Annotated in this window: 198 protein-coding genes, 4 tRNA genes and 2 pseudogenes (1 of these 204 cut by a window edge); 132 read left to right on the top strand and 72 right to left on the bottom strand. The window is 31.5% G+C overall.

Translation table 11 applies throughout. The annotated features are described in order from the left end of the window. Window positions 1-974 precede the first annotated feature (974 nt). On the top strand, window positions 975-2,738 hold the full coding sequence (locus J3S90_RS00005) for an N-acyl-D-amino-acid deacylase family protein (protein ID WP_210643843.1): 1,764 nt from the start codon (window positions 975-977) through the stop codon (window positions 2,736-2,738). A 205-nt stretch (window positions 2,739-2,943) separates the two neighbouring features. Next, window positions 2,944-3,327 carry an acyl-CoA thioesterase gene (locus J3S90_RS00010; protein ID WP_188049896.1) on the top strand — a complete coding sequence of 128 codons (384 nt, stop codon included), beginning with the start codon at window positions 2,944-2,946 and terminating at the stop codon, window positions 3,325-3,327. 149 nt (window positions 3,328-3,476) lie between these two features. On the opposite strand, the gene J3S90_RS00015 is transcribed toward J3S90_RS00010, so the two are convergent. After that, the gene (locus J3S90_RS00015; protein WP_210643846.1) at window positions 3,477-4,427 is read right to left on the bottom strand and encodes an NAD(P)H-dependent flavin oxidoreductase; all 951 of its coding nucleotides are present in this window, start codon (window positions 4,425-4,427) and stop codon (window positions 3,477-3,479) included. A 380-nt stretch (window positions 4,428-4,807) separates the two neighbouring features. On the opposite strand from J3S90_RS00015, the gene J3S90_RS00020 reads away from it, so the two are divergent. The 6 genes from J3S90_RS00020 (at window position 4,808) to J3S90_RS00045 (ending at window position 13,284) form a co-directional block, all read left to right on the top strand. Continuing rightward, window positions 4,808-6,583, top strand: a complete 1,776-nt coding sequence (locus J3S90_RS00020) for an AMP-dependent synthetase/ligase (RefSeq protein WP_188049894.1) — start codon at window positions 4,808-4,810, stop codon at window positions 6,581-6,583. 176 nt (window positions 6,584-6,759) lie between these two features. Further along, window positions 6,760-7,233, top strand: a complete 474-nt coding sequence (locus J3S90_RS00025; RefSeq protein ID WP_188049893.1) for a MarR family winged helix-turn-helix transcriptional regulator — start codon at window positions 6,760-6,762, stop codon at window positions 7,231-7,233. A gap of 98 nt (window positions 7,234-7,331) precedes the next feature. Further along, a complete protein-coding gene (locus tag J3S90_RS00030; RefSeq protein ID WP_210643848.1) occupies window positions 7,332-9,722 on the top strand; it encodes a 3-hydroxyacyl-CoA dehydrogenase/enoyl-CoA hydratase family protein in 2,391 nt (796 codons plus the stop codon). Window positions 9,723-9,752: 30 nt separating this feature from the next. Further along, window positions 9,753-10,133, top strand: a complete 381-nt coding sequence (locus J3S90_RS00035) for a four helix bundle protein (protein ID WP_210643850.1) — start codon at window positions 9,753-9,755, stop codon at window positions 10,131-10,133. Between the two features lie 32 nt (window positions 10,134-10,165). Beyond that, window positions 10,166-11,347: an acetyl-CoA C-acyltransferase gene (locus tag J3S90_RS00040; RefSeq protein WP_188049890.1), complete on the top strand. Its 1,182-nt coding sequence runs from the start codon at window positions 10,166-10,168 to the stop codon at window positions 11,345-11,347. A 146-nt stretch (window positions 11,348-11,493) separates the two neighbouring features. After that, entirely contained in the window at window positions 11,494-13,284 is a 1,791-nt protein-coding gene (locus J3S90_RS00045; RefSeq protein ID WP_210643851.1) for an acyl-CoA dehydrogenase family protein, read from the top strand. A gap of 195 nt (window positions 13,285-13,479) precedes the next feature. Here J3S90_RS00045 and J3S90_RS00050 read toward each other — a convergent pair whose 3' ends face one another. The 3 genes from J3S90_RS00050 to J3S90_RS00060 all read right to left on the bottom strand — a co-directional run bounded on the left by J3S90_RS00050 (window position 13,480) and on the right by J3S90_RS00060 (window position 15,556). Continuing rightward, the gene (locus tag J3S90_RS00050) at window positions 13,480-14,001 is read right to left on the bottom strand and encodes a DUF4251 domain-containing protein (protein WP_210643853.1); all 522 of its coding nucleotides are present in this window, start codon (window positions 13,999-14,001) and stop codon (window positions 13,480-13,482) included. 71 nt (window positions 14,002-14,072) lie between these two features. After that, window positions 14,073-14,504 (bottom strand): META domain-containing protein, encoded by a 432-nt coding sequence (locus J3S90_RS00055; protein WP_210643855.1) that lies wholly within the window; start codon window positions 14,502-14,504, stop codon window positions 14,073-14,075. Window positions 14,505-14,641: 137 nt separating this feature from the next. After that, window positions 14,642-15,556 (bottom strand): YihY/virulence factor BrkB family protein, encoded by a 915-nt coding sequence (locus J3S90_RS00060; protein ID WP_188049886.1) that lies wholly within the window; start codon window positions 15,554-15,556, stop codon window positions 14,642-14,644. 377 nt (window positions 15,557-15,933) lie between these two features. On the opposite strand from J3S90_RS00060, the gene J3S90_RS00065 reads away from it, so the two are divergent. Both J3S90_RS00065 and J3S90_RS00070 read left to right on the top strand, forming a co-directional pair. Further along, window positions 15,934-16,548: a superoxide dismutase gene (locus J3S90_RS00065; RefSeq protein WP_394369396.1), complete on the top strand. Its 615-nt coding sequence runs from the start codon at window positions 15,934-15,936 to the stop codon at window positions 16,546-16,548. Window positions 16,549-16,719: 171 nt separating this feature from the next. Continuing rightward, the gene (locus J3S90_RS00070; RefSeq protein ID WP_210643859.1) at window positions 16,720-17,919 is read left to right on the top strand and encodes an LETM1-related biofilm-associated protein; all 1,200 of its coding nucleotides are present in this window, start codon (window positions 16,720-16,722) and stop codon (window positions 17,917-17,919) included. Here J3S90_RS00070 and J3S90_RS00075 read toward each other — a convergent pair. Next, a complete protein-coding gene (locus J3S90_RS00075; protein WP_210643861.1) occupies window positions 17,913-18,836 on the bottom strand; it encodes a LysR family transcriptional regulator in 924 nt (307 codons plus the stop codon). The two genes, J3S90_RS00070 and J3S90_RS00075, sit on opposite strands and share 7 nt — an antisense overlap. A 95-nt stretch (window positions 18,837-18,931) precedes the next feature. Here J3S90_RS00075 and J3S90_RS00080 point away from each other — a divergent pair, with 95 nt between their 5' ends. From J3S90_RS00080 to J3S90_RS00100, 5 genes are read left to right on the top strand one after another with little or no spacing between them, the layout of a single operon-like run. Continuing rightward, complete coding sequence (locus J3S90_RS00080; RefSeq protein ID WP_188049882.1) at window positions 18,932-20,368, top strand: NADP-dependent isocitrate dehydrogenase; 1,437 nt, start codon at window positions 18,932-18,934, stop codon at window positions 20,366-20,368. A gap of 18 nt (window positions 20,369-20,386) precedes the next feature. Further along, window positions 20,387-20,629 carry a hypothetical protein gene (locus J3S90_RS00085; protein ID WP_210643863.1) on the top strand — a complete coding sequence of 81 codons (243 nt, stop codon included), beginning with the start codon at window positions 20,387-20,389 and terminating at the stop codon, window positions 20,627-20,629. 38 nt (window positions 20,630-20,667) lie between these two features. Then, entirely contained in the window at window positions 20,668-20,946 is a 279-nt protein-coding gene (locus J3S90_RS00090; protein WP_188049880.1) for a hypothetical protein, read from the top strand. Window position 20,947: 1 nt separating this feature from the next. Further along, complete coding sequence (locus J3S90_RS00095) at window positions 20,948-21,784, top strand: DUF6671 family protein (RefSeq protein ID WP_210643865.1); 837 nt, start codon at window positions 20,948-20,950, stop codon at window positions 21,782-21,784. Between the two features lie 7 nt (window positions 21,785-21,791). Beyond that, a complete protein-coding gene (locus J3S90_RS00100; protein ID WP_210645489.1) occupies window positions 21,792-22,751 on the top strand; it encodes an L-threonylcarbamoyladenylate synthase in 960 nt (319 codons plus the stop codon). 63 nt (window positions 22,752-22,814) lie between these two features. On the opposite strand, the gene can is transcribed toward J3S90_RS00100, so the two are convergent. The 4 genes from can to J3S90_RS00120 form a co-directional block, all read right to left on the bottom strand. Beyond that, entirely contained in the window at window positions 22,815-23,453 is a 639-nt protein-coding gene (gene can / locus J3S90_RS00105) for a carbonate dehydratase (RefSeq protein ID WP_188049878.1), read from the bottom strand. A 106-nt stretch (window positions 23,454-23,559) separates the two neighbouring features. Next, entirely contained in the window at window positions 23,560-25,215 is a 1,656-nt protein-coding gene (locus J3S90_RS00110; protein ID WP_210643868.1) for a SulP family inorganic anion transporter, read from the bottom strand. A 73-nt stretch (window positions 25,216-25,288) separates the two neighbouring features. Continuing rightward, window positions 25,289-25,579 (bottom strand): hypothetical protein, encoded by a 291-nt coding sequence (locus tag J3S90_RS00115; protein WP_210643870.1) that lies wholly within the window; start codon window positions 25,577-25,579, stop codon window positions 25,289-25,291. 132 nt (window positions 25,580-25,711) lie between these two features. Continuing rightward, window positions 25,712-26,191, bottom strand: coding sequence for a Dps family protein (locus J3S90_RS00120; protein WP_210643872.1), 480 nt, complete (start codon window positions 26,189-26,191; stop codon window positions 25,712-25,714). 111 nt (window positions 26,192-26,302) lie between these two features. Between J3S90_RS00120 and J3S90_RS00125 the strand changes: the two genes are divergently transcribed. Beyond that, window positions 26,303-27,244 (top strand): LysR substrate-binding domain-containing protein, encoded by a 942-nt coding sequence (locus J3S90_RS00125; RefSeq protein WP_210643874.1) that lies wholly within the window; start codon window positions 26,303-26,305, stop codon window positions 27,242-27,244. Window positions 27,245-27,273: 29 nt separating this feature from the next. Here the strand turns inward: J3S90_RS00125 and J3S90_RS00130 are convergent, their stop codons facing one another. Together J3S90_RS00130 and mnmD are read right to left on the bottom strand one after the other, a co-directional pair. After that, window positions 27,274-27,471: a hypothetical protein gene (locus tag J3S90_RS00130; RefSeq protein WP_188049873.1), complete on the bottom strand. Its 198-nt coding sequence runs from the start codon at window positions 27,469-27,471 to the stop codon at window positions 27,274-27,276. 140 nt (window positions 27,472-27,611) lie between these two features. Continuing rightward, window positions 27,612-28,274, bottom strand: coding sequence for a tRNA (5-methylaminomethyl-2-thiouridine)(34)-methyltransferase MnmD (mnmD, locus tag J3S90_RS00135; RefSeq protein ID WP_188049872.1), 663 nt, complete (start codon window positions 28,272-28,274; stop codon window positions 27,612-27,614). Between the two features lie 294 nt (window positions 28,275-28,568). On the opposite strand from mnmD, the gene J3S90_RS00140 reads away from it, so the two are divergent. Continuing rightward, on the top strand, window positions 28,569-29,636 hold the full coding sequence (locus J3S90_RS00140) for a branched-chain amino acid aminotransferase (RefSeq protein WP_188049871.1): 1,068 nt from the start codon (window positions 28,569-28,571) through the stop codon (window positions 29,634-29,636). 113 nt (window positions 29,637-29,749) lie between these two features. On the opposite strand, the gene J3S90_RS00145 is transcribed toward J3S90_RS00140, so the two are convergent. Then, window positions 29,750-30,133: a pyrophosphohydrolase domain-containing protein gene (locus J3S90_RS00145; RefSeq protein ID WP_210643876.1), complete on the bottom strand. Its 384-nt coding sequence runs from the start codon at window positions 30,131-30,133 to the stop codon at window positions 29,750-29,752. Between the two features lie 608 nt (window positions 30,134-30,741). Between J3S90_RS00145 and J3S90_RS00150 the strand changes: the two genes are divergently transcribed. The 4 genes from J3S90_RS00150 (at window position 30,742) to J3S90_RS00165 (ending at window position 33,413) form a co-directional block, all read left to right on the top strand. Next, the gene (locus J3S90_RS00150) at window positions 30,742-31,857 is read left to right on the top strand and encodes an SRPBCC family protein (protein WP_210643878.1); all 1,116 of its coding nucleotides are present in this window, start codon (window positions 30,742-30,744) and stop codon (window positions 31,855-31,857) included. A gap of 62 nt (window positions 31,858-31,919) precedes the next feature. Beyond that, window positions 31,920-32,462: an RNA polymerase sigma factor gene (locus J3S90_RS00155; protein ID WP_210643880.1), complete on the top strand. Its 543-nt coding sequence runs from the start codon at window positions 31,920-31,922 to the stop codon at window positions 32,460-32,462. Window positions 32,463-32,494: 32 nt separating this feature from the next. Next, window positions 32,495-32,911 carry a hypothetical protein gene (locus J3S90_RS00160; RefSeq protein ID WP_210643882.1) on the top strand — a complete coding sequence of 139 codons (417 nt, stop codon included), beginning with the start codon at window positions 32,495-32,497 and terminating at the stop codon, window positions 32,909-32,911. A gap of 43 nt (window positions 32,912-32,954) precedes the next feature. Next, window positions 32,955-33,413, top strand: a complete 459-nt coding sequence (locus J3S90_RS00165) for a sensor of ECF-type sigma factor (RefSeq protein WP_188049866.1) — start codon at window positions 32,955-32,957, stop codon at window positions 33,411-33,413. Between the two features lie 69 nt (window positions 33,414-33,482). Here the strand turns inward: J3S90_RS00165 and J3S90_RS00170 are convergent, their stop codons facing one another. After that, window positions 33,483-34,538 (bottom strand): WD40/YVTN/BNR-like repeat-containing protein, encoded by a 1,056-nt coding sequence (locus J3S90_RS00170; RefSeq protein WP_210643884.1) that lies wholly within the window; start codon window positions 34,536-34,538, stop codon window positions 33,483-33,485. Window positions 34,539-34,653: 115 nt separating this feature from the next. On the opposite strand from J3S90_RS00170, the gene J3S90_RS00175 reads away from it, so the two are divergent. The 3 genes from J3S90_RS00175 to J3S90_RS00185 all read left to right on the top strand — a co-directional run bounded on the left by J3S90_RS00175 (window position 34,654) and on the right by J3S90_RS00185 (window position 39,600). Further along, window positions 34,654-36,162 carry a hypothetical protein gene (locus J3S90_RS00175; RefSeq protein WP_210643886.1) on the top strand — a complete coding sequence of 503 codons (1,509 nt, stop codon included), beginning with the start codon at window positions 34,654-34,656 and terminating at the stop codon, window positions 36,160-36,162. 114 nt (window positions 36,163-36,276) lie between these two features. Next, window positions 36,277-38,238, top strand: a complete 1,962-nt coding sequence (locus tag J3S90_RS00180; protein WP_188049863.1) for a KUP/HAK/KT family potassium transporter — start codon at window positions 36,277-36,279, stop codon at window positions 38,236-38,238. A 138-nt stretch (window positions 38,239-38,376) separates the two neighbouring features. After that, window positions 38,377-39,600, top strand: coding sequence for an RsmB/NOP family class I SAM-dependent RNA methyltransferase (locus J3S90_RS00185; RefSeq protein WP_210643889.1), 1,224 nt, complete (start codon window positions 38,377-38,379; stop codon window positions 39,598-39,600). Window positions 39,601-39,700: 100 nt separating this feature from the next. Here the strand turns inward: J3S90_RS00185 and rho are convergent, their stop codons facing one another. Then, entirely contained in the window at window positions 39,701-41,509 is a 1,809-nt protein-coding gene (gene rho, locus J3S90_RS00190; protein ID WP_210643891.1) for a transcription termination factor Rho, read from the bottom strand. Window positions 41,510-41,692: 183 nt separating this feature from the next. Here rho and J3S90_RS00195 point away from each other — a divergent pair, with 183 nt between their 5' ends. The 3 genes from J3S90_RS00195 (at window position 41,693) to J3S90_RS00205 (ending at window position 44,779) form a co-directional block, all read left to right on the top strand. Further along, window positions 41,693-42,106 carry a DUF4293 family protein gene (locus J3S90_RS00195; RefSeq protein ID WP_188049860.1) on the top strand — a complete coding sequence of 138 codons (414 nt, stop codon included), beginning with the start codon at window positions 41,693-41,695 and terminating at the stop codon, window positions 42,104-42,106. Between the two features lie 150 nt (window positions 42,107-42,256). Then, window positions 42,257-42,919 (top strand): response regulator, encoded by a 663-nt coding sequence (locus J3S90_RS00200; protein ID WP_188049859.1) that lies wholly within the window; start codon window positions 42,257-42,259, stop codon window positions 42,917-42,919. Window positions 42,920-43,051: 132 nt separating this feature from the next. Next, window positions 43,052-44,779 carry a tetratricopeptide repeat-containing sensor histidine kinase gene (locus tag J3S90_RS00205; protein ID WP_210643893.1) on the top strand — a complete coding sequence of 576 codons (1,728 nt, stop codon included), beginning with the start codon at window positions 43,052-43,054 and terminating at the stop codon, window positions 44,777-44,779. On the opposite strand, the gene J3S90_RS00210 is transcribed toward J3S90_RS00205, so the two are convergent. Next, window positions 44,754-45,251, bottom strand: coding sequence for a metallophosphoesterase family protein (locus J3S90_RS00210; RefSeq protein ID WP_210643895.1), 498 nt, complete (start codon window positions 45,249-45,251; stop codon window positions 44,754-44,756). The two genes, J3S90_RS00205 and J3S90_RS00210, sit on opposite strands and share 26 nt — an antisense overlap. Before the next feature lie 242 nt (window positions 45,252-45,493). On the opposite strand from J3S90_RS00210, the gene truA reads away from it, so the two are divergent. The 10 genes from truA (at window position 45,494) to cysK (ending at window position 61,509) form a co-directional block, all read left to right on the top strand. After that, window positions 45,494-46,249 (top strand): tRNA pseudouridine(38-40) synthase TruA, encoded by a 756-nt coding sequence (gene truA / locus J3S90_RS00215; RefSeq protein ID WP_210643897.1) that lies wholly within the window; start codon window positions 45,494-45,496, stop codon window positions 46,247-46,249. 92 nt (window positions 46,250-46,341) lie between these two features. Then, window positions 46,342-48,096: an ABC transporter ATP-binding protein gene (locus J3S90_RS00220; RefSeq protein WP_188049855.1), complete on the top strand. Its 1,755-nt coding sequence runs from the start codon at window positions 46,342-46,344 to the stop codon at window positions 48,094-48,096. 46 nt (window positions 48,097-48,142) lie between these two features. Further along, window positions 48,143-49,714: a sensor histidine kinase gene (locus tag J3S90_RS00225; protein ID WP_210643899.1), complete on the top strand. Its 1,572-nt coding sequence runs from the start codon at window positions 48,143-48,145 to the stop codon at window positions 49,712-49,714. 86 nt (window positions 49,715-49,800) lie between these two features. Beyond that, a complete protein-coding gene (locus J3S90_RS00230) occupies window positions 49,801-52,398 on the top strand; it encodes a zinc-dependent metalloprotease (RefSeq protein WP_210643901.1) in 2,598 nt (865 codons plus the stop codon). 9 nt (window positions 52,399-52,407) lie between these two features. Then, complete coding sequence (locus J3S90_RS00235) at window positions 52,408-55,746, top strand: SusC/RagA family TonB-linked outer membrane protein (protein ID WP_210643903.1); 3,339 nt, start codon at window positions 52,408-52,410, stop codon at window positions 55,744-55,746. Between the two features lie 11 nt (window positions 55,747-55,757). Then, window positions 55,758-57,077 carry a RagB/SusD family nutrient uptake outer membrane protein gene (locus J3S90_RS00240; protein ID WP_210643905.1) on the top strand — a complete coding sequence of 440 codons (1,320 nt, stop codon included), beginning with the start codon at window positions 55,758-55,760 and terminating at the stop codon, window positions 57,075-57,077. 59 nt (window positions 57,078-57,136) lie between these two features. Next, a complete protein-coding gene (locus J3S90_RS00245) occupies window positions 57,137-57,901 on the top strand; it encodes a LytR/AlgR family response regulator transcription factor (protein ID WP_210643907.1) in 765 nt (254 codons plus the stop codon). A gap of 181 nt (window positions 57,902-58,082) precedes the next feature. Then, window positions 58,083-59,471 carry a dihydrolipoyl dehydrogenase gene (gene lpdA / locus J3S90_RS00250; protein WP_188049849.1) on the top strand — a complete coding sequence of 463 codons (1,389 nt, stop codon included), beginning with the start codon at window positions 58,083-58,085 and terminating at the stop codon, window positions 59,469-59,471. Between the two features lie 281 nt (window positions 59,472-59,752). Then, entirely contained in the window at window positions 59,753-60,589 is an 837-nt protein-coding gene (locus J3S90_RS00255; RefSeq protein ID WP_210643909.1) for a serine O-acetyltransferase, read from the top strand. A gap of 5 nt (window positions 60,590-60,594) precedes the next feature. Then, a complete protein-coding gene (cysK, locus tag J3S90_RS00260) occupies window positions 60,595-61,509 on the top strand; it encodes a cysteine synthase A (RefSeq protein WP_210643911.1) in 915 nt (304 codons plus the stop codon). Window positions 61,510-61,795: 286 nt separating this feature from the next. Here the strand turns inward: cysK and J3S90_RS00265 are convergent, their stop codons facing one another. The 3 genes from J3S90_RS00265 to J3S90_RS00275 form a co-directional block, all read right to left on the bottom strand. Next, on the bottom strand, window positions 61,796-62,350 hold the full coding sequence (locus J3S90_RS00265; protein WP_210643913.1) for a C40 family peptidase: 555 nt from the start codon (window positions 62,348-62,350) through the stop codon (window positions 61,796-61,798). 223 nt (window positions 62,351-62,573) lie between these two features. Continuing rightward, the gene (locus J3S90_RS00270; RefSeq protein ID WP_210643915.1) at window positions 62,574-63,617 is read right to left on the bottom strand and encodes an RluA family pseudouridine synthase; all 1,044 of its coding nucleotides are present in this window, start codon (window positions 63,615-63,617) and stop codon (window positions 62,574-62,576) included. Between the two features lie 10 nt (window positions 63,618-63,627). Then, window positions 63,628-64,230 (bottom strand): PASTA domain-containing protein, encoded by a 603-nt coding sequence (locus J3S90_RS00275; RefSeq protein WP_188049844.1) that lies wholly within the window; start codon window positions 64,228-64,230, stop codon window positions 63,628-63,630. Between the two features lie 194 nt (window positions 64,231-64,424). On the opposite strand from J3S90_RS00275, the gene J3S90_RS00280 reads away from it, so the two are divergent. The 4 genes from J3S90_RS00280 to J3S90_RS00295 all read left to right on the top strand — a co-directional run bounded on the left by J3S90_RS00280 (window position 64,425) and on the right by J3S90_RS00295 (window position 67,370). Beyond that, complete coding sequence (locus tag J3S90_RS00280; protein ID WP_210643917.1) at window positions 64,425-65,399, top strand: D-alanine--D-alanine ligase; 975 nt, start codon at window positions 64,425-64,427, stop codon at window positions 65,397-65,399. Window positions 65,400-65,408: 9 nt separating this feature from the next. After that, entirely contained in the window at window positions 65,409-66,101 is a 693-nt protein-coding gene (locus tag J3S90_RS00285) for a DUF421 domain-containing protein (protein ID WP_210643919.1), read from the top strand. A 39-nt stretch (window positions 66,102-66,140) separates the two neighbouring features. Continuing rightward, entirely contained in the window at window positions 66,141-66,596 is a 456-nt protein-coding gene (gene coaD / locus J3S90_RS00290; protein ID WP_188049841.1) for a pantetheine-phosphate adenylyltransferase, read from the top strand. Between the two features lie 195 nt (window positions 66,597-66,791). Then, entirely contained in the window at window positions 66,792-67,370 is a 579-nt protein-coding gene (locus J3S90_RS00295; protein WP_210643921.1) for a PhnA domain-containing protein, read from the top strand. A gap of 222 nt (window positions 67,371-67,592) precedes the next feature. Here J3S90_RS00295 and J3S90_RS00300 read toward each other — a convergent pair whose 3' ends face one another. Beyond that, window positions 67,593-68,939: a DEAD/DEAH box helicase gene (locus J3S90_RS00300; RefSeq protein ID WP_210643923.1), complete on the bottom strand. Its 1,347-nt coding sequence runs from the start codon at window positions 68,937-68,939 to the stop codon at window positions 67,593-67,595. Window positions 68,940-69,074: 135 nt separating this feature from the next. Between J3S90_RS00300 and J3S90_RS00305 the strand changes: the two genes are divergently transcribed. Further along, the gene (locus J3S90_RS00305; protein WP_210643925.1) at window positions 69,075-70,805 is read left to right on the top strand and encodes a M14 family metallopeptidase; all 1,731 of its coding nucleotides are present in this window, start codon (window positions 69,075-69,077) and stop codon (window positions 70,803-70,805) included. 116 nt (window positions 70,806-70,921) lie between these two features. On the opposite strand, the gene J3S90_RS00310 is transcribed toward J3S90_RS00305, so the two are convergent. Continuing rightward, entirely contained in the window at window positions 70,922-71,518 is a 597-nt protein-coding gene (locus tag J3S90_RS00310) for an NUDIX hydrolase (RefSeq protein WP_210643927.1), read from the bottom strand. Window positions 71,519-71,525: 7 nt separating this feature from the next. Between J3S90_RS00310 and pyrE the strand changes: the two genes are divergently transcribed. Both pyrE and J3S90_RS00320 read left to right on the top strand, forming a co-directional pair. Continuing rightward, window positions 71,526-72,173 carry an orotate phosphoribosyltransferase gene (gene pyrE / locus J3S90_RS00315; RefSeq protein ID WP_188049836.1) on the top strand — a complete coding sequence of 216 codons (648 nt, stop codon included), beginning with the start codon at window positions 71,526-71,528 and terminating at the stop codon, window positions 72,171-72,173. 18 nt (window positions 72,174-72,191) lie between these two features. After that, window positions 72,192-72,584 carry an SRPBCC family protein gene (locus tag J3S90_RS00320; protein WP_188049835.1) on the top strand — a complete coding sequence of 131 codons (393 nt, stop codon included), beginning with the start codon at window positions 72,192-72,194 and terminating at the stop codon, window positions 72,582-72,584. A gap of 74 nt (window positions 72,585-72,658) precedes the next feature. Here the strand turns inward: J3S90_RS00320 and J3S90_RS00325 are convergent, their stop codons facing one another. After that, window positions 72,659-73,387, bottom strand: a complete 729-nt coding sequence (locus tag J3S90_RS00325; protein WP_210643929.1) for a biotin--[acetyl-CoA-carboxylase] ligase — start codon at window positions 73,385-73,387, stop codon at window positions 72,659-72,661. A 95-nt stretch (window positions 73,388-73,482) separates the two neighbouring features. Here J3S90_RS00325 and rsfS point away from each other — a divergent pair, with 95 nt between their 5' ends. The 15 genes from rsfS (at window position 73,483) to hemN (ending at window position 89,634) form a co-directional block, all read left to right on the top strand. Further along, complete coding sequence (gene rsfS / locus J3S90_RS00330; RefSeq protein ID WP_188049833.1) at window positions 73,483-73,854, top strand: ribosome silencing factor; 372 nt, start codon at window positions 73,483-73,485, stop codon at window positions 73,852-73,854. Between the two features lie 19 nt (window positions 73,855-73,873). Further along, complete coding sequence (gene ftsH, locus J3S90_RS00335; protein ID WP_188049832.1) at window positions 73,874-75,799, top strand: ATP-dependent zinc metalloprotease FtsH; 1,926 nt, start codon at window positions 73,874-73,876, stop codon at window positions 75,797-75,799. A gap of 115 nt (window positions 75,800-75,914) precedes the next feature. Continuing rightward, the gene (locus tag J3S90_RS00340; RefSeq protein ID WP_188049831.1) at window positions 75,915-76,517 is read left to right on the top strand and encodes an LUD domain-containing protein; all 603 of its coding nucleotides are present in this window, start codon (window positions 75,915-75,917) and stop codon (window positions 76,515-76,517) included. Between the two features lies 1 nt (window position 76,518). Further along, complete coding sequence (locus tag J3S90_RS00345) at window positions 76,519-77,409, top strand: phosphatidate cytidylyltransferase (RefSeq protein ID WP_210643931.1); 891 nt, start codon at window positions 76,519-76,521, stop codon at window positions 77,407-77,409. Beyond that, complete coding sequence (locus tag J3S90_RS00350) at window positions 77,399-78,052, top strand: phosphatidylserine decarboxylase family protein (protein WP_210643933.1); 654 nt, start codon at window positions 77,399-77,401, stop codon at window positions 78,050-78,052. The genes J3S90_RS00345 and J3S90_RS00350 overlap by 11 nt, the downstream gene beginning before the upstream one ends. Continuing rightward, window positions 78,052-78,321, top strand: a complete 270-nt coding sequence (locus J3S90_RS00355; RefSeq protein WP_210643935.1) for an acyl-CoA-binding protein — start codon at window positions 78,052-78,054, stop codon at window positions 78,319-78,321. The genes J3S90_RS00350 and J3S90_RS00355 overlap by 1 nt, the downstream gene beginning before the upstream one ends. 7 nt (window positions 78,322-78,328) lie before the next feature. Further along, a complete protein-coding gene (locus J3S90_RS00360; protein WP_210643938.1) occupies window positions 78,329-79,102 on the top strand; it encodes a superoxide dismutase in 774 nt (257 codons plus the stop codon). Between the two features lie 445 nt (window positions 79,103-79,547). Beyond that, window positions 79,548-81,203, top strand: a complete 1,656-nt coding sequence (locus tag J3S90_RS00365; protein ID WP_210643939.1) for an OstA-like protein — start codon at window positions 79,548-79,550, stop codon at window positions 81,201-81,203. Between the two features lie 16 nt (window positions 81,204-81,219). Next, complete coding sequence (locus tag J3S90_RS00370; RefSeq protein WP_210643941.1) at window positions 81,220-82,404, top strand: aspartate aminotransferase family protein; 1,185 nt, start codon at window positions 81,220-81,222, stop codon at window positions 82,402-82,404. Between the two features lie 231 nt (window positions 82,405-82,635). Beyond that, window positions 82,636-84,033 carry a tetratricopeptide repeat protein gene (locus J3S90_RS00375; RefSeq protein ID WP_210643943.1) on the top strand — a complete coding sequence of 466 codons (1,398 nt, stop codon included), beginning with the start codon at window positions 82,636-82,638 and terminating at the stop codon, window positions 84,031-84,033. Next, window positions 84,033-84,782 (top strand): shikimate dehydrogenase family protein, encoded by a 750-nt coding sequence (locus tag J3S90_RS00380; protein ID WP_210643945.1) that lies wholly within the window; start codon window positions 84,033-84,035, stop codon window positions 84,780-84,782. The genes J3S90_RS00375 and J3S90_RS00380 overlap by 1 nt, the downstream gene beginning before the upstream one ends. Window positions 84,783-85,043: 261 nt before the next feature. Then, window positions 85,044-87,050 carry a DUF349 domain-containing protein gene (locus J3S90_RS00385; RefSeq protein WP_210643947.1) on the top strand — a complete coding sequence of 669 codons (2,007 nt, stop codon included), beginning with the start codon at window positions 85,044-85,046 and terminating at the stop codon, window positions 87,048-87,050. Between the two features lie 128 nt (window positions 87,051-87,178). Further along, the gene (locus J3S90_RS00390) at window positions 87,179-87,526 is read left to right on the top strand and encodes a hypothetical protein (RefSeq protein ID WP_210643949.1); all 348 of its coding nucleotides are present in this window, start codon (window positions 87,179-87,181) and stop codon (window positions 87,524-87,526) included. 137 nt (window positions 87,527-87,663) lie between these two features. Then, on the top strand, window positions 87,664-88,140 hold the full coding sequence (locus J3S90_RS00395; RefSeq protein ID WP_210643951.1) for a hypothetical protein: 477 nt from the start codon (window positions 87,664-87,666) through the stop codon (window positions 88,138-88,140). 129 nt (window positions 88,141-88,269) lie between these two features. Then, window positions 88,270-89,634 carry an oxygen-independent coproporphyrinogen III oxidase gene (gene hemN / locus J3S90_RS00400; RefSeq protein ID WP_188049819.1) on the top strand — a complete coding sequence of 455 codons (1,365 nt, stop codon included), beginning with the start codon at window positions 88,270-88,272 and terminating at the stop codon, window positions 89,632-89,634. A gap of 66 nt (window positions 89,635-89,700) precedes the next feature. On the opposite strand, the gene J3S90_RS00405 is transcribed toward hemN, so the two are convergent. The 8 genes from J3S90_RS00405 to J3S90_RS00440 form a co-directional block, all read right to left on the bottom strand. Next, a complete protein-coding gene (locus J3S90_RS00405) occupies window positions 89,701-90,402 on the bottom strand; it encodes a sulfite exporter TauE/SafE family protein (protein ID WP_188049818.1) in 702 nt (233 codons plus the stop codon). 72 nt (window positions 90,403-90,474) lie between these two features. After that, a complete protein-coding gene (locus tag J3S90_RS00410; protein WP_210643953.1) occupies window positions 90,475-90,927 on the bottom strand; it encodes a FixH family protein in 453 nt (150 codons plus the stop codon). A gap of 35 nt (window positions 90,928-90,962) precedes the next feature. After that, on the bottom strand, window positions 90,963-92,381 hold the full coding sequence (gene ccoG, locus J3S90_RS00415) for a cytochrome c oxidase accessory protein CcoG (RefSeq protein ID WP_210643955.1): 1,419 nt from the start codon (window positions 92,379-92,381) through the stop codon (window positions 90,963-90,965). 96 nt (window positions 92,382-92,477) lie between these two features. Then, window positions 92,478-93,344: a cbb3-type cytochrome c oxidase N-terminal domain-containing protein gene (locus tag J3S90_RS00420; protein WP_210643957.1), complete on the bottom strand. Its 867-nt coding sequence runs from the start codon at window positions 93,342-93,344 to the stop codon at window positions 92,478-92,480. 18 nt (window positions 93,345-93,362) lie between these two features. Then, window positions 93,363-93,542, bottom strand: coding sequence for a CcoQ/FixQ family Cbb3-type cytochrome c oxidase assembly chaperone (locus tag J3S90_RS00425; RefSeq protein ID WP_188049814.1), 180 nt, complete (start codon window positions 93,540-93,542; stop codon window positions 93,363-93,365). Between the two features lie 18 nt (window positions 93,543-93,560). Further along, a complete protein-coding gene (gene ccoN, locus J3S90_RS00430; RefSeq protein WP_188049813.1) occupies window positions 93,561-95,738 on the bottom strand; it encodes a cytochrome-c oxidase, cbb3-type subunit I in 2,178 nt (725 codons plus the stop codon). A gap of 53 nt (window positions 95,739-95,791) precedes the next feature. Further along, window positions 95,792-95,995, bottom strand: coding sequence for a cbb3-type cytochrome oxidase assembly protein CcoS (gene ccoS, locus J3S90_RS00435; RefSeq protein ID WP_188049812.1), 204 nt, complete (start codon window positions 95,993-95,995; stop codon window positions 95,792-95,794). Window positions 95,996-96,111: 116 nt separating this feature from the next. After that, window positions 96,112-98,517, bottom strand: a complete 2,406-nt coding sequence (locus J3S90_RS00440; RefSeq protein WP_210643959.1) for a heavy metal translocating P-type ATPase — start codon at window positions 98,515-98,517, stop codon at window positions 96,112-96,114. Between the two features lie 109 nt (window positions 98,518-98,626). Here J3S90_RS00440 and J3S90_RS00445 point away from each other — a divergent pair, with 109 nt between their 5' ends. Then, window positions 98,627-99,313, top strand: a complete 687-nt coding sequence (locus J3S90_RS00445) for a Crp/Fnr family transcriptional regulator (RefSeq protein ID WP_188049810.1) — start codon at window positions 98,627-98,629, stop codon at window positions 99,311-99,313. Window position 99,314: 1 nt separating this feature from the next. On the opposite strand, the gene J3S90_RS00450 is transcribed toward J3S90_RS00445, so the two are convergent. From J3S90_RS00450 to def, 4 genes are all read right to left on the bottom strand, one after another. Continuing rightward, window positions 99,315-100,763, bottom strand: a complete 1,449-nt coding sequence (locus tag J3S90_RS00450) for an APC family permease (protein WP_210643961.1) — start codon at window positions 100,761-100,763, stop codon at window positions 99,315-99,317. Window positions 100,764-101,087: 324 nt separating this feature from the next. Continuing rightward, complete coding sequence (gene mazG / locus J3S90_RS00455; RefSeq protein ID WP_210643963.1) at window positions 101,088-101,870, bottom strand: nucleoside triphosphate pyrophosphohydrolase; 783 nt, start codon at window positions 101,868-101,870, stop codon at window positions 101,088-101,090. Between the two features lie 80 nt (window positions 101,871-101,950). Continuing rightward, window positions 101,951-102,439 carry a DUF5606 family protein gene (locus tag J3S90_RS00460; RefSeq protein WP_210643965.1) on the bottom strand — a complete coding sequence of 163 codons (489 nt, stop codon included), beginning with the start codon at window positions 102,437-102,439 and terminating at the stop codon, window positions 101,951-101,953. Window positions 102,440-102,525: 86 nt separating this feature from the next. After that, a complete protein-coding gene (gene def / locus J3S90_RS00465; RefSeq protein ID WP_210643967.1) occupies window positions 102,526-103,113 on the bottom strand; it encodes a peptide deformylase in 588 nt (195 codons plus the stop codon). A gap of 192 nt (window positions 103,114-103,305) precedes the next feature. Between def and J3S90_RS00470 the strand changes: the two genes are divergently transcribed. Further along, window positions 103,306-105,525, top strand: coding sequence for an FUSC family protein (locus J3S90_RS00470; protein ID WP_210643969.1), 2,220 nt, complete (start codon window positions 103,306-103,308; stop codon window positions 105,523-105,525). Window positions 105,526-105,596: 71 nt separating this feature from the next. On the opposite strand, the gene J3S90_RS00475 is transcribed toward J3S90_RS00470, so the two are convergent. After that, window positions 105,597-107,096 (bottom strand): malate:quinone oxidoreductase, encoded by a 1,500-nt coding sequence (locus J3S90_RS00475; RefSeq protein ID WP_210643970.1) that lies wholly within the window; start codon window positions 107,094-107,096, stop codon window positions 105,597-105,599. A 116-nt stretch (window positions 107,097-107,212) separates the two neighbouring features. Beyond that, entirely contained in the window at window positions 107,213-107,629 is a 417-nt protein-coding gene (ruvX, locus tag J3S90_RS00480; RefSeq protein ID WP_188049803.1) for a Holliday junction resolvase RuvX, read from the bottom strand. Window positions 107,630-107,825: 196 nt separating this feature from the next. Here ruvX and J3S90_RS00485 point away from each other — a divergent pair, with 196 nt between their 5' ends. From J3S90_RS00485 to J3S90_RS00495, 3 genes are read left to right on the top strand one after another with little or no spacing between them, the layout of a single operon-like run. Next, a complete protein-coding gene (locus J3S90_RS00485) occupies window positions 107,826-108,641 on the top strand; it encodes a 2,3,4,5-tetrahydropyridine-2,6-dicarboxylate N-succinyltransferase (RefSeq protein ID WP_210643972.1) in 816 nt (271 codons plus the stop codon). Between the two features lie 31 nt (window positions 108,642-108,672). Next, a complete protein-coding gene (locus J3S90_RS00490) occupies window positions 108,673-110,544 on the top strand; it encodes an LTA synthase family protein (protein WP_210643974.1) in 1,872 nt (623 codons plus the stop codon). 4 nt (window positions 110,545-110,548) lie between these two features. Beyond that, window positions 110,549-111,619, top strand: a complete 1,071-nt coding sequence (locus tag J3S90_RS00495; RefSeq protein ID WP_236023862.1) for a glycosyltransferase family 9 protein — start codon at window positions 110,549-110,551, stop codon at window positions 111,617-111,619. A 134-nt stretch (window positions 111,620-111,753) separates the two neighbouring features. Here the strand turns inward: J3S90_RS00495 and J3S90_RS00500 are convergent, their stop codons facing one another. Beyond that, complete coding sequence (locus J3S90_RS00500; RefSeq protein WP_210643976.1) at window positions 111,754-112,515, bottom strand: lipopolysaccharide kinase InaA family protein; 762 nt, start codon at window positions 112,513-112,515, stop codon at window positions 111,754-111,756. A gap of 87 nt (window positions 112,516-112,602) precedes the next feature. On the opposite strand from J3S90_RS00500, the gene J3S90_RS00505 reads away from it, so the two are divergent. The 11 genes from J3S90_RS00505 to J3S90_RS00555 all read left to right on the top strand — a co-directional run bounded on the left by J3S90_RS00505 (window position 112,603) and on the right by J3S90_RS00555 (window position 123,446). Next, window positions 112,603-113,547, top strand: coding sequence for a hypothetical protein (locus J3S90_RS00505; protein WP_210643978.1), 945 nt, complete (start codon window positions 112,603-112,605; stop codon window positions 113,545-113,547). Window positions 113,548-113,550: 3 nt separating this feature from the next. Further along, window positions 113,551-114,525, top strand: coding sequence for a hypothetical protein (locus tag J3S90_RS00510; RefSeq protein WP_210643981.1), 975 nt, complete (start codon window positions 113,551-113,553; stop codon window positions 114,523-114,525). A gap of 2 nt (window positions 114,526-114,527) precedes the next feature. Next, window positions 114,528-115,349 carry a glycosyltransferase family 2 protein gene (locus J3S90_RS00515; RefSeq protein ID WP_210643983.1) on the top strand — a complete coding sequence of 274 codons (822 nt, stop codon included), beginning with the start codon at window positions 114,528-114,530 and terminating at the stop codon, window positions 115,347-115,349. A 95-nt stretch (window positions 115,350-115,444) separates the two neighbouring features. Beyond that, window positions 115,445-116,536 (top strand): DegT/DnrJ/EryC1/StrS family aminotransferase, encoded by a 1,092-nt coding sequence (locus J3S90_RS00520; protein ID WP_210643985.1) that lies wholly within the window; start codon window positions 115,445-115,447, stop codon window positions 116,534-116,536. Beyond that, the gene (locus J3S90_RS00525) at window positions 116,530-117,168 is read left to right on the top strand and encodes an acetyltransferase (protein WP_210643987.1); all 639 of its coding nucleotides are present in this window, start codon (window positions 116,530-116,532) and stop codon (window positions 117,166-117,168) included. Before J3S90_RS00520 ends, J3S90_RS00525 begins: the two co-directional genes overlap by 7 nt. A gap of 7 nt (window positions 117,169-117,175) precedes the next feature. Next, window positions 117,176-119,041, top strand: a complete 1,866-nt coding sequence (locus J3S90_RS00530; RefSeq protein WP_210643989.1) for a DUF3413 domain-containing protein — start codon at window positions 117,176-117,178, stop codon at window positions 119,039-119,041. A gap of 7 nt (window positions 119,042-119,048) precedes the next feature. Next, entirely contained in the window at window positions 119,049-119,618 is a 570-nt protein-coding gene (locus J3S90_RS00535; protein ID WP_188049793.1) for an L-threonylcarbamoyladenylate synthase, read from the top strand. Between the two features lie 45 nt (window positions 119,619-119,663). Next, complete coding sequence (locus tag J3S90_RS00540) at window positions 119,664-121,091, top strand: CCA tRNA nucleotidyltransferase (protein ID WP_370566830.1); 1,428 nt, start codon at window positions 119,664-119,666, stop codon at window positions 121,089-121,091. 51 nt (window positions 121,092-121,142) lie between these two features. Continuing rightward, window positions 121,143-122,165 carry a COX15/CtaA family protein gene (locus tag J3S90_RS00545; protein ID WP_210643991.1) on the top strand — a complete coding sequence of 341 codons (1,023 nt, stop codon included), beginning with the start codon at window positions 121,143-121,145 and terminating at the stop codon, window positions 122,163-122,165. A gap of 111 nt (window positions 122,166-122,276) precedes the next feature. Continuing rightward, the gene (locus J3S90_RS00550) at window positions 122,277-123,050 is read left to right on the top strand and encodes a CDP-alcohol phosphatidyltransferase family protein (RefSeq protein WP_210643993.1); all 774 of its coding nucleotides are present in this window, start codon (window positions 122,277-122,279) and stop codon (window positions 123,048-123,050) included. A gap of 213 nt (window positions 123,051-123,263) precedes the next feature. Then, window positions 123,264-123,446, top strand: coding sequence for a CsbD family protein (locus J3S90_RS00555; RefSeq protein WP_188049789.1), 183 nt, complete (start codon window positions 123,264-123,266; stop codon window positions 123,444-123,446). 107 nt (window positions 123,447-123,553) lie between these two features. Here the strand turns inward: J3S90_RS00555 and J3S90_RS00560 are convergent, their stop codons facing one another. The 5 genes from J3S90_RS00560 to J3S90_RS00580 all read right to left on the bottom strand — a co-directional run bounded on the left by J3S90_RS00560 (window position 123,554) and on the right by J3S90_RS00580 (window position 129,239). Beyond that, on the bottom strand, window positions 123,554-124,324 hold the full coding sequence (locus J3S90_RS00560; protein WP_210643995.1) for a LytR/AlgR family response regulator transcription factor: 771 nt from the start codon (window positions 124,322-124,324) through the stop codon (window positions 123,554-123,556). 37 nt (window positions 124,325-124,361) lie between these two features. Further along, on the bottom strand, window positions 124,362-124,715 hold the full coding sequence (locus J3S90_RS00565) for a 2TM domain-containing protein (RefSeq protein ID WP_188049787.1): 354 nt from the start codon (window positions 124,713-124,715) through the stop codon (window positions 124,362-124,364). Between the two features lie 199 nt (window positions 124,716-124,914). Then, window positions 124,915-126,270 (bottom strand): histidine kinase, encoded by a 1,356-nt coding sequence (locus J3S90_RS00570; RefSeq protein ID WP_210643997.1) that lies wholly within the window; start codon window positions 126,268-126,270, stop codon window positions 124,915-124,917. A 12-nt stretch (window positions 126,271-126,282) separates the two neighbouring features. Next, on the bottom strand, window positions 126,283-126,903 hold the full coding sequence (locus tag J3S90_RS00575) for a tetratricopeptide repeat protein (protein ID WP_210643999.1): 621 nt from the start codon (window positions 126,901-126,903) through the stop codon (window positions 126,283-126,285). Between the two features lie 176 nt (window positions 126,904-127,079). Then, a complete protein-coding gene (locus tag J3S90_RS00580) occupies window positions 127,080-129,239 on the bottom strand; it encodes a TonB-dependent receptor (protein ID WP_210644002.1) in 2,160 nt (719 codons plus the stop codon). A gap of 140 nt (window positions 129,240-129,379) precedes the next feature. Here J3S90_RS00580 and J3S90_RS00585 point away from each other — a divergent pair, with 140 nt between their 5' ends. The 7 genes from J3S90_RS00585 to J3S90_RS00615 all read left to right on the top strand — a co-directional run bounded on the left by J3S90_RS00585 (window position 129,380) and on the right by J3S90_RS00615 (window position 137,066). Further along, complete coding sequence (locus J3S90_RS00585) at window positions 129,380-129,946, top strand: sugar O-acetyltransferase (RefSeq protein ID WP_210644004.1); 567 nt, start codon at window positions 129,380-129,382, stop codon at window positions 129,944-129,946. 43 nt (window positions 129,947-129,989) lie between these two features. Then, window positions 129,990-130,385 carry a hypothetical protein gene (locus J3S90_RS00590; RefSeq protein WP_210644006.1) on the top strand — a complete coding sequence of 132 codons (396 nt, stop codon included), beginning with the start codon at window positions 129,990-129,992 and terminating at the stop codon, window positions 130,383-130,385. Window positions 130,386-130,660: 275 nt separating this feature from the next. Next, entirely contained in the window at window positions 130,661-131,941 is a 1,281-nt protein-coding gene (locus J3S90_RS00595) for a chloride channel protein (RefSeq protein ID WP_210644008.1), read from the top strand. A gap of 4 nt (window positions 131,942-131,945) precedes the next feature. Beyond that, complete coding sequence (locus J3S90_RS00600) at window positions 131,946-132,557, top strand: HPP family protein (RefSeq protein WP_188049780.1); 612 nt, start codon at window positions 131,946-131,948, stop codon at window positions 132,555-132,557. 212 nt (window positions 132,558-132,769) lie between these two features. Next, window positions 132,770-133,309: an IS1096 element passenger TnpR family protein gene (locus J3S90_RS00605; protein WP_210644010.1), complete on the top strand. Its 540-nt coding sequence runs from the start codon at window positions 132,770-132,772 to the stop codon at window positions 133,307-133,309. 168 nt (window positions 133,310-133,477) lie between these two features. After that, window positions 133,478-134,536, top strand: a complete 1,059-nt coding sequence (locus tag J3S90_RS00610) for a nucleoid-associated protein (protein WP_188049778.1) — start codon at window positions 133,478-133,480, stop codon at window positions 134,534-134,536. Window positions 134,537-134,693: 157 nt separating this feature from the next. Continuing rightward, entirely contained in the window at window positions 134,694-137,066 is a 2,373-nt protein-coding gene (locus J3S90_RS00615) for a GAF domain-containing protein (protein ID WP_210644012.1), read from the top strand. On the opposite strand, the gene J3S90_RS00620 is transcribed toward J3S90_RS00615, so the two are convergent. Then, window positions 137,063-138,235: a Pycsar system effector family protein gene (locus J3S90_RS00620; RefSeq protein WP_210644014.1), complete on the bottom strand. Its 1,173-nt coding sequence runs from the start codon at window positions 138,233-138,235 to the stop codon at window positions 137,063-137,065. The genes J3S90_RS00615 and J3S90_RS00620 overlap by 4 nt on opposite strands. A 25-nt stretch (window positions 138,236-138,260) precedes the next feature. Here J3S90_RS00620 and J3S90_RS00625 point away from each other — a divergent pair, with 25 nt between their 5' ends. Beyond that, the gene (locus tag J3S90_RS00625) at window positions 138,261-141,998 is read left to right on the top strand and encodes a metallophosphoesterase (RefSeq protein WP_210644016.1); all 3,738 of its coding nucleotides are present in this window, start codon (window positions 138,261-138,263) and stop codon (window positions 141,996-141,998) included. Here J3S90_RS00625 and J3S90_RS00630 read toward each other — a convergent pair. Further along, entirely contained in the window at window positions 141,981-142,856 is an 876-nt protein-coding gene (locus J3S90_RS00630) for an SdiA-regulated/phytase-like domain-containing protein (RefSeq protein ID WP_210644018.1), read from the bottom strand. The genes J3S90_RS00625 and J3S90_RS00630 overlap by 18 nt on opposite strands. Before the next feature lie 38 nt (window positions 142,857-142,894). Beyond that, window positions 142,895-143,959 carry a hypothetical protein gene (locus J3S90_RS00635; protein WP_188049773.1) on the bottom strand — a complete coding sequence of 355 codons (1,065 nt, stop codon included), beginning with the start codon at window positions 143,957-143,959 and terminating at the stop codon, window positions 142,895-142,897. A 323-nt stretch (window positions 143,960-144,282) separates the two neighbouring features. Between J3S90_RS00635 and J3S90_RS00640 the strand changes: the two genes are divergently transcribed. From J3S90_RS00640 to J3S90_RS00655, 4 genes are all read left to right on the top strand, one after another. Next, window positions 144,283-146,112 (top strand): sensor histidine kinase, encoded by a 1,830-nt coding sequence (locus J3S90_RS00640; protein WP_210644021.1) that lies wholly within the window; start codon window positions 144,283-144,285, stop codon window positions 146,110-146,112. After that, window positions 146,102-146,512, top strand: a complete 411-nt coding sequence (locus tag J3S90_RS00645; protein ID WP_210644023.1) for a response regulator — start codon at window positions 146,102-146,104, stop codon at window positions 146,510-146,512. The genes J3S90_RS00640 and J3S90_RS00645 overlap by 11 nt, the downstream gene beginning before the upstream one ends. Window positions 146,513-146,685: 173 nt before the next feature. Then, window positions 146,686-148,770: a choice-of-anchor L domain-containing protein gene (locus J3S90_RS00650; RefSeq protein WP_210644024.1), complete on the top strand. Its 2,085-nt coding sequence runs from the start codon at window positions 146,686-146,688 to the stop codon at window positions 148,768-148,770. 24 nt (window positions 148,771-148,794) lie between these two features. After that, on the top strand, window positions 148,795-153,159 hold the full coding sequence (locus J3S90_RS00655; protein ID WP_210644026.1) for a T9SS type B sorting domain-containing protein: 4,365 nt from the start codon (window positions 148,795-148,797) through the stop codon (window positions 153,157-153,159). A 239-nt stretch (window positions 153,160-153,398) separates the two neighbouring features. Here the strand turns inward: J3S90_RS00655 and typA are convergent, their stop codons facing one another. After that, window positions 153,399-155,195, bottom strand: a complete 1,797-nt coding sequence (gene typA, locus J3S90_RS00660) for a translational GTPase TypA (RefSeq protein WP_188049768.1) — start codon at window positions 155,193-155,195, stop codon at window positions 153,399-153,401. Between the two features lie 171 nt (window positions 155,196-155,366). Here typA and J3S90_RS00665 point away from each other — a divergent pair, with 171 nt between their 5' ends. Together J3S90_RS00665 and J3S90_RS00670 are read left to right on the top strand one after the other, a co-directional pair. Continuing rightward, window positions 155,367-157,082, top strand: coding sequence for a PAS domain-containing sensor histidine kinase (locus tag J3S90_RS00665; RefSeq protein WP_210644029.1), 1,716 nt, complete (start codon window positions 155,367-155,369; stop codon window positions 157,080-157,082). Next, entirely contained in the window at window positions 157,082-157,495 is a 414-nt protein-coding gene (locus J3S90_RS00670) for a response regulator (protein ID WP_210644031.1), read from the top strand. The genes J3S90_RS00665 and J3S90_RS00670 overlap by 1 nt, the downstream gene beginning before the upstream one ends. A 61-nt stretch (window positions 157,496-157,556) precedes the next feature. Here the strand turns inward: J3S90_RS00670 and rpsT are convergent, their stop codons facing one another. From rpsT to proS, 5 genes are all read right to left on the bottom strand, one after another. After that, window positions 157,557-157,808: a 30S ribosomal protein S20 gene (gene rpsT, locus J3S90_RS00675; protein ID WP_066078122.1), complete on the bottom strand. Its 252-nt coding sequence runs from the start codon at window positions 157,806-157,808 to the stop codon at window positions 157,557-157,559. Window positions 157,809-157,841: 33 nt separating this feature from the next. Then, window positions 157,842-157,913: transfer RNA gene (locus J3S90_RS00680), tRNA-Glu, on the bottom strand. A 36-nt stretch (window positions 157,914-157,949) separates the two neighbouring features. Next, window positions 157,950-158,021, bottom strand: a tRNA-Glu gene (locus J3S90_RS00685). A 46-nt stretch (window positions 158,022-158,067) separates the two neighbouring features. Further along, window positions 158,068-158,139: transfer RNA gene (locus tag J3S90_RS00690), tRNA-Glu, on the bottom strand. A gap of 78 nt (window positions 158,140-158,217) precedes the next feature. Beyond that, a complete protein-coding gene (proS, locus tag J3S90_RS00695) occupies window positions 158,218-159,696 on the bottom strand; it encodes a proline--tRNA ligase (RefSeq protein WP_210644033.1) in 1,479 nt (492 codons plus the stop codon). 101 nt (window positions 159,697-159,797) lie between these two features. On the opposite strand from proS, the gene J3S90_RS00700 reads away from it, so the two are divergent. The 5 genes from J3S90_RS00700 (at window position 159,798) to J3S90_RS00720 (ending at window position 165,399) form a co-directional block, all read left to right on the top strand. Further along, entirely contained in the window at window positions 159,798-160,847 is a 1,050-nt protein-coding gene (locus J3S90_RS00700) for a hypothetical protein (RefSeq protein ID WP_210644035.1), read from the top strand. Window positions 160,848-160,883: 36 nt separating this feature from the next. Then, window positions 160,884-162,434 carry an OmpP1/FadL family transporter gene (locus J3S90_RS00705; protein ID WP_188049763.1) on the top strand — a complete coding sequence of 517 codons (1,551 nt, stop codon included), beginning with the start codon at window positions 160,884-160,886 and terminating at the stop codon, window positions 162,432-162,434. Between the two features lie 215 nt (window positions 162,435-162,649). Then, window positions 162,650-163,963 carry a 30S ribosomal protein S12 methylthiotransferase RimO gene (gene rimO / locus J3S90_RS00710; RefSeq protein ID WP_210644037.1) on the top strand — a complete coding sequence of 438 codons (1,314 nt, stop codon included), beginning with the start codon at window positions 162,650-162,652 and terminating at the stop codon, window positions 163,961-163,963. Window positions 163,964-163,995: 32 nt separating this feature from the next. Further along, window positions 163,996-164,466, top strand: a complete 471-nt coding sequence (locus J3S90_RS00715; protein ID WP_188049761.1) for a hypothetical protein — start codon at window positions 163,996-163,998, stop codon at window positions 164,464-164,466. 30 nt (window positions 164,467-164,496) lie between these two features. Continuing rightward, the gene (locus tag J3S90_RS00720; protein WP_210644039.1) at window positions 164,497-165,399 is read left to right on the top strand and encodes an N-acetylmuramoyl-L-alanine amidase; all 903 of its coding nucleotides are present in this window, start codon (window positions 164,497-164,499) and stop codon (window positions 165,397-165,399) included. A 100-nt stretch (window positions 165,400-165,499) separates the two neighbouring features. On the opposite strand, the gene J3S90_RS00725 is transcribed toward J3S90_RS00720, so the two are convergent. The 8 genes and pseudogenes from J3S90_RS00725 to J3S90_RS00750 form a co-directional block, all read right to left on the bottom strand. Further along, a complete protein-coding gene (locus J3S90_RS00725) occupies window positions 165,500-166,852 on the bottom strand; it encodes an NAD-dependent succinate-semialdehyde dehydrogenase (protein WP_210644041.1) in 1,353 nt (450 codons plus the stop codon). A gap of 359 nt (window positions 166,853-167,211) precedes the next feature. After that, a pseudogene (locus J3S90_RS00730) lies at window positions 167,212-168,588 on the bottom strand (Gfo/Idh/MocA family protein). Window positions 168,589-168,686: 98 nt separating this feature from the next. Beyond that, window positions 168,687-169,547, bottom strand: a complete 861-nt coding sequence (locus J3S90_RS15865) for a DUF3472 domain-containing protein (protein WP_394369392.1) — start codon at window positions 169,545-169,547, stop codon at window positions 168,687-168,689. Window positions 169,548-169,583: 36 nt separating this feature from the next. Further along, window positions 169,584-169,649, bottom strand: a pseudogene (locus tag J3S90_RS16155) (hypothetical protein); the annotation flags it as partial. Further along, the gene (locus J3S90_RS15875) at window positions 169,621-170,016 is read right to left on the bottom strand and encodes a DUF5077 domain-containing protein (RefSeq protein ID WP_236023863.1); all 396 of its coding nucleotides are present in this window, start codon (window positions 170,014-170,016) and stop codon (window positions 169,621-169,623) included. The gene J3S90_RS15875 and the pseudogene J3S90_RS16155, both read right to left, overlap by 29 nt. 118 nt (window positions 170,017-170,134) lie before the next feature. After that, the gene (locus J3S90_RS00740; RefSeq protein ID WP_210644043.1) at window positions 170,135-171,832 is read right to left on the bottom strand and encodes a RagB/SusD family nutrient uptake outer membrane protein; all 1,698 of its coding nucleotides are present in this window, start codon (window positions 171,830-171,832) and stop codon (window positions 170,135-170,137) included. Window positions 171,833-171,841: 9 nt separating this feature from the next. Next, entirely contained in the window at window positions 171,842-174,967 is a 3,126-nt protein-coding gene (locus J3S90_RS00745; RefSeq protein ID WP_210644045.1) for a SusC/RagA family TonB-linked outer membrane protein, read from the bottom strand. An 889-nt stretch (window positions 174,968-175,856) separates the two neighbouring features. Then, complete coding sequence (locus J3S90_RS00750; protein WP_210644047.1) at window positions 175,857-176,897, bottom strand: substrate-binding domain-containing protein; 1,041 nt, start codon at window positions 176,895-176,897, stop codon at window positions 175,857-175,859. A 507-nt stretch (window positions 176,898-177,404) separates the two neighbouring features. On the opposite strand from J3S90_RS00750, the gene J3S90_RS16085 reads away from it, so the two are divergent. The 9 genes from J3S90_RS16085 (at window position 177,405) to J3S90_RS00795 (ending at window position 188,762) form a co-directional block, all read left to right on the top strand. After that, window positions 177,405-178,481 (top strand): mevalonate kinase family protein, encoded by a 1,077-nt coding sequence (locus J3S90_RS16085; RefSeq protein ID WP_210644050.1) that lies wholly within the window; start codon window positions 177,405-177,407, stop codon window positions 178,479-178,481. A gap of 26 nt (window positions 178,482-178,507) precedes the next feature. Next, window positions 178,508-179,383 carry a sugar phosphate nucleotidyltransferase gene (locus J3S90_RS00760; protein WP_210644052.1) on the top strand — a complete coding sequence of 292 codons (876 nt, stop codon included), beginning with the start codon at window positions 178,508-178,510 and terminating at the stop codon, window positions 179,381-179,383. Between the two features lie 62 nt (window positions 179,384-179,445). Continuing rightward, a complete protein-coding gene (locus J3S90_RS00765) occupies window positions 179,446-180,825 on the top strand; it encodes a sugar MFS transporter (RefSeq protein WP_236023864.1) in 1,380 nt (459 codons plus the stop codon). 37 nt (window positions 180,826-180,862) lie between these two features. Further along, window positions 180,863-182,791, top strand: a complete 1,929-nt coding sequence (gene nagB / locus J3S90_RS00770; protein ID WP_210644054.1) for a glucosamine-6-phosphate deaminase — start codon at window positions 180,863-180,865, stop codon at window positions 182,789-182,791. A 335-nt stretch (window positions 182,792-183,126) separates the two neighbouring features. Continuing rightward, entirely contained in the window at window positions 183,127-184,635 is a 1,509-nt protein-coding gene (locus tag J3S90_RS00775) for an ankyrin repeat domain-containing protein (protein WP_210644057.1), read from the top strand. 4 nt (window positions 184,636-184,639) lie between these two features. Then, window positions 184,640-185,122, top strand: a complete 483-nt coding sequence (locus J3S90_RS00780) for a DUF2271 domain-containing protein (protein ID WP_210644059.1) — start codon at window positions 184,640-184,642, stop codon at window positions 185,120-185,122. A 12-nt stretch (window positions 185,123-185,134) separates the two neighbouring features. Then, window positions 185,135-187,318, top strand: a complete 2,184-nt coding sequence (locus J3S90_RS00785; protein WP_210644061.1) for a PepSY domain-containing protein — start codon at window positions 185,135-185,137, stop codon at window positions 187,316-187,318. A 13-nt stretch (window positions 187,319-187,331) separates the two neighbouring features. After that, window positions 187,332-188,327, top strand: coding sequence for an FAD:protein FMN transferase (locus J3S90_RS00790; protein ID WP_210644063.1), 996 nt, complete (start codon window positions 187,332-187,334; stop codon window positions 188,325-188,327). 222 nt (window positions 188,328-188,549) lie between these two features. Continuing rightward, the gene (locus J3S90_RS00795) at window positions 188,550-188,762 is read left to right on the top strand and encodes a hypothetical protein (RefSeq protein ID WP_210644065.1); all 213 of its coding nucleotides are present in this window, start codon (window positions 188,550-188,552) and stop codon (window positions 188,760-188,762) included. A 96-nt stretch (window positions 188,763-188,858) separates the two neighbouring features. On the opposite strand, the gene J3S90_RS00800 is transcribed toward J3S90_RS00795, so the two are convergent. Next, on the bottom strand, window positions 188,859-189,311 hold the full coding sequence (locus tag J3S90_RS00800; RefSeq protein ID WP_188049746.1) for a DUF4442 domain-containing protein: 453 nt from the start codon (window positions 189,309-189,311) through the stop codon (window positions 188,859-188,861). Between the two features lie 200 nt (window positions 189,312-189,511). On the opposite strand from J3S90_RS00800, the gene J3S90_RS00805 reads away from it, so the two are divergent. The 5 genes from J3S90_RS00805 to J3S90_RS00825 all read left to right on the top strand — a co-directional run bounded on the left by J3S90_RS00805 (window position 189,512) and on the right by J3S90_RS00825 (window position 193,808). Beyond that, entirely contained in the window at window positions 189,512-189,967 is a 456-nt protein-coding gene (locus tag J3S90_RS00805; protein WP_188049745.1) for a DUF4870 domain-containing protein, read from the top strand. A gap of 114 nt (window positions 189,968-190,081) precedes the next feature. Beyond that, a complete protein-coding gene (locus tag J3S90_RS00810; protein WP_091205948.1) occupies window positions 190,082-190,414 on the top strand; it encodes a PadR family transcriptional regulator in 333 nt (110 codons plus the stop codon). A 2-nt stretch (window positions 190,415-190,416) separates the two neighbouring features. Beyond that, window positions 190,417-192,147 (top strand): PspC domain-containing protein, encoded by a 1,731-nt coding sequence (locus J3S90_RS00815; protein ID WP_210644067.1) that lies wholly within the window; start codon window positions 190,417-190,419, stop codon window positions 192,145-192,147. A gap of 2 nt (window positions 192,148-192,149) precedes the next feature. After that, on the top strand, window positions 192,150-192,890 hold the full coding sequence (locus J3S90_RS00820; RefSeq protein WP_210644069.1) for a head GIN domain-containing protein: 741 nt from the start codon (window positions 192,150-192,152) through the stop codon (window positions 192,888-192,890). Between the two features lie 84 nt (window positions 192,891-192,974). Continuing rightward, window positions 192,975-193,808, top strand: coding sequence for a GIN domain-containing protein (locus J3S90_RS00825; RefSeq protein WP_210644072.1), 834 nt, complete (start codon window positions 192,975-192,977; stop codon window positions 193,806-193,808). A gap of 112 nt (window positions 193,809-193,920) precedes the next feature. Here the strand turns inward: J3S90_RS00825 and trxB are convergent, their stop codons facing one another. Continuing rightward, entirely contained in the window at window positions 193,921-194,868 is a 948-nt protein-coding gene (gene trxB / locus J3S90_RS00830) for a thioredoxin-disulfide reductase (RefSeq protein WP_188049741.1), read from the bottom strand. A gap of 159 nt (window positions 194,869-195,027) precedes the next feature. On the opposite strand from trxB, the gene J3S90_RS00835 reads away from it, so the two are divergent. From J3S90_RS00835 to J3S90_RS00870, 8 genes are all read left to right on the top strand, one after another. Further along, window positions 195,028-195,102 (top strand) — tRNA-Pro (locus tag J3S90_RS00835). Window positions 195,103-195,493: 391 nt separating this feature from the next. Continuing rightward, window positions 195,494-196,261: a ParA family protein gene (locus tag J3S90_RS00840; RefSeq protein ID WP_188049740.1), complete on the top strand. Its 768-nt coding sequence runs from the start codon at window positions 195,494-195,496 to the stop codon at window positions 196,259-196,261. A gap of 4 nt (window positions 196,262-196,265) precedes the next feature. Beyond that, entirely contained in the window at window positions 196,266-197,165 is a 900-nt protein-coding gene (locus J3S90_RS00845; protein ID WP_188049739.1) for a ParB/RepB/Spo0J family partition protein, read from the top strand. Then, complete coding sequence (locus tag J3S90_RS00850) at window positions 197,166-197,726, top strand: DUF5683 domain-containing protein (RefSeq protein ID WP_210644074.1); 561 nt, start codon at window positions 197,166-197,168, stop codon at window positions 197,724-197,726. It abuts the gene before it with no gap. 42 nt (window positions 197,727-197,768) lie between these two features. Beyond that, window positions 197,769-197,966 carry a hypothetical protein gene (locus J3S90_RS00855; protein ID WP_210644076.1) on the top strand — a complete coding sequence of 66 codons (198 nt, stop codon included), beginning with the start codon at window positions 197,769-197,771 and terminating at the stop codon, window positions 197,964-197,966. Beyond that, window positions 197,967-198,665: a 4-hydroxy-tetrahydrodipicolinate reductase gene (dapB, locus tag J3S90_RS00860; RefSeq protein ID WP_210644078.1), complete on the top strand. Its 699-nt coding sequence runs from the start codon at window positions 197,967-197,969 to the stop codon at window positions 198,663-198,665. It abuts the gene before it with no gap. Window positions 198,666-198,790: 125 nt separating this feature from the next. Beyond that, window positions 198,791-200,344: a signal peptidase I gene (gene lepB / locus J3S90_RS00865; protein WP_210644080.1), complete on the top strand. Its 1,554-nt coding sequence runs from the start codon at window positions 198,791-198,793 to the stop codon at window positions 200,342-200,344. Between the two features lie 73 nt (window positions 200,345-200,417). Continuing rightward, window positions 200,418-201,044: a WbqC family protein gene (locus J3S90_RS00870; protein ID WP_210644082.1), complete on the top strand. Its 627-nt coding sequence runs from the start codon at window positions 200,418-200,420 to the stop codon at window positions 201,042-201,044. Window positions 201,045-201,055: 11 nt separating this feature from the next. Here the strand turns inward: J3S90_RS00870 and J3S90_RS00875 are convergent, their stop codons facing one another. From J3S90_RS00875 to J3S90_RS00900, 6 genes are all read right to left on the bottom strand, one after another. After that, window positions 201,056-202,102 (bottom strand): endonuclease/exonuclease/phosphatase family protein, encoded by a 1,047-nt coding sequence (locus J3S90_RS00875; protein ID WP_188049733.1) that lies wholly within the window; start codon window positions 202,100-202,102, stop codon window positions 201,056-201,058. A gap of 89 nt (window positions 202,103-202,191) precedes the next feature. Beyond that, a complete protein-coding gene (locus J3S90_RS00880) occupies window positions 202,192-203,061 on the bottom strand; it encodes a rhomboid family intramembrane serine protease (RefSeq protein ID WP_210644084.1) in 870 nt (289 codons plus the stop codon). 28 nt (window positions 203,062-203,089) lie between these two features. Beyond that, entirely contained in the window at window positions 203,090-203,836 is a 747-nt protein-coding gene (locus J3S90_RS00885; protein ID WP_210644086.1) for a rhomboid family intramembrane serine protease, read from the bottom strand. Further along, entirely contained in the window at window positions 203,833-205,674 is a 1,842-nt protein-coding gene (mutL, locus tag J3S90_RS00890; protein ID WP_210644088.1) for a DNA mismatch repair endonuclease MutL, read from the bottom strand. The genes J3S90_RS00885 and mutL overlap by 4 nt, the downstream gene beginning before the upstream one ends. Before the next feature lie 163 nt (window positions 205,675-205,837). Then, a complete protein-coding gene (gene ribH / locus J3S90_RS00895; RefSeq protein WP_188049729.1) occupies window positions 205,838-206,413 on the bottom strand; it encodes a 6,7-dimethyl-8-ribityllumazine synthase in 576 nt (191 codons plus the stop codon). A gap of 102 nt (window positions 206,414-206,515) precedes the next feature. Then, entirely contained in the window at window positions 206,516-207,292 is a 777-nt protein-coding gene (locus tag J3S90_RS00900; protein WP_188049728.1) for a tetratricopeptide repeat protein, read from the bottom strand. 232 nt (window positions 207,293-207,524) lie between these two features. Here J3S90_RS00900 and recF point away from each other — a divergent pair, with 232 nt between their 5' ends. The 12 genes from recF to J3S90_RS00960 all read left to right on the top strand — a co-directional run bounded on the left by recF (window position 207,525) and on the right by J3S90_RS00960 (window position 220,406). Next, window positions 207,525-208,604 (top strand): DNA replication/repair protein RecF, encoded by a 1,080-nt coding sequence (recF, locus tag J3S90_RS00905; protein ID WP_188049727.1) that lies wholly within the window; start codon window positions 207,525-207,527, stop codon window positions 208,602-208,604. A gap of 78 nt (window positions 208,605-208,682) precedes the next feature. After that, on the top strand, window positions 208,683-209,381 hold the full coding sequence (locus tag J3S90_RS00910) for a thioredoxin domain-containing protein (protein WP_210644091.1): 699 nt from the start codon (window positions 208,683-208,685) through the stop codon (window positions 209,379-209,381). Between the two features lie 6 nt (window positions 209,382-209,387). After that, the gene (locus J3S90_RS00915; RefSeq protein ID WP_188049725.1) at window positions 209,388-210,059 is read left to right on the top strand and encodes a DUF2461 domain-containing protein; all 672 of its coding nucleotides are present in this window, start codon (window positions 209,388-209,390) and stop codon (window positions 210,057-210,059) included. Window positions 210,060-210,065: 6 nt separating this feature from the next. After that, entirely contained in the window at window positions 210,066-211,130 is a 1,065-nt protein-coding gene (locus J3S90_RS00920; protein ID WP_210644093.1) for a glycosyltransferase family 4 protein, read from the top strand. 216 nt (window positions 211,131-211,346) lie between these two features. Next, window positions 211,347-212,360, top strand: coding sequence for a UDP-N-acetylmuramate dehydrogenase (gene murB, locus J3S90_RS00925; RefSeq protein ID WP_210644095.1), 1,014 nt, complete (start codon window positions 211,347-211,349; stop codon window positions 212,358-212,360). A gap of 87 nt (window positions 212,361-212,447) precedes the next feature. Further along, the gene (locus J3S90_RS00930) at window positions 212,448-213,071 is read left to right on the top strand and encodes an FMN-binding negative transcriptional regulator (protein ID WP_210644096.1); all 624 of its coding nucleotides are present in this window, start codon (window positions 212,448-212,450) and stop codon (window positions 213,069-213,071) included. A gap of 91 nt (window positions 213,072-213,162) precedes the next feature. Next, window positions 213,163-214,269: a glycosyltransferase gene (locus J3S90_RS00935; protein ID WP_188049721.1), complete on the top strand. Its 1,107-nt coding sequence runs from the start codon at window positions 213,163-213,165 to the stop codon at window positions 214,267-214,269. Beyond that, a complete protein-coding gene (locus J3S90_RS00940; RefSeq protein ID WP_188049720.1) occupies window positions 214,260-214,811 on the top strand; it encodes an RNA polymerase sigma factor in 552 nt (183 codons plus the stop codon). The genes J3S90_RS00935 and J3S90_RS00940 overlap by 10 nt, the downstream gene beginning before the upstream one ends. A gap of 333 nt (window positions 214,812-215,144) precedes the next feature. Beyond that, the gene (locus J3S90_RS00945) at window positions 215,145-215,966 is read left to right on the top strand and encodes an energy transducer TonB (protein WP_210644098.1); all 822 of its coding nucleotides are present in this window, start codon (window positions 215,145-215,147) and stop codon (window positions 215,964-215,966) included. A gap of 291 nt (window positions 215,967-216,257) precedes the next feature. After that, window positions 216,258-217,127: a lipoyl synthase gene (gene lipA, locus J3S90_RS00950; protein WP_188049718.1), complete on the top strand. Its 870-nt coding sequence runs from the start codon at window positions 216,258-216,260 to the stop codon at window positions 217,125-217,127. 84 nt (window positions 217,128-217,211) lie between these two features. Next, entirely contained in the window at window positions 217,212-218,213 is a 1,002-nt protein-coding gene (gene gap / locus J3S90_RS00955; protein WP_210644100.1) for a type I glyceraldehyde-3-phosphate dehydrogenase, read from the top strand. A 27-nt stretch (window positions 218,214-218,240) separates the two neighbouring features. Continuing rightward, window positions 218,241-220,406: a tetratricopeptide repeat-containing hybrid sensor histidine kinase/response regulator gene (locus tag J3S90_RS00960; protein WP_210644102.1), complete on the top strand. Its 2,166-nt coding sequence runs from the start codon at window positions 218,241-218,243 to the stop codon at window positions 220,404-220,406. Window positions 220,407-220,410: 4 nt separating this feature from the next. Here J3S90_RS00960 and J3S90_RS00965 read toward each other — a convergent pair whose 3' ends face one another. Next, window positions 220,411-221,223 (bottom strand): purine-nucleoside phosphorylase, encoded by an 813-nt coding sequence (locus J3S90_RS00965; protein WP_210644104.1) that lies wholly within the window; start codon window positions 221,221-221,223, stop codon window positions 220,411-220,413. Further along, complete coding sequence (gene lpxK, locus J3S90_RS00970) at window positions 221,195-222,220, bottom strand: tetraacyldisaccharide 4'-kinase (RefSeq protein WP_210644105.1); 1,026 nt, start codon at window positions 222,218-222,220, stop codon at window positions 221,195-221,197. The genes J3S90_RS00965 and lpxK overlap by 29 nt, the downstream gene beginning before the upstream one ends. Before the next feature lie 184 nt (window positions 222,221-222,404). Here lpxK and J3S90_RS00975 point away from each other — a divergent pair, with 184 nt between their 5' ends. The 4 genes from J3S90_RS00975 (at window position 222,405) to rluF (ending at window position 226,350) form a co-directional block, all read left to right on the top strand. Further along, window positions 222,405-223,502, top strand: coding sequence for a Nif3-like dinuclear metal center hexameric protein (locus J3S90_RS00975; protein WP_210644107.1), 1,098 nt, complete (start codon window positions 222,405-222,407; stop codon window positions 223,500-223,502). Between the two features lie 3 nt (window positions 223,503-223,505). Beyond that, on the top strand, window positions 223,506-224,285 hold the full coding sequence (locus tag J3S90_RS00980; RefSeq protein WP_188049712.1) for a zinc ribbon domain-containing protein: 780 nt from the start codon (window positions 223,506-223,508) through the stop codon (window positions 224,283-224,285). Between the two features lie 99 nt (window positions 224,286-224,384). Next, on the top strand, window positions 224,385-225,236 hold the full coding sequence (locus tag J3S90_RS00985; RefSeq protein ID WP_210644111.1) for an alpha/beta hydrolase: 852 nt from the start codon (window positions 224,385-224,387) through the stop codon (window positions 225,234-225,236). A gap of 295 nt (window positions 225,237-225,531) precedes the next feature. Next, window positions 225,532-226,350, top strand: coding sequence for a 23S rRNA pseudouridine(2604) synthase RluF (gene rluF, locus J3S90_RS00990; RefSeq protein ID WP_188049710.1), 819 nt, complete (start codon window positions 225,532-225,534; stop codon window positions 226,348-226,350). 43 nt (window positions 226,351-226,393) lie between these two features. Here rluF and J3S90_RS00995 read toward each other — a convergent pair whose 3' ends face one another. The 4 genes from J3S90_RS00995 to J3S90_RS01010 all read right to left on the bottom strand — a co-directional run. Further along, window positions 226,394-227,320: a magnesium transporter CorA family protein gene (locus J3S90_RS00995; RefSeq protein WP_210644112.1), complete on the bottom strand. Its 927-nt coding sequence runs from the start codon at window positions 227,318-227,320 to the stop codon at window positions 226,394-226,396. A gap of 230 nt (window positions 227,321-227,550) precedes the next feature. After that, on the bottom strand, window positions 227,551-228,432 hold the full coding sequence (locus J3S90_RS01000) for a bifunctional 5,10-methylenetetrahydrofolate dehydrogenase/5,10-methenyltetrahydrofolate cyclohydrolase (RefSeq protein ID WP_188049705.1): 882 nt from the start codon (window positions 228,430-228,432) through the stop codon (window positions 227,551-227,553). Window positions 228,433-228,579: 147 nt separating this feature from the next. After that, entirely contained in the window at window positions 228,580-229,941 is a 1,362-nt protein-coding gene (ffh, locus tag J3S90_RS01005; RefSeq protein WP_188049704.1) for a signal recognition particle protein, read from the bottom strand. Between the two features lie 443 nt (window positions 229,942-230,384). Beyond that, window positions 230,385-230,686 carry the end of an HmuY family protein gene (locus J3S90_RS01010; RefSeq protein WP_210644114.1) on the bottom strand. It continues 322 nt past the right edge of the window, so 302 of the gene's 624 nt are visible here — the last part of the coding sequence; its start codon lies off the right edge, out of view — the gene reads right to left on this strand; it ends in the stop codon at window positions 230,385-230,387.

Below are 230,686 nucleotides of genomic sequence, written 5' to 3' on the forward strand. Positions count from 1 at the left end.
TTGCGGGTGCAAAACTACAACGTTTATACCGTTATGCAAGCTTTTTTAATCACTTTTTTTTAACTTTTTATTGCCGTTTTATTTAAAGAGCTGAAAATCTGATTTTTGAATGTGATATTTTTTTTCTAAACAACTACTCCACTCTTCTAAATGCAATCTAAAAAAGGATTTTATCCTCTTTTATTGGCTTTGTATATACTATTTGCTCTTCTACCTTTGGCAATAATCCTCCTTAAAGCTACCTATTATATAAAGCGAAGTCATTTTAAACACTCCTATCTTCTTTAATTATTGCTATTCTTACCTTATATATAGGTACAACGATACTAGAATTTACATTAACACTGTTTTTTACACCTATATATAGGTAGGAGTTTCTTATTTAGCCACAATCAAATGTCAATATAATATCGCGTAATGCAATTCTCTTTGAAATCTAAAACCTCTTTACTATTGTTGTTATCTTATAAATAGGTAACGCGATACTACCATTTATAAAACCGCTATTTTTTAAACCTATATATAAGTAGTTGTTTTTTTTCTTACCTATATATAGGTGTAGGAATACTATTGAACAGATTCTGTGGTCTAGAATAGTAAATTTGTTTATTAAGTCTAATCTCTTATAACAGCCTTAGAAAAACAAACCCGCGTTAGGGATGGCAGTGTAAAGCCCACAGTCAAGTGAAGTATAACGGAACTTGACGAGGACTTGAAGCGAATAGCCCGGCCCATTCTAAAAAAGAGGCTATAACCGAACTCGGATATAGCCTCTTTTTTAGAATGGGAAACGCTATAAGGAAATCAATAGAAACGAATGACTTTTGTAAACACTATTTGATAATTAAATTATATTAAAATAAAATATGCTTTATGCTTATATTTACACGTATACAATCAAGCATTTAAATTTTATAGTTAAATAAATTTAAAATCCCATCTTAAAAAAACAACACTTTAATATGCAGTAAACAATGAATACACTTATTAAAAATGGGCTTTTCTTTTCAGGTGATCTAAATGAAAAAGCGATACAGCAAGATATATTAATCGATTCTAATGGAAAAATAAAAAAAATTGGATCTAACTATTCAATTCCCGAATCAGATATAGAAATCATAGACGCTACCGGAAAATGGATAGTGCCTGGCTTTATTGATTCTCACACGCACTATGATGCCGAGGTTCTTGCATCACCTGGTCTTAAAGAATCCGCTAGACATGGAGTTACGTCCATAATATTGGGAAGTTGCTCTGTGTCGGCAGTATTTAATAACCCAGAGGATACAACCGATTCATTTGCAAGAGTAGAAGCAATTCCTAGAGATATTATGCTTCCATTACTACAGAAGGAAAAAAATTGGAATTCTCCAAAAGAATGGAAAGCATATATAAACAAACTTCCCTTAGGAATAAATGTTGCTTCTTTTATTGGACATTCAGATATCCGAATGAAAGCTATGGGCATTAATCGTTCTTTGTCTGAAAAAGAATCAGCAACAGAAGCGGAAAAGTTGGCAATGTTTAATATGTTAAATGATGCGCTTGATGAAGGATTTATAGGATTATCTACTATGGATAATCCTTGGGATAAAATGGATGGTGATCGTTATTGGTCGCATAAAACTCCATCTTTTTACTCGTCTTGGAAAGAAAGAAAAAATTTAATTGATGTGCTTCGAAAACGAGATGCGATTCTTCAAGGTGCTCCCAACCTTGTAACAAGATATAATGCTCTTAATTATATGTTTGCTAGTAGTGGTGTTTTTAGAAAGCCATTAAAAACAACTATGATTGCTATGATGGACTTAATTGGAGATCGTTATATATATCCAATAATTGCTTTAGCCTCTAGCGTTATAAATAAATTTGGGAATGCTAATTTTAGAATGCAATCGCCTCCCTGTCCTTTTACGGTGTATTACGATGGAGTAGATTCAGTTATGTTTGAAGAATTTCCAAGTGGAGAAGCTTTGAGACATCTTGCAAAAGAATTAGACCAAAGAAATGAACTCATAAAAGATCAGCAGTACAGAGAACGATTTAAAAAAGAAATCAAGAAAAAATTTGCTCCAAAAGTTTGGCACAAAGATTTAAGTAAATCCATTATTATTGATTGTCCAGATACTAGTTTAATAGGTAAGAATTTCTACGACTTAGCAAAAGAGCGCAATAGCCACCCAATTGATGTTTTCTTAGACACCATAATTCTTTATGATAAAAAAATACGTTGGACAACAACAATAGCAAATGATCGAAAAGAAAAATACAAAGATCTTTACAATTTCAAATACAATTTAATTAGTTTTTCAGATGCTGGAGCTCATCTAAACAACATGGCTTTTTATAATTTCCCTTTAAAAATGATAAAAAATGTCCAAGAATCAATAGAAGCAGGTAGTCCGATAATGTCAATGGAAAAATGTATTTGGAGACTTACAAAGGAGCAAAGTGATTGGTTTAATTTAGATTGTGGTCATTTAGCCGAAGGAAAAACAGCAGATTTGGTACTATTAAATCCTGAGAATTTTAAAAACATAAATGAAAACGTTGAAATGGAATCTATAAAAGAATTTGGGAACTTTGATAGATTAGTAAATAGAAACGATGGTGTTGTTACAAGAGTATTAGTTGGAGGAAAAACAATTTTTGAAAATGAAAAATTCACAGAAGATTACGGTAAATCAAAAAAATACGGACGATTTTTGGCCAAAATTGACAAGGAAAAAAAACATTAATAATACTTTTTAAAAAACTAAGTATTAATTACATAGAATGTTAAACATATAAACAAGTATATAATAATTGATGCTTAAAGACTATTTTTCTTACTTATTCATTACTTTTGAATAAAAATGACTTTAAAAACCTTTAGTTAATCGTTATTAAATTTTGAGAAATTGAAATTAATAATTGGCTTAATATTACTAATTAAAATATAAAATGAATCTAGAAGAAAAAATAAAAAAAAGTGAAACAAGAATTTTTAAAGCTGTATTTCCTAACACAACCAATCACTATGATACTATGTTTGGAGGAACTGCAATGCTAATGATGGACGAAATAGCTTTTATAACTGCTACCCGATTTACACGTAAAGTTTGCGTAACAGTTTCTTCGGATAAAATAGATTTTAAAAAACCAATACCAGCTGGAACTATAATTGAACTGATTGGAAAAGTTTCTAAAATTGGAAATACAAGTTTAGATGTAAACGTTGAAATATTTATAGAACAAATGTATTCTGACGTTCGCGAAAAAGCAATATCAGGAAATTTCACTTTTGTAGCACTTGATAAAGATAAAAAACCAACAAAAATCTTATAGGTTGCTTATATTCAACCAGAATTCTTTTAGAAATTACTAATAAGTCTTGTTGACGATAAAAAAAGCCGATTGTTTACTTAATACAGTAAACAATCGGCTCTTTTTATTATTAATTACATTGAATTAAAATAAAAGTCATTCGGCAAAAATTATAAAGTAATTGTGTCTATTATTTTTGCAACAGGTTGTATCGATTTCGTGTTTTCTATGGTTGGTCCAGCTACCCATACTGTTTTATAAGTAACTTCTGTAGCGGCTTTTGTGACTGCATTTGAACCCAATAAATACCTAATCATTTTTACCCATTTTTTTAGGGTCTTATTTTTACTTAAAGACTTTTCTAACCAAGATTGCTTTGTACCCACTTTTTGCACATAAGGTGTGTTGATAACTGTACATGGTGTTCCCGAAATTTTTTCTGTCAGAACAATATCTTTCGCACCATAATCAACACAAGCTTGTTTGTATTCTTGCGAAACACTTGACTCAAATGAAGCAATAAAAGGACTACCAACAGATACTCCTACTGCTCCATAACCTAACATAGTATCTAAATCGGCTTTGGTACTAACACCGCCAGCTGAAATAACAGGTAATGTAGTTTTCGAATCTAATTCTTTTATTAATTCTTCTGGTCCAAGATTACCTCTATGACCACCCGCTACATTATTTACTGCGATTAATGCATCTGCACCCAAAGACTCTACTTTTTTAGCAAAAGCAAGATCTGTAACATCACAAAAAACTTTAATTCCAACTTTATGAGCCTCACGAATCGTTTCTTCTGGAGACCCAAGTGACGTAATTATAAAGTCCACTTTCTCTGTACACAAAACAGCTAATTGATCTTTATATTTAATATTTGATTTATTTACAATTAAATTATATCCAAAACTCCCTCCCTGCACTTTTGCCGCCTTAAGTTCTAAAATTGATTCGCGCAGTTCCTCTAACGTTCTATAATTCAAGGCTGGAATACATCCCGCAACTCCCGAATTCATAGCTTCAATAACCATTTTAGTATTTGAAACGAGAAACATCGGAGCTATTATTAGTGGTTTATTAATATTTAAAAGTGCAGTTAAAGAGGGCTTAGTCATAATTATTTATATATTAAAAACAAATATAACCAAATATACTATGCGTGCCTAGTATTTACAACTCAAAAAAATTGTGATAGCCAAAAGGACTTTATAAGATTTTTTTTAATTGAAATAAAGAATAGAATTAAAAGTAGGAAAATCAATATCTACCTTACTTATGCCCTAATTCACTACTATTAATTGGTATTATGAGATAAGGTAATATGAAATATTAAACTTTAAAACAAACAATTAAGAATCAAAGTATTACACAAAAAGCAAATGAGATATTGATATTCATCAAAAAAGCTGGTTTTTAATTTTTCTATTTTATTTTGAAAAAACAATCGTTATTCTTAAATTTTAATTAATTTGCATCAAAATTCAATCTTTTTATAATGATTTCAGTAACCAGACTTTTTGATTTCCCGTATTATCAGCAAGAGAAATATTCTAATATTTCAGATGCTTTGGTAACTAAGCAAAACGGTATTTGGGAGAAAACTTCTACCCAAGAATATATTGACAAAGCAAATAGTGTCTCTAGAGCTTTATTGCGCATGGGCATCAAAAAAGATGATAAAATAGCCATCATTTCTACTAATAATAGAACTGAATGGCACATCATGGATATAGGTGTTTTGCAAACTGCTGCACAAACAGTTCCTATTTATCCAACTATTTCTGAAGAGGATTATGAATACATCTTAAATCATTCAGAAGCAATGTATTGTTTTGTTTCGGATGAAGAAGTACTCAGAAAAATAAATTTGATCCGAGACAAAGTTCCACATTTAAAGGAAGTATATTCTTTCAACACTATCGAAGGATGTAAAAACTGGAAAGAATTATTAACTCTTGGAGAAGATCAAAGCAACCAAGCTGAAGTTGAAGAAAGAAAAAATAATGTAAGTCCAAATGACTTGGCCACTATTATTTACACTTCGGGAACAACTGGAAGACCAAAAGGTGTAATGCTTTCTCATGATAATATTGTTTCAGATGTTCTGAACAGCGCCTCAAGAATACCATTTGAAGCTGGAAATAGTCGGGCTTTAAGTTTCCTTCCTATTTGTCATATTTTTGAAAGAATGATTTTGTATTTATACCAATATTATGGCGTTTCAGTTTATTTTGGAGAAGCCATTGACAAAATAAGTGACAACCTTAAAGAGGTTAAGCCAAATGTAATGACTGCCGTTCCTAGATTACTAGAAAAAGTATATGATAAAATATATGCAAAAGGAACTGAACTTACTGGTATAAAAAAGAGTTTATTCTTTTGGGCTATCGATTTAGGATTGAGATACGAACCTTACGGAGCAAATGGTGCTTGGTATGAATTACAACTTAAAATTGCGCGAAAATTAATTTTCAGTAAATGGAAAGACGGTTTAGGCGGAAACCTAGATTTAATGGTTTCTGGTAGTGCTGCACTGCAAACAAGACTTGCTCGTGTATTTGCTGCTGCTGAAATTCCAGTAATGGAAGGTTACGGCTTAACTGAAACTTCTCCTGTTATTTCTGTAAACGATTTAAGAAACAAAGGATTTAAAGTAGGAACTGTTGGTAAGGTAATCACCAATGTAGAAGTAAAAATTGCCGAAGACGGTGAGATACTTTGCAAAGGACCAAACGTAATGTTAGGGTACTATAAAGATGAAAAATTAACCAGCGAAGCAGTAATAGATGGATATTTTCATACTGGTGATATTGGCGAAATTGACAAAGAAGGTTTTTTAAAAATTACGGATCGAAAAAAAGAAATGTTCAAGACCTCAGGCGGTAAATACATTGCGCCACAAATTATTGAAAACACAATGAAACAATCACGTTTTATTGATCAGATAATGGTTATTGGAGATGGACAAAAAATGCCAGCTGCATTTATCCAACCTAGTTTTGATTTCGTAAAAGAATGGGCAAATATTCACAAACTGAATATCGGAAGTACTAATGAGGCTATTATTACTAATGAAAAAGTTATTAAACGTATTCAAGAAGAAATCGATCTTTACAATGAAAAATTTGGTCATTGGGAACAAATAAAAAGATTTGAACTTACTCCTGAAATTTGGTCTATAGAAGGTGGAGAACTAACACCAACTTTAAAATTAAAGAGAAAAATTATAATGGATAAATACAAAGATTTATTCGATAAAATATATAGTTAATCAATTCTATTGCTTTTAATTAAACAAAAAACAACTAAACCACACTTTTTCAAGACAAAACTCCTCTAATTTAGAGGAGTTTTTTTATATTTAATAGTTTTTAACAAAAAAATAATTCAATTTATTATGCACGCATAGTATTTTTGATTATATTTGAAATCGGTATATATAAAAATATGAAAGACAAAACGATAGATTATATCCTACGTGCTACATGGCAGGCAGTTTCCAGAATGTATAATGAAGAAGCCTCTAAATACGGTGCTACTATGGCAACAGGATTTGCATTGCTAAGCATCGATAAAGATAAAGGAACTCCATCGACATCTTTAGGTCCTAAAATGGGGATGGAAGCCACAAGCTTGACTAGGACCTTAAAATCTATGGAGGAAAAAGGCTTAATTATTAGAAAAAAAAATCCAGAAGATGGACGTGGCGTTTTAATCTACCTAACTGAATTTGGTAAAGAAAAAAGAGACTTATCAAAAAAAACTGTTCTAAAATTTAATGAAAGTGTCAAGCAAACTATTTCGGAAGAAAAGCTACAACACTTTATAGAAGTAGCAGAAAAAATAAATGAACTGATTCAAGATAAAAATATTTTTAATTATACTGAAAATCCTGAAAAAGAATCGACTAACATAAAATAAATTAACCTAATAGTAAACTAAAAGACATAAAATGATTTTGAAAATCATATTACGTTTGTATTATTAGAAGGTGCCATAAAAACAACAAATATCAATATATGAAACGCACTATTAAAAAAGTCGCAGTAATTGGATCCGGAATAATGGGTTCGGGAATTGCTTGTCATTTTGCAAACATTGGTGTAGAAGTTTTACTTCTAGACATTGTTCCAAGAGAACTAACGGAAGCGGAAGCTAAAAAAGGCCTAACTTTAGAAAGTAAGGTTGTTCGTAATCGCTTAGTGAATGAGCATTTAGCTAATTCATTAAAGTCGAAACCCTCTCCTATTTACAGTCAAAAATTTGCTTCTAGAATTACCACTGGAAACACAACGGATGATATGGCAAAAATTGCTAGTGTCGATTGGATTATAGAAGTTGTTGTAGAGCGTTTAGACATCAAGAAAATGGTGTTTGAGCAAATTGAGAAGTACAGAAAACCAGGCACATTAGTAACTTCAAATACGTCTGGAATTCCTATTCATTTTATGAGCGAAGGAAGAAGTGAAGATTTTCAGAAACACTTCTGCGGAACTCACTTTTTTAATCCAGCACGTTACTTAAAATTATTCGAAATCATTCCTGGACCACAAACCTCTACTGAGGTTTTAGATTTCTTAACAGTATATGGTGAGAAATTCTTAGGAAAAACTTCGGTTGTAGCCAAAGATACTCCAGCATTTATTGGAAATAGAATTGGGATTTACGGAATTCAGAGTTTATTTCATTTGGTAAAAGAAATGGGATTAACCATTGAAGAAGTAGATAAGTTGACAGGTCCAGTTATTGGTCGTCCAAAATCAGCTACTTTCCGAACCGTTGATGTAGTTGGCTTAGATACTTTGGTGCATGTTGCTAATGGTATTTATGAAAATTGTCCAAATGATGAACAACATGAATTGTTTAAACTTCCTAATTTTGTAAACAAAATGATGGAAAATAATTGGCTTGGAAGCAAAACAGGTCAAGGATTTTATAAAAAAGAAGGAAAAGATATTCTTACTTTAGATTTAAACACTTTAGAATATCGTGCGAATAAAAGAGCCTCTTTTACCACTCTTGAGCTAACAAAAACGATTGATAAACCAATTGACCGTTTTAAAGTTTTAGTAAAAGGAAAAGACAAAGCAGGAGAATTCTACAGAAAAAGCTTTTCTGGAATGTTTGCTTATGTATCCTACAGAATACCTGAAATCTCAGATGATCTATACAAAATTGATGACGCGATGAAAGCCGGTTTTGGATGGGAAAATGGTCCATTCGAAATTTGGGACGCTATCGGTGTCGAAAAAGGAATTGAAATCATGAAGGCAGAAGGTCTAGAACCTGCTGCATGGGTAAATGAAATGTTGGCTTCTGGAAATAAAAGTTTCTATTCTATAAAAGAAGGCGCAACTTTTTTCTACAACATTCCAACTAAAGCGCAAACTAAAGTTCCTGGACAAGATTCCTTTATTATTCTGAATAACATTCGCGAAAGCAAAAAAGTTTGGAGCAATAGTGGTGCAATTATTCAAGATTTAGGAGACGGAATTTTAAATTTAGAATTCCAATCGAAAATGAATACTATTGGTGGCGATGTTTTAACAGCGATCAATAAAGCGATTGATTTGTCTGAAAAAGAATATCAAGGATTAGTTATTGGTAATCAAGCAGCAAATTTCTCTGTTGGAGCTAATATCGGAATGATATTTATGATGGCAGTAGAACAAGAATACGATGAATTAAATATGGCAATCAAAATGTTCCAAGACACAATGATGCGCGTACGTTATTCAGGAATTCCTGTTGTTGTTGCACCCCACGGAATGACTTTTGGTGGAGGATGTGAAATGAGTTTGCATGCTGATAAAGTAGTTGCTGCTGCTGAAACCTATATGGGATTAGTTGAATTTGGTGTTGGAGTAATTCCTGGCGGTGGAGGTTCGAAAGAATTGGCATTGCGTGCATCCGATTTATTCCATAAAAATGATGTTGAGTTGAATGTATTACAAGAGTATTTCTTGACCATCGCAATGGCAAAAGTATCTACTTCTGGTTATGAAGCTTTTGACACAGGACTTTTACAACATGGTAAAGATATTATAGTGGTTAACAAAGACCGTCAGATTGCAGAGGCTAAAAAACATGCATTGGTAATGGCTGAAGCGGGTTATACACAACCAATAAAAAGAACGGACGTGAAAGTGTTAGGAAAACAAGCTTTGGGTATGTTCTTGGTAGGAACAGACCAAATGGAAGCTGGAAAATACATTTCTGAACACGATAAAAAAATCGCTAATAAATTAGCCTATGTTATGGCCGGTGGTGATTTATCTGAACCAACATTAGTAACAGAGCAATACTTATTGGATTTAGAACGTGAAGCTTTCTTATCACTTTGTACAGAAAGAAAAACGTTAGAAAGAATTCAGTTTATGTTAACCAAAGGGAAACCTTTAAGAAACTAGTATCAAGTAATAAGAATTAAGTATTAAGAGATGCACCAATTTGAAAAATTAAAAATTTGGCAAAAAGCAATGGATGTAGCGGTTCATGTTTATGAAATTTCTTCGTTGTTACCCAATGATGAAAAATTCAATTTAATTCATCAAATAAAAAAATGTGCGGTATCAATTCCTTCAAATATAGCTGAAGGATCTGGTAGAAATTCAGACAAAGAATTCATGCATTTTCTAGGAATTGCAAATGGTTCAACTTTTGAATTAATAACTCAATTAATACTTGCTAAAAGACTTAATCTTGTTAATGAAGATTTAATTCAACCAACTATTAATCAATTAGTAGAGGTTTCAAATATGAATTTTTCATTTCAAAGAGCATTAAAAGATAAAATAAACACAAAAATTGGAAAATCTTAATTCTTAATTCTCCAATCTTAATACAACCATTTATGAAAACAGCCTATATAGTAAAAGCATACAGAACTGCCGTTGGTAAAGCACCAAAAGGAGTTTTTAGATTTAAAAGACCTGATGAATTGGCTTCAGAAACCATTCAGTACATGATGAATGAGTTACCTGACTTCGACAAAACTCGTATCGATGATGTTATGGTAGGAAACGCCATGCCAGAAGCAGAACAAGGGTTAAACGTAGCACGATTAATCTCTTTAATGGGATTAAAAGTAGAAGATGTTCCTGGAGTAACTGTGAACAGATATTGTGCTTCTGGGTTAGAAACCATTGGTATGGCAACTGCTAAAATTCAATCTGGAATGGCACATTGTATTATTGCAGGTGGAGCAGAAAGCATGAGTTTTATTCCTATGGGAGGTTACAAACCGACTCCTGATTATGCTGTTGCAAAAGCGGGAAACGAAGATTATTATTGGGGAATGGGACTTACAGCAGAAGCTGTTGCCAATCAGTTTAATGTTTCAAGAGAAGATCAAGATGAGTTTGCTTATCATTCTCACATGAAAGCTTTGAAAGCGCAAGCAGATGGAAAATTTGACAAACAAATCGTACCCATCACAATTGAACAAACATTCATTAATGAAAATGGTAAAAAGGAAACTAAATCTTATGTAGTAAACAAAGATGAAGGTCCTAGAGCTGGAACATCTAAAGAGGCTTTAGCGGGATTAAGACCTGTTTTTGCAGCGGATGGAAGTGTAACAGCGGGTAACTCTTCACAAATGAGTGATGGTGCTGCTTTTGTTATGGTAATGAGTGAAGAAATGGTAAAGGAATTAAATTTACAACCAATTGCTCGTTTAGTAAACTTTGCTTCAGCTGGAGTTGAACCAAGAATCATGGGAATGGGGCCTGTAAAAGCTATACCTAAAGTTTTGAAACAAGCTGGAATGCAGTTAAAAGATATCGATTTAATTGAATTAAACGAAGCATTTGCTTCTCAAGCAATAGCAGTAACACGTGAACTAGGATTAAATCCTGATATCGTAAACGTAAATGGTGGTGCAATTGCACTTGGTCATCCATTAGGTTGTACCGGTGCTAAATTATCGGTTCAATTATTCGACGAGATGAAAAGAAGAGGTAATAAATACGGAATTGTATCCATGTGTGTAGGAACAGGACAAGGTAGTGCTGGGATTTACGAGTTGATGTAATACCAATTTAAACATAAGTAAATTTTAGAAATTAAAGTTAGTTAAAAAATTAGAAAAGAAATAGTTGAAATATAGAACAGGACCTTTTTAAATAAGGATGGTTTTAAATATACATTCTATTTCTAAAATCTTTAAAAAATAAAAAAATGAGCGACAAAACAAGAGGAGGACAATTCCTAGTAAAAGAAACAAAGTGTGAAGATATCTTTACTCCAGAAGATTTCAATGAAGAGCAAATAATGATGCGTGACTCTGTAAAAGAGTTTGTTGATAAAGAATTATGGCCAAATAAAAATCGTTTTGAGAAAAAAGATTATGCTTTTACAGAAGAAAGCATGAAAAAAGCTGGAGATTTAGGTTTCTTAAGCGTAGCTGTACCTGAAGCATATGGTGGAATGGGAATGGGATTTGTAAATACAGTATTAGTTTGTGATTACATTTCTGGTGCTACAGGTTCGTTTTCTACAGCATTTGGTGCGCATACGGGAATTGGTACTATGCCAATTACCTTATACGGTACAGAAGAGCAAAAACAAAAATATGTACCTAAATTGGCTTCTGGCGAATGGTTTGGTGCTTACTGTTTAACTGAACCTGGAGCAGGATCAGATGCTAATTCAGGAAAAACTAAAGCCGTTTTATCTGAAGACGGAAAATATTATTCGATCACCGGACAAAAAATGTGGATTTCGAATGCTGGATTTTGTTCTGTATTTATAGTTTTTGCACGTATTGGTGATGATAAAAACATTACTGGATTCATTGTTGAAAACACTCCTGATAACGGAATTTCAATGAATGAAGAAGAGCATAAATTAGGTATTCGTGCTTCTTCTACGCGTCAAGTTTTCTTTAATGAAACTAAAGTACCGGTTGAAAACATGCTCTCTGAAAGAGGAAATGGTTTCAAAATAGCGATGAATGCTTTAAATGTTGGTCGTATTAAATTGGCAGCAGCCTGTTTAGATGCTCAAAGAAGAGTAATTAATAGTTCTGTAAAATACGCAAACGAAAGAATTCAATTTAAAACTCCTATATCTCAATTTGGTGCAATTCGCTCAAAAATTGCAGAAATGGCAACGAGTTGTTATGCAGGTGAAAGTGCAACTTATCGTGCAGCTAAAGATATTGAAGATCGTATTACTATTCGTGAACAAGAAGGTTCTACTCATCAAGAGGCAGAATTGAAAGGGGTTGAAGAATTTGCTATTGAATGTTCAATTTTAAAAGTAGCAGTTTCTGAAGATGTTCAAAACTGTGCTGATGAAGGAATTCAAATTTTTGGTGGAATGGGATTCTCTGAAGATACACCAATGGAAAGCGCTTGGAGAGATGCTCGTATTGCTCGTATTTACGAAGGTACAAATGAGATCAACAGAATGCTTTCTGTAGGTATGTTAATCAAAAAAGCGATGAAAGGCCATATTGATTTATTAGGACCAGCTTCTAAAGTACAAGAAGAATTAATGGGTATTCCTTCATTTGAAACTCCAGATTATTCTGAATTATTTGCTGAAGAAAAAGAAATGATTGGAAAATTGAAACAAGCATTCCTTATGGTAGCAGGTGGAGCAGTTCAAAAATACGGTCCAGATTTAGACTCACACCAACAGCTATTAATGGCAGCTTCTGATATATTGATTGAAATTTATATGGCAGAAAGTACTATTCTTAGAACTGAAAAATTATCTAAAAAAGAAGGAGAATCAAAAGTTCAAGAGCAAATTGCAATGGCTAAACTTTATCTTTACAAAGCAGTTGATATCGTAACTCAAAAAGGAAAAGAAAGTGTAATTTCATTTGCAGAAGGTGATGAACAACGTATGATGCTTATGGGCTTAAGACGTTTTACAAAATATACTAATATGCCTAATATTGTTGCCTTAAGAGAAACTATTACTTCAAAAGTAGTTGCTGAAAATGCATATTGCTTTTAATAGCTAACAATTATACTAATTCAAAATGCTGAAAAAACCGTCAAGTTATTTATAACAAGACGGTTTTTTTTATATCAACGCTAAATCTTTTATTTAACTCAACTAAACCTTAAAATAATAATTGAATAAATTTCTATTTGTAAAACTTTACCTCAACTCTAAATTTTCAAAATAAAATTTATCAAGAATTTATATCTAATTACTCTTATTAACTACGATTTTAGAAATCTCACCTTCGTAAGAAATAGAACTACGATTGTTACAACTAATTGTAAGTGTTGCGTTACCTTTAGAGAAAATAGACAACGATATCCTATAAAAATCTTGATCTCCTTTTACTCTAGCTATTAACTCAAATACCTCTTTTACTTTTATTATTGAATATTCTATTGGTTTACCTTCAAAACTTAAACCCTTGTCTCTGCCATATCCTATTCCGCTATATCCTACTCCAAAAAATGGCATTTCGCTAGTAATAAAATCTGGTTTAAATTCGATATAATTGTTGTTGGTGCTTAAATCAATCGATTGGTATCCTTGCGGAAATGCTCTTCTTGCTACAAATTTAAATTCTTTTGAATTTACCAATTGGGTTATTTGGCTTACTATTTCCTGTTTAATATTTTCTTTTTGTTGTCTCCGAGTTGTTATTTGACTAAAACTAAATGCTACGAAAAACAATAAAAATACTGGTGTAATTATTTTTTTATGTATCATAATTTTTACTTTTAAATTAAGTCCATTAAACAAAAAAAAAGATACTCGTTGAAGAGTATCTTTTTTAAAATCTATTTTTTTACAAAACGCATCATCTCAACTTCACCCATTATAAAACTTAACGTTTTTCCATCTTCAGAAATAGAATAAGAATCAATTTTTTGAAGTGTAGATAAGTAAACACTTTCACCTTCACCAGAACAATATCTTTTTGTTAAAGCCATATTATCATTTTTAAAATTAATTTTATTTCCAACTACGTCTAATTTGCCTGAAAAACGATTACAACCAGTATTACCAGAGACTAAATCTGTTTTCAAATCAAAATTTACGGTTGGCTTTTCATCAGGATATAAACCTTGAAAAGCAATTCTAGGTCCAGAAATATAATTTAACTCCCATTCTCCTTGAAGCATGGTGGTGTTGGTGTTATCATTTTTAGCAGAATTACAAGAAACGAATGCCATACATGAGATAGCAAGCAATAGGATTAATTTTTTCATTAGATAGTTTGTTTATTATTATTTTAAAATTGATATAAGGCAAGAACATTGCCAATTTGCTTTTTTATTTATTTATTTTCTTAAATTATCATACCTCTTTGAAAACCATTCGTTTAAAAAAGACTTCTTATTTTGTTTTATTTCTTAATTTCTAAAACTTCCGTGACAATACTCACTGCATAGGAATTTGGCGTGATTTTATTTCCTTTTTCGTTAGAATAGACCTTAGTAAATTCAGCTCCAAAGTATAGTATAATAGCAGAGTAATATACCCAAATCAATATTATTATAACAGAACCTGCTGCTCCATAAACAGTAGCTACAGTAGAACTTCCTAAATAAAAACCAATAGCAAACTTTCCAAACATAAAGAAAAACGAAGTAAAACTAGAGCCAATCAAGGCATCTTTCCAAGCAATATCGCCGTCTGGTAAGGTTTTAAAAATGATAGCAAATAAAATTGTGGTTGTTGCAAACAAAATTAAAATGTTGAAAATATAAAATATATACACAGCAGTATCCGGAAAGTAGATCACTAACCTTGCATTCATAACATCCATCACCGTATTGACCATTAAACTTACCATCAATAAAAAACCTACTGAAGCAATCATAGAAAAAGACATCAATCTGTTTTTAACAAATTTCATAATGCCTTTATTAGGTTTGGCTTTTAATCCCCAGATATAATTAATAGAACTCTGTATTTCAGCAAAAACTCCAGAAGCTCCTATTAATAACATAATTCCACCAAATATTGCAGCAAAAGTATTGCTATCTGATAATTCTATGTTCTTTATAGTTTCCTGAATTTGAATAGCTGCTTTGTTACCAACCATACCGTTAATTTGACTGAAAAAACGTCCCGTAACTGCATCTCTACCAAAGAAAAAACTAAAAATAGATAATATAATAATCATTAAAGGAGGTAATGAAAATATAGTATAATAAGAAAGCGATGCACTTAGTTTTATGCCATTGTCTTTATCAAATTCTTGATAGGTTTGTTTTAATAAACCCCAAGTAGTTTTAAATACCTTCTTACTTTTCATACATATATGTTTCTATTCTACAAATTCAAAATTACAAAAACCGCAGCTAGCAATTTGAAATATAATTTACATAATTCCTAACAATTACTAGCCTTAAATACCAATGATAATGTAAAGATTAAGTTAATTTTAAATGATTTAATCCCTACTAAAAAATTTATGTATAAATTTATGTGAAATATTTAAAGACAACTTTAAGAATAAATACACTACTTATGGAAAACAGCAATACAAGAAGAAATTTTTTAAAACAAACAGCCATTTTATCAACAGGAACTATAATTGGATCCAGTTTATTTAATACTGCTTTTGCTTCCGAAAAGAATACAAATTCAGAGAAACACATTTTAGAGGCAGCAATCGTAAATGCCGAAGATATTTATACGCTTCCTAAATTAGCATACTCATATGATGCTTTAGAACCTCATATAGATGTTACGACTATGGAAATTCACCACAAGAAACACCATCAGGGATATGTCACCAATTTGAATAAAGCAATTGAATCACTAGATAAAAATCTAATTGACCAATCAAAAACTTTAGAAAATATTTTTGAAAAAATATCAAAATTTCCTGATTCAGTAAGGAATAATGCTGGAGGACATTACAACCACAGTTTATTTTGGACATTAATGAAACCAAACGGTGGTGGAAATCCTAAAGGAAAGCTAGCCGAAGCTATAAACAAAGACTTTGGTTCTTTCGAGGAATTTAAAAAACAATTTAGTGATGCCTCGATGAAGCGATTTGGATCAGGTTGGGCTTGGTTAGTTGTTCAAGACGGAAAATTAGTAATTGGTTCTACAGCTAATCAAGATAATCCTTTGATGAGATTGCGCGGTAAAGGATTAAAAGGGAAACCTGTTTTGGCTTTAGATGTTTGGGAACATGCCTATTATTTAAAAAATCAAAACCGTAGAGCAGATTATGTTACTTCATTTTGGAATGTAGTAAACTGGGACGCTGCTGAAAATTTATTCAATTCTTAAATTATATTTTGAGGCTCTAAATTACAAGAATACTTTAGAGCCTTATTTAAAAAAAGAGTTGAAAAAATTATGAATTCATTGGTTTTACAAGATTATTTCTATGTTAAACTAAACTATAAAAAGTTACAGTGGGGCTAAAAATGTATAGCTTTGCATCACCAAATTAAAATAATGATAAACCCTTCGGCATCTGGTTGGATAGATAAGTTTTTTGTTAAGCAAAAATTCTCAGAAAAAACCATTTCTAAAAACACGGATATTTTTTATACTAATGTAAGAAACACCGGATTTATATACGGCCATATAATTTCTTTTCATACTGTAGAGCCTATTGAAACCAAAGGTTGGTTTAAAGATGAAATCTCTAAAGTAGCATTACTAAACACCTTATACGGTGTTTTTTGCATAAACAATACCGATATAAGTCCTCTAAAGTTCATTGATAAAACAGTTGGTTTTTATAATGAAATGCATCCGCAAGGTTTTAATCTATTTCAAAAAATTCTTCCTAAGAGCTCTCCTTCTCTAACTTTAGAAAAAATCATTGATGAGCGAGTTCAAACTAATGATAGCATTATCAGTAAAAACTTTTCTCATCTGGTAACAAATGCCTTATTATTTATTGATGTACTAGCTTTTAGACAATATCTAATTCACGGAGAAATACCCGATAAATACCTTAAAAAAATTGAGGAAACAATTGTAAATATTGTTACAATAGCATTAAAGGTAAAATCCAAAAAGTCTCAATATGATGACTTATTAATTAAACTATTTGAAGCCTCAATACGGTATACAAAATTTTCAAAGGTTTCTGTTGAAAGTTTAGAAACACTACAGCTAAACTATTTTACAACCGATTTAGAAAAATATTATTTGATAGACATGGCTGGTATGGCATTATGGAGTGATGCAAAGATTGAAAATGACGAAATGTATTTTTTACATACTTTGGGTAAAATTCTGTCAATACCAGATAAATTTGTAGAGGATAGTGTTGCTAATACACATGACTTTATTTTTAACCATAAAAAGGAAATTCCTTATTTCAATTATTCCAATCCTGTAAAGCACTTCTATGATCAAACTACTCAAAGCGTAGTTACCTTAATTAGTAGAAATAAAAATAGGCTGATAAAGGAAATTATGCAAAGCAAAGAATTGGTTGTTTTGTTATCTTACTCTACACGCAGAGATTTAGACGAAAAAGAGAAAAAAAAGGTAAAAAAGCAATTATTAGAAATTTGTAAAACAGTTCCCTCATTAGCCATCTTTTTATTGCCTGGAGGTACTTTATTATTACCTATTTTGATCAAATTTATCCCGCAATTACTACCTTCTGCATTTAATGAAAATCTAGAAGATCAATAATTATTTATCCATGCAAAATGATTTTCTCGAATCGTTTCTTTATTATTTTTAATATATTCTAAAAAAGATTTTGCTACAGGACTCATTTTCTTTCCTTTTAACCAAATCAGTCTCCAAGATGTAATAATTGGTAATCCATTGGCTGGAAGCAGGATCAAACTACCATTATCTAACTCATTTTTAAGACCAATTACTGGCATGATAGAAATCCCTATTCCGGCAATAATAGCTTGCTTTACTGCTTCGTTAGATGTTAGAGTAATTTTCATTTTGGGCTCTATTTTTTGTTTAATAATATACTCTTCCATTGCAATTCGCGTTGCCGATCCTAATTCTCTAGAAAGAAGTGGTGCACTAGAAAATAAAGTAAGGAAATTTTTCTTTGTAACCTGAATTACGTTTGAATTTCCAACCAAATGAAGTTTATTTTCAATTAAAACTTCCGATTCTATATCTAAATCTTTTGGTAAAACAGAAACTAAAGCAAAATCTATTTCATTATTTTTTAATGCTTTTACGACTTTCACTTTGTTATTTACATCCATTTCCAATTCTATTTCATTGTGTAATTTTAAAAAATCACTCAAATAATAAGGAATTACATATTTTCCGGTAGAAACGACCGAAAGCTTTAATCTACCCGAAAGTTTACCTTTAAAGGCTACTGTTTTATAATTTATAGCATGAACTTCATTAAGAATATTTTCTGCAGCAATAGCAATTTCTTTTCCAAAATCAGTTACATACAAACGCTTTTTAATTATTTCTGTCAATGGTATTTCAAACTGCTCTTGAAAATTTCTTAACTGAATAGAAACGGCAGGTTGTGTCAAAAACAATTCTTCAGCCGCTCTAGTAACACTTAAAGTCTGAGTCACTTTTAAAAAAACCTGAAGCTGATGCAAAGTATAGTTCATAAATTTATTTTATGTATTTCATTACAAATATAAATAAAAATATATGAATTAAAAATTCGAATTTTGTCCCATCAAATTGTAAAACACAAAACAACATGACACGAATTACAGTAGCAAAAGGAGACGGAATTGGACCAGAAATCATGAATGCCACTTTAGAAATTATTAAAGCTGCAGGAGCGCAAATTGAAATCGATGAGATTGAAGTTGGTGAAAAAGTGTATTTATCGGGAAACACATCAGGTATTGCGTCTGAATCTTGGGACATCATTAGAAGAAATAAAATTTTTCTAAAAGCACCCATTACCACTCCACAAGGTGGTGGTTACAAAAGTTTAAATGTAACGACAAGAAAATTTCTAGGTTTGTATTCGAATGTAAGACCTTGTATGAGCTTACACCCTTTTGTAGAAACGAAACATCCAAAAATGGATATTGTAATAATTCGGGAGAATGAAGAGGATTTATATGCTGGTATCGAACATCAACAAACCGACGAAGTAATTCAATGTCTAAAATTGATAAGTAGACCTGGTTGTGAAAAAATTGTTCGCTATGCCTTTGAATATGCAAAAGTATATGGAAGAAAAAAAGTGACCTGCTTTACGAAAGACAATATTATGAAGCAAACAGATGGATTGTTTCACCAAGTTTTTGACGAAATAGCACTCGAGTATCCTGAAATTGAAAACGAACACTGGATTATTGATATAGGCGCTGCAAAAATGGCCGATACACCAGAAATTTTTGATGTAATAGTTACTTTAAATCTTTATGGTGATGTATTATCAGATATTGCTGCTCAAATTGCAGGTTCTGTAGGTCTTGCAGGATCAGCAAATATTGGTGAAGAATGTGCGATGTTTGAGGCCATTCACGGATCGGCACCACGTAGAGCGGGTCAAAATATGGCCAATCCTTCAGGTTTACTAGAAGGAGCTGTCATGATGCTAAATCATATCGGACAAACCGAAATTGCTGAAAAAGTTCAAAACGCATGGCTTAAAACCATAGAAGATGGTATTCATACTTACGATATTTTTAAAGAGGGAATTAGCAAACAAAAAGTAGGAACCAAAGAGTTTGCGCAAGCAGTTATCACTAATTTAGGAAATAAACCTAGCATTTTAAAAGAAGTTTCATTTTCTAAAGATGCTGTTCTAAACCTACCAAAATATGTAAAAAAACCAAGCGCTAAAAAAGAATTAGTTGGAGTTGACTTATTTGTAGACTGGAAAGGAACAGATCCTGATGAAATTGCAGAAAAAATGAAAAGGATTATACTTGAAAATATAAATCTCACGATGATTACTAATCGTGGTATAAAAGTTTGGCCAGAAGGCTTTAAAGAAACATTCTGCACAGATCACTGGCGTTGTCGCTTTAAACCAACAAATGGTAGCTTAATGACCAAAGGACAAATTATAGCTCTTTTATCAAATGCACAATTATCAAAAATAGATGTTATTAAAACAGAAAACCTTTATGAATTTGATGGAAAAGCAGGATATTCTTTAGGTCAAGGACAATAATTTATAAAAACAAAAACTATGAACATACAACTTCTTGAAGGCGAATTTAACACAAATGAAGCTTTAGAATTAATTACTAAAATGATTGCTGTAAAAATAAAATTTCATGAGGGAAAAATATGCAATTCCCATCAAGAAGAAGATATTAAAAGCAGAGAAAATAAAATAAAAAAACTTCAAAATTCAATACACGATATCAGACTTTATTTGAATAAAAATGCAACAAGTATACATCTTGAATCATCTATACAAATTAAATAGTTGTCTATTTTTATATCAAACTTCCTAAATAATAATGTATGGATAATCAAAGAGATTTTAAATTAATTGAAGGTCGTTTTACAACTGAAGAAGCCAGTGATCTCTTAGGAGCGCTTTTTAATTATAAAATTGACTACCACTGCAGACAAGATTTCAGCAATCATATTCGGTTTAATCAAGACATTGGTTATTCTAAAAATAGAATTGTAGAATTAATTAAATCAAAAGAAGCAATTGAGCAAATCATAGAGAACTCAAAAGCAAATAATGAAAATCTAATTATCCAAGGTACCATTTCAATTCGTACGGAAAAATAATATGTATAAAGGAAGTTCAATTTTTATTGCAACCAAACACAAAAAAGAAACAGTTATTGCCCCACTTTTAGAAAGTAAACTTGGGGCGCACTGTTACACCTCTGATTTCTTGGATACAGATATATTAGGTACTTTTTCTGGAGAAATTTCTAGGAAAGAAGATGCACTGTCAACATTAAGAAACAAATGCATTTTAGGTCACAAGCTCACCAATTGTGATTTAGTAGTTGCTAGTGAAGGTTCTTTTGGAGCTCATCCTACTCTGTTTTTTGCAGCTGCTGATGAAGAGCTAGTAATGCTGAAAGATTTTAAAAATGATCTTGAGATTGTGGGAAGAGAACTAACTCTAGAGACTAATATGGATAGTGAAATTATACTAACACAAGCTAATCTAATTGATTTCGCAAAAAAAATAAATTTTCCATCGCATGGAATTATTCTAAAATTAGAAGAAAATAATAGTACAAAAATTAGAAAGGAATTTAAAGATATAGAAGACTTACTGCTGTTGTATAACACTTTAAAAAATCAGAATGGGAATATAACTGCTGAAACGGATATGCGAGCACTTTACAATCCGACTCGCATGAATGCTATACAAAAAGCAACTGAAAATCTTATAGCGAAAATTAAAAATGAATGTCCAAGATGTAAAACACCTGGTTTTGATATTATTTCAGCCAAACCAGGTTTACCTTGTGAAAGCTGCTCTTTTCCTACACGCTCCACTTTGAGTTATACTTATCAATGTAAAAAATGCGCCTATACGCATGAAAAAAAATTTCCTCGCGGTATTGAAAAGGAAGATCCAACCTATTGTGACAATTGTAATCCTTAATAAAATGATGATTGAAATATCTACAGATATAAACAAAGCCAAAAAAATTCTTGAAAACAATGAATTAGTAGCTATTCCTACGGAGACAGTCTATGGTTTAGCAGGCAATATTTACAGCGAAACTGCAATAAAAAAAATATTTGAGACCAAAAAAAGACCCTTCTATAATCCTTTAATAGTGCACATTCACAATAAAAAGCTAATAGATGAAATAGCGATAAATATACCAGAAAAAGCAAGAATATTAGCGGATGCATTCTGGCCGGGATCACTAACCTTACTTTTAGAAAAGAATAATAAAATACCGGATATTGTTACTGCAGGTAGAAATTCAGTTGCTGTTCGAGTACCTAATCATCCTTTGACTTTAGAATTATTAAAAGCATTAAATTTTCCTTTGGCTGCACCTAGTGCAAACCCATTTGGATCTATAAGTCCAACTAAAGCTCAGCATGTAGCCGATTATTTTTCAAATGATATTGCCATGGTTTTAGAGGGTGGCAATTGTGAAAATGGTATAGAATCAACCATTATAGGTTTTAAAAACGATCAACCTATTATATATCGTTTAGGATCCATAAGTATTGAGGAAATCGAAGTACTAGTTGGACCGCTTAAAGTAAAAAACCACAGTGAAAAGTTACCAGAATCACCAGGAATGTTATCTCGGCATTATGCTCCAAAAACAAAAACTATTTTAGTTGAAGATATAGAAAAAGAGCTATCCTTACATGCTAACAAAAGAATTGGAGTTATTGTTTTTAAGACTATAATAGATAAAACAAACATTAATTACACTGAAATTCTTTCAGAAAAAGGAGATATAAAAGAAGCAATGTCCAATTTATATGCAGCAATGCATAGACTTGATAAATTAAAATTAGATTTAATAATTGCACAAAAATTCCCGGAAGAAGGTTTGGGAAAATCTATAAACGATCGTTTAGAACGTGCAACAAAAGAATAGTATGTGCAGACTTTACACGCTTCTTTTAATAAAAAAAATCACCCGAAGGCGATTTTTTATTACTTATAAATTTAGCAATTGATACACATCATCAAGCTCTTCATTTGAGCCAATATTAACTTTTAAATCTGTTACAAAACCTGAATTCAATCCATAAACCCAACCATGAATAGTTAAATCTCGGCCATTTTTCCATGCCCCTTGTACAATTGAAGTCTTAGCTAGGTTGTAAACTTGTTCTTTAGTATTGACCTCAACAAAAGTATTAAAACGTTCCGTTTCGTCTTCAATGGAATTTAAATATTTGTCATGCAAACGATATTCATCTTTGATATGACGAAGCCAGTTATCAATAATACCTACTGAATCATTACCCATTGCAGCTTTTACACCTCCACATCCATAATGTCCGCAAACAATGACATGCTTTACTTTCAAAACATTTACTGCATAATCCAGTACACTTAGCATATTCATATCGGAATGCACCACCATATTAGCAATGTTCCTATGAACAAAAACCTCTCCGGGTTTAGCTCCAATAATCTCATTGGCTGGAACACGACTATCGGAACATCCAATCCATAACAAGGGTGGTGTTTGACCTTTTGCTAAATCTTTAAAAAAGTTTGGGTCTTTTAATAAGCTATTTTCTACCCACTTTTTATTATTCTCTAATATTTTCTTATAAAAATCACTCATCTTTCTATTTGTTTTTTAATTTAAATTTGGCACAGAACTTCAAAAAATTGATAATAAAATCTTTTTTTAAAGCTTGAATTACATCGGCCTTTTATTTGTTTAATTATTAATTTTGATAAACTTCATTAAATTTTTCCTTTTTAACCATTGCTCTTTTGGCTACATCATAATAATGTTCAAACGTAACGTGATTCGTTAATTCTGGAGTATTTTCTAGCTCGTAAGCCTTTTTAAAACCTTTTAACTTTACCTTAATATTCTCGTCTACTGCTCTCGTTGCTTTGAACTCCTTTATTAAATCTAGGATATCATGAGAAATATACACTGTATCCTTAGCATTGATAATCACATTAGAATTTTCAGGTATTTCACTCAAAGTCAATTTAATCGCCGCTTTATTCAAGAAAGACACCTCTTGAGCTAAATCGATATGAATAATATCACCGTCAACATATTGCTCTTTTTTGAAACTATATGCTCTTTTTAGATTTCCTCTTAGGATAAAAATAACGCTGATGATAATCCCCAATAACACTCCTTTGAGTAAATCTGTGGCCACAACTGCAACCAAAGTGGCAATAAAAGGAACAAACTGATACTTCCCTTTTTCCCAAAAATGTATAAAAGTTGCTGGTTTCGCTAGTTTATATCCAACTAAAATAAGAATTGTTGCCAAAGTTGCCAATGGTATTTTGTTCAAAATAGCAGGGATAGCCAATACACTTAGCAGTAGCAATACACCATGAATAATGGCTGACATTTTAGATTTAGCACCAGCATTATTATTAGCAGATGATCGAACAACAACTGATGTCATAGGTAATCCTCCTAAGAGAGAGCTCACAATATTACCAATACCTTGCGCTTTTAGCTCAATATTAGTATCAGTATACCTTTTTTGAGCATCCATTCTGTCGGAGGCCTCAATACACAATAATGTTTCGATTGAGGCAACTATGGCAATCGTTAAACCAACTATCCATACTTGAGGATTTGTAATTCCAGCAAAATTAGGAGTTACAATGATAGCCTTAAACTCTTCAAAAGATTGAGGAATAGGCAAACTAACTAAATGTTCTTTGGAAATTGCTAATGAACTTCCTGTTTGTATAAATAATTCATTTAAAATAATTCCTATTATTACCGCGACCAAAGCACCCGGCACTAGTTTCAATTTTTTCAAAAAAGAAAATTTATCCCATGAAATTAAGATAACCAAAGAGGCTAATGTAATGACAACTGCTCCCAATTGAATATGGTTAAAGACTTCAAATAATGCAGAAAATGAGTTAATCCCATCGTTCTGCGCAAAAGACTGATTCCCTTCAAAATCAGCATCATAACCAAAAGCATGAGGTATTTGCTTCAAAATAATTATTACTCCAATACCTGCAAGCATTCCCTCAATTACATTCGTTGGAAAATAATTAGAAATGCTTCCCGCTTTTAGAAAACCTAGCGCTAATTGCAATAATCCTGCTATAAAAACCGCCGTTAGGAAAACATCGAAAGCTCCTAAATCGGTTATTGCTGTTAAAATAATTGCTGTTAAACCAGCTGCAGGTCCACTAACACTAATATGAGACTGACTTAAATAACCCACTACGACACCACCTATAATTCCAGAGATAATTCCAGAGAATAATGGTGCGCCTGAGGCCATTGCAATCCCTAAACATAAAGGGAGTGCAACTAAAAAAACGACCAATCCTGATGCAAAATCAGATTTTAAATTGGCCAAAAGATTGACTTTTTTTGACATAATATTACATTAAATTGTAAGTTAATATGCTACATATTACAAAGAATGTAGTAATTTAATTTTAATCGAAATATTATGCTTTATTAGGCGGGGGAGAAAAAATAGATGCCGAAACATTATCATGTTTAGATAAGTTTTCAGATAGTATTAAACTAGAGTTGTTGATTTTTTCATCGTTAAAACCGATGTAAGATGAATTATTTATATAAACTATGCTTTTAATTTCTTTATGAGTGTGATGCTCCTCTTCAGACATATTAAAAAACATAGATATATCACAAGACTTTTCTATCACTGTTACAATTGCAGGAGTAGATAAAAACGCAATAAATAAGAATAAAAAAAGACTTGCTATTATTTTCATTAATGCAAAAATAGTTAATAAGGAAGAATAAATTTTATAACTATTAAAAATTTTAAATAAATTTAACATCCACAAAAAAAGCAGAACACTAACTGATTAGTATTCTGCTTTATTATAAAAACATAAGAAATATTATAAACTTTCTTCTAACCAAGCTTGCATCATCCAAATTGTTTTTTCTTGTTCAGCAATAAAATCACTCATCATTGAGTTGGTTCCTTCGTCATTAATTTCGGCAGATTTATTAAGAATTTCTCTTTCAATTTTTAATAAATGGGATAAGGAATTCACAATCAAATGAACTGCTTTTTCGTCAACAGAAATATTTTTACCAACAACTAAAGTATTGTTTTTAATGTAATCTTCAAACGTATGAAGAGGGGTTCCTCCTATTGTCAAAACTCTTTCGGCAATCAAATCAATTTTTAATTGCGAATCTGTATATAATTCTTCAAACTTTACATGTAGATCAAAAAATCGTTTTCCTTTAATATTCCAATGAATTCCTCTTAAATTTTGATAATATACTTGAAAATTTGATAAGAGCGTATTTAGATTATTAATAATCAACTCTGATTCCTTAACTGCTAGTCCTAAAATGTTAGTTTTCATTGTTCAATTTTTATTAATTAGGTTGTTTTGTAAATTTAGTCAAACATTAAAGAAAAACACCATAATAAAAAGTTATTGTTTTACTAAATTTGCATTAGAAAAAAGTATACCATGACAATCACACAATTAAAATATGTTCTTGCAGTTGCTGAGCACAAAAATTTCACGCTAGCTGCTGAAAAATGTTTTGTGACGCAACCCACTTTGAGTATGCAAATTCAAAAAATAGAAGAAGAATTGAGCATTCAAATTTTTGATCGAACTAAAAAACCAATCCAACTTACTGATATTGGTCTCAAAATAGTAAATCAAGCCAAAAATATTGTCAATGAAGCGGATCGCATTCAAGACATCGTAGAACAGCAAAAAGGTTTTATTGGAGGAGAGTTTAGATTAGGAATCATTCCTACTATAATGCCCACTTTACTTCCTATGTTTCTGAATAATTTCATAAAAAAATATCCAAAAGTAAAACTGATTATTGAAGAGTTAAATACAGATGAAATCATTACAAAACTCAATAACGGTCATCTAGATGCTGCCATTGCTGCTACTCCTTTGATGGAAGAGAAAATCAAGGAAATTGTACTTTATTTTGAGCCCTTTGTAGCATACATACCAGAAAGCCATCATCATTTTCAGAAAGAAGAAATAGAAATCTCTGACTTAAACTTAGATGAAATTCTATTATTACAAGACGGACATTGTTTTAGAGATGGAATTTTAAATTTATGCAAAAATTCTCCTCGTAGCGATAAAGGTCATTTTCAGTTAGAAAGTGGGAGTTTTGAAACGCTTATTAAATTAGCCGATGAAGGATTAGGGACAACATTGTTGCCTTATTTGCATACACTTGATCTAAAAGAGAGTGACAAGTTAAAACTGCGTCATTTTAAGGAGCCAAAACCTGCTAGAGAAGTTAGCTTGATTTTTCCAAAAAATGAGTTGAAAATTCAGATTATTGAAGCCCTCCGAAGCACTATAGCTGGAGTTATTAAAGGGGCTATTGTTTATCAAAATGTTCAAATTATAAGTTCAATACATAAGAAATAAAAAAAGGAACCCAATTGGGTTCCTTTTTTTTATGAATTTACTATGAGTAAGCATTGTTTTAATTCTGGTTTCTCCATGGTGAAATTTTCTAACCATTCTCTCAATTGTTCCATTTCGTAAGGTAACAACATTTTGATTGCTTTTTCTAGTTCCTTACAGAAAAGGCTAGCATCAAAACTTACTCTTTCTAAAACTGATTTCGTATAATCATACATAATTTTCGACATAATTTAAGGCAGATTTGGTTATATTCAAATTCTAAATCAATGTAAAAATACATCCTTTTTAGTTACTGCATCATAATTTAACGAAGTTTTTGGTTTTTATTTTTTTAAATTATAATTGACTGATTTTTAAGTAATTAATTTTATAATTTACTTGCTCTAAACATTTCTCTTTTTCCTGGTGGCCCTGCAAGTTTTTCAACTGTAAATCCAACTTCAATCATACTTCTTTTGACCACTCCTCTAGCAGCATAAGTGACTAAAACACCTTTTGGCTTGAGAGCTTGGTACATTTTTCTAAAAATTTCTGTGCTCCATAATTCCGGTTGAACTCTATATCCAAAAGCATCAAAATAAATTAAGTCGAATTTGTTTTCATCAATAATTTCTTCAAAAAACTGTTTCCTTTTAGTTAGTGAAAAGTTTTCCTTCAATAAGATTTTTTCTTCCCAGCTACTTTCATGTATCTTTTCAAAAATTACACTCTCTGCTTGCGCTCCTAACTCGGCAACGTAATTCATATGCTTTACTTCTTCTGCCGAAATTGGATAAGCCTCAACACCTACATAATCAATCTTTTGTTCCATTTTTTGAGATTCCAAAACAGTAATGAATGTATTTAAACCAGTACCAAATCCAATTTCCATAATAGCCACTTCTCTATTTTTAAATAAAGAAAGTCCGTTTTTGATAAAAACATGTTGTGCTTCCTGAATCGCTCCATGTTTAGAATGATAACATTCATCCCAATCTGTAAGTTGTATGGTTGTAGAACCATCGAGTGTTTGTATTATTTCTCTTTTCAAAATTATATTTTAAAGTTAGGTTACTAAATATTTACCTGTTGTCAAATTTAATAAAACTAAAACTCTCCCTTCCTAAAAAGGTATTATTTATTATAAAATCAATAGAATAGCTATTCTTTTTATCAAATTTTATAACTGATTTGTAATAGATAGTTAAAAGCTATAAATAATAATGTTTAGATAAGAGTTCTGCTTATTTTTTATCTAATTTTGCAGTTATTAAAATACAGCTTATTAAGCATTCTATATTTTAAAAAATGCTTACAACATTAAAATTAAAAACAATACAATATTATGAGTACTACTCAAACTAACAAAATTGAAATTTTAAAATCTGCTACTTCAAAAATAAACGAAGTAGATTTTGGAAACTTAAGCTTTGGTTCAGTTTTTACGGACCATTTATTTGAATGTGATTTTAAAAATGGGGAATGGCAAAAACCAGTCATTAAGCCTTATGCGCCTTTTTTGTTAGACCCATCAAGTAGGGTTTTTCATTATGGTCAAGCGATTTTTGAAGGAATGAAAGCCTATAAAGATGCAAATGATGATGTTTGGCTTTTTAGACCTGATGAAAATTACAATCGTTTTAATAAATCAGCTTTGAGAATGGCTATGCCTGAAGTCCCTGAAGAAATATTCATGAACGGACTAAATCAATTATTGCAATTGGACGAAGCTTGGATAAAAAAAGGAAAAGGGAATGCAATGTATATTCGTCCTTTTATGATTGCAACAGGTACAGGTGTAATTGCTAACCCATCTCATGATTATAAGTTTATGATCATTTTATCTCCTGTGACTTCTTACTATTCTGGTGATGTAAAAGTTCTTATTGCAGAACACTTTAGTAGAGCTGCGAATGGTGGAATTGGAGCTGCAAAAGCAGCTGGTAATTATGCAGCACAATTTTATCCTACCAACCTAGCTAATCAAGCAGGATTTCAACAGGTTATCTGGACAGATGACGCTACACATACAAAACTAGAGGAAGCAGGCACAATGAATGTATTCTTTAGAATAAATGATACTTTATTTACTGCTCCAGTAAGTGAGCGTATTTTAGACGGTGTAACTAGAAAAACACTTATTGAATTGGCTAAAAGTGAAAATATAGCGGTAGAAATTCGTCCAGTTTTAGTTTCTGAACTTGTAGAGGCTGCAAAAAACGGTAGTTTAAAAGAAATTTTTGGTGCAGGAACAGCAGCAGTTGTTAGCCCAATATCAGGATTTTCATATCAAGATGTATATTATGACTTGCCTAAAATTGAAAAGTCAGTAGCTATTCAATTGAAAGATAAATTAACTAATATTCAAAATAAATTAGAAGAGGATACTTTTGGATGGACTGTTAAGATCTAAAAAAGTAGAATACCAAAATATAAAAAGGCGATAACGTAATGATTATCGCCTTTTTTATTTATGAAAAATTTATTGCAGTTTCTATTTGATGTAAAATTACAGCTTCTAAATTACTATTTTAAAATAGCAGAAAAATCAGGTTTAAAATATCTTGGCCCTTTCATTACTTTTCCATCTTCTCGGTAAATAGGATTTCCGTTTTCATCTAGCTTACTCATATTACTGCGTTGAATTTCATCAAAAACAGCCTCTATTTTATGTTGTAATCCATGTTCTAAGATTGTACCGCACAAAATATATAACATGTCACCAAGAGCATCAGCAATTTCTATTATATCGTTATTTTGTACTGCTTCGAGATATTCTTCATTCTCTTCTTTCATTAAATTATAGCGAAGTTCATGCGTATTTGATCCCAAGTCGGCAGTAGGTATTTCATTAAAATTTAATTTAAAAGTTGTATGAAATTCTTTTACGGCATTTATTTGTTTTTGCATCTATCACTATTTATAAAATGAAAAGACAAATTAGTAAACTATTATTAAACTAATCCTTAAATTTGTAAAAAAATATTTTTAATTATGTTTAGTAAGGATCAATTAATATTTGCAGGTCTTTTTTTTATTGTATTTGTCATTGCAATAACATTTGCTTATCGAAAAGATATAGGACTACATAGGATATTTTATAAAGGAAGCTATAAAATATTGATCGGATTTATCGCTTTTATTGGTATTTTATTTTTAATCAAAATTTTCTTTAAAAGATAAATTTTAATTCCAACCATCTATTGTCTGCCTTTTGGTGGACTTTTTTTTATAAAATTGTAAAAGTATGTATTCTTTACATTTTTCTTAAAACTTAATAGATAGTTAAAAACCAAATGTTTGCAAATAAAAATTAGTGATAAATAAATAATTAAAAAAAACATCATTTAGGAATGCAAAATATTTAAAGACAAAAGGGTGATTTTATTAAATCATTCAAAAAAATTAAATATTTACCTTAAAGTTTTATTCAGAAAATACCATTATAATTATTTAACAGTTTCTATAACTTGTTAATTAAATTTTTAACTTTACAGAAATTAATAAACCCGTGTATTATGAGGATTTTAAAATATTTGTTTCTTTTACTACTTCTTAGCTTAGTTGCTATATCTATTTTTGTTGCAACTCAAAAAGGGGATTTTACTGTAGAAAGAAGTCAAATTATAAATTCCTCAAAAGCAAACGTGTTTAGCTACGTGAATGATTTAAGAAATTGGGAAGATTTTAGTTCACTATTGATTGAAGATCCCACTATAAAAATCAACTATTCAAACAAAACAATTGGACCTGGCGCTTCATACACTTGGCAAGGCAAAGAGGGCGCTGGTGATTTGAAAACTATTTTTGTAAAAGAAAACGATAGTATTGCACAAAAAATGAACTATGATGGTACTTCATCGTCAGTTTTTTGGAAATTCAAAGATACTATAGGCGGTACTAAGGTAACTTGGAAAACCATTGGTAAAATGAATTTTTATATGAAAGTGAGTACTGCTTTTAATGGCGGAATTTACAGAATTATAGGTAAAACGTACGAAAAGAGTTTGGCCAATTTAGATAAGATTCTTGATTACGAAATAAATACATACAACGTAAAAGTGGATGGTTTGTCAAAAGTAGCTACCACTTTCTATTTAAATCAAACGTTTACAAGTAAAATTACTAATGTAACAAAAAATTCAAGAATAGTATTTTATAAGATTATTAAGTTTTGTAATCAAAACAAAATAGATTTAAATGGCAAGCCATTCATTATTTATCACAATTACGATGTCACCAACGACTTAACACGAATTTCTGTTTGTGTACCAATAAAAAATCAAATATTAACCAGTTCTGGAAGCGATATTTTAAGCGGAAAACTCGAAGGATTTGACGCTGTTAAAACAACTATGACAGGAGATTATTCTCATACTAAAAAAGCAATAGAAAAAACTATAGCATACAGTAACACAAATGTTATAGAATTGGATAAATCATTCTCTCACTTAGAAATTTTTAAAACTAGTAGGTCTGAAAATAAAAGTCCATCAAAATGGATTACGGAGATTTACTTTCCTATAAAAATCAAAGTAGTACCAGTAAATACCTATATTCCGGTTAGAAAACCAGAACCTGCAGTTGTAACAGAACCTGCGGTAAATAAGCCAGAGGAACAATCTGAGTTTTAACTTTTTTATCCTTTACATTAAACCTTTTTACTAAATTCTATTCTAACCTAGAAAAAACAATTTTGCAAGAAGAAAAGGAATTTATAGAACAATTATTAAATCTTAAAACGCAAAATCAAGCGTTTGAGAAGTTGATAGTGGATTCTCAAAGACCTCTTTACAATCATATCAGAAATATCGTTCTCAATCACGATGACGCTGATGATGTTTTGCAGAATACTTTTGTGAAAATTTTTCAAAATTTAAAAAATTTCAAAGGAGAAAGTAAACTCTTCTCTTGGATGTATCGCATTGCTACTAATGAAGCATTAAATTTTTTAAAGCAAAAATCAAAAAGAAATGAAATTCCTTCTGAAGCGGTTCAAAATAAAGCTATAGAAAATCTTGAAGCAGATATTTATTTTGATGGAAATGAAATACAATTAAAATTACAAAAAGCAATAGCGTTATTACCTGAAAAGCAACAGTTGGTTTTTAAAATGAAATATTTTGAAGAACTTAAATATGAAGCTATTTCCGAAATTTTAGGCACATCAGTAGGCGGTTTAAAAGCTTCTTATCACATTGCAGTAAAAAAAATTGAAGCATTTATCAATAGAAATTAAACCTTTTTAAAATAAGAGTGTCTTATAAGCATATGAAAACATTTAAATTAGAAAACGAGACTAAAATAGAATCTGGATTTAAAACACCAGATAATTATTTTGATAATTTCTCCGCTAAAATGATGGAGAGGTTACCTATGAATGAACCTAAAGTGATTTCAATATTTCAAAAAAGAAAGAATTTATTTCTCCTGATAGCAGCAATTTTAGTGCTTGCACTTCTAGTTCCAACTTTATATAATTATTCTACTACGCAAAAATCAAATATGGATGCAGCTGCATTAGAAAATTACATTACCTATCAAACGAATGTAAATCAATATGATTTAATTAATGTATTGGAAACAGAAGATATTAATAACATAAAAATAAGTATGGTTATTGAAGACAAGGCCATAGAAGATGTGTTATCATTAAATTCAAATTTAGAAAATCTTATTCTAGAATAACCACTAACCGTGATTTAAGTTACAATTAAAAAAAATAAAAAAAATGAACATTAGAAAACTATTATCAATTTTACTAGTACTAGTTTCTGTCTCCTTTTATGCTCAAAACGAAAGCATGAAAGAAAAAAAAGAAAAAATAAAAGTTCTAAAAGTTGCTTTTTTCACGACAGAATTAGATTTGACCAACGCTGAAGCTGAAAAATTTTGGCCATTATACAACACTTATGATGACAATCAATTTGAGTTAAGACATCAAAAAATGAGAGCTTTTATGAAAAGAATGAATGATGGTTCTCTTGACAAATTATCGGAAAAAGAAGCGAGTAATTTTTTAAGTCAAATTGAGGACACCGAAGAAGAATTGTTTGCACTTCGAAAAAAATTCACTCAAAATGTAAAAGCAGTCCTACCCGCTACAAAAATTATAAAGCTTAGAAAAGCTGAAGAGGATTTCAATAGAAAATTGCTACAACAATATCGCAATAAAAGTGTACAAAAATAACCTCTTATTTTTTTTTATTAATTCATAAAAAACCTAAAAAGTATAACTATTTTTACTTTTTAGGTTTTTTTATTCAAAGCGCATACGAACCATTTTATTTTGTCCAGCAGCAATAGCAGTATTTTTATTTATAAAACGTATGGTATTAAAACTCTTATCTGTACTTAATTGACTCCATGAAGTTCCACTATTTGAAGAATAATACACTCCTGAAGTGCCAACTGTTACAAGAGATTTGCCTTTTGTATTAGTCACAAACTGAACACAAGATGCATAACCAAAACCTTCCTTTTCCGCAACAAGATTCCATGATTTACCTCCATTTATTGTAAGTGCTTTGTTAGAAAAATTCTGTTTTAAATCATCATAATTACCACCGGCAACAAATCCGATATTCGAATCATAAAAATCAGCTGTAAATATTCCTGTCATAGCTTTTCCTTGAACAATCGGTGTTTCATAAACCATCCATTTAACACCGCGATCTGGAGAGTAAAAAACTCTAGATTTTTTGCCACCAGAAACGATCCATGTATCATTTCCTTTTATAACAATATTAGTATTACTTGCTGCAAAAGCGGCTTCCCCTTCTTCTACCTTTGGTAATTCATCACATGGGATTTTTGACCATGATTTTCCACCATCTTTAGTTATAATTATATTCAAACAATTATTTATTGGATCGCCCATAGCAATTCCTTGGTTGTTGTCCCAAAACTGCATACTATCAAAAAAAACCTTCTCATGGTTTTCTTGATAAACTAATTTTTCAGTAGCGTCATGTTTAGAAATTTGATAGAGTAATGCTGGATTTGAAACGCTTAAAACAAAAACATGATTTGCTGTTTGCGCTATACTTCTAAATTCTAGTTTTAAAGAATCTTTGGTGATTAGATTCTCTTTTTTTTGTTTGTTATTCAAATCAAAAAAACCATATCTCCCTTTATCAGCAGCATACCAAATTTTATTTTGGTCAATTTGTATGGCTCTAATACTTATTTTATCTTGAAATAAAGTATCAATCTTTACTGATTTAAAGTGTTCTTGACTTAAAGTATTTGCTTGTTTTATGTTACATGATACAAAGAAAATCAAGACAAGTAGAAATAGTATAGAATTTTTCATAACTAATAAATTTTGCGACAATTTACAACTATTTGAACAAATACAATCTTACTCTAAATTTTATTGGCATAGTAATTGGATTGTAAAAAAAAAGGAACATTTAATCCCATAAATTATGAAAACGAAATTACTATTATTGAGTCTTTTGACTACTGTTTTCGCAACACAAATTCAGGCGCAAAAAAGAACATCGGTAAACGCTAAGAATTCAGAAATAAGTGATAATCTTGATTTGAGAGCAGTTGCGTCTATTTTTGGTGATTCTAGAGACCTTCAAGATTTTGAAAGACGCCTTAACGATCCTGAGCTTCAAATTTCAAATTTAGATTTAAATAATGATGATGAAGTAGATTACTTAAGAGTTATTGAAACAGTTGAAAACAGAACGCACTTAGTTATTATCCAATCTGTACTTGATCAAGATGTTTATCAAGATGTAGCTACTATAGATGTAGAAAAAGATAGAGATAATAAAATTCATGTTCAAGTTGTGGGTGATGTGTTCATGTATGGAGACAATTACATATACGAACCCGTTTATTATACACCTCCAATAATTTACGCCTCATTTTGGTCGACCAATTATCGCCCTTATTATTCTACTTGGAACTGGAATTATTATCCTTCTTATTATTATGCTTGGAATCCTTTTCCAGTGTTTCGATATAGAAATAATATCAATATTAGTATCAATATCAATAATAATTACAATTATGTAAATCACAGAAGAAATGATCGCACCGTGGTTTTCTATAATTCAAGACGATCGAATGGTTATGAGAGACAAAATCCAAATTATTCTTTTTCTAGAAGAAATGTAAATGTTGTAAATCGTTACGAACTTGATCAAAGACGAGGATCTAGAAATGACGTAAGTTATGCTAGTAGAAGAGGTAATTCTTCTAGAGAAAACAGCCTACAAAGAGGTAATTCTTCTAGAGATTATTCTCAAAATAGAACAAGTGCTTCTACAGAAGCAAGTCCTCAAAGAGGTAATTCTTCTAGAGATTATTCTCAAAACAGAACTAGCCCTTCTACAGAAGCAAGTCCTCAAAGAGGTAATTCTTCTAGAGATTATTCTCAAAACAGAACAACTCCTTCTACAGAAGCAAGTCCTCAAAGAGGTAATTCTTCTAGAGATTATTCTCAGAACAGAACAACTCCTTCTACAGAAGCAAGTCCTCAAAGAGGTAATTCTTCTAGAGATTATTCTCAGAACAGAACTAGCCCTTCTACAGAAGCAAGTCCTCAAAGAGGTAATTCATCTAGAGATTATTCTCAAAACAGAATGAGTCCTTCTACAGAAACAAGTCCTCAAAGAGGTAATTCTTCTAGAGATTATTCTCAAAACAGAACTAGCCCTTCTACAGAAGCAAGTCCTCAAAGAGGTAATTCATCTAGAGATTATTCTCAAAACAGAATGAGTCCTTCTACAGAAGCAAGTCCTCAAAGAGGTAATTCATCTAGAGATTATTCTCAGAACAGAATGAGTCCGGCTCGAGAGTCTACTCCTGAGAGAGCGCAATCACAAAATAGAGGAAGCGGAGCAAGTGAATCGGCACCTCAAAGAGGTGAATCACAAAGAGGTAATTCCTCTCCTAGAAATAATAATAGACGAATTTAAATAAACTCTTTTAAAGAAATTAAGACACGGTTTTTAGCCGTGTTTTTTTTATTGTATAAAAAGCTACAATTTACTTTAAAATTGTATTTTTGACTAGTTATTTAAAATCACTACATGAGCGCATCGCACAAAGACCTGCATAGTAAATTAACTTTAGGCGGTTTATTAATTTCTTTAGGAATAATTTATGGTGATATTGGAACCTCACCTTTGTACGTAATGAAAGCCATACTTGGCGATCACATTATAAATGCTGATGTTGTTTTAGGAGGAGTATCAGCAGTATTTTGGACTCTTACTTTGCAAACCACCATAAAGTATGTAATGATTACATTAAGTGCTGATAATCATGGTGAAGGTGGTATTTTTGCCTTATATGCTTTGGTAAAAAAAACAAAAATAAAATGGCTAATTGTCCCCGCAATTGTGGGAGGAAGTGCACTTCTAGCCGATGGAATTATCACACCACCAATTTCTGTATCCTCCGCTGTAGAAGGAATTAGAAAATTTTATCCAGAAATAAATACAATTCCAATCGTTATTGGTATTTTATTCGTGCTTTTTGCTATCCAACAATTTGGTTCAAAATTAGTAGGTAAATTTTTTGCTCCGATGATGATGGTTTGGTTCGCCATGCTTGCAGTATTAGGAATATCACAAATAGGACAAAACCTTACTGTTCTAAAAGCGATAAATCCGTATTACGCGTACCATTTACTCTCTATTCATCCGGAAGGTTTCTTTGTTTTAGGATTTGTATTTCTATGTACTACTGGTGCAGAAGCTTTGTACTCAGACATGGGACATTGCGGACGCAAAAACATTAGAATAAGTTGGGTATTCGTAAAAACAACTTTAGTTCTAAATTATTTTGGACAAGCAGCTTATTTAATCGGTAAAGAAGGTGAAACACTACAAACCTTAGGAGGAAAGAATGGGAATCCTTTCTATCTTATCATGCCAGATTGGTTTCAGCCAATTGGTATTGTAGTAGCAACTCTAGCCGCTGTAATTGCATCACAAGCTTTGATTAGTGGTTCCTTTACTCTTATTAATGAAGCTATGAGATTAAACTTTTGGCCCAAAGTAAAAATAAAATATCCAACGGAATTGAAAGGACAGTTATACATACCTTCTATAAACTGGTTGTTATTTTTTGGATGTGTTGGAATCGTATTACACTTTGAGGAATCAAATAATATGGAGCATGCTTATGGTTTGGCAATTATATTATGTATGATAATGACAACCATTTTACTTAACTATTATTTGATAATGAAAAGAGTAAAATTATATCTAATTGTACCGCTTATCACAACTTATTTATTAATCGAATTTAGTTTCTTAGCCGCAAATATTACAAAATTTGCCGATGGTGGTTATGTTACACTAATCATAGCAGCGATATTAATTAGCATAATGACAACTTGGTATCTAGCTAAACAAATTAACAAAAGCTACACTAAACTTGTTAAAGTAGAAGATTACAAAAAAGTACTTGCTGAATTGAGTGCTGATTTATCAATTCCAAAATATGCAACCCACTTAGTTTATATGACTAATGCAGGTAGAACTGATGAAATAGAAGAAAAAGTAATGTACTCTATTTTACAAAAAAGACCCAAAAGAGCTGATATTTACTGGTTTGTTCATGTAAATATATTGTCAGAACCTTACAAAGCGGAATATAAAGTTACTGAAATCGCAAAAGATGATTTATATCGTGTCGACTTTAATCTTGGTTTTAGAGAACCTACCAAAATAAACTTAATGTTTAGAGAGGTCATTAAAGACATGGTTAAAAAAGGCGAAGTAGATATTACCAGTAGATATGAATCATTGAATAAAAATAATATTATTGGTGACTTTAAATTTGTACTTTCAGAAAAATTCCTTTCTAATGACAGTCGTTTAAGATGGCACGAAAAAATAATAATGAATTCCTATTTCCTACTTAAAAAATTAAGTTTGTCCGAGGAAAAAGCTTTTGGTTTAGATAGTAGTTCTGTTAAAATTGAAAAATTTCCTATGGTGCTTCATGCTCCTGAAAAAGTAGATTTAATTAGAATAAAATAATTTTATCATCCAAAAACATTAAAAACATTGTATTAATTACAGTGTTTTTTTTTGTTTAAAAATTAAAAAAATAAGAATCATTATTTAAAATATAACATTCAATCAATAAATAGTACCTTTGCACCTCAATTATTTAAAATGAGATTACACAGAAATTTAGTTTACACAACAATAGACGCATTAAACGCCATTTTTAATGAAGGGGAATATGCAGATAAAGTAGTAGCAAGATCCTTAAAAAAAGACAAACGTTGGGGAAGTTCAGATAGAAAGTTTGTTGCAGAAACCATCTACGAAATTGTACGTTGGAAGAGATTATACGCAGAAATTGCCGAAGTAAAAGAGCCGTTTGACAGAGATAATCTCTGGAGAATGTTTTCTGTTTGGGCTGTTTTAAGAGGTTATCCTATTCCGGATTGGCGTCAGCTTGAAGGAACTCCTGATCGAAAAATAAAAGGTCGCTTTGATGAACTTTCAAAAGTGAGAGCTTTGAAAGAATCTATTCCGGATTGGATGGATGAATTAGGGGTTAAAGAATTAGGCGAAAAAGTTTGGGCTACTGAAATTGCAGCTCAAAACCAACCTGCTAAAGTGATTTTAAGGGTAAATACACTTAAGACTACTAGAGAAGCACTTCGTGCTATTCTAATGGATTTAAACATTGAAACAGAAACCTTAAAAAATCAACCAGATGCTTTAGTTCTCAAAGAAAGAGCTAATGTATTTTTGACGGATGCTTTTAAACAAGGCTTCTTTGAGGTTCAAGATGCAAATTCACAATTAGTTGCTGCTTTCCTAGATGTAAAACCAGGAATGCGTGTGGTAGATACTTGTGCTGGTGCTGGTGGAAAAACGTTGCACATTGCCGCTTTAATGGAAAATAAAGGACAATTGATTGCTATGGATTTGTATGAAAGCAAATTGAAGCAATTAAAAATTAGAGCAAAAAGAGACGGCGCTTTTAATATCGAATACCGCATTATCGACTCTACAAAGATCATCAAAAAACTACATGAAAGAGCAGATCGTGTTCTTATTGATGCACCATGTAGTGGCCTAGGTGTTCTAAAAAGAAATCCTGATGCAAAATGGAAACTGAAACCAGAGTTTATCGATAATATTCGTAAAGTACAATCGGAAATTTTAGAAAGTTATTCTAAAATTGTAAAACCAGGTGGAAAATTAGTATATGCAACTTGTTCTGTTTTACCTTCTGAAAATCAAGATCAAGTGGCTCGTTTTCTTACAACTGATATTGGAAAACAATTTAAATTTATAAAAGATCAAAAAATCCTAGCTTCTGAGTCTGGTTTTGATGGTTTTTATATGGCATTGCTAGAAAGAAACGAACAGACAGTTTAAAATACTTATTAGTAAAATAAAAAAACTCCAATTTTCAAATTTGAAAATTGGAGTTTTTTTTTATCTTTAATCAACTTTAAAATGTTTTGATTTATTTTTTTTAATCATTCATTGAAATCAAAAACTCTTCATTATTTTTAGTTTTCTTGAAACGATCATTGATAAAATCCATTGCTTCCACAGGATTCATATCCGAAAGGTATTTTCTCATAATCCACATGCGTTGTAATGTTTTTGGATCCAATAACATATCATCACGTCTTGTACTGGAAGAAGTCAAATCGATAGCTGGGAAGATACGTTTATTAGCAATTTTTCTATCCAATTGCAATTCCATATTACCAGTTCCTTTAAATTCTTCAAAGATAACCTCATCCATTTTAGAACCCGTTTCTGTCAATGCAGTTGCAATAATACTCAACGAACCACCATTTTCTACATTACGAGCCGCTCCAAAGAATCGTTTTGGTTTTTGTAATGCATTCGCATCTACACCTCCACTTAATACTTTACCTGAAGCTGGTTGAACAGTATTATATGCTCTTGCCAAACGCGTAATAGAGTCTAAAAGAATTACTACATCGTGCCCACATTCTACTAAACGTTTTGCTTTTTCTAGTACGATATTGGCAATTTTAACATGCTCTTGTGGTTCTCTGTCAAAAGTAGAAGCAATTACTTCTCCACGAACCGAACGTTGCATATCAGTAACCTCTTCTGGTCTTTCATCGATCAATAAAACAATTAAATATACTTCTGGATGATTGGCTGCAATTGCATTTGCAATATCCTTAAGCAACATTGTTTTACCTGTTTTTGGTTGCGCCACAATCATTCCACGTTGTCCTTTACCTATTGGTGAAAACAAATCAATAATTCGCGTTGAAATAGTACTTTGTTTTTCAGCTAATTTGAATTTTTCCGATGGAAAAACAGGAGTCAAATGCTCGAAGGAAACTCGATCACGAACTACTTGAGGATCGTGTCCGTTTATTTTTAAAACACGCACTAATGGGAAAAATTTCTCTCCTTCTTTTGGTGGGCGAACCACACCTTTTACAGTATCTCCAGTTTTAAGACCAAATAATCTGATTTGAGAAGTTGATAAATAAATATCATCTGGCGAAGCTAAATAATTATAATCTGAAGATCTTAAGAAACCGTAACCATCAGGCATCATTTCTAGAACTCCTTCGCTTTCTATAATTCCGTCAAATTCAAAATCAGAAGCAGCAAAATTGCTTTTTTTGTTTTTAAAGTTGGGATTTTGGTTTTGATTTTGATTTCCGTTCCCGTTTGCAGTTCCATTTCCATTTTGATTTGGATTTGAATTTGAATTCTGTTTGTGCAATTGGTTTGGATTTATTTTTTTTACGGGAGTTGCAACTTCAGTTTTACTATCAATTGTAGTCTCTGCTGTAGCTTCAACAACAGTTTCTGATTCTTTTGAAGTTTCTTTTAATTCCTCCTTGTCCTTTTTCAAGGCAATTTTTTTCTCGTAAGCAGATTTATTAAATTTTATCGCTTTTCCAGCCTTCTTCTCCTCTACTAAAGATTCTTTATTAAGAGATTCTTCTTTTTCTATTGTATCTACTTGGATAGTAGCATTATTTTCAAGAGCAACCTCTTTTTCTGTTACAATAGGCTCCGCTTCAAAAAGAGAATTTACTTTATTCTTTTGAATAGCAACTTTTTTTACGGGTAGAATTCGAACTCTTTTAGTTTTATCCTCTTCCAGATTACTTTCTGTCTTTGTAGTAGTAGATTCAACATGAGCTGCTTGATGCTCTAAAATATGACTAACTAAAGTCTCTTTTTTTACACCGTTAAATTTTATAGTTTTAGCCGCTTTAGCTATTTCTTGAAGCTCAGAAAGCTTCATTTCTTTTAATGCAGAAATATCAAACATGAATGTTCTATGAGTTTAATTAATTTTTTGAGGAATACTGTAAAAGATAGGTAGTAACTTTAAATTGAATCAACCGCAGTATGAAGTGCTTACGGTATTATGATGCAATAATACGAATAAATTTTTATCAGACAATAGTATTTTTAAAAAAGAAAATATATTTTTGTGAAACATATTTAGCAAATGATACAGAGAATTCAAACCATATATTTATTTCTTGCCTTTGTTGTTACGGGCATCTTATTATTTTTCATTCCGTTATGGACTATGAGCGATAATAAACCATACTATTTTATGCAAAGCCAAGTTTATACCATATTATTAGGATTAAGTACTACTTTGTCCTTAGTAAGTATAGTATATTATAAAAAAAGACAGAATCAATTTGTTATCGGCAGATTGAATATCTTATTAAATTTGATTTTATTAGGATTGTTTGTATATCGTTCACTAAACTTATCTGGAGAGACACCTGCTGTTTCTGAGAAAGGTATTGGGATGTTTCTACCTGTAGTTGCTGTCGTGTTATTAGTTTTAGCTAATAAGGCCATCAAAAAGGATGAAGATCTTGTAAAATCTGTGGACAGATTGAGGTAAACCTATAAACTTTAGTTTATTAGTGCGAAGGAAACCCGAATGTAACAATTCGGGTTTTTTTGTATCCAAAATCTAAATTTTCTAAACAAAAACAACAAAATGAGACGCTAACTACATATTTTTTTTAAATTTGGTGTGAATAATTACGCTATGTCAGAAAAAATACGAATCCACCTTGCTGATGACCATCAAATTCTTATGGATGGCATTAAAACTATATTGCACACCAACGCTGCATTTGAAGTTGTTGGCAGTTCTATAAACGGTAACAATTTATATGACGAAGTAGTTGAGAACAAAACAGATGTGCTAATTCTAGACATCAATATGCCCGGAAAAGACGGAATTGAGGTTATTAAAGAATTTGCAGAAAAAGGTTTTCCTTGTAAAATTATCGTTTTGTCGAGTCATGATGACTTAAGAATTGTCAAAGAAGTAATGAAACTAGGCAGTAGCGGTTATTTAACTAAAAAATGCGCCGGAGAAAACATTATAAAATCTATTCTTGCTGTTACTAATGGTGAAGAATATTTCTGTAAAGATGTTCGAGAGAAAATTTTTAGTAAAGTCACCAAAGGAAATCCAAAACTAGACAATCCAAAATTACCTTGTAACGATATTTTGACGGAAAGAGAACTGGAGATTATCATTCTTATATCATTAGAATTTAGCGGAAAAGAGATTAGCGACCAATTATTTATTAGTTGCAATACGGTAGAAACACATCGTAAAAATATCATGAAAAAATTAGACGCAAAGAACTCCATTAGTCTGGTAAAATACGCCATTAAAAATAAATTGATAAAACCCTAAAAGAGACTTTTACCCAAGCATGAATAAAATCCTAATTATAGGAAAAAGTCTTAAACATCAATTTTATACTATAACAATACTACTCTAAATAAACCAAAAACCTATTTAACCAATAGCTCAAAACAACTATTTATGCCGCTGAAACATCTTTTTATTGCATTATTTTTGGGATTCAATTTTTTCTCTTTTACCATTTTGGCTGCTAAAGACAAAAAAGTAGAAAATGATGCTGAGGCAATTATTAAAGAAGCTATTGATTTAATGAGAAATGGAAGCTATGAAAAATCTTTAATACGCTCTAGACTTGGTTTAAAACTAGCAATTTGTTCAAAAGACAATAACTTAATCGCTAGTGCTTACAATACAATCGCCGCCAATTTTGATCAATTGTCCGAATACGACAAAGCCTTTTACTATTATCACAAAGGCTTAACTTATGCTAATAAGACCAATAATGACATTTTAAAGAACTGGATAAATAACAACTTGGGTAATATTTATTGCTTTGATAAAAAGCAATATGAAAAAGGAATTTATTATTACAAAAAATCATTAGAATACAGTATCAAATCTAAAGATTCCTCTCGAATAGTGTTTACCAAAGTCAATTTGACATGGGCTTATTTTGATATTGATAAGTTTGAAGAAGGATTACCTTATCTCGAATACATCAATAAGCACCACAAGAAATATGGCGATTCGAGTACAGTTGTAGTCTTGAACATGCTAAACGGAATGTACTATAATTATAAAAATGACAAACCAAAAGCCAAGTACTACTTTGAGAATGCCATATTATTAGGAAATGAAGGAAATGAAAAGTCAGATTTATCCTATTCTCACCATGAATATTCAAAGTTTTTAGGTAAAAATGGTGATTATCAAAATGCGTACAAAAATTTAGCCATTTACAATACTCTTAACGAAGAACTGAATAGTGAAGAGAAAAAAAATAAAGCCAATGTGGCGGGTATAAATCTTCAAATTGACGAATTTAAAAGAGAAATAGACAAAATAGAAAACCGACTAAAAAGTAAAGAAAGTATATTATTGAATGAGCAATCCCGAAATAAAAAGATTTTCATTGTCTTGCTATCCATGTTACTATTGCTATTCTTCTTATTTTATTTTTACTCTCAAAACGTAAAATTAAAACACAAATACAAACTTAAGGATTTACGAAGTAAAGTGCAGGAAAACACGATTAATGCCACTATAAATGGACAACAATTAGAACGAAAAAAAATAGCTTCTTTTTTGCACGATAACATTAGCGCTTTACTTTCTTCAGCCGGAATGCATTTGTATGCGCATATTTCTCAAAGCGAATCACCCTCTCAAGAAATAATAAAAACAAAGACCATTATAGAGGAAGCACACGACCAAGTAAGAAATCTTTCTCATGAATTAATGCCTTCTGTATTAGCGCGATTTGGACTTTTTGATGCATTAGAAGATTTATGCGAAAAGAATTCTAATTCAATTCTTAATTTTAAATATTCAAGCTGTGTAGAAAGAAAAACACGTTATGATGAAGATTTTGAAATAAAAATCTACTTCATCATTATGGAACTCCTAAACAACATTATCAAACACAGCCAAGCAAATCAGGCCAAATTAAGTCTTAAGGAAGATAACGGCTCTTTGCAAATTGATATAATAGACAATGGGAAAGGTTTTGATTGCAAGAAATTCCATATTTTAGAAGGTTTTGGACTTAATCAGATTAGATCGCGCCTTACTAATCTCAAAGGAACTATGGATATTAATTCTAAAATAAATCTTGGAACTTCAATAAAAATCATAGTACCCATCACCTATCCCAAGAAAGCAATTAACCCTGTTTTTCTATCTCAATAATTTCTAAATCTTTGATGGCATCACCATCGATCACGAAACGCAACATGGTTCGCACTTGATGAAAACCGCTTTTACCAGCAGCACCAGGATTCATGTGTAAAAAGTTGTTTTTTTTATCATAAATCACTTTTAGAATGTGCGAATGACCACAAATAAATAATTTAGGAGGATTACTAGCAATTTCCTCTTTAATATTGGGATTATATTTTCCTGGATAACCACCAATATGAGTAATCCAGACATCTACTCCCTCACACATAAAACGATTGTGCAAAGGAAACTCAAGTCTAGCTTGTGCGTCATCAATATTGCCGAAAACAGCTCGTAATGGCTTTAGTTTTTTAATTGTATCAGTGACTGTCAACGCGCCGATATCACCTGCATGCCAAACCTCATCTGCTTGATTTACATATTTTAAAATCGTGTCATCAATATGACTATGCGTATCGGATAGAAGAAGAATTTTTTTCATTTTTTTAATCTCAATGCAAGTTAAATATTTTTATGGAGCTATTTCCAGCTTTTCGTTTCAATCTTTTTGTTCGCCGTAGCGAACAAAAAGGATTTCCTCTGCAATCTGGGCTAGGGAATCTTGCAAAATTAGACATTAGGATTCCAAATAAAAAATCCATTAGAAACTTAACAAACTTTGGCTATTGGTGACTTCGTAGCCAAAAAATTAATAAGTATCTTTGTAGCTTCAAAAAAATAGACTTGAGATATTTTATAAAATTAGCTTACAACGGAACCCGTTATCATGGTTGGCAATTACAACCTAACGCATCGTCAGTACAAGAAACAATGAATAACGCTGTTTCTACTTTATTAAATACTGAAATAAACTTGATGGGAGCTGGCCGAACAGATACTGGTGTTCACGCTAAGCAGATGTTTGCCCATTTTGATTATGATAAACAATTTGATATCCCGAGTCTGGTACACAAGCTAAATTCTTATTTACCAAAGGATATTACAGTTTATACGATCATTCCTGTTTCCGATCAAGCACACAGCCGTTTTGATGCGGTAAAAAGAACATACGAATACCATATAAACACATTCAAAGATCCTTTTTTACAGGAACAAAGTTGGTATTTTTACCAAAAATTAGATATTGATCTAATGAATGAAGCGGCAAAATTATTATTTAGTTATACTGATTTTCAATGTTTTTCTAAAGTAAATACAGACGTAAACACTTTTGATTGTACCATTTTTAAAGCCCATTGGACTTTAGGATCAACAAAAGAAGATTATGGAAAATTAATTTTTACGATTTCGGCCAATCGATTTTTGAGAAATATGGTACGCGCCATTGTGGGTACTTTGATTAATATTGGTCTGCACAAAATCACTTTAGAGGATTTTGAAAACATTATAAAAAGTAAAAGCAGAGACAAAGCTGGTTTTTCGGTTCCGGCACATGGCTTATATTTAACCGAAATAGAGTACGATTATATTACAAAATAGCCCTGATAGCAGTGAAAATCCTTTAGGGAATCGTTGCGAAACGAAACCCTAAAGATTGTAACGAATAGCAGGAAATAGCTCCTAAAAAAAATATGAAAGCAAAGGCATTTGATACCCGATTATTTAAAAGAATTTTAAAATATACAAAACCTTACCAATGGCGTTTTAATGGTGTAATTATTTTTGCCATTTCCCTTTCGGTGTTTGCAGCATTGCGTCCCTATTTGTTGAAACAAACTGTAGATGGTTATATCTCTAACCAAGATCAGCATGGTTTATTATTGTATGTTGTTTTGATGGGAATTGTACTTTTACTAGAAGTATTTTCGCAATTTTACTTTGTATTTTGGGCAAACTGGTTGGGTCAGGATATTGTAAAAGACATTCGTGTAAAACTATTTCAGCATATATTAAGTTTTCGAATGAAATATTTTGATCTTGTTCCAGTAGGACAATTAGTAACTCGTTCTGTTTCGGATATTGAGTCTATTGCTCGTATTTTTAGTCAAGGTTTATTTATGATAATAAGTGACCTTATGAAAATGGTCGTGGTTTTACTTTTTATGTTTTACATGAACTGGAAACTGACTTGGATAGTAATTGTTGCTATGCCAATACTTGTTTTCTTTACCCGAATATTTCAGAGAAAAATGCAAGTTGCTTTTGAGGAAGTTAGAAACCAAATTGCTAATATGAACTCTTTTGTACAAGAGCGTGTAACGGGAATGAAGATTGTACAACTCTTTAATCGTGAAAAAATTGAATCAGAAAAATTTAAAGAAATTAATGATAAACATAAAAAAGCTTGGATAAAAACAATTCTTTATAACTCTATCTTCTTCCCTATTGCAGATATTATTTCCTCCTTGACTTTAGGATTTATAGTTCTTTACGGAGGTTTTAAGATTTTAAACGGTGATACCTTTACCACCTTTGGAGATTTATTTTCGTACACGATGTTTATTGCAATGTTATTTAATCCTTTGCGACAAATTGCAGACAAATTCAATGAGATGCAATTGGGTATGATCGCAGCAAATCGTGTTTTTGATATTTTAGACACTGAAGATCAAATTCAAGATACTGGAGTTATAGAGGCACCTGTTTTTAACGGAGACATAACCTTTAAGAAAGTTCATTTTGGTTATATTCCTGATGAGGAAGTGATTAAAGGAATTGACCTAGAAGTAAGAGCTGGGCAAACTATTGCAATTGTAGGTTCTACGGGAGCAGGAAAATCTACTATTATTAATTTACTAAATCGTTTTTACGAAATTAATAGTGGTTCTATCTATGTTGATAATAACAATATCGAACAGTACACTTTAAGTTCGTTAAGAAAACAAATCGCCGTTGTGTTACAAGATATTTTTCTTTTTGCCGATACTATTTTTAATAATATCACATTAAATAATCCTGATATTACGCGCGATCAAGTTTTGGCAGCAGCCAAAAAAATTGGTGTTCACGATTTCATTATGAGTCTCCCTGATGGTTATGATTTTGACGTTAAAGAACGTGGCGTTATGCTGTCGTCTGGACAACGCCAGTTGATTGCTTTTTTGAGAGCGTATGTAAGTAATCCTAGTATTTTGATTTTAGATGAAGCAACCTCATCTATTGATACGTATTCTGAAGAGTTGATACAACGTGCCACTGAAACCATTACTAAAGGTAGAACTTCGATTGTTATTGCGCACCGTTTGGCAACTATAGTTAATGCAGACAAAATTGTGGTGATGGATAAAGGCCTAATTGTTGAGGAAGGTACACACCAAGAATTAATTAGTCGTGAAAAAGGGTATTATAAAAATTTGTATGATTCTCAATTTTCAGTGGCCAACTAACTTTTATTATTTGAGTATCGTGATATGAAATCTAACCCTAAACTATTTGAAATTTAAATTAAAATATACCACTACTAGACGCGCCTTTTTGGTCTATGGCATCATATCTATACTTCTTGCCGGAATTTCAGTATTTGTGTTAAGTAACTTAATCACAAAAATTACTGAAAAGTCAAATGAAGAAATGGCACAACGTAACTTTATTAAAAAACAAGAACTAGTTTCTCAGGAGTTTTCTAAATTTCTAGAACCTCAAAGACAAATTAAGGAACTTTTAAAAATAAGTATTCCTAGAGAATTAGTTTCAAACATTGCCGTAGTAAGTGCTATTCAAGCTACTGATTCTTTAGTACTTCATAACTGGTTCAAGATAGACGATGGTAAAATTCATTTTGGAAAAGGAGAGAATGAAATAACCTATCAAAATAACATCAATCGTTTTGTAGCTAAAAATAAAGATTTAACGCAAAATAGTAGCATAATTAAAGAAGGAAATCAATGGGTTTGGCGTTGTTTTTTTAAACTTGAATCTACCAATAAAACGATCGTTAGATATGGCTATGATATTAATTTAAAAGCCTTACATAACTATTTTTCAACAGTAGATGAAAAGGCTCCAAATTATATTTTTGTGTTTGATCAAAATGGAATCTGTATTTTTCATCCAGATATTTTATTTATTGGCCAAAATATTTTTAAAATTTCCAATTTAAAACCCTCTGATACTTTATTCAATAAAGACAAAAATTTCATTAAGAGAATCTCTCTTTCAGAGTATTTAAAACTGGATGTTATTCGTTTTACAAAAAAGCTTGATGTACAAGGATCAGACTGGTATATTAGCGTGAATTTCCCAAAAGTTTTTGCTGATGAGAATGTCAATTTGGTAAAAAAATATGCAACCTTAATCTATTTGGTTACCACAGCAATGCTTCTTTTTATCTTTTATTTATTTGCTAGAGCAAACCGAAGGTCTTACTTAGAGAAAGCACAGCTTACCAAAGAAAAAAACTCATTATTTTTAGAAAACGAAAAAATAATTAAGGAAAAAGCATTGATTCAATTGCGACAACTTAAGGAGCAAATTAATCCTCATTTTTTATTTAATTCGCTAAATTCACTTTATATGTTAATTGATAGTGATGGGAAAATTGCTAAAAAGTTTACATTAAATTTATCACGAATTTACCGTTATTTAATAGATCCTCCTGAGGGAAATATTGTCTCCCTAAACCAGGAACTATTATTTATTGAAAAATATATTTTCTTGCAGCAAACCCGTTTTAATGATGAATTAATTTTTACCATAAAAATTGAGGATGAATCTGCATTAAGCAAGAGTTTGCCCTATTTATCTTTTCAAATTCTGGTAGAAAATGCTATAAAGCATAATTTAGCCACACACGATAAACCTTTGCATACTCAAATAATAGTAGAGAAAAATAAAGTTATTGTGATAAATAATTTGCAAAAAAAGCCAAATACGGAGCCAAGTACCAAGTTTGGTCTCAATTACTTGAGAAGTATTTATGATTATTATTCTAAAAATGATTTTGAAGTATCAGAAAAAGAAGAAACTTTTACCTGTATTCTACCTCTTATTGACATCCACTCCTAAAAAAAAGCCACTCACTCCCGTTTATTTTTTTAAAGCGTAAAAAATCAATAGTTTTCGCCGAAAATTAACCTAAACTTAACATTCAAATGAGGGAAAAGGCTTTGTTGCAAAACTATAAAACAATCTACATTTTATTTTTATTCTTATTGCTTTCTGTTTCCAGTTATTCGCAAAAGAAAAATAAAAAAGCAAACAATACCGAAATAGCAAAAGATAGTACAGCCTCCAAAAAAGGTAAAAAGTACAACGATTTGATCAAAGATGGTACAGTAAAAAAAGGATTATTCAATATCATTGAGGTAAAAACAGATCTGTATTTTGAAATTCAAGACAGTTTGTTTAACCGAGAATTTCTGGTTGTAAATAAACTATCACAAGTTCCTTTTCAGGTTAATGATGCGGGTTTAAATAAAGGAATGAACTATGAAAACAAAATAATCAGTTTTTATAAAGATGCAGTAGCCAAAAAAGTTTGGGTAAAATCATACGTCCCTAAAGTTTCATCTCCAAAAGAGGATGCCATAACGACTTCTGTAGCCAATAATTTCTCTGAGTCTATTATTGAGTTTTTTGATATTGAAACCAAAAATAACGACTCTACTTCGGTTGTAATTAAAGTCAATAAAATTTTTGATGGCAAACAAAAAAGTTTTAATGATGTGTTGAGTAATATTGGATTTGGAGGTTCTGTAAAATCCGACTTATCCTATATTGAAGGCGCAAAATCATTCCCAAAAAACATTGTAGTCAAATCGCAATTAACCACCTCGGTATCCGAAGGTGGTCCCTCATTATCAGTAACACTTGGTGTCACTAGTAATATTATTCTTCTTGACAAAGTGCCTATGAAACCACGTTTTTCTGATAATCGAATTGGTTATTTTACAGAAAAACATTGGTATTTTAATGATGCGCAACATGCCATGATGGAAAAAGAACTAATTACCCGCTGGCGATTAGAACCTAAAAAAGAAGATCAAGAAAAATACCTTAGAGGGGAATTAGTTGAGCCATTAAAACCTATCGTATATTATATTGATCCCTCTACACCAAAACAGTGGAGACAATATATCATAGACGGAGTTCATGATTGGCAAATTGCTTTTGAAAGAGCTGGATTTAAAAATGCTATAATTGCCAAAGAACCTACAGAAGCTGATTTAGATTTTGATATTGATGATGTAAGATATTCTGTAATAACATATGCTGCCTCTCAAAAAGCAAATGCCATGGGACCCTCTGTGGTAGATCCTAGAAGTGGAGAAATTATCGAAGCTGATATTATCTGGTGGCATAATGTGATGACTTCTTTACACAGCTGGATGCGCATTCAAACTGGAGCTATAGATCCAAAAGCAAGAGGCAATAAGTTTAGTGATGAGCACATGGGTGAAGCGATTCGTTTTGTATCTTCTCATGAAGTTGGACATACTTTTGGGTTAAAACACAATATGGGTTCTTCTTTTGCATACGATGTTGAGTCGTTACGATCTAAAGATTTTACAGAAAAAATGGGCGGAACTGCACCTTCAATTATGGATTATGCACGTTATAATTATGTGGCACAACCTGAAGATAATGTAACTGCTATCACTCCTAAAATTGGGGAATATGACAAATACGCCATAGATTGGGGATACAGATGGTATCCTGAAGAAGAGAACGAAACCAATAAACTGAATGCATTGATTAGCAAACATCAAAACGATCCTATTTATTTTTATGGTGAACAACAAGATGGTGCGTCAACAATTGATCCAAGATCACAATCTGAAGATTTAGGAAATGATGCTGTAAAGGCTAGTGAATATGGTCTTAAAAATCTAAAGCGTGTTGTAAATAACATTCTTGAATGGACTTATGAAAAGGATGATACGTATTACGAAACAGGAAAATTATATATTGGCACAATTGGCCAATGGCAATTATACAATCGTCATGTCTTAAATAATATTGGAGGTGTTTACCTTAATGCCACCGTTCATGGAGATAACAAACAAAGTTACATTCCAGTTGCTGCTCTTACTCAAAATAATGCCGCCGATTATTTAATCAAAAATGTTCTTACGATTCCAGAATGGTTATTTTTCAATCCAATTTTAGACAAAACAAATCCTTTAAAAGATTCTCCTGTTGGACCTTATGAATATACACCTTATACTTTATCGCGCGAATTACAGTATAGTATTTTATACGATCTATTTAGTGACGAACGTTTAATGAGAATGACTGAAAATGAATTATATCAAAGAAATGGAAGCAAAGAAAATATATTTACGGTGAATAATTTATTCAAAAAAGTTCATCAACACGTATTTGCTCCAACAATTCTAAACAAATCATTGTCGATTTTAGAACGCATGACGCAGAAAAATTATGTTGATGTTTTAATTGTATCTACAAATAAACTATTTGAAAAAACGGATGCCAAGAAAATAATAGATATTCAACAAACACTAGCCATGCCTAATTTGTGTAATCATCTTAATGAGAGTCAAATGGCTAGAAACATCAATCAATCTTCTTTGAAACGCGTTTCTGAAATCACTTCTGATAAAAAAGGAGAATTAAACAAAGTTCTTCAATTATTAGAAATGAAAAAGAATACCGGAAATCAATCTACCAAGAATCATTATTTAGATTTAATACAACGCATCAAAAAAGCATTAACAACTACTTTATAAACCACTAAAATGAAAAAATTAATACTCACTTTACTCCTCTTGTGCGCCATATCAGGATATGCACAAGAAACCAGAATTATCACTGGTAAAATAATTGACTCACAAGACAACCTTCCTATACCAGGGGTTTCAATTTATGCGGAGAATACCTCAGTATCTAATAGCACCAAACAAGAAGGTGTTATAGAAAGCGCAAGCATTGGAACGATTACTGATATGGATGGTAATTTTGAATTAAAAATTAATAAAGATATTACTTCTCTAAGAGTCAGTTATCTAGGTTATAAATCTTATACTTTGCAAATAACTGCTCAAAAAAATTACAATATAACTTTAACTTCAGATGTAAGTCAGTTGCAAGAAGTTATTATTACAGGATACCAAAAAATAGAAAAAAGAAAATTGACTGCTGCTGTTGCCAATGTAGCGATGGCAAATATTCAGCAGGCTGGTGTAGCAAGTATAGACCAACTATTAGTAGGACAAATTACAGGGGTTGCAGTTACTCCAGGAACTGGTGCTCCAGGTGCGGTTGCAAAAATAAGAATTAGAGGAACAGCCTCACTATCCGGTTCACAAGATCCTTTATGGGTACTGGATGGTTTACCTTTAGAGAGTAACGATGTGCCTAAAAATTATGACAAAGACAATATAGATCAATTAACAAATTACTCTATTGCAGGCCTAAATCCTGATGATATCAAAGATATCACTATCCTAAAAGATGCCGCTGCAACAGCTATTTATGGAGCGAGAGCTGCCAATGGTGTAATTGTAATTACAACAAAAAAAGGAAAAAAAGGGAACATGAAAGTCAATTTCAATACCGCCACTTTTATCACACAAAAGCCTGATTTCTCAAAATTAAATTTGATGAACAGTAATCAAAAGGTCGATTTTGAACTTGCAATGGCTAGTAGATCTGATTTGACATACAGAGATAATGGAGGAGAAATTGCCCGCATTTTAAATGGTTCAAATGAGTTAAATACGTTTAGAGCAGGTGGCTTTTCAGCTTTAAACCCTACTACGCAACAATCAATCAATAGCTTAAGAAATAACAACACGAATTGGGGTAATTTATTGTATCAAAATTCGGTAAACACCCAACACGGCTTAAGCCTTTCTGGAGGTGGAGAAAAATCAGATTACTATTTCTCTTTGGGAGTTTTTGATGAAGAGGGAGCGACCATTGGAACTGGTTTTAAAAGATATAATTTGACGTTAAAAAACAACTACGACCTTACTGATAAATTAAATGTTGGTATTGCTATGTTTGGTGCTCAAAGCAGCACAAAATCGTACATAACTGATACGGACGGATTCACAAATCCGGCAAATTATACACGCTCTGTAAATCCTTATCTAACACCACTAAAAGCAGATGGAAGTTATAACTATGACAAAGATATTACCGGTTACTCCGATCGATATGTTCCTTTTAATATTTTAGAAGAAAAAGAAAATAGTTCTTATGAATTAAAAAACAGAGCCTTCAAAGCAATTTTTGATTTAGATTACAAAATTATTAAAGATTTAAAAATAAGCTCTCAAATTGGTTTGCAGCTAGATAACACTTCAAGCGAGAAATTTGCCGATAAAGAAACTTATTTTACACGAAAAGAAAGAGAAAAAACTCGTAGATATAGTAACGGGAGCTACAACTATTTTCTTCCTAATGGTGGTATAATTCAAAATACAAATACTGATTTTTTTCAATACAACTGGAAAACAATGGTAAATTACTCTACTGTTTTTAATGAAAAGCATGAGGTAGATTTCATGGTAGGAAATGAGTTAAGAAGAAGTTACAGTACTGCTGTTGCAACTAAAGGTTTTGGATTTGATCCAAAAACATTAAATACAACACAAATTATATTTCCGAATGAAAGTTTAGCAAATGAAGAAGCTTACAAAACATACCGAAAAAACGAAAATGAAAATGCATATGCTTCTTTTTATGCAACTGCAGCTTATACTTATGATAGAAAATATACTGTTTTTGGTAGTGTACGTTATGACGGATCAGACTTGTTTGGAGTAGATCCTAAATATAAATATTTGCCACTTTGGGCTGCCTCTGGTTCGTGGTTAATATCACAAGAAGATTTCCTAAAAGACAACAGTACTATATCTAATTTGAGATTGCGTGCTTCCTACGGACTTCAAGGAAACATAGACAAAGGCACATCCCCTTATGTAGTTGGTGAATATAAAAATGCAACAATACTTCCTGGTCAGACTGAACCAACTATCACTATTACAAGTCCTCCAAACGATAAGTTGCGTTGGGAAAAAACAACAAATACCAACTTAGGACTAGATTTAGGATTGTTTAATAATCGTATTAGCTTTGTAACCGATGTTTATGGTAGAAAAAGTAGCGATTTAATTGGACTTCGTTCTCTTCCTTTAGAAAATGGTTTCGAATTTACAACACTAAACTGGGCACAAGTAACCAATAAAGGTTTTGAAATTGCTATTGCAATAAAAAACATTGATCTTCCCAACTTTAAATGGACCTCTAACATCAATTTTTCGCACAATAAGAGTAATGTAGATCGCTTAGAAGTGCGATCAAACAGTTACCTTCCGTCAAGAGAAGGTTATCCGGTAAATGCAGTTTTTGCTTTGAAAACGGCAGGAATTGACGAAAACGGATACCCATTATTTATCAACAAAAAAGGAGAAACTGTAAATACACAAACGCTATTTGAATTGTTTGATCCGTTTGCTGATTTTTTCCCTGGAGAACTTTCGCAATCTAAATTGACTGCTGAAGCAACTAGAGATTTATTTACGTATGCAGGAGATTTAGATCCTAAATTCATAGGTGGTTTTACCAATACTTTTAAAGTGCATGATTTTGATTTATCGGTTGCTACTACTTTCAACATCAAACAAACTGTCGTACAAACACCTCCTTACAACGGTACAACTGTTGATCGCAGTCACAATTACACAACTGACATCTTAAATGCTTGGTCTCCTACTAATACAGGATCAAAGTTACCAGCAATCAATAGTAAAGACTCTGGAACTGGAGATTCCTGGATGGCGTACAACTGGTATTCAAGCGCAAGTCCGTTGGATACTTACAAATTGTTAGACACATGGGTTAAAGAAATGAGCTATATGCGCTTAAGTAGTGTACGTTTGGGGTATACTTTACCTAAAAAAGCAAGCGAAAAAATATTTATAGAAAGCATTCGTTTTAGTGCCGAGGCTAGAAACTTATTCGTGATTAGTTCTGATTACAAAGGATATTTTGATCCAGAAACTTTCGGAAATATTTACGCTCAACCTATTCCAAAGTCATTCTCTTTAGGATGTAACATAACTTTTTAAACCAATTTAAGATGAAAAATATAACAAAATATATACTCTTGTTTATCACTGTGGTAGCTGTAACAAGTTGTGATAATTATTTAGACGTAAAACCAGTGGGAAAAGTTATTCCAGAAACTTTAAATGATTTTAGAGCCGTACTAACAAAAGGCTACGAAGTATATCCACAACACAAATCGTTAACTTCTTTGAGAGGCGATGAGTTAATGTTAAATGAGTATAGTGATGATTTAGTGTACTACAAAGACATCTACATCTGGAAAGATGCTAATCCTGATAGATTAACAACTGATTTCCAATACCAACAATTGTATAATGTGATTTTTTATTCGAATGTTGTAATCAATGAAGCAAGTAAAAAAGTTTCCGACTCACCGGAGAAAAACCAACTAATTGGCGAAGCTCATGCCCTTAGAGCAATGGCTTATTTTGATCTAATCAATTTGTTTGCAAAACCCTATAACCCTGCAACCGCCCCTACAGATAAAGGAGTTCCGTTAGCACTAAAAATAGATTTAGAACAAGCCTATGTTCCAGAAAGTGTGGCTGCCATTTACAACCAAATTCAATTAGACAAAGAGCAGGCAAAAAGCTTATTGAATATAGAAACACAAGTTAAGGGAATTAATTACCGTTTTTCAAAAGCGGCCTTATATGCATTTGAATCTCGTATTTATTTGTATCAAAAGGAATGGTCTAAAGCGCTGGAAGCTGTGAATAATGCATTGGCATATAAAAATGAATTAGTAAACCTGAACACCAAAAGTGTTTTGCCAAACAATTACGACACAGCCGAATCAATTCTAGCGCTTGAAGATACATTTATCAATAGTTTAAAAAGTGCTTCGTATGTTTCTGTAGATTTAATTGCAGCATTTAATAAGCAAACTGATTTGCGCTTTCCTATTTATTTTCTAGTAAACGGAAGCCGTTTCAAATTCAAAAAAGGCGGTGAGCTCAATCAAAAATCTTCTTTTAGAACGGCTGAATTGTATCTTACAAAAGCAGAAACTTTAAATGAAGTGAACAATTTGGCTGCAGCCAAAACTACGATACTAACTTTTATCGAAAAAAGATATACTGCAGCAGGTTTTGACCAACTGACCTTAGAAATCAATGCAATGGATAAAGTGGCTCTTTCTAATTTTATCTCTCAAGAAAGACAACGAGAGTTTACAGTAGAAGGCCATCGTTGGTTTGATTTAAGAAGAGCTTCTCAAAAACAAATTGTTCATATGCTCGATGGAACAAGCTATACATTAACTCAGAATGATCCTCGTTATACCCTACCCTTTCCGGCAAATGTGCGATTAAACAATCCTGATTTGTAAATAAGAAAAGTCCAGCTTTTATAGCTGGACTTTTTTTTTAACTTTACATAAAAAAGCAAATGAAAATTGCCATTGTTGAGGATGAACATCTTGCTTCGAGCTATCTAAAATCAATTTTAGAGCAGCAAGAAGTGATTGTCATAGATCAAATCACCATTTTAAAATCAGTAGAAGATGCAGTCACTTTCTTTACAGATAATAAAGTCGATCTAGCCTTCATGGATATTCATCTAGGAGACGGAAAAAGTCTTGAGATCTTTGAGAAAACGAATATTTCATGTCCTGTTATTTTTATTACCGCTTATGATTTGTATGCCATTAAAGTATTCAAACACTTTACCATTGATTACCTTTTAAAACCTTTCGAAGAGCAAGAATTACTAGAAGCCTTAGTAAAGTTTACCAAGATAAAAGAGCGTTTCAAAAGCGATTCCACCTTACAATCACTTTACGCCATTGCTAATCCTGAACAAAAAAAGATTCAGCATCACTTTTTAGTCAATCACGGATACAAACTTATTTCTATAAATGAAACTGATATTAGTTATTTTGTAGCTACTGGAAAACACCTATTTGTACATACTAATTCTGGCAATAGCTATTTATACAACAATACTATCAAAGATTTGATTCACAATTTAGATTCGGAACATTTTTTTAAGGTAAATAGAAAATATATCGTTCGACGAACCATTATCAGTGAAATAATCAAACATTCTAATCAAAAAATAGAATTAAAACTCACGGTCAAAGCAGTAGAGAACGATCCTATTATTCTTAGTAAAAAAGAAATAAATAATTTCAAAAAATGGCTTAATCACTAAGATTAATTTGTGCTTAGATTTCACTTACCTAAAAAAAAGGAATGCAACTCAATACTAAGTTCAATTTTAAAAATAAATCCTTAAATTCGCCATCTCAATTAATGAATAAAGTTCAATATAAAGTGAAATGCGCTGTTGCGAATTGCATTATTATAATTTAAAAAAATAAATACTTTAAAAAATGAAATACGATATTATAGTTTTAGGAAGTGGACCAGGTGGATATGTTACTGCCATTAGAGCATCGCAATTAGGCTTTAAAGTAGCTGTGATTGAAAAAGAAAGTTTAGGTGGAGTTTGCCTAAACTGGGGTTGTATACCAACAAAAGCATTGCTGAAATCAGCTCAGGTTTTTGATTATTTGAAACACGCTTCTGATTATGGATTGACTATTTCATCATTTGACAAAGACTTTCCTGCTGTTGTACAACGCAGTAGAACTGTTGCTGGAGACATGAGTAAAGGAGTTCAGTTCCTAATGAAAAAAAATAAAATCGACGTAATTGATGGTTTTGGAAAACTAAAACCTGGTAAAAAAGTTGATGTTACGGATAAAGAGAATAAAGTTACAGAATACAGTGCGGATCATATCATCATTGCTACTGGAGCGCGTTCTCGTGAATTACCAAGTTTACCTCAAGATGGTGTAAAAGTAATAGGATATCGTCAAGCAATGACTTTGCCAACACAACCTAAATCAATGATTATTGTGGGTTCTGGAGCAATTGGAGTTGAGTTTGCACATTTTTACAATTCTATGGGAACGGAAGTGACTATCGTAGAATTTATGCCAAATGTAGTTCCTGTTGAAGACGAAGATATTTCGAAACAAATGGAGCGCTCATTGAAAAAAGCTGGTATTAAAATCATGACGAACTCGTCTGTAGAAAGAATTGATACTACCGGAGCTGGTGTGAAAGCATTTGTAAAAACAGCAAAAGGAGAAGAAGTTATAGAAGCAGACATTTTACTTTCGGCAGTTGGAATCAAAACTAATATTGAAAACATAGGTTTAGAAGAAGTAGGAATTGCTACAGATAGAGATAAAATCTTAGTAAACGCTTACAATCAAACTAATATTCCTGGATATTATGCTATTGGTGATATCACACCAGGACAAGCATTGGCACACGTTGCTTCTGCAGAAGGAATCAACTGTGTAGAGAAAATTGCAGGTTTACATGTAGAGCCTATCGATTACGGAAACGTTCCGGGTTGTACGTATGCAACTCCTGAAATTGCTTCAGTAGGTTTAACAGAAAAGCAAGCTAAAGAAAAAGGATATGAATTAAAAATTGGTAAATTTCCATTCTCTGCTTCAGGAAAAGCAAAAGCAGCAGGAACTCCTGATGGATTTGTAAAAGTAATTTTTGATGCAAAATATGGCGAATGGTTAGGTTGTCACATGATTGGTGCTGGTGTTACTGATATGATTGCTGAGGCAGTTGTTGCTCGTAAACTAGAAACTACAGGTCATGAAATCCTAAAATCAATTCACCCACACCCAACAATGAGTGAAGCAGTAATGGAAGCTGTTGCTGCAGCTTACGATGAAGTAATTCACTTATAGCATTCATTGAGAGAAAAGAAATGATTTCTTATTCACTTATTAAATCCGTTTAGAAATTCTAAACGGATTTTTTTTTGCTCAATTGTAAAGATTAAACATCTATTTATTCTGTTTGGTATGATAACAAAAAGAATGTACTTTGATTCTTTTCAAACAATCTTTTCTATGATTAACATCTTAACATATATTTACAAACTGTATCTAAAAAACTATTAATTTCTATTCTATCTTTGTGTTCTAAGTCATTTGACTCCTTAAATATTGAATTTATTATACAATTGATGAACACTGAAACACACAACTTCTCTAATATACTCCACGAAAACCAAAATAAAAATTGGGTGAGAGCTATCGATTCTTCTAAAATCATTAGTTGGCTAGATGATTTATTCCGAATTATTTTTCCCGAAAAAGCGTTAGAAACCATTCAAATCGAACTGCTTTTAGAACAAAACAAAGCAAAGTTTACAGCTATTTTAACTGAAATTAATAAAGATAAAACATCCTCTAAAAGTCGTGCAGTAACAGCTGCCTTTTATAGTAAACTTCCAGATTTATATTCGGCGATGCAGCAAGATGCGCAAGCAATTTTAGACACTGATCCCGCAGCCGATTGCATTCAAGAAATTATTAACTCGTATCCTGGTTTTTTCGCTATCGAAGTGTACCGGATTGCCAATGCTATTTCGGGGTTAACAAATTGCTTATTACCTCGCATACTGACAGAATATGCGCATAGCAAAACAGGCATTGATATTCACCCAAAAGCAACTATTGGTATTCCCTTTATCATTGATCACGGAACAGGAATTGTGATTGGCGAAACTACCATCATAGGAAAACACGTAAGTATTTATCAAGGGGTAACTCTTGGAGCTCTGCAAGTAGAAAAAAGCATGGAAGAAAAAAAACGACATCCTACTGTAGAAGATCATGTGATTATTTATGCAAATGCTACTATTCTTGGCGGAAGCACTATAATAGGGAATCACAGTATTATTGGTGGAAATACTTTTGTAACTAAAAGTCTAAATCCCTATTCTTTTGTAATGCAATCCAATAAAAACACTGTTTTAAATCAACAAGAAATAAAAGAAATTAATTTTTTCTCAATATAAATATTATGAAATACAATAACATACTCGAAACAATAGGCAATACACCACATGTAAAAATAAATAAATTATTTGGGGCAAACCAAAACGTTTGGATAAAACTAGAGCGTGCCAATCCTGGAGCCAGCATAAAAGATAGAATTGCTCTTGCCATGATTGAAGATGCAGAACAAAAAGGACTGTTGAAAGAAGGCGGAACCATAATAGAAGCTACATCAGGAAATACCGGTATTGGATTAGCTATGGTTGCTGCTGTAAAAGGATACAAACTAATACTAGTAATGCCAGAATCGATGTCTATAGAAAGACGTAGATTAATGAGTTTGTACGGAGCTGAATTTGTTTTAACACCTCGTGAAAAAGGAATGACTGGCGCTATAGAAAAAGCAAAGGAATTAGTCAACGAATTATCAAATGCTTGGTCACCACTTCAATTTGACAATCCTGTAAATATTGATATTCACAAAAAAACTACTGCTCAAGAAATCATCAAAGCTTTTCCTGATCGATTGGATTATTTGATAACTGGCGTAGGAACCGGTGGTCATATCACTGGTTGTGCTGAAATATTAAAACAACATTATCCCAACTTACAAGTTTTTGCTGTAGAACCAGAAGTCTCTCCAGTAATTAGTGGTGGTAAACCGGGTCCGCATCCTATTCAAGGAATTGGTGCCGGATTTATTCCTGCTAATTTGCATACCGATTTATTAGACGGAACAATTCAAGTGAGTAAAGACGATGCTTTTACTTATGCACAAAGAGCCGCAAAAGAAGAAGGAATGTTTGTTGGAATTTCTTCTGGCGCTTCTTTAGCAGCAGTAGCTAAAAAACTAACAGAAATTCCTGAGAATGCTACAGTTTTAACTTTTTGCTACGACACAGGAGAACATTACTTAAGTGTTGAGGGATTGTTTGTATAAGCAGTCAATTAAACAAGTATTACTCGGATTGCATAACGACTACATATATGCCTTTTAATATCAAACAACCTTCGTAAATCTGCTTTTAGAAAACAGCATTTACGGAGGTTTATATTTTTCAAAGAGTTTTTAGAAAAAGAATAATTTCTAAATTAAAAAATAGGACTTAATATAAATAAAATAGTAAAAATAGAGTGCAGTGTAATTGTTTTAAAATTAAAAAAATTCACTTTTCTACGTGTTTGTAATGGAAAAAAAATGATTCAAAGATAAAATTAGATCCAAATTACAAAACCCGTACTGCCTTTACAAATCTTTTTGCATAACCTGGTTTTTTTAAACTAGTAACTATCACTTTCATTTCACTACCTGACGAGGAATGTATAAAATCACTATCCAAGCCTTTCGGATTTGTAACAATACCTACATGACCAATAACATTTCTGGTAGGACTCAAAAACAACAGTATATCTCCTTTTTGAACCTCTTCGATAGCAATTTCTTTACCAAAATTTTTAAACTGCGAAGAACTTCTGGGAACTTTTATATTAAAATGATTAAATACAAAATAAACAAATCCAGAACAATCAAAACCTTTTGCACTGCATCCCGCTGCCACATAAGGCGTTCCTATCAAACCTTTTCCGTAATTGATAATCTTATCTCTTAAAGACAACTCGTTTTGAATTGGCTCAGTTAAGGTGTCTTTACTATTTATTTCATAGTACCACTTTTTACAAATTCCCGTTTTTGTAGAGGAATACGCATCCGTTAAAAACAAAAATAGTACTAAATAAAAAACGATTCTGAATTTAAAAAAATGGATATTTTTATAGGTCATATTAAAAATTTAAATAAAAAAAAATATAGCTTTAAACAAAAGAAATTTTACACTCTAAAATTGAATAAGAAAAGAAAACTACTTATCTCAACGTTACAAATCAAATTAAATTATATAATTCGAATTAAACGAGGTAAAAAACAACATTTATAAAAGAAAAAAATACTGAATAGCAATAAATTAATTCTATAAAAAAAGCCCCATAACGGAGCTTTTTTTAATCTTATTCTTCTACTTCATCAGTCCCATGAGACTTAGAATAATTTCTCCATTTCTCAATACAATCTTGAAGATCTTGTGGTAATTCTGTATCAAATCGCATTAATTCACCCGTTGTAGGATGCACAAAACCTAATGTTTTAGCATGTAAGGCTTGTCTTGGTAATGCTTTAAAACAATTGTCTATAAACTGTTTGTATTTGGTAAACGTAGTTCCTTTCAAAATCAAATGACCGCCATAACGCTCGTCATTAAAAAGAGGATGACCAATATGTTTTAAATGCGCGCGAATCTGGTGTGTTCTACCCGTTTCTAGTTGGCATGAAATCAAAGTTACATACCCAAAACGCTCTAAAACTTTGTAATGTGTAATGGCAGGCTTTCCTATTTCTGGATCAGCAAAAACAGCCATTTGCATGCGGTCTTTCAAGTGGCGCGCTAAGTTTCCTTCGATCGTTCCATTATCTTCAACCACATTTCCCCAAACCAAAGCTACATATTCTCTTTCAGAAGTTTTCGCTTCAAATTGTTTTGCTAAATGGGTCATAGCAGCTTCTGTTTTGGCAATAACTAGCAAACCAGAAGTGTCTTTATCAATTCGATGTACTAATCCAGGACGCTCACTACTATTCATTGGCAAATTATCAAAATGATACGCCAAAGCATGAACCAGAGTTCCTGTATAATTCCCGTGACCAGGATGCACAACCATTCCTGGCAATTTATTTATCAGCAATAAAGTATCGTCTTCATAAACAATATCCAGCGGAATATTCTCTGGAATGATATGGTTTTCGTATGGAGGATGAGTCAACATCACACGAACTACATCATTCGCTTTCACCTTATAATTTGATTTTACCGTCGCATCATTTACAAAGATATTCCCTTCGGTTGCGGCAGTTTGTATTTTGTTGCGAGTTGCATTTTGGATCAATCCCATCAAATATTTATCAATTCGTAAAGCCGCTTGGCCTTTAGGAACTTCAAATCTAAAATGTTCATATAACTCGTCTTCTAAATCTATTGTATCTACAGTATTATTCATTAATTGGTATTTATTCTATTGGCGTACTTAGTGTATCCGCTGCATTTTCTTCTTCTTGATAACTCATTTTTCCGTCGCCCAAAACCAAATCAATTTTAGATGATTTTAGAACTCTATCGCCTACTTTTAGATTTCGTCCTTTAAAACGCATTTCCAGCACCATATCTTTTCCTAAATTAGGTACATAAGTAACTGTTCCTTCATCAAGTCCTAAAGCTTTCAATGTTGGCACCGCTTCACGATACGTTTTTTCGATTAAATCAGGAACTTTAACTGATGAAAATCCAGAAGTATTAATTTTTATGTATATTTTTCGACCTACTTTAACCTTAGTGCCTGGAGTTGGATCTTGTTCTACCACACTAAATTGGGGAAAATCGCTTCTATAATCCACACTATCCAAAAGAACGTAGTCTAAATCCAATTCATCAAGTTTTGTCTGCACTTGTTCCTCAGTCAGTTTTCGCAAATCCGGAACTGCAATTTCATGACCGTGATCGGTTGTAAAAGTCAACCAATGCATAAACAAATAACCCAAAGTAGCCAAAATGGCAAAAGCAACTAGTACTTGTATTACAAAAACACGGCTAGTAAGATACTTACGTAAACTCATAAATTTATTTTTAGATGTCGCAAAGATAAAGCTATTTCGTTTCAAAAAAAATGATAATTTTGTTTAATACTCTCTGGAGCTATTTCCCGCTATTCGTTGCAATCTTTTTATCGGCCAAAAGGCCAATAAAAAGGATTTCCACTGCTATCGGGGCTAAAAAAAGAAAACGTTTTCATAACCTATATCTTTCAAAAATGAAGAACATTGCCATCATCATGGGCGGATATTCTAGCGAATATAAAATCTCACTAATCAGCGGAAACGTTGTTTATCAATTCTTAGACAAAACCCAATACAACGCATTCCGCATCCATATTTTTAAAGAAAAATGGGTTTATGTAGATGCAAGCGATACGGAATTCCCCATCGATAAAAATGACTTTTCCGTAACAGTCGCTGGCACTAAAATCACTTTTGATTGTGTGTTTAATGCCATTCACGGAACACCTGGCGAAGATGGTTTAATGCAAGCGTATTTCGAACTTTTAAACATTCCACAAACCTCTTGCGATTACTACCAAGCGGCCTTAACGTTCAACAAAAGAGATTTATTATCGGTTTTAAAACCATACGGAATCAAAACAGCGACTTCCTATTACTTAAACAAAGGGGATAAAATCAATACGGACGAGATTGTAGCAAAAGTGGGTTTGCCTTGTTTTGTAAAACCAAATAAAGCAGGATCAAGTTTCGGAATTTCTAAAGCAAAAACAGCTGCCGAATTGCCTATTGCAATTGAAGTGGCTTACAAAGAAGATAACGAAATCATCATAGAAAGTTTCCTAGACGGAACTGAAGTTTCGGTTGGAGTTATCAATTACAAAGGTATCGTAACTGTATTACCCATTACCGAAATAGTCTCTGATAATGATTTCTTTGATTATGAAGCAAAATACTTAGGAAAATCACAAGAAATTACGCCAGCCAGAATTTCTGATGAAATGACGCAAAAAGTAAGCGAAATAGCAAAACGCGCTTATGAAATCCTAAAAATGAAAGGGTTCTCTAGAAGTGAATTTATTATCGTAGATGGTGAACCGTTCATGCTTGAAATGAATACCATTCCAGGATTAACAACAGAAAGCTTGATTCCACAACAAGCAAAAGCAGCAGGAATTTCACTAGAAGATTTATTCACAAACGCAATAGAATTGGCTTTAAACAACTAAATTTCTATTATGAAAGAAATATTTGAATGGAACAGATTATTATTTAATGGTTTACCAGAATCCTTTCTTTTAGAAGTCATTTTTCGATCAACAGTAATGTTTATTGTTTTACTGCTTACCTTAAAAGTAGCAGGAAAACGCGGCGTAAAACAATTGTCTGTTTTTGAAACTGTAATAATAATTGCTTTAGGATCAGCAGCTGGAGACCCAATGTTTTATGAAGATGTGGGTATAATTCCAGCTATTACCGTATTTACTGTCATTATCCTTTTGTATCGATTAGTCACTTGGTTTACAGGAAAAAGCAAGAAATTCGAAGAGTTTATAGAAGGAAAAACAGAGTGTTTGATTCAGGAAGGAAAATTTTCGATTGCATCTTTCAAAAAAGAAAGTTTAGCGCAAGATGAATTTTTCTCGGAACTCAGATTAAAATCTATTGAACACTTAGGACAAATAAAAAGTGCATTTATGGAAACCAGCGGCGAAATAAGTGTTTTTTATTATGAAGATGATAAGGTAAAATCAGGTTTGCCAATTCTGCCCCATTTATTCAATCAAAAAAACAGTGTTATTCCTAATGAAGGGCTTTATTCTTGCACTTTTTGCGGAAATACAATACAGCAAAAAGCGGGAATGGCTACCTGTGATGTTTGTAATAAATCAGAATGGGTAGCTTCATTAAATACCATTCGTAAATCATAATTTAAAGTAAATCAGTTTACCAATAGACTATAATACAATATGAGAAAAGCAATATTCCCGGGATCTTTTGACCCAATTACCTTAGGACATGAAGATATAATTAATCGAGCCATTTCCCTTTTTGACGAAATTGTAATTGCTATTGGTGTTAATGCCGAAAAAAAATACATGTTTTCACTTGAAGAAAGAAAACGATTCATCGAAGAAACATTTAAGGATGAGCCTAAAGTTTCAGTCATTACTTACGAAGGATTAACCATTGATTTGTGTCATAAAGTCAAAGCTAATTTTATTCTTCGTGGCTTGCGAAATCCCGCCGATTTTGAATTTGAAAAAGCTATTGCACACACTAATAGACGTTTGGCAAAAATAGAAACTGTGTTTTTATTAACTGCAGCAAAAACTTCCTATATCAGTTCAAGCATTGTTAGAGACGTTCTTAGAAACGGCGGACAATATGAATTGCTGGTTCCTAGTGCGGTTAGAATGAAATAGTTTTGCAGTAATTGATAAAAACTTTAAGTGGTGTATTTGTCACACAGAAAGCATCTTCTTTTTTTCAAACACTATTGATTTAATAATCAGCAGAATAATATTAAGAGTACTTATTAATATATACAATCAAAACTACTATAATTTGCGAAGACAATCTTTAAACAGTAAATTCGCCTAAAATAAAGACATCAAATAATGAGCATAGAAAGAGAATTAAGCAAACGTAGTGGATCTAAATGTGAACTTTGTGGCGCAACCGAAAACCTAAAAGTGTACGAAGTATTGCCAACAAAAAAAGGTGGGCTTGATGAAAGTATCATGGCTTGTAGCACTTGTGTTGATCAAATAGAAAACCCTGAAAATGTAGATTTAAACCATTGGAGATGTTTAAACGACAGCATGTGGAGCGAACAAACTCCGGTACAAGTTGTGGCTTGGAGAATGTTAAGCCGTTTGCGTTCTGCTGGATGGCCACAAGAATTACTAGATCAAATGTATTTAGATGAAGATACTTTGGCTTGGGCTCAAGCTACAGGTGAAGGAGAAGATGACGAAAACAAAATTATACATCGTGACAGTAATGGCGTAATCTTAGAACACGGAGACTCCGTTGTCCTGATTAAAGATTTGAAAGTAAAAGGATCGAGCATGGTTGCTAAACAAGGAACCGCAGTGCGTAACATTCGATTAGACCATGAAAACGCTGAATATATTGAAGGAAAAGTAGATGGACAAACAATTGTAATTATTACTCAATATGTTAAGAAAACATAAATTTTAGTGATTGATAGTTAGTAATCAGTTTTGAGTAAAAATAAAAAAAACGTTAGCAGTCTAAATTTAGACTGCTAACGTTTTTTTTATTTTCCTTTTCCGTAACAAACTCACTACAGTTGTGTAGCTGGAATCGCCTCAACAATGTAGAGCAACTTTATAGAGATGCTTCCAGCATGACAAAATAATTGGAATGAAGACTTTTCAAAACTGATCAATAATCTATTCCTCTTCTTTCTTAATAACTTTTCTTGCTACTTCGATTTTGAATTTTTTACCCTTCATTTTCTCATCTTTAATCGCGTGCAATAGATCTTTCACTTTATTGAATTTAACCGCCGCAAAAGAGATAAAATCTTTGACTTCAATTAATCCTAAATCGCCTTTTTCCAGTTTTCCTTTTTGAGAAAAGAAACCTACTATATCAATTTTATTCAATTTATTTTTCTTTCCACCACTAATGTAAATCGTTTGAAATTGAGGTGGCTTTGGTAATGAAGTTGCATTTTCAACATTAAAAACAGGCATTCCGTAATCTAGATAATCTGCTTTTTTCTCACTTTCGTGCGCAACAATATATGCCGTTCCAGAAGCTAACATACGAGCTGTTCTACCATTTCTATGCGTAAATTCATCTTCCTTAGCAGGTAAATGATAATGAATTACGTGATTCATCTCGGGAATATCAAGTCCACGAGCCGCTAAATCAGTGGTGATTAAATAACTCACACTTCCATTACGGAACTGAATTAAAGCGCGTTCCCTTTCATCCTGATCCATACCACCGTGATAGTAGGTAGCGTAAATTCCTTTTTCGTTCAAGGTATCGCTAATGCGTTCTGCAGCATCACGATGATTACAAAAAACAATAGCAGATTCTGATTTCAAAGAACAAATTAAGTTGAACAAACTTCCTATTTTATCTTTATCCTTAGAAACTACCATTTTCATCGAAAGGTTTGATTCTTGTTCATTTTCGGGAATAAAGTCAAGAATGGTAGGATTTACCACTCTTGAATATCTTGGAATCTCAATATCAGAAGTTGCTGAAACTAGAACACGTTTGTTAAGCTTAGTCAGTTTTCCAATGATAAATGACATTTGCTCATGGAAACCCAATTGTAATGATTTATCAAATTCATCGAGAATCAAGGTTTGAATTTTATCCAAACGAAAAGTTCCTCTATCAATATGATCCGCAATTCTTCCTGGTGTTCCTATTAAAACAGCTGGTGGATTACTTAAATTTTTTATTTCTGTGTCGATAGAATGCCCACCATAACACACATTTACTTTATAATCAGTACCCATTTTTTTCCAAACTTGCTCAATCTGTAATCCTAATTCACGTGAAGGAACTAAAATTAAGCACTGAACTGATAGAATTTCTGGTTGTAACATTTCAAGAATTGGCAACAAAAAAGCCAAGGTTTTCCCAGAGCCCGTTGGCGATAGTAATAATACATTACTATCGTTTAAGATCGCGTCTTGAGCAACTTCTTGCATTTCATTCAGGCTTTCGATGCCTAAATTCAAAAGTATATTGTTGGAATGGTGTTTCGTATTCATTTTTTTTATTTGTGCAAAGGTAATTCTAAATTTTAAATTATCATTTGTTTTAAATAGGGCGTTTAGGAGAATAGCATTGCTTATAAAAACAGTATAAAATTTGCTACATTTGATAATCAATTTAAAAATCAAAGTATGAGATTTTTCACGCTCCTTATTTTACTCTTTTCAATTAGTGTCTTGGCACAAAAAACAAATAAATACGATACCTTTTTTGAAAAGGGCAACGGAAATCAAACGCCAAGTTATACCGAAACAATCTCCTATTACACTTTATTATCTAATGATTTCCCGTCTATAAAAATGCAAAAAATGGGTTTAACAGATAGTGGAGAACCATTACATATTGTTATTTTTAATCCCGAAAAGCAATTCGACTTTGAAAAAATCAATAAAAACAAAGCCGTAATCTTATTGAATAACGGAATTCATGGCGGAGAACCCGACGGAATTGATGCGAGTATGCAATTGTTTAGAGATTTGGCTTTAGGCAAAATTAAAGCTCCAAAAAACACGGTTATAGTTTGCATTCCAGTATATAATATTGGAGGCGCTTTAAATAGAAATTCGACCACAAGAACAAATCAAGAGGGTCCAGAAATCTATGGTTTTAGAGGAAATGCTAGAAACTATGATTTAAATCGAGATTTCATAAAGTCAGATACTAGGAACACCAAAAGTTTTGTCGAAATATTTCACAAAATCAATCCAGATGTTTTTATTGATAATCATGTTAGCAATGGCGCCGATTATCAATACAAACTGACTTATATCATGACCCAGCACAACAAATTAGGGAATGTATTAGGCGATTTTTTGAATAGTGAAATGATGCCAGCTTTGGTAACCGATTTACAAAAAAAGGGAATCGAAACTACTCCATATGTAAATGCCTTTTCAGATACGCCAGACAAAGGGTTTGCTCAGTTTTTTGAAAGTCCAAGATATGCAACGGGTTACACATCTTTATTTAACTCCATTGGTTTTGTAGTAGAAACGCACATGCTAAAAAAATATGCAGACCGTGTAAAAGTAACCTATGAATATATGCGCTCCGCAATTGATTTTACCGATAATAATTATACTAAAATCAAACAAATGAGATTAAAAAATGAAGAACAATATAAACCTGAAAAATCCTATACGATAAAATGGGAAATTGATACTACAAAGGTAATTCCTTTCTCTTTTTTAGGTTATGAAGGCAGCCACAAAAAAAGTGAGGTTACCTCAGGAAATCGATTGTTTTACGATCGTACAAAACCTTACAAAAAAGAAGTGCCATTTAGCAAAGAGTATAAATCTGCAAAAGAAATTATCATACCCGCATCTTACATAATTCCGAAAGGATTTTGGGATGTTATTGAATTATTAAAAAGCAATGGAATTGCAATGCATGAATTAAAAAAAGACACTGTTATTGAAGTGGAAAGTTACAGAATTGCTGATTTTAAAACGACCAATTCCGCTTATGAAGGACATTATTTACATAGAAATACGACTACCACATCGCAAATTAAGAAAATGGCTTTTGCTAAGGGAGATTATTTGATTACAACAAGTCAAAAAGGAATAAAATATTTACTAGAAACTCTAGAACCCGAAGCGATTGATTCTTTCTTTAATTGGAATTTTTTCGAAACGATATTGCAACAAAAAGAAGGGTATTCTGACTATGTTTTTGAAGATACTGCTGCTAAAATATTAAAAGAAAATCCAAAACTAAAAGACGAATTACAGCAAAAAATGCAAAGCGATACCAACTTTTCAAAGAACCAAGAAGCGCAATTGGATTGGATTTATAAACATTCTATTTACTATGAAGCTGCACATTTACAATATCCAGTCTATCGAATTTTAAAATAAAATTCTATTTTTAATAGATAAAAAAAACGTATTTCATTCATTTTCAAATATTAATTTGCGAAAATGTGTGAAATACGTGTTTAAAACTAATCTGCTTTTTTAAAAATAAAATAGTACTAAATACTCTCTTCCTCAAACAATAATTTTATGTTTTCGTAGGAATTTTTTAATGTTTCTTTGATTTGCTCCGGATTCAACCAAGCGACTTTTTCAATTCCTTCTTCTAATTGGCCTTTTGGAGTCCCTTCAAAATCAGATTGCATTTCGAACCAATGGGTTATTTTTAACTTATACTTCCCATTTCTTCTAAAAACATGATACGTTTTTTGAAGTTTATGCGAAATTGTAAGACCATTTACACCAGTTTCCTCCTCTACTTCACGCATCGCGGTATCCTCAATTTCTTCTCCTTTTTCGATACCTCCTTTAGGTAAATCCCACTTTCCATTTCTAAAAATGAATAACACTTCCCCCTTTTTATTATATACTAAGCCTCCTCCTGCTTTACAAACAGGAATTTTAGCTTTTAAAGTCTTCATTATCAAGCTTTCATCAGGATGATATAAATAGGCTTTATTAATTTTATTTTGAAATATTTTGACGATAAGTTGCTCTATGTCAATACTCTCTAACAGAAATAATTGAAAATCTGTCTCCTTGGAGATGTGATTTGTCAAAAAAAGTGGCTTGTCGTTAACAAAAACTTTATACATTTGTACTATGATTTTTAATAAAGAAACCGCCGAAAAAACAGCCGAATTCCTTTTGCAAATAAATGCAATTAAATTGAATCCAAGAAATCCTTTTACATGGGCTTCTGGATGGAAATCGCCAATTTATTGTGATAATCGATTAATTCTCTCATTTCCAGCAGTAAGAAATTATGTTAGAGATGAATTTTCGAAAAACATTGAGAAACAATTTGGAAAACCAGATGTTATTGCTGGAGTTGCCACTGGAGCAATAGGTATTGGTATTCTAGTTGCAGAAAGCATGGGATTACCATTCGTTTATGTACGTCCAGAAGCTAAAAAACACGGTAGACAAAATCAAGTAGAAGGTTTTTTACAAAAAGGACAAAATGTTGTTGTAGTAGAGGATTTGATTAGTACGGGAAATAGTAGTTTACTTGCAGTAGAGGCTTTGCGTGAAGCAGGTGCCAACGTAAAAGGTATGGCTGCAATATTCACTTACGGATTTAATGTTGCAGAAGAAAATTTTAAATCCGCAAATATTGATTTATTTACTTTAAGTAATTACCAAAATCTATTGAATTTGGCAGTTGCAAAAAGATACATTACAGAAGAAGAGGAACAAACCTTGAGAGAATGGAATGTAAGTCCATCTACTTGGAATATTGAAATATAATAATCAAAATATAAAATGATGAACTTAGAAAGCCCTAAAGTTAGCGTTCAAAAATCAGCTCAAGAATTATTTGACTTATTAACGGATGTAAAAAATTTCGGAACGTTAATGCCAGAAAACATCGCTAAATTTGAAGTAATTGGTGAAGATGCATTTATTTTTGGATTAAAAGGAATGCCAGAAATTAAACTAAAAATGAAGGAAAAAGTCGCGCCAAACAAAGTGGTTTTAGGAGCGGCAAGTGATAAACTTCCTTTTACTTTAGTTGCAAACATAGAAAGTGTATCAGATTCATCAAGTGAAGTAAAGCTTGATTTTGAAGGAGATTTCAACCCAATGATGGCAATGATGATCAAAGGACCAATTAGTAAGTTTATCGAAACTTTAGCAAGCAATATGCATAAATTATAAGTTTCAAAACATTATAACAATAACTAAAAGGAGAAAAAAATTTCACGAAAGTGTCTATTTTTTCTCCTTTTTTATTAATACAACATTTGGATTTCTTTAATATCAAATTCAGAAACAGTATCATCTTCCAAGATAACTTCTAACTTACCAATTTGAGAAACTCCTTGAATAATTCCCATAAAGTGATTTTTCTTTTGATCTGAAAAAGGCATCGGAATTCCTTTTTTAAATAATTTATTACTATAACTTTCCCACAAGAAATCTTTTTTATTTGTACATCCCTTTATTTTATTTTCCAAACAGTCAACAATAGAAAAAAGTAGCTTTTCTTTATTAAAATCTTTATTACAAATAACCGCTAAAGAAGATGCTTTTGGTAAGTTTTCAAAATTAGTTTGATTTACATTGAGTCCTAAACCGACAATTGAAACAATTTTTCCGTCACTTTTTATACTATTTTCAATCAAAATGCCACCAATCTTTTTGTTATATGACATAATGTCGTTAGGCCATTTAATACTAAGATTAGGAATGTTTAAAGTTTCTAGAACTTCAATTACAGCAAGAGAAATGGCAATATTGAGATTGAAAATTTGATTAATATCAGATAAAAAATCCTTAACCAAAATACTCATTATTAAGTTTTTACTCGTTTCAGAAGCCCATATAGAACCCATCTGTCCTTTTCCTTTCGTTTGATTCTCAGCTGTTATGACAGTAAAATTCTCCAGCTCTTGTTTGTTCGATAAAGCCTTTAAGAACTCATTTGTTGAATCTATGGCATCGAGTTTGATTAGTTTCATTATACCTTTTTTGATCAACAGAATTTAATATTCTGTTAAGGTTCAAAAATAATCACAAAAAATGGTAACTTTACAAACTTATATAAAAATAATTCATGGCGAAAAAGACGATAAATAATGACATCCTATTAGCGAATATCATTAACGGAATAGAAGAAGTAAAAGGAAATGATATTACTGTACTTGATTTAAGAGAAATAGACACAGCAGTTTGTGATTATTTTGTCATTTGCAATGGTAACTCTAATACACAAGTAAATGCCATTGTCAACTCAATCCAAAAAATAGTTTCAAAAGAAATGAAAGACAAGCCTTGGCATGTTGAAGGAACAGACAATGCCGAATGGGTACTAATGGATTACGTAAATATTGTTGTACATGTGTTCCAAAAGCACATCAGAGAATATTACAACATCGAAAGTTTATGGGGCGATGCAAAAATAACAACCATTGAAAACAAATACTAAAGACACATAATCCGTAGTAATGGCTAAAGAAAATAATCCAAATCCAAATAAGTTCAAGGTAAGTCCGTGGTTAATTTATACTGCAATACTGTTAATTTTCTTATTTATAAGTTTCATAACTGGAGGTTCTAATATTAATGAACCGGGACAATTGACATCTTCTAAGTTTAACGACTATTTAGAAAAAGGTCAAATAGAAAAAGTAACTGTTTACAACAAAACAGAAGCAGAAGTATATCTTAATGCTGCTGCATTAAAAGAGGCTGAACATAAAAAAGTTTCTAAAGATGTTTTTGACAGACCTAATAAAGGACCTCATTACACTTTTGATATTGGTAATGATCAAATTTTTCAAACAAAATTAGAAAAAGCAGTTGCTGAAGGAAAGTTGAAAGATTTCAATTTTTTACCTAAAAACAATTGGTCAGATATTTTAATGAGCTTGTTACCAATAATTATCATAGTTGCCGTATGGATCTTTATCATGAGAAAAATGTCTGGCGGCGGTGGCGGTGGCGGTGGTCAGATTTTCAATATTGGAAAATCAAAAGCAAAACTATTTGATGAAAAAACAGATATCAAAACCACCTTTAAAGATGTAGCTGGTTTAGAAGGAGCAAAAGAAGAAATTCAAGAAATTGTAGAGTTCTTAAAAAACCCTGAAAAATACACTAATCTGGGAGGTAAAATACCAAAAGGCGCCTTGCTCGTTGGTCCTCCAGGAACTGGTAAAACCTTATTAGCGAAAGCTGTTGCGGGTGAAGCACAAGTGCCTTTTTTCTCTTTATCAGGTTCTGATTTTGTAGAAATGTTTGTAGGTGTAGGTGCGTCACGAGTTCGTGATTTGTTTAAACAAGCTAAAGAAAAATCTCCCGCTATTATCTTCATTGACGAAATAGATGCTGTTGGTAGAGCTAGAGGAAAAAGCAATATGTCTGGTGGGAATGATGAACGTGAGAACACACTAAATCAATTACTTACAGAAATGGATGGTTTTGGAACTAATTCTAATGTTATTGTTTTGGCAGCAACCAATAGAGCTGATGTTCTTGACAAAGCCTTAATGAGAGCAGGTCGATTTGACAGACAAATATTTGTTGATTTGCCAGATATTAGAGAAAGAGCCGAAATTTTTCAAGTTCACTTAGCTCCTATCAAAAAAGTAGAAGGTCTAGATTTAGATTTCTTAGCCAAACAAACTCCAGGTTTCTCTGGTGCTGACATCGCAAATGTATGTAATGAAGCAGCTCTTATAGCAGCTCGTCATAACAAAACAGCAGTAGATAGACAAGATTTTCTTGATGCAGTTGATAGAATTATTGGTGGTTTGGAAAAGAAAAATAAAATTATCACTCCTGAAGAAAAAAGAGCAATCGCTATTCATGAAGCTGGACATGCAACCGTAAGTTGGATGCTAGAACATGCAGCACCGTTAATTAAAGTAACTATTGTTCCTCGTGGACAAAGTTTAGGAGCAGCTTGGTACCTTCCAGAAGAAAGACAAATTGTAAGAACAGATCAAATGTTAGATGAAATGTGTGCTACAATGGGAGGAAGAGCAGCTGAAAAAGTTACTTTTGATAGAATTTCTACAGGTGCATTGAGTGATTTAGAGAAAGTAACACGTCAAGCTCGTGCGATGGTTACTATTTACGGATTGAATGAAAAAATAGGAAACGTTACTTATTACGATTCAACCGGACAAAGTGAATATAACTTCTCTAAACCTTATTCTGATGAGACTGCAAAAATAATTGATGCTGAAATATCAGAATTAATTGAAGGTCAGTACAAAAGAGCCATTCAAATATTAGAAGAAAACAAAGACAAGTTGAATCAACTTGCCGATATTTTAATTGAAAAAGAAGTTATTTTTAAGGATGATTTAGAAGCAATCTTCGGAAAAAGAAATTGGGATAAAAATCTAGAAGAAGTAGTTTCATAAAAATAACATCAATATTTACATTATTTACAAAATCTTAATTCAAAAGCTTCTTTTGAATTAAGATTTTTTTATCTTTGGACGTTTTCAAATAACAAATAAAGCAGTTTAAAAGTATATGAGTCTTTTTAGCAAATTTTTTGGTTCTAGCAATCTAGCTTCTGATGAAGAAAAAGAAAGTGAATTTAGTGAGTCCTTTACTAAAAACACTACCTCTATAGACGAGACATTTATCTTTAATTTCAAAAAAAATGGAGGTAAATTTTTATACTGCGAAAATGCTGATGAAGTAAAAGAGCAATTTGAAAATATTTTAGAAGAAAACGATTGGTTTGAAAGTGAAGTACTTTGTTATGAACCTGCTCTATATACTATGCTTGATGATAACAAGCTTGTTTATGAAAAACCTTTAAATCCAAAATTTATTTTTGCTAGTTGTGAAAATTTAATTGCAGATGAAGGCTCTATCCTATTTTCATCAAAACAAATCAAACAAAATAAGCCAAACGAATTACCAGTCAACATCATTATTTTAGCTAAAACAAGTCAAATCATTGGAGCTAAAAGTGATGGCTTAAGTGCTATCAAAAAAAAATATGAAAGAGACTACCCAACCAACATCACTACTATAAAATATTTTGAAAAAGTCAAAGAAGAAGACTTTACACAATATGGAAGTTCTGCAAAGAACCTTTATTTATTGCTTTTAGAAGACCTATAAGATGAATGAAACTTTAAAACGGGGTATATCAGGAGCTGTATATATCGTATTATTATTGGTTTCTATTTTATATTCAACCGAAACCTTTTTTATATTATTTGGCATCTTTCTGATAATTGCAATTTATGAATTTTGCAATTTGGTTCAAATACATAAAGTATTTCCAATTCTTTTTGGGACTATCTTATATACTACTGTGACTTTATTTAGCCATTACAATAAAAGCACTACAGAAAATCTAAATCATATATTTAATACAAAGTTTGCATATACAATCAATATTGAGACTTTAAATATTATTTTACTTGTAATATGTTTAGTGGTTTCTCTTAAATGTATTCTTTTCTTATTTTATGACAACATTCAAAAAATAAGTAACTCTTCTAAATATCTTTATTTACTAGGTTACATCATACTTCCTTTTATCTTTATAACTAAAATTTCATTTGGAGTAAAAGATTACAACCCTAAAATAATAATAGGATTATTTATATTGGTTTGGACCAACGATACTTTTGCTTATATAGTAGGCAAATCTATTGGTAAAACGAAGTTATTAGAGAAAATATCTCCTAAAAAAACAGTAGAAGGATTCCTTGGCGGAATTATTTTTGCAGTTTTAGCAGGTTATTTGATATCAAAATATTATATTAAAGCCAGTCCTGAACACAGCGACAGGTCAATTCTTATATGGACTTCTATTGCTGTAATAGTAGGAATAGCGGGTACAATAGGAGATTTGATCGAATCTAAATTCAAGCGTATTGCTGGTGTAAAAGATAGCGGAAGCATAATGCCAGGACACGGAGGCATATTAGATCGTTTAGATAGTGTTATATTTGTAGCACCAATTATTTTTTTGTTTTACCAAATTTTAAACTATGTTTCATAAAGAAGGAACCCAATCTATTTTATTAGGCACTATTTTTACTGCTGTTGTACTATTATTGTCTGATAATTTCATTGACACCAATTGGCTTAAAATGGTCATACAGATAGCTGCATTATTAGTGCTCATTATCATTTTACAATTTTTTAGAAATCCTAAAAGAAATGTTATCATCAACGATAGTCAAATACTTGCACCAGTAGATGGTAAAGTTGTGGTTATTGAGGAAGTATACGAAGGTGAGTATTTCAAAGACAAAAGATTACAAATTTCTATCTTTATGTCACCAATAAATGTACATGTAACACGTTATGGACTTAGCGGTTTAGTAAAATTTAGCAAATATCATCCTGGAAAGTTCTTAGTCGCTTGGCATCCAAAAGCTAGTGAGGAAAATGAAAGAACGACAATTGTTATAGAAAATAATACTTTTGGAGAAGTATTATACCGTCAAATTGCTGGAGCTTTAGCCCGCAGAATTGTAAATTATGCAGAAGAAGGTACAACTGTAGTTCAAGGTACAGATGCAGGATTTATAAAATTTGGCTCAAGAATTGATATTTTTTTACCATTAGGAACACCAATAAATGTTACTTTAAATGAAGTGGCAGTAGGTGGAAAAACAGTTATAGCTACAAAACAGTAATGACTCAGAAAGATTTAGATACTCAATTCTTAGAAGCTGTTGAAATAGCTTCTAAAATGACTCAGGCATCTTTACCACAAGATGTTCAATTGCGCCTATATGCTTCATACAAACAAGCTACGTTAGGAACTGTGGATCTAAAACAAAATTCATCCTATCATTTGAGAGATGCTTTTAAGACGAACGCTTGGATGCAGATCAGTCATCTTAGTATAGATGAAGCCAAGCAACAATATATAGAAATGATTCATTCGTTATTTAAAAAATAATCTAATTATGAAAAAATTATATTTTTGGATTCCGTTAGTCTCTTTTTTGGGTTTTTTAAATTCTTGTAATGAAAAAAAATTAATTGAAGTTGTTGAAGTTCCATTACCTACTACGGTAGAAAAAAAAGTAGTAATGGGGTCACCTGATGATGTAAGAGCAGATGAGGGATCTTTTCAAATGGACAGATTACCTTATCCTTATGATGCCCTAAAACCGGACATATCAGCGACTGCATTAGAAATTCATTATTCAAAACATTATTTAACTTACACTAATAACTTAAACAAAGCACTATTAGGAACTCCTTTAGAAAACCTAACAATTGAAGAAGTAGTATCTAAATTAGACCCTAATGACGAAGCACTTCGGAACAATGCTGGTGGTTATTATAACCATTCGCTGTATTGGAAATGTATGGCTCCTAATACAGGAGGTGAACCAAATGGAACTTTAGGCGAAGCCATTATTAAAGATTTTGGTTCGTTTGGTACCTTTAGTACTTCTTTTAAAAATCAAGCAACGAAACACTTTGGGTCTGGATGGGCTTGGCTAATAGTTGATAAAACAGGCAAACTACAAGTAACCAGCACTTCTAATCAAGACAATCCTCTTATGAGAAATGCAGCTGTTCCTGGAACTCCAATATTAGCCTTAGATGTTTGGGAACACGCTTACTATTTAGACTACCAATACAAAAGAGCTAATTATGTAGATGACTTTTTTAACAACATTAATTGGAAAAAAGTAGAAGAATTTTATGAAGCTGCATTAAAAAAATAATTCTCTTTTTTGAACATATAAAATACTGCTACGGAAACGTAACAGTATTTTTTTTTTTATAATCGTTACTTACAATTTTAAAAAAACAATACTAGTATTAAGAATAATTTTGTTCCATTTTTTTATTACCACTTATTTTCAAAAATTCTACAAAAGCATTCTTAATATAGCATAATTTTAATGCTCTGTACTGTGTGAGTGTTTTAATTTAAAATAAAAACACAAACCTCTGATGTTCTATTTTTTTTTTAGCAATTCATCGATTGAATTATTAGAAAACAAAGCTCTTAATTTATGTAACGCAGTTCTAATTTAGGTTTTAATTAAACACAAACTTTAGTATATAATTAAACTACTTAACATCGGGTATTTACCTGTTATAAATAAATCTTAATATAGATTAGGATTGTATCCTTTTTCATAAATTTGACAAAAATTAAATCCTTTGAAAAAATCACTGTTTTTCGTTCGTTATTGTTTCGTACTACTAATTACAAATGTAGTTTTGGCACAAGCCCCGAAAAAAATTATTATTGAAAATTCTGATTTTGCCGATGTAAATCAAACAGAAACTCCAGATGCTTTGCTGCTTGTTGGAAATGTTCGCGTGAATCACGATGGAATTGTTATGACTTGCAACAAAGCTTACTATTTTCAAAAGGAAAATTACATTAAAGCATTTGGTAATGTACAAATGGTGCAAGGTGACACTTTATTCTTGAACAGTAAATATGCTGAGTATAATGGGAATGCAAAAAAAGCCTATGCTACCGGAGATGCAGTAATGAGCTCACCAGACGCAACATTAGTAACAGAGACAATCAATTTTGATCGTAACACTCAGGAAGCTTTTTATGAAACTCCTGGCACGATAACCAATAAAGACAATACCTTGCAAAGTAACGCCGGCAGATACTATGTTAATCAAAAGAAATTTCAGTTTTTAACTGCTGTAACTATAACAAATCCGACCTACGTAATTAAATCGAATCACCTTGATTATTTTAGTAATTCAGGACACTCCTATCTCTTTGGGCCTTCAACAATTACCAGTAAAGCCAATTATATTTACACTGAAAAAGGATTTTACGATACCAAAAAAAACTTAGCCCATTTTTTGAATAAATCCTATATTAAATACGATGATAGAGTGATTAAAGGCGATAGTTTATACTATGATCGAAATCGAGAATTTGCATCGGCAACGAGAAATGTAAAAATTACTGATTCAATCAACCGCGGAATCATTAAAGGAAATTATGCTGAAATGTATAAAAAAAAGGATTCGGTTTTTGTAACCAAAAGAGCTGTTGCAGTAAACTTTGTCGAAAATGATTCGGTTTATATTCATGGAAAAAAACTAATGGTTACTGGAAAAGAAGGAAATCGCATCATCCGAGCCTTTAATAATGTACGTTTTTATAAAACGGATATGAGCGGAAAATGTGATTCAATTCATTCTGATTCTAAAATTGCATTGACAAAAATGATTGGTAATCCAATACTTTGGAATGGTGAAAGTCAGATTACGGGAGACATTATGCACATAATAGGAAATAATACAACCCAAAAATTAGACTCACTCAAAGTACTTAACAATACATTTTTGGTTTCAAAAGATACTTTAGGAACTGGTTATAACCAAGTTAAAGGTCAAAATCTCTATGGTAAATTTTTTGAAGGTAAACTACGCGATGTTGATATTATCAAAAATGCAGAAGTCATCTATTACATGCGAAATGATGCCAAAGATCTTATTGGGATCAACAAAAATGTAAGTAGCAAAATAAATCTTCTTTTAGAAAAAAATGAAATAGAAACAATTACTTTTTTCAATCAAGTTGATGGTGATATTTATCCAGAAAAAGATCTCCCAGAAAATGCACGTAAACTAAGAGGACTAGTTTGGCGAGGAGAAGAAAGAATAAAATCTAAAGATGATATTTTCCCACCAGAAGAAGATGAAGACAATGAGCTGCTAGCTAAGGCAAAAAAATCTGAAAAAGCCTTAGAGAATGTTCCTATGAAGATAAGGAAAGAGACTTTAAATTATGATAAAAAGAAAAGTCCACAGACTCCAAAAAAAGGAAAAGTAAAATAATTTAATACAAAACGTTTTGAACACTGATTTTATAAAGTATCAAGCACAAACTTCTCCGTATCCTTTAGGAATGGAAGTTTCTCATGCCATAGGCTCCTATATTTACGACACCAATAATAAAAAATACTTAGATTTTGTAGCAGGCGTTTCAGCTTGCCCGCTTGGACATCAACATCCAAGAGTAAATGAAGCGATCAAAGACCAACTCGACAAATATTCACACGTAATGGTTTATGGAGAATATTCACAAAGTCCAGCGGTTGAATATTGCAAATTACTGGCCTCACTCCTACCATCTTCATTAGACAAAACCTATTTAGTAAATTCTGGAACAGAAGCTATTGAAGGAGCTTTAAAACTAGCAAGACGAACCACGGGAAGAAGCCAATTGATCTCATGTTACAATGCGTATCATGGCAATACGATGGGTTCGATGAGTGTTATGGGCTTTGAAGAACGAAAACAAGTTTTTCGTCCTTTAATACCTGATGTAGATTTTATCACATTCAATAACGAAGCTGATTTACAAAAAATAACAAATAAAACTGCCGGAATTATATTGGAAACTATTCAGGGAGGTGCTGGATTTATTCAACCACATAATGATTTTTTAAAAAAAGTACGCCAACGATGTGATGAAGTTGGTGCCATGATGATTTTAGATGAGATTCAACCCGGTTTTGGACGAACAGGAAAACTTTTTGGATTTCAAAATTACGATGTCGTTCCCGATATTCTCGTTATAGGAAAAGGAATGGGTGGCGGAATGCCGGTTGGTGCTTTTACAGCTTCAGCCGAACGTATGGATTTATTAAGTGAAAATCCAAAACTAGGACATATCACTACTTTTGGTGGACATCCTGTCATAGCGTCAGCCTGTTTGGCCACTTTGAAAGAAATTACCGAGACCAATCTAATGGCAGAAGCCCTAGAGAAAGAAAAACTATACAGATCTCTTTTGGTACATCCTTTGATAGAGGAAGTACGAGGAAAAGGTTTAATGTTGGCCGCTATGACAAAAAACGCCGATATCACAAATGAAGTAATTCTGAAATGTCAAGACAAAGGGCTTATTTTATTTTGGCTACTTTTTGAAGGAACAGCAATACGAATTACGCCACCGCTTACCATTTCTAATGAAGAAATTAAAGAAGGTTGCGCAATTATTCTAGAGGTTATGGACGAGATTTTCAATAGATAATAATTATTTTTAGGAGCTATTCCTGCTATCCGTTACAATCTTTTATGGCGAAACCCGCCATAAAAGGATTTTCACTTCTATCAGGGCTAGAATCTAAGGTTTTTAAGGAATTTATTTTAGAAACTGAAATTTATTTTTTGTTAATTAAATTGTTCAAAACAATTACCACTTCTCCTCACATTAACAGTAAGGATGCCTAACTTTATTTAGGCTATATTAAAAAAACACAGTATGCAATTAAGCAACGAAGAAGAAGACCATAACTTATCCCTATCTAAATTTGAGTCTATGTTGAAAACCAACAAAGTGCTCTTTTTTGACTCGGAGGAATTTGAAGAAATTATTCTTCACTATCTCGATATGGGTAAGGCCGCTTTGGCAAAAAAAGCATTAAAATTAGCACTAGATCAACACCCTAAATCAACCGGACTAAAATTAGTTCAAGTGGAGATGTTAGTCTACGATGACAAATTAGAATTAGCAGAAAAACTATTGAATGAATTATATGCAATCGAACCAACAAACGAAGAAATATACATTCAAAAAGCAAATATTTACTCCAAAAGAGATCAGCATGATAAAGCAGTTGAGTTATTAAAAATTGCTTTAAAATACACAGATGATTATGCCGATGTCTATAACTTAATAGGTATGGAATACTTATTTATGGACAATTTTGAGCTAGCAAAAGAAAATTTTATTAAATGTCTAGAAGAGGATTTAGAAGATCAATCTGCATTATATAACGTGGTCTATTGTTTTGAATTTTTAGATCAAAATCAAGAAGCTATAATTTTCTTAAATCAATATATTGAAAAAAATCCGTACAGCGAAATTGCTTGGCATCAAGTAGGACGTTTGCATTACGGTGTAAAAGAATATGAAAGCGCTATTCGTGCCTTTGATTATGCCACATTAATTGATGATGAATTCCTAGGAGCGTTTATGGAAAAAGCGAAAGCTTTTGAACGTTTAAAAAAATACAAAGAAGCAATTGAAAGTTACGAAAGAACCATCGAATTAGAAGATGCGACCTCTTATGCATTGTTAAGAATAGGAAAATGTTATGAAAAAATAGGAAAGAAAGCTTTAGCATTAAAATATTTTAATGAGACTGTACATGAAGATCCACTTTTAGACAAAGGTTGGATTGCTATTACTGATTTTTACATAAGACAAAAAAACTATCAAAAAGCACTTTTCTTTGTCAATAAAGCACTAGCAATTGACAATCAAAATCGCTTATATTGGAAACGTTATGCCTCGATAAACAAACAAATGAACTTCTTTGAAGAAGCAGAATTTGGCTATAGAAAAGCGGTAGAATTTGGAGATCACTCTCTAGAAACATGGTTGTTTTGGGTAGATATTCTTCAGTTTTTAGGAGAATTTCAAAGTGCTGTTCAAACTTTATTACAAGCTTCTGAATATTTTCCAGAAGAAAATGAAGTAGAATATCGTTTGGCCGGATTATACTATATGTTATCAGAAGCTACAAAAGCAAAGTTTCACTTAAGCAATGCTTTACGATTGAATTTAGCCAACCAAACTCTTTTAGAAGAGTTATTTCCTGTAGTTTGGGCAAAAAAGATAGTACAAAATTTTATTGCAAAACATAATAAATTATAATGATAGACATTGTACAAAAAGGTTTTGGTTTAGTAGGAAGAAATATAAGCTACTCCTTCTCTAAAGCTTATTTTACTAAAAAATTCAGTAACGAAAACTTTGAAGGATGTAGTTATGTAAACTTTGACATTCAGGAAATAGACACTTTCTCTGATATTATAACTAATACTCCAAACCTAAAAGGTTTAAATGTTACTATTCCTTATAAAGAAACTGTTATTCCTTTTTTAGATAAATTGTCAAAAAAAGCAGCTCTAATAGGGGCTGTAAATACAATTAGAGTAACTAAGAAAGGAAAATTAAAAGGGTATAACACAGATTATTATGGTTTCAAAAAATCATTAAAACCCTTATTATTGTCTCATCATAAAAAAGCCTTAATTTTAGGAACAGGTGGAGCTTCAAAAGGAGTTGCATATGCTTTAGACGAACTTAATATTCCGTATACTTTTGTTTCAAGAGAAGCTAAAGAAAATGGTATCAGTTATGATCGCATCAATGCTACTACGTTTGATAATTATCAAATTATAATTAATACTACTCCTGTTGGAACAAGTCCTAACATAGAGGCATATCCCAATATTCCGTATGACTATTTTACGAATAACCATATTGCATTTGATCTGATTTATAACCCTGAAGAAACACAATTCTTAAAAAAAGCAAAACAGAAAGGAGCACAAATTACAAACGGTTTAGACATGCTTATATTTCAAGCAGAGAAAGCATGGAAAATTTGGAATAAGTAATTTGTAAAACACAATAACAAAATTTGAATATAAAACCACAACTATAAAATGTTGTGGTTTTTTTTTTACTCTTAATTCAATTTATTTTGATAAAAAGCATCCAGTTAAGTAGGAATTAAATTGTACAATATAATTTATAATGGATTTAAATCTGATAATTTCAGCGAAAAAAAGTGATAATGAGCAGATTAATTTTGTATTTTCATACTGCTTTAGTACCTTTCGCAATAGATACAATTACAAACCTTACACATTGAAAAAATGTTAGAAGAAAAGAATGATAACCTGTCTCGCCATGAGAGCGAAACAGATGGAAATATTGAAAACAATTCAGTTGAGTCAACTACAACTGTGACTGAGTCTATAGAAAATAATATTTCTAAAGAAACTACTGCTTTTGCTGCAGAAGAAAATGAAATACAACCTTCTGAGAATAAAATTGTAGAAACTCAAAATCAGAATGCACTTGATGCTATTTCAGATACTAATGCAGAAGAAAGTGAAGACGAAACTCTAAAAGAGCGTCATGATATTCCCATGCAAGATTATGATACCTTATCATTAGAAGAGTTAGTAGAAGAACTAAAAAACCTGGTTTCTAATGAAAAATTAGTATCAGCAAAAGATCATATAGAAGAAATAAAGAAATCGTTTTTGGCGAAATACAATCACCTTTTAGAAGAGAAAAAAGAAGAATTTGCTGCGGAAAACCAAGATCCAAATGAAGAATTTCAATATCATTCTCCTTTAAAGAGCAATTTTGACAAATATTACTCCATTTTCAGAGATGCAAAAAATGCGCATTTCAAAAACTTACAAACAAATCTAAAAACTAATTTAGAAAACCGTTTGGCTATCGTAGAAGAATTAAAAGAGCTTATTAATCCTCAAGCAAATATTAAGGATACCTTAAAACATTTTAATGATTTAAGAGAGCGTTGGAAAAATGCTGGACCAATTCCAAAAGACAAATACAATCACGTTTGGAATAATTTCCATTTTCATGTAGAAAATTTCTATGATTATTTGCATTTAGACAGAGAAGCTAGAGATCTTGATTTTAAACATAATTTAGAGCAAAAACAAAAAATTGTTGCCCGTGTTGAAGAATTAGTAAACGAGGCAGATATTAATAAAGCTTTTAGAGAACTACAAGATTTACATAGAATCTGGAAAGAAGATATTGGTCCTGTTTCGCGTGAACACCGCGATGAAATCTGGAACAAGTTTAGTGACTTAACTAAGCAAATGCATGATAAAAGAGAGGTTTTATTTGAAAATCAAAGAGGAACTGAACTTGAAAATTTAGCAAAGAAAAAAGATATTATTGCTCAAATTGAAGTTTTAGCTACTGAAAAAGTAAATGCACATTCACAATGGCTTGCTCAAATTGAAAAAGTAGAAGCTTTACGAACTACTTTTTTCTCTTCTGGAAAAGTACCTTCAGATGTTAATGAAGAAACTTGGTCTGCATTTAAAACTGCTGTTAGAAATTTTAATTCTTTCAAAAACTCATTTTACAAAGATATTAAGAAAGACCAAAATGACAATTTAAGCAAGAAAACAGCTCTTGTTGCAAAAGCTAAAGCTTTACAAGAAAGTACAGACTTTGCTGCCACTACTCCAATTATGAAGCAAATTCAAGAGGAATGGAAACAAATAGGTCACGTTCCCCGAAAATACTCTGATAAAATTTGGAAAGAATTTAAAGATGCTTGTAATCACTATTTTGAAAAACTAAAAGAACAAAAAAGCGAAGAAAATACAGAAGAAGTTGCTGCTTTTGATAATAAAAAAGCCTATTTAGAAACGCTGAGAGAATTTCAATTGGTAGGAGAACACAAAGCAGATCTAGATGCAATTAAACTGCATATTGAAACTTGGAAAAACTTTGGTAAAGTTCCTTTTCCAAGAAGACATATTGAAGGTAAATTTAATAAAATTCTAGATGCTCTTTTTGAAAAATTAAATTTGAGTAAAAAAGATACTGAAATGATGCGTTTTGCAAACCGAGTGGATCATTTAACTGAAAGTAATGATTCCCGTAAGTTAGATAATGAAAAGATCTTTATCATGCGTAAAATTGAAGAAGTACAGAATGAGATCTTTCAATTAGAAAATAACATTCAGTTTTTTACCAATACACGTAATGCAAAAAAAGAAAATTCTATCGTATTAGAAGTTCGAAAAAATATTGCAATTCACAAAGAAACACTTAGTGTCTGGAAGGAAAAGTTAAAACAATTGAGAAATATAAATATCGAATAAAGTATTATTAAATATTAAAACCTTGAACTAAATGTTCAAGGTTTTTTTTATAAAAATAGATTTTAGTTTTAACTTTCATTTATAACAAAAATCACTTTATATTCAATAGCAAAGTATATATTTACAAAATGAATTGGATTCGGAAAACCATATTTATTATTGGGCTTTCATTTGTCTTTTTATTTGTGTTTACTACAAATCAATCTCGGGGTGAAACACTCGAAGTAGAACAAAACAAAACTTCCTTTGCAGCTGATAACGTTCACACCTCCGTTTTTATTCAGCCTCAAGTTGCTTCTTCATTTCTACCACATTACAAAAATCCTAGCTGCTCGTTTATAAAATACTTAATCAGTTATTCTTCTGTAATATCCGATTTTAAAATCAAAACACTTTTTATTCGTTTTGATTATCAAGATATTGACCGATGCGAAAAGGTTTCTCTACTACTCTTCCCTTATCATTCTTTTTGGTAGTAATAACTGTAAAATAGTATTGAAGTCTTTTTAATCTTTACTACTTCTAGGACATTGCTTTGTCCTAATATTGATTGATATCTTTAGATATTCAATACAAATTATCTTGTCATATAAATTACTAAAAAATAAAAAAAATGGATACTTCTATAGCCATAATTGGTCTTGTCCTTACAATTTTAATTGCACTTCCTATATTTTATTCAATAAGATCAAACTCTATGAATAAATCAAAAATTGAAAAAATAAAAGCAGAATTTAGCCAAAACAATCGTTTTAAATTTGAAACTACAGAAACATTAAATAAAAAAGTAATGGCTTTAGACGAAAAAAATAAAGGTTTTCTTTTAATGGATTTTAATTTAAAATCAGAAAAGAACTCGTTTGTCGATTTGAAGGATATTCAAACTAGTAAATTGGTAGTTACAAAGGACAATAGCGGTGAAACAATAACACAAATAGACTTAGAGTTTCATTACAAAGAAAATAAAAAAATAAAATCTGTGCCATTTTATAAAATTGAAAATGATCAAATGGGGCAACTTTGCTTGTATGAAGATCATCAACTTGCAAAAAAATATAAGCAAATAATAGACAATTGCATTTCTATTTAACGCTTATTAAAATAATAAAAAAAGAGACTTTTAAAAGTCTCTTTTTTTATAACTATGCTTAATATGATAATTATCATTTTAAATATTTAGTCATAATGTTACTTTTGATTATTACTAAATTTATTTTTTATGAAAAACTCTTTAATTCAAAAATATAATGTTCCAGGACCTAGATATACTAGTTATCCTACGGTTCCCTATTGGGATGAATCTGATTTTTCGTATGAAATTTGGACTGAAACCTTAAAAAAATCATTTGTAGAAAGTAACGGTCCAGAAGGAATAAGTCTTTATATTCACTTGCCGTTTTGTGAAAGTTTATGCACTTTTTGTGGATGTAACAAGCGCATCACAAAAAACCATAGTGTAGAGAATCCCTATATTGATGCGGTTCTAAAAGAGTGGTCAATCTATTGTAAAATATTAGGAGAAAAACCAACTATCAAGGAAATACATTTAGGAGGAGGAACACCAACGTTTTTTTCGCCAAAGAATTTAGAAGATTTAATAAACGGAATCTTTACTAGCGCTGTAAAAGCTACTAATTATGAATTTAGTTTTGAAGGACATCCTAACAATACTTCTCACGAACATCTACAGAAATTGTATGATTTAGGATTTAGAAGAGTTAGTTTTGGCGTACAAGATTATTCTGCTAAAGTTCAAAAAGCAATACATAGAGAACAACCCTTTCATAATGTGGCAAAAGTTACTTTTTGGGCCAGAGAGATTGGTTATACATCTATCGGTCATGATATTATATTTGGTTTACCCTTTCAGGAAATTGAAGATGTAATAGATACTATTGAAAAAACTAAATCATTACAACCCGATCGATTGGCATTTTATAGTTATGCTCACGTTCCTTGGATTAAAGGAAATGGTCAACGTGGTTTTAAAGATGAAGACATTCCTAAAGATGATAAAAAAAGAATGCTTTATGAGACTGGTAAAAAATTACTCTTTGAAAATGGCTATCATGAAATAGGAATGGATCATTTTGCCTTAGAAACTGATAGTTTACATGACGCTTTTGAAAACGGAAAACTGCACCGCAATTTCATGGGATATAGCTCTTCTAAAACCCAATTGATGATAGGTTTAGGCGTTTCATCGATTAGTGATAGTTGGTATAGTTTTGCTCAAAATGTAAAAAACTTAGAAGATTATTATCAAATATTAGAATGGGATAAACTACCGGTTTATCGTGGACATGTTTTAAATAACGAAGATTTAAAAATTAGAAAGCACATTTTAAATTTGATGTGTCAATTTGAAACATCATGGGAAAATAAAGAAACTTATTTTGAAGAGATTCCAGAGGTTCTTGTTCAATTAAAGGAAATGGAAAACGACGGATTGCTGATTATTAATAAAAACAGCATTCAAGTTACCGATGCTGGTAAACCATATGTTCGTAATATCTGTATGGCATTTGATTTACGTTTGAAAAGAAAAGCACCAGAAACACAATTATTCTCTATGACAATCTAAAATTAAAATTAAATAAAAAAAATACGCCTTGAGCGTATTTTTTTATGACATTTAGTAATGCTAAAATTAGTGACAATTAGGATCTCCTTGAACAAATAAGCTCATATTGGAAGGAGAAATATAAGGAATTCCTAAACCCAAACCTCTCAAAATAAACAAACAACCTATAATAACAGCTACATAGGGAATTACTTTTTGAATTCTATTACGGATCGGAATGGTTAAAAACGAATTAATATACACTACACTACTCATCATAGGAACGGTTCCCAAACCGAATAAAATCATATATAAGACTCCCAATCCTTCGCTTTGCATCGCTATTGCTCCAAATAGAGCTACATAGACCATTCCGCAAGGCAAAAAGCCATTTAATAAACCAATAGTAAACAAAGATTTATAACTCTTATTTTTAAATTGACTTCCTAAAGCAGTTTTAATTTTAGATATCAACTTAAAAACAGGCTTAGAGAAATTATATTTAGCAAAAATCTTATCAGGAACTAAGACTATTAAAATCATAGCGATGCCTATGAAAATGGATAAATTTTGTTGAATACCTGCTAAAAAAAAACCTTTTCCAAGAAGTCCAAATATAAAACCAATCGAAGCATAAGCTGTTAACCTGCCTATATGATAAGTAATAATTTGAGTTACTTTTTTAGCTTGATTATTACGATCTACAGGCAACATCATCGCAATAGGTCCACACATACCAATGCAATGAAAACTACTTATTAAACCGAAGATAAAGGCAGAGTAAAGCATTATTGTTAATTCTATTGTTATAAAATTGAAAGCCACAAAGTCAAAAATAAGACTTGGTGGCTTTTAATTTTATTAATTGATATAAATTATTTCTTTAGACAAATAGGACTTTCCATCATATTGCCATTCCATATTAATGTCCCATCGACCGCCTGCCAAACTTTTTTTAGGTATGAGCAAAGTAGTAGCATCAGAAAGAGAAATTGGAATTTCAAAATCTAATTTTTTGTTAGACGGTCTATAAAGGGACACAATTCCTTTTATATTTTTGGGTGTAAATGAACTAGGAAATACGATAGTAACTCCATCTTCAACTGCAGCAATTACAGGTTTTAAAACTAAATCTTCTGCATTTTGCACTCTTTTCATTTCTGCACCAAAATTAGCATCATGCTTGTAATACTCTTCTACAACTAAATCATTATCATATTTTGAATCTGATTGTACTTTAAAAACAAAATATAATATGAAGGTTATAAACAAACCAAAAGCAATTACGATTGCAGTTCCCCAATTAATTTTCATGTTATTTTTATTTATAAATTTTACAGTTTTGTAAATTAGTCAAAACTTCTAGGACTTAAAAAGCTTGTGGTACTCGTTTCAATTTTTTTACCACCATCATAAACTTCGATCTTTAATTTGGTCTTATCGCTATCCAATAAATTCTTATTTATCTCAATAAACAATGTCCCGCCACTCATTCCTTGCTTTGGCACTTGCAAGACTTGTTTACCTACAACATTTAATGTTCCTTTTATACCAACTAATTTAAAATGAACATCATTAAAATTATTATTGGTTTTATTTATAATTTTAAACGTATAGATATTACTGATATTTTCTCCTTTATGCTGAAACAATTGTCCTGGCAAACGCAATATTGTAGCCTCGACGTCCGTACGTAAAAACAAAAGCCCAATTAATATTCCTGTCAAAATAAATAATATCGCTGAATAACCTTTCATTCTAGGAGTAAATTTAAACTTTACGTTTTTCTCAATTTCTTCCTCAGAGGCGTAACGGATTAATCCTCTCGGCAATCCAATATTATCCATAATGACATCACATTCATCAATACATGCCGTACAATTGACGCATTCCATTTGCGTTCCGTTGCGGATATCAATACCCGTTGGACAAACATTTACACATTGTTTACAATCAATACAATCTCCTTTTCCTGAAGCTGCTCTGTCTTCTTGTTTATTGTATTTAGCTCTACCTGCTTCTTTTTCACCACGAACAAAATCGTAAGCAACATTAATCGATTTATCATCTAACAAAACGCCTTGTAATCTTCCGTAAGGACAAGCTATAATACATACTTGTTCTCTAAACCAAGCAAAAACGAAATAAAAAATTCCTGTAAAAATCAAAAGCGATATTAATGTACTGATGTGATCTTTAGGTCCTTCTTCGATCATCAAAAATAATTTATCACTCCCAATAAGATAAGCAAGAAATACATTAGCAATAAAAAAAGAAATAATTAAAAATACAGACCATTTAAGTGCTTTTTTTCTAATTTTCTCTGCATTCCATTCTTGCTTTTCTAAACGGATTTGTGCTCCTCTATCGCCTTCAATCCAGTATTCAAATCTACGGAAAACCATTTCTAAAAATATAGTCTGCGGACAAATCCATCCACAAAAGATCCTTCCAAAAATAACTGTAAATAGAATTACGAATACAACTCCTACCAGTAAAAAAAGAACGAAAATATAAAAATCTTGTGGCCAAAATGGAAATCCAAAAATATTGAATCGCCTTTCCAGAATATTAAACATCATGAATTGGTTGTCATTGATCTTTATAAAAGGACAAACAACAAATATGATCAATAAAAAATAACTGAGCCATTTCCTATAATCATAAAACTTCCCTGAAGGTTTTTTTGGAAAAATAAATTTTCTATTTCCTTCAGTATCTATTGTACCAATAGTGTCTCTAAAAGCTTCATCTGGTAATTTTGACATTTTTTTTTATTTAAAACACAATTTTAAAATAATTCTTAAAATCCTAAAGCTAAATAAAAACGCGTGTTTTTAATTATTATTTAACTGTAATAAATATTACTCCTCAACCCAAACTTCACCTTCTGGAGCTTTGGGATCAGTTGGATTACTTCCTTTTAAAGATATAATATAACTTGCCACTTTTTGCATTTCTTTGGGTTTTAAAGTTCCTTTCCATGCAATCATTCCTTTACCATCACGACCTCCATTTACTAAGGTGTGGAAAATATTTTTAATACCTCCGCCTAAGATCCATTGATCATCTGTCAAGTTTGGTCCAATTTGACCTCCAGCATCTGCTCTGTGACAAGCAGCACAATTAGTAGTAAATATCTCTTTTCCTACTGCTAAATCTGCTGGATCAGTTAATAAAGTAACTGTTTTTTCGTCCATCATATCCGGTGCAGTTTTCATATACTCAGCCACTTCAATTTTAGCTTGAGCTATTTCTTTCTTAAGTTCCATCTCTTGATCATCAGCTCCTAATATTTCAAAACGAACCATATAGATCACTCCAAATACAATTGATGCATAGAATAAATAAACCCACCATGATGGTAAATTGTTATCTAGTTCTTTTATACCATCATAATCATGCTCTAATAATAACTGGTCTTCACTAACCGTTTCATCAGCACTAACTAATTTTTTATACCATTTTTTTTCTGTTATATTCCAATTAGTATTTTGATTTAATTCGGCTTTTTGCTCGTCAGTTAGTAAATGATAGGTGACATTATCTACTGCTCTCATAGTAATTGCAATGGCAACCAAAACAAAAAGGAACACCAATAAAAATACAGAAACCATTGGGTACTTTATAAAGGCAGGTTTATCTCCTGAGTCAATGAAATACTCCATTGCTCCAAAAGCAGCAAAGAATATTACAAGAACGCTAACGTATGCTGGAATTAATTTTTTCATTCTCTAAATTTTAAAAAATTATACTATTTTATTGTCATTCAATGGCATCTGACTTAGCTCATCGATTCTTTCTTTTTTATATGAAAACACCCAAATACCAAGTCCTACAAAAAATAAGAAAAAAATCAATAAGGATAAGATAGGAAATATGGAAACTCCATCGATGGTCTCCAAATTATGTTTTACTTGTTCAAACATGATTAACTAATTTTAGTATTATTTCTTTACTTTAATATCTGTTCCAAGTCTTTGCATATAAGCAATCATAGCTACAATTTCTCTTTCGTTCATAGGAACAAATTTTTCTCCTCTAGCTTCTGCTTTTTTCTTACTTTCATCATAACTTTTCACAAAGTCAGGATCATTTTTTAAACTTTCTTCAATGGCAAGAGCTTGTTTTCTTAAATCATCCAAACCACTCGCTACTTGAGCTTCTGTGTAAGGTACACCAAGGGTAACCATAGCTTTCATTTTCTTTTGAGTTAATGAAATATCCATTGGTTTGTTGTCAAATAACCATTTGTATCCAGGCATAATTGAACCTGCAGAAATACTTTGTGGACTCCAGAAGTGGTTAAAATGCCAGTTATCATTGTATTTTCCACCTACTCTTAATAAATCTGGTCCTGTACGTTTTGATCCCCATAAAAATGGATGATCGTACACGAACTCTCCTGCTTTTGCTTGGGGTCCATAACGCTCTACTTCACTACGGAAAGGACGAACAGACTGAGAGTGACAACCCACACAACCTTCACGAATATACAAATCACGTCCTTCTAATTCTAAAGGAGAGTAAGGTTTTACACTTGTAATTGTAGGAATATTTGATTTTACCATAATGGTTGGAACAATCTGAATAACACCACCAATCAAAATAGCCACAGTTGCTAAAATTGTCAATTGAATAGGTTTTCTTTCTAACCAAGGGTGAAATTTTTCTCCTTTTACTCTTCCAGAACTTATTCTAACTAAAGCTGGAGCTTCGGCTAATTCATCTTCAATAGTTGCACCTGCTCTTAATGTTTGAACAATGTTATATACTAAAACAAGCATTCCAGTTAAATAAAGACATCCACCAATTGCTCTCATCCAATACATTGGCATGATTTGAGTAACTGTTTCTAAAAAGTTACCATAAGTTAACGTTCCGTCTGGATTAAACTGTTTCCACATTGAAGCTTGTAAGAAACCAGCAACATACATTGGAATTGTATATAAAATAACACCTAATGTACCAATCCAAAAGTGAAAGTTAGCTAATTTTAAAGAGTACAAACTGGTTTTTGCCATTCTAGGAACTAACCAATAAATCATACCAAAAGCCATAAATCCGTTCCAAGCTAATGCACCTACGTGAACGTGAGCAATAATCCAATCCGTATAGTGAGCAATAGCATTTACGTTTTTAAGAGATAGCATTGGCCCTTCAAAAGTGGCCATACCGTAACCTGTAATCGCTACAACGAAGAATTTCAAAACAGGATCTACACGTACTTTATCCCAAACACCTCTTAAAGTCAAAAGCCCGTTTATCATACCACCCCAAGATGGAGCAAGTAACATTATTGAGAAAGCAACTCCTAAATTCTGAGCCCAGTTAGGTAATGCAGAATATAATAAGTGGTGAGGTCCAGCCCAAATATATATAAAAATCAAAGACCAAAAGTGAACGATTGATAATCTATATGAATATACAGGACGATTAGCCGCTTTAGGAACAAAATAATACATTAAACCTAAGAAAGGAGTAGTCAAGAAAAATGCAACCGCATTATGACCGTACCACCATTGTACTAATGCATCTTGAACTCCTGCGTAAACAGAATAACTTTTGAATGCAGATACTGGTAATTCTAAATTATTAAAAATATGTAAAACTGCTACAGTAACAAAAGTTGCTAAATAAAACCAAATAGCAACATATAAATGGCGCTCTCTACGTTTTATCATCGTACCAATCATATTGATACCCATTACAACCCAAATAAGAGTAATAGCAATATCAATAGGCCACTCTAGCTCAGCATATTCCTTTGACGAACTAAAACCTAATGGCAAAGTAATCGCTGCAGCAACAATGATTAGTTGCCAACCCCAAAAGTGAATATTACTCAAGAAATCACTGTACATCCTTGCTTTAAGCAATCGTTGCATAGAATAATACATTCCAGCAAAAAAAGCATTTCCTACGAAAGCAAAAATAACAGCATTTGTGTGTAGTGGTCTTAATCGACCGTAACTTAACCATGAAATTCCATCGGTCATGTTTGGGAAAAGAAACATAAAGGCCAATGTAAGCCCTACTACCATTCCTACCACACCAAAAGCGATGGTGGCATAAATGAATTTCTTTACAATTTTGTTGTCATAATAAAACTGCTGCATTTCCATAAATAAATTTGTTTTTAACTTAATTTAAACATTTTGAAGTCAATACTATAGATTTAGACATCTAATTTATTTTCTTCTTTTTTTTCAACTTTAATTTCCTTTTTTGTTGGTTTCAATAGCTCATCATCAAAAAGCATCCTGACAGATGGTGTATAATCATCATCGTATTGACCTGTTTTCACTGCTGTTATAAAAGCAATAAAAAAACCAATAGCAATTATTATACTGATGGTTATTAATAAATAAATGACACTCATACCTAAGTTTATGTTACAAAATTACTGTGATTATTTAGAGCAAAATATGACAAATGTCATACATCTTAACAAATGTTAAATAAATGTGAAGATAAACAAATATTTTAAATTTACACTTACTTCTTTCTCGAGTAGTAGTTACTCATTACCGTTACAAAACTCACAATAGTTATAGTACTGAGCGGCATTATAATAGCTGCAACTAGAGGCAATAAGTTTCCTGTAACAGCAAACGTTAGCCCAACCACATTGTACAGTAAAGACAAAGTAAAACTCATCTTAATGGTGGTTATAGAATTTTTTGAAAATTTCAGGAAATAATTTAATTTTTGAAATTCATTCGCATCTAAAATCGCATCACAAGCAGGAGAAAAAACATTTACATTCTCAGAAATAGAAATACCAATATCACTTTGCGCTAAAGCTCCAGCATCATTTAGACCGTCACCTACCATCATAACGTTATTTCCTTTTTCTTGTAAATTTTTTATAAATTCTAATTTTTGTTCCGGTTTTTGATTAAAAATCAACTCCGTTCCTTTAGGCAATAATCGTTCTAGAACAGAACGCTCGCCTTCATTATCGCCAGACAGAACTTTAATTTTATATTGTTTACTCAAAGTCTGAAAAAGCTCTTCTAAACCTTCTCTGTATTGATTATTGAAAATAAATTTTCCGAAATAAATCCCATCAATTTTTATATGTACAGCTGTTTGTTGAATAGAAGAGTCCTCTAGTTTTTCGACAAAACTCGCAGAACCAATTAAGATCGTATACCCAAAAATTTGAGACTTAATTCCTTTTCCAGTAATCTCCTCAAAATACTCAACTTTCATTTTTTTAGTAAGTGTAGCAGATATATTTTCTAAAATAGGAAGCGGCAAATAATCATATAACATTCTGCTTAACGGATGATTTGAAGCTCTAAGAACATTTTTTATTAGCAGCAATTCTTCATCTGAAAGTGTCGTTCCTTCATACGAAATATTCGATTTTTTATTTGTTGTAATTGTCCCTGTTTTATCAAAAACTATGGTATCAACTTTAGCTAATTGCTCAATAACTAAAGCATTTTTTAAATAAAATTTTTGCTTACCAAGGATCCTCAATACGTTTCCAAAAGTAAATGGAGCCGTCAATGCCAATGCACAAGGACAAGCAACGATAAGCACTGCGGTAAAGACATTGAATGCTGTAGTAGCATCGATAAAAATCCAATAAGTAAAGGAAACAAAAGCAATCAATAATAATATTGGTGTAAAATAATGCGAAATATTATCAGTAATCGTTTTGTGTTTTTGCTCTACATTTTTTTGAAAAACATCATTGCTCCACAACTGAGTCAGATAACTTTGGGAAACTGAATGCAGTACTTCCATTTCGATCACTTTTCCTATTTGTTTTCCTCCAGCAAATACTTTGTCACCTGATTTTTTAGTAATGGCTACGGCTTCCCCTGTGACAAAACTGTAGTCAATTTCAGCTTGCTCAGAAATCAGAATTCCATCAACAGGAATTAGTTCTTGATTCCTAATTAGCAATCGATCGCCTTTTAAAACTTCGTAAATCGGCACACTTTCTTCTGAAGTATCTGCATTAATTTTAGTAATTGCAATTGGGAAATAAGACTTAAAATCACGCTCAAAACTTAAAAAACTATACGTTTTAATTTGAAACATTTTTCCTAAAAGCATAAAGAAGATCAGCCCAGTTAGACTATCAAAGAAACCAGGTCCATAGTCCATAATGATATCAAAAGCACTGCGAATAAACATCACTACAATTCCTAAAGCAATAGGAATATCAATGTTAAGCATTTTTGTTTTAATACTTTTATAGGCAGAAACATAATAACCGTTGGCAGAATAAATAAAACTTGGCATAGCCAAAGCAAAAATTAACCATCTAAAAAAACCACGATAGTGATCGAGCCAAAATTCTTTTACTTCAAAATATTCCGGAAATGATAGTAACATTATATTACCAAAACAAAAGAAAGCAACACCTAACTTGTAAGTTAAACTTCTGTCGACATTATTAGCCCCTGTTTCGTAATTTTCTAAGCTAATATAAGGTTCATATCCTATGGAACTCAATAAATAAACAATGTTTTTGATCGAAACCAACTCAGGATTATAGGTTATTCTAACCTTCTTTTCTGGAAAATTAACCTGAGAAGTGCTTATGCCTTTTTGAAGACGCTGTAGATTTTCCAAAATCCAAATACACGAGCTACAATGTATATGTGGAATGTTAAGTGAAATAATAGCGGTCGAATTCTCTTGAAATTCCAAAAGTTTGGATACAATACTCTCATTATCTAAAAAATCATATTTGCCGCTAATATCTTGCGGAGTTGCTCCAGGTGATTTTTCGAAATCATAATAACACGTCATATCATTGAGACTAAAGATTTCATAAACAGTTTTACAACCGTTACAACAGAAATTTTTAGCATCAAAAATAATTTCGTCTTCTTTTACAATATCTAAACCACAATGGAAACAGTTTTGTGTGTCCATAACTTTGCTCATTTTACCTGCCACAAAGGTTACGAAATTGATTCCGTTAAAAAATGATATTTGTCATATAAATGTCTAAATTTGCGCTGTTAAACACCCCAGTTATACTATGAGTAAATGTGAACAATGTATCGTTAGAGAATTTAGCTCCTTAAAGGCACTAACCAAAGACGAATTACTTAAAATTTCGGATTGCAAGACTACCCATGTTATAAAGAAAGGGGACGTTATATTTGAAGAAGGAGAAAATGTAAATGGTATTTATTGCATTAAAGATGGTATTTGCAAACTAACTAAACTTAGTGCAAATGGAAAAGATCATATTGTAAAATTAGTAAGTAAAGGAGAGTTATTGGGTCAACGCTCTATGATTAGTGAAGAACCGGTAAATCTAAGTGCTGTTGCCTTAGAAGATATGCATGTTTGTTTTATTCCAAAAACAGAAGTAATGGGTTTCTTTGACAAAAACAATCAGTTTTCTATGAATGTTATGAAATCAATTTGTGGCGATTTGAAAGACGCAGATGATCACATGGTAAACATAGCTCAAAAAACAGTCAAAGAAAGATTAGCAGAAGTACTGCTTTACCTTCATGATACTTTTGGCAAAAATGAAGATAATTCTTTAAAAGTTCAACTTTCTAGAGACGAATTAGCTAGTATGATTGGTACGGCAACTGAAAGCTGTATTCGCTTACTATCTGATTTTAATAAATTAGAGCTTATAGAATTAACAGGTAAAAAAATAGTCTTAAAAGATATTAACAAATTAAAAAAAATAAGTAGAACTGTTTAATTTACTCTTTTCTATCCATAGTGAAATAATAAACTGGAATTCCTAGTGCTACTATAAATAATCCAAGTCCCGTATTAAAAGTATCATAAATCAATAAAGTCATACATATTCCTATTGTTACTACTATATAAAGTGCTGGAATTACAGGATAGCCAAATGCTTTATAAGGTCTAGGGGTATTTGGTTCTTTTTTTCTAAGAATGAAAACACCTAGAATTGTTAAAATATAAAATAACAAGGAAGCAAAAGTAGCGTAAGTTAATAAATCACCAAACTTACCTGAAATACATAATACACAAGCCCAAATACATTGTACCCATAAAGCTTTTGCAGGAACTTGATTTTTATTAAGTTGAGTAGCTTGCTTAAAAAAAAGCCCATCTTTTGCCATTGCAAAAAACAATCTTCCGCCTGAAAGGATTAATCCGCTATTGCAACCAAAAGTTGAAACCATAATTAATCCTGCCATTACAAAAACACCTATATTACCCATAATCATACTTGCAGCAGCTGCACCAACTCTATCATTACTAGCAAACATAATTCCGCTACTGCTTATATTGGCAACACCCGGAGCTCCTTGCATCGGCAATAAAGCCAAATAAGCTAGATTGGCCAAAACATAAATAACGGTAACTATTAAAGTTCCTAAAAATAAACTTCTAGGAATATTTTTTTTAGGTTCTTTAATTTCTCCTGCAATAAATGTCACATTATTCCATGCATCACTAGAAAAAAGAGAATTAATTATTGTAGCTCCAGCAGCTCCTAACAGCGCCATTCCTGCAAGTTTGGTTACCGTAATAGTTCCATCTGCATTAACAACTGTTTTACTAGCCTCCCACATATTGGTAAAGTTATCCGATAAAACAGATGTTTGTAAACCTACATACAAACCTAAAAGTATTAAGGCAAACAGAGCAATTAATTTTGCAGAAGTAAAAACCAATTGAACTCTTTTACCACTTTCTACTCCTTTTGTATTAATAAATGTTAAGAGTACAATACTAAAAACCGCTAAAACTTTTTGGTAAGAAATAATAAAATTGCCTCCTATAGTAATAAGAGTTTTATCTAAAACAGGAAAGAAAATTGCTGCATAATTAGCAAACGTCACAGCAATAGCCGCAATTACTCCTGTTTGAATTACTGTAAAAACAGTCCATCCGTAAAGAAAAGAAACGAGTCTTCCGTAAGCACGCTGAATGTAGACAAATTGTCCTCCTGCATTTGGCATCATTCCAGCTAATTCGCCATAACTCAACGCCGCAGCAACTGTTATTAATCCGGTCACTATCCAAATTACTAATAACCAAGCAGCAGATCCAATATCTCTCGCCATCGCTGAAGTAACAATAAAAATCCCAGAACCTATCATTGATCCTGCAACTAAACTCGTGGCATCTATTAATCCTAAAGAACGTTTTAATTCAGTTTTATTTTCTGGCATTGATCTGTTTAATTATGAATAGTATAATGGTTTAATTTATCCGTTAAATTCTGAAAAATATAAATTATTAGCTTCTTCCCAAAATTTGAATAATTGAAAATCACAGATTTTCAATTCCTATTTTTTAGGAAGTCACTTTGCTTCTTCCCAAAATTTGAATATTTGAAAATCACAGATTTTTAATTCCTATTTTTTAGGAAGTCGCTTTGCTTCTTCCCAAAATTTGAATATTTGAAAATCACAGATTTTTAATTCCTATTTTTTAGGAAGTCGCTTTGCTTCTTCCCAAAATTTGAATATTTGAAAATCACAGATTTTCAATTCCTATTTTTTAGGAAGACGCTTTGCTTCTTCCCAAAAAACATCCATTTCAGCCAAAGTCATGTCCATTAGTGGTTTTCCTAATTCTTCTGCTTTACTTTCTAAGTACTGAAATCTTTTTATAAACTTTTTATTAGTGCGCTCTAATGCATCTTCTGGATTTACTTTAAGAAATCTAGCGTAATTAATCATCGAAAATAAAACATCACCAAATTCTGCTTCAATTTTATCTTGATCACCAGCATCAACCTCAACTTGTAATTCAGCTAATTCTTCTTGCACTTTATCCCAAACCTGATGTGATTCTTCCCAATCAAATCCAACTCCTTTCACTTTATCTTGAATCCTACTTGCTTTAACTAATGCAGGTAAACTTTTAGGAACACCTTCTAAAACTGATTTTTTACCTTCTTTTAGCTTTAGTTTTTCCCAATTTTGTTTTACTTCTTCTTCATCTTTCACAACTACATCACTGTAAATGTGTGGATGACGATGAATTAATTTCTCACAGATTTCATTACATACATCCGCTATATCAAAGTCGTTTGTTTCACTTCCAATTTTAGAATAAAAAACCAAATGCAGCAAGACATCTCCTAACTCTTTTTTTACCTCGTTTAAATCATTATCTAAAATTGCATCACCTAATTCGTAAGTTTCTTCAATAGTAAGATGACGTAAGCTTTGCATAGTTTGCTTTTTATCCCACGGACATTTTGCACGCAAATCATCCATGATGTCTAATAATCTTCCGAAAGCTTCTAATTGAGTTTGTCTTGAATTCATGAGAAATATTTTTGGTAAAAATAAAAAAATCCTGTTCAGAAATAGAACTGAACAGGATTAAATATCATTTTAAAGTAAAATTACTCTTTTGTAGCTTTTTGTTTCTTTGGTGAAACTTTAGCCTCTGCAACTGGGGCTTCCTCTAATTCAGCAACTGCTTCTTCATCAACTGCAGGAACTACTACTGTATCAATAATTAATCCTTTTGCTTGAAGCATGTTGTACCAATTCAAAACTTTTTTAATATCTGATGGATACACTCTTTCTTCATCATAATCAGGCAAAATTTCTTTAAAGTAAGTCGTTAAAGTTGTATTGTCCTCTTTATGAGAAATCGCTTGTCCTTTATTTTCTTTATCCGCAATTTTTTGCATAATTTCAGATAATGGCTTTTCACCTTCGTAAGTGTAAATAGAAATTTCAGATAATAAACTTACATTACTTTTCAAATTCACAGTGATTTTTTTTCCATCCACTAATGATTCTGCTACAAACCCAGTACGAGTTTGAACTTGCAATACATATAAACCTGGTTTCCCAGAAATTGCTAATATTTTTTCTAAATTCATTTTTTTTGTAATTATTATTAAGAATTTGACTTATTATTTTTTTTGTTTATAACCAAGAATCGTACCAATAGAAGCTTACTCTTTTTTTACCTTCCTTTTTTACCAAAAAATTTCATTCGGTAATCTTGAAATGTTTTTCCTTCCAAAATATTTTTTAATTTCTTTTGAATCAAACGTTTTTTTAATGTAGAGATTTTATCTGTAAACAAAATTCCTTCGATATGATCGTATTCGTGTTGAATTACTCTAGCAATTAAACCATCAAATACTTCAGTTTTCATAACAAAATCCTCTTCACAATATTCAATCGTAATAGTTGGATTTCTATAAACATCTTCTCTTACATCAGGAATGCTTAAACATCCTTCATTAAAACTCCATTCTAAACCTTCTTCTTTAATCATTTTTGCATTGATAAAAGTTTTCTTAAAGCCTTGAAGTTTTTTTTGTGCCGCATTATCTAGTTCTTCATCATCACTAAAAGGAGTTGTGTCTATTACAAATAAACGAAGTGCTAAACCGATCTGAGGTGCTGCAAGTCCAACACCATAAGCATTGTACATCGTCTCGTACATATTAGCTATAATCTCTTTTAAATTTGGATGTTCTGGTGAAACTATTTCTCCTGTTTTTCTTAAAACTGGATCACCATATCCTATAATCGGTACAATCATTCGTGTTGTATTAAATATTATCTGACAAAATAAGCGAATATGCTTTTTATTCAGTTTGCAAAAATAGCAAAAAAATAGACAATGAATAATCATCTATTAATTATTACCTAATATTAACAATTTGAGACAAAAGATTTGGGTTAATCCTTTGTATAATTCATACAAATCTTACCTTTGTTATAACACGATGCTATGTTATACAAAATTCAAAAATTTACAGACAGTACCTATTTTACAAATGCTATGAAAGTAACAATAGCTGCTGTAATTCCTGTGATAGTATTCACTTATTTAGGAAAATTCGGAATGGGCTTTGCAATGGCAATTGGTGCTTTTTTTACTTATCCTAGCGACATTCCTAGTAGCTTAAAACATAAAATAAAAGGTATTGTTTTTACTGCTTTTTTAGTAGCTAGCATTAATTTGATTATCAATATTGTACATCCTTACCCTTGGATTTTTTATCCTTTTTTAACTTTACTCATCTTCTTGTTGTCGATGATTTCTGTTTATGGTCAAAGAGGTACGATGGTTTCGTTTTCTGGTCTAGTTACCGTATCCTTAGCTTTCTCAAATATTTCAACTGGTTGGGCAATGATAGAACATGCTGGTCTAATTTTAGCTGGTGGTTTATTTTACCTCATAGTTTCTCTTGTATTTCATTATATCAGACCCCACCGCTACATTGAACTACAAATTGCAGAATGTATCAAATTATCTTCTAAATATTTAAAACTGCGCGGTGATTTGTGGAATACAAATACGGACAAAAAATTGATAATAGAAAAACAATTACACCTTCAGGTTGAATTGAATACTATTCATCAAAACATAAGAGAATTTATCATCAGCAACTCTACCGTAAATGGATCGTCCAATCAAAACCGCAAAATGTTACTGGTTTTTATATCTTTGGTAGAAATACTTGAACTATCCTTATCTACATCATTTGACCACGAAAAATTACATAAAAAGTTTGATGATCAGCCTGAACTCTTACTTACCTATCAAAAATTAGCCTATAATCTTGCGGCTAGTTTAAAAAAACTATCAAAAAGTGTCAAGAAAAGAAAAGTATATGTTTCGAAATATAACTTATTGAAGGATCTGAATGCGCTACAACACGCAATCACAATCTATGAGAAAGATTTAGGAAAAATAGCAGCTTCAGAAGGCGTTTTAATGCTAACTACGATGCTACAATATGCAGAAAAACAAGTCGAAAAAATAAAAATTATCGAAAGAGCTTTTTCTCTCACCTCAAACAAACTTGATTTTAAAGGAATTGACAAGGATTTAGAAAAATTCTTAACTCCACAATATTATCCGCTGAGTACTTTGACCCAAAATCTAAGCTTCTCCTCTACTATCTTTAGACATTCCTTACGGCTTACTATTACCTTAATGTTTGGATTTATTTTGGGTATATTTTTACCTTTTCAAAATGTATATTGGATTTTATTGACGATAATTGTAATTCTAAGACCAAGTTATGGTTTAACAAAAGAACGCTCTTTTCAACGATTAATAGGTACAATTCTTGGCGGATTGATTGCATTTGGCATCCTGTATATTGTAAAAGAAAATTTCGTCATCAGTATACTAGCTATAATTTGTATTCTTTTGGGTTTTAGTTTTACTCAAATAAATTATAGAGTTAGCGCCACTTTTGTGACTATGTATGTAGTATTTGTATATGGTATACTAACCCCAAACATTAGCGACTTGGTGCAGTATAGAATACTAGATACTCTTGTAGGTGCGGCATTAGCTTTCTTAGCTAATCACTTTTTATGGCCATCCTGGGAATTTTTAAACATCCCAAACCATTTAGAAAAAGCGATAAAAGCAAATCAACAGTACCTTAAACAAATTGCTATTTTCTATAACGAAAAAGGAAGTCTTTCTACCGCCTACCGATTAGCTCGAAAAAATGCCTTTATAGAAGTGGGGAATTTAATGGCGTCTTTTCAAAGAATGTCACAGGAACCAAAATCAAAACAAAAACAATTACCGCAAGTTTACAAATTAGCAGTGCTAAATCATTCCTTATTATCATCGTTAGCATCGATGGGAACTTACATACAGTCTCATAAGACCACTACTGCCTCTAAAACTTTTAACATCGTTATAGATACAGTTTCTAAAAGTCTAGAATACGCCATTTCTATTTTAAAAGAAAATAATTTAGACAGTTCAGAAAATATTCCGCAGGAAGAATTAGCAATGCATTTTATAGAATTAAAGAAAATTCAAGAAAATGAAATGAAAAAAGGAATTCCAAATGATGATGAAGAAGAAGATTTTCAGTTAAAAATGCAAGAAGCACAATTAGTTATTGAACAGCTCGTCTGGCTCAATAATTTATCTGAAAACATTGTAAAAACAATAAAAATTCTAAAAACTAGTTAAATAATAAAAGGCATTAAAATTTAGATATAGTAAGATCTAATTTTAATGCCTTTTTAAATATTTTTTAAACCCTACTCATTTTTTAATTTCAAAACAGAAGCGGTTTCTTTTCTAATTTCCAATAGTAATTCCGGATTATCGTTTAATTTTTGTCCAAAAGAGGGAATCATCGTTTTTAATTTTTCTTGCCATTCTGGAGTTTGAAATTGCTCTTTAAAACATCTTCCTATCAAATCAATCATTATTGATACCGCTGTTGAAGCGCCAGGCGAAGCCCCTAATAATACGGATAAAGAGCCATCATCTGTAGTGATAACTTCTGTACCAAACTCAAGGATACCGCCTTCTTTTTCATCTTTCTTTATTACTTGTACTCTTTGTCCAGCTCTTTCTAAAACCCAATCTTTAGATTTCGCAGTAGGAACATATTCTTTCAAAGCATCAATTCTATCCTTAGGCGATTGTCGAACTTGTTCTATCAAATATCGAGTAAGCGGAATGTTTTTGATCCCAGCAGCGATCATAGGAATGATATTATCTGTCTTTATGGATAAAGGCAAATCGGAGTAGGAACCATTTTTTAAAAATCGAGTAGAAAAACCTGCAAAAGGACCAAATAACAAAGCTTTTTCACCATTTATCATACGAGAATCAATGTGAGGAACAGACATTGGTGGTGCACCAACACTTGCTTTTCCATAAACTTTTGCTTGATGTTTAGCGATTACTTCAGGATTAATACATTTTAGCCATTGTCCACTTACAGGAAAACCACCATACCCTTTTCCTTCGGGAACATCTGCTTTTTCTAATAATGGTAAAGATCCGCCGCCTGCACCAATAAAAACAAACTTAGAAAAGACTTTTTGTTTTTGTCCCGTCGCTAAATCAGTAATTTTTATTCTCCAAACCTTATCTTCAAGTTGTTTCAGCTTTTTAACTTCATGGTGAAAGTGAATAGTTACACCTTCTAATTTAGTTAAATAGCCAAAAATATTTCTAGTTAATTCTCCAAAATTCACATCAGTACCCAAAGCCATTGATGTAGCAGCTACTTTCTCAGAATTCTTTCGACCTTCCATTACTAAAGGCATCCATTCTTTTAATTGAGAAAAGTCAGTACTGAATACCATATCTTTAAAAAGTGGATTCGGCTTTAAAGCTTCAAATCTTTTTTGCAAATATTCGACATTTTTATCGCCCCAAACGAAACTCATGTGAGGAATGCTTTTTATAAAATTTTCGGGTGATGAAACTTTATTTTCTTGAACTAAATAAGCCCAAAATTGTCGCGAAATTTCAAAAGATTCAGCTATACTGATTGCTTTCTTGGCACTAATACTTTTATCTTCGTTTTCTGGCGTGTAATTTAACTCGCAAAAAGCAGAATGACCTGTACCAGCATTATTCCAAGCATCTGAACTTTCAGCCGCCGCAATATCCAATCGCTCGTAAATTTCAATTTTTAAATCGGGTTGTAATTCTTTTAGGATCAATCCTAATGTTGCACTCATAATCCCCGCCCCTATAAGAACTACGTCACTATTTGTGCTTATGGTTTTATCTGACATAACAAAAATTTAAAGTGCAAAGATACTTTATATATGTAAAAATAAAGTAACAATTTAATGTTAAAAAGTAAAAAAATGCTGGATAAATTTAGAACCAAAAAAAAAAAAGCAACTTATTAAAATCTTTTTTGAGTCAAATAATCTTGAAGCATTATTGTAGCCGAAATTTCATCTATCAATGCTTTATTTTGGCGTTGTTTTTTTTTCATGCCATTATCAATCATCGATTGAAAAGCCATTTTAGAGGTAAATCGTTCATCTACTCTAACCACTTTCATATCGGGAAAATGATTGGTAAAATGTGTTACAAATCCTTTAATCATAGAGGCGCTTTCAGAAGGCATACCGTTCATTTGCTTAGGCTCTCCAATAAGCACAGCCTCAACTTTTTCTTTAGAAAAATACTCTTTTAAAAAGGCAATAGCTGTAGCACTCGGAATTGTTGTTAATCCAGAAGCAATAATCTGCATTTCGTCAGTAACCGCGATTCCAGTTCGTTTTTGTCCGTAATCTATAGAAAGAATTCTAGCCATTTGCTATTTGTTTATTGGCAAAGATAAGTAAAGCTTTCAGATTTATTAATACCTACCTACAAGTGCAAGCATTACTAGGGATTTCACTTCAAACGTAATTCTGTTAATCTAACAAAAACATTTAATATGTTACTATTGCAAAAAGCATCAAGTTTTCTAAAAAATCCATTTATATTTGTACAAAAATTTCAAAAAAATGAATCCATTACAAACAATCATAGAACAAGCTTGGGAAAACCGTGCTTTGTTACAAGAAAAAGAAACAACTGATGCAATTAGATCAGTTATTGAGCTACTAGATACTGGAAAGTTGCGTGTTGCTGAACCTGTTGCCGAAGGATGGCAAGTAAACGAATGGGTAAAAAAAGCGGTAGTAATGTATTTCCCTATTCAAAAAATGGAAACTTGGGAATCTGGTATTTTTGAGTACCATGATAAAATGTTACTAAAAAGAGGTTACGCTGAAAAAGGAATTCGTGTTGTACCAAATGCTGTTGCTCGTTATGGCTCTTATATCTCTAGCGGTGTTATTTTGATGCCAAGCTACGTAAATATTGGTGCTTATGTTGACGAAGGAACTATGGTAGATACCTGGGCTACAGTAGGAAGTTGTGCGCAAATTGGAAAAAACGTACACTTAAGTGGTGGTGTAGGAATTGGTGGTGTTCTTGAACCCTTACAAGCTGCTCCTGTTATTATTGAAGATGGCGCTTTTATTGGATCTCGTTGTATCGTTGTCGAAGGTGTTCATGTTGGTAAAGAAGCAGTTCTTGGCGCTAATGTTTGCCTTACAGCATCTACAAAAATCATTGATGTAACTGGCGAAGAACCTATTGAAATGAAAGGTTTTGTTCCTGCTCGTTCAGTAGTTATTCCTGGAAGTTATACAAAAAAATTTGCTGCTGGAGAGTTTCAAGTACCATGTGCCTTAATTATCGGAACTCGTAAACCTTCTACTGATTTAAAAACATCATTAAATAATGCGTTGCGCGAATATGACGTTGCAGTATAATAATTTCTAATAAAAATCTACAAATTTACCAATGCAAAATTATCTTCAAAGTGTAAAACTTTTTTTCAAACGTTTTTTAGTAGTACTTTTTGTTTATCAAATTTGTAGGTTTTTATTTTACTTCTTTAATCGCAATGCTTTTGAAAGGATCTCTTTTAAAGGATTTTTAGGCGGCATTCATTTTGACTTATCGGCAATTGCTTACATCAATCTGATCTTTGCCGTATTGCACCTTTTACCGGGGAATTTTAAATACAGACCTAATTATCAAAAAGGATTAAAAATCGCCTTCTTTACTGTAAACTTAATTTTCATATTAACCAATTTTGTTGATTTCGAATATTATAAATTTACAGGAAGACGCAGTACATTTGGAATGATTACAGCAACTGGAATGGAAAATGAGATTGGTGGATTACTCTTTTCATTTTTAGTTGAATTCTGGTATTTGCCTTTATTAGCAATTGTTTTGGCCTTACTTTTTTGGAAAGCAATTCCTAATTTAAAAATGGTTACTGAAACAAGTTCAAGCAAACTTCAATCGTTAAAACAAAGTGGATTATTCCTTTTATTCTTAGCCACTGTATTTGTAATAGGACGTGGTGGTTTTCAAAAAAAACCATTAAAAATCGTTGATGCTGTTAATTACGGCTCTATCAATCAGTCCGCAATTGTACTGAATACCCCTTTTTGTATCTTAAAAACAATCGGTAAAAAGGAAACATTAGAATCTCCTAAGTTCTATTCCGAAAAAGAATTAAATACTATATTCAATCCGATTACAGTAACTAAAACTTCGGGGAAACCAACTAAAAAAAATGTTGTCATTTTAATCTTAGAAAGCTTTGGTAGAGAAAATTTACAATGCGGACAAACACCTTTTTTAGATTCCTTAATAGAAAAATCAATGTTTTTTGAAAACGGTTTTGCCAATGGTAAACTTTCTATAGATGCTGTTCCTTCTACGTTATCAAGCGTTCCTAGTTTGATGAATAATTCGCTGATTACTTCAAGTTATGCCATTAATGAAGTATATGGTTTGCCCAAAATAATGAAGGATAACGGTTATCAAACCTCCTTTTTTCATGGTGCATTTAATGGAAGCCAAAATTTTGACCAATACTGTAAAGTGGCTGGTTTTGATGCTTATTATGGAAAAGATCAATATGAAGGACCTGAATCTTTTGATGGAAGATGGGGAATTTTTGACGAAGAGTTTTTACAATATTTTTCTAGAAAATTATCACAATTCAAACAACCATTTTTCACCACTTTATTTACAATTTCATCACACAATCCTTATATAATTCCAGAAAAATATAAAGGAAAATTCCCAAAAGGAAATACAAAAATTCAGGAAAGTATAGCTTATTCTGATTTTGCTTTAAAGCTCTTTTTTGAAACTGCTTCTAAACAAGATTGGTATAAAAACACTTTATTTGTAATAGTAGCCGATCATACTTCTTCAGAACCCAAACAAGCAAAATTTAAAACTAATGTTGGGAAATTTAGAATCCCTATTTTATTTTTTGATCCTTCCAATCCTAATTTAGTTGGAAAAAACAGTAAAAATTTGCAGCAAATAGATGTAATGCCTTCCATATTAGAATATCTAAATATCGATGCTAAGATGGTTACTTTTGGAAAATCATATCAATCTGATAAAGATTTTGTGGTTTATTATTTGGACAATATCTATCACTATATTTCAGGAGATTTCTACTTGGCTTTTGATGGAAAAAAATCATTGGGACTTTACAATTTCAAAAATGATGAATTATTAAAAAATAATTTATTAAAAACCAATCCAGCAAAAGCAGCGGAAATGGAACGATTTATCAAAGCGTATGTTCAGAGTTTTAACGAACGTATAATAAAAAATAAACTTACATTAAAAAAATAAATCAATGATGAAAATTTTAGTGATTCAACACAAAATGATTGGTGACGTTTTAGTAAGTAGCATTATCTGTAATAATTTACGAAAAGCCTATCCTAATGCTCAGATTGATTATTTGGTAAATGACAATACCGTTGCAGTTTTAAAAGGAAATCCCAACATTAGCAACCTTATTATTTTTGATAAAAAAGCGCAAAATAGTTTTTTTGAATTGATCAAATTTGCTTTTCAAATCCGAAAAAACAAATATGACATTGTTGTTGATGCTTATTCAAAATTACAAAGCTGGATCATTACATTGCTCTCTGGTGCTAAACAAAAAATATCTTATCAAAAAACGGGAAGGACATTTTTATACGATTACAACATTCCGCTGGCAAAAAATCCATCATCCAATTTTGGCTTAGCCATTGAACGGAGATTATCATTACTTTCTCCGTTGAATTTAACTATATCTATTGATCCTTTTCCAAAAGTATTTCTTGACCAGGAGGAAATAAAGTTCGCTACTGCTCTTTTTGAGCAACATAAAATAGATGAATCTCGAAAAACCGTAATGGTGAGTTTGCTAGGGAGCGAAAAACTTAAGACTTATCCGCCGCAGTATATGGCTGCTATTCTAGATTCTGTAAGTGACTCGTTCCAGATAAATATTGTATTTAATTATTTTCCTAGCCAAATTGAGGAAGCCAGAATTATATATAATTACTGCGCTACAAAAACTCAAAAAAACATTTATTTCGATCTTTTAGGAGCTGACTTAAGACAATATATAGCTATAATGAGTAAATGTGATGTTATTATAGGAAACGACGGTGGTGCAATAAATCTAGCCAAAGCGTTAGGAAAACCTTCCTTTATTATTTTTTCTCCCTGGATCGAAAAGAAAATTTGGGCAACTTTTGAAGACGGTATTCATCATACTTCAATTCATCTTAAAGATGTTTTGCCGGCACTTTTTTCTGAAAAAACAGAAAAAGAATCAAAAGAGAATGCTATTTCTTTATATGAGAATTTGAAACCTGAGTTTGTAATAAAAAAGATGATTCCTTTTTTAAAGCAGCATCTTTTACCTTAATCACGAATTGAGGATTAAATAATAATTTATGATACTTTTTATTTGACACTAAAGTAAAATTTCATTATTTTTTATAAAAACTTCAATTTAGTGAGTAAAATAATTTCTACAGAAAAAATAGTTTTAAATTAAAATCATTTTTTCCAAAACTGGAATTGTTTTTTCAATCTTTTTTTTCTCAAAAACTTTTCTTGAAAATCGCTTGTCATTGTCCAAAGTGTTTCAAAAACAGATTTTTCCGATTCTCCAGATACTTTTGCATATTCATTACTCATAATGACAATCATATCCTTGCGAGGCGTAAGACGTCTTAGATTATTCATGCGCATTTCAAAAGACATTGATTCATGAAACTTCATTCTATTTAGGTCAACTAAATAAAAGGAATATTTGCCGTCTCCATTATTTTTAATTAAGGTATTTCCTGGCGAATGATCCATAAACTCAATTCCATTTTGATGTAAATCATAAGAAAAACGAGTAAATTGTCTTAAAATATTTTCTGCATCAGGATAATCCGTTTCGACTAATTCTCTGTAGGTCAAATCACAATCTAAATGTTCGGAAACATAATAACTTTCATTTAATCCTAAGGCATCAAAATTCTCGAAATAAGCAATTGGACTTGGAGTTCCTATTCCTTTTTCTAATAAAATGGTAGCATATTCAAAAGAGCGTTTGGCTTTGGATTTTCTAAAATATTTATAGGCGATTTTATTAATTAAATTGGGCTTTTTAAAAGATTTTATATTTAAAATTAAATCTTCTACTTTAAAAAGTTTGATGTTATTTCTATTCCCAACAACAAAATTTTCTCCTGAAGTTTCAAAATATTTAATGCAATTGTCAATTAAATTATCAAATTTTAAAAAATTTTTGTGGTATTTAGAATGCATAAATAAATATTTTAATTCAAAAGTATATATTATCTTTTACTAATCAAATTTAATAGTTAATTTCGCAAAAATATATTTCAATTTAACATGAAAATTACAGTGATATCCTTTGATAATTGGGGTTTTAACCAAAAGATTGTTGACCACATATCGGAGGAAGGACACGAGGTTCACCATATTGATTTCAGTAAATTTAAATATAAATATCCCAATGTCTTATTTAAAGCCTACAATTTTATTTTAAAGTCGTTTTTTAAGCAAAATTTAAAAACGAAATTTTATGGCAAACAGATTTTAAACGAATTAGACCAAAATCCGAATAAACAAGATTTAATACTTACTATCAAAGGAGATTTTATTGCTCCAGAGTTTGCGAGTAAGATAAAAAAATACACTAAAAAATCGACTGCTTTTTTTAATGATAACATCAAAAGATGTCCTAAAATTATTGGCGTTTTAGATTGTTTTGATACTGTCTATTCTTTTGAAAAAGAAGATTGCGAAAAATACAATTTAAAGCATAAAACAAACTTTATTTATAACTTTCAAGAGAAAAAAGAAACTGAAATTACAAAATCAGTTTTCAATATTTCCTCTTATGGAAGAAGTTTAGACCTTATCACAAAAATTGCCACTGAATTGAGGAAAATAAATATTCCTTATAAAATCATTATTTTTGATAAAAAAAGAAAACTTAAAAATAACACTTTAGTTACCTCTGTTCAAGAAACAATTCCGCTTGAAGAAGTTAATAATCAGATTAAAAAGGTAAGTTGCTTATTAGATTTACAAAGAATAAATCAGTCGGGATTATCCTTTAGAGTTTTCGAAAGTTTGGGATGGCATAAAAAACTAATAACAACCAACAGCTCTATTCGCAACTACGATTTTTATAACGAGAATAATATTTTAATAATTGATCCAAAAAATCCAATCATAACTTCTGACTTTTTTGAAAAACCTTTTGTAGAAATTCCACAAGAAATAATAGAAAAGTACAAACTGTCCGGATGGTTTAATGAATTTATTTAAAACATGAAAAGTATATATATATTATGTCCTCCAAACAAAGCAACAGGAGGTCCAGAAGCTTTGCATCAATTAGGTCATTTATTAAAAAAAGATGGTTATAATGTTACGATGCTCTATTCTAAACGAAAATCAAATCCTGTACATCCTTTTTATAAAGACTATCAAATTCCATATACCTATAAGGTAAAAGATAGTGCCGATAATGTAATGATCATTCCTGAATCTATGACCAACTGGATGGCAAGATTTCCATTGGCTGAGAAGAAAGTTTGGTGGTTGAGTCTTACTTTCTATGAAATGGCAATGAATAGTAGAGAAGCAAAGAAGAATTTTTTAAGAAAAATATTTGTACCTTACAAACATACCGAATATCGCTTTGAGAAAAACAAAACTATCACACATTGGTATCAATCACAACGTACAAAAGAGTATTTAGATACAAAAGAATTATGTAATCCGGCACAGTATTTATGTGATTATGTTGCTGATGTATTTTTTGAAAATTTACCTGAAATAGAGGATTTTGATAAAAAAGATATTATTACTTACAATCCTAAAAAAGGATTTGATAAAATTGAACCAATTATAAATCTTTTGCCCCAATACCAATGGGTACCGCTATCTGGAATGACTAGAATAGAGATGCGTGATTTATTGAGAAAAGCTAAATTGCATGTGGATTTTGGGTATTTTCCTGGAAGAGATAAAATTCCGCGTGAAGCTCTAATTTCAGGTTGTTGTCTATTAACAGGAAGGGAAGGAACTTCTGGTTTTAAAGAAGATTTAGGCATTCCAGAAATTTATAAATTACATGAAAATGAAATTACTCCAGAAATTGTAATAGAAAAAATACGTCACATAATGACTAATTACGATTCTGTTAAAAATGATTTTACATCATTTAGAGCATTTGTTTTATCGGAAAAACAAAGAATGTTAGATGATATTAGAGGTCTTTTAACTAAAAACAATTCTTAAAGATGATGCTAAGTGTAATAATGATTGTTTACAACCATTCAAAATATATTGAAGAGGCAATCCAAGGCGTTTTAAAACAAGAAACTAACTTTGATTTCGAATTTATAATATCCAATGATTGTTCAACTGACAATTCTGACAGTCTTATTCGTTCTATAAAAAATCAAAATACAAGATGTAAAATTACGTATTATGATCAGAAGGTGAATTTAGGAATGATGCCAAATTTTATGTTCGCCTTAAATGCTGCGAATGGAAAATATATTGCTTTGTGCGAAGGTGACGATTATTGGACAGATGCTTCTAAACTTCAAAAACAAGTAGATTTTTTAGAACAAAATAATGATTTTAGTATTTGTTTTCACAACGTAAATCTTGAAATTAACAACACTCTTAAAGAAGACAATCTCAAAAAAAGGATTCCATCTGTATTCGGAATTGAAGAATTAGCCTTAAAAAATGTAATTCATACACCAAGTGTTGTTTATAGAAATCGATTATTTCCTGAATTTCCTGATTATTTTAAAAATGCTCCAATAGGTGATTATTTTTTACATTTATTGAATGCCCAATACGGAAAGATCAAATATATTGATGAAGTAATGGCGGTTTACCGTATTCACGGAACCTCTTATTGGTCTTCTAAAAGTAATGCAGAGCAAGATCAGATACTAATTACTTTTTTGAATTTAATAAAAATAAATTTTGAAGGACAAATTCAGAAAATTATAGATCTTCAAATTGAAAAAATTGCAATGAAACATGCTGGTTTTTGGGATAAAAAGATAAAAAAAATAAAACGTTTTTTTGATCCCAAAAAATAAATTTAAAATTATACTAAAAAGAAAACATCTTGTTATTAAAAACTTTATAAATCAAGTATTTATAAAATAATTTAATCGAATTTTACAAAAAAAATATGTCTTTATCTCATCCCATATATGTTACCAAATCCTTTTTTCCTCCGCTAAAAGAGTACAATCATTATTTAGAACGGATTTGGAAAAATGAATGGCTTACTAATAGAGGTGAACTTACTTTAGAATTAGAAAAAAAATTAAAAGAGAAATTAGCTGTTGATACTATTCTTATTACCAACAACGGAACGATACCGCTGCAAATTGCGCTAAAAATTTTAGGAAACTACGGAGAAATAATAACAACACCTTTCTCTTACATAGCTACTACATCTGCTATAATATGGGAAAACTGCACTCCTGTTTTTGTAGATATTGATCCCGATTATCTCACGATTGATGAATTAAAAATTGAAGCTGCTATTACCGATAAAACAACAGCAATTTTAGCAACACATGTTTTTGGGAATCCTTGTCATGTAGAACGGATTGAAGAAATTGCTAAAAAACACAATTTACATGTAATTTATGACGCTGCGCATTGTTTTGGTGTCAATTACAAAGGACAATCCATTTTTAATTATGGTACTGTAAGCACTTGCAGTTTTCACGCTACCAAAATATTTCACACTGGAGAAGGTGGCGCTATTTTTTGTAAGGATCAAAAACTGTATGAAAAAATATTTTACTCTCATAATTTTGGACACAATGGTCCTGAAGATTTTCATGGTTTGGGTATTAATGCTAAAATATCAGAATTACAATCTGCTATGGGATTAACCGTTTTGAATCACTTTGATTCCATATTTGAAAACAGAAAACGTGTGGTAGATTTTTACACTAAAAATCTAAAATTCGAAAGAATATCTAAAATTAAAATTAGAGAAAATACAGAATGGAATTATAGTTATTATCCTGTTATTTTCGAATCGGAAGAAATGCTTCTAACTGTATTAAAAACGCTCAACGACAATAAAATTTACCCAAGAAGGTATTTTTATCCTTCTTTGAATAAAGTAAATTATGTACATGGTGCCAATATGCCCATTTCTGAATCAGTTGCTTCCAGAGTTTTATGTTTACCCTTATATAAAGACTTAACCGATGAAGAAGTGTTAGTAATAGTTAATTTAATAAATCCTTTAACATGTTAATAGTTGGCGCAAAAGGTTTTGCAAAAGAAGTTCTTGAAGTTTTACACATTAACGATCAATTACAACATATTTCATTTTATGATGATGTTAACGTACTGACAGCAAAAACACTTTATAATAAATTTGAAATTATTACCGATTTAGAAACTGCTTCGGAATACTTTAAAAACAAATCGAAATTATTTACTATTGGAATAGGAAATCCTATTTTGAGAAAGCAACTTTTTGATAAGTTTACTGCAATTGATGGAATTTACTCTTCGGTAATTAGTACAAATGCAAAAATTGGACACTACAATACAATAATAGAAACTGGCAGCAACATTATGTGTGGTGTAGTAATAACTAACGACGTACATATTGAAACAGGAGTATTAATAAATTTGAATTGTACCATAGGTCACGATACAAAAATTGGCAAATTTGTCGAAATATCACCGGGTTCAAATATATCTGGAAATTGCAAAATTGGAGATTATTCTACTATTGGAACCAATGTTACTGTATTACCCAACATCACAATTGGCACAAATGTAATTGTAGCCGCAGGAGCTGTGGTTACAAAAGATGTTCCCGATAATTGTATGGTAGCTGGAGTACCAGCAATAATCAAAAAATATTTCAATCAATAAATAGAATATGTTTCAAAATACTGAAGTAAAATCCATAAACAAGGGATTTTTAAAACAACTTTATATACAATCTTTATTCAATTTTTTTTTAGTGTTGTTGATTGCTCTTCCCTATTTAAGTTATATAGAAAGTGGGAATGAAATAAAAGCAAAAATTTATTTTTTAGCAACAACAATAAGTCACTTCTTTTTACTGACAGCTATTCCACTATTATTGAGCATAGTGATTTATTTTATTACAAAATCTACACGATTGAGTAGCATAATATTTATAATATTGATGCTCTTAGTGTTGCTCATTCTTAAAGTGGATGCTAATATTTTCAATCAATTTAGATACCATTTATCGCCTATCGTATTTAGTTTGTTATTTGGAAAAAGAGCCAGCGACATCTTCCAATTTTCTACTTCAAATGTCATTACTTCAATTTTATTTGTTGTTGGTTTAGTTCTAATTCAGCTCTTATTTTTCTGGATTGCAAAAAGAATAATTGATAAAACAAATCAATTTCACATTAGAAAAACACTTGCGTTTATTGTCATATGCTTGCTTTATAGTCATTCGATATTTGCTTGGGCTGATGTCAATTTTTACAGGCCAGTTTTACAATATAAAAATATTTATCCTGCTTTTTTTCCTTTAACAGCTGAAGGTTTAATGACAAAACTAGGACTTGTAGATGAAGCATTGATTATGCGAAATAAAGAAATTAGTAAAAATCAGACTCAAAACTCCATCCAATATCCATTAGAACCAATTAGTTCGATAGCGTTAGAAAATAAAAAAGATATTGTATTTATCGTAATAGATTCATGGCGTTTTGATTGCATGTCAAAAGAAATAACTCCTAACATCGCACAGTTTTCGGAGAAATCACAAGTGTTTCAAAATCACAACAGCGGTTCGAACATGACAACTGGAGGAATCTTTTCGTTGTTTTATGGAATACCTGCTACCTATTTCGACTCGTTTACAGGAGTTGAAAAATCACCTGTTTTTATAGATGAGTTACAAAAGCAAAACTATCAAATTGGTATTTTTAGTAGTGCTACTTTAGAAAATCCACCTTTTGATAGGAATGTATTTTCCAGAATAAAAAATATTCGTTTATTCTCTGATGGTGATTCTCCTGATGAGAGAGATCAAGATGTAACCAAAGATTGGTTGGAATATTACAAAAAAAGAAACACAAAAAATCCTAGCTTTAGTTTTGTCTTTTATGATGCAGCCCACGGATTTGATTATCCAGATTCCTATGCGATTCCTTTTAAACCGGCTTGTAAAGAAGTTGATTTTTTAGCTTTGAGTGATAACTACGATGCAAAACCACTAATAAACAGATATAAAAATGCGCTTCATTTTATTGATAATGAAATAGGAAAAGTAATTTCACATCTTAAGGAAAATAATAAATTACAAAATACTATAATAGTCATTACCGGAGATCACGGTCAGGAATTTAATGACAATAAAAAAGGGTATTGGCAACACGGAGGAAATTTTTCTAAATTTCAGATTCAAGTACCTATGTTAATTTATGATGCTTCTAAAAGTCCAAAACAATATGATTACTTAACTTTGCATTATGATATTGTTCCTACCCTAATGAAGCATTATTTAGGAACAACCAATAAAGCTGCAGAATACAGTGCAGGAAGAGATATTTACGAAAACAAAAAAAGAGATTGGTTTGTATGCGGATATAATCAAAAGTATTCTGTAATTGAGCAAAACCAAATCACAAACATTTATGCTTCTGGCTTATTTGAAATTACAGACCAAAAACTGAACACCTTAAGCAAAGATATTAATTACGACGTTATTGAAAATGCTTTTAAGGAAACAAATAAATTTTATATAAAAAACAAATAATTTTTTTATGGAAAATAGTAATCAAGAAATTCAAAACGCATACGATATAATTAAGGAAGGTGGAATTATACTCTATCCAACGGATACCGTTTGGGGAATTGGCTGTGATGCCACCAATCCTGAAGCTGTAGCTAAAATATACAAACTTAAGAAAAGAGCAGAAACACAAAGCATGATTGTGCTCATGAATGGAGAACGCATGATGTACAATGTGTTTAAAGATATACCCGAAGTAGCATGGCAAATCATGGATCTTTCAGAAAATCCTACCACACTGGTATTAGACAAACCAAGAAACGTGGCGGCAAATCTAATTGCTGCAGATCAAACATTAGGAATTAGAATCGTAAAGGAACCTTTTTGCTTTAAGTTGTTAGAAAAAATGAAAAAGCCACTTGTTTCTACATCGGCAAATATATCAGGCCAACCTACTCCAAAAAGTTTTAAAGAAATTAGTCCTGAAATTATAAAAGGCGTAGACTATGTTGTAAATTTGCACCGCGATAAAATAGCAGGAAAACCGTCAACAATAATTAAATTAACGAGTGATTCTCAAGTTAAAGTAATTCGTAAATAAATACTCACTTCTATAAAGAGGAATCAATTTAGACCGAAAAAAATTATTTTGAAAAACTACAAACAAGCCCTACATAACAAAATATTTGAAGTCATAACTCAAGCTTCCGAAGAACTTAACATTGATAGTTATGTGATTGGTGGTTTCGTAAGAGATTTGATTTTAAAAAGAGAATTCAAAAAAGATATTGATATTGTTGCCGTAGGTAGCGGAATTGAATTGGCCCTAAAAGTGTCTGAATTACTTCCAAAAAAACCAAAAGTACAAGTTTTTAAAACCTATGGAACCGCTATGTTGCGTTTTGAAGATACTGAGATTGAATTTGTAGGTGCTCGAAAAGAATCGTATCATTTTGAAAGCAGAAATCCTGTGGTGGAAAATGGTACTCTTGAAGATGACCAAAACAGACGTGACTTTACGATCAACGCGTTGGCTTTATCTTTAAATAAAGAAAATTTTGGAGATTTATCAGATCCTTTTAATGGCTTAGTTGATTTAGAAAATAAAACAATAAAAACCCCTCTGGATCCTGACATTACTTTTTCTGATGATCCCTTAAGGATGTTAAGAGGAATTCGATTTGCCAATCAGTTGGGTTTTGAAATTGAAGAAAACTCTTTAAAATCAATCACAAAAAATGCGGAACGAATCAAAATTATTTCTGGAGAGCGCATCGTAGAGGAACTCAATAAAATTCTTTCTACAGACAAACCGTCTATTGGTTTTTTACTGTTATTTAAAACTGGACTTTTAGATATTATTCTTCCGGAATTAACAGCTTTAAATCAAGTAGAAGAAATTGAAGGACATACACATAAAAATAATTTTTATCATACATTAGAAGTTGTAGATAATATTTGCCCTAATACCGATGATGTTTGGTTGCGTTGGTCCGCTTTGTTACACGATATTGGAAAAGCGCCCACCAAACGATTTAATAAAAAACAAGGCTGGACATTTCACGGACATGAATTTCTTGGTGGTAAAATGGCCAAAAAAATATTCGAACGCTTGCACATGCCATTGAATCACAAAATGAAATTTGTTCAAAAAATGGTAATGATGAGTTCTCGTCCTATCGTTTTGTCGCAAGATACCGTAACAGATTCTGCGGTTCGCCGTTTAGTTTTTGATGCTGGAGAAGATGTAGAGAACTTAATGACTTTATGTGAAGCAGATATCACTACTAAAAACCCAAATAAATTTAAAAAATACCACAATAATTTTGAAATCGTTAGAAAGAAAATTGTCGAAGTAGAAGAACGCGATCAAGTACGCAATTTTCAACCTCCTATTTCTGGTGAGGAAATCATGGTTCTTTTTAATTTAAAACCTTCTAAGGAAATCGGAATGTTGAAAGAAGCCATTAAAGAAGCCATTTTAGAAGGAGAGATTCCTAACGAATATAATGCTGCTTATGCATTTATGCTGAAGAGAGCTGCAAAAATTGGACTAAAGATTAACGCTTGTTGAATTGAGAAATAAACAGATTTCAAATACCTTTGTATAAATTAATTTTGAACAATGAAAAAAGAGAATAATTACGTGAGCATCTGGTTGCTATCCGGTTGTTTATTATTGTTTATAATGGTTGTTGTTGGAGGAATCACCAGATTGACAAATTCTGGTTTGTCTATGACGGATTGGCATTTGGTAACAGATACTTTCCCTCCACTTACAGAGGCAAAATGGTTACAAACATTTGAAGAATACAAGAAATTTCCAGAATATCAAAAAATCAACATCCATAATGATTTTACGCTAAGTGACTATAAATTCATTTATTTCTGGGAATGGTTTCACCGATTTATTGGTAGAATCATTGGCCTAGTATTTATTATTCCATTCTTCTACTTTTTATTAAAAAAACGTCTTTCAAGCCCAACTATCAAAAAGTGTATCGTATTACTTTCTATGGGTGCTTTTCAAGGTTTTTTAGGATGGTTTATGGTTAAAAGTGGTTTAATTGATGATCCAGACGTAAGTCATTTTAGATTAGCATTACACCTTACTTTTGCATTTATCACGTTTGCTTACACGCTTTGGGTTGCACTAGATTTAATCTATCCAAATAAAATTGAAGTAATCGTTCCGCTACGAAATCTAGCACGAGTTGCATTAGTCTTTTTGATAATTCAAATTATTTATGGCGGATTTGTAGCAGGTTTAAACGCCGGTTTAATTCACAACCACTGGCCACTAATGAGTGATGGACAATTTATACATGACAGTGTTTTTATAGAACAAAAAACATTATTCTTGAATCTTGTTGAAGGAAAAAGTGGGGTTCAATTCGTTCACAGAACTATGGCCTATTTTGTAGTTGCTCTTATAATTGCTTTGTACATAAGAAGCAAAAAATTTGCCCTTACAAGTATTCAAAAAAGAGGAATAAACACTTTATTAATTTTCGTATTTATACAATTTACATTAGGTGTTTTCACTTTATTGTATGGCGTTCCGTTGTGGTTGGGTTTGGTACACCAAATTATGGCCTTCTTTTTACTTACAGCCATGACCTTTACCTTACACCGATTGTCTAAATAGTATTGTAAAAAACATAAATTATTTAACTTACTTTTACTAACAACCAATTGTTACACAATAACAAAAATACAACCAGACTATATTGTCGCATTTCTTTGCTTATAAACTTAAATGTCTAAACTAGCTCCTCAAGATAAATTTTTAGATTTATCAGATTATGGAAGACCTATTGGAAATTTTATTGCCAATCAACTTAAAAACACTCGCTTTACTCCTATTCATGTTACGCTTGTTTTTGGTGTTTCTGGATTAATTGCTATTTACTTTATTTTAATAAATCAGTATTTATTAGCTGGTTTTTTCATCATTTTAAAGTCAATTATTGATGCAGCCGATGGTGAATTAGCACGATTAAAAAACACACCTTCTTATACCGGAAGATACTTAGATAGCGTATTTGATATCATTTTAAATTTTTTGTTTTTGATGACCATTTGCTATGTTTCAAACACTAGTATTTGGCTTACTTTATTGGCATTTATTGGCATTCAATTGCAAGGCACTTTATACAATTATTACTATGTAATTTTAAGAAATAAATCGGTTGGTGGAGATACTACGAGCAAGATTTTCGAAAATAAATCACCTCGCGCTTTACCGGGAGAGCGTCAAAAATCAGTAGATATTTTGTTCTTTATTTACACCATTGTATATGGCGCTTTCGATAAAATAATTCACCTATTAGATAATGATGCTTATAAGGTTAAGACGTTTCCTAACTGGTTCATGACATTAGTCAGTCTATACGGATTAGGATTTCAGTTATTGATTATTGCCATCATGTTACCTTTACAACTTATTGAATATATAGTTCCGTTTTTTATTGCTTACACTGGGCTTATATTTGCACTGATTGGAATCAGAAAATTGGTTTTTAAGGTTTAAAACTATCATAGTAATAATCTATCGTAAACCTTTATTTTATTATATTCCAGCCACTTATATTAGTCTATACAAATCTTTTATTTAAGTCAACATAAATATATAATTATCTGAAAGTTAGAATTATATAAAACTAAATTTTAATTCTGTAAGAGAGTTTGTGAGTATATTTCTGAAATTTGTAAAACACAATTATTAATTCAAAACTTAGAAATTATGCCAAATTCAAAAGAGATTAAAGGAAACTGGAATGAGTTTAAAGGAAAACTTAAACAAAAATATGCTGAATTAACTGATGATGATTTGCTTTACGATGAAGGAAAAGAAGATGAAATGTGGGGTAAATTACAGCAAAAATTAGGTAAAACAGAAAAAGAAATTAAATCATTATTTGATTAATTTTAAAAAACTGTTTAGTTAATTTGACTGTCTCAAATACTGTTGCAACTGTATTCATTTTGAATTGCTGCACTTAGTATCTGAGACAGTTTTTTTATTGCTAATACTTAGTTTATCCATGTTTTAAAATCACTTACTTTTTCTCTACTCACCACAACCTCATCTTCTTTATATGTGGGCAAAATTATCTTTAAGCGAGAGTTACTATGCACTAAAATTTCTTTAATTGCTTTGAGAGGTATAATAAATTTTCTACTAATTCTAAAGAAATTTGCTCCATCTAAATCATGTTCTAAAACTTCTAAAGTCGAATCTATCAAATAATTTCGATTGTCAAAAGTATGTATATAAGTTCCTTTATTTTCACTAAAAAAACATTCAATTTCTTCAACCGAAATCACTTTTAAGTGTTGACCAATTTTTACCGTAAAACGTTTTTTATAGGTTTTATCATAAGGATTGGAAAGCATTTTTTTAATTTGTTCGAAATCAAATTGAAGTGTTTCTTGTTTGGGTAATCGCGCTTTAAATTTAGAAACAGCTACTTCTAAGTCCTCTTCATCGATAGGTTTTAAAAGATAATCAATACTATTTAATTTAAAAGCTCTTAACGCATATTCATCGTATGCTGTTGTAAATATTACAGCACTTTTTATTGTTTGCTGCAAAGTAGAAAAATGTTCGAAAATTTCAAACGACAAACCATCTGATAATTGAATATCTAGAAAAATTAGATCAGGATGTTCATTTTTGGTAAACCAATCAATTGCTTCTTCTACAGAATGAAGCATTACTCCTACCTCAATATCTAGTTTTTGCAGTTTTCTTTGCAATAATCTTGCAGCTGGTTTTTCGTCTTCGATGATGATTATTTTCATTTTTTAATCTTAAAGTTGTAAACAAATAAATTTAGAATTATTCCCATTTCTGACTTTTTTCTTTGTCCATAAATTGCTTTATTTTTTTCTCCTCCCAATTTTCACCAAAAAATATATTTCTTCCAAAAACCGACAATCCATGAGCTACTAATCCTATGCCCCAAAACAATGCCGTTGAATAAGTTTGCCAATTTAGAAAATCTCCATTTTGAAATGAATTTCTATTCATACTCGAAAGAATAATAAAAGCATTTACTAAAACATACACCATTAAATGAATATAAAAACCTTTAATTTTTTTTACTTTTCGGTAGGCCATTTCATATTCAGAATCCGGATTATTTAAATCCATTTCTTTTCTATCATATCTATTTTCGCGGTCTCTTTTCATGATACTTAAATTTAACTTCTTACTCTATTATTTATATTCTCTATCTCTTTCCTATCAATTCTTTTATCTTTTTTTATTCCCAATCCTTATCAAAGTAAGGTATATAATTAAAGACTTTTATTGCTGCTACTCTTTCAAATGCTTTGGCATACTGTTCTTCATTATTATATTTCTTTTCTATTATTTCTTTTTCTTTACGTTACTTATAAATTTCTTTACTGTTTTGTTTTTGCATTATCTCTTTTATTTTTCGTTCTTCCCAATTAGTACTATAACCAAATACTTTTAGAGCATGCATAATTAATCCAAAACCCCAACCTGCAGCTGAAAACCAAAACCATTGAAAATGGGGTGAATAAGTAAGATTGATAAATATTAAAATAGGAATGACAAAACAATACGATAATAAGTTTCCGTAAAAGCCTTTCAGTTCTTCAACTCGTTTTTTAGCTCTAAAATAAGAGTTCTCTTTTCCATAATTTATAGATGCTTCCATGATTGTTATTTTTTTTGTTAAAACTGGTATTTTGACTGCAAATACCTTTTCATTTTGATCAATTTGTATTTTTCTATTGGTAATAATTTCGTATCGACTGATAATATTTTGAAGTCCTACGCCTTGCCTTTCTTGCAAAACATCTTTTTTTTGATAATCATTTTCAACAACAAGATAATCACCTTCTAAAAATATTCTGATGTGTAACGGTTTCTGTTCACTAACTACGTTATGCTTTACTGTGTTTTCTAATAAAAGCTGTAAGGATAGCGGAACCACTTTTGCCTCTGGATTTATATTGGTTGTTGGCAATTCATAAAAAAGGCTATTTTCAAAACGCATTTTTAATAAGTTCATATAGGTTTTGGCGAAAGCTAATTCTTCGTCTACACTAACCAACTCTTTGTCTTTTTGTTCTAAAACATAGCGATACACTTTTGATAAGGAAGTGGTAAATCGCTGCGCATTATCTGGATTTTCTTCGATTAGAGAACTCAGGACATTCAGACTATTAAAAAGAAAGTGAGGATCTATTTGGTTTTTTAAAGTCTCAAATTTTGCCGAAGCAGTTCCTGCAATAATCTTATGTTCAATAATTTCTTTTTTAGAAGCTTGTTTCCAGTTGACCATAAAGCTTCTTGCATGAATAAAAATGGAAACTCCCAATGACAAAACGATATAAAAAAGATGAACAAAAATCATTTTCTCACTAAAAAATTGTCCCGGATCTAAATCCTGAAACATCACAAAAGTGATATAATCAATTAGTAAAACAACAGGAACGGTGTATAAAACTGTGGTAATGATTCCAAAATAAACTCTCAAATTCGTTTGTTCAAGCCAATCCCATCTTCGATCGAGTAATACGTTAATCATTCCGTTACCAAAACCAATCCCAAAAGAATACAGGGAACTTACCAAGAAGGTTCGTATGACATTCTCTAATTCAAAATTCATTTGAACTATAGAAAAGACTAAAGTAAAAATTAAGCTAATTTTGAAACAAACCATGAAGCCTTTGCTAAACTCTGTAAATGTTTTGATTCTGTGATTTTCCATTATTTTATGCTGTTATTTACAATTTGCTGATGCTGCAATAGCGCTATCCAATCCCCATTTTGGAGAAAAAGTAGTTTCAGGTTTAAAAGTAGCAAAAAGTCCAATAGCTTTTTCAATTTGAGCACACATTGGTTTGGTATCGGTTCCCCAAAATTTTGCGGCACCAATTTCAAATTGTGCTTTCTCGAAAACAACTCTCGGATTTTCTGGAGCAATAGCTAAGGCTTTCCCATACAACTCCATTACTTTTCCAGATAACTTTTGTCCGTTTGTCATGGGGTCATAAGCTATCCAAGCAGTGTGAATCATCGCTTGCAGTACTAATAGTTCAGGATTATTAGGATTTTTAGCCATTTCTATAGTTACTGCATTTTGCGCTTTTGTCAACAATAAATTTATTTGCTCCTTATCTTTCGTTTGAAAAGCCGCAGTTGTATTTATTAATGCTAGGTAATAATTAGGCAACCAACTTGTTTGCTCTGCAGCAGCAATTCTTTCAAATAAATCTGATGCTTCTGTATTTTTTCCTTGTCCCCAAAGCTGAAAAGCTTTTCCCATGCCTTGATCAAATTGGCTTTGAGCCGACAATAAACTACAAATAAATAAGGCGATGCTAGTGATAATTTTAGTCATGATTTCTAGTTTTTAAATGATTGTATTTTATAAATGTGTTTGATATTGATTCTCTCTAATTCTATTTCAAAAGTATGGCGATGCCTTTTCTTTTAAAATTTATACTTACTCAAGTGTTGAAATAATAGGATGAACTGTTTTTAGACCACAATTTTTAGAGAGTTAAAAGTTTTTTATTAAAGATTCTTTAATTGATTGTCTTTTTTATCTGCACTAATGGTCCAAAAGAAGCCTACAAACAAAAAGCGATCTGCAGTGGGTGTTATTGCGGTACGATTATAAATTCCATTTGAATTTGGATTTTTTGCATAATCGTAGCCATAAACGTTTTGAGTTCCTAAAACATTTGAAACAGAGAAATATAAAATCTTTTGTTGGGATAGTAAATACGCCCAATTAAAACTTAAATTATTATATGCTTTTGTTTTTCCGTTCATAAATTCCGTTTCATTGGGATTATTATACGGTCTGCCAGTGCTGAATGAATTAGTAAAACCAATTTGTGATTTCCAATCGTTAATCCAGTATTTAGCAACTAATGAAAGACTATTATTAGCAATGAAACTTGGTGTAGCTTGAGTAGGAAAGTTTTTGTAATCTCTTTGCGAATCAATGTAGGAATAAGAAATCCAATATTCTAAATTTTTGAAAGTCGTTCCATCTCTCCAAAATAAATCTAATCCTTTAGCATATCCAGAACCTGAATTATTAAAAACCGAATTGTATTGAATGGTTGGCGTATCATATTTTACTAAATTGTCATAGCTCTTAAAATACGCTTCTGCAATTAAAGTTTTCCCTGTTTTACTAAACTGATAATTAACAATATAATGAGAAGCTTTCTCACTTTCAAATTGATGAAATTTAGAATATTTGATGTATTGTGAATTTGGAGACTGGCTAAAATCTCCGTAAGCCAAAGAAAACTGACTGTTTTTTGTCATTTTGTAAGCCAGTGATATTCTAGGAGCAATTGCCGTTTCCTCCAGTAAACTATTATTTGAAAATCTCAAACCAACTTTTGCAGCCAGTTTTTTAGAAAAGTAAATATCTGATTCTGTAAAAATAGCTGCAATAGCACTATTGTATCCAACAGCATTTGCTATTCCAGTATTGGGTTTAAAATCTTCATCAAATTGGGTTATAAAATAATCAGCTCCAAAAGACATTTTAAATCGATTAGAAATATTCTTTTTTAATTTCAATTTAAAGTGCGCTGCGTTTTCATCATTATCAACATCGTCTAAATCAAACTTGATTTTATTCTTACTATAACCGTAGCTTATTCCTGAATTAATTTGCCAATTTGAACCAAAAACTCCTTTGTATGTAGTATTAAAATAAAAATTATTATTGTTTAAATTTACTCTTATTTTTTGTGGTGCATTGATGTTTTCCTGATTTACGTCAAACCTTGAGGAATCAAAAGCAGCATAAACTTTTAAAATTCCATTCGTGAAATTATAGCGGTAAACGGTTTCTCCTGATACCGATTGAAAAGGTCTATTCCAATCTACGTTTTGTTTTATTGCATATTGATAAGGAGCTAAATTGATGTAAGAGGCATTGACCGTTAGTGCACTTTTTTTCCATTTTTGAGTATTTCCAACGCCTAAACCTACCGTCATCAAAGAAATTTCTGTTTTATTGTAATCGGCTTCATCTTTTGTATTCAGCAATAAAACACTCGATAAAGCTTCGCCATATTCTGCAGAATAACCTCCTGTAGAAAAGGAGATTCCGTCGAATAAAAAAGGAGAAAAACGACCTCTAGTAGGCAGATTTTGTGCCGAAGCACCATAAGGTTGTGCTACTCGAACTCCATCAACAAAAGTTTGTGTTTCATTGGCTTCGCCTCCACGCACAAAAAGTCTCCCGTCTTCTGCCACGTTTTGCGTTCCAGGTAATGTCTGTAATGCCGCGATAATGTTTCCAGCAGAACCTGCTGTAGTTACAATATCAAGCGCTTTTAAAACAGAAACTTTTGCTTTTCCTCCAGCCTCAAAAGTTCCTGCAGTAATTACAACCGCATCCAATGCATTGACATTGTCTTTTAGCTTGATGATTTTGTTTTGAAAATTGGAAACATCAATCTGTGTTTTAGAGGTTTCAAAAACAAGAAAACTCACAACCAAAATTTGATTGCCAGTGGTAGTAGTCTCAAAGTTAAAATCGCCTGTTTCTGAACTCGAACTTCCGTCATACGTTCCTTCAATATAAATATTTGCACCGGCAATTGGCTTTCCTTTTTGATCTACTACTTTACCAGAGATAATTGTTTGAGCAAAAAATACAGTGGAAATTAATATAAGACAAGTAGTGATTAAAATTTTCATATCATTTGATTTAGTTGATGAAGCAAATATATTGGTGCCCAACTAACATTAAAACAAAAGCTAACCGAACTGTCAATAAATGGGGATGAGTTGCGATATGAACGATTTTCTTATACATTTACAACACTAAAAATATGCTTATGAATACCGAAAAAGAGAAAATGATCGCAGGAGAAAATTATTTTTCAGGTGATCCTATTCTAGTAAAAGACAGACGAAAATCGAAAAATCTATTGCATCGTTTGAATGTAACAGAATACCGAATAACTAAAAAAGCACGAGAAATACTAAAAGAACTTATTCCTAATGCTGGAGCAAACCTTTATATAGAGCCTCCTTTTTTTTGTGATTATGGCTACAATATCATTTGTGGTGAGAATGTATATTTTAATGTAAATTGTGTAGTATTGGATGCTGCTCAAGTAACAATTGGATCTAATGTTTTTTTTGCTCCAGGCGTTCAGTTATACACCGCGAGCCATCCACTTGATGCAGAATTACGTAAAACAGTAGCAAATGCATTGCCTATAACAATTGGCAACGATTGCTGGATTGGCGGAAACACGGTTATTTGTCCTGGAATTACTATTGGGAATGGTTGTGTTATTGGTGCTGGATCAGTGGTTACAAAAGACATACCTGATAATAGTCTAGCTGTTGGAAATCCAGCAAATATTATTCGGAAATTAAATGAATCCCAAAAATAATTGAATTACATTTATCTAACTTTCAAACTATTACATAAAAACTATGAAGCACTTTAAATTATTTCTCGTATTTATCCTTGTTTTAATTGTCAACTCAGTTTCTGCACAATCAACTTTTGACAAATGGCCGGCTATCAAAGAATTTCATGAAGTAATGTCAGCTACTTTTCATCCTGCCGAAGAAGGAAATCTAGCTCCTATTAAATCGCGTTCGGAGGAAATGATGAATCAAGCCGCACAATTATTAAAATCAGCTATTCCTGTAGAATTTAGAACTGACAAAATTTTAGCAGCAGCACAAAAACTACAATTAAAAAGTAAAGGTTTACATAGATTAGTTCAATCTCAAGCAACTGACGATGAAATTTTGAAATCGATTACTGATTTACATAACACTTTTCATGAAATAGTTGGACTATGTTCTGAAGAGAAAAAATAAGAACAGCAAAATAATCTTTTGATTTCTTATTCAAAATAGCAATTATAATTTTTAGTATTTCTACAAACAACTTACCCTTATGCTTTTATGAAAAATAAATGAATTTTGATTTTTTATAGGCTAAATAAATGAAGAAATCATAAAATACGGTAAGAACCTGTATTTTTCAATTCTATTGTGGTTTTGTTTTTTTAAATTTGTGAAACACAAACTCATTCCTTTTAAAGAATGTGCTTTCTCATCTTATCTAAACAAAAGAATACAAACTACTCACAATGAATACTACTGCAAAAATTAAAAAAAATTATCAGTTTATTAAAATTAAAAAATTAGTTATAGTATCCATTCTTATTGGTTTTCTTTCTGCTTTTTTAGGAATCGTTTTAAAGAATGCTACGGAGTATTACGAATCTATATTTTTTCATAGAGCTACTATAAATTCAGTATTTTTTGTAGTATTTCCTATTTTTGGTTTGTCTATAATCTTTTTTCTTAGAGAATATCTTTTTAAAAAAAAGGAAAACAAAGGGATTAAAGAAATTTTTGAAAGTGTAAATTCTAAATCAAAAAATTTACCCAGTTACAAAATCCCTTCCCATTTTATCAACGGATTACTGACCGTAGTCTCAGGTGGATCTACAGGAATTGAAGTATCAACGGTTGTGGCAACAGCAACTATTGGTGCGGTAGCACAACGCAAACAAAATGTTTTTAGACAATACAAAACAGAATTAATATGTGCGGGAATTTCAGCAGGAATTACGGTTTTATTTAGTAGTCCTATAGCAGGAATATTATTTTCCTTTGAAGTAATTTCTAAAAAAATAACTAGAGCGTTTATACTCTCCAATGTAATTTCTGTTACAGTGGCTTATGCGCTATGCTACATATTACACGAAGAACCTTTATTTGCTGTCGATGTAACAACATGGCACTTAAAAGCGGCTCCCTATTTTATACTTTTAGGAGTTTTGGCCGCCATTCATTCTGTATATCTTACGCGAGCGGTACTCTTTTTTAAAGCACAGTTCTATAAAATAAAAGAAGCTCATTTTAAAATAATTTTAGGATCCTTAATACTAAGCTTATCCTTTATCTTATTCCCACAATTATACGGAGAAGGTTATCATACAATGAAAATCTTATTTTTAAATCCTAATGCGACAACACTTACGTTTTCATTAGCTTTAACATTTATCGGAATCATTTTATTAAAACCAATTGTAACTTCGGCCACCTTGGCTTCTGGAGGTGACGGAGGTGTTTTTGCTCCTAGCCTTTTTATTGGTGCTTTTTTAGGTTTGTTTTTGGCCTTACTTTTAAATCGTTATTTGGATGCAAATGTGATTCCTCTAAATTTTATGATTATTGGAATGGCAGCGGTTTTAAGTTCTAGTATCCACGCTCCCTTTACCGCTATATTTTTAGTGTGCGGATTGACTAATGACTATACCTTATTTCTACCTATTTTAGTAGTTTGTTTGATTTCTAAGTATACTGCAAAAATGATTTATCCTTTTACCGTATATACTTATTCACCCACTCTAGCAAAATAAGCATATGTCATCAATTCATAAAATAAAAAGGAACTACCGCAAAACTAAATACATTCTTTATAAAGAAACATTGGTTGATTTTAAAGAACATTTTTGGGCTTTTGTAGGCGGATTTGTAGGCATGGGTATTATTGCTTATTTGCAATCTACAGTGCTTCCAAAATCAGATATGGTTTATTTAATTGGTTCTTTTGGTGCTTCTAGTGTTTTAGTGTATGGCGTTATTCAAAGCCCTTTAGCACAACCCAGAAATCTCATCGGAGGACATGTAATTTCTGCCCTGATTGGCGTTACTATTTATAAATTTTTACCAGATATCCTTTGGTTAACTGCTCCACTTGCTGTAGCTTCCTCTATTGTATTAATGCAAATTACCAAGACCTTGCATCCTCCTGGTGGCGCCACAGCATTAATTGCAATTGCGGGTTCTGAAAAAGTTAAAAATCTAGGCTATTGGTACGTTCTTTCGCCTGTCTTAAGTGGCGCATTAATCTTACTTGCAGTAGCCTTAATTACTAACAACATGGCACATAACAGACTCTATCCGAGTCATAAAAAATACCACAAATTCAGAAAAAGAATCTCCAAAGTTTTTACCAAAAAAACCTCTTTTTAAATCATTAGAAATTAGTTGTATAACCAAAAAAAGAAGTCGTTTGACACTTTTTATATTTTAATTATAGCTAAATAAATTTTCTCTTTTATCACTTTTGATTCTCTTCGCATACGCAAAAATCTTATCAACAAAACTAAAATCTGTCTCAAAACTTCGAGACAAAATCTAAAATTATATTTTACCTTTGACCATTCAAAAAAACAGGAACGATTATGGTTTATAAATTTAGAGTGATTCTAGACGCAGAAGAAGATGTTTTTAGAGATATTGCAATATTAGAAGAAGATACATTAGAAGATTTACACAATGCTATCTTCAATTCCTTTGGTTTTGATGGGATGGACGTTGCTTCTTTTTACACTTGCGACGAGACTTGGAATCAAGAAGATGAAATCTCTCTTTTTGATACTGGAGATGTAGTAGGTGAACAAAAAATAATGAGTGATTATCCATTATCTGAAATTTTAGATAAGGAAAATACTAAGATTATTTATGTTTATGATTTCATTAATATGTGGACATTCCTAGTAGAATTAGCAGCTATTGAAAATCCAGTTACTGGCAACAGTTATCCTGAAACTATTTTTTCTCATGGTGAAATTCCTGATGAAGCAATGGAAAAAAACTTTGAATCAGACAATGCCGATGATTACAATGATGAATATGAGGACGGCTTAGACGAAGATGATTTGGATATGTTTGAAGGAGACGACAGTTTTGAAGATTTCGGATTTGAAGAGAACTGGAATTAGTCAAAACTCGTGCTATAGCTAAAAACAGAGTCGATCAAAACACTTAAAATTAAAACATTTCCTAAAGATGAAATGTTATTTTGTTTGCACATAATAACTTGAACTTAACACTTCTATTTATAAGTATAAACAAATGTCAAAACCTAACTCTAAACACTTTCAAAAAAAATGATCAACCTATATAATACCCATATCGAAAACTTATCAATTCATAGAGTTGGTAACAAAAGTAGAAATGAGCCAATTTTTTTATCAGAGCAACCTTTTAATTTGAATGATGAAATTGTGCCTTTGATGAAAGAGTTCTTCTTTAAACCGTTTAGAGAAAAAGAAGAAAACTATTTTCAGTTTGCTCATGAAATCGATTTAGATTACAATGACATGTTCAAGTTTGCTACTGAAGTTTTTGATAATCCATCTACTATTCACGAAGTTTCTAAAAAAATAACAAATCATTTATTTGAGCAATCCAATCATCCACACATCAAAAACGGTGAAGTATATGTCACGTACTTAACTAACTTGAGTATTGACAATAATGTGGTTGATGCTATTGGGATTTTTAAGAGTGAAATTCAAGCTGACTTTTTACAATTTGAAGAAAAAGCAACTCACTTAGAAATGATTTTGCAACAAGGTGTAAGTTTAAATAAATTAGACAAAGGTTGTTTGATCTTTAATTACAAGAAAGAAGAAGGATATAAAATTCTTACTGTAGATAGCAACCGTTATGATGCTCGATATTGGTTAGAGCATTTCCTTTCTGTTGATGCATTTGAAGACGAAAATTTTATCACAAAAAAATATTTAAAGTTCTGTCAAAACTTTGCTAAAGATGTAGTTTTTCCTGCGGAAGATAAAAAAGAAGAGGTTATGTTCATGAACCGTTCTGTGAATTACTTTGCCAAAAATGATGAGTTTGAAGAAACTGCGTTTTTAAATGAAGTACTAGACAATCCAGACTTAATTCCGGAATTTAAAAATTATAAAATAGATAAAGGAGAAAAATATAGCATAGAAGATGTCACTTCTTTCCCAATAGCAAATGCAGCTGTTTCTGATGCGCGTAAGTCAATCAAAAACGTAATTAATTTAGACACGCATATCCAAATTAAAATGGATTTTATTAATCCTGAGAGTGCTGAGAAATATGTTGAAAAAGGTTGGGATGAAGAAAAACAAATGTACTATTACTTAGTTTACTTTAATAAAGAACAAAAATCGTAAGGTTTATAATTAAAATAGAGAATCCCTAATTACAAAAGTAATTGGGGATTTTTTTTTAAGTGTAATTATAAAATAGTGTACAAACAGAATCCATTATATTAAAACAGTCATTCTTTTAGTATTATTCGTAAATTTACATTTATACCATTAAAATAAAATGAAAGATCATTTTTTCACAGAAAGCCCCTTCAAAACACTTATTTCCTTTCATAAACTCATTGAGAGTTTAGAGGAGATTGCCGTTTCTGATGTAGATTATCGCGCTAATTATGCTAAAGCTTTATTAAAAGAAATTGAGCCATTTCCAGAATTTAGATCCGGAATTGAAAACTTAGATTTAATTTATAAAAACGAAAAGTTAATACAAAACTTATTAGCAGATTTGTTTCCAACGGCTTTGACCCATAATGAAATTAAGGCCGTAACTATTCCTTTTCAGAATTTTAGTTTTAACTATACAGAACGCTTAAAAAAAATAGTAAAAGAAGCAGGTGTATCTTTTGATATGTCGATCAGTAATCTCAATGAACATCAGTTTTACATCATGAACTGCACCTTGATTTTAAATGAACATTATGGGCAGAAAATTGATTATAATAATCCTTTGTTTTATGACATTCCAAATCAAAATGGAATAATGAATCAATATCGGATTTTATATAACGCCGATTTTATTGAAATAACACCAACCGCTGCAGTAAAAAAATTGACACAAGATGAAATCGATTTATTAATTGATAATTATGATAACATTGCACTCTGGAAAGAGAAATTTCCTGTAAATAGCTGGATTTTAAAAGGTTTTGGAATTGCTATATTATTTGATGCTACCATAGAAAGTGCCATTTCTAAATTAAAAAGCAATTTATTAAAACCAGAAATGGAGCAAATATCACTTCAAAATAATTTTGAATCTATTTTTCGCTCTATTTTTAAAAATTCTAATTTAAGAATCGGTTTGGTTATCTACGATACCGAAGAAAATAAATTTATAAACACCAGTTTTAACGAAGATGGAAGTTCTGGAAGTTTTATACTGTCTGCAGATAAAGAATTAAATTGTGAAAATGAATTATTAGGTTGCTCTTTTGAAAAATTATTAGAAACAAAGAAACCTTTATGCATTTCTAATGTCGAAAAATTTGCTTTGATTCCAGGAAATGAAAAACTAGGAAATCATTTATTAGATCAAAATATTCAGAGCTGTATATTTGCACCTATTATAAACAACAATACCATTTTGGGTATAATTGAGTTGGTTTCTTCCAATAAAAGAGAATTAAACAGTCTAAATGCGAGAAAATTAGATTTAATCATACCGTACTTGATAGATACGGCAGAGCGCCACAATTTAGACAAACAACATCAAATTGACGCCATTATTCAGAGAGAATATACTGCTATTCATCCGAGTGTTTATTGGAAATTTAGACGGGAAGCTTCAAAATACTTTGAAACAAACCGTCAAAACAAAGACTATATTTTTAAAGAAATAGTTTTCAAAGAAGTGTATCCTTTGTATGGACAGATAGACATTCAGAGTTCCTCTGAGCATAGAAATCAAACGGTAAAGGAAGACTTAATAAATCAGGTAAGTACACTAATAAAAATTCTTGACCACAGAGAATCACACTCTAGCTTGGTCGTATTAGAACAACGTAAATTTGAATTAAAATCATTTTTAAACCAACTTCAATTCCCCTTAAAAGCGGATACGGAACAGCAAATTCAGCTTTATATTGAAAATGAAATTCACCCCATTCTAAACAATAGAGAAAGTGGTTTTACAAAAGAAATTTCTGTTATCAATTATTTTGAAAGTTTAGATAAGAAATCAGGAATGTTCTATCATTCAAGAAAGAAATTTGACAATGCAGTTTCTATAATTAACAAAAAACTTGCTTCACTACTAGACGAAAAACAAGCAGAAGCACAACTTATTTTCCCTCATTATTACGAAAGATTTAAAACCGACGGAATAGAACATAATATTTATATCGGATCGTCTATTGCTCCATCAAAGACTTTTGACATTCTATACCTTCATAATTTAAGGCTTTGGCAGTTGCAAATAGTATGTGAAATGGAAATGATGCACCATCAACTTAAAAACTCCTTACCTTATGAATTGGAGGTAGCTTCATTGATATTAGTTTTTAGCTCGTCGATTTCAATTCGATTTAGGATGGACGAAAAGCGATTTGATGTTGACGGAACCTATAATGCGCGTTATGAAGTTGTAAAAAAACGGATCGACAAAGCCAATATTAAAGGAACAAAAGAGAGAATTACAGCAAAAGAAAAAATCACGATCGTGTATTCTCATAGCAATGAAGAAACCGAATATTTAAATTATATTAAATTTTTACAGTTCAAAAATATTTTAGAACCTACTATTGAACAGTTTGAAGTAGAAGAATTGCAAGGCGTATCTGGTTTGAAAGCCATACGTGTTAAAGTTCGAAATGATAATGAAATGCTGACTTTAAAAAAATATTCCTATCAAGATTTATTAAATGAATTAAACTAAGCTCCAATTGACATAAAAGCGATTACAAATGAAATAACAGACAATACAATTCCTATCATAAAAAAATTATAGGTGATTCTTAATAAACGGTATTTTCTTTCGAGAACCAGTCCCAAAAAATATAAATCCTTAATCATAGAATTGTATAAGTAATCTTTATCTTTCATCATTTCATTCATCGCCCACTGATACTCGTCTAAAGGCATTTTGTAAAAATTACCAAAGAACAATAAATTTACTTTTTTATTTTCAATATCTTGTCTTGTAAAAACGCCGTTAGTTACTTTAGGTCTTGTAGAAAGTATAGCAAAAATGATAGTAATTACACTTGATAGCAACATTATAAAAGTAGGAATCAATAAATGTGCATTACTTGGGCTATCTAATTTTGGGATTAAAGTAGAAAGAGCAATCGAGATAATAATGGCATTTACAGATAACAAAATATTAGCTTTACTATCTGCAATTCCGCTTAATGTGGTGTGATTGTTTAAAGTAATTCGAAACAAAGTATCAACAGCTCTATCTGGTTTTTCGTCTTTTTGTTTTTTCTTTGATTCTTTGGTGGTATTTAATTCCATTTTGGATTTATTTTTTTGAAGTATTTTTATCGTATTTTCTTTAGAGGGCTGCCAATTTTTTATGGCATATTCGGTATAATACTGATGTTTATTGGTTAAAAAATCAATGTTTTCTTTTGTCCATTCTGCATCAGAAAGTTTTGATTTGTTTGTATTTTCTAATTCCCTTCGCAAAGCATTACAAGTAAAAGTATAGTGATTTGTTGATAAGTGGAAATAATCAGCATCGGCAATTACTTTCTCTAAAAAGTTTTGAGGCACAAAACCAAAAGTAGTAGCTTTTATCAAACTAGACACTTTTTCTATAAAGTCACCTGACATTCCATTATTTAACAGGAACTCAGTAACAATCTTTACACTAAAATCTTCGTGATTCTCGAAACCATTTACATATCCTGCATCATGAAACCAAGCGGCTACGAGTAAAGCTTGTTTGTCATCGAAATCTAAATTTGTTTGCTCAATAATTTGTTTAACTGCATTAACAACATCATGCGTATGATTTATATTGTGATAGGTATATGAAGCAGAAAGATTATCTTTGAATAATTTCTCAATAAATTTTTCTGCCTGTTCTATTAGGTTCATAGACTAATTTTTATATTACTAAATTATGAAATTATTTTCGGATAACTATTTTATTACTTTCAATAAAGCGATTTACACCTGCCTTATTTCGCTACTCCTTTTGCAATCGTGCGCTACGAAACACGAACAATATGGTAAAAACATTAAAAATCCGATTCCAATAAGTACTATTGACACATCAAAAGTAACACATACTTTCTATTTAGTAGGCGATGCTGGAAATTTGAGTAAAGAAACAACACAAAAAAAGCTGGGTACGTTATCGAATCGATTGCAAAAGGCAGATAAAAACACCACTTTATTATTTCTAGGCGATAACATATACCCTAAAGGATTACCTAGCGCCGAAAGTACAAATGAAAGATTGGTTGCTGAAAGTAAACTAAACAGTCAATTAGAATTGTCAAAAAAATTCAAAGGACAAACTATTTTTATTCCTGGAAATCACGATTGGTACAGTGGCATAAAAGGACTAGAACGCCAAGCTAAGTTTGTAACAGAATATCTCAATGATAAAAAATCTTTTCTTCCAAGAAAAGGTTGTGGTATTGATGATGTGACTATAAATGAAAATTTAGTTTTAATAACCATTGACAGTCAGTGGTTCTTAGAAGACTGGGACAAAATACCCACTATAAATGACGATTGTACTATAAAAACTAGAGAAGCTTTTTTTACTGAACTTGAAGATTTACTCAATAAAAACAAAGAAAAAACAGTCCTTTTAGCCTTACATCATCCCTTGATGAGTAACGGAACACATGGTGGACAGTTTTCTGTTGAAAAACAACTTTTCCCTTTAGAACAAAAAATTCCGCTTCCCGTGATTGGTTCTGTTATTAATTTCATCCGAAAAACTTCAGGTATAAGTCCGCAAGACATTCAAAACAAATTCTATTTTCAGTTTGTTCAAAGAGTCAAAACACTATTACAAAGTCAAGATAATGTTATAGTAGTATCTGGTCATGATCACAATTTACAATATATAGATAACGATAATATTAAACAAATTATTAGCGGAGCTGGATCAAAATCGGAAGCAGCAAAAGCTATATATCCCAATGATTTTACTTATGGAAAAAACGGATATGCTGCACTTAAATTTTTTGATAACGGTATTGCAAAAGTTTACTTTTATGGTCAAGAAAATGGAAAAGAAAAATTACTTTTTGAACAAATAGTTTTAAATCAAAAAGACGATTACAATACCGCAATATTCCCAAAATCTTTTCCTAAAAAAACCACAGCAAAAATCTACACTGCAGAGCAAACTCAGAAATCAAAATTTTACAAATTCCTGTTTGGTAAACACTACAGAGCTTACTATAGTCTTCCAATAGAAGCTACAACAGTTACAATTGACACTCTTTTTGGAGGATTAAAACCCAAACGTTCCGGAGGAGGACATCAATCTAATTCTTTACAGTTGGTTGATAAAAATAACAAAGAATATGTAATGCGTGCTTTAAAGAAAAGCACCTCACGTTTTATACAATCTGTTGCTTTTAAAAATCAGTTTATTCAAGATCAATTTGACGGAACATTTGCTGAAAGTTTATTGTCTGACTTTTATACTACAGCACATCCTTATACCCCGTTTGCAGTTGGTAATTTAGCCGAAAAAATTGGCGTTTCTCACACCAACCCACAATTATATTATATTCCAAAGCATCATGCTTTAGGCACTTTTAATGCCAATTTTGGAAATGAGTTGTATATGGTTGAAGAGCGTCCTACAAATAGTCAAATCTCGGTAAAAAGTTTTGGGAATCCTGAAGCAATTTTAAGTACAGAAGATGTTCTAAAAAATTTACAGAAGGACGAAAAATATACTATAGATGAAGACGCGTACATAAGAGCTCGACTTTTTGATATCCTTATAGGAGATTGGGACAGACATGATGATCAATGGCGTTGGGGAGCTTATACTGTAGATCAAAAAATAGTTTACAAGCCTATTCCAAGAGATCGCGATCAAGCTTTTACAAAATATGATGGTACGTTACTTTCTTTGTTAATGAAAAGTGTGCCTTTACGACACATGCAATCCTTTAAGGACGAAATTAAAAATGTCAAAATAATGAACCGCGAGCCTTATCCATTAGATTTAGCTGTGTTAAAAAAAGCAAGCAAAAATGACTGGATTAAACAAGCGAAATACATTGAAGACAACCTATCTGATAACGCTATAGATGCTGCCTTTACTACCTTACCAATCGCAGTTCAAGATCAGACTATAACTGATATAAAACGCAAATTAAAATTACGAAAAAAAGATTTAGAACGCGCCGCAAAGGAATATTATCAGGTATTACAACATACTGTTTTAATTGTAGGAACTAATAAAAAAGATAAGTTCGTCATTAACAACATCGAAAAAAACAAACTGGAGATTCAAGTTTTTAGATTAAAAAACGAAAAAGAGGAACTACAATATGTTAGAAATTTTGATGCTGCAGAAACAAAAAAAATATGGATTTATGGCTTAGATGATGATGATGTTTTTGAAGTAAAGGGAAAATCAAAATCAGGAATTAAGATTCGATTAATAGGGGGACAAAACCAAGATTCGTATCTTGTTGAGAATGGAAAAAAAATAAAAATACATGATTTCAAATCAAAAGAGAACACTTATTCCTTAGATCACAAGACAAAAAAATTATTATCAGATGACTACGAAACTAGTTTATATGATTACAAAAAACCGAAATATAATTTCTTCTCGTTGCTTCCAAACATCGGGTATAATCCAGACGATGGTATAAAATTGGGTATTATTACGGGTTTCAAAGTAAATGATTTCAAACAAAATCCATACACTCAGAAACATAGTTTAAAAACTAATTTTTATTTTGCTACAAAGGGATTTGAGGTTTTTTACACCGCTAATTTTCCTAAATTATTTGGGTCGTGGGATTTGGATGTGGAAAGTCAATATACTAGCCCAAATTTTACAGTCAATTATTTTGGCTATGGTAATGATACGGAAAATAATGAGGAGGCTTTTGGTAAGGATTACAATCGTGTTCGCTTAAAAATGCTAAATGTATTACCGTCTATAAAAAAAGTAGGGAAACAAGGAAGTACTGTTCTCTTACAAACTAGTTTTGAAAGAATAACTGTTGAAAAAACTGTTAGTCGATTTATAGAGATAGCTCCAAACATAAATCCAACTGTTTTTGATAATCAATTATTTGCTGGAGCCAATTTAAAATACAGTTTCGAAAATTACGATTTTCCGGCTTATCCCTCAATGGGAATGGGTCTTTCTTTGACTGCTGGTTGGAAAGTAAATTTGGAGGATACAAAAAGAAATTTCCCAACCGTAGAAGGTAAACTTAATTTTAATCATAAAATAGATGCAAACGGAAAATTAATATTAGCCACAATTCTGAAAGGGAAAACGGTGCTTAATAACAATTTCGAGTTTTACCAAGGGGCAAATTTAGGAGGAGATTACGATTTAAGAGGTTTTAGAAACCAGCGCTTTCTAGGAAACAAATCTTTTTATCAAAGTAGTGATATTCGATGGAACATCGGAAAAATTAAAAGAAATGTTATACCAATGTCTTTTGGAATTCTAGGTGGTTACGACTACGGACGAGTTTGGCAAAAAGGTGAAAATTCAGAAAAATGGCATCAATCTTTTGGAGGAGGATTATGGATTAATGGTCTAAATACACTAACGGCACGATTAACTTATTTTAAAAGTATTGGTGATGAGGAAGCCCGAATTGGATTTGGTTTAGGATTTGGATTTTAATTTTTTCAGACTAATTTCATATACGTTTCCAAAAGCATTTTTAGTACGTTCATCAGCTATAAATAAACGATCATTATCCTTGAAGCAAACTGATTCTTTTTGAGAAAAGTGGTTGAGTTCGAGTGTTGTTTTTTGTCCATTTAAAAAATCATCATTTTTAAAATTTTCAAATAGAAATAACTTATCATGTGTTAATACTACTACTTTAGTTTCATCTGGACTTATTGCAGCACTTGTAATAGCGCAACCGTTGTAAGTCCCGCAAGTATTGAATTTACCCATTAAAACAGCTTGATGAAATCCTGCTTTATTGGGAACCTTGTATAAAAATGAGGTACCGTCAAAACCTTTACTTCTATTTTTTGTGAAAAGATAAAAGTGATTTCTAAACTCAAAAAAACCTTCAACATCATAAAAAAGTTGGGATTTTTTGGGCGGAAAACTTTTTTGCTCAGGATAAGCAAATGAGATTTTGTAACTTGGTTTTACGTTTTGGGACTGTAAATCTTTTTTTTCTATTTTATAAATACTCAAGTCTTTTCTAACATTATCATTATTGCCAAAATCTCCAATATAAAGATTGCCCTGATTATCTTTTGTCAAATCTTCCCAATCAATATTTTCAGTGTTGTCGATAGTAATCGTTCTTTCTATTTTACCTTTGGTATTTAAACCATAAATAGCATTTGCATTACCATGATCTTCAACGGCCCAAAGTAAATTGCTATTTGAAGCATAAATAATTCCAGAGACCTCTTTTAGTTTTTTAGGTAATTGATACAATATTGGCAAAGAAGTCATCTTTTGTTGACAAGCTAATAGCACAAAAACAGCAATTAATAACGAACCTTTTTTCATAAGATAATTAATTAGAACTTATATAACATCAATTCAATTTAAATTCTATTTTTTAAGACAGCACTACTTTTATAATTCCTAACAATAAATTCGAAAGCAGCATTCATGATATTTCCCATTGATTTTGCTTTTTTGAAATTCAAATCATTAGTATAGCGATAAAGTTCCATTTTTAATTGTTCTAAATGGGATTCGGGTGCCAAAACATCTTCGCCCATTATTTGAAGCAAAATCTTTATACGATTTTCAGCAGATAGAATTCTTTTGGCAAGAACAGAGCGCTCTTCGTCTTTATATTGCTCAATAGAGCTGTTTTGAAGTTTTTCTTTGACTAATTTAACCATTGGATAATTCTCTTTGAAAAACTGAGGACGATAGACTTTAAAATTCCCTTCATAACACTGCTGATCAAAATCTATAGCCCGTATTTTATAAACTACATGATCAAAATCATGTGTAGGAACGATTACATAATTATAAGAACGCATGTCGCCTAATAAGCGTATCATACAACGTTCGTTGAACTTTACAAACTCTTTAGCAATTTGTGCTTTTTCGGTTGCAGTACAATCGGCAAGTAATGTTTTTATAAATACATCGCCAGGAATTCCCATAATATGTTCCTCTATCAAAGTGTCTTGATAAACTAAAAAATTAATTTTATCTGGAGAGAGAATGTGTTCTAATTCCAGTCCATAAACGCGAGAAGCATCAGCTTTTTTGATATAAAAATGGGTATAATTATCATTGAGAATGTTTCTAACTTTTATTCTAAATGGTTTCGAATTTCCAAAAGTGCAATAATCAATAGAGTCTACATTAAGAAACTTGATAATACCTAAATTTCCATCGGAGTGTAAAAGGGAATAGATTTTTTTTAGATTTAAATCGATTTCTTGTCTTTCATATTCATTGTAATACACTCTAATCCATAAGGTATCTTGATCGTTTTTATCATAAACAGTTACAGAGCCTGAAAAACGCAATAAATCATCATAAAAAATAGAAACTTTAGAGATGCGATCAAACCGTTCCAGATACTCCAAAAGAGAATCATTTATAGGATAAGAAGGTTTTTTAAAAAGCATTATTGGCTCACTCATTAGAAAAATATTTACTACAAAATTACAATAAAATAGAGAGGTAAAGAAGAATTATAAAGGACTATAGCAATAAAGAATGTAGAATAGAAAAGTAATAAAAATCTTGATTCTTAAATGGATGAATGATTTAATAATAAAAAAATAAAATATAAATTATTTCCTATAATTTTCTTAGTAGTCAAAATAGTTTAAACAAGGGACACAATTTGATAAATTTCATAAAATTAACCCTTTATAAGTGAAATTTATAAAAAAATAAAACAGATAGATAAATATATACTTTATATTTGATAACCCAAATTAGCTATATTTTAGAACCTACTATGTCAGATAAACTCGAACTTTATTTTAAAGCAGCACAGTCCGCCAAGATTGGTATTTGGAAAATGAATTTGCAAAACAACCACATCTATTGGGATTCTGTGACCAAATGTATTCTGGAAGTTCCGGATGAGTACGAACCTGTTAATGGCAATGGTATTAGTTTTTATACTGAGGGAGAAAATAGAGAAAGAATTAAAAGCCGTATTTTTAGTGCTATTTATGAAGGTATCTCCTTTAATGATAAATTCCAGATTACAACTGCCAAAAATAATATTAAATACATAGAATGCATTTGTATAGTAGAAAGTATTGATGGAAGACCTACTAACTTATTAGGTACCTTTCAGGATATTACAAATGAGCAAAATTTAATAAATGAACTTGAACTTAACGTACAAAAATTTTCTTCAATTTTTTCAAGTGCGAATGACGCCATATTTATTATTGACACTTCAAACGGAATTATAACTGATTGTAATACGAGATCAACCGCACTTACAGGATATGAAATTTCAGAATTAAAAGGCTTACACAATTCGGAATTATTCCCCGAAGAGTTCAAAAAAGAAGTCCGCTTTTTTTTAAAGTATAATTTGCATCGAAATGAATACACGGTTGATGAAACTTATATTAAAACAAAATCAGGCCATTCTTTGCCTGTAGAGATAGCATCGGGGAAAAAATTTCAAGTAGATAATATAACTTACTTAGTCTGCTTTATAAGAGATATTAGTGAAAGAAAGAATGCAGAAAACAAACTAAATCTACTTTCTCTAGCTGCATCTGAAACTACCGATACAATTGTAATTGCTGATGATAAAGGAATTGCTGTTTGGGCCAATAAAGCCTATTTAGAACTAACGGGCTTAACCATGGAAGAAGTTTTGGGGAATAAAGTAGGGTACTTATCTAAAGGTCCAGAAACAGACCCTCATGCTTCTATGCTGATGCGTAAAGCAATTTTGAATAAAGAGAGTATAAAAATAACGATTCTCAATTACCGCAAAAACAACGAAAAATATTGGTTTGAATTAAATATTACTACTGCATTTGACAACAAAAACAACTTAGTCAATTTTATTGGTGTCGGTCGAAATGTAACGTCTAGAATTGAAAAAGAGTTAGAATTAAAAGCTCTTTTAGAAGTAACCAGCAATCAAAATAATAAATTATATAATTTTACCCATATCGTTTCTCACAATATTCGCTCTCATACTAGCAACTTATCAATGGTTGTAGATGTAATTGAAAACACAACAGATATAGAAGAAAAAATTTCCTATTTTGACTTATTTAAAGAAGGAACGGAAAAGTTATCTGAAACCATCGAATATTTAAATGAAATTATAACTATTCAGCAAAAAACTAACATAGAAAAAAAACAAGTTTATCTAAAAGCTGAAATAGAAAAAACAAAAAAAGCATTACGATTAGTCATAAAAGATAGTAAAATAACAATAACCGATACAATTCCAGAAGACTTAACGGTTAACGTAATCCCTGCTTATCTTGACAGTATTTTACTTAATTTATTTACAAATGCAATAAAATACAAATCATCTAATCGAAATTCAACCTTAGAAATAGGATATGAAATTATTAATGAATACATTGTCATACACTTCAAAGACAATGGGTTAGGTTTAGATTTAATCAGAAACGGTCATAAACTTTTTGGTATGTACAAAACCTTTCATGGCAATGAAGATGCCAAAGGAATTGGTTTGTTTATTACAAAAAATCAATTAGAAGCCATGAATGGTAAAATAGAAGTCGAAAGTAAAGTAGATGAAGGATCTAATTTTAAAATTTATTTAAATGAAAAATAAATTGACTTATATTATAGACGATGATAAACTGACTGTCAAATTAATGAGTATTCTAATTTCTAAAAATGAATTTTGTGAGGAAATAAAATCTTTTTATAATGCACAGTTAGCATTAGAACAATTAAAACACAATTCTGATAATCACAATATTTTACCTGATGCGATACTTTTAGATCTCAATATGCCATTAATGGATGGATGGCAATTTCTTGATGAATTTATTAATTTATCGATTACAAAAAACATTTCAATTTTTATAATGACCTCTTCAATCGATCCCGCTGATATAGAAAAAGCAAAGAAATATAATGTGGTTAAAAACTATATTGAAAAACCAATTACATCAAAAAAACTTGATACACTTTGCAGACTAATTAGCGACATAAATAAACCTAATTAATACAAAATAGAGGTTAAATCTGTTGTATTTAAAGAAATATAAAACGGATGACATTTAATCAACAAGATGTTAGAAAATTGTAGGATTTTGCTTTTTTTATTTAAGAAACATATTTATTTATTCTATTCTTTTAATATATCATAAAAACAGATTTATGGTATATTTGTGGTATTATGAGATCACTAAAAAATGTATTATTCTTTATTTTCTTTTGCTATTTTTTTAATACAGCTACAGCGCAATACATTGTAGTTGACAACACATTGAATGCCCAACAACTTGTTGAAAATGTTTTAGTTAAAAGTGCCTGCGTAACTATTACTAATTCAAAGGCAAGTGGAGATGATTTTTCAGGAAGCAACACAAGCTACTCTTACTTTAATGCAGGTAGTAGTAATTTCCCTTTTCAAGAAGGCGTTGTTTTAAGTACCTGGAGCAGCACAAACTCTGTTGGTCCATTTATCCGAAATAGTGGTGGTGGTTCAGAAAATTGGAAAGGAGATACTGATTTAGAACAAGCATTAAATTTGAGCAATACATTTAATTCAACTGTTTTAGAATTCGATTTTCTACCTCTAACAAATTTTGTCAGTTTTAACTATATTTTTGCTTCAAATGAATACCAAGATTATTTTCCTTGTCAATTCTCTGATGGATTTGCTTTTTTAATAAAAGAAAAAGGAACTGCAGATCCTTATATAAACATAGCAGTGTTACCCAATACTACAACTCCCGTTTCTTCTGCTAATGTTCATCCCCAAATTCCATCTTTTAATGGTTCGAATGGTGTTATAAGAGGTTGTAATGCTAAAAATGAAAATTATTTCAATGGATACAATACAGATTCTAGTCCCATAAATTACAGTGCACAAACCAAAGTATTAAATGCTCAAAGTCCTGTGATTGCCGGCAAAACGTACCACATAAAATTAGTAATTGCGGATCATTTAAATGTAGATTATGATTCAGCTGTTTTTATAGAAGCTGGTAGTTTTTCTCCTAAAATAGATTTAGGTTTAGAACAAACTGTTTGTTTTGGAGAAAAGTCAGTTATCGATACTGGACTAAACAACAGTTCTTATACTTATAAATGGTTTAAAAGCGGTACCGAATTACCCGAAACAAACGCAAGTATTACTGTAGAAAGCCCTGGAGAATATACTGTAAAAGTTGTAATTGCAGGAAGTTGCGAAGCAGAGGGTAATGTTATTATTAAGTACACAAGCCCTATCACAACTCAACTTGCGCAATGTGGGGATGATAGTGGGAATGCGCTATTTGATTTAACCCAATTGAATACTACCGTTAATGGAGGAAATACAGACTCTGTAAACTATTACGAAACTTTGGCAGACTTAATCAATAAGAATCCAATTATAATAAACCCATCAAACTATAGTGCTGCATCCAAAACAATTTATGCTAAAGTAAGCAACACTTCCTCAGGATGTGAGAAATCTGCTGAGATACAACTTCAAGTTTTAAGGACTTCAAGTCCGGTACAAACAATTAATTTATGTGATGGCAATGTTACTCAAAATAGCTTTCGTTTATTTGACTTTAGAAAAGAAATCAGTCCGCAAATTCTACCTAAGGTTGTGGCACCAAATGCAATTCAAGGATATTATTTAAACGAAAATGACGCCATTCTAAAAACCAATATTCTCGCTAATAATTACGCTACTACAACCAATCCACAAAACATTTTTGTTCGTATTGAAAATGGATTAGACTGTTATGGTATCTATGAAATAGAGTTAAAAATAGTTCCTTATACTACAATTGTTCCGTCTATAATTACTGGAACTGAAATCAGTGATTTTTCTGGAGATACTAATTCTGTTTTAATACAAACCAATAAAACGGGTCCAATAGAATACTCGCTAGATGGCATGCAATTTCAGAAAGAACCAATCTTTAGAAATGTAAAAACTGGAATTTATACCGCATATGTTAGAGAAACTTTTAGCTGCAGTCTCTCTACAATGCTGATTTATGTGCTTGATTATCCTCGTTTTTTTACGCCAAACGGCGACGGAATTAATGATTCATGGAGGATTAAGAACTTAAATTTATTTCCCAATGCAACAATAAGCATCTTTAATCGATACGGAAAGCTATTAAAGCAAATGAGTTCAAATAACTTAGGATGGGACGGGACTTTTAATAATGTACAACTACCTTCCGATGATTATTGGTTTAATATTGATTTTAAGAATGGAAAAATCATAAAAGGAAATTTTTCGTTAAAAAGATAAGAGTTATTTTCTTATTTTTAGCAAATGAGAAAAACATTACTTATCCTTTTTATTTTTATATCAATTAGTTGCCTAGCGCAATTCAGTAAATCTCATTACATACCACCATTAACTAGCGCTGAAGGTTTAGAAGGAGATCAATACATCTATATCTCAACACCAAGTCTTGTAAAAGTAAATTTTGAAATTAAAGAAATTGGAGGAAATACAATTAAAGGAACTGTTTCTAATAATTCTCCCTATATTTATAGTATTGGGCAAGGAATTAATACACAGTTGTTTGTTGACAAAAATCAAATTGGAAAAACGAGTAATAAAGGATATATAATTGAATCCGAAGATTTAATTTATGTAAGTGTAAGAGTTAATTCAGCTCGGAACCAAAATGGATCTTATAATCATGCAGGAGGACTCGTTTCTAAAGGAAATAGCGCTTTGGGCAAAACCTTTAGATTGGGCGCAATGCTAAACCCAATTTTTGACAGTACATTACTTAACTTCGCTTCGATATTATCGACAGAAAATGACACCAAAATCACTATTTCTAATATTCCAAACGGAACCCAACTTGCTAACGGCACATTAATTACTGGCCCGATAAACATTACTTTAAATAAAAACGAAAGTTATGTTTTAGCCTTGCAGAATACTGACGGCAACACGCCATCAAACAGCTCGAAAATGATTGGCGCCTTGGTTGTGTCTGACAAAGATATTGTTGTTAATTCAGGCTCTTTTGGAGGAAGCAACAGTTCAACAGTAGATAATAGAGGTAATATATCTGGTAGAGATATAGGATTTGATCAAATTGTTTCGTTAGAAAAAACAGGTAAAGAATACATTTTTGTAAAAGGAAATGGATCTGATGATATCGAACGCGTTTTGTTAGTAGCTCATCAAAATACTATTGTTTATCTAAATGGATCAACTGATCCTATCACCCTTAATGCCGGAAATTATATAGCAATTGACGGATCGAGTTTTAGTAATGGTAATTTATATGTTACTTCCTCTCAAAATATTTTTGCTTACCAAAGTATAGGCGGAACAAATGCTGCAGCAAACCAAAATCTATTTTTTGTTCCGCCTATAAAATGTACTACTCCTAATACGGTCAACAATATTCCATTTATAGAATCTATTGGTAACATAAAATTTAACGGAGGTTTAAATATAGTTACAGAAGCTGGAGCAATCGTAACTATAAACGAACAACCTATAGGAGTTCTGCCTACACCAATTAGTGGAAATCCCAATTTTGTTAGCTACACAAAAAATAATTTATCTGGAAATATAACGGTAAAATCTACTAAGCAAGTCTATGTTTCTTACTTTGGTACCAACGGAGCTGCTACATACGGAGGCTATTATTCTGGATTTGACACTAAACCAGAAGTAGTTACAGAAAGAGTTTCTATTACCAATTCGAAATGCATACCCAATATAATTCTAAAAATAAGCTCTCTTTCCTCCTACGATAGTTTTCAATGGTATAAAAATGACAGTCCTATTCTTGGAGAAATATCAAATTCTTTTACTCCGACTGAACCAGGATATTATCAAGTACAAGGAACGATATCTGGATGTCCGAATACATTCCCAATATTTTCTGATAAAATACCTGTTAGCAACTGCCCTACAGATATGGACAATGATGGTACAAATGACAATGTAGATATTGACAATGATAATGATGGAATTACAAATTGTACAGAATCGTATGGAGATCTTTCAATTAACCTTTCCAACTTAGAAAGCGGAAGCATTTCTAAAGAAAACTATAATAATTCTTTTTCTGGCGTCATATCAACTTCAATCCTTGCAGTTTCTAATCCTTTGACAGGAAAAAGCAATGGAGTTTTCACATCCGAAATTCCAACAGGAAAGGACAATAGTGTTGGTTATGTAATGAATTTTGCTAAACCAATTTCTATAGCTTTAGAATATGTAAATACTGCAAATACAGCGGATCTACTAAATTCTAATGCAGAATTTATAATAAAAGCACCTATCGACAAAACAATAACGATTCTTAATCCGGACAATCAGTTGTTAATAGACACTAACTATGATGGAATTTTTGAAAGTGAAGTAAAAGAATACTCCTCTTTTGAAATTCGTTTTCGATTGAACAGCACAGTTCCTTTAGCTGCAGGAACCGGAACTTTTAGCTTGCGATCGTATTTGACCGATTCATTAACTTTCATTCACAAGAACTTATCCGATACTTCAAATAATAAAGCTACTTTTCAAATTAAAGCTACTTGTTTACCAAAGGATTCAGATGGGGATGGAATTCCAGATCAACTTGATTTAGACAGCGATAACGATGGAATACCTGATACTATTGAAGCTCAAATAGACAATGCAGTTGCGTTCTCCAATATTGACACGAACAAAAATGGTTTAGACGATGCTTTCGAACCCGGTTTTTTTCCTGTAGATACTGATAATGATGGAGTTCCCGATTATCTAGATGTAGATAGCGACAATGACGGAATATACGATTCTATTGAAACAGGAAGTTTGGGCACTGATACTGATAATGATGGCATCAAAAATTACCGTGATTTAGATAGTGACGGCGATTTGTGTTTTGATGTCATAGAAGCTGGTTTTTTAGATCCCAATTTTGATGGACTATTAGGTAACAATCCTGTAGTAGTAGATGTAAAAGGAAAAGTAATTAGTGCAACAGCATACACCGCTCCAAACAGCAATTACATTATTGCCGCTCCAATAATTATAACTATTCAACCACAACCACAAATTATTTGTGAGCTACAAAACACAACAATATCTATTACTGATAATCTTGGAAATACCTACCAATGGCAAATTTCTATGGATGGAGTAAATTGGACGGATATAACAAACAATGTTACTTATTCTGGGGTTACTACAAATACTCTTTCCTTAACAAGCGTAAAAAGCGCAATGAATGGCTATAAATACCGCGTAAAGCTAAATAAAATAGGTAATAGTTGTGGATTAATTTCAAATGAAATTGCACTTCAAACTTATGCACTACCCATTGTCAATAACATTAACCTAGTACAATGTGACGATGATTTTGATGGGATTACCACTTTTAATCTTACAATAAAAAACAATGAAATTACAAATAACGCAACTGCACAAACCTTTACTTTTTACAAAACTTTAGTAGGTGCAAATACACAAGATGCTTTACAATTAATTGCAAATCCTTTAGCTTTCACAAATGAAATTCCTTTTAATCAATCCGTTTGGGCAAGAGTTACTAATAGCAATGGTTGCTTTAGCGTAGCACAAATTGACTTAAAAATTTCAGCAACAGCAATTCAATCTTCTTTCGAAAGGATATTTGAAACTTGTGATGATTTTGTTGATTCTACAAATGATGACACTGACGGAATCGCAACATTTAATTTCAGCACTGTCACAGATGATATAAAAAATATACTTCCGGTTGGCAATTATACTATTACCTATTACCAAAATCAAGCAGATGCTTTATCCCAATTAAATAAAATTACAAATTACACCAATTACAGAAACACAAGTAGCCCAATAACACAACAAATTTGGGTTCGAGTAGACAGTGATTTAAACAATACTTGTTTTGGGATAAAACCTTGTATAACGCTAAAAGTCAATCCAACACCCAATATAAATCTGAATAAAGACCACAGTCAAGATCAATTAATTTGCTCTAATATCCCTACTTTATTTGTAACCTTAGATGCCGGAATTTTAGATAATTCACTGACTTCTAATTATACTTACGTATGGACAAAAAACAATGTCGTTTTAAACGGAGAAACCAATCCTACCCTAGCAGTAAATACCGAAGGAAATTATACAGTTGAAGTTAGCTCTGGATTAGGATGTAGCAGAATCAGAAGTATAAAAGTCAGTCCGTCAGACATCGCTACATTAACTAATATTAAAATATCAGATATAACTGACGATAACACAATTATAGTAAATACAAAAGGACCTGGAAAATACGAATACAGTTTAGATGGTCCCACTGGCCCTTTTCAAACATCGAATACTTTTACCAATGTGCCGCCAGGAATTCATGATATCTACGTAAACGATGCAAATGGATGTGGAACAATTAGTAAAACCATAGCAGTACTTGGTATACCAAAATATTTCACTCCTAATAATGATCACTACAATGATTACTGGCAGGTAAAAGGAATAAACACTTCCTTTAATGCCAATACAACAATATATATATTTGATCGCTACGGAAAATTACTTAAGCAATTAATTGCCACAAGTGAAGGTTGGGATGGCACTTTCAACGGAATTCAGTTGCCGTCTGATGATTATTGGTACACTATAAAATTAGAAGATGGTAGAGAATTAAAAGGACATTTTAGTTTAAAAAGATAATAAAGAATTATAGGACGTGCCACCACAAAAAAAAAGGGCCAAACGCATCATAGTGATGAGTTGGCCCTTTTTGTTTGTGCTGTCGGGCTATCCACGCTACTTCGGTAGCTTGTTTCTATCCCTCACGCAAGTAAAGTGATACAAACGCTACGTAAAATTCTAAAACAGTTAAGAAATATCAACAAACAAAAAACCCATTCAAATAAATGAATGGGTTTTTTAATATGATAAAAGATAAATTAGATTTTAAATCTTTTTCTATCAGTTTCAGTCAAGTAAATTTTTCTCAAACGAATAGATTTCGGAGTAACCTCAACATATTCATCTTTTTGAATGTACTCTAAAGCTTCTTCTAAAGAGAAAATGATTGGAGGAATAATTCTCGCTTTTTCATCATTTCCAGAAGAACGTACGTTAGATTGTTTTTTCTCTTTAGTTACGTTTACACACATATCATCTCCACGAGAGTTTTCTCCAATTACCTGACCTTCATAGATCTCAGCATTTGGCTCAACGAAGAATTTACCACGATCCTGTAATTTATCAATAGAATAAGGAATAGCTTTTCCTTTTTCCATAGAAATTAATGAACCTTTGTTACGTCCAGAAATTTCTCCTTTGTAAGGCTCGTATCCTATGAAACGGTGTGCCATAATAGCCTCACCAGCAGTAGCAGTAAGTAATTGATTACGCAATCCGATAATTCCACGAGATGGAATATTGAATTTTACAATCATACGCTCGCCTTTAGTTTCCATGCTTAACATTTCACCTTTACGCATCGTAACGAATTCAACTGCTCTACCTGAAAGATTTTCTGGTAAATCGATAGTTAATTCCTCTATTGGCTCACATTTTTTACCATCAATTTCTTTGATGATAACTTGTGGTTGACCGATTTGTAATTCATAACCTTCTCTTCTCATTGTTTCAATAAGAACAGATAAGTGAAGTACTCCACGACCAAAAACCATGAACTTATCAGCAGAATCAGTTTCACCCATTTTCATGGCTAAATTTTTCTCTAATTCTTTTGTTAATCTTTCACGAATATGACGAGAAGTTACAAATTTACCTTCTTTACCAAAGAAAGGTGAGTCATTAATAGTGAACAACATACTCATTGTTGGTTCGTCAATAGCAATAGATGCTAATCCTTCAGGGTTTTCATAATCAGCGATTGTATCACCAATTTCAAATCCTTCAACACCAATAATAGCACAAATATCTCCAGCAATTACTTCTTGAACTTTTTTACGTCCTAGACCTTCAAAAGTATGTAATTCTTTAATTTTTGATTTTGTTACAGTACCATCTCTTTTCACTAATGAAATTGGCATTCCTTCTTTCAAAACTCCTCTTTCCAAACGACCAATAGCGATACGACCTGTAAAAGCAGAGAAATCTAGAGAGGTAATTAACATTTGTGGAGTTCCTTCTGATACTTTTGGAGCAGGAACATTTGCAATAACCATATCCAATAATGGCTCAATGTTTTCAGTTTGAACTTTCCAGTCATCAGACATCCAGTTATTTTTAGCTGAACCGTAAACTGTTGGGAAATCCAATTGTTCTTCAGTAGCACCTAATTCAAACATTAAGTCAAAAACTTTCTCATGAACTTCTTCAGGAGTACAGTTTTCTTTATCTACTTTATTAATAACTACGCAAGGTTTTAAACCAAGGTCTAAAGCTTTTTGCAATACAAAACGCGTTTGTGGCATTGGCCCCTCAAATGCATCCACCAAAAGACAAACTCCATCAGCCATATTTAATACACGCTCTACCTCACCACCAAAATCGGCGTGACCAGGAGTATCAATAATGTTGATTTTTGTTCCTTTATACTGAACAGAAACATTCTTTGAAGTAATTGTAATACCTCTTTCGCGCTCTAAATCGTTGTTGTCAAGGATTAAGTCTCCTGTGTTTTCATTGTCACGAAACAATTGACAGTGATACATAATTTTATCAACCACTGTAGTTTTACCGTGATCGACGTGGGCAATAATTGCAATATTTCTTATAGATTCCATCTGTGTTTTTTAATGGGCGCAAATGTACAATTTTTTTTTAAATAAATAACATTTCCGTAATAGTTTCCATACGCTTAACCTATTACACCTAAAAAAGCACCCTAAAAAACTTAAAAAAATAAGTTCTAAATGATGTTTAAAAAGTTGATAATATTTATTTATATTTGAGTAATGAAAAGCAAAACCAACCAAGTAATCCTAGTTTACATCGTAATTTCGATGTTTGCTGTTATTATGAGTCATAAACTACTGCAGCACTTCCTATCTGATGATAAAAGCAACAATTATAATTTTATCAAAGAAATTCTTTTTATACTATTTACGGGAGGAATTTTCAAACTTATCCTCGCCAAAAATGATCAAAGAAACATTGCTGTTTTTAAAAAGCTAAAAAAAACCAATGAAAAAATAAAGGAGAGTAACGAAAAATACAATATCGTTGCAAAAGCAACTAGTGATACAATTTGGGATTGGAAAATACAGGACAATAGCTTTTCATGGAATAAAGGCATAGAAAGCATGTTTGGTTACACTCAAGAAGAAGTAATTAACAGTTCTGATTGGTGGTTTGACAAGATTCACCCAGAAGACAGTATAAAAATGTCTGTTAAACTTTATTCATTTTTAGAACAAAAAACTAAAAATTGGCAGGATCAATATCGTTTTAGATGTGCGGACAACTCTTATAAATATGTTTTAGATAGAGGTTTTTTATTAAAAGACAATCAAGGTAAAGCTACAAGAATGATTGGAGCAATACAAGACATTACTAAACAAAAGGAAGAAGAGCAAAGATTAAGACTACTAGAAACCGTCATCACACAATCTAAAGATTCTATTGTTATCATAGAACCAAATCCTAATGAGATTGGAGTTTCAAAAATAATATATACCAATCCCGCTTTCTCTATCATGTCTGGTTATAAAAAAGAAGAGGTATTAGGAAAAACTACAGCTATTTTTAAAGAAATGTATTCTGATCAAAACGAATACGACAAATTGATTGATGCGCTTAAAGAAAAACAGGAATGCATAATAGAGACAATAACCTATAAGAAAAACAAAGAGAAATACTGGATTAGATTTACTATGATTCCTATTTATAATTCAGAAAAGATTCTCACTCATTGGATATCGATACAAAGAGATGTATCCGAAGAAAAAAACAACGAAAAAGAAAAAGAACAATTAATTAGAGAATTAACACAGAACAATAAAGATTTAAAGCAGTTTTCATACATCACCTCCCACAATTTAAGAGCTCCTTTATCAAACCTAATTGGTCTTTTAAACTTGATCGAAGATATTCCGATTGAAAATCAAGAGTTAAATGAAATCTTAATGGGTTTTAATAAATCTACTCACCTATTAAACGATACTATAAACGATTTAGTAAAAGTTATCATTATTAAAGACAAACCGTCTATTCAAAAAGAAGAAGTACTGCTTAAAGAAGTGTTTGAAAACGTGTTCAGCCAGTTGAATTTCCAAATAGAATTACATAAGCCGACTATAAAATTGGATTTTGAAAAAGCAAACACAATTCACGCCAATAAAGCCTATATTGAAAGTATTTTATTAAACTTGATGACCAATTCGATTAAATACAAATCTGAAAATAGAAAATTAAAAATAGCCATTACCTCAAATCAAATCGACAATACAGTTATTTTAACATTCAAAGACAACGGCATAGGAATAGATTTAGTGCGCAATAGAGCTAAAGTATTTGGCTTATATCAGCGCTTTCACAATTATCCTGACAGCAAAGGACTTGGATTATACCTTGCAAAATCACAAGTAGAAACTATGGGAGGAACAATAGATATCGAAAGCGAAGTTAATATAGGAACTACATTCACATTAACATTTAAAAACAAAGAATAATGCTAGATCAAATCCTATGCATTGATGACGATCCAATAACACTGATGCTTTGCAAAAAAGTAATCAGTAAAGCTTTGTTTTCTAAAGACACCATCGCTTTGAAAAACGGAGAAGAGGCAATAAACTACTTTAGAGATCTTAGAGATAACAAAGAGAAAAATGCATCAATTTTAAAACCGCAACTTATTTTTTTAGATTTAAACATGCCCGTTATGGGTGGTTGGGAATTTCTAGACTATTTTACAAAGGAAGAATTTGCAGAATTTAATACCATAAAAGTTATCATTCTCTCCTCTACAATTGATCCAGATGATTTAGAAAAGTCTAAAACCTATCCAATGGTTATTGATTTTTTACCAAAACCAATTAGTAAATTAATGCTAGAATACTTAAACAATAAATTAGAAAAGTAAGATATATAAAAAAAGCTCTCATAAAATGAGAGCTTTTTTTATATACACAAAATTGTATTAATTACAATTTAGAAACAAGTTTCGTTAATTTAGATTTTAAATTAGAAGCTTTGTTATCATGAATAATATTCTTTTTAGCTAATTTATCAATCATAGAAATTACATTAGATAATTTAGATGTAGCATCTGTTTTATCTGTAGCTATTCTTAGTGCTTTGATAGCATTACGAGTAGTTTTATGTTGGTATCTATTTAATACTCTTCTCTTTTCGTTAGTTCTGATTCTCTTTAGAGCTGATTTATGATTTGCCATTTTATTACTTTTTTTTCTTTTACTAATTTTTTGTAGTCCGTAAGGGAATCGAACCCCTGTTACCAAGACGAAATCTTGGCGTCCTAACCCCTAGACGAACGGACCATTATCCCCTAAGTTTTTTCAATATGAATTGAATTGTAGCCCGTAGCGGAATCGAACCGCTCTTACATGGATGAAAACCATGCGTCCTAACCGATAGACGAACGGGCCATTTTCCCTCTAAGTTCAGGAGAACTTAATTCTGCAATAAAAATAGTAGCCCGTAGCGGAATCGAACCGCTCTTACATGGATGAAAACCATGCGTCCTAACCGATAGACGAACGGGCCCTGCTTCTCTAATGCGGATGCAAAAATACAACTATTTTTGAAACGTACAATAGCTTACGCATATTTTTTTATTTATTTTCAATATGCCTTAGCAAACAGCACTCTCCCAACGGAACTTTCCCCAGTAAACACACAGTTTCCCGCTTCAAGAACTCTATCTAAAGAGATACATCTAATGGTTGCTTTAGTCAAGTCTTTAATCTTTTCTTCAGTAGCCGCAGTTCCGTCCCAATGTGCTGATACAAAACCTCCTTTAGTATTTAATACTTCTGTAAATTCTTCAAAACTATTCACCTCGGTGATATGCGAATTTTTATAATCTAACGCTTTATCAAATAAATCTTTTTGAATTTGAATCAATAAATCACTAATATAAACTTCGATTCCATTTTTAGAAACCACTTCTTTAGTTAAGGTATCTCTTCGAGCAACTTCAAAAGTTCCGTTTTCTAAATCTTTTGGACCTACAGCCACTCTAATTGGCACCCCTTTTAATTCCCATTCCGCAAATTTAAAACCTGGCTTTTGAGTCGTTCTATTATCAAATTTAACAGTGACATTCAATTTTCGCAAGGCCGCTGTCAAAACAGCCACTTCGGCTGCTATTAAATCCAATTGCTCCTCTGTTTTATATATAGGAACAACTACAACTTGTATCGGTGCCAAATTAGGAGGTAAAACCAATCCTTGATCATCAGAATGAGTCATTACTAACGCACCCATCAAACGAGTTGAAACTCCCCATGATGTTCCCCAAACATATTCTTGCTTTCCTTCTGTATTAGCAAACTTCACATCAAATGCCTTAGCAAAATTTTGACCTAAAAAATGCGAAGTACCGGCCTGTAATGCTTTTCCATCTTGCATTAAAGCCTCGATACAATACGTTTCCTCAGCACCAGCAAAACGCTCCGTTTCTGTTTTTATTCCTTTTACAACTGGAATTGCCATGAAATCCTGAGCAAAATCAGCATAAACATTCATCATTTTTTCAGATTCCTCTACAGCTTCTTCTCTTGTTGCATGAGCAGTATGCCCTTCTTGCCATAGAAATTCTGCAGTACGCAAGAACAATCTAGTTCGCATTTCCCATCGCACTACATTGGCCCACTGATTAATTAATAAAGGTAAATCTCTATAAGACTGAACCCATCCTTTATAGGTAGACCAAATTATAGCTTCACTAGTAGGACGAACTATTAATTCTTCTTCTAGTTTTGCATTTGGATCAACCATCAATTTTCCAGGTTTATCTGGATCATTTTTCAATCTATAATGTGTTACAATAGCGCATTCTTTAGCAAATCCTTCTGCATTCTTTTCCTCTGCTTCAAACATGCTTTTTGGAACAAATAAAGGAAAATAAGCATTTTCATGCCCAGTTTCTTTAAACTTTCGATCCAATTCGGCTTGCATTTTCTCCCATATCGCATATCCGTAAGGCTTGATCACCATACAGCCTCTAACTCCTGAATTTTCGGCTAAATCGGCCTTGACAACCAATTCGTTATACCATTTTGAATAATCTTCTGATCTCTTAGTTAAGCTCTTACTCATATTGAATAGTTTGGCATAAATTTTGCATTAATAATTTTACGTAAATAGTTTAGCAAAACTAACTATTTTTGTAACGTCCAACAATAAAAAACTCCATAGATATGAAAACTAATACTCTTTCACCCAGAAATACATCAATATATTACTTTGTTGTTTTTTTTAGTGTCTTATTGACTTCATGCGGCTCCTACCAAAATAGTTCTTATTACGACTCTGATGGAATTTACGGAAGCAGCTCTAATAGAACAATTGAAACGAGAAGCCAAAACAACTCGTACGATAGAAACCAATATAAGGATTATTTTGCCACTTTACAGAAAGACAATACATCAGATGAAATTTTTACCAATGTTGATGACTATAGCAGTTATGATTTGAATTCTGAATCGGTTCAAAATAATGACACAAATTATCCAGGTTGGGGAAGTAATCCGCAAAATATAAGTATTAATTTCAATGACAATAATTGGTACGGGAATTACTGGTACGGAAACAATTGGTATGGTAATAATTGGTATAGAAATTACTGGGGATGGAATGGTGGATATGGATGGGGTTTAAATGTAGGTTTAGGATGGAATAATTATTACGGAAATGGTTTTTACGGAAATAGCTATTATGGAAATGGTTACTACGGGAACGCTTACTACGGAAATGGATATTACGGAAATAGTTACTATGGAAATAATTGGACAAATTCAAATTACTACAACAGTAGAACGCGTTCTTACAATTCTAGCAGAAGAGGTTCTACCTATGATAATGCAGGTATTAATGGTCGAAATTCTGGTACCTATTCAAGAACACAAAATAACAACAACAATAGAAGGACTATAAACTCAGAAAACAGACAATCGACTGATTTTAATAGAAATTCATCTAGTAGAACTAGTCCTACTTTTTCAAGAAATCCACAACAAACTCCAAATTACCCTCAAAACAATACACAGAGCGCTCCTAGAAGAGGTAATACAAATAATGGTCGTATTGAAAGCACTACACCAACCAGAACCTATTCACCAGAACCTAGATATGACAATTCTTCAAGATCTTACAATAACACAAGATCTTCAGGTAGTGAAACTAGATCTTCAGGAGGCGAAACTAGATCTTCGGGCAGTAGAGGTGGCAGAAGTGGCGGTAGAGGATAATTCAATTTACACTATTAAATTTTAATTTTAAATCAGATGAAAAAATATATATTTTTACTAGCATTAGGCTTTTCTGTTAGTGTGGCACAGTCTCAAGAGTTATCGGACGCGCTACTTTATTCTCAAGAAAATTTAAACGGAACGGCGAGATTTAGAGCAATGGGAGGTGCGTTTGGAGCATTGGGAGGTGATTTTTCTGCTATTACTGTAAACCCTGCAGGTTCAGCTATTTTTTCAAATAATCAAGTAGGACTTACTATAACCAACTTTAACACCAAGAATAATTCAAATTACTTTGAAAACAAGACTTCTGATAAAGAAAACACTTTTGATCTAAATCAGGCCGGAGCAGTTTTTGTATTTAACAATAGAAAAGAAAGTAACTGGAAAAAAATCTCTCTAGCAGTAAATTACGAAAACACTAATAATTTTGATAATAAACTATTTTCAGCTGGTATAAATCCAACGAATTCTATAGATAAATATTTTTTAAGTTATGCTAATACGGGTAATAACGGAGCTCCAATACCACAGGAATTTGTAACTAGAAAAAATGGAGAATCAATATCTGATCTTTACTCCTACTTAGGAAATAATTTACCCTACGGTTTTGCAGCACAACAAGCGATGATTGCATTTTATAATCAGGGTTTTATAATTGATGTCGTTGATTTTAATAATCCGAATAGCACTTACTCATCATTGGTACCCACTAGAGGTAATTATTATCAAGACAATTATACAACGAGTACGGGTTATAACGGAAAATTATCTTTTAATGCAGCTACCTCTTATAAAGATAAACTATTTTTAGGTTTAAATTTAAATTCTCATTTTACAGATTTAAAGAAATCAACAAGTTTTTACGAAGACAACAATGCACCATTAATAAGTGACTATACTATTACTTCGATACAGTTTGACAATAACTTACATACGTATGGAAATGGATTTTCGTTCCAAATGGGAGCTATCGCCAAATTAACTAACGAGGTACGTGTGGGATTAGCTTATGAATCTCCGACATGGTATACTTTAAATGATGAATTATCTCAAAAACTTATTACAGTTAGTAGTGCTACAACAGGAAATGACTTAAAAGAAACCGTTGATCCAAGAGTAGTTAATATATACGAATCATATAAATTACAGTCTCCTAGCAAATTAACTGGAAGTTTCGCCTATGTTTTTGGTAAATCTGGATTAATAAGTGTTGATTATGCTATGAAAGATTACAGTAATATTAAATTAAAAACTGGCTTTGATGGCTTAAATAAAGAAATAAATAATGTACTTACCAATACAGGTGAATTAAGAATAGGAGCTGAATATCGAATTGATGCTTTAAGCTTAAGAGCAGGTTATCGTTACGAACAAAGTCCTTTTAAAAACGGTAATACTATAGGGGATCTAACAGGTTACTCTACAGGTTTAGGATATAACTTTGGATCTACTAAGTTAGATTTAGCCTATTCTTACGCAAAAAGAAACTCACAACAAGGTTTCTTTGCACAAGGATTTACAGATGGTCCAAAAATAGATGCCATTAATAATAATATTTCTGTATCACTTATATTTGAACTATAATTATTCTAAAAATAAAATTTAAAATCCGCTTCATGTTTTTGAAACGGATTTTTTTTTAGGTTTAGAGCTACAAAAACTAATTCTATTTATACCAAATCATATTTAGGTTAGGAGTGTATTAACTCTAAAAAAAAGGAAAAGAAAAGTAAACAAGTTCAGTTTGAATAAAAAGTTGTAATTTTGCAAAATTCCCAAATTATCGGGATTCTAATGATATGAGAACGAAGTCTTTAAAAAAGAATAAAATAAATGTAATCACTCTTGGATGTTCTAAGAACGTATATGACAGTGAAGTACTTATGGGTCAACTTCGCGCGAGCGGAAAAGAGGTGACGCATGAAGCTCCAGAAGCTGAAGAAGGAAATATAATTGTAATTAATACTTGTGGATTTATAGACAATGCCAAAGCAGAATCTGTAAATATGATACTAGAATATGCAGATAAAAAAGAAAAAGGACTAGTAGACAAAGTATTTGTTACTGGATGTTTATCGGAACGTTATAGACCGGATTTAGAAAAAGAAATCCCTAACGTAGATCAATTTTTTGGAACTACTGAACTACCTGCATTGTTGAAAGCTTTGGGAGCCGATTATAAACATGAATTGTTAGGAGAACGTTTGACAACTACTCCTAAAAATTATGCTTACTTAAAAATATCTGAAGGATGTGACAGACCTTGTAGTTTTTGTGCTATTCCTTTGATGCGAGGTAAAAACGTATCGCAAACCATTGAAAAATTGGTAAAAGAGTCTGAAGGTTTAGCAAAGAACGGTGTAAAAGAACTAATTCTTATTGCTCAAGATTTAACTTATTATGGTTTAGATATCTATAAAAAAAGAGCTTTAGGTGAATTATTAGAAGCTTTAGTTAAAGTTGAAGGTATTGAATGGATTCGTTTGCATTATGCATTTCCTACAGGCTTCCCGATGGACGTTTTAGAAATTATGAAACGTGAACCAAAAATTTGTAATTATTTAGACATTCCATTGCAACACATTTCAGATTCTATTTTGAAATCGATGCGTCGTGGAACAACACAAGATAAAACAACAAAATTATTAAAAGAATTTCGTGCTGCAGTTCCAGGAATGGCCATAAGAACTACTTTGATTGTTGGTTATCCTGGAGAAACACAAGAAGACTTTAATACTCTAAAAGATTTTGTACAAGAAATGAAGTTTGACAGAATGGGATGTTTTGCTTATTCTCATGAAGAAAATACTCATGCTTATGTACTAGAAGATGATGTTCCTGATGCGGTAAAACAAGAACGAGCTAATGAAATCATGGAATTACAGTCTCAAATTTCATGGGATTTAAACCAAGAAAAAATAGGTCAAACATTCAAATGTATCATTGATAGAAAAGAAGGCGCACATTTTGTAGGTCGCACTGAATTTGATAGTCCAGATGTAGATAATGAAGTGTTAATAGATGCTTCAAAATATTACTTAAAAACAGGTGACTTTGCTTTGATAAAAATTATTGAGGCAACTGAATTTGATCTTTATGGTGAACCTGCTTAAAATTTATTCTAATTGATTTAAAAAAGCTAATTATGAAACTATTACAATCCATTTTTATTATTCTAGTTGTATTTTTATTTTCTACTACTGTTTCCGCACAATATGGAAATGGTGGATATAATAACGGTTACGGAAACAATTATGGTAGTAATCGTCGAATGAATAGCGGCATGGATCAATCAATGTCTCAACAAAAACCAAAGGAAATACCTGTTGAAGTAACCGTTGCTAAAATTATTGAGCGCATAAAACCAGAATTAAATCTAGATGAACTTCAAGCAATTGCGATTTCTAACATTTTGACCGAAAATATTAGAACACAAGGAATGCTTATTAAAGCTGAAGTAAGTCAAGACGATAAAATGGCAAATATTAAAGCCCTATCAGAAGCAACAGACAGAAAAATCATGGAGTTGCTGAATAAAGAGCAAAAAGAAAAATATACTGCTTTGAATCAAGAAGCAAATAGTCCTAAAAAATCTAAGAAGAAAAAGTCTGAATAATAAATTGTAGCGCTTCGATAAACTATCCTTATGAGAAATTTTTATTATTACCTTTTTTTTGTAATCTTCGTGACTTCTTGCGCGGTTAATCCGTACAAAAAAACAGAAAAAATATACGATGAAAAACTAAAATCTTTACAAGAAACCATTTCAAATAAAGAAAGCGTTACATTACCGATGGTTAATAACTTTAAAATAACCGTTGAACCCACTTACTCTGACAATTTATTAAATATAAAAGATTCTATTTCAAAAATGGAACTTACAATTTTAAGAAATGGTGTAAATACTGAATGGATTGGAACGGTTAACTTTAACTTAAGAAAGCCAAACTTTATTATTTTACATCATACTGCTCAGGATTCTATACAGCAAACTATCAAAACCTTTACATTGGCGCGAACCCAAGTTAGCGCACATTATGTTATTGGAGATGATGGTCGTGTCGTACAAATGTTGAATGATTATTTAAGGGCTTGGCATGCGGGTAATGGTTCTTGGGGGAAAAATACAGACCTTAATTCTGTATCTATTGGAATTGAATTAGACAATAATGGCTCTGAACCATTTTCTGACTTACAAATTAATAGCCTATTGGCACTATTAACAAAGTTAAAAAAAGATTATAATATTCCTGTTCAAAATATAATTGGTCACTCTGATATTGCTCCTAAACGAAAAGTAGATCCAAGTGTGCTTTTCCCTTGGAAAACTCTTGCAGAAAAAGGATTTGGAGTTTGGCCAGACGAAGAACTGGAGCCTGCGCCTGCTGATTTTAATGTAGAACAAGGTTTAAGAATCATTGGTTATGACACTAAAAATTTACCAGCAGCGATTAGTGCTTTTAAATTACATTTCATTCAAAGTGAACTAAGTACTACTTTAGATGAGAAAACAATTAACACTATTTATTCTATTTACAAGAAGCAATAAAGGCTATTTGTAAAAAGACAAAAAAATAAAATTGTAAAAAAACGAGAGTAGAATTGGTTTAACCTCTTCTACTCTCGTTTTTTATTTTTAAAATATTTAATTATTCAATTACCAATGATTTCATATTCATAAACTCTTTAATCCCAACTGCTCCTAATTCTCTCCCGTATCCTGATTTTTTTATACCTCCAAAAGGAACTTGAGAAACTGAACGAACAAGAGAGTTTACAAAAACATTCCCTGATTCTATTTTCCTAGCTAATTTATATGCCTTTTCTCTATCTTCTGTCCAAATTGCAGCGGCTAATCCATAACGATGGTTATTGGCTATTGCAATGGCATCGTTTTCATCTTTTGCTCTGATCACAGTTGCAAGTGGACCAAAAGTTTCTTGCTGAAATGCTATTGAGTCCACACTAACAAAGTCAATTAAAGTAGGTTGAAAATTACAATTTTCATATGATCCGCCTGTAACCAATTTTGCTCCCTGTTTAAGTGATTTTTGTAATTGATCTGCTAATGTATCTACTAAATCCAATCGCGCTAAAGGTCCCAAATCAATTCCATCCTGCAAAGGATTTCCTTGCTTCAAAGAGGCTATATTAGCTGAAAAAAGAGAAACAAATTCATCTGCTACTTTTTCAGTTACAATAAAACGTTTGGCACAAATACAGGCCTGACCTGCGTTTAACATTCTAGAATGTGCAGCTACCTCAGCAGCTTTACTAAGATTAGCATCTTCTAAAATAATAAAAGGATCAGATCCACCAAGCTCCATTACCGACTTTTTAATATATTTTCCAGCTAATGAGGCTACCGAAGAACCTGCAGCTTCACTACCTGTTAAAGTAATTCCTTGCACAATATTAGAACTAATCACCGTCTCAACTTGAGAGACTTCTATACTTATCTGCTGAAAAACACCTTCTGGAAATCCTGCTTCTAAAAAGGCATTTTCGATCGCTTTAGCACAACCGATAACGTTTGAGGCGTGTTTTAATAGTGTTACATTACCCGCCATAATTGCTGGAGCAGCATAACGAAGAACTTGCCAAAAAGGGTAATTCCAAGGCATCACTGCAAAAACAGCTCCCATTGGATCGTAAACAGACATACTCTTGAATGGTGTTTCATAATACACATCTTTCAGCATTTGTTCTGCATTTTCAGCATAATAATCGCAGTTTGATGCAGACTTTTCAACTTCGGCCACACTTTCTGATAAGATTTTACCCATTTCATTTGTGATGAGTAAGCCTAATTTTTGTTTATTCTCTCTAAGAATGTTTGCCAATTTTTGCATCATCTCCGCTCTTTCCTGAAAGGAAGTCTGTTTCCATTTGCTAAAAGCGTTTTCAGCTAATGCAATTTTTTTGTTTAATGCTGCATTGGTTAAAGATTCATACTCTGCTATTACTTCTTGTGTAAATGGATTTATGGATTTAAATATCATCTTTACTTAATTTTATGAAATGTATTTTTAATAAATACAACAGTTTTTTTATAATATCTAAGGTACTGAATTTAAAGAAAAGAGGAGTTTAAAGGAATAATTTTAATAAAAATTTATATGTTGTAACTACCAAATAAGTAAAATTTAATAAAACTAAACCATTCGATAATCTTTTTTTCCAGTGCTTAGAGAAAAAAATAAAGCAATTTAAAATCAATTGTGTATTTAATAAAAAAGAATAAATAGCATTGCAATTATTGATAAATATATGATATTTTATATAGCGCTTATTAATTTTCAACCTTACTGTTTTTCATAAAAAAACCCGCAAATTGCGGGTTTTGATCTTTTAATTTTTATTATTTAGAAAACTCTAAACTTTTTAGTTTATTCCATCCACCACGTGTAAAATCAGGAATTTCAACTGGAGCCGAATTATTATCCAGAGAAATCTCTGTCAATGGTGCCAAGCAAGACCATTCTGCTAAATCATAAACATCCATATCTAAGGGAAGTCCATTTTGAAGACAATAAATCAAACGGTAATCCATGATAAAATCCATACCACCATGACCACCAACTTTTTTGGCTTGTTCTTCAATACCTTTTACTATTGGATGTTGGTATTTTTCCATTAAAGCTTTTTTTACCTCATCAGGAACAAAACTATGTGCACTTAGATTCTCGTGATTTGGTGCTACATCTGTCCCAATACTTTTAGAATCTAATGCATAACCTTCAAATGGATATTTATTAGCAAATCCTTTAGTTCCGCTTAATTGATACATACGACTGTAAGGACGAGGCGAAGTTACATCATGCTGAATTTGGATTGTCTTTCCTTTTTCTGTACGAATCATAGTCATCGTATGATCACCGTTTCTAAAATCTTTAACCTCTTCGCCTGTTTTTTCTTTGATAAATGCAGGATTTCCAACCGCTTTAGTATCCATAGAAACTAAGAAATTCATTTTGTCTCCACGGTGAATATTTAATGCTTGACAAGCAGGTCCCATTCCGTGAGTAGCATAGATATCGCCACGGTGTTTTTTGTTATAATCCATTCTCCAGTTGTCCCAATAAGCTCCCCAAAAAGGTTGTAATCCATGAATATAAGAACCTTCTGCATGCAAAATCTCACCAAAAAGTCCTTGCTGAGCCATATTTAATGTTGTCAATTCAAAGAAGTCATACACACAGTTTTATAACATCATACAATGTTTGCGTGTTTTCTCAGAAGTATTGATAAGATCCCAAATTTCTTTCATATTCATGGCTCCTGGAACTTCTATAGCTACATTTTTACCATCTTTCATTGCTTGAACTCCCAATTCTGCATGATGCTTCCAATCTGTAGCAATATAAACAAGATCTACATTAGGGAGAGCTGTAACTTTTCGCCAAGAATTTTCTCCATAAAACTCTTGTGCTTTAGGCAAACCTGCTTTTTCTAATATTTTATTAGCAGACTGTGTTCTGTCTTCTAACATATCGCAAAGCGCAACAATTTCAACTCCTGGAATATGTGTCATTCGCTCTACTGCACCAGGACCGCGCATTCCTAATCCTATAAAGGCAACACGTACTGTAGGAATTGGAGCTATTGCTAAACGCAAAACATCTGTTTGTCCTTTGGCTCTTTTTGGCGTTGGGGTTTTAATCATTTGGGCAGAGGCACTAGCCCATCCTAAAAACAAAAAAGCAATTAGGAAAAATTTAGAAATTGTACTTTTCATATTAAATTATTTTATTTAGTTTTCATTAAGATACCATGCTTATTATTAGTATCATTATTACAATTATAAAGCTTAAATTATCAAAATATAAATCTTTTTTAAGGCAAGGTTTTAAAATCTATATTCGGTTTGTTATGTGTTATTGGTCTGGTAAATAGTGTTCCTATTTCAGTATAATCGATTTTAAATCCTCCGTTTTTGAGATAGAAACCTTCTTGGTTTAAGCCTCCTGAATAATCTTTTCTATATCCTTTTTTAGCGGTGTTATCAGCAGAGAATTTCGCAGTATTTACTTCATTCCAATTTCCTTTATCATCACAATACCATTGGTTGTAAAATACAACCATTCTAGAAAAATCACCCTGCTCAGGAATAAAATTTTCTAAAAAAGAATGAAATCTTTTTAAATAAGTTTTAGTTTCTGGACGACTAAAACTTGCTATAATTTCCCAAGTCTGAGTTTCAGGCGCAAAAAAATAGGCTGTGTACGCTGTTGAATTATTTTCTTGTGGAATGCCTCTAAGTAAAAACTTGTAAGTGTTGCCAGCTACCCAATTGTATTTTAAATAGCTTTGTCCACCTGAACCTTCATTACCAAACTCTCCTACAATTACATTTTTCCCTTTTTTTAGCAATTTTATCTTATGCGATTCAGGAATACTTTTGGGATCATCTGTGGTAAAAGGACTCCAAACAGAAAATAAAACTCTTCTTTCTTCAGCAGAGTTCACTTGAATACCAAAGTAACCTTCGCCAAAACCATTTGCCATAAAGTAGGAACCTATTTTGTCTTGTCCTACAGGGACCATTAGTTCATTATAATACCATTCTGCATTTATATTTTCTGGAATTTGATAATTCAAATGCACGGATGCTCCTCGCCTGCCCCAATGATAAAAATTATCTTCATTATTTGGAACGTAATCAATTTTACCGTCAAAATCCGTACTAGTTACCAATAACGTATTGAAAGAAGGAAAATTTTTCCCTGTCTTGCTAATAGCTTTAATGGTAAGTGCTACATAACCTTCTTTATTTATATTCCAAGTGCCAATGGCTATTGATTTTTTTATTTGATGATGTATTAATTTTTACTTTTTTAGCGATAGCATTAATAGCAAATTCTAATTCTGTTTTTCCTGAATCGATACTAAAATCATTTATTGCAAATTGAAAATTTCCGGGTTTCGAAATTCTAAAATAAACTGTAAAATACTCCTTTGCATCGGTCCAATTTTCTATTCCATTGTCTGTAATTACAGGAACTCCTTCTATATGCTTAGAACTGTATGCGTTTCCGGCTAAAGGAATTGCTATTTGAAAATTAGAAGTTTTTTCACTTCTTTTAAATTCAGAAAACTTATTACTGTTAGCACTAACAATTGTTATTGATAAAATAGTAAAAAACAATCCATATAAATTTTTCATTTTAAGTAATGTGCTCATTTGTTAACTATAAAAAACATCTGTCATTATTACTATTCTAAAGTATAACCTTTCTAATTTTTACATTAGAAAGGTTAAAAACTAATTAACAAACCAACAATTATGGATTCTGTGTCAATGTTCCTGGATATGCATTTATTTCCGATTGCGGTATATATTGTACCACTCTTAAACTAGAAGCGGGATAGTCTACCATTGGTGTATGAGGCCCTGGATAATGACGGGTCATTGTTTGACCGTTTCTATAAACATCATACCCGCGATGTGCTTCAAAAGCTAATTCTAATTGGCGTTCTTCATCGATTAATTGAGCTGCATTTGCAGTTGTTAAGGAACTATAACCTCCTCCAACAATTGCTCTTTCTCTAATAATATTTAAATTAGTACGGGCATTTTGATAATCTCCTTTTTTAGCATAAGCTTCTGCAAGATTCAAATACATTTCTCCTAATCTAGAAATAATTGGAGAGTGCAAATGAGAATCATTATTTTGTAAAGAACATTTAGTTACGTAAAACATAGGATAAACACGATTTAATAACATCATATAATCCTTTTCGCCCACATAGGTTTTTCCCTCATAGTTTATGGAATAACTATTTTCAGCTGCATCTACTACGGTTAAATTATATTTAACATTAGCAATAGTTATAAAAAAAGAGCCATCACTATTTTTCTCTAATGGCTGTTGCAAATAATTGTAACCCGTTTGTACACCACTATTGTCTTTTAAATCGTATATAAAACGGAAAGCTTCCGTTTTTTTGTTAGACGCATCCATAGTATATTGTGGATCTATAAAAGCCCAACGTGCATCATTTTTTTTCCCTGCTTTGCGCAACAAATCTAAATACTCTCCACTAGCATACATTTCGCCCCAACCTTGACCTTGTATGTTTGCGTACATACCACCTACTCCATAAAAGTGATCTTCACCTGAGAATTCTGAAGCAACCCGTTTCACTGCAAAAATAGTTTCTGTTTGTGGTGAATCATCAGGAGCATAAGTATTGTATTTCATAAACTCAGAGCGAGATAATAAAGTGTATCTTCCGCTATTAATTACTTTATTAGAATACTCAATAGAAAGGTCAGCATACTGTTGATTTGGGTTTTGATAAGTACCACTCATGTATAAATAAACTCTAGAAAGCATGGCTTGAGCAGCTTCTTTTGTTGCATAAGCAGCATTTCTGTTTTCATTCATTAGCGCTTCTCCTTTTTTCAAATCACTGATTGCTTGTTCATAAGTCGCTTTGACAGTAGCGCGATCCGGAAGTTGTAAATTATCAATACTGTTTGGCATACCATTTACGATTGGCACTCCTAAATTAGTTTCAGGAGCATCATAATAAGGTCTTCCATAAGCACGTGTTAAATAAAAATAAATCATTCCTCTTAAATAATATGCTTCTCCCAACTTTTGATCAATTTGAGTGCTTTCGCCCTCCTTTATAATTTTTATCAAATCGCTTGATTGTGAAATAATTTTATAACTATTATTCCAAAAAACAGATAATCTGTCGTTATTAGGAATGTGTTGATAGGAAATAAAAGAATAAAATGAATCTGTAGAAGTACCTCTAATCATAACATTATCTCCTGGATATTCACCAATACGATGCATTACATCAGACCAACCTTTAAGTTGAGCATAACATCCGTTTAAAAGTACATTTACCGAAGCTTCTTTATCCGCAAGAATTTTATCTTCAGTATAAGAGCTAAATGGTTCTCTGTCCAACTCACAGGAAGACAGGAAGGTAACAGATAGAATTAATATAACTATTTTTTTCATAATTTAAGTTTAAAGTGAAACATTTACTCCTAACACAATTCTACGAGTTTGAGGATATACAGAAGTTGCAACTCCTGTCACAGAGGTTGTACCATTTACATTTGCTGGTGGAATTTCAGGATCTACTCCTGAAAAATCTGAAATTGTAAATACATTCTCAGCAGACATAAACAATCTGATATTAGTTGAATTTAATGCTTTGATAGCTGGCAAATTATATCCTAGAGTTATGTTTCTCATTTTTAAGTAAGTTCCTGTTTCCAAGAAACGTGAAGAAACTTTATTAGAATTGCTAGAGTTATTATAACTGGCTTGCGGATGTGTAGCAATATCGCCTGGTTTTTCCCATCGGCTCCAGCCTTTTTGAAGATTCATTTGATTGCGATCCGTGTAAGCTCCGTCAGAATCAAACTCAGCTCTTGCATAATTGTAAATCTCACCTCCAACAGAATAACTAAATACTGCTGATAAATCAAAGTTTTTATAAACTAAATTAGTAGAGAATCCTCCGAAAAAATCAGGAGTATACGCTCCTTTAACGATAGGATCTTTAGCAGCTTCACTATAACTAAAAGTTTTTACGCGTTCTCCAGCAGCATTGGTTTCAAACCATTGAGGTTTTCCCGTTTGCGGATCTACACCGGCCCATTCTGGTAAGTACCAGGTATCTACATCCAGTCCTGGTTTTAATAATTTTGAGGCAGATCCAGAAATACCAGATCCATCACCCACAATTATTTCGGTTCTAGAACCATACAAACTAGTAACTTTATTTTTGTTGAATCCAATATTGGCATCCACAGACCATTTAAAGTTTTCATTATTAATAAGCTCTACATTAAGAGCAGCTTCAAACCCTTTGTTTCTAACTGCTCCAACATTTTTCCAAATACTTGTTACACCAATAACACCTGGCAAAGGCACTTGGTACAATAAATCGGAGGTGTTTTTGTCGTAATAATCCAATGTCAAATTAAAACGCTTCAAGAAGGAAATGTCTAATCCTAAACCAGTCGTAAATGTTTTCTCCCAACTTAAATCTGGATTTGATATTTGTGAAATCAGAGCTCCTGGATTTTCATTATAACCCGTAGTTAATGAATAAAGTGCTTGATGTGGATATAAACTATTAGGACGATTTCCTACAGAACCATAACTAGCTCTTAGTTTAAGATTAGTAATATAATCTGCTTTAAAAAAAGTTTCGTTGTGAATATTCCATCCACCACTTACAGAGAAAAAGTTTCCATACTGTGCATTAGGTCCAAAATTAGAAGCACCATCTCTCCTGATTGAAAACTGTCCCAAGTAACGATTGTCATAGGAATAGTTAGTATTTGTTAGTAACGATTGAACCGCCCATTGTGATCTATTTCCTTTTACTTTTTCTGGAATAGATGCCACATCACCTACAACAAATCCTGGTGCTAATCCTGTAGCAATTCCGGTGTTCCATTTAGAGTTATACTCGTTCCATTCATACCCTGCAATCGAATTAATGGCGTGTTTGCCAAATGTTTTATTGAATTTAAAAAGTTGATTAGTATACATTCTGTTATAAGAAGAAGCATCTTGCTGAATTCTTCCTTGTACTGCTAATCCACTTGAAGAACGCGGATCTGAATAATACATCGATTCACCATTAGAAAAAATATAATTATTTGTAGAAGTGAAAGTAAGCCAATCATTAAATTTAATATCAAAATCAAAATTACTTCGTACATCATAACTTTGAGATTCCCCATAATTCCATTGCAGGTCATATAAATAGTTTGAGCCTGTAGTATTTACCCAAGTAGGATTAGGTTGATTTCCTACCAAAGTACCGTCTGCTAAATAAGGACTATCCCAAGGCATATTACCATACATTGCTCCCACAGAATGCTGTTTGTCTAATACGTCTTTGCGAGTTGCATTTACTTGTGGTCTAATGGTTAACCAATCATTTACTTTATAACTGACCTTCAAAAGTAAATTGTAACGATTAAAGTCATATCCTTTTACAGCACCAGTTTCATCGTAAGCGCCTAAAGAAACATAGGTTTTAAAATTCTCACCACCTCCACTTATAGAAATATTATGATCTCTTACTAAACCTGTTCTTGCTGCATTATCCCACCAATCAAAGTTTTGATTTCTTAATGCTGGAGTCCACCAACTATTAGTTGAAAATTGATTTTTATTAGGGAAAGAGTCATAAAGATCATAAAGTTCAACACCATTCATAATTTTAAAGTTTCCCGTATTAAGAGTAGTAGCAGCCATTTTTGTAGAGATACTTATCACTGATTTACCACTTTTACCGCTTTTAGTAGTTACCACAATAACACCATTAGCACCTTGAGAACCATATACTGCAGTTGAAGCAGCATCTTTTAGAATCGTCATCGTCTCAATATCTGATGGATTAACATTGCTAGATCCAGATCCTACAATAACACCATCAACAACCCAAAGCGGATCAGTACTACCGTTTACAGTACTTTTTCCTCTAATAATAATTTTTGCACTTCCGCCAGGCTGTCCTGAACCTGTATTTACATAAACTCCAGTTGCTTTACCTGCTAACAAATTTTCTACAGAAGAGGTAGTAGCGTCCAATAATTTTTTATCATCCAGAGTTTGTAAAGAACCTGTGAGGCTTTCCTTTTTTACACGGCTATATCCCATTATCACTACTTCATCTAGTTTTTGACCTGTTTCGTTCAAAACTATACGAAGTGGACCATCTTTAACAGTAACTTCTTGATCTTCCATACCAACAAAAGAGACAATTAAAACTGTTACAGTGTTAGGGACGTCTAATGTAAAAACACCATCAAAATTAGTTTGTGTAGAAACCGTATTTCCTTTTGCAATTATATTAGCTCCAGGTAATGTTTCTCCGTTTTTATCATATACTGTTCCTGTAACTCTTCTTTGTGTTTGCTGAAAATTATTAGCAACTTTTAAATTAGCCTCATTAAAAAAACTATTTCTTTCTTTAATAATTATTCCAAAATTATTTTTTTCAGTTGCCGCAACCGATATAGGAATAGCGAATGCCAACATCGATAAACTCGTAAATTTTATGGCTTTATGCGTAATTGCATTTACCCAAATACGAGTTGGTTTGCTTTTGTTTAATAAATTCATACTTGTGAATTGGTTTTTGGTTAATATTCAATTTCAATAGGTTATTTTATTATTTATAAATGCAGTAAAAAAGACACTACACACTTTTATTTTTTTGAAAAAAACATAATATAATCACTTATAAAACAAATACTTAATTCCTGTAAGACACAGTAATAATCATATAAAAAGACTTTTTAATTAGCTCTTTTTTTAGGTTATTTTTTGATAGTATTTCTTTTAAGAATGACGAAACTATATATTAAAATTTAATAAAACAAGGAAACAGAACAAAAATGTGTTCGAACACATAAAAATAGTGTTATCGAACACAAAAAATCTTGTTAAAATAATTTTTATACTAATTTTTAGGATTTACTTTAAAAAAATAAGAAGAAAAAAATAAATTCCGTGATTAATTGATGCTATCCTGATTAACAAAAAAAACAGATTTAGAAAATCAGGATTAAAATAAAACAATGAAGAAAAACAAAATATAAGAAGATAGAAATCTAAAAAAAACAAAATAATCTAGTGTGTTTTGATAGGAAGAGAAAAATGGGAATTATATTTTTTATTATAAGACAATAGGATTTCAAACTTATTATTTTATAAATCCCAAAAAATAGGTGTGTTAAGCAAGAATAATAAAACAGAAAAATAGGTGCTGAATACTTAATATAATCACGACTAAAATTATTAGTTTATAAATAAGTCAATTTCAAAAAATTCAAACTACACCACTGTAAAAATAGATACAATCTATTTAAGTAGCGTTCCAGTATGGAAATTACAAGTTTTTAATATATATGAAACAGACAAACTATTTTTTAAGCTTTATTTATTTGAATTATAAAAAGCAAAAATTCAAATTATCTTAACTACAATAAATGAAATAGGAAGTAAGAAATTAAGCCATATAAAAAATTGAGTTTTCACAATTTACGATATCAATAGGTAAAAGTGTAGTTCCTGGAATTGATTTGCCAAAAATAAAATGTTCAACCAAGCTAGTTAAAGCGAGATAAACTTGCCTTTTAGGATTTTGATGAATTAAAAAATCGATACTTCCTTGATGCAAGTAAGCAACATTTTCTTCTATTAAGTCATAACCAATAATAGCTATTTTGGAGCGTTGGGTTTGATTAAATATTTTTGCAATTTGGTATCCTTTCGAAGTGGTAACAAAGATCCCCTGCAAATTAGGATTCTCTTCCAGAAATTTTGTAAAGTTCAGTTCTATGCTAGGATTTTTTAATTTTAAAGTTATTATAGCTTCTTCTTGAACGCCTTTCTCTTTAAAAAAAGTTCTAAACCCTCTCTCCTTTTCTTGCATGTGCACCGCATTCTTAAACTTCTCATTGATGTGGATGATTGCAAATTTTCCATTATTAGCAATCGAATCTAACAACTTTGCGCCTACTCTACCACTTTGATACAAATCTTGTCCTACAAAATTTAGATCTTCTGCAGATTGTACTTGATTATTAAATGTACTAACGACAACTCCTTTTTCTTTATAAAGATTCATTACCGTTATGGCTTCCTTGTAAAATAATGGAGCCAACAAAACGGCATCTGGAGATAAAGCTAAGACATTTTCATTAACCGTTATAAATGACTTCGTACTTTCTGGATTAAAATAATGCGCTTTGATAGATAAGTTGAATGCTTTAAATTCTTTGATAGCTTCTTCGATCCCTTTTACACATGGCAACCAATAAGGATCAAAAGAAGGATCTGGTAGTACAACAACTAGACTATAAATTTTATTGTTTTTTAAATTTCGGGCAATAAGATTAGGTTCATAATCTATTTCATTTAAAACAGCATTAACACTCTCAAAAGCTTTTGTAGAAACCTTGCCTCTTTTGTGCAATACCCTATCCACAGTTCCTTTTGAAACTCCTGCAAGCAAAGCAATGTCTTTAATTGTAAGTTTTTTATCCATCGTGAGCAAATATATAAAATCTTTATATTAAAAAATTTTGATTTTCTATTTCTATATTTTCTTATCAATCTATTTCCTGAAAACTAATTTTAATTCCAATAAAACTAAAACTTTTTACTTCATTTTATAACTTTGATCATTTCTTTACAAATGAAACCCATTAAGAGTAAAAACTTTTTCCAGACCATTTTGATCTATTATTTAAAAAATTAAAATTAAATCTCGAATAAAATTCTGATTCAGTGCTATTAAAAAACCACATCTAGCATACATTATAAATTTAATCAGAACATTACTTTTAAATAAAAAACCAATATAAGGAATTAAATCAAATAAAAATGTGTTCGAACACATTTTTAGCAACTTCTCTTGTTTAATTAAAATAAAAGATATAGTTTCGTCTTTTAAACCTACTTAATGCAATTTTTTTTTGGCAAATAACAGCCTGTTTTTTCAAATAAAATACCATTTAAAAAATTATTTACTACTATTTTTAACATATTTAAAGTGAAAGAAATAATCTCAATAGCTCCTGGCAGAACTTGTCTTTTTGGCGATCATCAAGACTATCTTGGACTTCCTGTAATTGCATGTGCCATTAGCAGAAGTATAAAATTAACAGCTGTTCCAAATGATGCTGGACTATTTAAAATTAATATGATCGACATTGATCAACTCAGAATTATACCTATAGATCAATTATATGATAATTTAGCTCCTCGTGACTATTTTGCTTCTTCCTTGCGTGTCCTTAGAAGATACGGATGCATTCCAAATAGCGGGTACGATATTACCATAACAGGAAATATACCTATTAATTCGGGAACCTCTAGTTCCTCTGCTTTATTAGTTGCATGGATTAATTTCTTAGTTAATGCTTTTGGAGTTGATCCAGAAATTACACCCGAATTTATTTCTAAAATGGGTTACTTATCTGAAGTTGTAGAACATGGAGAACCAGGTGGAATGATGGATCATTACAGTATTGGCGTAGGTAATATTGTTCATATTGACACTAGAGATCCTTTTTCTTGTACAGTAATAGGCACTGAATTAAACGGATTAATTACTGGTGTTTCTGGTATCCCAAAAGAAACAATAGGATTAATTGGTGACTTAAAAGGAAATGCTCTGATGGCAATTAGCACTATTAAAGAACATTTTCCTGATTTTGATTTAAATAAAGCTGAAATTAATGATTTAGACAAATACCTTAATTATTTACCCGATCGCTTAATTCCTTTTTTCGAAGCGGCTATAAAAAATCATTATTACACTAAAAAGGCTTTGATCGAATTTCAAAAACCAATACTAGATCTAAAAAAAATTGGAGCATTAATGAATGAACATCATGTTGTATTACGTGATTTACTAAAAATAACCGTACCAAGAATCGATGCTATGATTAATGCCGCACTAAACGCAGGTGCTTACGGGGCAAAAATTGTAGGATCTGGTGGCGGAGGAAGCATTGTAGTAATGGCAGAACCCGGAAATGAAGCTCCAATTGTAAAGGCATTACTAGATGCAGGAGCTATAGAAGCCTATGCTGTAACTGTTGATCCAGGTTCTAGAATTCAATAAATTAAGTGAAATTAAAAAAAATAATCATGCATAATAATTTAGTTATTTTAGCAGGCGGCGCGTCTTCAAGGATGAAAAAAGAAGTGGCAGTAGACAATTTAACAACCGAAGAGATTACACAAGCAAATGAAAGAAGTAAAGGATTAATAGGTGTTGGTCCAAACGGAAGACCGTTGTTAGACTATCTTTTATTAAACGCAAAAAAAGCGGGATATAAAAACATCTACATTATTATAGGAGAACAAGGAGATTTATTTAAGGAATTCTATGGTACCAAAAACAAAAACAACAATTTTCATGATTTAAACATCTCCTTTGCAACTCAGTATATTCCAAAAAACAGAGTAAAACCATTTGGAACCGCTGATGCTTTGTACCAAGCTGTAGAGCAATATCCCGAATTAAATTCGCAGTCCTATTCCGTTTGCAATAGTGATAATTTATACTCTACCGCTGCTTTACTAGCCCTAAGAGAATCCATAATTACTCATGCATTTATTGCGTATGATAGAGATTCTATGGAATTCCCTTTAGAGCGAATTTCTCGATTTGCAATTGCAAAACTTAACCAAAAAGGATTTTTATTAGATATACTTGAAAAACCTACTGCAGAAATTTTAGCCGAATATAAAGACAGCGAAGGCAAATTACGTGTGAGTATGAATGCTTTTAAGTTTGATGGAAAACTTATTTATCCTTACTTAAAAAATTGCCCAGTACATCCCGAAAGACAAGAAAAAGAACTTCCAACGGTACTTTTAAATTTCTTACAGGAGCATCCTGATACAGCCTTGGGAATTCCTTTCTCTGAACATGTGCCTGATTTAACAGCCAAAGAAGATATTGCAGAAGTCAAAGAATATCTTAAAAATCATTATCCTGAATTAAAATGGGAAAACTAATGTAAGAATAACGTCATATAGCATTCTAAATTATTATTTAAATTATTGCAAAAAAAATAAATATGTCCCAAACAGAAAGTACTTCGTATAAGAATCAAAATAGTGTATTAATTCCGATGGTTATATTAACCCTATTATTTTTCATTTTAGGATTTGTAACGTGGCTGAATGGTCCGCTTATACCTTTTTTTGAATTAGCCTGTGAATTAACCGAGTCTCAAGCCTATTTTGTGGCCTTTGCATTTTATATTGCCTACTTTGTTATGGCAATTCCTTCGTCATGGGTAATAGAAAAAGTAGGATATAAAAATGGCGTTTCGCTGGGATTAATCGTAATAGCCTTGGGCGCATTTATGTTTTATCCTGCCGCAGAAACTAGAACTTTTTTGTTTTTTCTTGTTGCCTTATTTGTAATGGGAACAGGCTTAGCTATTTTGCAAACTGCGGCAAATCCTTATGTTGTCGTTATAGGCCCAAGAGAAAGTGCGGCAGCGAGAATTAGTATTTTAGGTGTTGCCAATAAGTTAGCAGGTTTTATAGCTCCATTGGCATTAACTGCTTTAGTGCTATCCAACATGAAAGAGTATACTGCAGAAAAAATAGCTGCACTAGATAGTATAGCAAAAACGAAAGCATTAGACTTATTAGCACTTCAGCTACAAACTCCTTATATTTATATGGGAATTGCAATTTTAGTACTCGCATTATTGATTCGATTATCCCCTTTACCAGAAATAGATTTAGATGAAGATGGTAGTGTATCAAATCAGGGTCTTTTAAAACAAATGATCAATGCGTGCAAACATCCTCAACTGGTTTTGGGTGTTATAACGCTTATCTTGTATGTAGCTGCAGAAGTTATTGCAGGAGATACAATAGGTAAATTTGGTAAACAATTAGGAGTTTATGGTCCTAATGGAGACTTTTATTTAAAATTGACTTCATTTACAATGACTGCAATGGTTATTGGTTATATTTTAGGCATAACGTTGATTCCAAAATATGTTTCTCAAGTGAATGCATTAAAAGCTTCTGGACTATTGGGCATTATTTTAGTATTGTTGATTGTATTTATTTCACCAACTATTAGTATTCAAATACCATTGATCCCCGCTTTGCCTTTAGTCGTAATTTTAGTTGCGCTTCTAGGACTTGCTAATGCACTTTGTTGGCCTGCCATTTGGCCTTTGGCGCTTCAAGATCTTGGAGGTTATACAAAAATAGCAGGGGCTATTCTAATAATGGGTATTATAGGCGGTGCTATTTTCCCTTTATTTTATGGTTTCTGGGCAGAAAGCATAAATCTAGCAAATGAGGCCAAAGGAATTACAGCAACTGCAAAAAGTGGGAACCAAATTGCTTATTTAATGCTTCTACCAGCTTATATAATGATTCTATTTTTTGCTGTCAAAGGACATAAATATAGAAGTTGGAGCAGATAATAATTCTAATATTATAATTTTTAAATAATAAAAGATCATGTTAAAAAGTAAAATAGACCAAGCTACAGATTTTGAAAAAAGATTCGAAAATATTGATACTGTCGTTTTTGAAAACGCTACCGAAGCCTCTAAAGCAGTTGCGCAACAAATTGCAACAATCATTAAATCTAAGCAAGAAAAAAACGAATCTTGTGTTTTAGGTTTAGCTACAGGTTCCTCTCCTAAGGGTTTGTATGCCGAATTAGTTCGTTTGCATAAAGAAGAAGGGCTCAGTTTTAAAAACGTTATCACATTCAATCTTGATGAATACTATCCTATGGAACCCGACTCTATAAATAGTTACGTTCGCTTTATGAAAGAATTGTTATTAGATCACGTAGATATTTTACCCGAGAATTATAATATCCCTGACGGAACCTTATCAAAAACAGAAATTGCAAGGTATTGCGCTACTTACGAAGAAAAGATTGAAAGCTTAGGCGGAATTGATCTGCAAATATTAGGAATTGGAGGAAACGGACATATTGGTTTTAACGAATCAGGGTCATTACAAAACTCAAAAACCAGATTGGTAGCCTTAGATCACATTACAAGAGTAGCTGCTAGTAAGGATTTTTCTGGTTTGAATAATACTCCTAGAACAGCCATTACATTAGGAGTAAAAAAAATAATGGAAGCTAAACAAGTCATTTTGATGGCTTGGGGAGAAGGAAAATCAAACATTGTAAAAGCCTCTGCCGAAGGAACTGTTACCAACCAAGTTCCTGCTTCCTTTTTGCAAGAACATAATAATGCTGTTTTTGTATTGGATAAAGAAGCGGCATCAAAATTAACGAGAATCAATAGACCGTGGCTCGTTTCTACAATTGACTGGACAGAACAATTGACTCGCAAAGCTGTTTTAGGATTAGCACTCGACCTTAAAAAACCAATTTTAATGCTTACTGATGCTGATTATATCGAAAACGGAATGAGCGATTTGTTGGCTGATTCTGGTCCTGCTTACGACATCAACATCAAAATTTTTAATAATTTACAAAACACTATCACTGGATGGCCTGGTGGAAAACCAAATGCAGAGGATATAAATCGCCCAGAAAGAGCCGAACCAGCTAGAAAAAGAGTCCTTATTTTTAGTCCACATCCTGATGATGATATCATTAGTATGGGAGGAACTTTTATGCGTTTGCAACAACAAGGCCATGAGGTTCATGTTGCCTACCAAACTTCTGGTAATATAGCCGTTGCAGATGATGAAGCCTTGCGGTTTGCTCGTTTTGTATGCGATTACAATGATAAATTTTCAATAAAAAGTCCCGAAGCAGAGCAGATTTATAAAAATGCAACAGCCTTCCTTAAAAATAAAAAGAACAGCGAAATAGACATTCCAGAAGTTCGCTATTTAAAAGGTTTAATTCGAAAAGGAGAAGCGCGTTCTACCAGTAATTTCGTAGGATTAACAGATGATAAAATTCATTTTATGGAACTGCCATTTTATGAAACAGGAACAATAGAGAAAAAACCTCTTGGACCAGAAGACATTCAATTAACGATGGATCTCATTGAAAAAATAAAACCACATCAAATATATGCTGCTGGAGATTTGGCAGATCCACACGGAACTCATAAAGTATGCTTAGACGCTATTTTTACTGCGGTAAAAAATCTTAAATCTAAAGACTACATGAAAGATTGCTGGGTTTGGCTCTATAGAGGTGCTTGGCAAGAATGGGGAATTGATGAAGTCGAAATGGCTGTTCCTATGAGTCCTGATCAAGTATTAGCAAAAAGACATGGGATTTTTAAACATCAGTCCCAAAAAGACGGTGTTGTATTTCAAGGATCTGATGCCAGAGAATTTTGGCAAAGAGCCGAAGATCGAAATAAAGAAACAGCCGAATTGTACATTCAGTTGGGATTATCCAATTATGCTGCAATGGAAGCTTTTGTGAGATGGCATTATTAATAATTAATCTAAAATTTAAATAATAAGCGATCAAAAACTATTTAATATTTATTTTTAAATTGAAAAAACCGCATATCCTTTAGCCTCTTTTTTGTATTTTAAGAGAATGATAAAGTGATATACGGTTATTTTTTATCAATTTAATAGTAAACAAATTAGTCACTAATTTTTTAAAATAGATTATTCTCCAGAAATAATACAATTAAAATTTACCCATTTATAAAGTTTAAAAAAAGTCTATAAAGAAATTGATATTGTTAAATTTATTTTTACATTTGCGTTATTCTTATTTGTTCTAAATAAAGAAAGATAATTCATTACTAAATTGTTTTACAATGCCTAAAAAAATATTAGTTTCATTAGCCTTGATCGTTAGTTTTTTTGTTTCTGCACAAAAAAATAGTCTTTTAGAACCTTCATTCTGGAAAACAGCTCCTACAATTACAACTGTAAAAGCAGAAATAGATAAAGGAAACAATCCTTCAGAAAAGACTAAAAATGCTTTTGATGCTGTTGTTTATGCCATAAATAATGATGCACCTGCAGCAACAATTCAGTTTCTAATAGAACAACCTGGAAATGGTGTAGAAAAATTAACACACGATAATAGAAGTTACCTGCATTGGGCAACCAACAAAGGGAATTTAGAAATTGTAAATTATTTAATTACAAAAGGGTCTGATATTAATCTAGAAGATAGTCATGGCTCTACTCCTATTACCTTTGCTGTAACAAATGCGCAAAGCAATATAGCAGTATATGATGCTTTTTTTAAAAAAGGATTGGATCCAAAGAAAAAATACAAAGATGGAGCTAGTCTTTTATTAATGGGGATTTCTAACGATAAAGAATTAGCCTTAAGCAATTACTTTGTTTCAAAGGGATTATCTTATAAAGATACCGATAGCAATGGCAATACTGCTTTTAATTATGCTGCAAGAAATGGAAACATTACGATTTTAAAATCTTTACTTCAAAAAGGAGTAAAATATACTGATAATGCGTTAATTATTGCTGCAGAAGGTTCTCGTAGGGAAGCTAATACTTTAGAACTTTACAAATATTTAGTAGAAGACTTAAAATTAAAACCAAAAGTAATTTCAGCAGACGGACAAACAGTATTACACCATATTGCTCGCAAGCCCAATCAGACAGAGATTATTAACTATTTTATAAAAAAAGGAATAAATAGTAATAAAGCAGACAATGATGGCAATACTGCTTTGATGAATGCAGCTGCAGCAAAAGATACTGAGGCATTAGAATTACTGTTAGCAAATACAGACAATGTAAATGTTCAAAATAAAAAAGGGGAATCTGCTTTATCATTTGCAGTTCTATCTGGAACGCCTCAGTCTGTATCACTTTTACTTAATAAAAAAGCGACTAGTAATGTTATAGATAAAGAAGGTAATAATCTAGGGTATTACTTAATTCAATCTTTTCGTCCTCAAACATTAGAGCGCGGAGCAGTAATTACAAATACTTCTAAAGAAGATCCTTTTGATGTGAAATTAAAATTGCTACAAGAAAACGGATTAAACATAGCACAAGTTCAAAAAGACGGAAGTACTTTATACCATTATGCGGTTGTAAAAAATGATTTAAATTTGCTTCAAAAAATCAGCACCTTAAACATTGATATCAATGCCAAAAATAAAGATGGATTAACGGCCTTGCATCGTGCTGCTATGATTGCAAAAAATGACACTATTTTAAAATATTTACTATCTATAGGCGCAAAAAAAGAAATTAAAACAGACTTTGACGAAACAGTTTACGACCTAGCGAAAGAAAACGAAACCGTACAAAAAGACAATATTTCATTAGAATTTTTAAAATAAAAAAATGAACTCATTATTTAAAACAGCACTATTATGTGCATTTATCAGCCTTATTTCTTTTCAAGCTACTGCTCAAAGTACTAAATATAAATGCTTGCTTCAAATGTCTAATTACATGGGCGAAGGTGCTTATGTGGTGGTATCTTTAGTAAATGCAAAAGGAACTTATGAAAAAACCCTTTATGTAATGGGAGAAGATAAAAAATGGTATAAAAGTTTGAAGGAGTGGCATAAATTCTACTCAAAAAAACCAACGAATATTAGTGCTATTACGGGCGCTTCTGTAACTGGCGGTGATCGTAGCATTACTACTATAGAAATTGAAGATTCTAAAATAAATACTGGTTATAAACTGCGTTTTGAATCTGCTGTAGAAGATCAAAAATACAACACAACTGATATAGAAATTCCACTAACTACTGCTGCAATGTCCGAGAAAACAGAAGGTAAAGGTTATATTCGTTATGTCCGTTTAAGCAAAATATAATAGTACAATTAGATGACTCTTTCATTTTGGAGGTATTCACACCTCGCTTTGGCGGTATTCTCGTCCCTATTTTTAGTTTTAGCTTCTGTTACAGGTTCTATTCTTGCTGTAGATGCGATTCAAGAGCAACTTCCAAATTATAAGGTTGAAAATTTTGACGCGATCACATTAACTAAAAGTTTGCCTAAGCTACGTGCCATTTACCCTGAAATAAATGAAATTCAGATTGATCATAATCAGTTTGTAAGTATTCAAGCAATTGATTCTTTAGGCAATGACGTGAATGCTTATATCGATCCACTAAACGGAAAAGTGATTGGTTCAATATCAAAAAAAAGTGATTTCATTCAATGGATTACTGCTTTGCATCGTTCCTTATTTTTACACGAAACGGGTCGTATATTTATAGGTATTAATACCTTTTTTCTCTTTTTAATCGCTATTTCTGGAAGTGTTTTAATTCTTAAAAGACAAAAAGGATTGCGCAGTTTCTTTTCTAAAATTGTAAAAGAGAATTTTAGCCAATATTATCATGTTTTCTCAGGGCGAATAGCCTTAATCCCCATCTTGATTATTGCACTCTCTGGAACTTATTTGTCTATGGAGCGTTTTCATCTTTTTGATAATAAAAAAGAAAGTGTTTCAGAAATGAATACAGTTTCTGCTATAGCTGTAAAAAAATTCGATTTAAAACACACTCATTTATCAGCTGTTACTAAAATCATATTCCCTTTTTCTGAAGATAAAGAAGATTATTACACGTTTGAATTAAAAGATAGGAAAATTGAAGTAGATCAATATTCAAATGAAATTATAACAGAAAATATTTTCCCCAGAGCTGTTTCATTAACCAATCTGAGTTTGGATTTGCATACAGGTAGATCGAGCATAATTTGGGCAATTATACTTGGATTAGCTTCTATAAATATTCTATTTTTTATTTATTCTGGTTTTACAATGACGCTTAAAAGAAGAGCCAATCGTATTAAGAATAAATATAAAGCTACTGAAAGCAAATATATAGTATTAGTTGGTTCAGAAAACGGAAGCACCTTGCGTTTTGGTAATGCCATTTTAAAACAACTAAATGATCAAGGTGAAAAAGCCCATCTTGCAGAATTAAATAGTTATACCAATTATCCTAAAGCTGCTCATTTAATTATTCTTACATCTACTTATGGCTTGGGCGATCCGCCATCTAATGCCACAAAATTTATATCTCTTTTAGAAAAAAATAAGCAACAACAACAAATTAATTATTCGGTAATTGGTTTTGGTTCTACCTCTTATCCTGATTTTTGTGCTTATGCTAAAGCCATAGATAGTTTACTAGCTAAACAATCTTGGGCAAATCGCTATATAGAATTACAAACTGTGAACGATAAATCAGCACATGAATTTGTAAACTGGGTTCAATTATGGAATGCTCAAAGTAATATATTATTTGCTTCTACTCCTTCTTTATACAATCATATTCCGAATGGCTTAGAAAAATTGGTGGTTTTAGACAAAACCATGGTTTCAGAAAAAGATCAAACTTTTTTACTCACTTTGCGAGCAGGAATTCGAAGTAAATTTACCTCTGGTGATCTTTTGGCAATTTATCCCGCGAATGACAACAGGGAACGCTTGTATTCTATTGCTAAAAATAATGGAAATATTCAGTTAGCAATAAAACTACATCCTTCAGGACTTGGTTCTAGCTATTTAAATGAGCTGAAAGTTGGAGAAACCATAAAGGCTCAATTAATAAATAATAAAACTTTTCATTTTCCTAAAAAAGTAAAAAAAATAGCGCTAATATCAAATGGAACTGGAATTGCACCTTTCCTTGGAATGATTTCACAAAACAAGAAAAAATCCGAAATTCATTTGTACTCTGGTTTTCGCCAAAACACCGCAATTACCACTGTCTATCAAAATTTTGCTTCAGAAATGAAACTTAAAAACCAACTATCTAACTTTCATATAGCTTATTCTCGCGAAGAAAATCATCAATATGTAATGGATCTTATCAAAAGAGATTCTGAATTCTTTGCCGATTTATTAATAAATAATGGTTCAATAATGATATGCGGATCACTAAAAATGCAATTTGACGTCGAAAGTGTTTTAAATTCTATTTGCTTAATCCAAAATAAAACTCCTCTCTCTGAATATAAAACTAGAGGTCAGATTCTAACCGATTGTTATTAATCTAAAGCTGAAAATGAAATTAAGTACTACCTATTACTTATTAATACTGCTACTCTGCTCTTTTTATACACAAGCTCAAGTGCTGCGAAAAAGAACTACAGTATTGATGGGTGGCCGTTTTGATATCACTCTAGTTGCAAAAGATTCATTAACAGCCGAAGAAAGCATTGATGAGGTTATTTCCGAAATTTCCCGTATCGAATTTTTAATCTCAGATTGGAAGTCTACGTCTCAAGTATCCGAAATTAATCAAAACGCAGGAATACGACCTGTAAAAGTCGACAAAGAAGTTTTTGATCTAACTAAAAGAGCCATTCATTTATCTCAAATCACTAACGGTGCGTTTGACATTAGCTTTGCAGCAGTAGATAAAATTTGGAAATTTGATGGCTCCATGACAGCAATGCCCTCTGAAGAAAGCATTAAAAAATCAATAGAAAAAATAGGCTATAAAAACATCATTTTAGACAGTATAAACAGCACCGTTTTTTTGAAATTAAGAGGAATGAAAATTGGTTTTGGTGCACTTGGTGAAGGCTACGCCACAAATAAATGCCAAGTAATAATGCAAGCCAAAGGAATTCAATCCGGAATCATAAATGCCACAGGAGACATGAGTGTTTGGGGTACACAACCCAACGGAAAACCGTGGAATATTGGTCTTACTAATCCTTTTCATCCCAAAGAACTGTTAGCGATCATCGCATTAAAAAATACCGCAATTACCACCTCTGGATCCTACGAAAAATTTGTTATTTTTAATGGTAAACGCTATTCTCATATTATTAATCCAGTAACCGGTTATCCTGCAACGGGGTTATGCAGTGTAACTATTTTAGGACCAAATGCAGAAATAGCCAATGGTTTTAGCACTTCGGCTATGGTTTTAGGAAAAAAAGATGCAATAAAATTATTGAATAATTTTCCTAATTATCAGTATCTTTTTATAACGGATTCTGGAAAAATAATAAAATCTAAGAATTTCCCAAAGTATCAACGAAAGAAATAAAATACTACTTGGCCAATCTACTTTTTGATTTTTAACATCTCAGCAAAGTGATTGTTATTTTTTAAAGATAATAGGAATTATTCATTTAGAAACGACTCAATAAAGTAGCTATTTTATTAAGTAAATATTAATTAATTTTTCTGAATTGATTTGAATTATTATCTATATTTGACTAGTAATCTTTAAGATATCAAAAAATAAAAATAATTTAATATTTATAAAATGAAAAAAATAATAACAGTAATTGCCATTGCATTCTTTACTATTAATCTGAGTGCGCAAGAAGTAAAAACTACTAAAGAAAAAGCTAAAAAAGAATCTTGCTGTGCAAAAAAAGAGAGTAAAACTATGAGTGCATCAGAAATTGCCAAATGTCAAGCCAAATGCAAATCAGAAGGAAAAAAATGCGATTCTGGTTCCGGAAAAAAATGCTAATCTATACCATTTGTATTTAATACATATAAAAAACGCCTCTACAATTAGAGGCGTTTTTATATTTTAAAAGCTAGTTGTCAGTCCTTTGAACTGGTTTTATTTAACTCGAACACTCCATTCAAAATCCATTTCAGATACTTGAACTCCTTTTTCATCAGTTCCAATTGATTTCATCCAGAAGGTTTTTCCTTCACCAGTTGCTACAGTTTCCTGTATTGCTTTTTCGATAAGATGCCCATCATTACATACAAAAGTAATTCTACCGGTTGCTTTTTTTGTAAAATTCCCTTTATTATTCGCGACTAACATAGAGATTTTCCTTCCACTCTTTTGAATTTGAAACATTACTAGAGCACCAGTAGAAAGCTCTGCAGCCATAGCTTGCACAGCAAAATACATGGAATTAAAAGGGTTCTGGTTAATCCATCTGTGTTTTACAGATACTATGCATTTGTTCTCATCTATATTTTTTACGCGAACACCACAAATAAATGCAGAAGGCAATTTGAACAATAGAAATTTATTAAGTTTTGATACGGTAAGTTTCATTATCAGTGGTTTTTTTGCTAAAATACAAAAAAATAGTATGCGTACATATAAAAATACATTTGTTAAATTTATGTTAAATTTAGGTACTATGCGAAACAAGATACTGTCTTTTGAACATATATTTGCATAAGAAATTACTAGGTAAGCTATCTGGTATTAAAAAAAAGAGTTTCAATCATCATCATCAAAAAATCAAAACCATGGAATCAACAACTGAAAAAAACATTGCCACATTTACGCACTTGAGTGCCTTAACTAAATACTTTATCCCTTTTGGAAATTATATTTTTCCTATAATATTGTGGACCAGTAAAAAAGACAAATCTGAACTTGTAGATGAAAGCGGAAAACAGATTCTTAATTTTCAATTGAGTTTATTACTTTACTCTTTAATACTACTTGTCATTGCAGTTCCCACTTTTTTAGTTACGCTATTTAAAAACACTTCTTTTCAAAGCTTAAACTATAACAATGATTTTGAAATCTCAAATTTTAACTTTGAAGGTAATATCGGTTTACTAACTTTAGGATTTACATGTTTGTTAATTTTTGCCCTTTTAAAAATATCAGAATTCTTTTTAATCATTTATGCTTCGATAAAAACATCAAACGGCGAAAAATATAAATATCCTATCACAATCCCATTTATAAAATAAAAAACGATCTCATCATTCGTATCATGCAAAATCAATTTTCATCTTGCCAAGAAATAATGCTGGCACATCAATCAAAAAAAGAACAGTTTAATCAACTAAAACAACAAATGAATTATGAACATTGAAAACACAAAAGCCCAAATGCGCAAAGGGGTTCTCGAGTTCTGCATCTTATCTGTATTAAAAGAGAAAGATGCCTATACATCGGAGATATTAGACACTTTAAAAAACGCAAAATTACTAGTGGTTGAGGGAACAATTTATCCGCTACTAACTAGACTTAAAAACGACGGATTACTCAACTATCGTTGGGAAGAATCGACCTCTGGACCACCCAGAAAATATTATGGACTAACCGAAATAGGACAAACTTTCTTAAACGAACTTAATGGTACTTGGACAGAACTATCCGATGCCGTAAACCTTATAACCAACCAAAAACAATAGTCATGAATAAAACTGTAAATATAAACTTAGGCGGAATGTTCTTCCATATAGATGAAGATGCATACCAAAAACTAACTCGTTATTTTGACGCTATAAAACGTTCTTTATCAAACTCATCTGGTCGTGATGAAATAATAAAAGATATTGAAATGCGCGTTTCAGAATTATTACATGAAAAACAAATTAGTGATAAACATGTTATTGTTTTAAAAGATGTAGATGAAGTTATTGCTGTAATGGGACAACCCGAAGATTACATTATAGAAGAGGAAAATACAAGCAATACTTCCTTTAATAATTCGGATACTAGAGGAACTAAAAAACTGTATCGTGACAAAGAAAAAGGAATGATTGGTGGCGTTGCTTCTGGTTTAGGATATTATTTTGGAATAGATGCCGTATGGATCAGAGTGGTACTTATTCTATTAATATTTGCTGGATTTGGAACTGGTATTTTAGCTTATATCATTCTCTGGATTGTAACTCCTGAGGCAATAACAACTTCAGAAAAACTAGAAATGACTGGAGAACCAGTAACAATTTCAAACATAGAGAAAAAAGTTAGAGAAGAGTTTGAGAATGTTTCAGACAAATTCAAAAACGCAGATTATGATAAATATGGCAATCAAATTAAGAGTGGTGCTGGTAAATTAGGAAATTCATTAAGTGATTTCATAATGACTCTTTTTAATGTGTTTGCAAAATTTCTAGGAATAATTTTAATCCTATCTGGTTTAGCAATGATTATCGTTTTTTTAGTTGGCGCCTTAACTTTAGGTTCTACTAATTTTGGAAACTTTCCTTTTCACCAATTTATTGAGTCAGGAAATTTTACAGATTATCCGATTTGGGTTTTTGGAGCGTTAGTTTTTATAGCAATAGCAATTCCAAATTTCTTCTTGATACTTTTAGGATTTAAATTAGTGTCACCTAACATAAAATCAATAGGAAGCATTGCTAAATATACTTTATTAGCACTTTGGATAATTGCAATGGCGTTGTTAATTTCTATTGGAGTTAAACAAGCAAGCGCATTTGCTGTAGATGGTAGAGTCGTAAAAAAAGAGATCTTAAATCTAAAACCTACTGATACTCTTTTTATAAAGTTTACGCACAGTGATTATTTCGCAAAAAACATTAATGATCGCAATGACTTTATAATTTCACAGGACTCAACAGGAACAGATGTAATTTATTCGAATGAAGTTTCTTTAAAAATAGAAAAAACGAATGAAAAACTACCTTATATTCAGATTGAGAAAGAAGCAAAAGGAAAATCATTATCTGAAGCCAAGAAAAGAGCTGAACAAATTAAATACAGCTATAAAATAGAAGGAAGTCATTTAATTTTAGACAACTATTTGTTAACAGATTTAAAAAACAAATACAGAGATCAAGAAATTGAAATCACTTTATATTTACCAAAAGGAACTTTATTAAAACCGGATGAATCTTTGCGAAACTATGACCGTACCGATGCAGATTACTTTTTATGGAATCCAGAATCTAATACCAATGTTTACAAAGTTGAGGAGAACAAAGTAAGATGTTTAAATTGTGATACTGAAGAAGACTATAATAGTGATTACGATTCTGAAAATGATACTAAGCAAACCTCAATAACTATCAATGAAAATGGGGTATCAGTCAAAGGAGATACTATAAAAAATTCAAAAAAAGTGTTTAAAGAATTAAAAATAAATAAAGACGGTATAATAATTAAAACTAACTAGTCATGCTAAAAATTTTAACATTAATCACAAAATTTATTTTAGTAACCTTAACCGCACTGTTTTTTGCATCTTGTAATTATTCTATAAATCTCAAGTCAATTAAAGGCAGCGGAAATATTACTACTGAAAAAAGAAATGTAGAAAGTGATTTTACAAGTATTGAAGTAAACAATTCTATTGATGTTGTAATCGAACAATCGAATACTACAGAAATAATGGTTGAAGCTGATGATAATTTGCAAAAACACATCACTACAAAAGTAGAGAATGGCACTCTTATTATTTCATGCGATAAAAATTTTCAAATCGATACGAAAACAAAAAAAGTAAGTGTTAAAATGCCGATTATTGATGAATTAGAAGCCACTAGTAATTCAAAAATCACCAGCAAAAACACTTTAAAAGGAGAAAATATTCGTTTAAATACTTCTAGTGCTGCACGTATTAACATCAATATTGAATCGGATAACATTAGTTGTGATACCAGTAGCGGAAGCATCATTATACTTAATGGCAAATCATTAAAATTAGAAGCAAATGCATCTAGTGGAAGTGAAATAATTGCGGTAAAGATGCTTGCTAATGAAGTTATTGCAGATGTATCTAGTGGAGCAAGGATTAGTGTTCATCCAATTGTTAAGTTAAATGCTGAAGCTTCTAGCGGAGGAAGTATTACATATGACATTCAGCCTAAATCGATATCTAAAAATACAAGTTCTGGCGGAAGTATCAATCAAGAATAAAAAAAAGCAAGTAAATATAAAAAAATCATCCATCAAAAAATGGATGATTTTTTTATATTTGTAAATACATTAATACAAATAATCATGAAAAAATACCTTACGCTACTCCTACTCTTTTTAGCAACAACGATCTTGTTTGCTCAAAAAAAAGAAAAGATAAAAGGATCTAAAATAGTAACCATAGAACGTAGAGAAGTTGGTAAATTTTCAGCTTTGCTGATTGAAGATAATCTTGAGGTATATTTAGAAAGAGGAGAAAAAGCAGAATTAAAAATAGAAGCTGACGAAAATTTACAGGACATTATTTCTTTTGAATTGCATGACAGCACCTTGCGTATTTTTACTACTAAGAATATCACTAATTACAAAAAAATAATAGTAAAAGTTACTTATACTGATGAATTAAATCTAATCACTTCAAAAGATGATACTACCATCAACTCGATTCAGGAACTTTTATTAAATTCAATTACGATAAAAGCACAAGATGCGTCAAAATTATTTTTAAATGCCAATACCAAAGATTTTTTACTTCAAGCAGGAGACAAAACAAAAACAGAACTGAATTTAAAATCAGAAAACGCAACTGTTGAACTAAATAAAAATGCTACATTAAAAGCATTGATCAACACCAGTTTTTTAAAGGTGGATCAGTATCAAAAAACAACTGCAACTATTGAAGGAACTGCTCTAAACACGGCTATACGATTAGACAATAATGCAACCTTTGTTGGAAATAAGTTAACTACTAAAAAAGGAGACATTACAGCAGAAAGCTATTCTTCCTGCAGTTTATTTGTAGAAAAAGAAGTGATGATTGAGGCAACAAATAAATCTGAAATTCAACTCTTGGGAAATCCAAAAATAGAAATACGCAAGTTTTTAGATGAAGCTAAACTTCTTAAAAAATTGAAGTAAAAACATCTATTTTATAATTAAGAAAAATTCTTTAATACAGTATATCAAGTATAAAAAAAGAGTCCCGATTTTTACAAATTGGGACTCTTTTTTTATACTATTTTATAATCACTTATTCTTTAGAAGCTAAATAGCGTTCTGCATCTAGAGCAGCCATACAACCTGTTCCAGCAGCAGTAATTGCTTGACGGTATACACTATCTGCAGCATCTCCGGCAACAAAAACACCTGGCACATTCGTTTTAGCACTTCCAGGAGTATTAACAATATATCCTGTTTCATCTAGAGTGATGTAATCCTTAAAAATATCAGTATTAGGCTTATGACCAATAGCTACGAAAAAACCTGTAGCCTCAATTGTAGCAGTTTCTCCATTATTTTTATTCAACACTTTTACTCCAGTTACTACTTGCTCGTCTCCTAAAACCTCAATAGTATCGTGATTCATTAAAATGGTAATATTTTCGGTTTTGCGAACGCGTTCTTCCATGATTTTAGAAGCTCTAAATTTTTCGCTTCTAACCAACATGGTTACTTTTTTACAAAGTTTAGATAAGTAATGTGCTTCTTCACAAGCAGAGTCTCCTGCTCCAACGATAACTACTTCTTGATTTCTGTAGAAAAAACCATCGCATACCGCACAGGCAGAAACGCCACCACCCATTTTTAAATAATGTTGTTCTGAAGGTAAACCTAAATATTTAGCAGAAGCTCCAGTAGAAATAATTACAGTTTCACAATGCAATTCTTTAGTTCCGTTGATCCACACTTTATGTACATTATCTGAAAAATAAACTTCAGTTGCCCATCCATCACGTACATCTGTACCAAAACGTTTTGCTTGCGCTTCTAAACCTACCATCATCTCTGGACCCGTTATTCCTTCTGGATTTCCAGGCCAGTTTTCTACTTCATTAGTTGTTGTTAGTTGTCCACCGGGTTGCATACCTTGATATAAAACAGGATTCATATTTGCTCTTGCAGCGTATATTGCAGCTGTATAACCAGCGGGACCAGAACCTATAATAAGACATTTAATTTTTTCTATTGTATCTGACATAATGGAATTTTATAATAATTTTTATTGATGCAAATGTATGTTTTTTATTAAAAAATCGATTCAAAAACCCATCACATTTAGCTATTTAAAAATAATCGCAATCAATTTAAAATTATCACTTGTAAAACACAAAAAAAGTTTTATATTTGCACCCGATTACGGGGTGTAGCGTAGCTCGGTTATCGCGCCTGCTTTGGGAGCAGGAGGCCGCAGGTTCGAATCCTGCCACCCCGACAAAAAAGCTGAACAGCAATGTTCGGCTTTTTTTTATGGAACTAATTTAAAAAAAAGGAGCTCCACTTTTCAACTTGATTTTTAAAACAAAAACGGGATTTCAAACCAATAAAAATACCCAAAAGAACAATAAAACAATTGTAAACTGTATTGATTTGTTATTGTTAGAGAATAAAATCAAACAAAACACCTTTGTTTTTAAAACCCTGAAAAACCGATAATAGGATAAAAATTCACGTCAATAGTAGTAACAACAGCTATAAAATAGTGATAGACTGTCAAAATAAAAATGGGTAAATAGCAAGGAATCAAACTTTAAGAAATGTTTACAAAATAGATTTTTTGAAACCATAAATAATTGTATTTTTACCGTTCAAAATTATAAAAATAAATGGGCAAAATCATCGCGATTGCTAATCAAAAAGGAGGAGTTGGAAAGACTACAACATCGGTTAATCTTGCTGCTTCATTAGGAGTTTTAGAAAAGAAAGTATTACTTATTGATGCTGATCCACAAGCAAATGCCAGCTCTGGGGTTGGAATTGATGTTGAATCTGTTGAAATTGGTACCTATCAAATTCTAGAACACAGTCATACTCCAAAAGAGGCTATTATAAAGTGTAATGCTATAAACGTAGATATTATTCCAGCACATATTGATCTTGTGGCTATCGAAATAGAATTGGTAGACAAAGAGAACAGAGAATATATGTTTAAAAAAGCGCTAGAAAGCATTAAAGATGACTACGACTACATCATTATTGATTGTGCTCCTTCATTAGGATTGCTAACTTTGAATGCATTGACTGCTGCTGATTCTGTAATCATTCCAATTCAATGTGAATATTTTGCATTAGAAGGTCTAGGTAAATTGTTAAATACTATAAAAAGTATCCAAAAAATACACAATCCAGATTTAGATATAGAAGGATTATTATTGACGATGTTCGATTCTAGATTGCGTTTGTCTAACCAAGTAGTAGAAGAGGTTCAAAAACATTTTAACGACATGGTTTTTGACACAATCATACAAAGAAATGTAAAATTGAGTGAAGCACCTAGTTTTGGCGAAAGTATTATAAACTATGACGCAACAAGTAAAGGGGCTATTAATTACCTGCACTTGGCTCAAGAAGTTATAAAGAAAAACAGCAAATAGTTTTATGGCAAAAGCACTTAAAAAACAAGCCTTAGGAAGAGGATTATCAGCATTATTAAAAGATCCAGAAAACGATATAAAATCTGTTGACGATAAGAATGCAGATAAAGTAGTGGGAAATATTATTGAGCTTGAAATAGAAGCTATTGAAATAAATCCTTTTCAGCCTAGAAGTAACTTCAATGAAGAATCGCTAAGAGAACTAGCAACTTCTATTAGAGAATTAGGTGTTATTCAGCCTATTACTGTTAGAAAGCTAGAATTTAATAAGTACCAATTAATTTCTGGAGAACGTCGTCTTCGCGCTTCTACTTTAGTGGGATTGACTACTGTTCCTGCTTACATTCGTATTGCAAATGATAACGAATCGCTGGTTATGGCATTGGTAGAAAACATCCAGCGTCATGATTTAGATCCAATAGAAATTGCACTTTCTTACCAACGTTTAATTGATGAAATTCAATTAACGCAGGAGCAAATGAGTGAACGTGTGGGTAAAAAAAGATCTACAATCGCCAATTATTTACGACTATTAAAGTTAGATCCAATTATCCAAACTGGGATTCGTGATGGTTTTATTAGTATGGGTCATGGACGTGCGATAATCAATATTGAAGATCTTGATATTCAAACTGACATCTATCAAAAAATCGTAAGTCAAAACTTATCGGTACGTGATACAGAGGCATTGGTGAAAAACTATCAAGAAAGTTTAAAACCTAAACCAGAAGGAAAGCCTAAAACAGCTTCTTTTGAAATTGAGGACTCTCAAAAAAACCTCTTTGTCAATTATTTTGGAGCTAAAGTAGATGTTAAAATAGCTGGAAATGGCAAAGGTAAAATTACCATTCCTTTTGACTCTGAAGAAGATTTTAATAGAATCATTAAATTAATAAACGAATAAGTGAATAAAATTATTTTCATAGTTCTATTCTTATTTAGCCTTGGAACTGCAACTGTTTATTCGCAAAAAAAAACAGATGCAGTTCTTGTGGCTAAAGACACTTTGAAATCAAATGACATTGATCCTTTGACTCCAGCAAAAGCTGCTTTTTTCTCAGCAGTTTTACCAGGTTTAGGACAAGCCTACAACAAAAAATATTGGAAAATTCCTTTAGTTTATGGTGCTCTTGGTACCAGCCTTTATTTTTATATTGATAATAATAAAAAATACCATCAGTATAGAGATGCTTATAAAAGCAGATTAGAAGGATATGTCACCGACGATTTAGCTTTTTTAGACAATACTCGATTAATTGCTGCACAAAAATTTTACCAACGCAATCGCGACTTATCGGCTTTAATTACGGTAGCCTTTTATGCGTTAAATATTATTGATGCCAATGTAGATGCCGCTTTAATCCAATTTAATGTTGATGAATCTCTATCGATACGTCCAGTACTTTACCCAAATGATGTAACATTAAAAACAAATGTTGGACTAACCCTTAATTACCGTTTTTAATAGGTAAAATTAAGAACATACAAATTTAAATAAATACCCAGTATGAGATTAAATAACAAAATAGGAAATAGGTATTATTTAATAATCATTTCGTTTCTAATTTTGATTAATTTAATAAATTACTCCAATATCAAAAGTTTTGAATCCTTAAGAATGAATGATTTTTTTTCAGGAGCATTTATTGGAATACTCATACCATTAGCTTTTGTAGGAATGCTAAATTACATAAAAACTAAATAAATGAAAATTGCGCTTTTAGGATATGGAAAAATGGGTCAAGTTATTGAGCGAATAGCGCTTGAAAGAGGCCGTGAAATCGTTTTGAAAAAAGACGAAAACAGCACTTTTGAAGGACTTTCTAATGCTGATGTAGCAATTGATTTTAGTGTTCCCTCTGCTGCAGTTCAAAATATCTCTGCTTGTTTTCATGCTAATGTTCCTGTAATTTCAGGGACAACAGGTTGGCTCGAACACTATGATGAAATGGTCGCGTTGTGTAAGTCTACTAATGGTGGATTTATCTCTAGCTCTAATTTTAGTTTAGGGGTAAATATTTTCTTTGAAATCAATGAATATTTGGCAAAAATCATGTCAAAATTTGATTCTTATTCTGTAAATATGGAAGAAATTCATCATACTCAAAAATTAGATGCACCAAGCGGAACGGCAATTTCATTAGCCAGAGGAATAATCGAAAATAGTTCTTACACGGAGTGGACTTTAGAAAATGCAGCGCCAAAACAAATTCATATAGAAACCAAACGAATAGGATCAGTACCGGGAACACACACGGTAACTTACAATTCGGGCGTAGACGCAATAGAAATAAAACATACTGCTCACAATCGAGAAGGTTTTGCTCTTGGAGCCTTAATTGCTGCAGAATGGATTGTTGGCAAACAAGGCATTTTTACTATGAAGGATGTTTTAGAACTTTAAACGGGTTTTAAACTATTATTTTTTGTATTTATTTTATAATTTTCAATCAAATATATTAATCACAAACATTGTCGAGTTAGCTCCTGTTTAGCTTAGCAATTATTTAATCAAAAAAACATCATATTATGTCAGTATATCAATGGTTTATTTTTTTCTTGCTTATCCAAATCGTTCACTTTTTAGGAACTTGGAAATTGTATGAAAGCGCTGGTAGAAAAAAATGGGAAGCAGCAATTCCTGTGTATAATGCAATCGTTTTAATGAAAATAATAAAAAGACCTACCTGGTGGACCATTTTATTATTTCTTCCTATTATCAACTTGATTATGTTTCCTGTTGTTTGGATAGAAACGTTACGTAGTTTTGGAAAGCGCTCTACTTTAGATACTTTTTTAGGAATTTTTACTCTTGGATTTTATATCTATTATGTAAACTACACACAAAAATTAGAGTATGTATCAGACAGAAGTTTAGTTCCAAAATCAAAAACAGCAGATACGATAAGTTCTTTGCTTTTTGCAGTTATTGTAGCCACATTGGTACATACTTATTTAATTCAACCGTACACAATCCCAACTCCTTCATTAGAAAAATCATTATTAGTTGGAGATTTTCTATTTGTTAGCAAAATGAATTACGGAGCTAGAGTACCTATGACTACCATTGCATTACCGATGGTTCATGACTCAATTCCTTTGACAAAACTAAAATCGTACTTATCCTATCCTCAATTGCCGTACATGAGATTACCGGGAATTCAGAATATTAATCGTACCGATATTGTAGTTTTTAACTGGCCCGTAGATACTGTATATCGTTTTTTTGACACATCAAAAAGACGTGCTTATAAGCCTGTAGACAAAAAATCAAATTATGTAAAAAGATGTGTTGGTATACCTGGAGATTCTTTGGCTATAAAAGATGGAGTCGTTTACATTGATGGTAAAATATTACAATTACCAGAGAGAGCAAAACCACAATTCTCTTATAAAATTGCTTTTGATGGAAAAACTGCTGTTAATCTTGAATATTTATTTAAAGATTTAGACATAACAGATCCAGCTTTTTTTACAAATGACGTAAAAAGAGATACACTTTTTTTAAGTGCATTAACAGAAGTTGGAGCGCAAAGATTTAAAGACACACCCGGAATTACAGCTGTTATAAGACAAATTTCTACCGCTCCAGACAATGGCGTTTTTCCTCATATTAACAAATGGAATAAGGATAATTACGGACCAATATACATTCCGCAACAAGGAAAAACTGTTGCTTTGAACTTAGAAACGTTACCTTTTTACAAAGCGATAATAACAGATTACGAAAATAATGAGTTAAAGGTAGAGGGTTCAGAAATAAAAATTAATGGCAAAGTAGCAACTACTTATACCTTTAATCAAAATTATTATTGGATGATGGGAGACAACCGTCACAACTCAGAAGATAGCCGTTATTGGGGTTTTGTACCACAAAATCATATCGTAGGAAAACCTATTTTTATCTGGCTAAGTAATGATCCGAACGGTAAAGGAATAAATAAAATACGCTGGGATAGAGTTTTTACTACAGTTAGTGGTGAAGGACAACCTCAATCCTACTTTAAATTGTTCTTACTCGGTTTAGTGGTTTTCTTTGTAGGTGAATATTTTTGGAAAAAAAGAAAACAGGCAAAAGTGTAAACATAAGGAATTGAAAGGGTAAGGTTTAAAATAATATTAGACTTTACCCTTTACTTTTTAAACTAGTAAATAAATGAATACTTTAATACACCCTACCTATTTCCCATCGATTAGTCATTTCGTTGCTATGGCTCAGGCGGATAAAATTACTTTTGAAATTGAGGATAATTTCCAAAAACAAACCAATAGAAATAGAACTTACATCTACAGTCCAAACGGAATTTTATTATTAAACATTCCAATTAAGCATTCAAAAGAAAACCGTCAAAAAACAAAAGAAATTAGAATTGAACCTGATTTTGATTGGCAAAAACAACATTTTAAATCTTTAGAAGCAGCCTATAGAAGTTCTCCATTTTTCGAGTTTTTTGAAGATGATCTTCGTCCTCTTTTTGAAAAAAAGTATGAGTTCTTATTAGATCTTAATTTTGAAGTATTAGATATTGTATTCAAATGTTTAAGAATGAAAGTGGAATACAATAAAACTACCGAATATTTTCATCAAGTAGATGAGAATAATATTTCTGACTATAGAAATTTAGTTGAAGGAAAAAAAGACATTTCTGAATTTGAGAAATACACTCAGGTTTTTGATGATAAATATGGATTCCTTAACAACCTTAGTATTTTGGATCTATTATTCAATGAAGGCAAATATGCAATGGAATATCTTAAAGAACAAAAATTAATCATCAAATAGTAAAGTCACTTTTACTCTAATGATAATCGTGCAAGGATAGGAAAATGATCTGAATTGATAAAACTAGGGAAGCTTTCAAAACTCTTGACAGTCATTTTTTCATCAGTAAAAATATAATCAATTCTAGCGGGATAATATCTAAATTTATAGGTGCTTCCAAAACCAGTTCCAGCTTCTTCAAAACCATCCTTCATTTTCCCCTTAATACTTCTGTAAACATAAGAAAAAGCACTGTTATTCATATCTCCGCAGATGATAATTGGATAAGTACATTCCGTTTTATGAGTAGCAAATATTTCAGCTTGTTGCTGTTGTTGCTTAAAAGCTTTACTGATTCTAATAAACAACTTTTGCGATTTCTGCTGGTTAATGACATCAATATTCTCATCTATTTCATTTACATCTGGAGAAATTTTAATGGATTGTAAGTGCATATTGTACACTCGGATAATATCCTTTCCTTTTTTTATATCTGCAAAAACAACATTATTATTAGAATTTGGAAAAATGATATTTCCCTGATTGATAATAGGAAATTTAGAGAAAATAGCTTGACCGCCTTTAATTTTATCACCTGTTGTAAAAATATAGCGGTGTGGATAAACTTTTAGATCAATATTAGCGGAAGGTGCGTATTCCTGAATGCACAAAATATCGGGATTTTTTTCATTTATAAAACCTACAATATCTGTTGGAACATCATCTCTGTCAATCCACTTAAAAACGTTTAACAGACGAACATTATAACTCATTACAGTAAAGTCATCTTCTTCTACAGAAAATTTTGGAGCAGAAAATTTGTAGAATTTATTTATAAAAGTAATTCCTAACAATAAAACTAAACCGGAAACAACCAATTGTTTTTTGAATTGAAATGCCCAATAAATAAAAAACAAAGCATTAAATATAAAAAAAAGAGGCATGAAAAGAGTTAATACTGACAACAAAGGAAAAGATTTTGGGGCCAAGAAAGGCAAAACATAAGCAATGAAAGTCACCAGTGTAAGAACAATATTTAAAAAAAACATTACTTTATTAAACCATGACAGATTTTTCATTTGCTATATTTTAGTATTATCAAACAGAGATAAAAAATAGATAGGATATGGGCCAAAACTTATAAACGTATTTTATATCTAAAAGGTATTTATTTCCCCACTTTAAACAAGAATTCTTTTTCTTCTTTTGTTAGACTATCATAACCGGATTGACTAATTTTATCTAAAATCTCATCAATTTGCTGCTGTGATTTGTCTTTAGTAACTATTTTAGAAACAACTTTTTCAACGGGTTTATTGTAATTTTTATGTACTTTTTTAAATGGTGTGCTTTGTCTTTTATTGAATAAATTTGCAAAAAAATCTAAAACTGAAGTAACAACTTTACTTAAATCAGTTCCATTTTGTAGCAATTTAATAAATATAAAACCAAAAAAAGCACCTGCAAGATGTGAAATATGTCCTCCCATATTTTCAGAACGAATTTGCATCAAGTCAATAAGAACAATTACTGCCGTTACATGCCACAATTTTACATTTCCTATGATAAACAACCGTAGCTCCATGAAAGGATTATAGGTTGCCGTTGCAACCAAAATCGCCATTATTGCTGCAGAAGCACCCACTATTGGAGCATTAATATTAAGAATATAAAATACAGAAATATAAATAATTCCAGCAAAAATTGCACTCAAGATATATAAACCCAATAATTGCTTCCCTGTAAAATACGTCATAAACAATCGGCCAGCAAAATTTAAAACAATCAAATTAAAAATAATGTGCATGAAACCACTGTGAAAAAAAGCATAGGTAAGCAAAGACCAAGGTTTCCATAATAAAAAAGAAGGATTTGACGACAAACTTACATAATCGATATAATCAATAGTAAGACCTAAGAAAGATAAAATGGCAAAAAATAACCAAGGGATTACAAATAATGAAATATTCCAGAAAATTAGCTTAATTACTATTCCTCCTGCCTTGTATTGCAATTTTAAGTCGTCTAATATATTCATATCCTTCTAGGAGTTTTATGGTATTAAATTAATTCCAACGATTTTGATTGAATTGGTTCTTCTTCCAATACCACATAATGATAAATCCAAATAAAGCACCACCAACATGGGCAAAGTGTGCAATTCCTCCACCGCCAAAAATAGACTGTCCAGAAATTCCTAAATACAAATCGATTAATACCAAACCAGGAACAAAATATTTTGCCTTAATAGGTACTGGAATAAACATTAAAGCTAACTCTGCATTTGGAAACATAAAAGCAAAAGCCACAATAGTTCCATAAATAGCACCAGAGGCTCCTACTGCAGTTCCCATGTAAGCGCTAGTAAAGTTTTGGAAATCAGAAACGGTTAAAATTTCTTGCCATCTCGTATTTATCTTTCCTTCATTTAATAATTGTAAGATTTCTTGCTTTTGAAATCCATGACTTATTAAGGTATTTAAACCCTCTTGAAAGTAATAATAATTCACACCTGTGTGTAATAAAGCAGCACCTAAACCACATGATATATAGAAAAATAGAAATTTTTTGCTTCCCCAAAAGCTCTCTAAAGCAGATCCAAAAGAATACAAGGCGAACATATTAAAGAAAATGTGCATGTATCCACCATGCATAAACATATGGGTAATGGGTTGCCAAAATTGAAAACTAGGATTCTCAGGAAAATATAGCGCTAAATACTTATACGCAACATCTCCTAAAGCTAAAGTACCAACAAAAAACAAAACATTAATAATAATTAATTGTTTAACGGTCTCTGTTACATTTCTCATATTACAAATTTTTTATCTAAATCTTCCACACGCATTGTGATGAAAGTGGGTTTCTGAAATGGGGAAACATTAGGATCTTTACAAGCAAAAAGCCCGTTTACCAAATTTTCCTGTTCTTTTTCTGTCAAATGTGTTCCGGTCTTTACCGCCAGACTTTTAGCCATTGACTTGGCTATTGTATCGTTTTGACTAAAACTACTTTCGGGAATTCCGTCTTGTAAATCACTCAATAACTGTTCAAAAATTATAGATACTTCACTTTCTGTAACATTCACTGGAATTCCAGAAATAACAATATGGTCCTTATTATTGTCTTCAAAAACAAATCCGGTATTCATAAGCGATAGTTGAAGTCCACTAATAAGTTCCATTTCGGTATTTGAATAAAACAAGTTTAACGGAAACAGCAATTGCTGACTAGAAGCTTGATTTACGGTCATATTTACCAAAAACTGTTCATATAGCACCCGTTGATGAGCGCGTTGCTGATCTACAATTACCATTCCTGATTTTATTGATGAAATGATATATTTTTTATGTATTTGGTAAGTTTTATGAACGGATTGCTCAATTTCTTCATCATTAAATAAAGAAGAAGTCATCTCTTCATTCTCGAAAGTAAGATGCTCCATTTCCTGTGAATCTTGTTCTAAGCCTACATATAAACTCTCCCAATTGGCAGTTGGTTCTGGTTTTTTATAAGAAGTAAATTGTTTGCTTGGTCTTTGTTCAGCAAAGGGATTAAAACTTCCATCCACTTGTATTGTGGGAGTTTCTCCATCTAAATCTTTATAATGATAAGGCGTATCCAAATTAGAATCGCGATCAAAATCTAAAACTGGCGCAACATTAAACTGACCCAAACTATGCTTAATTGATGCTCGTAAAATAGCATATAATGCTTGTTCATCATCAAACTTGATTTCCGTTTTAGTAGGATGAATATTAATATCGATGGTGTTGGGTGGCAAAGTTAAATTCAAGAAATAACTCGGCTGTGTCCCTTCTTTTAAGATTCCATCATAAGCAGCCATCACCGCATGATGCAAATAACCACTTTTTATAAATCGATCATTTACAAAGAAAAACTGTTCTCCCCTACTTTTTTTTGCAAATTCAGGTTTACTTACAAATCCTTCAATTGTTATTATTTCGGTTTCCTCTTGTACCGGTATTAATTTTTCATTGGTTTTACCTGAAAAAACAGCAACAATTCTTTGACGCAATGTCGAAGAGGGCAAATTAAACATTTCGCTACCGTTATGATAAAAAGTAAAATGAATTTTAGGATGTGCCAAAGCTACGCGTTGAAACTCATCAATTACATGACGGTATTCAACGGTATCCGATTTCAAAAAATTGCGTCGCGCAGGAATGTTAAAGAATAAATTTTTGACAGCAAATGAAGTCCCTTTTGGTAAAACAGCAACTTCTTGAGATACAAATTTACTTCCTTCAACCACAATATGAGTTCCAAGTTCCTCTTGATCTTGCTTGGTTTTCATTTCAACATGAGCAATTGCAGCAATAGAAGCCAAAGCTTCACCACGAAAGCCCTTTGTATGTAATGAAAATAAATCTTCGGCTTGACGGATTTTTGAGGTGGCATGGCGTTCAAAACACAAACGCGCATCGGTAACACTCATCCCTAAACCATTATCAATTACTTGTACTAATGCTTTCCCAGCATCTTTGATAATTAACTTGATATCGGTTGCCCTTGCATCAACAGCATTTTCAAGTAGTTCTTTGACCACCGAAGCAGGTCTTTGAACCACTTCTCCAGCAGCAATTTGATTGGCAACGTGATCAGGAAGTAATTGAATTATACTCGACATTAAAAAATTTAATTTTAAAGATTTTTGTTTTAATTTTCGAAAGTAAGAGTCGCAAATTTAATAATTTTCTACTGGGAATTGTAGCTTATTTAATCATTAATAAAACAAAACCTATACTATCAAAATAGTATAGGCTTAAATTTTTATAAATTATTTTAACAATTTATTCTTTCAATTCTAGCGGACCACCTTCTTCTATTTGAATAGGCCCTGAGGACAACAAATGTTGATTGTCTATTTGATGTGTTAGAGAAGCTTGCTGACGAATAAAAGCCATCTTTATAGCTGCTATTGCAGCTTCTGTACCTTTATTACCATGAATTCCTCCGCTTCTGTCAATAGATTGTTGCATTGTATTATCAGTCAATACACAAAAGATAACTGGAATATCAGTTTGAACGTTTAAATCTTTAATTCCCTGAGCAACTCCTTCACAAACAAAATCAAAATGCTTAGTTTGACCTTGAATAACACATCCTATGGCAATAACGGCATCAACATTTTGTGTTTGTAACATTTTTTTTGAACCATAAATAAGTTCAAAACTACCAGGAACATTCCAACGTATTATGTGATGAGCCGGAACTTGATTTTCTAAAAGTGCTTCTACAGCACCTCTACAAAGTCCTTCAGTAATCACATCATTCCATTCAGAAACAACAATCCCAAAGCGAAAGTCTTTCGCGTTTGGGATTGAATTTTTATCGTACTCTGATAAATTTTTATTTACAGTAGCCATTTGATCTCTATTTAAAATTTTAGATTATAATTTAAGTAGCTAAAGATACCATTTTGAAATCAAAAATACCTAGTCTCAAATTCAATCTTAAATCAATTTTAACTATTGCGCTAAACCAATTAATACATCCGCTGAACCTGATTCCGGAGATCCATCGTAATTATCTTTAATATCATTTAGATATTTTAAAGCATCCGATTTATTACCCAAAGCCAATGCTGTTTTAGCTGCTTTTAACAAAAAACGTGGTGTAGTAAAATCATTTTTGTTTGTATTAGCTGCTTTAACATAAAAATCTAAAGCTTCTTTAGCTTGATTTTTTTCAGCATAAGCGTCTCCTATTGCTCCTTTAGCTAAAGCGCCAAGAACAATATCATCCGACTTAAATTTATTTAAATACTCAATTGCTTCTGTATATTTTCCAGTATTCAAATACGCAATTCCAGCATAATAGTTCGCTAAATTACCAGCATCAGTTCCTGAATACTCATCTGCAATTTTCAAAAAACCAAATTTACCTTCAGCACCATTTAATGACAATTTATATAAAGAGTCGCTCGCTACACCATCAGTTGCTTTTTGAAAGTTTTGCTCTGCAAGAAACATTTCATTAGCCGCTTCTTCTTGTTTTGGTGAAGCAATAAAACGTTGATACGCCAAATAACCAATAGTAAATATCGCTGCTGCTGCAACTAATCCTATAATTATTTTTTGATTTTTAGCTACCCAATCCTCTGTCATTGAAGCCGTTTGATCTAATTTAGAAAAAACTTCAGCTGTTGTGCTGTCTTTTTCATCAATTACAGTTGCATTAACTGCATCATCTTTTACTTCTTTTTCTTTTGGTGCTTTATATCCTCGTTTATTGTACGTTGCCATTTTTTATTATTTAGTGAAGCGCAAAAATAAAATTTTTATTCAAACCCACACAAGAAATATGCTTTAATATTAAAAAAAAACGTTATTAATGATTCTTTACTAGTTAAGGCAAATTATTTACCAGAGAAACAAAGAGAAAAATGCTTTATATCGATAATTTTCGATAATTTGCACCCTCTTTAAAAAAATGGTCTAAAAACAGCAAAATTCTCAATACCAGCAAGCTTTATACATGTATTTAAAAAATATTTCCCTCTTCAATTACAAAAATTTTTCAGAAGCAAATTTTGATTTCGACACCAAAATAAACTGTTTTGTTGGCAAAAATGGCATTGGAAAAACTAATGTTCTCGATGCAATTTATCATTTATCTTACGGAAAAAGCTATTTTAATCCATTGGCTGTCCAAAACATCAAACATGGTGAAGAGTTTTTTGTAATTGATGCGACATTCGAAAAAAACGAGAGGAGTGAACAAATTGTTTGCAGTTTAAAAAAAGGGCAAAAAAAAATACTGAAACGAAATGGTAAATCCTATGATAAGTTTTCAGATCATATTGGCTTTATCCCTTTAGTGATTATATCACCAGCAGATAGAGATTTGATTGTTGAAGGAAGCGAAACCAGACGAAAATTTATGGATAGTGTAATTTCTCAATTGGACGCTCAGTATTTACAGCAACTCATACAATATCAAAAAGTAATCAACCAGCGTAATGCATTATTAAAATATTTTGCTTTAAACCATGTTTTTGAAAACGATACATTGTCTATTTATAATGAGCAACTAGACGGTTTAGGAAAATTTATTTTTGAAAAAAGAAAAGAATTTATCGAACAATTTATTCCTATTTTCAATAAGCATCATCAGGCAATAACAGGTTCACAAGAAAGCGTACGATTGGTATATGAAAGTCATTTATTCGAAAAAGAACTCCTGCTCCTTTTGCAGGAAAACATCAATAAAGATCGGGCTTTGCATTATACAAGTGTCGGTATTCATAAAGATGATCTAGCTTTTGAAATCGACCATTACCCAATTAAAAAATTTGGTTCTCAGGGACAGCAAAAAACCTACCTAATCGCTCTGAAATTAGCGCAATTTGAATTTTTAAAAAAACAAAGTGGCGTAAAGCCCATTTTACTGTTTGATGACATCTTTGATAAATTAGATGAAAACCGAGTTTCAAAAATAATTGAAATGGTAAATAGCGATACTTTCGGTCAGCTTTTTATTTCTGATACGCATGCGGATCGCACAGAAGAAATTTTAAAATCTACACATCAATCCTATAAAATTTTCAATTTATAGTTTTATTTAAGACTTCATTAGCCTTGGCAAAGTGAAAAAATAACTAATTTAGCCTAATCATTTTAAAATTAAAACACCTTGAAATTCAATCCAAAAATACTCGTAATTATTTCCTTTATAATATTCTCGTGCAATGCACAAAACGCTAAGGACGTAAAAACAATAGAAGCAAAAGATTTTGCCGAAAAAATAGCCGAAACTCCAAATGCACAAATTCTAGATGTAAGAACTCCTGAGGAATTTTCTGGATCTCACCTAGATAATGCCATAAATATTAATTGGTTAGGAAATAGCTTTGTGACAGATGTAGAAAAAATAGACAAAACAAAACCTGTTTTTGTGTATTGTAAAAGTGGCGGAAGAAGTCAAAATGCTGTTAATAAATTAGAAGAATTAGGCTTCAAAAACATTTATCAACTACAAGGTGGAATCTTGAAATGGGATGCTGCAGGCTTATCTAAGCCAAGTGATAAAGTGAGCGGAATGTCTGTTCAAGAATACAACAAATTAGTAAATGCAGATAAAAAGGTACTTATTAATTTTTATGCAGAATGGTGCGCTCCTTGTAAAAAAATGGCTCCTTACCTTGCTAAAATGCAAAAAGAAGAAAATGAAAATGTTGTAATTATTAGATTAGATGCTGATAAAAACAAAACATTGATGGATGTATTGAAAATTAGTGAACTTCCTACATTATTTGTATATGAAAAAGGAGCGATAAAATGGAAACATTCTGGTTATATAAGTGAAGAAGACTTAAGAAAACAAATACAATAACCGAATATGCTTTCAAAAGAAACAATACAATTTCTAGACGATTTAAAAGCCAATAACAATAGAGATTGGTTTTTAGAAAACAAGAAAAGATATGAGGCCTTCAAAAAAGATTATCAGCAATTAGCAGCTTCCTTTCTAGACGCTCTGAAACCGCTTGATCCTTCCTTAGAAATGCTCGAAGTAAAAAATTGCACCTTTCGAATTAATCGAGACATTCGGTTTTCAAAAGATAAAACTCCCTATAAAACACATTTAGGACTTTGGTTCTCCTCAGGAAGTAAAGGCTTGAACCGTTCTGGATACTACATACATTTAGAAAAAGGCGCTAGTTTTATTGCAGGCGGACTTTACTGTCCTGAATCTGAAGACTTAAAAAAAATGCGTAAGGAAATTGCTTATTTCCATGATGATTTAGAAGCTATTCTTGAAGAAAAAAACTTTAAAACAGAATTTAAGGATTTTGATCGCAATGAAAAAAATACCCTAAAAAATCCACCTAGAGGTTACGAAAAAGAGCATCCAGCTATTGAATTACTTAAATTAAAAAGTTTTGAATCCTCTCAAGCAATCGATTTTTTGTCCGTTTCCAAAAAAGACTTTGTTACTGTTATGAGTCGAAAACTAATAGCATTAAAACCTTTAAATGATTTTATAAATCGCGCCTTAACGTCGGAATAATTATAAATGAAAAAAAAGAAAATACTTTTTCTTGGAGAAACCTACAGAGCCGATGCAATTACTTGGATGAATGGTCTTCGGGAATTTGGCGATTTTGAAATTATTACGTGGGAATTAAAAACACCAAGCAATTCTAATCTAAACCGAATTTTAAGAATATTTGAGTTTCTATTTGCAATTTTTAAAATAAAGAAAATTAGCCGACTCCAAAAACCGGATATGATTATTGCCGAACGAACCACCAGTTATGGTTTTCTTGCTGCCTTATCTGGCGTAAAACCCGTAGCGATTGCTCAACAAGGCAGAACTGATTTATGGCCTGAAAAATCATTTTCGTTTCATTTAAAAAAAATGATTCAAAAATATGCATTTCAAAAAGCAGATTTAATACATGCTTGGGGACCCGTAATGACGGTTTCTATGAAGGAGAGAAATGTAGCTATGAAAAAGGTTTTAGTACTATCAAAAGGAATTGATCTCAAAAAATTTAAAAATATAAATAGCGCTAATCCATCAAAAATTAATGCAGTAGTAACTCGTTCTTTACTGCCTGAATACCGTCATGATACTATCCTTAAAGCTTTTTCATTGCTAAATGAAGAAGGTACAGATTTCTCCCTTACAATAATTGGAGACGGAAATCAATTGACAAATTTGAAAGATTTAGCTCGAAATTTAAATATTGAAAAGAAAGTTAATTTTACGGGAAGAATTGCAAATACCGAATTACCCAAAATACTTCAAGCATCAAATTTTTACATCAGTATGCCAATAACAGAAGGTGTTTCGGCCTCTTTATTTGAAGCTATGGCTTGCAATTGTTTTCCCATTGTTACTGATATTGCTGGAAATAGATCTTGGATTCAACATCGTAAAAACGGACAACTTATTCCAATTGATGATTATGAAAAGCTTGCATCGGAATTAATATGGTCCTTTGAAAATAAGGATTTTAGAGAAGAAGCCGTAGTAAAAAATAGAAAATTTGTAGAAAAAAATGCAGATTATAATATAAATATGAAAATCATTTCTGAAAGATATCACGAGTTAATCAATACTACTAAGAATTAAAAACGAGAAATAATTCTATTGAAATTTTCAATTGAATAAGATATTATTTTTTGATTCAGTTTCAAAACATTCCCTCAAATATTTCAAAAATCATAATTGAGAAAATAATAAATTAAACATTCATAAAATTAAAAAACACATCTATGAATGAAAAATTATCCAACTAAATTATAATTATTACTTTTGGATTAAGAATTCAAAAAAGCAAACACTTTCATGGACATACAACATCAATTTTCTTTAAAAAAACACAATACTTTTGGCATTGAAGCCAAAGCAAAACAGTTTGTAGCCATTCACACACTTGAAGAACTAAAAGACATTTTAGAGTTAAAAAAATCTGATAAAAAATTCATTTTAGGAGGAGGAAGCAATATGCTTTTGACAAAAGACATAGATGCCCTTGTAATTCATATCGATTTAAAAGGCAAAAAAATTATAAAAGAAAATGAAGATTTTGTTTGGGTTGAAAGTCAAGCGGGAGAAAACTGGCATGAATTTGTTCTTTGGACCATTGATCACAATTTTGGTGGTTTAGAAAACATGTCATTGATCCCGGGAAATGTAGGCACCACTCCTGTTCAAAATATAGGAGCTTATGGAACTGAAATCAAAGACACCTTCGTTTCATGTGAAGCCATTGCAGTAAAAGATCAGGTAATAAAAAACTTTACAAAAGAAGAATGCCGTTTTGGATATCGAGAAAGCATCTTCAAAAACGAGGCAAAAGACCAATACATCATTACTTCAGTTGTTTTTAAATTAACCAAAAACAATCATAAAGTTAATACATCCTACGGAGACATAATTAGTGAATTAGCAAAAAACAACATAACTAATCCTTCCTTAAAAGAGGTTAGCAATGCAGTAATCGCTATTCGTCAAAGTAAATTACCCGATCCTAAGGAGTTAGGAAATAGCGGTAGTTTTTTTAAAAATCCAATTCTTTTGAAATCAGAATTCGAACCAATAAAGCAGCAATTTCCAGAAATGAAATATTATGAAATTTCTGAAACTGAAGTTAAAGTTCCGGCTGGATGGCTAATAGAACAAGCTGGATTTAAAGGGAAACGTTTTGGAGACGCAGGAGTTCATAAAAATCAAGCTTTAGTTTTAGTCAATTATGGCAATGCTACTGGAGCAGAAATCCTACAGGTTTCAAGGAATATTCAGGAAACTATTTTGAAAAAATTTGGTATTCATATAGAAGCAGAAGTCAATATTATTTAAAAAAAATAATAGTATTCTATTCAAAATTTTTTGCTTTATAAACAGTTTTTTTCAAAATTTAAATTCTTTAATAATAAAAATTCCACCATGTTTACACCAGATATATACAAAAATGAGAATCCTGAAGAAGTAAATAAATTTCTAGAGGAGAATAGTTTTGGCATATTGATCAATCAGACTAACGGAAAATTGTGGGCCACTCATATACCGCTTGAACTTGCGATTAATAATGAAGGGAGAACCATTTTAGAAGGTCATATCGCTAAGGAAAATCCACAATGGGAAGGCTTTAAGCAAAACGAAGAAGTTTTGGCAATTTTTTCAGGACCAAATTCATATATATCTTCCTCATGGTATGATCATGAAAATGCGCCAACTTGGAATTATATTGCCGTACATGTGTATGGAAAAATAAAAATAATTGAAGGTGAAGCCGTTGTAAATTCGTTAAAAAGATTAGTGGATAAACACGAACAGCAGTCTGAAAAACCAATTCGTGTAGAAGATTTATCTTCAAAAACGATGAGACAAGTTAATGGAATTGTTGCTTTTGAAATTGAAATTGAAGAAATTCAAGCCACTCGCAAGATGTCACAAAATCGAGACGAGAAAAATTATCAGAATATTATTCTAGAATTAGAGAAAAAAAACACAACTGAGTCTATTGCCACAGCAAAAGAGATGAAAAAATGTCCTTATGAAAAACTTTAAAATTCATAAATTTATAATTTACTAATGATAATTGTATTTCATACCTTTGCACTTTCTTAAAATTAAGGAAATAAAATTACACTAAACTCTGATGCTTATTATCATTCTTTACATTTTTATATTTATTGTTGCAGTTCAAATTTTGTATTATTTGGGTATCTTTAGCAAATTTGCTTTTGCAAAAACGCAACAGACAACACCAAATACGCTCCCTATTTCAGTTATCGTATGTGCTAAAAATGAGCAAGAAAACATAGTTCGTTTTATTCCTCTCCTTGCTGAACAGAACTATTCAAACTTTGAAATCGTATTAATTGATGACGCTTCAAGCGATAATACTTTGGCTATTTTTGAAGAATTTGAGAAGCAATATTCTAATATTAGATTAGTAAAAGTTCAAAACAACGAAGCCTTTTGGGGAAACAAAAAATATGCTTTGACATTAGGAATTAAAGCAGCTAAAAAAGAATATTTACTTTTTACAGATGCCGATTGTTATCCCACTTCAAAAGATTGGATAACGGCTATGAGTGCTCAATTTACGGCACAAAAAACAATAGTTTTAGGATATGGTAAGTATGAAAAGATAAACAACTCGTTTTTAAATAAAATAATTCGTTTTGAAACTTTATTAACTGCAATTCAATATTTTTCATGGGCAAAAGCAGGACATCCTTACATGGGTGTAGGTAGAAATTTAGCGTACAAAAAAGAAGAGTTTTTTAATGTTAACGGATTCATAGATCACATGAGAGTTCGTTCTGGAGATGATGATTTATTTATCAATCAAGCTGCGAATTCTAAGAATACAACTATCGCATATACACCAGAAAGCATTACACTTTCTAAACCAAAAACTACTTATAAGGATTGGTTGATTCAGAAAAGAAGACATATTGCTACTGCGAATTATTACAAAAAATTTGACAAGTTTCAATTGGGACTTTTCTATTTCTCGCAACTAACTTTTTTAATACTTTCAATAGTATTATTAGCAATACAATTTGAATGGATTGTGGTACTCCTATTAATCGGTTTTCGTTACCTTATAACTTGGCTGGTGATCGGATTTTCTGCTGGAAAATTAAAAGAAAAAGATGTCGTATATTGGTATCCGGTAATTGAAATAGTATTAATATTTACGCAAATCAATATATTTGTAACAAATATATTCTCAAAACCAATACATTGGAAATAAAAAATCAAATAGAAAAAGCAAAACAAGGTGATCAAGTTGCTTTCACTTTTCTATTGAATCATTATTGGAACGAAGTGTATGGTTTCATGCTAAAACGTACTGAAAATGAAACCAACGCAGAGGATATAACTATTGAAACATTCTCAAAAGCTTTTGATAAAATTGCTTCTTACAACTCAGAATTTCAGTTTAACACTTGGTTGATTGCCATTGCAAAAAATGTTCATATCGATATTTTACGCAAAAAGAAAGCCAGTTTATTCGTAGAAATCACAGACGAGGAAGACCAACAAGCTTACAATATTGCCGATACTACTCCGTCTGCAGAGGACAAATTAATCACAGAACAAAATTTATCTTTATTACTGCAGTTTATCAAAGAATTGAAGCCACATTATCAAGAAGTAATTCAGTTACGCTACTTTCAGGAAATGACTTATCAAGAAATAGCCACTAAAATTAATGAACCCTTGAGCAATGTAAAAGTAAAATTACTTCGTGCTAAAAAATTACTGGCTGAAATAATTCAGAAAAAAAAATAATTTACTTTCAATTATTTTACGCCAACAAATTCAATTCCTTAATTCGTACTATTTTAATTATAAAAAACACAATCTTTTTTTTAGACAATTAAAATTATATAGCATTGAAAATTAACACTATACATCTTTTTTAACTAAATAATTAATTACCAATAATTAGGCAAAATGATGTAATATTGAAATTTTAATTACTATAGTAGTTAAATAAGTGTATAATATTTACGATTATATTAAAATAATTACTAAATTCACATATATAAAATAAACACTTTGATGATTTAAAAAAAACATGCTTATGATCTGAATGTTACTTAACCATTAAACCCACTAATTATGTCAAAATTAAGCATCTACGAAACCAGTTGGTTGAACCTTGTTTTTGAGAACAGAAACAAAGAATACGGAGCCTATCAACTCCGTAAGGAAAGTAATAAAACCTTACTATTTGCCCTTTTTATGGGGGTATTATTTTTATTTGGAACTATAAGTATTCCTAGATTCTTAAATTATTTTAGTGCTGATTCTTCAGAAAACGTAAGTACTCCTGATTTTACTAATACTATAGTACAAATTAATGAGATCATTCCAAACCAAGTTAAACCCAACGAATCAGTTCCGGCGGTAAAAAGTAATACAACAGAAGCACCAATTATAAAAAAACAATTAGTAAATCCAGAAATCGTACAAGCCGCGCAAGCTACACAAGACGTTCCTAAAAATACTGATAACCAAAGTACTACAACTGTTGTAAATGATGGAACTGGAATAACAGGAGTAAATCCTACTGCAGGCACAACAAGCGGAACAGATAACACTAATGGTACTGATTTAGGCAATACTATTGTCGCTAGTGTAGCACTAGACAAACTTCCTGAATTTCCGGGTGGTATTAATAAATTCTATGTATATGTTGGTAATAATTTTGAAAAACCAGAAATAGAAAACACAAGTAATATTCGCATTTTTGTCTCTTTTGTGATCGAAAAAGATGGAAGTATGACCGACATTCAAGTAAAAAAAGATCCAGGTTATGGATTAGGAAAAGAAGCGATTCGAGTTTTGAAATCATTACGAACCAAATGGACGCCTGGAATGATTGATGGAAAAGCAGTTAGAACAGCTTATAATCTTCCTATTATCATAAAAATGGAGTAAATTATTAAATGAAAATATTTTAATAAAAGCAGCATCTATAAGTGCTGCTTTTATTGTTTAGATTCTTTTTAGGAAAACCTCTTTAGCACTACAAAAAGTTCTAACCTAGCCCTGATAGAGCCGATATCCTCGTAGCATAGCGGAGAGATAAAGGGGAAAGCAGGACAACTATTTGTTAAAAAACGAAAAAAATCTGCTTTAAATATATCTATTTACATTGCTTTAAATAAAAGGACAAACGAATCCACAAATAGACTACAATCGTTATCTTTGCACTTTGAAAATTGATATATGGAAACTGTTTTAGAAAATACTTTACCGGTTGGAAAACCGAAATGGTTGAAGGTGAAACTACCAATAGGCCAAAAATACACTGAACTTAGAGGATTAGTTGATAAATATAGTCTGAATACAATTTGCACCTCAGGAAGTTGTCCAAATATGGGAGAATGCTGGGGAGAAGGAACGGCAACTTTCATGATATTGGGAAATATTTGCACTCGTTCTTGTGGTTTTTGTGGTGTAAAAACCGGAAGACCAGAAACCGTAGATTGGGATGAACCTGAAAAAGTAGCTCGCTCGATAAAAATCATGAATATCAAACATGCGGTAATTACAAGTGTAGATAGAGATGATTTGAAAGATGGCGGATCTATTATTTGGATAGAAACGGTAAAAGCGATTCGAAGAATGAATCCTACTACTACTCTAGAAACATTGATTCCAGATTTTCAAGGAATCGAAAGAAATATAGATCGCATTGTAGAAGCCAACCCAGAAGTTGTTTCTCACAACGTAGAAACCGTTCGAAGACTAACACGTGAAGTTCGTATACAAGCAAAATACGATAGAAGTCTAGAAGTTTTAAGATACCTGAAAGAAAAAGGAATTAATAGAACAAAATCCGGGATCATGCTTGGACTAGGAGAACAGGAAGAAGAAGTTTATCAAACCATGCGTGATTTACGTGAAGCTAATGTAGATATTGTGACTATTGGTCAGTACTTGCAACCTAGCAAAAAACATTTACCTGTAAAAGAATTCATAACTCCAGAGCAATTTAAAAAATATGAAGATTATGGATTAGAACTTGGATTCCGTCATGTAGAAAGTGGTCCTTTAGTTCGTTCTTCTTACAAAGCTCAAAAACATATACTATAATACAATGGTATAACATCATAAGTTAAAATTCTGAAGATTTTTAACTTATGGTGTTTTACTTTAAGAACCTACACTTTCCTACTTATGATAAGAATCGCTATAAATGGTTTTGGAAGAATTGGGCGCAATTTATTTCGCTTACTCTTAAATCATCCTAACATTGAAGTAATAGCCATAAATGATATTGCGGATACAAAAACAATGGCTCACTTAATAAAATACGACAGCATTCACGGTGTTTTACCAAATGTTGTAAGTAGTGATAAGGAAGGAATTATAATTGATGACAAACACTTTTTATTTTTCCATGAAAAGAGTATTCTAAATTTAGATTGGAAAAGTTTAAATATTGACTTTGTTATTGAATCTACAGGAAAATACAAAACTTTTGAAGATTTAAATAATCATATTTTAGTTGGAGCCAAAAAGGTAATTCTTTCTGCACCGTCTGAAGTTGACACTATAAAAACAGTAGTTTTAGGGGTTAATGAAAACATACTTGATGGTTCAGAAACGATTATATCAAATGCTAGTTGCACTACTAATAATGCAGCACCTATGATAAAGGTAATCAATGAGCTTTGCGGTATTGAGCAAGCTTATATAACCACCATACACTCCTATACAACAGATCAAAGTTTACACGATCAACCTCATAAAGACTTGCGTCGCGCCCGTGGAGCAAGCCAATCTATTGTCCCTACAACAACTGGAGCTGCAAAAGCATTAACAAAAATTTTCCCTGAATTTGAAGGTAAAATTGGGGGTTGTGGTATTCGTGTCCCAGTGCCAGATGGTTCATTGACCGATATTACTTTCAATGTAAAAAGAGCGGTAACAATAGAAGAGATCAATAAAGCTTTTAAAGTTGCTGCACAAACCAGCCTGAATGGCATTTTAGACTATACTGAAGATCCAATTGTATCAGTAGATGTAATTGGCAATAAAAATTCTTGTATATTTGATGCTCAGCTAACTTCAGTAATTGACAAGATGGTAAAAGTCGTTGGTTGGTACGATAATGAAATAGGGTATTCCTCCAGGATAATTGATTTAATTCTTTTGACTAATTTAAAAAAGCCATAAAAATAAGAGTCATAAAATTGGTAACAAATGAAATGGTCTTTCGTTTATTTACTTTTTTTAACTTCGTTACTATATTCTCAACAACGCGAGAAAATAGATAGCACAGCTTACTATGTTAGCTTAAACTACCCTTTAGTTGACAATAACAATTACAAAGAAGCACTATCAAATACTCAGAAAAAGATAGTAAAAGCAGAAAGAAGCAATAATATCAAAGAGCAAGCTTCAGAAAATTATAATTTAGGAAAACTATATTATGATTTAAAAAAATACAATGATGCTATTGGGACACTTCTTAAAAGTGCTTCACTGTATTCTTCGTTAAAACCAAACACAAAACAAGTTGCGACATTATACACAATAGCAATGTGTTATATGGAAAAAGAAGACTTTAGCAATGCCGAAATCTTCTTAAACAAAGCCAAAGTAATTCAAGATTTTTTAAAGATACCTGATACTGCCGAATTATTCTCTCTTCAAAAAGGAATATTATACAAGTCCGAAAATAAATTGGATGAAGCTTTAACAATATTTAAAACCATAATAGCAAAACCGGATAACAGTAGCAATTTAAATTCGAAAATAGAAGCGCTTTATCAAACTGGCTATATTGAAAATCAAAACAACAGAAGTAATTTAGCCCTGAATTATTTATATAAAGCACTAGAATTAGGTGATAATTCAGATAACTTAGAACAGCGATCTAATATTTTATTGGCCCTTAGCACCGTTTATGAAAAAATTCTAGATAAAAGCACTGCCTACTCCTATTTAAAACAACATCTGAATTTAAAAGAGCGTATTACTATTAGAAATAATAAAAGACTCGGAATAGATGATTATACCAAATTCAAACAATCACAACGATTAAAAGAAATTATTCAGAATAACAATGAGATTAAGGAACAGGAAAAAACAAGTAAATTTTCTAAACTGATCAGCATCTTAGCTATAGCTTTAATCTCAATATTGTCTTTGTTAAGTCTTTCTTTATACAAGAACAATATCATTAGAAATCAATCAAATTTATTATTACAAGAAAAAAATAACGAGCTAGAAATTGCAAAAAACAAAGCAGAAAAAGCATCAAAAGCAAGATCTGAATTTCTTTCTACTGTGAGTCATGAACTTCGAACACCATTAAACGCAATTAATGGAATTGCACATTTACTATTAGAAGAAAAACCGAAAAAAAACCAATTGGATTATTTGCATTCTTTAAAATTTTCGGGAGATTATTTGACAAAATTTATCAATGAAATATTAGAAATAAACAAAATAGAATCTGATAAATCTGAAGTAGAACAAACTAATTTTAATTTAAAGCAACTGCTATTTGACATTAAAAATTCTTTAAAAGAATTAGCTGTCGCAAATAACAACGATTTAGTACTAAAAATTGATGAGGGAATACCCGATTATCTAATTGGAGATCCAACAAAATTATCTCAAATAATACTAAACTTGATTAATAACGCGCTAAAGTTTACAAAGAATGGTACAATCCAATTAATTACCAATCTTGAAATGTTAGAAGATAAAATAGCCACGCTTTATTTTGAAATTAATGATACTGGAATTGGAATACCTGAGGACAAATTAAGTAGTGTTTTTGATAGTTTCTCACAAGGCTCAATAGAAGTGAACCGAAAATATGGTGGCACAGGATTGGGCTTAACTATTGTAAAAAAATTAATTAAAATCCTTGGAGGTAAAATAAAGTTAACAAGTATTGTAGGTAAAGGCTCTACTTTTTCTTTCAAATTAGCTTTTGAAATAAGCGAAAGCCCAGTAGAAGTAAAAGTGCTTCCAAAAATTGATTATGATTTTAAATTAATAAATAAAAAGATATTAGTAGTTGAGGATAATAAAATCAATCAAATGATCACTCGTAAAATGCTACATAATAAGAAAATTATATGTGAGATAATTGATAATGGAGAAGATGCAATTGATTGGGCTAGGAATAATAAATTTGATTTAATACTGATGGACGTTCACTTACCCGGAATTAACGGAACTGTTGCTACAGAACACATTCGTAGTTTTGATAAAACTACACCTATTATAGCACTTACAGCTATTTCGCTTCACGAAAACCGCGAAATGCTTTTATCCTTTGGGATGAATGAAGTAATAACAAAACCTTTCGTCCCAGAGGATTTTTATAGCACAATCGCAGAATATATTTAGTCTATTAATAGTTTAAAATTAATTCTCTAATAAGTTTTCTCACTTTAGGTTCTGCTCCTTTAGCAGCCTCTAATACTTCATCATGAGAAATAGTTCCAATACTTTCTTCGTCACCCATATCTGTTATTACAGAAATACCAAATGTTTCTAAATCCATATGGCGTGCTACGATTACTTCTGGAACAGTTGACATTCCCACACAATCAGCACCCAAAATTTTCACCATTTTATATTCGGCTAAAGTCTCAAAAGTAGGGCCTTGTAAGCCTAGATAGATTCCTTCTTGCACTTCTATATTCAAGTTTTTTGCTAAAGCTTTACTGGTAGCAATCATCTTTCTAGAATAAGGCTCGCTCATATTTACAAAACGAGGTCCAAAACGCTCATCGTTTTTGCCACGCAAAGGATGTTCTGGAGTCATATTAATGTGATCTGTAATCATCACAATAGATCCTACTTTATAGTTTGGATTTACTCCACCAGAAGCATTTGAGACTACTAATTTATCAATTCCTAAAAATTTCATTACTCGCACCGGAAAAGTAACTTCAGTCATAGAATATCCCTCATAAAAATGAAATCTTCCTTGCATAGCAACTACTTTTTTAGAACCAATGGTTCCGAATACTAAGGCTCCTTTATGACCCTGAACGGTTGAAACTGGAAAATTTGGAATCTCATTATACGGTAAAGTGTACTCAATTTGCATTTCATCGGTAAAACTCCCTAATCCTGATCCTAAAATAACACCATATTCTGGCTTAAAATTGATCTTCTCGTTGATATAACTAACGGTTTCTTGTACTTGTTCCCACATAATTTATAATTGTTTTATCAAATTTCTCACTATCACACAGAAAAGAACTTTTTATGGGCAAATAGAAAAGCTGTTCTGTTGGCAAACTTCCTTTCAAACGCATATAATCTTTCTCGGTAGTAATAATAATATTATTTTGAGCTATTTTTTTTATTTCTAAAATGTCTTTATCAGTAAAATTATGATGATCTGGAAAAGACAAACAGACTTCATTATTATTTTGTAAATGTTTAAAAAAAGGTTCTGGCTTTGCAATTCCTGCAATTACTATTTTGGGTGTTGATTGCAGTTCATTAAGGTTTAACTTTAGATTTTCGCTAAAAATAAAAGTATCATACGCTATAAAAGTAAAGTATAATTCTTGATCTGAAGAAATATTCAACTTGTTTCTGATTTTGTTTTTCTCCTCTGATGAAAGTGTAGCAGGACATTTAGTTACAATGACAACATTCGCTCTTTTTACCCCACTTCTGCTTTCTCTTAAATTTCCTGCTGGCAATATAAAATCATCTGAAAATAAATCTCCATAAGAAGTTAGCAAAATATAAAATCCCGCTTTTACTTTTCGGTGTTGAAAAGCATCATCTAATAAAATAACTGCTGGCTTTTCTTTTTGGGCAAGTAATTGCTTAATCCCATTTTGTCTATCAGCATCAACAGCAACTTGAATTTCTTTAAATTTTTCAAAAAATTGAAAAGGTTCGTCACCAAGAATAACAGCAGTCGCAGTTTGATCAGCCAAAATAAAACCTTTCGATTTCCTTTTATAACCTCTACTAAGAGTGGCTACTTTATATTTTTTAGAAAGCAAACGAATTAAATATTCTATTTGAGGCGTTTTACCAGTCCCTCCAACACTAAGATTTCCCACTGCAATAATTGGCAAATCAAAAGAATAGGATTTTAAAATCCCTTTATTAAAAAGAAAATTACGAATACTTGTGATTATACCATACAAAATGGAAATTGGAAACAGTATTTTTCTAAGTAAATTCATAAAACAAATATAAAAAGATAAGCTACCAATTCACGAATAAAACGGTTCAAATATTAAAAAAACATCGTTTATGCTTATATTTGAAAGTACAAATCGCTAAGATTCTCATTTAGTCAAACATACACTTTTCTCTTAAATAGATTCTTAAAAAATTTGATAATTTATAAATGCAAAACAATTAATAATGAGTAAAATAAAAGACATTCTTTCTATTCTGGAGGAAATGGCGCCGCTTGCTTACGCTGAAGATTTTGATAATGTAGGCTTATTAGTTGGAGATCAAAATAATGAAGCCACAGGAGTTTTAGTTTGTCATGATGCGTTAGAAAGCATAATTGATGAAGCCATAGCAAAAAAATGCAATCTTGTAGTTTGTTTTCATCCTATATTATTTTCTGGCTTAAAAAAAATAACAGGCAAAGATTATGTAGAACGCTCGATTATCAAAGCTATAAAAAATGATATTGCTATATATGCAGTTCATACTGCTTTAGACAATCATCAAAATGGAGTGAATAAAATTTTCTGTGATGCGCTTGGTTTAATAAATACTAAAGTTTTAGTTCCAAAGGAAAATTTCATTAGGAAACTAGTGACTTATACAATTGCTGAAAATGCAGAAAAAGTTCGAAAAGCACTGTTTGATGCTGGCGCTGGAAATATAGGAAATTATGAAGATTGCAGTTTCAATTCAAAAGGCATAGGAACTTTTATGGGAAATGAAAATAGCAATCCTCAATTAGGAGAGCGATTTGAATTTGTTCAAACAGAGGAAATTAAAATTGAAGTTACTTTTGAAAAACATTTAGAAAATAAAATATTAAAAGCATTGTTTCAAAATCATGCTTATGAAGAAGTGGCGTATGAAATTTACGATTTAAAAAACCAGCATCAAAATATTGGTTTAGGAATGATTGGTGAATTGAAAGAACCAATGAAAGAAAAAGATTTTTTACTATTTGTAAAAGAAAAAATGCAATCAAAAGGGATAAGGCATTCTAACTTTATCGGAAAAGAAGTAAAAAAAATAGCCGTTCTTGGTGGAGCTGGAAGTTTTGCCATAAAAAATGCAATTCAAGCTGGCGCAGATGTATATTTGACCGCTGATTTGAAGTATCATGAGTTTTATCAAGCCGAAAATCGACTTTTATTGGCAGATATTGGACATTTTGAAAGCGAACGCTATACAAAAAATTATATTGTTGAGTATCTTCGAAAAAAAATCCTTAATTTTGCTGTTATTTTATCAGAAGAAAATTCAAATCCAGTTAAGTACTTATAGAATATGACGAATACGAAAGAATTAAGTGTTGAGGACAAGTTAAGAGCGATTTACGATTTACAACTTATTGACTCCAGAATTGACGAAATTAGAAACGTAAGAGGAGAGCTTCCTTTAGAAGTTGAAGATTTAGAAGATGAAGTGGCTGGTTTAAGTACGCGTTCAGAAAAATTGAAAGGAGAACTTGAAGTAATTGAGGACCTTATCAAAGTAAAAAAGAATGCCATTGAAGACCACAAAGAGTCTATCAAAAAATATACGAAACAACAAGAAACGGTTCGTAACAACAGAGAATTTAATTCGCTGACTAAAGAAATAGAATTTCAAGAATTAGAAATTCAATTGTCTGAAAAGCAAATTAAAGAAATGAAAGCTTCTATGGAACACAAGAAGGAAGTAATTGCAAGCTCTAAAGAAAGATTAGAAGCAAAATCAAATCACTTAAAGCATAAAAAATCTGAGCTAGACGCTATCATGGCTGAAACAGCAAAAGAAGAGGCATTCTTATCTGAGAAATCTCAAGAATTTCAAGCTTTAATTGAAGAAAGATTATTGAAAGCATATACAAGAATCAGAACTAGTGTTCGTAACGGTTTAGCTGTTGTATCTATCGAAAGAGGAGCATCTGCAGGATCATTCTTCACTATTCCGCCACAGACTCAAGTAGAAATTGCTTCGAGAAAGAAAATCATCACAGACGAACACTCTGGAAGAATATTAGTAGACAGCATGCTAGCTGACGAAGAAAAAGAAAAAATGGATCAATTATTTGCTAAGTTTTAATTACATTTAAGTCCCGATTTACATCGGGACTTTTTTTTATATTATATTTGGTCTGCTTTGCAGACTTTTTTTGTTTGTATAGTTTGATAATTTTATTTCATGAAAAACAGTTTTTATTTTTTGTTAACTAAATCAATTGGTGCTTACATCAATCTTATGAGCTATGTTTTTCCTGATAAAGCTATTCAAATAGCACATGGATTTTTTAGCCAACCTAGAAAAGGAAAAATCAATAGCAACAAAATTCCTAAAACACTACAAGGTGCAATTCGAGACACAATAATTGATAATGATAATGTAATACAAACCTACATTTGGAAAGGAAACGATACCACTATATTACTTATTCATGGTTGGGAAAGCAATTCCTCTAGATGGAAAAAAATGCTACCCTATCTTATCGACTCAGGAAGTACCATAATTGCTATTGATGGACCAGGACAAGGAATGTCAAGTGGAAAAGAATTTACCATACCAAAATATGCAGAATTTATTGATATTGTTGCTAAAAAGTACCAACCTCAATATATGATTGGTCACTCTATGGGAGGAAAAACAAGTTTGTATTATCAATACAAACACCAAAACCCTAATATTCAAAAAATGGTAATTCTAGGTGCGCCTAGTGATTTTGTTATTATTTTAAAAAACTTTACAACTCTATTAAGATTGAACAATAAAGTTACACAAGCTTTAAAAAACAAATACACTCAGGTATTGGATAAAAATTTAGATGAATTTGCATCAAAAGAATTTGTTTCCAATAATGAAACTAAAGGATTTCTAGCGCATGATGTTGATGATACTATTGTCTTATTTACAGAAGGAAAAAAAATAGCCTCCGCATGGAAAGACGTTCATTTTGAAGAAACTAAAGGCCTTGGTCACAAATTACACGATGAGGAATTGTATAAAAAAGTAAATGCCTTTTTATTTGATTCAAAGGACTAAAATCCATAATTTTTAATAGTACATTTTGAAAAAGTGTGAGTGTTTCAAAAATAATATTGACTGTTTTAAACACATAAGAAATATAAGAATGTCTAAATTTTAATTTGCCAGTAATTTATATTTCAAATTTATGAATTAGATTAATTAGGTTTTAAAACTTTAAGGGATTTTTGATATTTATTGACATTTGTGATAAACAACTTTAAAGTTGAATGTCAAATCACTTTCCTACCCAAACATCATTTTTAAAAAAGAGTTTAAGAAACCGATAAAGAAATTTGCTTACTTTTGCACTATGGAAGAAAATTTAAAACGCCTCAATAAATTCATAGGAGAAACAGGATATTGCTCTCGCCGTGAAGCCGATAAAATTATTGAAGAAGGTCGCGTTACCATTAATGGAATCGTACCAGAATTAGGAACCAAAGTATCTCCTAATGATGAAGTGCGTATTGATGGTAAATTGATACGAGAAAAAAATGAAAAACCAGTATACCTTGCTTTCAACAAACCAGTAGGTATAGAATGTACTACTAATTTAGAAGTTCGCAATAATATAGTTGATTATATAAACTATCCCACTCGTATTTTTCCAATTGGACGATTAGACAAAGCAAGTGAAGGATTGATTTTTATGACCAATGACGGTGACATTGTAAATAAAATTTTAAGAGCGAGAAACAATCACGAAAAAGAATATACCGTAACAGTAAACAAATTAATTACGGACCGATTTATAGAAAAGATGGGAAATGGAGTTCCTATTTTAGATACTGTAACCAAAAAGTGTAAAGTAGAGAAAATTAGTTCTACCACATTCAAAATTATACTTACACAAGGTTTAAATCGCCAAATTCGTAGAATGACCGAGTATTTAGGTTATGACGTTGTAGCGCTTAAGCGTATTCGAATCATTAATATTTCACTTGATATTCCTGTGGGTCGTTTTAGAGATTTAACGGATGCTGAAATTTTAGAAATGAATCAATTGATTGAGCCTTCAATAAAAACAGAAGAGGGAAGTTTACCTAAACCAGAAGCATCACCTAACAGAAGAAAAACCGAATTTATAAAAAGGGATGATCCTCGATTTAAGAAAAGAGGAGAATATTAAAAAGTAAAAAAGCGTTTCAAAATCTGAAACGCTTTTTTTATATTTAAAACCAGCGTTTTCTTTTAAATAAAAACACACCAAAAGCAGGTAAGATCATAGATATGGCAATTACAATCCAGATTCCATATTTGTTTTCTTGTAAATCATTAGGAACATTCATTCCGTATAAACTAGCGATCAATGTTGGAATCATTAATATAATTGAAATAGAAGTCATCTGTTTCATTATAGTATTCATATTGTTTGAAATTACAGAGGCATACGCATCCATAGTTCCTGTTAAAATATCACTATATATATTAGTGGTTTCTTGTGCCTGGCGCAATTCAATCTCCACATCTTCTAACAAATCAAGATCAAAATACTCTCTTTGTGATTTTATATTCTTGATTCTGTGTAATAAAATATCATTGCCTTTTAAGGAAGTCATAAAGAAAACCAAGCACTTCTCTATTTGAAGTAAGGCTTGTAATTCTTCATTTTTTATGGATTTCTCCAAATTATCTTCGGCTAATTTTATTTTTTGGTTGACTTGTTTTAAGTATTTCAAAAACCAAACACTAGAGGATAGTAACAATTTTAATACTAAATCAAAATTATCTTTGATATTAATATTCTTGCGTTTGGTGTATGTTACAAAATCGGCAAGCATTTCTGTTTTGTGAAAACTTATGGTAATGCATATTTGACCTTTAAAAACAATACCAACAGGAATGGTATGAAAAGGCAACTTTATATCATTGCTTTTTACAGGAATTCGCATAATGATTAGAGTCCAACCATTTTCAATTTCTATCCTTGGTCTTTCGTCAATATCTTCAATATCATTATAAAAAGCTTCTGGAATCTCTAGGTCTTCTAGTAAATATTTTTTTTCTGCTTCGGTCGGACATTCTATATTTATCCAGCAGTTTGGAATCCATTTTTCAATGGCAATTAATCCGTTATTGTTTTTGTAAAAAGCTCTCATATCAAAATTCTATAGGTTTAGTCATAGCCTCTTGATTTAGTTACAAGGGCTACTTTAATTCAACATTTCCGAATAATAATCGTCCATTTTAAAATTATTTATTTTTTTAAGTGCTGCAAAAGTATTGTTTAAATTTCGTTTAATCGTCAATTAACTAATTTTTAAGTCGTTTTTAAGCTAAAAAAAAAGCCTTAAACTCACATTTAAGGCTTTTTTTCAAATCAATTATACTATTTATTTCTTTTCATTTCTCTTGCCAAAAGTGTGTTTTTAAGTAACATTGCTATCGTCATTGGTCCTACTCCACCTGGAACAGGAGTTATAAAAGATGCTTTTTTACTTACTTCATCAAAATCAACATCTCCTGTAATTACATATCCTTTTTCATGATTTTCATCAGGAACACGAGTAATACCAACATCAATAACAACAACACCTTCTTTTACCATATTTGCTTTAAGATAATTAGGAACTCCAAGTGCAGTAATAATAATATCTGCCTGAATCGTTATTTCTTCAATGTTTTTAGTGTAGCTGTGTGTCAGAGTAACTGTTGAATTTCCTGGGAATCCTTTTCTTCCCATTAAGATACTCATTGGGCGTCCTACAATATGGCTACGACCAATAACTACTGTATGTTTACCTTTTGTTTCTACTTCATATCTTTCTAATAACTCTAAGATACCGAACGGTGTAGCTGGGATAAAAGTTGTCATATCTAATGCCATCTTACCAAAATTCTCTGGGTGAAAACCATCCACATCTTTACTCGGATCAACAGCCATTAAAACTTTTTGTTCATCAATTTGTTCAGGCAATGGTAACTGAACGATAAAGCCATCAATAGCCTCATTCTCGTTCAATTCTTTTATTTTTTTAAGTAATTCAACTTCTGTAGTTGTACTAGGCATTTTTACTAAAGTAGATTCGAATCCTACTCGTTCGCAAGCTTTCACTTTACTGCCAACATAAGTTAAACTTGCCCCATCGTTACCAACGATTAAAGCAGCCAAATGAGGTACTTTTTCCCCATTATCTTTCATTTTTTGTACTTCTACAGCGATTTCACTCTTAATATCTTCCGCTGTTTTTTTTCCGTCTAGTAGTTGCATTTTAATTTAGTTTAAAGGATAATAATTCTTTGCTGTAGTCAAACCAACTCAGCAAAAAAAGGATAACATAATAGTTGTTGTAATTGTTCTGCTAAAAAATTAAGGTTTAAAGTTTTAATTTAATTAAAACTTTAAACCTTAAAGATATTATCTCATTCCAGGCATTCCTCCAGGCATTCCGCCTTTCATTCCGCCCATCATTTTCATTAAATTTTTTCCTCCTGGTCCCTGCATCATTTTCATCATCTTGCTCATTTGATCAAATTGTTTCATCAATTGATTGACTTGTTCGATTTTCGTTCCGGAACCTTTAGCAATTCTTGCTTTTCTTTTTACATCAATCAAAGCGGGTTTGCTTCTTTCAATTGGAGTCATCGAGTGAATAATGGCTTCTATATGTTTGAATGCATCATCTTCGATCTCTACATCTTTCATGGCTTTTGAAGCACCAGGTATCATTCCGACCAAGTCTTTCATATTACCCATTTTCTTTACTTGCTGAATTTGAGATAGGAAATCATCAAAACCAAATTCATTTTTAGCAATTTTCTTTTGAATCTTTCTGGCTTCGTCTTCGTCAAATTGTTCTTGCGCTCTTTCTACCAAAGACACAACGTCACCCATCCCTAAAATTCTTTCAGCCATACGAATAGGATAGAATACATCTATAGCATCCATCTTTTCCCCTGTACCGACGAATTTAATTGGTTTATTTACAACTGTTTTTATAGAAATAGCTGCCCCACCACGCGTATCACCATCAAGTTTCGTTAAAATAACACCATCAAAATTCAATCGATCATTGAACGTTTTTGCTGTATTTACGGCATCTTGACCTGTCATTGCATCTACAACAAATAAGGTTTCTTGAGGCTGAATCGCTTTATGAACACGTTCTATCTCGTTCATCATTTCCTCATCAACCGCCAAACGACCTGCTGTATCGACAATAACCACATTAAATCCATTTGCTTTCGCGTGTTTGATTGCATTTTGGGCAATTTCAACAGGATTTTTATTTTCAGGCTCAGAGTATACCTCAACACCTATTGAATCTCCAACAACATATAATTGCTGAATCGCTGCTGGACGATAAATATCACAAGCAACCAATAGTGGTTTTTTATTCTTTTTTGTAAGAAGATAATTCGCTAGTTTTCCAGAAAAAGTAGTTTTTCCTGATCCTTGCAAACCAGACATTAAAATAACGGTTGGATTTCCAGAAAGATTAATTCCTGCAACATCACCACCCATTAATTCTGTCAGTTCATCTTTAACTAACTTTACTAACAATTGCCCTGGCTGAAGCGTTGTTAATACATCCTGCCCGATTGCTTTTTCTTTTACTTTAGTGGTAAAATCTTTCGCAATTTTAAAGTTAACATCCGCATCAAGCAAAGCTCTACGAACTTCTTTTAAAGTTTCGGCTACATTTACTTCGGTGATTTTTCCGTGACCTTTAAGTATATGAAAGGCTTTATCTAGTTTATCGCTTAAATTATCGAACATGGTTTATTTTTTTATTGAAATGCAAAGATAAACTAATTAGATAATTAGGCAATTAGATACAATAGATAATTGAGACTATTTTATGGAATAGAAAAAAACAGAAAAGAGTGTTTTATTTTAGCTAAACTGTGTTTAACATGAATACATTAAAAACAAAAAAGAGGCTAGATAAATCTAACCTCCTTTTCCCAAAATACAAACAAGTAACTCATAAACAGTATTGACATTAACATTTTAGCTTATAAAAGCCAAAATCTAATTGGTTACAAAAAAAGAAATATCAAGACAATATTTTGAACCTAATTATAATACTAGTTTAAGGAGTGTGTTTAATATGCTGAATTACATCAAATTATCTCAATAATTATTAGTAGGAATAGCTCAAAATAAGTGGCTAAACTTTATAAATCAAAATAAATGGATAGATTCAAAAAAAAAAAAAATTAAAAAGTTGTTGTACTATTGGGCTGATAAGCAAAATTGAAGGTGTAATATCTACCTGTAGAAGTAAGATCTGGTGCTGCAGGTGCATCTTTGTAATAACTTAGGATTTCAAATTTTGCGTATTTCCCATCATGTGTTTTTATAACAAATATCTTTCCCGCTTTAGACGATATAAGATGGGTATTAGAATTGTAATCGTACCACGCATTATCTCCAGACTTTGGAAAAGCATAAATCGCAGCTGCATCTTGTTTAAAGGTTGACGCTAAGGGAATCGATTTTATAGTTGAAAATGCACCAG

The sequence above is a fragment of the Flavobacterium flabelliforme genome, from assembly GCF_017948675.1.
Taxonomy (GTDB): Bacteria; Bacteroidota; Bacteroidia; order Flavobacteriales; family Flavobacteriaceae; genus Flavobacterium; species Flavobacterium pygoscelis.

Coding starts and splice junctions, on each gene's coding strand:
- J3S90_RS00345 (WP_210643931.1), top strand. CDS start 76,519: ATGAATGAAACTTTAAAACGGGGTATATCAGGAGCTGTATATATCGTA.
- J3S90_RS00840 (WP_188049740.1), top strand. CDS start 195,494: ATGGGCAAAATCATCGCGATTGCTAATCAAAAAGGAGGAGTTGGAAAG.
- J3S90_RS00720 (WP_210644039.1), top strand. CDS start 164,497: ATGAGAAATTTTTATTATTACCTTTTTTTTGTAATCTTCGTGACTTCT.
- coaD (WP_188049841.1), top strand. CDS start 66,141: ATGAGAAAAGCAATATTCCCGGGATCTTTTGACCCAATTACCTTAGGA.
- J3S90_RS00965 (WP_210644104.1), bottom strand. CDS start 221,223: ATGTGGGAACAAGTACAAGAAACCGTTAGTTATATCAACGAGAAGATC.
- lpxK (WP_210644105.1), bottom strand. CDS start 222,220: ATGAATTTACTTAGAAAAATACTGTTTCCAATTTCCATTTTGTATGGT.
- J3S90_RS00995 (WP_210644112.1), bottom strand. CDS start 227,320: ATGAGAGCTTTTTACAAAAACAATAACGGATTAATTGCCATTGAAAAA.
- ccoG (WP_210643955.1), bottom strand. CDS start 92,381: ATGTCAAAATTACCAGATGAAGCTTTTAGAGACACTATTGGTACAATA.
- J3S90_RS00120 (WP_210643872.1), bottom strand. CDS start 26,191: ATGAAAACTAACATTTTAGGACTAGCAGTTAAGGAATCAGAGTTGATT.
- J3S90_RS00980 (WP_188049712.1), top strand. CDS start 223,506: ATGACGAATACGAAAGAATTAAGTGTTGAGGACAAGTTAAGAGCGATT.
- J3S90_RS00165 (WP_188049866.1), top strand. CDS start 32,955: ATGAACATTAGAAAACTATTATCAATTTTACTAGTACTAGTTTCTGTC.
- nagB (WP_210644054.1), top strand. CDS start 180,863: ATGTTAAAAAGTAAAATAGACCAAGCTACAGATTTTGAAAAAAGATTC.
- J3S90_RS15875 (WP_236023863.1), bottom strand. CDS start 170,016: ATGAAAAATTTATATGGATTGTTTTTTACTATTTTATCAATAACAATT.
- J3S90_RS00750 (WP_210644047.1), bottom strand. CDS start 176,897: ATGGATAAAAAACTTACAATTAAAGACATTGCTTTGCTTGCAGGAGTT.
- J3S90_RS00200 (WP_188049859.1), top strand. CDS start 42,257: ATGTCAGAAAAAATACGAATCCACCTTGCTGATGACCATCAAATTCTT.
- J3S90_RS00580 (WP_210644002.1), bottom strand. CDS start 129,239: ATGAAAATTTTAATCACTACTTGTCTTATATTAATTTCCACTGTATTT.
- J3S90_RS00765 (WP_236023864.1), top strand. CDS start 179,446: ATGTCCCAAACAGAAAGTACTTCGTATAAGAATCAAAATAGTGTATTA.
- J3S90_RS00760 (WP_210644052.1), top strand. CDS start 178,508: ATGCATAATAATTTAGTTATTTTAGCAGGCGGCGCGTCTTCAAGGATG.
- J3S90_RS00390 (WP_210643949.1), top strand. CDS start 87,179: ATGAATTGGATTCGGAAAACCATATTTATTATTGGGCTTTCATTTGTC.
- J3S90_RS00630 (WP_210644018.1), bottom strand. CDS start 142,856: ATGAAAAAAGGTTCGTTATTAATTGCTGTTTTTGTGCTATTAGCTTGT.
- J3S90_RS00060 (WP_188049886.1), bottom strand. CDS start 15,556: ATGAAAAGTAAGAAGGTATTTAAAACTACTTGGGGTTTATTAAAACAA.
- rsfS (WP_188049833.1), top strand. CDS start 73,483: ATGGCGAAAAAGACGATAAATAATGACATCCTATTAGCGAATATCATT.
- lipA (WP_188049718.1), top strand. CDS start 216,258: ATGGAAACTGTTTTAGAAAATACTTTACCGGTTGGAAAACCGAAATGG.
- J3S90_RS00985 (WP_210644111.1), top strand. CDS start 224,385: ATGAAAAACAGTTTTTATTTTTTGTTAACTAAATCAATTGGTGCTTAC.
- J3S90_RS00075 (WP_210643861.1), bottom strand. CDS start 18,836: ATGAACTATACTTTGCATCAGCTTCAGGTTTTTTTAAAAGTGACTCAG.
- J3S90_RS00380 (WP_210643945.1), top strand. CDS start 84,033: ATGATAGACATTGTACAAAAAGGTTTTGGTTTAGTAGGAAGAAATATA.
- J3S90_RS00670 (WP_210644031.1), top strand. CDS start 157,082: ATGCTAGATCAAATCCTATGCATTGATGACGATCCAATAACACTGATG.
- J3S90_RS00545 (WP_210643991.1), top strand. CDS start 121,143: ATGAAAAAAGAGAATAATTACGTGAGCATCTGGTTGCTATCCGGTTGT.
- J3S90_RS00010 (WP_188049896.1), top strand. CDS start 2,944: ATGAATCTAGAAGAAAAAATAAAAAAAAGTGAAACAAGAATTTTTAAA.
- J3S90_RS00145 (WP_210643876.1), bottom strand. CDS start 30,133: ATGCAAAAACAAATAAATGCCGTAAAAGAATTTCATACAACTTTTAAA.
- J3S90_RS00620 (WP_210644014.1), bottom strand. CDS start 138,235: ATGAACCTAATAGAACAGGCAGAAAAATTTATTGAGAAATTATTCAAA.
- mazG (WP_210643963.1), bottom strand. CDS start 101,870: ATGAATTCAAGACAAACTCAATTAGAAGCTTTCGGAAGATTATTAGAC.
- J3S90_RS00055 (WP_210643855.1), bottom strand. CDS start 14,504: ATGAAAAAATTAATCCTATTGCTTGCTATCTCATGTATGGCATTCGTT.
- mutL (WP_210644088.1), bottom strand. CDS start 205,674: ATGTCGAGTATAATTCAATTACTTCCTGATCACGTTGCCAATCAAATT.
- ccoN (WP_188049813.1), bottom strand. CDS start 95,738: ATGGAAATGCAGCAGTTTTATTATGACAACAAAATTGTAAAGAAATTC.
- J3S90_RS00080 (WP_188049882.1), top strand. CDS start 18,932: ATGACACGAATTACAGTAGCAAAAGGAGACGGAATTGGACCAGAAATC.
- J3S90_RS00960 (WP_210644102.1), top strand. CDS start 218,241: ATGAAATGGTCTTTCGTTTATTTACTTTTTTTAACTTCGTTACTATAT.
- J3S90_RS00885 (WP_210644086.1), bottom strand. CDS start 203,836: ATGAGAAATGTAACAGAGACCGTTAAACAATTAATTATTATTAATGTT.
- rho (WP_210643891.1), bottom strand. CDS start 41,509: ATGTTTGATATTTCTGCATTAAAAGAAATGAAGCTTTCTGAGCTTCAA.
- J3S90_RS00870 (WP_210644082.1), top strand. CDS start 200,418: ATGAATACTTTAATACACCCTACCTATTTCCCATCGATTAGTCATTTC.
- J3S90_RS00930 (WP_210644096.1), top strand. CDS start 212,448: ATGTTTACACCAGATATATACAAAAATGAGAATCCTGAAGAAGTAAAT.
- J3S90_RS00355 (WP_210643935.1), top strand. CDS start 78,052: ATGACTCAGAAAGATTTAGATACTCAATTCTTAGAAGCTGTTGAAATA.
- J3S90_RS00045 (WP_210643851.1), top strand. CDS start 11,494: ATGAGCGACAAAACAAGAGGAGGACAATTCCTAGTAAAAGAAACAAAG.
- rpsT (WP_066078122.1), bottom strand. CDS start 157,808: ATGGCAAATCATAAATCAGCTCTAAAGAGAATCAGAACTAACGAAAAG.
- J3S90_RS00560 (WP_210643995.1), bottom strand. CDS start 124,324: ATGAAAATAATCATCATCGAAGACGAAAAACCAGCTGCAAGATTATTG.
- J3S90_RS00805 (WP_188049745.1), top strand. CDS start 189,512: ATGGAATCAACAACTGAAAAAAACATTGCCACATTTACGCACTTGAGT.
- J3S90_RS00310 (WP_210643927.1), bottom strand. CDS start 71,518: ATGTATAAAGTTTTTGTTAACGACAAGCCACTTTTTTTGACAAATCAC.
- J3S90_RS00220 (WP_188049855.1), top strand. CDS start 46,342: ATGAAAGCAAAGGCATTTGATACCCGATTATTTAAAAGAATTTTAAAA.
- J3S90_RS00090 (WP_188049880.1), top strand. CDS start 20,668: ATGGATAATCAAAGAGATTTTAAATTAATTGAAGGTCGTTTTACAACT.
- rluF (WP_188049710.1), top strand. CDS start 225,532: ATGGAAGAAAATTTAAAACGCCTCAATAAATTCATAGGAGAAACAGGA.
- J3S90_RS00025 (WP_188049893.1), top strand. CDS start 6,760: ATGAAAGACAAAACGATAGATTATATCCTACGTGCTACATGGCAGGCA.
- J3S90_RS00490 (WP_210643974.1), top strand. CDS start 108,673: ATGCAAAATTATCTTCAAAGTGTAAAACTTTTTTTCAAACGTTTTTTA.
- J3S90_RS00820 (WP_210644069.1), top strand. CDS start 192,150: ATGCTAAAAATTTTAACATTAATCACAAAATTTATTTTAGTAACCTTA.
- J3S90_RS00520 (WP_210643985.1), top strand. CDS start 115,445: ATGTCTTTATCTCATCCCATATATGTTACCAAATCCTTTTTTCCTCCG.
- J3S90_RS00405 (WP_188049818.1), bottom strand. CDS start 90,402: ATGCTTTACTCTGCCTTTATCTTCGGTTTAATAAGTAGTTTTCATTGC.
- J3S90_RS00275 (WP_188049844.1), bottom strand. CDS start 64,230: ATGAGTTTACGTAAGTATCTTACTAGCCGTGTTTTTGTAATACAAGTA.
- J3S90_RS00705 (WP_188049763.1), top strand. CDS start 160,884: ATGAAAAAATATATATTTTTACTAGCATTAGGCTTTTCTGTTAGTGTG.
- J3S90_RS00320 (WP_188049835.1), top strand. CDS start 72,192: ATGAACTTAGAAAGCCCTAAAGTTAGCGTTCAAAAATCAGCTCAAGAA.
- J3S90_RS00240 (WP_210643905.1), top strand. CDS start 55,758: ATGAAAAATATAACAAAATATATACTCTTGTTTATCACTGTGGTAGCT.
- J3S90_RS00255 (WP_210643909.1), top strand. CDS start 59,753: ATGAACACTGAAACACACAACTTCTCTAATATACTCCACGAAAACCAA.
- proS (WP_210644033.1), bottom strand. CDS start 159,696: ATGAGTAAGAGCTTAACTAAGAGATCAGAAGATTATTCAAAATGGTAT.
- dapB (WP_210644078.1), top strand. CDS start 197,967: ATGAAAATTGCGCTTTTAGGATATGGAAAAATGGGTCAAGTTATTGAG.
- J3S90_RS00110 (WP_210643868.1), bottom strand. CDS start 25,215: ATGTCAAAAAAAGTCAATCTTTTGGCCAATTTAAAATCTGATTTTGCA.
- J3S90_RS00280 (WP_210643917.1), top strand. CDS start 64,425: ATGAAGAACATTGCCATCATCATGGGCGGATATTCTAGCGAATATAAA.
- J3S90_RS00070 (WP_210643859.1), top strand. CDS start 16,720: ATGATAAACCCTTCGGCATCTGGTTGGATAGATAAGTTTTTTGTTAAG.
- J3S90_RS00470 (WP_210643969.1), top strand. CDS start 103,306: ATGTTATACAAAATTCAAAAATTTACAGACAGTACCTATTTTACAAAT.
- J3S90_RS00600 (WP_188049780.1), top strand. CDS start 131,946: ATGTCATCAATTCATAAAATAAAAAGGAACTACCGCAAAACTAAATAC.
- J3S90_RS00945 (WP_210644098.1), top strand. CDS start 215,145: ATGTCAAAATTAAGCATCTACGAAACCAGTTGGTTGAACCTTGTTTTT.
- J3S90_RS00525 (WP_210643987.1), top strand. CDS start 116,530: ATGTTAATAGTTGGCGCAAAAGGTTTTGCAAAAGAAGTTCTTGAAGTT.
- J3S90_RS00395 (WP_210643951.1), top strand. CDS start 87,664: ATGGATACTTCTATAGCCATAATTGGTCTTGTCCTTACAATTTTAATT.
- J3S90_RS00360 (WP_210643938.1), top strand. CDS start 78,329: ATGAAAAAATTATATTTTTGGATTCCGTTAGTCTCTTTTTTGGGTTTT.
- J3S90_RS00795 (WP_210644065.1), top strand. CDS start 188,550: ATGAAAAAAATAATAACAGTAATTGCCATTGCATTCTTTACTATTAAT.
- J3S90_RS00535 (WP_188049793.1), top strand. CDS start 119,049: ATGGAAAATAGTAATCAAGAAATTCAAAACGCATACGATATAATTAAG.
- J3S90_RS00715 (WP_188049761.1), top strand. CDS start 163,996: ATGAAACTATTACAATCCATTTTTATTATTCTAGTTGTATTTTTATTT.
- J3S90_RS00595 (WP_210644008.1), top strand. CDS start 130,661: ATGAATACTACTGCAAAAATTAAAAAAAATTATCAGTTTATTAAAATT.
- J3S90_RS00615 (WP_210644012.1), top strand. CDS start 134,694: ATGAAAGATCATTTTTTCACAGAAAGCCCCTTCAAAACACTTATTTCC.
- J3S90_RS00810 (WP_091205948.1), top strand. CDS start 190,082: ATGAACATTGAAAACACAAAAGCCCAAATGCGCAAAGGGGTTCTCGAG.
- J3S90_RS00700 (WP_210644035.1), top strand. CDS start 159,798: ATGAAAACTAATACTCTTTCACCCAGAAATACATCAATATATTACTTT.
- J3S90_RS00020 (WP_188049894.1), top strand. CDS start 4,808: ATGATTTCAGTAACCAGACTTTTTGATTTCCCGTATTATCAGCAAGAG.
- J3S90_RS00450 (WP_210643961.1), bottom strand. CDS start 100,763: ATGCCAGAAAATAAAACTGAATTAAAACGTTCTTTAGGATTAATAGAT.
- J3S90_RS00815 (WP_210644067.1), top strand. CDS start 190,417: ATGAATAAAACTGTAAATATAAACTTAGGCGGAATGTTCTTCCATATA.
- J3S90_RS00115 (WP_210643870.1), bottom strand. CDS start 25,579: ATGAAAATAATAGCAAGTCTTTTTTTATTCTTATTTATTGCGTTTTTA.
- J3S90_RS00585 (WP_210644004.1), top strand. CDS start 129,380: ATGAATACCGAAAAAGAGAAAATGATCGCAGGAGAAAATTATTTTTCA.
- J3S90_RS00855 (WP_210644076.1), top strand. CDS start 197,769: ATGAGATTAAATAACAAAATAGGAAATAGGTATTATTTAATAATCATT.
- J3S90_RS00775 (WP_210644057.1), top strand. CDS start 183,127: ATGCCTAAAAAAATATTAGTTTCATTAGCCTTGATCGTTAGTTTTTTT.
- J3S90_RS00095 (WP_210643865.1), top strand. CDS start 20,948: ATGTATAAAGGAAGTTCAATTTTTATTGCAACCAAACACAAAAAAGAA.
- J3S90_RS00575 (WP_210643999.1), bottom strand. CDS start 126,903: ATGACTAAAATTATCACTAGCATCGCCTTATTTATTTGTAGTTTATTG.
- rimO (WP_210644037.1), top strand. CDS start 162,650: ATGAGAACGAAGTCTTTAAAAAAGAATAAAATAAATGTAATCACTCTT.
- J3S90_RS00610 (WP_188049778.1), top strand. CDS start 133,478: ATGATCAACCTATATAATACCCATATCGAAAACTTATCAATTCATAGA.
- J3S90_RS00005 (WP_210643843.1), top strand. CDS start 975: ATGAATACACTTATTAAAAATGGGCTTTTCTTTTCAGGTGATCTAAAT.
- J3S90_RS00655 (WP_210644026.1), top strand. CDS start 148,795: ATGAGAAAAACATTACTTATCCTTTTTATTTTTATATCAATTAGTTGC.
- J3S90_RS00085 (WP_210643863.1), top strand. CDS start 20,387: ATGAACATACAACTTCTTGAAGGCGAATTTAACACAAATGAAGCTTTA.
- J3S90_RS00565 (WP_188049787.1), bottom strand. CDS start 124,715: ATGAAAAGAGACCGCGAAAATAGATATGATAGAAAAGAAATGGATTTA.
- J3S90_RS00235 (WP_210643903.1), top strand. CDS start 52,408: ATGAAAAAATTAATACTCACTTTACTCCTCTTGTGCGCCATATCAGGA.
- J3S90_RS00270 (WP_210643915.1), bottom strand. CDS start 63,617: ATGAATAATACTGTAGATACAATAGATTTAGAAGACGAGTTATATGAA.
- J3S90_RS00160 (WP_210643882.1), top strand. CDS start 32,495: ATGAAAACATTTAAATTAGAAAACGAGACTAAAATAGAATCTGGATTT.
- J3S90_RS00130 (WP_188049873.1), bottom strand. CDS start 27,471: ATGTCGAAAATTATGTATGATTATACGAAATCAGTTTTAGAAAGAGTA.
- J3S90_RS00050 (WP_210643853.1), bottom strand. CDS start 14,001: ATGATACATAAAAAAATAATTACACCAGTATTTTTATTGTTTTTCGTA.
- hemN (WP_188049819.1), top strand. CDS start 88,270: ATGAAAAACTCTTTAATTCAAAAATATAATGTTCCAGGACCTAGATAT.
- J3S90_RS00425 (WP_188049814.1), bottom strand. CDS start 93,542: ATGTTTGAACAAGTAAAACATAATTTGGAGACCATCGATGGAGTTTCC.
- can (WP_188049878.1), bottom strand. CDS start 23,453: ATGAGTGATTTTTATAAGAAAATATTAGAGAATAATAAAAAGTGGGTA.
- recF (WP_188049727.1), top strand. CDS start 207,525: ATGTATTTAAAAAATATTTCCCTCTTCAATTACAAAAATTTTTCAGAA.
- J3S90_RS00605 (WP_210644010.1), top strand. CDS start 132,770: ATGGTTTATAAATTTAGAGTGATTCTAGACGCAGAAGAAGATGTTTTT.
- J3S90_RS00745 (WP_210644045.1), bottom strand. CDS start 174,967: ATGAATTTATTAAACAAAAGCAAACCAACTCGTATTTGGGTAAATGCA.
- J3S90_RS00645 (WP_210644023.1), top strand. CDS start 146,102: ATGAAAAATAAATTGACTTATATTATAGACGATGATAAACTGACTGTC.
- J3S90_RS00300 (WP_210643923.1), bottom strand. CDS start 68,939: ATGAATACGAAACACCATTCCAACAATATACTTTTGAATTTAGGCATC.
- ftsH (WP_188049832.1), top strand. CDS start 73,874: ATGGCTAAAGAAAATAATCCAAATCCAAATAAGTTCAAGGTAAGTCCG.
- J3S90_RS00460 (WP_210643965.1), bottom strand. CDS start 102,439: ATGAATTTAGAAAAAATATTAGCAATTTCTGGGAAACCAGGTTTATAT.
- J3S90_RS00015 (WP_210643846.1), bottom strand. CDS start 4,427: ATGACTAAGCCCTCTTTAACTGCACTTTTAAATATTAATAAACCACTA.
- J3S90_RS00485 (WP_210643972.1), top strand. CDS start 107,826: ATGAATCCATTACAAACAATCATAGAACAAGCTTGGGAAAACCGTGCT.
- J3S90_RS00880 (WP_210644084.1), bottom strand. CDS start 203,061: ATGAATATATTAGACGACTTAAAATTGCAATACAAGGCAGGAGGAATA.
- J3S90_RS00800 (WP_188049746.1), bottom strand. CDS start 189,311: ATGAAACTTACCGTATCAAAACTTAATAAATTTCTATTGTTCAAATTG.
- J3S90_RS00100 (WP_210645489.1), top strand. CDS start 21,792: ATGATTGAAATATCTACAGATATAAACAAAGCCAAAAAAATTCTTGAA.
- J3S90_RS00170 (WP_210643884.1), bottom strand. CDS start 34,538: ATGAAAAATTCTATACTATTTCTACTTGTCTTGATTTTCTTTGTATCA.
- ruvX (WP_188049803.1), bottom strand. CDS start 107,629: ATGGCTAGAATTCTTTCTATAGATTACGGACAAAAACGAACTGGAATC.
- J3S90_RS00590 (WP_210644006.1), top strand. CDS start 129,990: ATGAAGCACTTTAAATTATTTCTCGTATTTATCCTTGTTTTAATTGTC.
- J3S90_RS00825 (WP_210644072.1), top strand. CDS start 192,975: ATGAAAAAATACCTTACGCTACTCCTACTCTTTTTAGCAACAACGATC.
- J3S90_RS00665 (WP_210644029.1), top strand. CDS start 155,367: ATGAAAAGCAAAACCAACCAAGTAATCCTAGTTTACATCGTAATTTCG.
- lepB (WP_210644080.1), top strand. CDS start 198,791: ATGTCAGTATATCAATGGTTTATTTTTTTCTTGCTTATCCAAATCGTT.
- J3S90_RS00410 (WP_210643953.1), bottom strand. CDS start 90,927: ATGAAAATTAATTGGGGAACTGCAATCGTAATTGCTTTTGGTTTGTTT.
- J3S90_RS00265 (WP_210643913.1), bottom strand. CDS start 62,350: ATGACCTATAAAAATATCCATTTTTTTAAATTCAGAATCGTTTTTTAT.
- J3S90_RS00350 (WP_210643933.1), top strand. CDS start 77,399: ATGTTTCATAAAGAAGGAACCCAATCTATTTTATTAGGCACTATTTTT.
- gap (WP_210644100.1), top strand. CDS start 217,212: ATGATAAGAATCGCTATAAATGGTTTTGGAAGAATTGGGCGCAATTTA.
- J3S90_RS00495 (WP_236023862.1), top strand. CDS start 110,549: ATGATGAAAATTTTAGTGATTCAACACAAAATGATTGGTGACGTTTTA.
- J3S90_RS00635 (WP_188049773.1), bottom strand. CDS start 143,959: ATGAGTGAGCCAATAATGCTTTTTAAAAAACCTTCTTATCCTATAAAT.
- J3S90_RS00725 (WP_210644041.1), bottom strand. CDS start 166,852: ATGATATTTAAATCCATAAATCCATTTACACAAGAAGTAATAGCAGAG.
- ccoS (WP_188049812.1), bottom strand. CDS start 95,995: ATGAGTGTCATTTATTTATTAATAACCATCAGTATAATAATTGCTATT.
- J3S90_RS00780 (WP_210644059.1), top strand. CDS start 184,640: ATGAACTCATTATTTAAAACAGCACTATTATGTGCATTTATCAGCCTT.
- J3S90_RS00175 (WP_210643886.1), top strand. CDS start 34,654: ATGAAAACGAAATTACTATTATTGAGTCTTTTGACTACTGTTTTCGCA.
- J3S90_RS00975 (WP_210644107.1), top strand. CDS start 222,405: ATGAGTAAAATAAAAGACATTCTTTCTATTCTGGAGGAAATGGCGCCG.
- cysK (WP_210643911.1), top strand. CDS start 60,595: ATGAAATACAATAACATACTCGAAACAATAGGCAATACACCACATGTA.
- J3S90_RS00875 (WP_188049733.1), bottom strand. CDS start 202,102: ATGAAAAATCTGTCATGGTTTAATAAAGTAATGTTTTTTTTAAATATT.
- ffh (WP_188049704.1), bottom strand. CDS start 229,941: ATGTTCGATAATTTAAGCGATAAACTAGATAAAGCCTTTCATATACTT.
- J3S90_RS00740 (WP_210644043.1), bottom strand. CDS start 171,832: ATGAAAAAAATAGTTATATTAATTCTATCTGTTACCTTCCTGTCTTCC.
- J3S90_RS01000 (WP_188049705.1), bottom strand. CDS start 228,432: ATGCAACTACTAGACGGAAAAAAAACAGCGGAAGATATTAAGAGTGAA.
- def (WP_210643967.1), bottom strand. CDS start 103,113: ATGATTGTACCGATTATAGGATATGGTGATCCAGTTTTAAGAAAAACA.
- J3S90_RS00285 (WP_210643919.1), top strand. CDS start 65,409: ATGAAAGAAATATTTGAATGGAACAGATTATTATTTAATGGTTTACCA.
- J3S90_RS00245 (WP_210643907.1), top strand. CDS start 57,137: ATGAAAATTGCCATTGTTGAGGATGAACATCTTGCTTCGAGCTATCTA.
- J3S90_RS00210 (WP_210643895.1), bottom strand. CDS start 45,251: ATGAAAAAAATTCTTCTTCTATCCGATACGCATAGTCATATTGATGAC.
- J3S90_RS00510 (WP_210643981.1), top strand. CDS start 113,551: ATGAAAAGTATATATATATTATGTCCTCCAAACAAAGCAACAGGAGGT.
- trxB (WP_188049741.1), bottom strand. CDS start 194,868: ATGTCAGATACAATAGAAAAAATTAAATGTCTTATTATAGGTTCTGGT.
- J3S90_RS00195 (WP_188049860.1), top strand. CDS start 41,693: ATGATACAGAGAATTCAAACCATATATTTATTTCTTGCCTTTGTTGTT.
- J3S90_RS00625 (WP_210644016.1), top strand. CDS start 138,261: ATGAAATTATTTTCGGATAACTATTTTATTACTTTCAATAAAGCGATT.
- J3S90_RS00790 (WP_210644063.1), top strand. CDS start 187,332: ATGAAATTAAGTACTACCTATTACTTATTAATACTGCTACTCTGCTCT.
- J3S90_RS00530 (WP_210643989.1), top strand. CDS start 117,176: ATGTTTCAAAATACTGAAGTAAAATCCATAAACAAGGGATTTTTAAAA.
- J3S90_RS00325 (WP_210643929.1), bottom strand. CDS start 73,387: ATGAAACTAATCAAACTCGATGCCATAGATTCAACAAATGAGTTCTTA.
- J3S90_RS00445 (WP_188049810.1), top strand. CDS start 98,627: ATGAGTAAATGTGAACAATGTATCGTTAGAGAATTTAGCTCCTTAAAG.
- J3S90_RS00920 (WP_210644093.1), top strand. CDS start 210,066: ATGAAAAAAAAGAAAATACTTTTTCTTGGAGAAACCTACAGAGCCGAT.
- J3S90_RS00230 (WP_210643901.1), top strand. CDS start 49,801: ATGAGGGAAAAGGCTTTGTTGCAAAACTATAAAACAATCTACATTTTA.
- J3S90_RS00035 (WP_210643850.1), top strand. CDS start 9,753: ATGCACCAATTTGAAAAATTAAAAATTTGGCAAAAAGCAATGGATGTA.
- J3S90_RS00500 (WP_210643976.1), bottom strand. CDS start 112,515: ATGCATTCTAAATACCACAAAAATTTTTTAAAATTTGATAATTTAATT.
- J3S90_RS00555 (WP_188049789.1), top strand. CDS start 123,264: ATGCCAAATTCAAAAGAGATTAAAGGAAACTGGAATGAGTTTAAAGGA.
- J3S90_RS00340 (WP_188049831.1), top strand. CDS start 75,915: ATGAGTCTTTTTAGCAAATTTTTTGGTTCTAGCAATCTAGCTTCTGAT.
- J3S90_RS00650 (WP_210644024.1), top strand. CDS start 146,686: ATGAGATCACTAAAAAATGTATTATTCTTTATTTTCTTTTGCTATTTT.
- ribH (WP_188049729.1), bottom strand. CDS start 206,413: ATGGCTACTGTAAATAAAAATTTATCAGAGTACGATAAAAATTCAATC.
- J3S90_RS00440 (WP_210643959.1), bottom strand. CDS start 98,517: ATGGACACACAAAACTGTTTCCATTGTGGTTTAGATATTGTAAAAGAA.
- J3S90_RS00150 (WP_210643878.1), top strand. CDS start 30,742: ATGAGGATTTTAAAATATTTGTTTCTTTTACTACTTCTTAGCTTAGTT.
- J3S90_RS00205 (WP_210643893.1), top strand. CDS start 43,052: ATGCCGCTGAAACATCTTTTTATTGCATTATTTTTGGGATTCAATTTT.
- murB (WP_210644095.1), top strand. CDS start 211,347: ATGGACATACAACATCAATTTTCTTTAAAAAAACACAATACTTTTGGC.
- pyrE (WP_188049836.1), top strand. CDS start 71,526: ATGATTTTTAATAAAGAAACCGCCGAAAAAACAGCCGAATTCCTTTTG.
- J3S90_RS00550 (WP_210643993.1), top strand. CDS start 122,277: ATGTCTAAACTAGCTCCTCAAGATAAATTTTTAGATTTATCAGATTAT.
- J3S90_RS00185 (WP_210643889.1), top strand. CDS start 38,377: ATGAGATTACACAGAAATTTAGTTTACACAACAATAGACGCATTAAAC.
- J3S90_RS00140 (WP_188049871.1), top strand. CDS start 28,569: ATGAGTACTACTCAAACTAACAAAATTGAAATTTTAAAATCTGCTACT.
- J3S90_RS00785 (WP_210644061.1), top strand. CDS start 185,135: ATGACTCTTTCATTTTGGAGGTATTCACACCTCGCTTTGGCGGTATTC.
- lpdA (WP_188049849.1), top strand. CDS start 58,083: ATGAAATACGATATTATAGTTTTAGGAAGTGGACCAGGTGGATATGTT.
- J3S90_RS00935 (WP_188049721.1), top strand. CDS start 213,163: ATGCTTATTATCATTCTTTACATTTTTATATTTATTGTTGCAGTTCAA.
- J3S90_RS00375 (WP_210643943.1), top strand. CDS start 82,636: ATGCAATTAAGCAACGAAGAAGAAGACCATAACTTATCCCTATCTAAA.
- J3S90_RS00305 (WP_210643925.1), top strand. CDS start 69,075: ATGAGATTTTTCACGCTCCTTATTTTACTCTTTTCAATTAGTGTCTTG.
- J3S90_RS00180 (WP_188049863.1), top strand. CDS start 36,277: ATGAGCGCATCGCACAAAGACCTGCATAGTAAATTAACTTTAGGCGGT.
- J3S90_RS00640 (WP_210644021.1), top strand. CDS start 144,283: ATGTCAGATAAACTCGAACTTTATTTTAAAGCAGCACAGTCCGCCAAG.
- J3S90_RS00915 (WP_188049725.1), top strand. CDS start 209,388: ATGCTTTCAAAAGAAACAATACAATTTCTAGACGATTTAAAAGCCAAT.
- J3S90_RS00570 (WP_210643997.1), bottom strand. CDS start 126,270: ATGGAAAATCACAGAATCAAAACATTTACAGAGTTTAGCAAAGGCTTC.
- J3S90_RS00030 (WP_210643848.1), top strand. CDS start 7,332: ATGAAACGCACTATTAAAAAAGTCGCAGTAATTGGATCCGGAATAATG.
- J3S90_RS00475 (WP_210643970.1), bottom strand. CDS start 107,096: ATGTCAGATAAAACCATAAGCACAAATAGTGACGTAGTTCTTATAGGG.
- J3S90_RS00295 (WP_210643921.1), top strand. CDS start 66,792: ATGAGCATAGAAAGAGAATTAAGCAAACGTAGTGGATCTAAATGTGAA.
- J3S90_RS00125 (WP_210643874.1), top strand. CDS start 26,303: ATGACAATCACACAATTAAAATATGTTCTTGCAGTTGCTGAGCACAAA.
- typA (WP_188049768.1), bottom strand. CDS start 155,195: ATGGAATCTATAAGAAATATTGCAATTATTGCCCACGTCGATCACGGT.
- J3S90_RS00515 (WP_210643983.1), top strand. CDS start 114,528: ATGATGCTAAGTGTAATAATGATTGTTTACAACCATTCAAAATATATT.
- J3S90_RS00845 (WP_188049739.1), top strand. CDS start 196,266: ATGGCAAAAGCACTTAAAAAACAAGCCTTAGGAAGAGGATTATCAGCA.
- J3S90_RS00505 (WP_210643978.1), top strand. CDS start 112,603: ATGAAAATTACAGTGATATCCTTTGATAATTGGGGTTTTAACCAAAAG.
- J3S90_RS00420 (WP_210643957.1), bottom strand. CDS start 93,344: ATGAAAAAATTAATTCCAGCATACGTTAGCGTTCTTGTAATATTCTTT.
- J3S90_RS00040 (WP_188049890.1), top strand. CDS start 10,166: ATGAAAACAGCCTATATAGTAAAAGCATACAGAACTGCCGTTGGTAAA.
- J3S90_RS00385 (WP_210643947.1), top strand. CDS start 85,044: ATGTTAGAAGAAAAGAATGATAACCTGTCTCGCCATGAGAGCGAAACA.
- J3S90_RS00900 (WP_188049728.1), bottom strand. CDS start 207,292: ATGGCAACGTACAATAAACGAGGATATAAAGCACCAAAAGAAAAAGAA.